Here is a 164,332-nt window from a genome sequence, read left to right as displayed (position 1 = left end):
GATGCGCGAGGTCGACCTCTAAAAGGCGATACCGGCGCCCCGTCCCCGCGCCCCGAAAGGGGCGCGGGGAACTGCGCGAGCAACCACATCCGGCCCGCAGCCGCAGAACGACGCCTAGGACCACACAGTGAGCCCCGTGGCCGCCCCGGTCGCGTCCCGCTGGATCTCCATCATCCCCTCCACCGCATCCCGCGTGATGCGCCCGTACACATGAGGGAACCGCGTCCCCGGCGCGACCCCCGGCGGCGGGGCCGGGTCCGCCGGCTCCCAGCGGACCATGACGTCGAGCTTGTGCTCGTCGATGAGCAGCGCCATCAGCGGTCCCGGCGTCTCCCGGTAGAAGGCCGAGGCCACGGCCAGCGTCGTGGCCTCGTCGGGGGAGCAGTGCACGAAGCCGTCGTCGGCCAGCGAGGCGGGGGAGTACGGGCGGTCGGGCAGCGCGAGCCAGTCGTCCAGGGGGACCACGTGATAGATCATGCCCTTCGTTGTACCGGACACCGCGCTCCCCGTCCCGCAGGGCGGCACTAGGCTGGGTCCGGTGAGAACAGCCCTCGTCATCGGCACCGGCCTGATCGGCACCTCCGCCGCCCTCGCCCTCGCGGCCCGCGGCGTCCACGTCCACCTCAGGGACCACGACCCCGCCCAGGCCCGTACCGCCGCCGCCCGCGGCGCCGGCACCGACCAGGAGCCGGACGGACCGGTCGACCTCGCCGTCGTCGCCGTGCCGCCCGCGCACGTCGCCACGACCCTGGCCGAGGCCATCCGCAGCGGGACCGCCCGCGCCTATCTCGACGTCGCCAGCGTCAAGGGCGGCCCGCGCCGCGAACTGGAGGCGCTCGGCTGCGACCTGTCCCGCTACCTGGGCACGCACCCCATGGCCGGGCGCGAGCGCTCCGGTCCCATGGCGGCCGGCGCCGACCTCTTCGAGGGCCGGCCCTGGGTGCTCACCCCCACCCACGAGACCGACACCGAGGTCCTCAACCTCGCCCTGGAACTCGTCGCCCACTGCCGGGCGGTGCCCGTGGTGATGGACGCCGACGCCCACGACCGGGCCGTCGCCCTCGTCTCGCACACCCCGCAGCTGCTCTCCAGCCTGGTCGCCGCCCGCCTGCAGGACGCGGACGAGACGGCCGTGCGGCTGTGCGGCCAGGGCGTCCGCGACGTGACCCGGATCGCCGCCTCCGACCCGCGGATGTGGATCGACATCCTCTCCGCCAACCCCGGCCCCGTGGCCGACATCCTCGCCGCCGTCGCCGCCGACCTGGACGGGACCGTACGGGCCCTGCGCGCCCTGGAGTCCGCCGACGAGGCCAAGCGCGGCGAGGGCGCGGAGGGCATCGAGGACGTGCTGCGCCGCGGCAACGCCGGCCGCTCGCGCGTCCCGGGCAAGCACGGTGCGGCCCCGGCGGTGTACGAGACGGTCACGGTGCTGATCGGCGACCAGCCGGGCGAGCTGGCCCGGATCTTCGCCGACGCGGGCCGGGCGGGCGTCAACATCGAGGACGTCCGTATCGAGCACGCCACCGGCCAGCAGGCCGGCCTGATCCAGCTGATGGTCGAGCCGGGCGCGGTCGCCGGGCTGGCCGCGACGCTGCGCGATCGCGGCTGGTCGGTGCGGCAGTAGGCGGCGGGGCAGCGGCTGCACGGGGCGGTCGGGCGAGCCAGTAACCTTGTGTGAGGCCCACAGCCCTCGAACGTTCTCCGTCCCGTGCACAAGGAAGGTGTCCAACACCGTGGAAACCGCCGCCCGGACCGCTCCGGCAGCCGTGATCGTCGGCATCGACGGCCCCTCCGGCACGGGCAAGTCCAGCACCTCAAAGGCCGTCGCCGCCAAGCTCGGCCTGCGCTACCTGGACACCGGCGCCCAGTACCGGGCGATCACCTGGTGGATGCTGAGCAACGGCATCGACGTGAACGATGCGCAGGCCGTCGCCGACGCCGCGGGCAAGCCCGAGATCGTCTCCGGCACGGACCCGTCCGCCCCCGCCATCACGGTCGACGGCGCGGACGCGTCCGGCCCGATCCGCACCCAGCAGGTCACCGCCGCGGTCAGCGCCGTCAGCGCGGTGCCCGAGGTGCGGACCAGGATGACGGAGCTGCAGCGGGCGATCGCCGCCGAGGCGCCGCACGGCATCGTCGTCGAGGGCCGGGACATCGGCACCACCGTCCTCCCGGACGCCGACGTCAAGATCTTCCTGACCGCCTCGGCCGAGGCCCGCGCCGCCCGCCGCAACGGCGAGCTGAAGGGCAAGGAGGCGGCCGACCTGGCCGCCACCCAGGCCGCCCTGGTCAAGCGCGACGCCGCCGACTCCGGCCGCAAGACGTCGCCGCTGGCCAAGGCGGACGACGCGATCGAGGTCGACACCACCGAGCTGACGCTGGACCAGGTCATCGAGTGCGTCGTCACCCTCATCGAGGAGAAGCGGTCGGCGTGACCGGGTCCGCATCCGGTGCCGCCGTCGGGCGGCGGATCGGCATCGGCCTGATGTACGGGCTGTGGAAGCCGCGTGTGCTGGGCGCCTGGCGGGTGCCCGCCGCGGGGCCCTGCATCCTGGCCGTCAACCACACCCACAACATTGACGGCCCGATGGTGATGGGCACGGCGCCCCGGCCGGTGCACTTCCTGATCAAGAAGGAAGCGTTCGTCGGCCCGCTGGACCCGTTCCTGCAGGGCATCGGCCAGCTCAAGGTGGACCGCTCGGGCACCGACCGCACCGCGGTCACCGGCGCGCTGGAGGTCCTGGAGCAGGGCGGCGTGCTGGGGATCTTCCCCGAGGGCAGCCGGGGCGAGGGCGACTTCGCCTCGCTGCGCGCGGGCCTGGCGTACTTCGCCGTACGCTCGGGCGCGCCGGTCGTGCCGGTGGCGGTGCTCGGCAGCGCCGAGCGCAAGGGCCGCGTCATACCGGGGCTGCCGCCGCTGCGCAGCCGCGTGGACGTGGTCTTCGGCGACCCCTTCGAGGCCGGCGACGGCAGCGGGCGGCGTACGCGCAAGGCGCTGGACGAGGCGACCGTGCGCATCCAGCAGCGGCTGAGCGCGCACCTGGCGGACGCCAGGCGCTGCACCGGGCGCTGAACGAGACTTAGTAGCGGGCCGTCAGGGTCCGCCGATGACGAAGAACTGAGGAACGGACTTCATGAACGACCAGATCCACACCGGCGACGAGCACGGTGAGCTTGGCGACGCCGAGTACGCGGAGTTCATGGAGCTCGCCGCCCAGGAAGGCTTCGACGCCGAGGAGGTCGAGAGCGAGCTCGCGGCCGCCGGGCACGGCCCGCTGCCGGTCCTCGCCGTCGTCGGCCGCCCCAACGTCGGCAAGTCGACGCTGGTGAACCGCATCATCGGCCGCCGCGAGGCCGTGGTCGAGGACCGCCCGGGCGTCACCCGCGACCGGGTCACCTACGAGGCCGAGTGGGCCGGCCGCCGCTTCAAGGTCGTCGACACCGGCGGCTGGGAGCAGGACGTCCTCGGCATCGACGCCTCCGTCGCCGCCCAGGCCGAGTACGCGATCGAGGCCGCCGACGCGGTCGTCTTCGTCGTGGACGCCACGGTCGGCGCCACCGACACCGACGAGGCCGTCGTCAAGCTGCTGCGCCGGGCCGGCAAGCCCGTCGTGCTGTGCGCCAACAAGGTCGACGGCCCGTCCGCCGAGGCCGACGCCGCCATGCTGTGGTCGCTCGGCCTCGGCGAGCCGATGCCGGTCTCCGCGCTGCACGGCCGCGGCACGGGCGACATGCTGGACGAGGTCCTCAAGGCGCTGCCCGAGGCCCCGGCCGCGACGTTCGGCGGCACCGTCGGCGGCCCGCGCCGCATCGCGCTGATCGGCCGCCCGAACGTGGGCAAGTCGTCGCTGCTGAACAAGGTGGCGGGCGAGGAGCGCGTCGTCGTCAACGAGCTGGCCGGCACCACCCGCGACCCGGTCGACGAGCTGATCGAACTGGGCGGCACCACCTGGAAGTTCGTGGACACCGCGGGCATCCGCAAGCGCGTCCACCTCCAGGAGGGCGCGGACTACTACGCCTCCCTGCGCACCGCCGCCGCGGTCGAGAAGGCCGAGGTCGCCGTCATCCTGATCGATGCCAGCGAGACCATCAGCGTCCAGGACCAGCGCATCATCACCATGGCCGTCGAGGCCGGCCGGGCGATGGTCATCGCCTTCAACAAGTGGGACACGCTCGACGAGGAGCGCCGCTACTACCTCGAGCGCGAGATCGAGACCGAGCTCCAGCAGATCGCCTGGGCGCCGCGGGTCAACGTCTCGGCGCGCACCGGCCGGCACATGGAGAAGCTGGTCCCGGCGATCGAGACCGCGCTGGCGGGCTGGGAGACGCGTGTGCCGACCGGCCGCCTGAACGCCTTCCTCGGCGAGCTCGTCTCCGCGCACCCGCACCCGATCCGCGGCGGCAAGCAGCCGCGCATCCTCTTCGGCACCCAGGCGGGCACCAAGCCGCCGCGCTTCGTCCTCTTCGCCTCCGGCTTCCTGGAGGCGGGCTACCGCCGCTTCGTCGAGCGCCGCCTGCGCGAGGAGTTCGGCTTCGAGGGCACGCCGATCCACCTGTCGGTTCGGGTGCGCGAGAAGCGGTCGAAGAAGAAGTAGCAGCCGTTTTCCGCGCCCCGGTCAGGGGCGCGGGACTGCCGCAGGCTAGAAATTGCGCCGCGGCGCGGGCGGCAACGCCGGCAGTGGACTGCCGCTGCGCTGCCGGCCGTAGTACGAATCCCAGGCCGGGTTGTACCCGGACGACTGCCCCTGATACGCCCCCGCGTACGGCTGGGCATAGCCGCCGGGCGATGGCGCACCGAAGCCCTTGAACTTCAGTTCCTCCTCCCCGGCGCGGTCGCCGGGCAGCGTCCGGAAGGACCGGCGGTACTCGGAGCAGAGAGCGTCGTAGATCGGGGTGACCGAGCCGGGGTGACTCTCCGGGGAGGCATCGCGGGGTGGCCGCATGCCGGGGATGTAGTTCGGATACGAGGTCCGGGACACGGGTTCGTATGAGTACACATCCCTGCCAACGACTCCGGAGCCGCGGGGATGCGGCCCGGGACGGGAATGCCCCGCCGGGGTGGTGTGCGCCGGGCGCGCACCGTCGGTCAGGTGCCCGCGAGCGGCATGCTCGCGCCGACCAGCCGTCCGCCCGCCGCGGCCCGGTCCAGGGCCTCGCGGAGCAGGTCCTCGCGGGGCTGCGCACCGATCGTCCCGGAGGGGGAGCAGAGGACCAGGACGCGGCGCTGCTTGTTGACGGCGGCGCGCCACTCGGGGGCCACCTCCATCGGCTGGTGCGCCTGCCACCACGCCACGGCGGCGCTGGTGCCGGGGCCCGGCTGGAGGATCGCGTGCAGCTGGCCCATGGCGAGCAGCACGGACCAGCCCCCGATCGGCTCCGGCACCCGGTCCATGGCCGGGACGTCCTTGAAGCCCTGCTCGCGCAGCAGGTCGAGGAAGACGTCCACGGGCCCGGTGGTGCCGGGGCGGGCGATCGGGCCCAGCGGCTCGACGACCAGCGCGGGGTGGACGTCCCCGTCGACCAGGACCAGGCCGCTGGTCACGCCCAGCTCGGCCTGCAGCGGCACCTCCGGCGCCGGCTGCCCGCCCTCGCCGGCGGTGATGGACTTCACGGCGCCCTGGAGCTGCTCCTCGGAGACCGGCACCACCTGGGAGGGGATGCAGGCCGCGTGCGCGAAGGCCAGCACCGCCGTCTCCTCGCCGACGAACAGCACCGTGCTGGTGCGCTCGCGGTCGATGTCGCCCGGGGTGCGGCAGGAGGTGCAGTCGTACACACCCGGGGCGCTGTCGCCGCCGAGCAGTCGGTCCGCCTCTTCGTCGCCGATCTCGGCGCGTACTTCGTCGCTGACATCGAGCATGCGCGGCACGGGGAGCTCCTCGAACTTGGTGCGGGCAAAACGGTGGTGCAGCTGTGGTGCATGGGGTGCGTGGTGCCGGGCTCTTCCCGGCCCACAAGAAGACAACGGACGATCCGTGGCCGGGGTCACGGCCCGGAAAAGTTCCCGTCCCCGCTACCGATTCGCCAACGCTCGGACAACGAGTTGACGATCACAGCCAACCCTGCGGCACCGGCCACGGTCTAACCTTCAGGAGGCGGGTCATCGGGTGATGACCGCGGCACACCGGCTGCATGGGGACGAATGCACATCTCATTCCTGATTCACAACGCGTACGGGATCGGCGGCACCATCCGCACCACGTACAACCTCGCGAGCACCCTCGCCGAGCAGCACGACGTGGAGATCGTCTCCGTCTTCCGCCACCGTGACGAGCCGATGCTGGCCCCCGGCGGCAAGGTCCGCCTGCGGCACCTGGTGGACCTGCGCAAGGACAGCCCGGAGTACGCGGGCGAGCTTCCCGGGTACGCCGTCCCGGCCTCCGTCTTCCCCGCCGCCGAGGGCCGCTACCAGCAGTACAGCGCGCTGACCGACGAGCGGATCGCCCGGCATCTGCGCGGCCTGGACTGCGACGTGGTCGTGGGCACCCGGCCCGGCCTCAACGTGCACATCGCCCAGCAGGCCCGGCGCGGTCCGGTCCGGGTGGGCCAGGAGCACCTGACGCTGGGCACCCACAGCGGTCCGCTGAAGCTGGCGTTGCGCACCCACTACCCGCGGCTGGACGCGGTCACCACCGTGACCGAGGCCGACGCGCGCACCTACCGCAAGCTCATGAGGCTCCCCGGGGTGCGGATCGAGGCGGTGCCCAACGGCGTTCCGGCACCGGCCCTGGAGCCCGCGGACGGCACCGGCAAGTGGGTGATCGCGGCCGGCCGGCTGGCTCCGGCGAAACGGTACGACGTGCTGATTCGTTCCTTCGCCAAGGTGGCCGCCGAGCGTCCCGACTGGCGCCTGCGGATCTACGGGGCCGGCGCGGAGCGCGCCAAGCTGCGGGCTCTGATCGACAAGCTCGGCCTCTACAACCACGTCTTCCTCATGGGCCCCGCCAACCCCCTGGACCCCGAGTGGGTCAAGGGCTCCGTCGCCGCCTGCACCTCCAGCCTGGAGTCGTTCGGCATGACCATCGTCGAGGCGATGCGCTGCGGCCTCCCCGTGGTCTCCACCGACTGCCCGCACGGCCCCGGCGAGATCATCACCGACGGGACCGACGGTCTGCTGGTGCCCGTCGGCAAGCCGGACGCCATCGCGGCCGGGCTGCTGAAGCTGATCGACGACGACGAACTGCGGCGCCGCATGGGCCGGGAGGCGCTGAAGAACGCGGCCCGGTTCGACCCCGCGCACATCGCCGAGCGCTACGAGGCCCTCTTCACCGATCTGACCGGCCGCGGCGCCCTGCGGGGCTCGCTGCACCGGACCCGGGGATCCCTCCTCAGCAGCGCGTTCAAGACCAGGGACGCGAGCCGCGCCGCCTTCCGACGGGTGCGTGCCGCATGACCCCTTCCACCGTGCCCGCCGACGCCGCCGGTCCCGGCGGCTCCACCACCCCCGAGGAGTGCACCATCGTGTCTGCCCCTCCCATGGCCTTCGGCATGGGGAACCCCACTGCCGACTGCATCGCGGACTCCGCGGGCGGACTCACCTTCGACCTCGACGCCCCGGGCCTCTCCGAAGCCTGCGCCCAGTGGTCCGCGGCGCTCGTCCTGCGCCGCCGGGGCGGCGACGACGAGTCCGGTGAGGTCCGTCTGCCGCTCACGCCCAACGGCGACGGCCGGGTGCGCGCCGTCCTGCCGAGCACCGTCGCCCTCCCGGAGGGCCGCTGGGACGTCCACGCGGCCTGCGGCGAGGACGCCCCGCGGCGGCTGGTGCCGGGCCTGGCCGACCTGCGCTCCCTGGTCGACCGCAGACCCGGGCCCAGCACCTCGCCGCTCGCGGTCCGCATCCCGTACGCGACCAAGCACGGCAACCTCTCGCTGCGCAGCTGGCTGCGCTCCCCGCACGCCGAGGCAGGGGACCTCCTCCTGGACCCCTCGGGCCTCACCGGCCACGGCACCCTGTACCGCGTCGGCGACCCGGAGGCCTGGCTGAAGGACGCCGTGGTGGAGGCGCGGCTGCGCCGTGACAGCGATGTCATGCGCACCGCACCCGTCACCGCCGACGGCCCGGACTTCACCTTCACCCTCCCCTTCGCCGGCCTGTGCGAGGAGTGGCAGGGCGGCCTGGACGTCTGGGACCTGTGGCTGCGCCCGGCCGAGGGCGCCGCGGCCCGGCTCGCCCGCATCCTCGACGACGTCGCCGACAAGAAACAGATATTCACCTACCCCGCCCAGGAAGTCGACGCCACGTACGCCCCTGCCCGGGTGAGCCCGTACTACACCGTCGACAACGACCTTTCCGTACGGATCGACGAGCGGCCCCCCACCGCCCGCTGACCTCGGCGACGGCCCGTCAGGCGCCGGCCGGGCCCGGCTCGGCCGGGGCCGCCGGTGCCTTCTCGTGGCGGACCGTCTCCGGGTGGTGCAGGTCGAAGGCCGGCGACTCGGAGCGGATACGGGGCAGGGTGAGGAAGTTGTGCCGCGGCGGTGGGCAGGAGGTCGCCCACTCCAGCGAACGGCCGTAGCCCCAGGGGTCGTCGACCTCGACCTTCCTGCCGTACTTCGCGGTCTTCCAGACGTTGTAGAAGAACGGCAGCGTCGACAGGCCCAGCAGGAACGCGCCGATCGTGGACACCGTGTTGAGCATGGTGAAGCCGTCCGCCGCCAGGTAGTCGGCGTAACGGCGCGGCATGCCCTCGGCGCCCAGCCAGTGCTGGACGAGGAACGTGAGGTGGAAGCCGGTGAACAGGGTCCAGAAGTGGATCTTCCCCAGCCGGTCGTCCAGCAGCTTGCCCGTGAACTTGGGCCACCAGAAGTAGAAGCCCGCGAACATCGCGAACACCACCGTCCCGAACACCACGTAGTGGAAGTGCGCCACGACGAAGTAGGTGTCCGTCACATGGAAGTCCAGCGGCGGCGAGGCCAGGATCACACCGGTGAGCCCGCCGAAGAGGAAGCTCACCAGGAAGCCCACCGACCACAGCATCGGCGACTCGAAGGACAGCGAGCCCTGCCACATGGTGCCGATCCAGTTGAAGAACTTCACGCCCGTCGGCACCGCGATGAGGAAGGACATGAAGGAGAAGAAGGGCAGCAGCACCGCACCCGTGGCGAACATGTGGTGCGCCCAGACCACCACGGACAGCGCGGTGATGGCCATGGTCGCGCCGATCAGCATCACGTAGCCGAAGATCGGCTTGCGGGAGAAGACCGGGATGATCTCGGTGATGATGCCGAAGAACGGCAGCGCGATGATGTAGACCTCGGGATGCCCGAAGAACCAGAACAGGTGCTGCCACAGCAGCGCCCCGCCGTTCGCCGATTCGAAGACCACCGCACCGAACCGCCGGTCCGCCTCCAGGACGAGCAGGGCCGCGGCCAGGACCGGGAAGGCCATCAGGATCAGGATCGAGGTGAACAGGACGTTCCAGGTGAAGACCGGCATCCGGAACATCGTCATGCCGGGCGCGCGCATCCCGATGATGGTGGTCAGGAAGTTCACGGCGCCCAGGATCGTCCCGAAGCCCGACAGCGCCAGGCCCAGGATCCACATGTCGCTGCCGATCCCCGGCGAGCGCGCCGCGCTGCTCAGCGGGGCGTAGGCGGTCCAGCCGAAGGCGGCGCCGCCCTCGGGCATCAGCAGGCTGCTCACCACGATCAGACCGCCGAACAGGTACATCCAGTACGAGAGCATGTTGAGCCGGGGGAACGCCACGTCCGGCGAGCCGATCTGCAGCGGCATGATCTCGTTGGCGAACCCCGCGAAGGCCGGGGTGGCGAAGAGCAGCAGCATGATCGTGCCGTGGGCGGTGAACGCCTCGTTGAACTGTTCGTTGGTGAGGAACTGCAGCCCGGGACGGGCCAGTTCGGCTCGCATCAGCATGGCGAGCAGCCCGGCGACCAGGAAGAAGGCGAACGAGGTGATCAGGTAGAGATGCCCGATCTTCTTGTGGTCGGTGGTGGTCAGCCAGTCGACGACGACGGCGCCGGGCCGGCGCTCCCGGGCCGGCGCGGTCTCCGCCTGCGCGGTGTCGGTCCCCATCCGTGCCCCCTCGCTTCGCTCTCGGCTCGTACGGCCTGTCGTGCACATGGGCTCTCCCGGGCACCAGCCATGATGCTCGTCCGCCGCCCGGCGCGCGAGGGTGCCTCCGCCGGCCGTTCGTCAATCGCGCGTGGTGCGGGGTCCCCCAAGAGGCTGGAACTTTATATTCCGTATGTGCCGGAAGTGTGCGGGACGTCGTCCCCGAATTCCTGACGGTGCATAACGGGACGGCCGCGGTGCCGAGAATTCCCGGTGCGGTGCGCGGAGTTGCCGGGGGTATTCGGAAAAGGTGTGGTGAATTTCCCCGGGGTTGATTACGGAGGCGTTGCCGGGGGTGCGGAATTGCCGTACGGAGCCTGCTGGGCCGGGGTAAACCGGTGCGAGCCCTCTGTGACAGAAGTGTGACCAGTGGCGGACCCGATCCGGACGGCAGCGTGCCCGGCCCCCGCTTCCCCCGCCGCCCGGAGGCCCCTACGGTGGCTGTCATGGCGCCTCTACCGCAGCTTCCCCCCGACCCCGACGACGCCCTCGACGACTACGTGGGACTCGACGCCGACACGGCCGCCGGGCGGGCTCGCGCCCATGGCTGGACGACGGTGCGGGCGTTGCCGCCCGGGGTGGTCATCACCATGGAGTACCTGGTGGGGCGGCTCAACTTCGAGGTGGTCGACGGCACGGTGCGGCGCTGCTGGAAGGGGTAGCCCGGTACTACGACTGCGGGCCGTCCGTGGCTGGTCGCGCAGTTCCCCGCGCCCCTTCGGGGCGCGGGAATGCCGATGGCGGCGGTCCGAGGACCGCCGCCATCCGTGCGTTCTGCCTAGCTCACCGTGCGGCCGCCCAGCGGTGTCGTGCGCTGTGCGCGGTCCGGGTGCGGCGGGCGGCGGCTGCCGGTCGGGGTGACCGGCGTGCGCTCGGAGCGGACCGTGTGCGTCCGCTGCGGCAGGTGCGGGCGTCCGCCCGCCCGGCTCCCGGCGCCCACCGGCTCCAGCACCGGCGTCTCGTCGTCCGCCGGGGAGCGCGGCGCGCCCAGCGGGACGGGCGCGACGGCCGTGGCCGGCACCGGGGCGCGGCGGTCGCGCAGCCGCCGCCACTGGGCCAGCAGCCAGGCATCGGTGCGCGCCATGGGCGCCTCGAACCAGGGCAGCACCAGCAGGATCATCAGGCCCGCGGTCCAGCCGAGGGTCACGTCGCTCATCCAGTGCGTGCCCAGGTACACCGTCGTCATGCCGACGCCCAGCGCCAGCAGCGCGGCGGCCACCGAGGCGATCCGGCGGGTGCGCGGAGTGGTGGCCAGGTAGGCGAGCACGCCCCAGGTCACCACGGCGTTCGCGGTGTGGCCCGAGGGGAATATGTCGCCGCCGGCGAACATCTCGTTGGAGCCGACGTGGGTCGCGTAGTGCGGCCCCAGCCGTCCCATCCCTATCTTCGCCGCGCCCACCGTGGCGTTGAGCAGGAGCAGCGAGACGCCCAGCACGAGCAGCGGACGCAGGGTCTTCTGCTTGTAGGCGCACCAGCCCAGCCAGGCGGCCACCGCCACGGCGGTGGGACCGCGCTGGCCCAGCACCACGAAGTAGTCGAGGAAGGCGTGGATCTCCGGCCACTGCTTGTACGGCCGGAAGAGCATGACCTGCCAGTCGAACCGCACCGGCCAGGAGTTGGTGAGCACGCCGACCACGATCGCCGCGTAGACCACGGAGGTCGCCGCGAGGATCCCCACGCGGGCGCGGGTCATCCGCGGGCGCGGGGGCTCGGTCCGGCGCTCCTGCGCGGGCAGGAGCTCGTCATTGGTACGCACTCAATCGACGTTACATTGCGTGACGGCGAGGCTTGGCCGATCGGGCCGCTTTGTGATGACGATGTGATGTGGAATGCGTCTCAATCCTGACCTCCGGCATGTTTGAATCCGCCGGATAAGGGCCGCATAAAATGCGGGCAGGAAAAAAGCCGCCGGGCGGTGTCCGGCGGCTTACAGGGCAATTCCCCGTGCGTTCCGCGGTGTTCGCCGGCTTGTGGCCGTCGCGTTCCGCGGTGTTTGCGGGCGGCCTCCGCGGCCCGTCCCGGGAAAGCCCCCGGGAACGCCCGATAATCGATCATGGCGGGCCGGAGCCGTGCAGCCAGAACGCCCCGTAGACCGCCGACGCCAGCGCCACCGTCCCCACCGTCGCCGCCGCCCGCACCGTGCGCAGCCGCGCCACGGCCGCCGCGAGGGGCAGCAGCAGCGGGAACGCCGGCAGCATCAGGCGGGGCTTGGAGCCGAAGTACCCCTTCGCGGTCAGGGCGAGCAGCAGCACCACGCCCCCGTAGACCAGCAGCGGCAGCGGCTGGCGGCGCCGCACCCCGGCCGCGTACAGCCACAGCACCAGCGCGACGCCGGTGAGCAGCGCGAGCCCGCCCGCGAACCCCGGCCCGTCCAGCAGCCCGCCCATGAACCGGCCGAACGCCAGCCCGCCGTCGAAGCCGTTGCCCCAGCCGCCCTGTACATCGAGATAGCCGGTCACGCTGCCCGTCCGCACCCCGACCCAGGCCACGTAGCCGAGCCAGCCCAGCGGGGCCAGCGCCGCCCCGAGCAGCATCCGGCGTCTGTCGGACCGGGGCTCCCGGCGCCACAGCAGCACCGCCGCGGTGATCCACACGGCCGCCACCGCCGCCGCCCCCACCGGCCGGGTCAGCCCGGCCAGCGCCGCGAGCGAACCCGCCCACACCCAGCGGCCGGTGAGCACGCAGTACACGCTCCACGCCGCCAGCGCCGTGAACAGCGACTCCGAGTACGCCATCGACTGCACGATCCCGACCGGCAGTGCCGCCCACAGCGCCGCGAGCGCGATGCCCGCCCGCCGTCCGTGGCACAGCTCGCCGATCGCGAACAGGGCCCCCGCCGCGCACAGCGACGCGACCGCGCTCACCACCAGCCCGGCCTCGCCCGCCGAGAGCGGCGACACCGCCGACAGGCCCCGCTCCAGCCACGGCAGCAGTGGGAAGAACGCCAGGTCGGAGTGGACCCGGCCGCCGCTCAGATGCAGCGTGTACCCGTAGCCGTGCTCGGCGATCCGCGCGTACCAGAGCGAGTCCCAGCGGGCCGACAGCAGGGTGAGCGGGTCCTTCCCGTCGGACAGTCCCCACAGTGCGAGCACCACGATCCCCAGGGCCCGCACCCCCGCGTACACCAGCAGCGCCGGGGCGGCCCGGCGCAGCACCCCCGGCACGGCCGCACGGCCGCGCAGCGGGCCGCCGTACACGGCGGCGGGGGTGCCGGTGCGTATGCCGGAGGGGGAAACGAGATCAGTCACCCGACCGATTGTCCCAGCCGCGCGACGTGAGACGGGCCACGTGCGCACGGGCGGGACTCGCGTACTCTGTCGACTCGCACGACACGGAGGTGTGTGAATGTCCGGGACGACCACCGCCGACCCCCGGCGGTCCTCGGGCGTTCCCCGGCAGCGCTCCCGGCGGGACCGGCTGCCGCACAGCGGGAACGGAAGCGGCGCGAGCCGCTGGACCGTGCTCGTCGTGCTCTGCGTCAGCCTGCTGCTCGTCGCCGTCGACGCCACCGTGCTGCACGTTGCGGTCCCGGCCGTCACCGAGGACCTGCGCCCCGGTGCGATCCAGCTGCTCTGGATCGTCGACGTCTACCCGCTCGTCTGCGCCTCGCTGCTGATCCTCTTCGGCACGCTCGGCGACCGGGTCGGGCGGCGCCGGGTGCTGCTGCTCGGCTACGGGCTGTTCGGCGTGGCCTCCGCCCTGGCCGCCTTCGCCGGCACCGCGGAAGTCCTGATCGCCGCGCGGGCGCTGCTCGGCGCCGGCGGCGCGATGATCATGCCTGCGACGCTCTCCATCCTCCGGCAGGTCTTCCCCGACCGCCGGGAACGGGCCCTGGCCATCGGCATCTGGAGCGCGGTCGCCGCGATAGGCGCGGCGGTCGGGCCGCTGCTCGGCGGCTTCCTGCTGGAGCACTTCTGGTGGGGCTCGGTCTTCCTCATCAACCTGCCGCTCATGGCGGTCAGCCTGCCCGTCGGGCGGTGGCTGCTGCCCGAGTCGACCGGCGACCGCAATGGGCCGTGGGACGTGCTCGGCGCACTCATGGCGGCCTGTGGGCTGTTCGGCCTGGTCTTCGGGGTGAAACGGATCGGCACCGCCGAGCCGCTGTCGCTGGGCACGCTGGTGCCCGCGGCGCTGGGGGCCGCGCTGCTCGTCCTCTTCGTCCGGCGGCAGCGCCGCCGTACCCACCCGCTGGTCGACCTCGCGATGTTCGGCCGCCCGGCGTTCGGCACGTCCGTCGGCTGCATCGTGCTGGCCATGCTCGCCCTCGTCGGCCTGGAGCTGGTGGCCGCGCAGTACCTGCAGCTCGTGCTGGGCCTCACTCCGCTGCGGACCGGGCTGCGGCTGCTGCCGTTGACGCTGGCCGCCATGGCCGCGGGACTCGTGGGTTCCCGGGTGCTGCACCGCGTCGGGCCGCGGGTGATGGTGGCGTCGGGCTTCGCCCTGACGGCCGTGGCGGTGCTGTCCCTCACCGCTCTGGGCAGCCAGGACCGGCCGGCCCTGATGGTCGTGTGCTTCGTCCTGCTCGGATTCGGCCTGGAGACCACGCTGTTCGGGGCCTACGAATCGATGCTCAGCGAGGCTCCTGCGGAGTGCGCGGGCGGGGCGGCGGCGATCGGGGAGACGTCGTACCAGCTGGGCGCGGGCATCGGCATCGCGCTGCTGGGCAGCGTGATGAATGCGGCGTACGCGCCGGGAGTTGCGGCGGTGCCGGGTGTTCCGAGTGCGGCGGGGGCCGCGGCCGGTCACTCCGTGGGGGAGGCGTACGAAGTCGCCGACCGGCTCGGCGGCCCGGCCGGTGCCGCGCTGCGGGTGGCGGCGCGGGATGCGTTTGTGCACGGTCTGCACGTGACGTTGGCGGTGAGTGCAGGACTGCTCCTCGCGGGAGGCCTGGCGGCGCTGCGGCTGCCGCGCTCGGCGGATTCGGCTCCCGCCTAGGGGCGCGGCGCCCCGTAAGCGCCCCTGACGGGGCGCCATGGTCGCGCCCACGCGGCGGAGCCGCAAATGACAACAGCCCCGCGCCCCTTACGGGGCGCAAGACGGCACTGGACGTGCCGGGTTACTCAGCCGTAACGTCGGACGCATGTCCACTCGCGCCCTTCCCCCCTTCGATCCCCGTGATCCGCTCGGGATCGACGACCTCCTCTCCGACGAGGACCGCGCCATCCGGGACGCCGTCAGGCAATGGGCGGCCGACCGCGTGCTGCCCCACGTCGCGGAGTGGTACGAGCGCGGCGAGCTCCCCGTCATCCGTGAACTCGCCCGCGAGCTGGGCGCACTCGGTGCCCTCGGGATGCAGCTCGACGGGTACGGGTGCGCGGGCGCCACCGCCGTCCAGTACGGGCTGGCCTGCCTGGAACTGGAGGCCGCCGATTCCGGCATCCGTTCCCTCGTCTCCGTGCAGGGCTCCCTCGCGATGTACGCGATCCACCGCTTCGGCTCGGAGGAGCAACGGCAGCGCTGGCTGCCGGAGATGGCGTCCGGCCAGGTCATCGGCTGCTTCGGGCTCACCGAGCCCGACCACGGGTCGGACCCGTCCGGCATGCGCACCCACGCCCGGCGCGACGGCGGCGACTGGGTGCTCACCGGCCGCAAGATGTGGATCACCAATGGCTCGGTCGCCGGGGTGGCCGTCGTCTGGGCGCAGACCGACGAGGGCATCAGGGGCTTCGTCGTCCCGGCCGACAGCCCCGGCTTCTCGGCGCCGGAGATCCGGCACAAGTGGTCGCTGCGCGCGTCCGTCACCAGCGAACTGGTCCTGGACGACGTGCGGCTGCCCGCCGACGCCCTCCTGCCGGAGGCGATCGGGCTGCGCGGTCCGCTCAGTTGTCTGAGCCACGCCCGCTACGGCATCGTCTGGGGCTCCATGGGCGCCGCGCGTACGTGCTTCGAAGCGGCGCTCGACTACGCAGGCGCGCGCGAGCAGTTCGGCAGACCGATCGCCGGATTCCAGCTGACGCAGGCCAAGCTGGCCGACATGGCGGTCGAGCTGCACAAGGGGATCCTGCTCGCGCACCACCTGGGCCGGCGGATGGACGCGGGCCGGCTGCGGCCGGAGCAGGTGAGCTTCGGGAAGCTCAACAACGTACGCGAGGCGATCGAGATCTGCCGCGCCGCGCGCACGGTCATGGGCGCCAACGGGATCTCGCTCGAGTACCCCGTGATGCGGCACGCCACGAACCTGGAGTCGGTGCTCACCTACGAGGGCACCGTCGAAATGCACCAGTTGGTGCTGGGCAAGGCGCTCACCGGCCTCGATGCGTTCCGGTGAGCACCAGCAGCAGAGTGCCTAGCTCTGGTTGAAGAACCCCCCGCGCCGCCCCACCGGCTCCCCGTTGACCACCTGGTAGTCGGCGGGGGTGAGCAGGAACACCCGGGTGGCCACACGCTCGATGGAGCCGCGCAGGCCGAACGTCAGACCGGCCGCGAAGTCCACGACGCGCTTGGCGTCGTTGGGCTCCATGGCGGTGAGGTTGACGATGACCGGGACGCCCTCGCGGAAGAGTTCGCCGATGCCACGGGCGTCCCGGAAACCGTCCGGGGTGACCGTGGCGATCCGGGTGCCCTGCTCCTGGGCGACCTCGTCGGCCACCCGCACCTTGGGGTTGGTGACCCAGGAGTCTCCGGGCTCGGGCCCCTCGGCGTACTCGTCGTCGTAGTAGCGCTCGTCATCGCTGTTGTCGTCGACGAGGCCAAGCCACGCACTCGCCTTGCGCACCGATCCCATGGACGCCTCCTCTCACACGCGGTGTGTTCCGCCCGCCCCTCTATGGTCGTCCATGATGCGGATGATGTGCCAAGTGGATGGCCGCCGGGCGAGGATTTCGTGACGCATCTGGTGCAAAGCGGTTGGCGGTGCGTCAGAAACTCCCGATGTCGGCCTTAGGCGCTGGACCTGGGCATATGCGGTGTAGTCGGGGGACGGGCGGGCCCCGGCCCGGTGTTCTGCCCCGGTGATTAGGATGCCCGGGCACATCGGCACCACACACGTCGCCACACCACGGGGGCACATTTTGTTCGGGATCATCAGGCCGTGCAGGCACCGCTTGTCCGAGGCGATGCGGACGGAGTGGACGGCCCATCTCTGCGGCCTCTGCCTGGCGTTGAAGGGGGATCACGGGCAAATGGCCCGGATCGCCACGAACTATGACGGACTGGTCATATCCGTGCTGGTGGAGGCACAGTCGCCGCGTACCGGGAAGGGGGCCGGCGCCTGGCGCCGCACGGCCGGTCCGTGTGCGCTGCGCGGCATGCGCAGCGCGTCCGTGGCGCACGGCGAGGGCGCCCGGCTGGCCGCGTCCGTCTCGCTCGTGCTGGCCTCGGCGAAGATGCGTGACCATGTCGCCGACCGCGACGGGCTGTTGGCGCGGCGTCCGGTCGCGGCCGCGGCCCGCCGGATGGCGGCCCGGTGGGACAGGGCCGGGGCGCGGACCGGATCGGAACTCGGCTTCGACACGGCTGTTCTGGTGGACGCGGTCGAACGGCAGTCGGGCATCGAGGCGCTGGCCGGTGCCGGCACGCCGCTGCTGATGGTGACCGAGCCGACCGAGACGGCGACCGCAGCCGCCTTCGGCTACACGGCCGTTCTGGCCGGGAGGCCCGCCAACAAGGCACCGCTGGAGGAGGCCGGCCGGCTCTTCGGCCGGCTCGCGCACCTGCTGGACGCCGTCGAGGACCTGGCCGAGGACGCGCGTACGGGCGCGTGGAACCCGGTGACCGCGACCGGCACGGACCTGGTGGAGGTGCGGCGGCTGTGCGACGACGCGGTACACGGCGTGCGGCTGGCGCTGCGCGAGGCCGACTTCGGGAGCAAGGCACAGGGACGGCTGGCGCACGTGCTGCTGGTCCACGAGCTGGAGCGGGCCGTGGACCGGGCGTTCGGCGGCGGCAACACCTGTGGACATGACGGGCATTCAGGGCAAAAACCTCATTCCGAGCAGCAGGCGTCCTTCGGTCCGCCGCCGGTCATGCCGCCCCCCGCCCCGCCGGAGCCGCCCCGCCGCGGGCCGCAGCGGGATCTGCTGCCGGGGTGCCTGGTGTGGACGGGGCTGTTCTGCACGTGCCAGGTGTGCTGCAGGGACCCCTACACCGACCCGTGGACGGGTCTGCCGCGAGAGGGGTGGTGCTACAAGTGCGACTGCTGCGACTCCTGTGACGGTTGCGGGGGTTGTGGTGACTGCTGCAACTGCTGTGAATGCTGCAGCAATTGTGGTGATGGGTGTGACTGCGACTGCAGTTGCTGTGATTGCTGATGCGACTTGTGACTGCTGAGCACTGAGGGGAGTGCAGCGCCGGGGTCCGACGACCCCGGCCGCAAAAGGCGAAGGCAGCGCGACGGGGAATCCTCAACCCGTACAGGACGCCGACCACACCCGGCCGAAGTCGATGTGGCTGCGCGTCACCAGCCGCTGCGTCGATGCCATGCCTCCAAGTGGAACAGCCTTCCGTTTCCTCGTCAACCGACGTAGCCTCGATGACGGGTCCGCGCTGAGGGGCGCGGGCCCGTGCGAAGGCAGCACCGCCCGTGTTCGATCCCGCATCCACGGAGTGCCTTCGCATGCCTTCTCCCGCCCTGCCCGTCCCGTCGCTCGTCGTCGTCGGCGCGGGTCCGCGCGGCACCGGTCTCGTCGAACGGATCGCCGCCAACGCCCCCGAGCTGCTCGGGGACCGCCGTCTCGACCTGCACCTCGTCGACCCGTACCCGCCCGGCGCCGGACGGATCTGGCGGCACGGCCAGTCGCCGCTGCTGTGGATGAACTCCATGGCCGAGGACGTCACGATGTTCACCGACGACACCGTCGGAACCGTGGGCCCGGTCCGCCCCGGCCCCTCGCTCGCCGAGTGGGCGGCACAGGTCCGCGAGGGCGTCGTCGAACCGCCCGACGACCCCGAAGTCGCCGCCGAAGTCCGTGCGTTGGACCCGCGCAGTTTCGCCGGGCGGCGGGTGCAGAGCGCCTACCTCCGCTGGTTCCACCGGTCCGCGGTGGCCGCGCTGCCGCCCGGCGTCACCGTCCACGAGCACCGCCGCCGGGCCGTACGGCTCTCCGGCCCGCGCGACGGCCGGCAACGCGTGTGGCTGGAGGGGCGGGCCCAGCCTCTGCTCGCCGACGCCGTCGTGCTCACCCTCGGGCACCTCCCCGCCCGGCCGGACCCGGAACAGCAGGAGCTCGCCGCCTTCGCAGCCGCCCATGGACTCGTCCACCTGCCACCGGAGTTCACCGCCGACAGCGACCTGAGCGGGTTACGGCCCCGGGAGCCCGTCCTCGTCCGCGGCATGGGGCTCGCCTTCGTGGACCTGATGGTGCTGCTCACCGAGGGCCGCGGCGGACGGTACACCGACGACGGCAGCGGCACCCTGACGTACCACCCCTCCGGCCGCGAACCCGTCCTGCACGTCGGCTCGCGCCGCGGGGTCCCGTACCGCGCGAAGACCGGATACCCGTGGCAGGGGGAGCGGCCCCCGCTGCCCCGCTTCCTCGGGCCGCCCGAGACCGCCGAGTTGCGCCGCCGGCCCGGCCCGCCGGACTTCGAGCGCGACATGCGGCCGCTCGTCGCCAAGGAACTGGGCTTCGCCCACTACCACCGGCTCTTCACCGCCCACCCGGAGCGCACGCGTGTCAACTGGCCGGACTTCGAGGAGAAGTACGCGGCCTGCGAGCCCGGCAGCGCCGAACTCGACGTCCTCGTCGCCTCCTCCGTGCCCGACCCGGCCGACCGGTTCGACCTGGACGCCCTCGACCTGCCGCTGGCCGGGCTGCGCTTCCCGGATGCGGAAGCACTGCAGGACGGCATACGGGCACATATCGCCGCGGACCTGGCGCGCCGCCATGACCCCCGCTACAGCCCCGACTTGGCCGTCTTCCTCGCACTGCTCTCCGTCCACGGGCAGCTCGCCCGGCTCGGCGACGCCGGGGAGCAGTGGCAGGGCCTGTTCAGCTACCTGGCCTCCGGCCCGCCCGGGCCCCGGCTGCAGCAGCTGCTCGCCCTCTCGCGGGCGGGGGTGGTGCGCTTCCTCGGTGCCGACGTGCACATCACCGGCGATCCGGAGCGGGGGGTGTTCCGGGCGAGGAGCGTCAGCGTGCCGGGACGGGTGGTCGAGGCGCGGGCGCTGGCCGAGGCGAGGCTGCCTGCGGCAAGCGTGGGGCGTTCGGCGGATCCGCTGCTGCGGGGGCTGGCGGGCGAAGTGGCCGTCACCAGTGCCGGGTTGCTCGTCGTCGGCCCGGACGACGGGCGGGTCGTGGGCCCGGACGGGCGGCCGCACCCGCGGCGTTTCGCACTGGGGCCGCACACCACGGCCCGGGCTCCGGCGTTCGCGCGGCCGCGCAGCGGGTCGGCCGGGTTCCGGCAGAACGATGCCGTGGCGCGGGCGGTGCTGGGGTTGCTGGCCGGGGGGCGGTTCGACGGGTGCGGGTGCGTCGTGGCTGGTCGCGCAGTTCCCCGCGCCCCTGACGGGGCCCGCGCCCCTGACGGGGCCCGCGCCCCTGACGGGGTGCGGTACCCCGCGTCTGAAATTCCCGCCCCTGCACAGGAGTCCGCATGATGCACCTCGCCGTCGCCATCGATCACCCCGGCACCACCGACCCCCGGCCCTACGTCCACGCCGCCCGTCTCGCGGAGCGCGGTCGGCTCGACTTCGTCACGCTCGGGGACGCCTTCGGGCCGCGTACCCCGCGGGAGTCCCGGATCGACGCGCTCGCCGTGCTGGCGCGTGTCGCGCCCGCGACCGAGCGGATCGGGCTCGTCCCCACCGTCACCACCACGCACACCGAGCCCTTCCACGTCTCCTCCGCCGTCTCCACCCTCGACTGGGTCAGCCGCGGCCGGGCCGGCTGGGCCGTCGACGTGTCGCCCGGCGAGACCGCCGCCCGGCTCTTCGGCCGGCGGCCCGCGGCGCCCGACGACGTGCTGTGGCGCGAGGCGGACGCCGTCGCCGACGTCGTCGCCCGGCTCTGGGACAGCTGGGAGGACGACGCCGAGATCCGCGACCGGGCCACCGGCCGCTTCATCGACCGCGACAAACTCCACTACGTCGACTTCCAGGGGCCCGGGTTCCGCGTCCGCGGCCCGTCCATCGTGCCCCGGCCCCCGCAGGGCCGGCCGGTGGTCGTCGTCGACGCCACCGCCGGACCGGCGCGCGGGACCGCGGCCCGCCGTGCGGACGTCGCCCTGGTACGGATCGGGTCGGCCGACGACCCACAGCAACTCGCCGCCGTCCGCGCCGAATTGCACGACAGCGCCCGTGCCCACGGGCGCAACCCCCGCCATCTCCGCGTCCTCGCCTCCGTGCCCGTCGCCCTGCACACGGCCGCCGACGCGGTCGCCCTCGCGGACCTGGCCGGGCGCTGGTACGAGGACGGCGCCGTCGACGGCCTCCACATCCGGCCCGAGCAGCCCGGCCGCGACCTGTCGCTGCTCGTCGACGGCACCGTGCCCGTCCTCCAGCACCGGGGCCTGCTGCGCCGCTTCCACCCGGGCGGCACGCTCCGCGAGCACCTCGGACTGCCGCGCCCCGCCAACCGCTACGCACCGGCAAGGGAGACCGCATGACCCGCACCGCCCGCCGGCAGATGCACCTCGCCGCGCACTTCCCCGGCGTCAACAGCACCACCGTCTGGCAGGATCCGCGCTCCGGGAGCCAGATCGACTTCTCGTCCTTCGAACACCTCGCGCGCACCGCCGAACGCGGCCTGTTCGACTTCTTCTTCCTCGCCGAGGGGCTGCGGCTGCGCGAGCACAAGGGCCGCATCCACGACCTGGACGTCGTCGGCCGGCCCGAGTCGATCACGGTGCTCAGCGCGCTGGCCGCCGTCACCGAACGGCTCGGCCTGGCGGCCACCGTGAACGCGACCTTCAACGAGCCCTACGAACTCGCCCGGCGCCTCTCCTCGCTCGACCACCTCAGCGGCGGCCGTGCCGCCTGGAACGTGGTGACGTCCTCCGACGCGTTCACCGGCGAGAACTTCCGCCGCGGCGGCTACCTCGACCGCGCCGACCGGTACACGCGCGCCGCGGAGTTCGTCGCCACAGCGCGGGAGCTGTGGGACTCCTGGACGCCGTGCGGGCGGGCGCGTCCCTTCGCCCATGACGGCCGGCACTTCTCCGTCGCGGGCGAGTTCGACGTCCGGCGCAGCCCGCAGGGCCACCCCGTGGTCATCCAGGCCGGCGACTCCGACGAGGGCCGCGAGTTCGCCGCCTCGGCCGCCGACGTCGTCTTCACCCGGCACGGCACCCTGGAGTCGGGCCGCGCCTTCTACGCCGACGTCAAGCGCCGGCTGGCCGCATACGGGCGCGGGCCGGACGAGTTGAAGATCATGCCGGGGGTGACCTTTGTACTCGGCGACACCGCCGCCGAGGCCCAGGAGCGGGCGGCGGAGATCCGCAGGCAACAGGTCTCGCCGCAGAACGCGATCCTCGCGCTCGAACAGGTCTGGGGCCGCGACCTGTCCGGCTACGACCCCGACGGCCCGCTGCCGGACGTCGACCCCGACCCCGGGGGCGAACTCGCCCAGGGCCGCGTGCGGATCGGCGACCCGCTCGCCATCGCCGCGCAGTGGCGCGCCCTGGCGGAGGCCAAGGGGCTGTCGATCCGGGAGACCGTCATCGAGACGTCCGGCCGGCAGTCGTTCGTCGGCACGCCGCAGGAGGTGGCGGCGCGGATGGCCGAGTTCGTGACACGGGAGGCCGCCGACGGCTTCATCCTCGTCCCGCACCTCACGCCGGGCGGGCTGGACGACTTCGTCGACAGGGTCGTGCCCCTGCTGCAGGAGCGCGGTGCGTTCCGTACGGAGTACAGCGGCACGACGCTGCGCGGGCACCTCGGTCTTCCCGTCCCCGTATGGAACAGTGGGCGGCCATGAGCACGACTGATGCCAAAGAGCAGTGGGCCGCGTGGCGCGAGCAGCGCACCAGGACGGTGTCGGCGCCGTACGGGCCGCTGGCGCTGACCGGGACGTACTGGCTCGCCGACGCCCCCGACGGCCGGATCCCGGGCGTTCCGGGGCGCTGGACCGAGGACCCCGGGACCGGTGACGCCGTCCTGCTCACCGCCCTCGCCGAGGACGGACTGACCGTGAACGGCGAGCCGTTCGAGGGCTGGATCCGGCTCGGCCCCGACGCGTCGGCCGGTGCCGTGTGGGTCGCGCACGGCGAGCGCCGGCTGCTGGTGCTGCGGCGCGAGGGCCAGTGGGCGGTCCGGGTCTTCGACCCGCAGTCGGCGGCCCGGCAGGCGTTCGCAGGCATCGACGCCTTCGACTACGACGAACGCTGGGTGCTGTCCGGGACGTTCCGGCCCTACGCGGGCGGTCGCACGGTCGTGCCGGTGGAGAACGCGGACGGGCGCGAACGCGGCCTGAGCCTGGCCGGCGAACTGGCCCTCGGCAGCGGGGAGCACACCCTGCAGGTCGGGGCGGAGGAGGACGGCTCGCTGTGGGCGGTCTTCGCCGACGGCACCAGCGGCACGTCCAGTTACCGCTTCCGCTTCCTGCGCCCGCCCGCCCCGGACCCGGACGGCACCGTGACCGTCGACTTCAACCGCGCCCACCTGCCGCCGTGCGCCTTCGCCGAACACTTCATCTGCCCGTTCCCGCCGCCGGGCAACACGCTGCCGTTCGCCGTCCCGGCGGGGGAACGGTGCGCGCACAGCGGTTAGCAGTACTTCGGCTGTGGGCCGGTTGTGGTTGCTCGCGCCCACACGGCGGAGCCGCAAATGTGAACAGCCCCGCGCCCCTTCGGGGCGCGGGCGCGTCCGAAAGATGCTCTTGCGCCTCCCGCCGCTCCGCCCGAATACTCCCGAGCACAGCGCTTGTCAGGGGCACGGCGAAATCGGAATGCGGCGTGCCCTTTCGACGGGCCCCCGACCCCCCACGGGAGGAAGAACGTGAGGATCAAGCGCCCGACCACGGTGGCCGCCGTGGCAGGCGGCATGCTCGCCGTCTCCGTCCTCACCGTCGGCAGCGCCCGCGCCGACGGTACCTCTGCCGCCGTCCACTCGGCCGTGCAGCTGTCCGCCGCCCGCGCCGCCGTGGAGTCCGCGGACGTCGCGGGCACCGCATGGGCCGTCGACCCCGCCACCAACACCCTTGTGGTGACGGCCGATTCCACCGTCTCCGCCACCGATCTGGCCAGACTCAGACGCCAGGAGGCGATACGCGTCGAACGCACCCCGGGAGCCTTCCGCACCCTCCTCGCCGGCGGCGACGCGATCTACGCGCCCTCATGGCGCTGCTCCGTCGGCTTCAACGTCCGCAAGGGCAACACCTATTACTTCCTCACCGCAGGTCACTGCACCCAGGGCAAGCCGCCCTACTACGCCACCGCGAACCACTCCACGAGCATCGGCCCGACCACCGGGACCAGCTTCCCCGGCAACGACTACGGGATCGTCCAGTACACCAACGGCTCCCTGGCCCACCCCAGCGCCGTCGATCTCTACAACGGCCGCCAGCAGCGCATCACCTCGGCGGGCAGCGCCCGCGTCGGGCAGAGCGTCCAGCGCAGCGGCTCCACGACCGGGGTGCACGGCGGCAAGGTCACCGGCCTGAACGCCACCGTCAACTACGGCAACGGCAACATCGTGCGCGGCCTGATCCAGACCGATGTGTGCGCTGAACCCGGCGACAGCGGCGGCGCGCTCTTCTCCGGCTCCACCGCCCTCGGCCTGACCTCCGGCGGCAGCGGCAACTGCCGCTCCGGCGGGACGACCTTCTTCCAGCCCGTCACCAAGGCGCTCAGCGCCTACGGGGTGAGCGTCTTCTGATTCCGCCCGCCCCTCCCCGCCGTCTGACCGCGAGCGCGCTCCGCCCTTCCCCATCGCCTGCGGCCAGCAGCACAGAGCCCCCGGCCCCGCGGGGCCGGGGGCTCGACCACGTCCGGACACGGGCATACCGTGGACGTATCACCTGACGTGTGACGGCAGGGGGCCGTGATGGTCGAAGACCTCGTGGTGGCAGTGGTGGCCGCGGGCTGCGTGGGGCTCGTGTACCTGGCGGCGGCGGCCCGAGTGGTCAAACAGTACGAGCGCGGCGTGGTGCTGCGGCTGGGGCGGCTGCACTCGGAGATCCGGCAGCCGGGATTCACCATGATCCTTCCCGCGGTGGACCGGCTGCGCAAGGTCAATATGCAGATCGTGACCATGCCGGTGCCCGCCCAGGAGGGCATCACCCGGGACAATGTGACCGTGCGCGTGGACGCGGTCGTCTATTTCAAGGTCGTGAACCCGGCGGAGGCCGTGATCGCGGTCGAGGACTACCGCTTCGCGGTCTCGCAGATGGCCCAGACCTCGCTCCGCTCGATCATCGGCAAGAGCGACCTGGACGATCTGCTCTCCAACCGGGAGAAGCTCAACCAGGGCCTGGAGCTGATGCTCGACAGCCCGGCCATCGGCTGGGGCGTCCAGATCGACCGCGTCGAGATCAAGGACGTCTCGTTGCCGGAGACCATGAAGCGCTCGATGTCCCGGCAGGCCGAGGCGGAGCGGGAGCGCCGGGCCCGGGTCATCAACGCGGACGCGGAGCTGCTGGCGTCGAAGAAGCTCGCGGAGGCGGCGGCGACGATGGCCGACCAGCCGTCCGCCCTGCAACTCCGGCTGCTGCAGACGATCGTGGCGGTGGCCGCGGAGAAGAACTCCACGCTGGTGCTGCCGTTCCCGGTGGAGCTGCTGCGCTTCCTGGAGCGGGCGGGGCATGGCGAGGCGGCTGTGCCGCAGGCCGAGCAGATTCCCGTCGAGGCGCCGCCCGCCGAAGCGGGGGGTGAGGACGAGACGGGCATCGGGCACGCCTGAGCGCTTCCAACTGCGGGCGCATCGTGGCTTGTCGCGCAGTTCCCCGCGCCCCTTCGGGGCGCCACCGGCGCGCGCATAGATTTGTGCGCTACCGGAATTCGCCCTTGTGCACTCCCTCCTCCGGTCGGGACACTCGACGGACGACTTGGCATGGACGCGACCCCTGTTCATGCGGAGCAACCCCCCACCGGAGGTGCCGAGTTGAAGAACCGTTGGCCGTTCGTGCGGGCCGCTCTCGGTGGCGCCGCCGCGGCCGCTCTCGCGGCCGCCACCCTCGCACCGCAGCCCGCAGGGGCCGAGCCCCTGCGCTTCTCCCTCCCGCAACTCGACGCCGCACGCCTGGAGTTGAGCAGGTCCGCCGCCATCCCCGGCACCGCCTGGGTGACCGACCCCAGACTGGACCGGGTCGTCGTGACCGCCGACCCCACGGTCACCGGCGGCCGGATGGCGCAGCTGAACCGGGTCGTCTCCGGGCTCGGCGAGAAGGCCGTCGTGCGCAGAACGACCACCAGGCTCACCCGGTTCATCGCGGGCGGCGACGGGATCTACGGCGCCAAATACCGCTGCTCGCTGGGGTTCAACGTCAGCAAGGGCGACACCGCCCCCAAGTGGGGCGAGGCCTACTTCCTGACCGCGGGGCACTGTGGCGCCGTCGAGCAGACCTGGTCCGACGGCAAGGGCGGCCCGCAGATCGGGGCCACCGAGTCCTACAGCTTCCCGGGGCACGACTACGCCCTCGTCAAGTACACCGCGGATGTTCCCCACCCGAGCCAGGTGAACCTCCACGGCCTCCTCGGCGCCGGCGGCGCCCAGGACATCAGGCAGGCGGCCGACGCCACGATGGGCGAGGCCGTGCAGCGCAGCGGCTCCACGACCGGGGTGCACGCCGGCAAGGTCACAGGCCTCGACGCCACGGTCAACTACCAGGAGGGCACCGTCACCGGTCTGATCGAGACCGATGTCTGCGCCGAGGGTGGCGACAGCGGCGGCGCCCTCTTCGACGGGGACAAGGCCCTGGGCCTCACGTCGGGCGGCAGCGGCAACTGCACCACGGGCGGGACGACTTACTACCAGCCGGTGAAGCCGGCCCTGGCCGCGTACGGCGTGCGGATCCCCTGAGCGCGCCCCGGCCCCATGGACGCGGCCCCCGGACACACCTCCACGGTGTCCGGGGGCCGCTGCTCGCGCGGGCCGCCGCATGGTGCGCGGGACCGGTCAGAACTCGAAGACCGTGCCCTTGGCCGCCTTCATCTCGCACGGGTTGCCGAAGACCTTCTCGAAGTTCACGCGCTGCCCCTCCCATACACCCTGGGCGGTGACGACGACCGGGTTCCACTCCTTGGTACAGAGCACACCCTCCTTGATCGTCGTGAGCTTCTCGAAGTTGCCGCCTGCGGCCCGCAGATCGGCACAGGCGGACTTGGCGGCCGGGTGCGTACCGCCGGGGCCCGGCATGCAGTTGAGGGTGACCGCGCGCTGGACGCCGGCGGTGGCCGCCTCCTCGCCCTGTCCGATGGTCAGGACCAGAGCGGACGGCGCGTACAGGCTCTGGGTGTGCGCCCCGGCAGCGGGCGCTGCGCTCGCGGCCGTCGTACCGGCTGCCACCAGGCCACCGCCCAGTGCCAGCGCGGCGCCCAGCGCGATCCCCCGAGTGATGTACCGCATTCCGAACACTCCCTTGTTCGCGGGTCAGATAACGGACGGAAGTCTTGCCCAAGTTGGGCATGAACGCATGTCGGTCGAACACTTTCGGTCGTCGGTCGGAAGCTCTCGGTAATTGGCTGGAACTGGTGGGCGGAATGTCCCGGAAGGGGGTGACGTGAAACCTCGCGCTTACATCGACGCCCGACTTGTACGTGAAAAGGGGGAATTGGTGTTACGGGAGTGTTGACCAGCGGATACGCCGTGGATTCATCGTTGAAATATCAAATGAGCCTTCGAAATTGCAATTTGCGTGCTCGATGACCATTGGATCTAATGATCCCTGTGTGCGGCCCGGGGCGCTCCGCGGACCGGCCGAAAATGGCCCGCCGTGCGCGCCCACGGGGGGCCGGGGTGGTCCGGGGAGGCGCCAGCAATGGCCGAACACTTCTCAGACCGAACGGTCGGTCTGTGGGCGGGAGTCCCCTCCGTCACAGGAGACGTCCGCGTCGCCGCCCGTGGAGGGGGCGGGCGGCGACGCGGGACGGTGCCCCTCACGGGGCCTTCCGCACCGCGGACCCCACGGTGACCGCCGTACCCGCCACCGCCCAGGCGGACAGCACGAGGAGCGGACCGGTCAGGGCGTTGCCCGCGAAGTAGGCGACGGAGCGCGCGGACCAGGTGCCCGCGCCCGGCGGCAGGTACGGGCCGATGGCGCGCCAGAACGGCGGCAGCAGCGGATACGGGTAGGCGCCGCCCGCGCTCGGGTTGCCGAGGACCACGACGATCGCGATGGCCAGCCCGATCCCGACGACCCCGGCCAGCCCCTGCAGCGCCAGCGTCGTGGCCCCGACCGCGAACACCACCAGGGCGCCCACCCCCCACAGCCCCGCGACACTGCCGGGCAGCGCCCCGAGCACCGGGCCTGCGATGACGGCGCCGAGCAGCCCGGCGACGACCGCGTAGACGGCGATCGCGCCGAGCCGGATGACGGCCCGGTGGAGGTTGGCGGGCCGCGCGCCGGCGCTCACGGCGAGAATGGCGGCGCACAGGTAGCCGCCCACGCACCAGCCCACGACCAGGTAGAACGAGCTCAGCCCGCGGGCGTCGCCGGCGCTCGCAGGGGCCACGTCGGTCACCTTCATCGACCGCTTCTCGGCGGCCTCGACGCGGGCCAGCACCGCCTCGGCGGCCTGCCCCAGCGAGGCCCCCGCGGCGCCCGCGGTGAGCAGCGTGTCGGTGGTGCCGCGCGGGTCGGCCACCAGTGCGGCGTCCAGCTCGCGCTCCCGGAGCTGCCGTTCGGCCGTGGCCCGGTCGTCCGTCGCCCGCGGATCCAGCGGGCTCCCGGGCAGGCTGCCGAGCCGGTCGACGAGGGTCCCGCGGACCTGCGGGGGAGCGACGACACCGAGGCGGATGTCGGTGGGCCCGGGGTTGTGGAAGGCGCCGATGTACGACGTGATGAAGGCGAGCTGGAGGACGAGCGCGCCGATCACCAGGAGCGCGGCGCGGCCGGTCACCGCGCTCCTGACCTCGTCGGGGAATGAGGGCATGCCCCGAGCGTGCGCGGTGCCGGGGGAGGCCGCAGGCGGTGCGGGCCGTTCGGGCTAGGGGCCCGCGCTACTTGTTGGCGTGATCGCCCAGGTAGAACAGCAGCCAGATGAACCCGGCGATGAGGTGCGTGACGAACACGTACACGCCGACGCGCAGGGCGAGCTGCTTCTCGGCCCACCGCTCACTGGTCTTCTCGGTCATCGCCGCCCCGCCTTCGCCCTGCTCCCGGCACCGGTGCCGGTCCCGGCCTCGGTCTCCAGGAGTTCCTCCAGCAGCTCGTTCTGCCCGCTGAGCATCTGCGTGAGGATGCGGCGCGCGGCGCGCATCAGCTCGGCGACGTCGCCCCCGGCGAGCTCGTAGACGACCGTCGACCCGGTGCGGGTGGAGGTGACGATCCCCGAGCGGCGCAGCACGGCCAGCTGCTGCGACAGGCTGGAGGGCTCGATCTCTATCGCGGCCAGCAGATCGCGTACGGGCTTGGGCCCGTCCTGCAGCAGCTCCAGCACACGGATGCGCACCGGATGCCCGAGCATCCGGAAGAACTCCGCCTTCGCCTGGTACAGCGGGACCGGCTTCCCCACCACTCTCCGCCCTCCTCCACAGCCGTCACTGCGCATCATGAATTGAAGAACTTTTCAATCCTAGCCGGTGCCCGAGTGACGGCTGCGAGGTGTTCAGACGGGTGGAACGAGGGTGAACCAGCGGTCGAGGACGTCCCGGTCCCCCGTCACACCGGCGAGCCGCCCGGCGGGGATGCGCTGCCAGAGGAACAGCATCAGGTCCGAGGCGGTGCCGGTGAGCTCGACGTCGCAGGGGCCGCCGTCCTCCTCGGCGAGCTCGCCGAGGAGGACGGTGTCGCCGTCGAAGCGCACGGTCCAGACGTCCGGGCCGTCGGTGCGGCGGAACCGGAAGCATTCGCCCGAGCCGGGCGGTGCCTGCCGCAGGGCCCGCCGGAACGGTGCCATCACCCGGAAGTTCTGGCCGACGGCATCGGCCGCGAGCGCGGGGGCGACCGGCAGGGCGGTCCCGGTGGCGTTCTCGGCGTCCCAGCGGTGCACGGCGGCCTCGATGGCCTGGATCCGCATCCAGAAACCGGCGGTCCGGTCCGGCGCCCAGGACCACACCGGCTCGTCCGGTGCGCTGCTCCGGAACAGCTCCTCCAGCGCGGCGGCCCCGTCCATGAACCAGTCGAGCAGGGTCTCCGGGAGCGGGGCGTGGTTCGGCGCGTTGTCCGGGTGGGGCCAGCCGTCGGTGTCCGCGGGGAGCAGGAGGAAGGAGAGGTCGGAGTGGTCCGGCTGCTCGGTGAGCCGTTCCCGGAGGAGCCGGGCCACGTACCGGTGCACGGAGGCGAGATGCACGACGAGGTCGGAGACCGACCAGCCGGGGCAGGACGGCACCGGGGGTGCGGCGGCGCCGCCGGGGGCGGCCCGGCGGGCGGCGGCCGCGAACGCGCGGACGTCGCTGTGGAATCGGGCGATGCAGTCCCTGGAGTTCGTAGAGGCCATGGGCCTACTGTGCCGTGCCGACGCCGAGCTGGGACAGGAAGGCCGCGGCGGCGGGGGAGGGGCCCAGCTTGCCCCACACCAGCATCTCCACGCGGGTCGGCGGAGTCTTCACCTTCAGGATGTGCACGCCCGGCAGTTCGGCCGCGATGGCCTCCGGCACCATGCCGACGCCCAGGCCGGCGCGTACGAGCCGGGCGAGGAACTCCACGGTGGTGACCTCGAACGGCGCGTCCGTGGTCAGGCCCGCGGCTTCGAAGGCCGACTGGCGCTGCCGCCTGGCCGCCGAGCCGGACGGGAAGTCGACGAAGGGCTCGCGGGCCAGCCTGCGCAGATCCGTCTGCTTCCGCCCGGCGAGCGGATGCTCCGGTGCCACGATGGCCACCAACTCCCCGTGGGCCAGCTCCTGGTGGCGGACGCCCTTCGGCACGGTGCCCGGGTCCAGACCGGTGAAGGCCACGTCGAGCGAGCTGTTCCGGACGCGCTCGATGAGCTCTTCGCTGACGCCGCCGACCAGGCGGATCCGCACCTCCGGGAAACGGGTCTGGTACCGGCGCAGTGCGTCGGCGAGGTCGACCGCGGCGACCGTGGAGATGGCGCCGACGGCCAGTTCCCCGGACACCGTGCCCGCGGCGGCCCGGACCTCGGCGCGGGCGCGTTCGGCGGCGTCCAGCGCCTGCCGGGCGACGGGGACGAAGGCCGCGCCCGCCGCCGTGAGCCGCACCGCACGGCTCGTACGGTCGAACAGGCGCGTCCCCAACTCCTTCTCCAGACGCGAGATCTGGTGGCTGAGCGCCGACTGCACGACGTGGCAGCGCTCGGCCGCGCGCGTGAAACCACCCGTCTCCGCGACGGCGACCACGTAGCGCATCTGTTGCAGCTCCATGCATCCATCGTAGAACGCGATGGCTCGATGAAAACAATGCATTGGATACATACATGCCTGGCCGGGACACTTGTTCCCATGACGCACGTGACGCATACACGGAAAGACGACGGTTCACCGGGCGGTGGCGAGCTGGGCCGCGGCACGCTCCTCGTGATGGCGGTCGCCTGCGGACTGTCCGCCGGGAGCAACTACTTCGCACAGCCCCTGCTCGGGGTGATAGGCCGCGAACTGCACATGGGAACGGCCGTCTCCGCACTGGTCGTCACGGCAGCCCAACTCGGCTACGCCCTCGGCCTGATCCTGCTCCTGCCCCTCGGCGACCTCCTGGAACGGCGCCGGCTCGCCGTCGCGCTGTGCGCGGCGACCGCGGCCTTCCTGCTGGTCACGGCGAACGCGCCGAACACCGCGGTCCTGCTGGCCGGCACCGCCCTCACGGGGCTGACCTCGGTCGGCGCGCAGGTCATCGTCCCCTACGCGGCGACGCTCGCCGCTCCCGAGAAGCGCGGCCGCACCGTCGGCACCGTCATGACGGGCCTGCTGCTGGGCATCCTGCTCGCCCGCACGGCCGCCGGACTGCTCAGCGACCTCGGCAGCTGGCGCACCGTGTACTGGGTGAACGCCGTGCTCATGGCGGCCATGGCGGTCCTGCTGCGCTGCGTGCTGCCCCGCCTGCGGACCAGCGCCGGTCTCGGCTACCCCGGGCTGCTCGCCTCGACCGTCGGGCTCTTCGCCCGCGAACCGGTGCTGCGGTGGCGGGCCGCGCTGGGCGCCCTGTCCTTCGCCTCGTTCAGCGTGCTCTGGACGGCCCTCGCCTTCCTGCTCTCCGGCCCCGCCTACGGCTGGTCCGAATCGGCGATCGGACTGCTCGGACTGCTGGGCGCCGCAGGCTCGTTGGCGGCGTCCGTCACCGGACGCCTGGCCGACCGGGGACTCGTCCACCATGCGACCGGCACCGGGGCCTTCCTGCTCCTGGGGTCCTGGGCCCTGCTCGCCCTGGGCGGCTCCGGCGGCCACTGGTCGCTGGCCGCGCTGCTGGCCGGCATCCTCGTGCTCGACGCGGCGGTGCAGGGTGTGCAGATCAGCAACCAGAACCTGGTGTACGCGGTGCGCCCCGAAGCGCGCAACCGCCTCAACTCGGCCTATATGACCAGCTACTTCGCGGGCGGCGCGCTCGGATCGGCCCTCACGTCGGCGACGTGGGGCACGGCGGGCTGGACCGGGGTGTGCACGCTGGGGGCCGGCCTGTCGGCCGTCCTCGCCGCGACGTGGCTGGCGGAGCGGCGCTGCCGGAACCGCCGCCCGGTGCCGGCCGCCGACCCTGCGCCGCACGCCGCGCTCACCGGGTCCGTACAGTAAGGACCATGCGTTCGACAGTGCTCGCGCCTCCCGTCGTCTAGAGCGGGAGGCCAAGGTCGCCGGTGCGCCGGCCCTTCGACGGGGCCGGCGCGCTTCTTGGTCGTACCCGCACACGGGAGACCACGACGACCGACTGCTCCACGACATCTGGAGAACGCACTGTGTCCACGCCCACATCCACGCCTGCCTTGCGCGGGCTCGCCTGTCTGGCGATAGCCGGCACCACCTGGGGGACGACCGGCGCCGCCGTCGAAATCGTCTACCGGTCGAGCGACTTCGGGCCGATGGCCGTATCGTTCTGGCGCTTCCTCGGCGGAGCGGCGCTGCTGCTCGCCGCCCGCCGCACTCCCCGGGGGCCGCGGCCGGTACGCGGGCGGGTGCTGCTGTTCACGGGCACCGGCATCGCCCTGGCCGTGTTCCAGACCGCCTACTTCGGCGCGGTCGAGGAGACGGGACTGGCCGTCGCCACGATCGTCGCCCTCGGGGCGGCTCCGGTCCTCACCGCCGCCGGGGGCCGGCTGTTCCTGGGCGAACACGTCGGCCGCGGCGGCCTGCTGGCGGTCGGCGGCGCGCTGACCGGCCTGGCGGTACTGGTCCTGGGCAACCAGCAGAGCGCCGTACACCCGCTCGGCGTCGGCCTGGCGCTGCTGTCGGCTGCCGGGTTCGCCGCGTCGAGCCTCCTGGGCCGATGGACGGGACGGCACGGCGCCGGGGAGGACCCGTACACCCTCACGCTGGGGTCGTTCGGCGTCGGGGCGGTGGTGCTGCTGCCGTTCGCCTGCGGCGAGGGGCTTGTGCCGCATACGGCCCATGCGGGGCGGGTGCTGCTGATGCTGCTGTACGTCGTCGCGGTCACCACCGCGTTGGCCTACCCGCTGTACTTCGCCGGGGCCGCGGCGGTCCGGGCGGCGACGGCGTCGGTGGTGATGCTGATCGAACCGGTCAGTGCGGCGGCGCTTGCCGTGCTGCTGCTCGGTGAGCGGCTCACCGTGGCGACGGCGGGGGGTGCGGCGGTGCTGCTCGCCGCCATCGCGGGGCTGGCGGTGGCGGAGTCGCGGACGGCGGTGGGGAGTTGATTGCCTGAGCGACGGGCCCGGCCGGCGCACGCGGCGCAGCCCGAATTCGGGATTTCCGCTGCCGGAGTGGCTGGTTCCGGGAGCTAGAGGGCGGCATATCGGGATAGAAGGGGCGAGGGTTATGCCCCTTTGAGCTTCCGGCAGCGGAAATCCTGATTCGGTGGCCATGCAGGGGGATTGATGGGGCGGGGTCATATGTCGCGTTTGGTGGCTTGTGTCGGGCTGATCGGTGTTCTCGTGACGGGAACCGGATGTACACAGCGGACAGAAGAGGGCATGTCGTCCAGCGCCCGGTCCTATCTGTCGACGGCGCTGGACATCATGGAGAAGAACTCCTTGCGCCGCCACGAGATCGACTGGCCCCGAGTGCGCCGCACGGCGTTCTCGGTGGCCGGCTCCGCGCAGAAGCCGGAAGACACCTATGGGGCGATCCGCGTCGCCATCAACGCCTTGGGCGACAAACACAGTTCGTTCTACGAGCCGCAGCGGGTGAAAGGCGAACTCGAAGCCCCGGCCAATACCTTCGACGGCCTGGGAGGCCGGTCGATGGAAGGCCGCATCGGCTACATATCCCTGCCCGGGGTGCGGTCCGAAGCGGCTTTCGCGGAGTACGCGCGGCAAGGCCGCGCGGCAATGGCGGAGGCGGACCGGGACCGGGCCTGTGGCTGGGTGGTGGACCTGCGCAAGGAGGACGGCGGAGGCATGGGCGCGCCCCTTGCCGTCGTGGGCCCGATTCTGGGGGGCGGGAACGTCGGCATGTTCATCGATCCCGACGGTGAGAAGTCCATGTGGACCGCCGAGGGCGGTGCCCCCGTCGCCCACCCCGACGCACCGGTCGCCGTGCTGACCAGCGGGGCAACCGCCAGCGCGGGCGAGGCGGTTGCGGTCGCCTTCCGGGGACGGCCGGACACGCGGTTCTTCGGGCAGCGGACCGGCGGGGTGCCCACGGGAAACCATCCCCATGACCTTTCCGACGGGGCCATGCTGATCCTCACCGAGGTCAAGGAGGCCGACCGCACCGGGCGGATTTACGACGGGCCCATTCCGCCCGACGAGGAGGTCCCGGCCGGCCGGGACGCCTTGGAGGCGGCGAAGAGCTGGCTGCTCGCTCAGCGCGCGTGCCGCTGAGCGAGCCCCCCTCAGCCCTCCACGTCGTCCGTGCAGGACAACCGGTCGATATCGGCCGGACTCGGCCGGTACCGCGTCTTCCAGTCCGGGGCCTGTTCGACCAGAGGGAGTTCCGTCTTCAGGTCCAGGTCCCATGCGCTCGTGCCCACATAGCGCTTCAGGGCGTCCCGGATCCGTCGGCAGTCCCGCAGGTTGGAGCGGCCGTTCGGGTCCTTCTTGGCCATGCCGACCCCGTAGTAGTTCGCGGAGCCGATCACCACGTCGGGGACGACCTCCAGCTCGCTGTACCTCGCGGCGAAGCCGTGGAGGATCAGCTGGTCGGTGGAGAACGCGGCGGCCCGGCCGCTGCGCAGGTCGTCCACGCACTGGGCGGCGGTGGGGGCCTCGTATGTGCCCAGGCCCTGGGCGCGGTTCTGCAGTGCCTCGGCGGAGACGGTGCCGTTCCAGGCGCAGACCGGCTTGCCGCGCAGATCGCCGAGGGACTTCACCGCGGGTCCGTCCCTGCGCACGAGGAAACCCTGCTGGGTCTCGGCATACGGGCCGGCGAACCAGATCCGTTTCATGCGCTCCTTTGTGATCGAGAATGTGGCGATCACCAGATCGACATGGTTCGCATCGCTCTGCGTGAGTGCGGCGACCCGGTCCTCCGACGGGACATTGGAAAAGGTCTTGCCGATGTGCAGATCCTTGGTCAGGGCGTCGGCGACCTTGATGTCGAAACCGGAGTACTTGTAGCCGTCGGTCTGCCAACCCGTGCCGGGCTGGTCGGACTTCACGCCGATGACGATGGAGTCCCGGGCATTGCGCCCGAGGAACTGCGCACTGCCGCCGGTGCTGTCACAGGCGGCGGTCAGGGGGAGTGCGGTGAGCACGACGAGTGCGGCGAGCTGCAGGGCGGCTCTGGTGCACGGGCCGGGTTTCCGTTGCATGACCCTCAACGCTCTCAACTCTCATTCGTCCGGGGTGACATCGTCGAGGCTCAGGTCCATGGCGCACCCCGGATTCGAGGTGATGGCCAGGTCCAGGGCCGTGTCGGTCCGTCCGGCGTCCAGCGGGACGCGGAAGGCGTCCCCGTCGTGCAGGGCGCCGACGGCCGACCGCGTGCCGTTTTTGTGCACGGTCACCGAGACCATGGTGTCGCGCCGGCAGAGCACCTGTTCGGGGAAGTGGTCCGACACGGTCAGCCGCAGCCGGCGCGTGCCGGGCCGGGGGAGCGCACGGGCCGTGACGAGACGGGCAGTTGCCCTGCTGCCGTCGCCGTACGGTGCGCCCGGGGCGATGGTCACCTGCGCCGCCGGCACGGGGGCGTCGCCCGCGCCGAGGACGCGCGCGACGACCAGCGCGGTGACGCCCGCGGCGACGACCAGGGCCACGACGAGGGCGAGGGCGCGCGGCCTGCTGCGGACGAGGCCGTCGGGAACCCACAGCCACGCCTGGAGCGGGCTCTCGCCGCTCTTCCCCTTCTCCTTGAAAGGCTTGAAGCGGCGGGGATCGAGAGTGGTCGAACCGGCCTTGACGAGGTCCCGGTAGACGGAGTCGGAGAGGACCACCGCCACATCGGGACCGGTCTCCGGGGCCAGGGCGTTGCGCAGGGGTTCGCTGTCGACCAGCCGCCTCACCTCGACCGGCGCCCGCCCGTTCCAGGCGTTCGGGGCCTGCGGATAGGGTGCGTAGTGGATGGCGATGCGCAGGCGCAGCCGCTCTTCGAGGCGGTACGGCTCGTTGCGGCTGTGGAGCTGTGCCACCAGATGCCGGACGAAGTCGTCGACGACCCTCCGCTCGGACTCCTCGGCCGGGATCGCGGATATCTGGCCGTCGCCGGTGGACTGGGTGTCCCATGTCCCGCTGTGCAGGCCGGCGTTGAGCGCGGCCGCGTCCATGGTCTTCCTGAGCGACTCCAGGACGGCGCTCTTCTGCGTGTCCGGGGTCCTTCCATAGCCGACGATGTCGATGGCAAGCCACAGACGGCGCTCGGCGTTGTCCTGCTCGGTTTTGTCTTCAAGCAAGGTCGTCTCTCCCGTGCGCTGGAACTTCACAGGACACGCTCGCACGGGGCCCGGAAGCCGGATTCCGTACGGATCCGGCTTGCCCGCAGTGACGGCAGCCACACCGACAATGCCTGATCCGTACGGCGTCCACGTGATACCGCCGGGTATCTCATGGACTCATTGCCGTTTCTGGAGGGGAGGTTCGGAGCGGTGTCCCGAGAAGTCGAACAGAGGGAAGCCGACGAGATCTCGGTCAAGGTCGCGCTCGGAGCGCTGACCGCATTCCAGGGCTACGTCCAGCAGGCGGACGCCAAGGTCAACACACTGCTCATGGTGCATACCGGCGGTGTGGTGGCGGCCGTTGCCGCGATGGGCGGCCGGTCGGCCATTCGCTGGACGCCGGTCGTCGACGGTCTGCTCCTGGCATTCGCGGTGGCATTCTGCGCCTCGGGTTTCCATATCGTGAAGGCGATAAGGCCGCGGCTGGACGCGCCCATCCCGCTGAATCCTTTCGGTATCACGGGAATCGGTCTGCCGCACCCGTACGACCGGCGGGCGCAGTGCGAACAGGCCTGGGCCATGGCCGAGTTGCTGGGGGAGATCGCGCTGGTCAAGAACCGGCACGTACAGCGGGCCGTGCCGTGGACGGCCCTGATGCTGTGCCTGGGCGTCGTCGCGGCCGTCGCCGGCGGGTGATCGGATTCATCGGATTCAAGCGAGCCGGGCGAGGCCGCGGAGCCCGTCGAGGTCGGTCACGGTCGTCCCGCAGTAGTGCGGGACGGCCAGGCCGTCCCGTTTCAGCTGCTGCATCGCCCGGCCGACCGCGTCCTCGCGCGCGCCGATCAGCCGGCCCAGCTCCACCTGGGACAGCTGGACGCCCAGCTCGTGTCCGTTCGCGCTGCGGAAGCCGTGCCGCTCGACGAGCTCGACGAGGACCCGCGCCAGCCGGATGGCCACGCTGAAGGCGGCGAAGTCCAGCTGGCGGCGGTTGGCGACGTCGAGCCGGTCGAAGGCCACGCAGATCAGGGCCCGCCAGGCGACCGGGTTCCGGTCGAGGAACCCCAGGAAGGCGTCCCGGGTGAGCGCGTGGACGCGTACGGGGCTGCAGCACGTGACCGTCGCCGAGCGTGCCGTTCCCCGGATGGCGGCCGTCTCGCCGACGACATCCCCGCTCACTCTGATGCCCAGGAGGCCTTCGGTGCCGTCCGTCAGGATCGAGCTGATCTTGGCGCAGGCCGACGATCCCGCATCCCGGACGGAGCCGAGCACCAGGACGTGATCGGTCATGTCGCCCTGCATCATGAGGAGTTCGCCGGCGTCGTGACGCCCGGGGCGTGCCAGGGCGAGCAGCTCGCGGCGGGCGTCCTCGGGGAGCCGGGCCATGAAGGTCTGCGGCTGCCAGTCATGGCCGTCGTCGCGCCTGTTCAGCGTCACGGAGGGACCGTAGCGCAGGGCCCTCCCGGACGTGTACGCGAACCAATCTTCGAGGGGTGACCGGCGGCGTGGCGCCGGGCGTGTGCGATCCGGCACGGAGGACCGCTCGAACGCACACTCGAACGAATATTCGAGAAGTGGTCTATCGTGGACCCAGGAGGGTCGAAAACAAGCCAGGGCCAGCCAAGGGGGGAGCGGCAGACAACAGCACGGCAAGCGCAGCGCAGGAGGTGCGATGGCAGCGTTCACGCACCTGCACACCGCATCGGGCTTCTCGGTGCGGTACGGCGCCACGCGCCCGGAGCAGCTGGCCGTGCGGGCGGCCGAGCGCGGTATGGACGCGGTCGCCCTCACCGACCGCGACACCCTCGCGGGCGCGGTCCGGTTCGCCGATGCCGCGGCGAAGGCGGGAGTGCGGCCCCTGTTCGGGGCGGACCTCGCCGTGCGGGGGCACGAGCCGCAGGCGGCCCGGCCGCGCACCCCCGTCCGCGGCGGTGCCTTCGTCGACGAGTCCGCGCCCCGCGCCGTCTTCCTCGCCCGCGACGGCGCGGCCGCCTGGGCCGCTCTCTGCGGGCTGGTCTCCGCCGCCCACACCGCGGGCACCGCGCGGCCCGAGCTGGCCTGGGACGACCTCGCCGGGGCCGCCGCCGGGATCCGGGCCCCGCTGACCGTGCTGCTCGGGCCGGACTCCGAGGTCGGGCGGGCGCTCGCCGCCGGGCGGCCGGACCGGGCCGCGCGGCTGCTCGCGCCCTGGCGCGAAGTGTTCGGTGACGAGGCCCTGCGACTGGAAGCCGTCTGCCACGGGCGCACCGGCACCGGGCCCGGGTCGCTGCGGCTCGCCGCGCGCACGGTCGGGTTCGCCGCCGAGCAGAAGGTACGGGCCGTGCTGAGCAACGCCGTGCGCTACGCCGACCCGGGCCAGGGCCCCGTCGCCGACGTGCTCGACGCGGCCCGCCGGCTGGTGCCCGTCGACCGCCGCCGGCCCGAGGCCCACGACAGCGGGGAGCGGTGGCTCAAGGGGGCGCGGGACATGGGCCGGATCGCCGAGCGGGTCGCGGAGGCGGCCGGGTTCCGCCGGGACGTGGCGCACCGGCTGCTGGCCATGACCGAGGAGACCGCGGCCGGGTGCCGCGTCGACCCGAAGGACGACCTGGGCCTCGGCACCGTCCACTTCCCCGAGCCGCACCTCGTCGGCGCCGGCCCCCGCACCGCGGCGCGCGTGCTGCGCTCCCGCTGCGCGGCGGGTCTGGTGCTGCGCGGCCACGACCGCGACCGCATGTACTGGGACCGGCTCGACGAGGAGCTGCGGATCATCGACGGGCACGGCTTCGCCTCGTACTTCCTCACCGTCGCGCAGGTCGTCGACGACACCCGCGCGCTGGGCATCCGCGTCACCGCCCGCGGCTCCGGCGCGGGCTCCCTCGTCAACCACCTGCTGGGCATCGCGCACGCCGACCCCGTCGAACACGGCCTGCTGATGGAGCGGTTCCTGTCGCCGCGGCGCCGCGCGCTGCCCGACATCGACATCGACGTGGAGTCCGCGCGCCGCCTGGAGGTCTACCGCGCGATCTTCGACCGCTTCGGCGAGGACCGGGTCGCGACCGTCGCCATGCCCGAGACCTACCGGGTGCGGCACGCGATCCGCGACGTGGGCGCCGCCCTCGGCATGGACCCGGCCGAGGTGGACCGGCTCGCCAAGGCCTTCCCGCACATCCGGGCCCGCGACGCCCGGGCCGCGCTGGCCGAACTGCCCGAGCTGCGCGGCATCGACGCGGCCCGCTACGGGCGGCGGATGTGGGAGCTGGTCGAGGCGCTGGACGCGCTGCCGCGCGGGGTCGCCATGCACCCGTGCGGGGTGCTGCTGTCGGACGCCTCGCTGCGGGCCCGTACGCCCGTGGTGCCGACCAGCGGCGAGGGGTTCGCGATGGCGCAGTTCGACAAGGACGACGTCGAACGGCTCGGCCTGCTCAAACTCGACGTGCTCGGCGTGCGGATGCAGTCCGCGATGGCGCATGCGGTGGCCGAGATCGGGCGTGCCACCGGCCGCCGCCCCGACCTGGACGACCCCGCGCAGGTGCCGCCGGGGGACCGGGCCACGTACGAACTGATCCGGTCCGCCGAGACGCTCGGCTGCTTCCAGATCGAGTCGCCGGGCCAGCGCGACCTGATCGGGCGGCTCCAGCCCGCGACCTTCCACGACCTCGTCGTCGACATCTCGCTCTTCCGGCCCGGCCCGGTCGCGGCCGACATGGTGCGGCCGTTCATCGAGGCCCGGCACGGCCGCGCGCCCGTGCGCTTCCCGCACCCGGACCTGGCGGACACCCTGCGCGAGACGTACGGCGTGGTCGTCTTCCACGAGCAGATCATCGAGATCCTGCGGATCATGACCGGCTGCGACCGCGGCTTCGCGGACGAGACCCGGCGCGCCCTGTCGGACCCCGAACTGACCGGCCGGGTACGGGCCTGGTTCGCCGAGTGCGCGGCCGCCCGCGGGTACACCGCGGACGTCGTGCGGCGCACCTGGGAGATCGTCGCGGCGTTCGGCTCGTACGGGTTCTGCAAGGCGCACGCGGTGGCCTTCGCGGTGCCGACCTATCAGTCGGCCTGGCTCAAGGCCCACCATCCGGCGGCCTTCTACGCCGGGCTGCTCACACACGACCCGGGGATGTACCCCAAGCGGCTGTTGCTCGCGGACGCGCGGCGGCGCGGGGTGCCGATCCTGCCGCTGGACGTGAACCGCTCGGACGCCGCCTATCGGATCGAACTGGTGTCCGGTAATGGCCGGGGCGGCAGCTTCGGCATCCGCCTCGCCCTCTCCGAGGTGCAGGGCATCACCGGGGCCGAGACCCGGCGCATCGTCGAGGGGCGCCCGTACACCTCGCTCCAGGACCTGTGGCAGCGCGGCCGCCCCCGCAGGCCCGTCGCCGAACGGCTCGCGCGCGTCGGCGCGTTGGACGCCTTCGGCACCAACCGCCGCGATCTGCTGCTGCACATCGCGGAGCTGCACCGGCGGCAGCGCGGCCCGGTGTCCCCGGCCCAGCCCACGCTGGTCGACAGCGCCCGCGCCGAACCGGTCGGCCTGCCCGACCTCGACGCGGCCGAACGGCTCGGCGCCGAGCTGAGCGTGCTCGGCATGGACACCTCGCGTCACCTGATGTCCGACCACCGGGCGTTCCTGACCGAGCTCGGCGCGATCCCGGCCCGCCGGCTGCACGAGGCGCGGCACGGCGAGACGGTGCTGGTGGCGGGTGCCAAGGCAGCCACCCAGACGCCGCCGGTGCGGTCGGGCCGGCGCGTCATCTTCACCACCCTCGACGACGGCACGGGCCTGGTCGACTGCGCCTTCTTCGACGACAGCCACGCGGCCTGCGCGCACACCGTCTTCCACTCCTGGCTGCTGCTCGTCCGCGGCGTCGTCCAGCGCCGCGGCCCCCGCAGCCTCAGCGTGGTCGGCTCTGCGGCCTGGGACCTCGGGGAGCTGACCCGGCTGCGCGCGGCGGGCGGGCTCGACGCGGTGGCCGCGGAGCTGGCGCGGCCGCTCGCGACGGAGCCGGACGCCGCGGCGGGCCGGCGCATCGAACTGCCCACCGGCTACACCCTGCACCCCTGGTCCGACCTGCAGCCCGCGGGCGAAGGCCCGGCCACCGGGCGCAAGTTGTGGCACGCGAGCCCGGGGAGCGCGGGATGAACGGCAGGACGCACGCGACGCACGGCAGGACGCATCTCTCCGCGGTCCCGGCCGTATACGAACCGGAGCCGCCGGCCCCCACCGTGTTCCACGTCCACTTCCACCCCGTCGCGGGCGGCGCCCTGGGGGAGGGCGCCTACGACGGGCTGCTCGCGCTGCTCGGCGAGCTGACACCGCTGGTGCAGGCGTTGCCGCCGGACGCCGCGCTCGCCGAAGTGCGCGGCGCCCTGCGGTATTTCGGCCACGGCCCGCAGGAACTCGCCGCACTGCTGCGGGTGCGTGCGCTCGCCCGGTACGGGGCCGACTGCACGGTGGGCATCGGCGCCAACCCGATGCTGGCGCGGATGGCCGCCCAGGACGGGCCGGCCGGGGGCATCCGGACGGTCCCGGCCGGGCCGGGGGCGGCCGCCGCCTTCCTGGCGCGCAAACCGGCCGCCGCGCTGTACGGGGTCGGGCCCGCCACCGCCCGCACGCTGTGCACCTACGGGCTGGACAGCGTCGGCAGAATCGCCGCCACGCCGCTGCCCGTGCTGCAGCGCATCCTCGGTGCGGCCGCCGGGCGGCGGATCCACGAACTGGCGCACGGCATCGACCCCACCCCCGTCGGCCCGGCCGCGCAGGCCCGTTCGATGGGCGCGGAACACCGCTTCGCCGCCGACGAGCTGGACCCGGAGTACCGGCGCCGTGCCCTGCTCACGCTCGCCGACGGGCTCGGCGCCGGGCTGCGGGAGAGCGGGCAGGTCGCGCGTGGCCTGAAACTCACCGTCCGCTACGCCGACGGTTCGTCCACCACCCGCACGCGGGCCTTCGCCGAGCCGACCGCGCACACGCCCGAACTGACCGCGACGGCCTATGTGTTGCACGACGCGCTCGGTCTGCAGCGGGCGCGGGTACGGGCCGTGGCGCTGCGCGCCGAGGGGCTGACGGACGCCGGACACGCCGCGCACCAGCTGACCTTCGACCCCGCCGACGAGCGGGCACGCCGCATCGAGGAGACGGTCGACAAGGTGCGGGAGCTCTTCGGCCCGGGCGCGGTGGGGCCCGCGGCGAGCCTCGGCACGGACCGGCCCGAGGTGGCGTGAAACGTTCGGAATCAGATGGCGTTCAAGTGTCGGGTGAGTAAAGGGAAGTTCGAAATTTTCCTTGACGCAAGCAAAGATCACCCGCAACCTACTCGCAGGTAAGTTAACCAACTTTTCACACGAGGGTGAGCCGTCTCACTCCGCTGCTCCGCCATGCCTTCCCCACCGATTCCCCCACCGCAAGGAGTCCCTGTGAAGCTGCGCCCGAAGATGCGCTGGAGATCCCTCCGTGCCCTGCTGCCCGTCGCCGCCCTGGCGGCGACCGTCGTGGCCGCACCGGAGGCCGTGGCAGCCCCGCAGAGCAGCGCCGCCGCGGCCGTCACCAGCGGCTGGAACGACTACTCCTGCAAGCCGTCCGCCGCGCACCCGCGCCCCGTCGTCCTCGTGCACGGCACCATGGAGAACGGCTCCACCAACTGGTGGTCCTTCGCCCCCTACCTCACCAGCCGCGGCTACTGCGTCTTCTCCTTCGACTACGGCCGGCTCCCCGGCGTGCCGGTCTTCTACGGGCTCGGCCCGATCGAGAAGTCGGGCGAGCAACTCGCCGCCTACGTCGACAAGGTGCTCGCCGCGACCGGCGCGTCGAAGGTCGACATGGTCGGGCACTCGCAGGGCGGCATGCTGCCGCGCTACTACACGAAGTTCCTCGGCGGCGCCGACAAGGTGAACGCGATCGTCGGCATCGCACCGAACAGCCATGGGACGACCCTGTCCGGCATCGCCAAGCTGATGGACATCGTCCCCGGCATCGGCCCCGCCGCGCGCAAGATGATCAACGCGACCGCACCCGGCCTGACGGACCAGGTCGTCGGCTCGCCGTTCATGCAGAAGCTCAACGAGGGCGGGGACACGCTGCCCGGCATCCGCTACACGGTGATCGCCACCAAGTGGGACGAGGTCGTCACGCCGTACGAGACGCAGTTCCTGTCCGGGCCGAATGTGCGGAACGTGCTGCTGCAGGATCTGTGTCCGGTGGACATCTCGGAGCACCTGGCGATCGGCACGATCGACCGGGTGGCGTTCCATGAGGCGGCCAATGCGCTGGACCCGGAGAATGCGGTGCCGAGCGATTGCTCGGCGATGGTGCGGGGTTAGCACCCGGGGGCGGTGTCCCGTAGCGCCCCGTCGGGGCTTCGCCCCGTAAGGGGCGCGGGGAACTGCGCGAGCGACCACGACGCGCCCGCAGTGGACGTCCTCGGGGCTGCGCCCCGGACCCCTGGGGTGGTGCGTCGGCTGCGGGCCGGTGGGGGCTGGTCGCGCAGTTCCCCGCGCCCCTTACGGGGCACAGCCCCGCGCCCCTGACGGGGCGCCCGGTGCGGGGCACGAAAACCACTGGCCCAAGCGGTGGGCACCGCGAGACGCTGCACCCATGATCACCACCGTGCGGCTCGTCAAAGCCCCCCGCCCCGACACCCGTTACCCCGCGACCCTCGTCCACGACGACGGCACCCGCGTCGTCGTCCGCGCCCCCTGGGCCGGCGCAGCCGCCCGTGACTTCGGGTTCGTCCGCTTCGAGGAGGGCGACGTGTTCACCGAGCACTACTGGCGCGACCGCTGGTACTCCGTCAAGGAGGTCCGCGACGCCCGCGGCACGCTCAAGGGCTGGTACTGCGACATCACCCGGCCCGCCCGTGTCGAGGACGGCACGCTCGTCGTGACCGACCTCGACCTCGACCTGTGGCGCTCCGCGGACGGCACCGCCGTCCTCCGCCTCGACGAGGACGAGTTCGCCGAGAGCGGCCTGGCCGAGCGCGACCCCGTCGCCGCGGCACGGGCCGTCGCCGCCCTCGACGAGCTGGAGGACCTCGCCCGCACCGCAGGCGGGTTCGAGGAGCTGCTCCGCCTCCCCGTGGCAGGGTGACCCCATGCACACCCCCGCGCTCGACCTCATCGCGGCCGTCGTCGACCCCGGCAGCTGGCGCTGCTGGGACGAGCCCCTCGCGCTGACCGAGGACGACCCCGGCTACCGCGCCGACCTGCTCGCCGCCCGCCGGCGCACCGGGCTCGACGAGTCCGTCGTCACCGGCGAAGGACTGCTGCACGGGCGCCGGGTGGCCGTCGTGGCCTGCGAATTCCGGTTCCTGGCCGGGTCGATCGGGGTCGCGGCCGGGGAGCGGCTGGTGCGCGCCGTGGAACGGGCCACGGCCGAACGGCTGCCGCTGCTCGCCGCCCCCGCCTCCGGCGGCACCCGCATGCAGGAGGGGACCATCGCCTTCCTGCAGATGGTGAAGGTCGCCGCCGCGATCACCGAGCACAAGGCCGCCGGACTGCCGTACCTCGTCCACCTCCGGCACCCCACGACCGGCGGCGTCCTCGCCTCGTGGGGCTCCCTCGGCCACCTCACCTCCGCCGAACCCGGCGCGCTCATCGGCTTCCTGGGCCCCCGGGTCCACCAGGCGCTGTACGGCGAGGAGTTCCCGGCGGGAGTGCAGGTCGCGGAGAACCTGCTGGCGAACGGGCTGGTCGATGCGGTGTTGCCTGCGGCACGCCTGGGCGGGGTCGCGGCGCGGGCGTTGTCGGTGCTGTGCGACAGCGGTGCGGAGGGGTCGCCGCTTCCCGACGCGGGGGAGCCCCTTGCGGGGGAGCCGCCCTCCACCGCCGAATCGATCCGGCGCTCGCGGCGGCCGGAACGGCCCGGGGTGCGGGAGTTCCTGGCGGCGGCCGCCGCCGATGTCACGCTCCTGAGCGGTACGGGCGCCGGGGAGCGCGACCCCGGGCTGCTGCTTGCCCTCGCCCGGGTCGGGGGTGCGGCCTGTGTCGTCCTCGGCCACGACCGCGGCAGCCGGGCCACGCCCGCCGCGGGTGTCCCGGAGCACGGGCAGGCCCTCGGGCCCGCCGGGCTGCGGGCCGCGCGGCGGGGCATGCGCATCGCGGCCGAACTGGGGCTGCCGCTGCTCACCGTCGTCGACACGGCCGGGGCCGCGCTGTCCCGCGAGGCCGAGGAGGGCGGCCTCGCGGGCGAGATCGCGCGGTGCCTCGCCGACATGGTGACCCTGGACGCACCGACCGTGTGCCTGCTGCTGGGCCAGGGCGCGGGCGGTGCCGCGCTCGCCCTGCTCCCGGCCGACCGGGTGATCGCGGCGCGGCATGCCTGGCTGTCGCCGCTGCCGCCGGAGGGGGCCGCGGCGATTCTCCATCGCACCACGGAGCGGGCGTTCGAAGTCGCGGACCGGCAAGGGGTGCGGTCCGCCGATCTGTTGGGGCGGGGGATCGTGGACCGGATTGTCGAGGAGGGGGATGGCTTCCTGCCGCGGTTGGGGTGGGTTGCCGGTGCGGAGTTGAGTGCCGTGCGGGCGCTTGCGCCCGAGGAGCGGCGGGTGGAGCGGAGGGCGCGGTATCGGCGCCTGTAGTCAACTGCGGGCCGGTGGGGGGCTGGTCGCGCCCACGCGGCGGAGCCGCATATCGACACAGCCCCGCGCCCCTTACGGGGCGCCCCCGCTCACCCCAGTTCCCGTACGCAATGCCATTCGTCCGCCGCCGGGCCGTACCCGAACCAGCGGTTCACCGCCAGCATCGGGCCGTTCCCGGCATCGTTGCCGGTGAACGCCTCCACACACCCCGCCTCGCGGGCCAGGTGGAGTGAGCGGTTCTTCACCAGCCGCGCCAACCCCCGCCCGCGCCAGTCCCGCAGGGCCCCCGTCATCGCCGACATGTACCGCCCCCTCCCATCGGTCCGCGCCAGCGAAAACGCCACCGGCGTCCCACCGTCCACCGCGACCACGGACAGGTCACGGTCCAGCCCCGGCCGTTCCCAGTGGGCCGCCAGCCAGTCCTCGTACGGGATCGGCTCCCTCTCCACCTCCCCCGGTTCGTCGAGCGACACCGCCGCGTCCAGCTCGTACAACGGCCGCGGATCGGCCGCGAAGTCCGCGACCGTCCGCAGCTCGATCCCGGCCGGCGGCGCCGTCTCCGGCGGCAGCACGGCGAGGTCCAGGCGCAGGAAGCGGGCCTTGCGGCGCGGCTCGTAGCCCCGGCGGCCGGCCCAGGCGACGGAGTGGCCGTCATCCAGGGCCCACGTGTACACGGACCGGGCGCCCAGCCCGGCCAGGTGCCCTTCGGCCGCCGCCAGCAGCGCCGACCCGGCGCCCCGGCCGGTCGCGTCGGGGTGGACGTACAGGTTGCAGTAGGCCTTCCCCGGCTCGGGGCTGTCGAAGAACAGGCCGGTCCGGGCGGTGCCCACGACGGCGCCGTCCAACTCGGCCACCAGCAGCCGGTAATGCGCCTCCGCGGGCGAGTGCTCCGCCTCCCACGCCAGCAGCTCCGGCGTGACCAGCATGAACGGCAGTGCGGCGCGCCGCGTTTCGGCCGCGGCCGCCGCGTCCTCGGGGTCGTCGTGGCGCAGGTCCCGGACCCGTACGGGTGTCGTCTGTGTCATGACGGAAACGTAGGCGGCCCAACTGGCCTGTTTCAAAAGGTTTTAGCTGCTCATAGATGGCCTATGCATCTATGGCGGCGTAGCGTCACGCCCGATCCGTTGACGAAAGGGGTACGGCAATGTGCGGTATCACCGGTTGGGTTTCCTACGACAGGGATCTCACCACCGAGCGCGGCACCCTTGAAGCGATGACCCGGACCATGGCCTTCCGCGGCCCGGACGCCGCAGGCATATGGCTCGACACCCACGCCGCCCTGGGACACCGCCGGCTGGCCGTCATCGACATCGAGGGCGGCAAGCAGCCCATGCTCGTCGAGCACGACGGGCGCACACTGCTCGCCACCACCTACAGCGGCGAGGTCTACAACTACCGCGAGCTGCGCGCCGAGCTGGAGTCCCACGGCCACACCTTCCGCACCAGCAGCGACACCGAGGTGGTGCTGCACGCCTACCTCGAATGGGGCGAGGACTTCACCCGGCGCCTGAACGGCATGTACGCCTTCGCCCTGTGGGACCCGCGCACCGAGGAACTGCTCCTGGTCCGCGACCGCATGGGCATCAAACCCCTCTACTACTGGCCCACTTCGGACGGCGTGCTCTTCGGGTCCGAGCCCAAGGCCATCCTCGCCCACCCCGCCGTGCGCCCCGCCGTCGACGCGGAGGGCCTCGCCGAACTCGTCGGCTGGGCCAAGACGCCCGGCCACGCCGTCTACCGGGGCATGTACGAACTGCGCCCCGGCCACACCGCCCGCGTGCGGCGCTCCGGGCTGACCGTCCGGCGCTACTGGTCCCTCGAAGCCCGCGAGCACACCGACGACACCGCCACCACCGTCCGGCACATCCGCGAACTGCTCGACGACATCGTCACCCGCCAGCTGATCGCCGACGTCCCGCTGTGCACCCTGCTCTCCGGCGGACTCGACTCCTCCGCCATCACCGCCCTCGCCGCCAAGGGCCTGGCCGACGCCGGCAGCGGGCCGGTGCGGTCCTTCTCGGTCGACTTCACCGGCTACACCGAGAACTTCAAGGCCGACACCCTGCGGCCCACCCCCGACGGGCCGTACGCCCACGCCCTCGCCGAGCATGTGCGCTCCGACCACAGCGACATCGTGCTCGACACCGCCGCCCTCATGGACCGGGCCCACCGCGACGCCGTCCTGAACGCCCGTGACATGCCGATGGGTTTCGGCGACGGGGACACCTCGCTCTACCTCCTCTTCAAGGCGATCCGCGAACAGTCCACGGTCGCCCTGTCCGGGGAGTCCGCGGACGAGGTCTTCGGCGGCTACCGCTGGTTCCACGACCCCGAGGCCGTGCACTCCGACACCTTCCCATGGGTCGCGGGCGGCGTCTTCGACCGGTTCGCCGGGGAGCAGAGCGGCGCCGGCACCTCCCTGTTCGACCCGGGCTTCCTCGCCAAGCTCGACCTCCCCGGCTACCAGGCCGCCCGCTACCGGGAGGCCCTCGACGAGATCTCGTACCTGCCCGGCGAGAGCGGACTGCAGCGCCGCATGCGCGAGGTCAGCTATCTGCACCTGACCCGCTTCGTGCAACTGCTCCTCGACCGCAAGGACCGCGCCAGCATGGCCGTCGGGCTGGAGGTGCGGGTGCCGTTCTGCGACCACCGGCTGGTCGAGTACGTCTACAACACCCCGTGGGCGCTCAAGACCTTCGACGGGCGCGAGAAGTCCCTGCTGCGCGCCGCCGTGCGCGACGTGCTCCCCGACATCGTGGCGGACCGGGTCAAGAGCCCGTACCCCAGCACCCAGGACCCGCGCTACGCGGCCGCCCTCGGTGCGGAACTGCGGCGGGTGCTCGACGACAAGGACGCCCCCGTGCGGCCGCTGCTGGACACCGCCGGTGTCGCCCAGGCGCTCTCGGGCGACGCGGGGGAGGCCTTCCGGACGGGCACGGAACTGGTGCTGGGGCTCAACACGTGGCTCGCCTCGTACGGAACCGCACTCGAGCTGTAGCGTCCTGACGCACAATAGGTGCGACCACACCCCTCAGCATGGAGTTCCACCGTGGCGTTGCACCTGACCGTCGACCCGGAAGCGGCCGAACCGCCCTACGAGCAGATCCGCGCCCGCATCGCGGAGCGCGCCCGCTCCGGCGAACTGCCCGTGGGCTACAAGCTCCCGACGGTACGCGGGTTCGCGGAGGACCTCGGACTCGCCGCGAACACGGTGGCCAAGGCGTACCGGGCGCTGGAGGCGGACGGGGTGATCGAGACGCGGGGCCGCAACGGGACGTTCATTGCGGCCCAGGGGGACGGGGCGGCCCGCGAGGCCGCGTCCGCTGCGCGGGGCTTTGCCGAGCGGGCGCGGCGGTTGGGGCTCGACCGGGCGGCCGCCCTCGCCGCTGCGGAGGATGCGGTGCGAGCCGTGTACGAGGGCTGACCGCCCACGGCGGTTCGGCCTTTCGGCTGCGGGCCGTGGGTGGTTGCTCGCGCAGTTCCCCGCGTCCCTGACGGGGCGCGGGGATACCCTTGGCCGTGATGGGACGTCATGACGGAAATCGGGCGCACCTCGTCGCCCTGGTCGCGGCCGTCGTCGCCGCGTTCGTAATGCTGCTCTGTGCCGGCGGCTGCCAGTCCGGCGGCCGCGCGCGCGGCGCCCAGGGCGTACCGAACACCGGCGGCACCCCCGCCTACCTCGGCTTCGGGTTCACGCACACCCAGTACAGCGCCGACCTCGGCAACGACGGCGCCCGCAGGACCGCCGCCGGCGTGCTCTCCGCCGATCCCATGCCGCAGAACCAGCACATCATGGGCTGGGGCGCCGACAACCCCGAGCCCAGACCGGGCTCCTACAACTTCGGCGACCTCGACCGCCGCGTCGCCCTCATGCGCAGCACCCATGCCACGCCGGTGCTCACCCTGTGCTGCGCCCCGGACTGGATGAAGGGCGGCGGGAACCGCACCAACTGGTCCCAGAAGTCCCTGGAGACGGCGCCCGACCGGGCCCACTACAAGGACTTCGCCGCCCTCGCCGGCGTGATCGCCAAACGCTACCCGGACGTCCGGCACTTCATCGTGTGGAACGAGTTCAAGGGCTTCTACGACGATTCCAGGAAGCGCTGGGACTACGAGGGGTACACCGAGCTCTACAACCTCGTCTACGCGGAGATCAAGAAACAGAACAGGAACGCCCTCGTCGGCGGTCCGTATGTCGTCATGGACACCGAGACACCCGGGAACGCCTCCAACGCATCGTCCTTGCAAGGGCCTTGGGGAGTGGTCGACCAGCGGGCCGTCGACGCCCTGGAGTACTGGGACAAGCACAAGGCGGGGGCCGACTTCGTCGTCGTCGACGGCTCCAGCTACACGCGCGACGGCAACCGGATGCTGCCCGACGAGTTCGCGGCCACCCGCAAGTTCGGCGACGTCAGCACCTGGCTGACGAAGACCACGGGGCTGCCCGTGTGGTGGGCCGAGTGGTACGTGGAGCCGCCCGACGCCCAGGACAACCGCCGCGGCTGGACGGAGCCGCACCGCGTCGCCGTCCAGGCCACGGCCATGATGGAGCTGGCCGGGGCCGGCGTGGCCACCGCCTTCTACTGGAACCCCGAGGAGGAGACCGCCGACTGCCCCGGCTGTCTGTGGAGCGCCACCCAACTCTCCGACGGCGGTGACAAGTTGCCGATGATGGACCTGCTGCAGCGCTTCGCCGCGGCCTTCCACCCCGGCACGCACCTCCGCACCCCCGACGTCGGCGGGCCCGACGCCGCGCATCTGCGCACCCTCGCCTCGGACCGGACGGTGCTGGTCGTCAACACGCTGGACCGGCCCGTCACCGCCACGGTGGACGGGCACGCCGTCGGACTGGGGGCGTACGAGGTCCGCTGGCTCACCTGAGGCACCACCCGTGCGCCGGGTGGGGCTCCGTCCCGGCGGTTGCCTTTCGCCCCCGGGCGCCGCAACACTGCGAGCGGCGTCCGGATCGCCCCGTCTCCCCGCCGTGTCCGAAAGGCTCCACCCATGTGCGAAAGCGCGACCAAGGCGCTGGTCATCGTCGATGCGGAAGGCAACTACTACGTTCTGCCCGGGGAGGTCATCTCGCTGGCCAAGGCGGCCCCCGAGGCGCAGGACGCGATAGCCGAGCGGCTGGCCTCCCACGCCAGGGTGCCGCTGGCCGAGGGCTATTGCTTCGCGGGCGTGCTGACCGTCCCGGCCGAGGACGAACTGGCCCACTACACGCCGGACGTGGCCTGGCCGAACGCCGCCGACACTCCGTGAGGGCCGCCCAACGGGCTCTGGCCGCCGAGGGGTTCGTCTGCGTCCCCGGCCTGTGGGGCCGGGAGCTGGCCGACGGGCTCGCCGCGGAGGCGAGTGCCTGCCGGCCGCATGCCCGGATACCCGCGAACGGGCCGCGCACCCCCGTCACCGCCCGGCGGCGCGGCACCCCGGCCGCCAACGGCCCGCTGCTGGCCCGCTTGCACTTGGGCCTCACGGGCACGGCGCGGGCCTTGAGCGGGCGGCTGTTGGTGCCCACCTTTGCCGCCTACGGCTATTACGAGGGCGACGACGCGGTGTATCTGCACACCGATACCGCACAGTGCGACCTCACGCTGCTCACCACGGCCTGTGGGGAGGTGGGGCCGTTGCATGTGCACCCGGAACTGGCCGGGCGGACCATGGCGGAGCTCGGATCGCTGGAGAGCGATCCGAGCTGGGACCGTGCAAGCGGAACGCCCGTCCGCTACCCGGCGACCGGGATCGTCGCTCTCGCCGGTCACCGCATTCCGCATCACCGGCCCGGCCGGCCGGCCCCCGGCTTGAACGCGGTGGCCGCGCTTTGCTACCGCGCGCTGTACTGAGTGCTCTGTCGACTGCGGGCGCGTCGTGGCTGGTCGCGCAGTTCCTCCCCCAGCTACCTCCCCCAGCTACCGCTGGGGGGACCCCCAGAGGTGCCCCCAGCGCCCCTTACGGGGCGCGGTCTACGACATCGTCACCAACCGCTGCACCAGCACCGCCACCAGTACCCCCAGCAACGGCAACGCGAACCAGAACGACCCCTGCAGCCACCGCAGTTGCCGCACCCCGGGGCGTACCCCGACCCGGATCAGTTCGCGTGCCGTCAGCAGCACCAGCAGGGCCACCGCGGCGAGGCCGCCGATCACCGACACCGGTGTCCACGTCACCCGCGGCCCCGCCGGCCCCGGTCGGGGCCGCCCCGCCTCCCCGGACGGCTTCCGCTTCAGCTCGTACAGCACCGCGTCGTCATTCGACAGCACCCGCCGCAGCTCCGGCCGCTTGTCCAGTGTGCTGCGCATCTCCCGCTGCCAGTCGGGGGAGTAGCCGGCGCTCATCTCCAGGTACGTCGACTGTCCGGTGCTGATCATGAGATACGCGTTCGGCCCGGCCTCGCGCAGCCGCGTCACCAGGCCGGGGACGTCGACCGGCGTGCGGGGCGCCAGGACCGGGTCGTAGAACACCCGCTCCATGTCGCGCGAGCCCCACGGCATGGCCGGGGTGACGTCGCTGACGGTGTTGCTGCTCATCCACAGCAGCCGCACGGTCGGCTTGTCGTGGGCGTACACGTAGTCCATGGCGGCGACTTCGCCGGGGCGGACCTGCTCGAAGGACTCGTTGCCCCAGCGGGCCACGAGGAAGCCGAAGACGAGGACGAGCCCGGCGAGCAGCGCCGCCGCCACCGGGACCGCCGGGCCGCGGCCCTTCCCCGCGTGCGTGCGCGGGAAGAGGGCCAGCGCGGCGAGGACGCATGCGCCGGGCACGGCGAACAGGAAGACGCGCAGGGCGACTTCGCCGCCGTAGGACTGCATGCCGAAGGCGAGGAACGGGACGCAGGTCAGCACCAGCAGCGACAGGTCGCCGATCCCCGCGCGGCGCCGCCGCCACCAGCCGAGGGCGGCGAAGGCCAGTACGCCGCCGGCGAGCAGGACGCGCACGTACAGCACGAGCTTGTGCGTGCTGCTGCCGCCCTGGATGCGGCCCGAGACGGACGAGGAGACGTTGCCGCCGAGCGACCCGAGGCCGCCGAACAGTTCGTCGAAGTGGCCGGACCAGTAGGGCTCGGCGAGGAAGCCGATCCAGACCGCCAGCATCACGCCGCACAGCAGCGGCAGTCCGCGCAGGGTCGAACGGCGCACCAGCACCAGCACGGTGAGCACGCCCAGCATGACGAACGGCGTCAGCTGGTGGCTGGAGACCGACGCGGCGAACAGGGCGACCAGCAGGGCCAGCAGCACCGCCTGCTGCCCGTGTCCGAGGGGGGCGACCTCCTGCTCGCCGGGCAACAGCTTCCCGCGGAGCTGTCCGGGCCAGCGGAACCACACCAGCAGCACGGCCACGAACAGCAGGTAGAACAGGTAGTTGAGCGACTGCGGCGAGAAGTAGTCCTGGCCGACCCAGCCGCACAGCACGAACAGCCACAGCGCCGTCCACTTCGCCCGCCAGTCCGCGCGCACCGCGCGCAGCAGCAGCGCCAGCGGCGCGAGGCACAGCAATTGCATCGCCGGCGGCCACCAGCGCAGCACCTCGGTGAGGTCGGTGACGCCGCAGGCACGGGCCGCGAAGGCGGCGAGCGCGAAGAAGCCCGGCCAGCTCCAGCGTGCGTCGAGATCGGGGGCGGCCACCCCGGCGCGGTCGATGTAGTCCAGGAACCCCGCGTGCTGCCAGGCCGTGGCGAACCGCGGCTGTGCTTCCAGCAGGGCGGGCACCGCGTGCAGCGAGACGACCGTCAGCACCAGGACGGCCGTCAGCAGCCGGGTGTGCGGGCGGTCCAGCCACAGCGCGGAGACGAACGAGAGGACCAGCAGTGCCGCGCCCACGAGCGTCGCCACCGGCAGCACCGAGATCAGCCCGAGTCCGCCCATGCCGTCCAGGTCGACCTTGCCCGCGGCCCACAGCGGCACCCAGTACAGCGCCAGGGCCACGACGAACAGCCCCCGTACGGCGGCTTCGGGACCGGGCCGGGGCCATCTGCGCTGCTGCTGCTCGCGCGGGGCGGGTGGTTCGGGCTGCACGGACTGTTCCGGCACCGGGGCGGGCGGAGGAGCGGGCGGAGGGGCCGACGGCGTCATCCGGCGTATGTCCGGGCGCCGTTCGGGGTGGTCGAAGTCCACCCGGACGCCCAGCGGGATGGTGTCCACGTCGAGCGCGGCACGCAGCACCCGTACGGTGCTGTCGCGCAACCGCCCGCGCTCGACGGGCGGTTCCTCCTCGGCGGCCTCCCGCCGCGGCTCGTGCCGGGCGGCCGCGCGGTCGCCGTCCACCGCGAGATCCGCCAGGTCGCCGTCCGGCGCGGCCCCGTCGGCGCGCTGCGCGGCATCCGGCGCGGGCGAGGAGCCGCGCAGCACGGCCCGCAGCCGCACCGCCGCGACCGAACAGATCACCGCAAGGCTGGAGACCTCCGCAACACCCTCGCCCGTCAGCCCCATCCGGGGCAGGAGCAGCAGCGTCAGCCCGAGCACCAGCACACAGAGCAGGCCCTGCAGGTAGGCGAGCCCGGCGGTGCGGCTCTGCGCGCGCAGCACCGCGAAGTAGACCTCCATCACCACGCGCAGCGCCGCCCCGACCGCGTACCAGCGCAGCAGCGGCGTCGCCGCGTGGGCGTACCCCGGCCCGAACACCTGCAGGATGTACGGCGCGAGGAAGAACAGCACCAGACAGACCGGAACCATGATCTTGGCCATCCGGCGCAGCGCGGCCCGGCAGTTCTCCGCCAGCCGTGCCGGGTCGTGCGAGCCCTCCACGGTCAGCGAGGCACCCATGTTGATCGCGAGCAGGTTGACGGTGCCGCCGATGGTGGAGGTGATGTAGAAGTAGGCGTTGTCCGTGGAGCTCACCTGCGCGGCGACGATCACCGGGACCAGGTAGACCACGGCCAGCGAGAACAGCGAGCCGGTGCAGTCCCCGGCGAGGAAGCGGCCCATCTCCCGGTAGGAGGCGGGCCGGGCCGTCTGCTCGGTGGCCCGCACATGCGCCGGCACCAGCCGCCGGAAGACCAGCCAGCCCAGCGGCAGCACCGACACGGCGATCGCGACGACCCACGAGACGAACACCCCGGTCACCGGGAGCACCGTCGCCAGCCCGACCAGCAGCGCCAGCTTCACCGCCGAGAAGGCGGTGTTGCCCACCGGCACCCACGGCGCGCTGCGCAGCCCCGTCAGCACCCCGTCCTGCAGGGTGAGCACCGACCAGGCCACCACGGCCAGGACGAAGCCGAGCCCGGGCAGCAGCCCGTGCAGCGACCGGTAGGACGGACCCCACAGCCCCAGCGTGAGCAGGAAGACGCCCGCCGCGGCCGCCACCACCACCGAACTGGCCGCGTACGTGCGGAGGACGAGCCGGCCCGTGGTGCGCCCCGCGACCGGGATGAAGCGGGCCAGCGCGCCCGTGAGCGTCACCGCGGTGAGCCCCGCGAGGAGCTTCATCGCGGCGATGGCCGCCGACCCCTGGCCGACGGCCGACTCCGTGTAGTAGCGCGCGGCCACGAGCCAGTAGCCCAGGCCGAGGACGGCGCTGATGCCGGTGTTGAGCATCAGCGCGAAGGCGTTGCGGAACAGCGGGCTGCCGCCTCCTCTCCCGGGCAGCCGCAGCCTGCGACCGCTCGGCTCCGCTGCCCGCTCCTCGGTCCGGGTGGACGTGTCAGACACGTGCTTCGCTTGCCTTCCTGACGGCCTGGCGGCTCCTGCGGACGATGGCGTACCCCTTCGTCAGAGCCCGGTCCCTGGCGAACAGCCGGCCCACCGCCCGGCCCTCCACCATGCGCTCGAAGTCGGCTATACCCGTCGTGCGCCGCACCGTCACCCGCTGCAGCGCGTACGGTCCCTGCCGGCGCACCGCCATGCCGTTGCCCACGGCGAGCGAGACGGAGAAGCCGGCCGCCCGCACCGCCCCGCGCACCCGCCGGGTGGAATAGCCGTACGGATAGGCGAACGACACCGGCGGGCGGCCGAGTTCGGCGGTGATCAGCTCCCGGCAGTGCTCCACCTCGAACGCCAGCCTGTCCTCGGGCAGCTGGTCGAGCTGCGGATGCGTGTGGCTGTGGCCGCCTATCTCGACGCCGGCGGCGGCCAGTTCGCGGAGCTGGTCCCAGTCGAGCATGAGGTCGAGCGCGCCGCCCGTGTCGTGCCGGCCGCGCAGCCAGCCCGTGGAGGCGAACAGCGTGGCGGCGAAGCCGTGTTCGGCGAGGGCGGGGAGGGCATGGCGGTGCACGCCCTCATAACCGTCGTCGAAGGTGATGAGTACCGGCTTGGGCGGCAGCGGACGCCCCTCGCGCCAGGCGGCGGCCAGTGCCCCGGCCGTCATCGGGGTGAAGCCGAACCCGTGCAGCAGCCACATCTGTTCGGCGAAGGCCTCCGGGGAGACCGAGAGGCCGTAGGCCGCGCGGGCGGGCGCGTGGCCCACGGCGTGGTACATCAGGATCGGCACCGGACCGCCGCTCATGCCGCCGCCTCCCCGGCTTCCGGCTCCGCCTCCGTCGGCACCGGGGACACGGGAGACGTCGGAGCCACCGGCCGTGCCACCGCGAACCGCTGCCCGCGCCGGCGCGCCCGCAGACTGCCCAGGGCGTAGCCCCCGGTGGCGGCGGCCACCCCGGCGACGATGGCCCCGGCCCGGCCCGCGCCCCCGGGCCGGCCCAGCAGGGCGTCCCGCAGCCCGCGGGCCACGCCCGCGGGCAGTACCCGCGTGGTGTAGCGGCGCTCGGAGGCAAGTCCCTGCTGCGGGCCCACACTTCGCGCCACGAGCGCCTTGGACAGGCCCTCGGCGTAGGCCCGGGTGCGGAAGTAGCCGAACCGCTCCCGGGCGGCGGGCACCCGGTGGTGGATCACCGAACGGTCGTCGATGAGCAGCACCGCATCCGGCACGGCCCTGGTCAGCCGGATGCACAGCTCCGTCTCCTCGCCGCCCAGCGGCAGCCGCTGCCCGTCGCGCCCGATGCCGTCGGCGAAGCCGCCGACCGCGGTGAGGGCCGACCTGCGGAAGGAGGCGTTGCCGCCGAGGACGTTGCGCACCTGCACCCGGCCGGGCGGCAGGCCGCGATAGGTGCAGCCCACCACCCAGTCGAACTCCTCGGGGAACCAGGCGGGCCGGCGCCGGGACGCCCAGACGGGCATCGTGCGCCCGCCCACGGCCATGACCCGGGGGTCGGCGTAGCCCTCGGCGAAGTGCAGCAGCCAGTCCCGCTCGGCCACCGCGTCGTCGTCGAGGAAGGCCACCACCTCGCCGGCGGCGGCCCCGGTGCCGGTGTTGCGCCCGGCGGACAGGCCGCGCGGGCCGGCGTTGGCCAGGATGCGCACCCCGCCCGCCCCCGCCCCCGCGCCGTCGTCGCCGAAGGCCTTGGCCAGGCGGCGCAGCAGGGCCGGGTTGTGGTCGACGACGACCAGCGTCTCCAGCGCCGGATAGGACTGGCCGCGCACCGAGGCCACCGCGGCGAGGATGTCGCCCCAGCGGTCCTCGGTGTAGACGCAGATGACGACCGAGACGGACGGACCCGCGTCCGCGGTGGTCAAGAGACGTCCCCGCGGTTGGCGGCCGGTGCGATGGCGAGCCGGGGCTGCGGCCGGGGCCGGCCGCGGCGTTCGCCGCGCTCGCGGAGGATCACCTTCAGCACCCGCAGTCCGTCGCGCACGGCCCGCAGATTGCTGGTGCCGTGGATCCTGACGAACTCATGGCTGGGAATCTCCTGGACCCGCAGGCCCGCCTTGACCACTCTGATGTTCATCAGCGTCTCGACCTCGAAACCGGCGCAGTCCAGGGCGATCTCGTCCAGGCAGCGCTTCCAGAACGCGTTGTAGCCGTAGCAAAGGTCGGTGTAGCGGGCCCCGAACTTGTGATTGACGATGGAGCACAGCACACGGTTGCCGAGCTTGCGGATGAGTGTCATGTCGTCGGTGCCGCCGCCGTTGGCGAAGCGGGATCCCTTGGCGAAGTCGGCGCCCCCGACGAGGGCGGAGACGTAGCGCAGGATCTCGCCCCCGTCCGCGGAGCCGTCGGCGTCGACCATGACGATGATCTCGCCGGTGCAGGCGGCGAAGCCGGTGATCAGCGCATCGCCCTTGCCCTTGCCCAGCTGCTGGACCACCTTGACGGCCGGGCACAGGTCGCGGGCGACCTGGACCGTGTCGTCGGTGGAGTTGCCGTCGACCAGGACCACTTCATGGATCCAGTCGGGAAGCGTCTTGAAGACGTACGGGAGGTTCTCCGCCTCGTTCATGGCGGGAATCACCACGCTCACCGGTGGCCTTATCGCGAACTGCGAGGTCACCGGGCGGTAACGGCGTCCGGATGTCTCCGGGTCGGGATCCTGGTCCTGACTCGCCGCCGGGCGCAGGAACGCACTCATGAGTCCTGTTTCCCTCTCGTCCGGTGGACCGCCCGCCCAAGAGCGGTCCGGTGGTTGTCCGGTTCGAAAAGGGGGTACTCGCCCCGTCCGCACGGCGGGGAACCGCCGTCGGTCCCGGGCGAGTTGGCATGTGTTTCCGGCCGCGCGGCACGCGACTCGGCAGTGTTGACGGCCGAGCGCGGCACCCCCTGCCGCGCCCCGCGCCGGACATCATGGCGGCGCTGTGAGCCCTCCCCGAGCCGCTTGGACATGATGGGCCGATGCGGGTAGATGTACGACGGTATTGAAGCTTGAGACTGAATGGCAAGAGCTGAGGCGGAGACTCCTCCTTTGGTGTGTTTATGCCCGATGCAACCACCCATGGTTGCATGGGCAGTTGGGCGCGGAACAGGGCACCCGAGGGGGTTCAGCCGCCCTCGCGGATGCGCCCCACGCGCTTGAGCAGCCGGTCGGCGGGGTCGAAGAGCCCGGGCCGCGCGAGCACGGTGTTGCGCAGCGCACGCACCGGCGCACGGCGGGCCCGATAGCCCAGGGCAACGGGGTGACGCCTCGTCACCCACCCCTCGGAGACGATGAGTTCGCGTGTCTTCATGGAGTCCTTGTACGCCTTGCCGCCCCTGCCCAGGTCCAGATAGGCCGTTCCCTCCGCGGCCGCCCCCTCGGCCATCCGCAGGTGCAGCACCAGCCCCGGCGAGTACTTGGCGAACCGCGGGTCGTACGCGGGGAACCAGCAGGCCAGCACCGTCGGTGTGCGCAGCCCGAAGTGCGCGGCGACCGGCCGGCCGCCCGCGTAGAGCACGGACAGCAGCCCGGAGAAGGACGCCGTGCGGGTGTGGAAGAGCTGGTCGACGAGGTGGGATATCCAGGGGCGGGCGAAGCGGTCGCTGCGTCCTGTTCTTCGGTACTGCGCCGACTTCCAGCCCGTCAGGAGGCGCAGAACGGCCGGATCGCGCTCGTCGTGCACATAGCGCACCTCGCCCACGTCCCGGCCGAGCCGGCGCTCCTTGGCCAGGGTGGTGCGGGTGAACTTCGGCGACTGCTTGCGCAGCGCCTGCAGATAGTGGGCGAACCCCTGGTCGACGTCGATGACGGGGGAGGCGAAGGAGCCGGAGGCCACGGCCTCGAACGGCTTCTGGCCCTCCACCAGGTGGTCGAACTCCCACAGCGACAGCCCGCAGGCGTGCAGCAGTTCGCGGCTGTCCCACTGGAAGCCCGGCCGGTGCACCAGCCCCTGGGCGTCCGAGACGCCCAGCCCCACGGCCCGGCCCACGCCCAGCCGCGAGCGCTGGAAGGGGAAGAACGCCACCGGTTCGCCGTCCTCCCGGACGGCCGCGATGCGGGTGCCGCGCCGGGTGCGCCCGACCGCGAGGGCGAACTCCGGTGCGAGGAAAGGATTCGCGAGCTGCGGGGAGCCGTCCTCCACCGCCTGCGACTGAAGGGCGGACCACGCTGCCCGGTCGGCCGCCGTGAGTTCGCCGGGCCGGTACACGCTGATGTCCACGTCAGGAAGCCCGACTTCTCGCCGCACGGCTCCGGTGGCGCCGCACGTGGGCCAGCAGGAACACGAGGAGGCTGACGGCCGCGACCGCGGCGACGCCGCCCCGCACGGTCCAGATGTGCAGCGCGAGCATGGTCTGTGCGACCAACAGGTCCACGGCGACGGCCCCGCCGGTGGCCACCACCGACCGGCTCAGGGGGTCGAGGCCGTGCAGCGCGGCCGCCAGGGCGCATGCCGGCGCCACGATCAGGAAGAACAGGGTGAAGGGCGCGCGCAGCGGCGAGCCGATGTCCGCGAGGGCCAGGGCCCAGCCCGCTCCCGCGATGGCCGCGGCGGCTCCCGCGACCACGGGGAGGGAATCGCCGAGCGGCTGCCTCCTCCCGGTGCGCTCGTCCATGCCGCCGGATTCTGCCGGTTCGGCGGGACCGTGGAGATCAGTGAAGCTCTGCATTGGCGACTTTGCCCCCCGAAGCGCCGGATGCCGGGCTTCAATGTCGCGCAGTCGCCGGAGGCCCGTCAAGGTGCGAAGACCACGCGAGCGGCTTCCGGACACCGAATCGTCAACTGCCGTTAAACGCCTGCCTCACAGGCGGATGGATCAAGGACCATGTTTGGCATGGACACTTCCGGCGACACCAGGTCGCTGCTACCACCGAGGTAGGAGAAAAGCCTGGTAGAGGAGGTTCCATGAATCCGTCCCGGCTCCAGGGCGCCCTCACCGCCCTGGCCCTGACCGCCGCCCTCGCCCTCGGCGGGGCCGGCACCGCCCACGCCGCCGCCCGGGAGGCAACTCCCGCCTACGTGGCGCTCGGTGACTCGTATTCGTCCGGCGTCGGAGCGGGCGAATACGACTCCACCAGCGGCGACTGCAAGCGCAGCACCAAGGCCTACCCCGCGCTCTGGGCCGCCGCGAACTCGCCCGCGAACTTCGCCTTCACCGCCTGCTCGGGAGCCCGGACGGGTGACGTCCTCAGCAGCCAGCTGGGCCCGCTGTCCGCCTCCACCGGGCTCGTCAGCATCACCATCGGCGGCAACGACGCGGGCTTCTCGAACGTCATGTCCAGCTGCGTGCTGGGATCCGACAGCTCCTGCCTGGACCGCATCACCCAGGCCCGCACATATGTCCAGAATCAACTGCCCGCCCAACTCGACAGCGTCTACTCCGCGATCAGCGCCAAGGCCCCCTCGGCCCGCGTGGTCGTCCTCGGCTATCCCCGCTTCTACAGAACCGGCGGTGACTGCATCGGACTGAGCGACACCAAGAGATCGGCCATCAACGACGCGGCCGACTTCCTCGACTCCGTCATCGCCAAGCGGGCGGCCGCCCACGGCTTCGCCTACGGCGACGTCGACTCCACCTTCGCCGGGCACGAGATCTGCACCGACGACCCCTGGCTCAACAGCCTGACCTTCCCCGTCGACGAGTCCTACCACCCCACTGCCGACGGGCAGTCCGGCGGATACCTGCCGGCCTTCTCATCGGCCGCCTGATCCGTACGCACCGCTGTACGCGGTCGCCGGGCCCGGCGAGGGCGAGGCCGAACTCGTCGGGCCCGACGACCCCGAGGGCGAACCGGACGCCGGGGCGCTGCCCGTGGGCGGCGTCGCCCGGCATGTCAGCGTGAAGGAGACGTGCCGGGACGTCGTCTGCTGCGGGCTCTTCACCTCGACGGCGACCCAGCCCTTGCCCGAGCTCCTGCCCGGCTCCGCGTGCTGCACCATCCGCGGCCGGGTGTCCGTGAATCTGACGGTCTGCCAGTCGCCGTTCCCGCTGTCCGTCACCCAGCGGTAGACCACGTCCACCGGGGCGCGGGTCACCGTGAGCGCCGCGGTGAAGGAGGGGGCGGCGGCATCCGGCGGCGGGCAGGGCCCGTTGTAGTGGTCGCGCACCGCGGTGAGGGCGACGCCCACGGAGGCACCGGCGCCCGGGGAGGCGGACTTCCCGCCCGTCTCCGGGGCACTGCCCGACGGCGTCCCCTTGTTCCCGTTGTCGTCGCCCGGCGACGGGCTGCCCGCCGCCGGCGTGCCCCCGCCGTTGCCCGAACTCCCGTGGTCCGCAAGCGCCCAGACCAGCCCGCCCGCCGCGAGCGCCGCGACGAGCACCCCGGCCACGAGCAACGCCGCCCGCCCCCGGCGCGGCTGCCCGGAAGCGGCGGCCGTGGTGGCCGGTCCAGGTTCCTGCGGAGGCTCCGGAGACGGTGCGGCCACCGTCGGGGCGTACGCGGCCGGCACCGCGCGCGGCGCTCCGCCCGCGGCCGCTTCCCGCAGCAGATGGGCCGCCTCCTCGGCGCCCATGCGCAGTTGGGGGTCCTTGCGCAGCAGGCCTTCGAGTACGGGCGCGAGCCCGCCGGCCCGGCGCGGCGGCGGCAGTTCCTGGTCCACCACGGCGCGCAGCGTGCTCAGCGCGGTGTCCTGACGGAACGGCGAATAGCCCTCCACCGCCGCGTACAGCGTCACGCCCAGCGACCACAGATCCGACTCCGGTCCCGGCGGGCCGCCGAGCGCGCGCTCGGGGGCCAGATACTCCGGCGAGCCGAGGAGCTGCCCGGCCGACGTCAGCGCGGAGGCCCCGGCGACCGTCGCGATGCCGAAGTCGCTGAGGACGACACGCCCGTCATTGGCGACGAGTACATTTCCCGGTTTTACGTCCCGGTGCAGCACGCCCACGGCGTGCGCCGCCCGGAGCGCGGCGAGCACCTCTGCGCCGATATGCGCGGTGCGCGCGGGCGTGAGCGGGCCCTCCGCTTCCAGGATCTGCGCGAGTGAGAGGCCGCGCACCAGCTCCATGACGATCCAGGGCCGGCCGTCCTCGGTGATCACATCGTGCACGCCGACGACGTTGCGGTGCGCCACGCGGGCCGCCGCGCGCCCCTCGCGCTCCAGCCGGATGTAGAGGGTGCGTACCTCCTCATCAGGCATTCCGTCCGGCGCCCGGACCTCCTTGACGGCCACCTCGCGGTCCAGGATCTCGTCCCGCGCCCGCCAGACCGTCCCCATCCCGCCCTGTCCGAGCCCGTCCAGCAGCCGGTAACGGCCCGCCAGAAACCGCCCGGCACCCGGTTCCCCGCTCATGTGCGTCCCTCCGCCGAGAGAGCAATTCGGGGTGAATGTACCGCAACGGAGCGTGATTGCCTCCTCTCCGGTTTCTGTTCGTACAGGCCAACTCGCGGGCTGTTACGTCAGGTTCACGCCAGGTGCGTCAACGCCCTTGACGGGGTGGTGAATCCGCCCCGCCGATGCGCGGGTGACGCGATGGGGCGATAGGGTTACTCTGCCTTGGCCGGGTGCCTCGTACGGGTGGGGAGTCTCAATGGACCAGATAACAATGCGCAGCAGGCCGCGTGTGCCTGCCATCAGCTACGGGAGCAGTGCGTCCAGTGCGCGCCTCGACCGTCATCTCGCGGTACTGGGCGGCCCCGCCCTGCCGCAGCGGGAGGTCGAGGGTGCGACCGTACTGATGCGCGAGATCACATCGCGTGATCATGCCCGCACCGCCAAGAGTCGGGGCCGTACCGCCCGCGTCTCCCTGCTGGCCCCGCTGCGCCGGCTGCGGCGCTCGCTCTTCGGCAGCCGCAGCAGCCACACCACCGCCTGAGCCCGGCCCCGGCCCGTACGGCACGGCCTGCCCTTTCCCCGGGGCCGGCCGGATCCTCCGGCACACCCGCCCCCGTGACCGTCGTCGCTACTGCGCCTCGACGGTGACGCTGAAGGAGAACCGGTCCCCGCGGTAGCGGATCAGGGCGACGTCGACCACCTGGCCGCTCTCGTCCCTTGTGACGCCCGTGTAGTGCAGGATCGGGCTCAGCAGCGGCACCTGGAGCAGCCGCGCCGTCTCCGGGTCCGCCAGCCGCGCCTGCACCGTGTCCGTGATCCGGCCGATGCGCACGCCCGCCACGTCCCGCAGCACCTTGGTCATCGGCCAGCGCTCCAGGTCCGCGGGGCCGATGCGGCCGGCCAGATCGGGGCGGACGAAGTTCTCCGCCCAGTTCACCGGCTCGCCGGTCGTCTCGTCGCAGCGCAGCCGCCGGTAGTGCACCGCCTCGGCCAGGCCGGGGAAGTGCTCGGCCAGCGCGCCCGGCACCGGGACCGGGCCATGGCTCAGCACCTCCGTGCGCTCACCGGACTGCTGGGCGACGATCGCGTCCACCGACCCGAGCAGCCGCACGGGCGCCCCGCTGCGGGCACTCGGCTCGATGAAGGTGCCGCGCCGCCGGTGCCGCGTGATGAGCCCCTCCGCCTCCAGCTCCTTGAGGGCCTGCCGCATGGTGAGGACGCTCACGCCGTAGTGCGCGGCGAGGGCGTCCTCGGTGGGCAGCCGCAAGGGGTCCTCGGGCCGGCGGCCGAGTATCGAGGCGCGCAGCGACTGCGACACCTGATACCACAGCGGCAGCTTGCGGTTGAGAGTGAGGGAGTCGGGGGCGAAGGTGCTCACGGCGAAGGATCCTATGGGGTCGTCCGATGGGGCGCGCCCCGTCAGGGGCGCGGGGAACTGCGCGACCAGCCCCCACGGCCCGCAGCCCCGGGACGGGGGCGCCGCCTACGCCCGGAAGTGGCGCTCCAGCCCCCGCCACACCTCGTCGTAGCCCCGCTGCAAGTGACCCGCCCGCGCGGCCTGCGCGGTCAGCGCAACCGGCCAGCGCGTCTCGAACATGAACGCCAGCCCGTCGTCCAGCTTCTGCGGCCTCAGCTCGGCCGCACTCGCCTTCTCGAACGTGTCCCGGTCCGGCCCGTGCGCCGACATCATGTTGTGCAGCGAGCCGCCCCCCGGGAGGAAGCCCTCCGCCTTCGCGTCGTAGGCCCCCTCGATCAGGCCCATGTACTCGCTCATCACGTTCCGGTGGAAGTACGGCGGCCGGAAGGTGTCCTCGCCGACCAGCCAGCGCGGCGCGAACACCACGAAGTCGACGCCGGCCAGCCCCGGGGTGTCCGACGGCGAGGTCAGCACCGTGAAGATCGACGGGTCGGGGTGGTCGTAGCTGATCGACCCGATGACGTTGAAGCGGCGCAGGTCGTAGACGTACGGGACCAGATTGCCGTGCCAGGCGACGACGTCCAGCGGCGAGTGGTCGTACGTGGCCGACCAGAGGTTGCCGCAGTACTTGGTGACCACCTCGACCGGTCCCTCGACATCCTCGTAGGCGGCGACCGGGGCGAGGAAGTCCCGTGCGTTGGCCAGCCCGTTGGCGCCGATCGGCCCCAGCTCGGGCAGGACGAAGGGCTGACCGTAGTTCTCGCAGACGTAGCCGCGGGCGGACTCGTCCAGCAGCTCGACCCGGAAGCGCACCCCGCGCGGTATCAGCGCCACGTGCCCCGGTTCGGCGCGCAGCAGCCCGAACTCGGTGCGCAGCAGCAGCCCGCCGCGCTGGGGCACGATCAGCAGCTCGCCGTCGGAGTCGCTGAACACCCGCCCGGTCATGGAGGAGTTGGCGGCGTACAGGTGCACGGCCATGCCCGAGCGCTGGGCGGCGTCGCCGTTGCCGCCCAGGGTCCACAGCCCCGCCAGGAAGTCGGTGCCCTCGGCGGGCTCGGGCAGCGGGTTCCAGCGCAGTCGGTTCGGGTCGGCCAGGCCGTCCGTGAACGGGGCGCTGTCCAGCGCCCCGTTGCCGATCCGCGTGAACGCCGGGTGCGCCGCCGAGGGGCGGATGCGGTACAGCCACGACCTGCGGTTGCTGTGCCGGGGCTCGGTGAAGGCGGTGCCGCTCAGCTGCTCCGCGTACAGCCCGAGGGGCGCGCGCTGCGGCGAGTTGCGCCCGTGCGGCAGGGCGCCGGGAACGGCCTCGCTGCTGTGCTCGTTGCCGAAGCCGGACAGGTGCTCCAGCCCCTCCGCCGCCTTGCGCGCCTGCTCGCTGCCCGTACTGGTCATGGCATGACTCCCACCCGCCGAGGATTCCTATGGATGACCGTAGGATTCGTGGCGGGTGGGAGTCAATGGATCGGATCAGACACGTCCGGCGGTCCGCTCCCTGCCCCACTGCGGCGACGGCAGCTGTATCAGGACCAGCACGAACCCGGCCACGAAGAAGTTCCGCGCGGCCGCCGCCAGGCCGTTCCACTTCGCCGACTGCCACATCGCGAACCACTCGCCGCCGATGGCGATGAACCCCGCCCCGAACAGCAGCATCAGCAGCACCAGCCCCAGCGTGCTCGCCCGCCGCGCCGCACCGTAGTCCGCCGTGCCACCGCGCCGCGCCCGCCGCAGCGCCCGGGCCCACAGCTCCGTCGCCCGGAGGAGCGCCACGGCCGTCACCGCCTCCCAGACGATCACGACGACGTACGCGATGTCCTGCAGCACATGGCTGGTGATCGCCCGCCACATCAGGGCCTTGTCCTGGAACGTCGTGTCCATCGCCAGCACGTGCCGCACGAACTGCCGGTTGGTGTCGAAGTCGGTGATGTTGCCGAAGACGACCAGCGATATGTAGAGCGCCACCGTCGCGGTCAGCGCGGCGGCCGCAACGGGCAGGCCGCCGGGGTGTTTGTCGGGCATGCGAGGACCTCCTGTGCTCCGGACCTGCGGGAATGCTGCCCGGCACATCAGTGCCGCACTCCCCCTAAGCGCTTGCTCAGGTTCGGCGGTATGGTGGTCGTTCTGTCGGCGGAAGGCCCGCGACGGGCCGGGAGGGCAGGGCGCGGCATGGATGCGCGGACGCAGTGGGACGCGGGCCGGTCCGAGGAATGGGCCGACGTCACCCCCGACGCCGCCCGGCGGCTGCTGACCGCCGCCGTACAGGCCTTCGCCGAGCGCGGCTACCACGCCACCACGACCCGGGACATCGCCGGCCGCGCCGGCATGAGCCCCGCCGCGCTCTACATCCACTACCGCACCAAGGAAGAACTCCTCTACCGCATCAGCGGCATCGGCCACCGCCTCGCCCTCGGCATCGTGAGCCGCGCCCGCGACGGCGGGGGAGACCCGGCCGGGCGGCTGTCCGCCGCCGTGCAGGACTTCGTGCGCTGGCACGCCGAGCACCACACCACCGCACGCGTCGTGCAGTACGAGCTCGGCGCGCTCGGCGAGGAGCACCACGCCGAGATCGTCGCCCTCCGCCGGGAGACCGATGCCGCGGTCCGCTCGATCGTCGAGGACGGCGTCGCGGCAGGGGAGTTCGACGTCCCGGACGTCCGCGGCACCACCCGCGCCGTGCTCTCCCTGTGCATCGACGTGGCCCGCTGGTTCCGCGAGGACGGCAAGCACACCCCCGGCGAAGTGGGCGAGCTCTACGCGGACCTCGCCCTGCGCATGGTCGGCTACGCCCACAAATAGCGGCTGACCGACTCCGCCACGCACACCGGCCTGTCGCCGCCCTCGCGCTCGACGGTCACCACGGCCGTCACCTGCACCCCACCCTCGGTCTCCGCCACCTCCGCGATGCGCGCCCGGGCCCGCAGCCGGGAGCCGGCCGGGACGGGGGCGGGGAAACGGACCTTGTTCACGCCGTAGTTGATGCCCATCCGGACGTTCTCCACCCGCAGCAGCATCGGCACGAACGACGGCAGCAGCGACAGCGTCAGATAGCCGTGCGCGATCGTCGTGCCGAACGGACCGGCGGCCGCCCGCGCCGGGTCCACGTGGATCCACTGGTGGTCCCCGGTCGCCTCCGCGAAGAGGTCGATCCGCCGCTGGTCCACCTCCAGCCAGCCGCTCGGGCCGAGTTCCTCGCCGACGGCGGCCCGCAGGGCCTCGGCCGAAGTGAAGATCCTGGGCTCGGTCATGTCCGTGTCGCCTCCCGCTCGCCGGGGCACCTTGGCCGGGAGCGTACAGTCGGCACGTGCCGCAGATCCCCCAGAAGGTCCAGGAACTCACCGTGGGCCAGCTCTCCGCCCGCAGCGGTGCGGCCGTGTCCGCACTCCACTTCTACGAGTCCAAGGGCCTCATCAGCAGCCGCAGGACCTCCGGCAACCAGCGCCGCTACGACCGTGACGCACTGCGTCGTGTCGCCTTCATACGGGCCGCCCAGCGCGTCGGCATCCCGCTCGCCACGATCCGCGAGGCGCTGGCCGGACTGCCCGACGAGCGCACCCCCAACCGCGCCGACTGGGCGCGGCTCTCGGAGAGCTGGCGCGCGGAGCTGGACCGGCGGATCGAGCAGCTCGGCCGGCTGCGCGACAGCCTCGACCAGTGCATCGGCTGCGGCTGCCTCTCGCTCGACAAGTGCGCCCTGTCCAACCCGGACGACCGCTTCGGCGGCTTCGTCACCGGCTCGCGCCTCTACGGCGAGCCGGCCTCCTGACCGGGCCTCCTGACCCGGCCCCCGACGTGCGGACGGCACTGCGCGCCGGGGAGCTTCGGCGGGACGCCCACAAGCCCCCGGCGCTTTCTCTCACACCGTCGCGTACCGCCCGGCCAGGGCGTAGCGGCGGGCCGCCGACAGGGCGGCGGTGGTGAGCACGGACTCCGGCACCACGATGCCGCAGTCGGTGCAGACGGGTCCCTGCAGCGGGTAGCGCTCCAGGTCGGAGCGCCACTCGATGCGCTCCTGCGTGCAGACCGGGCATGCGTTGCCCGGTGCGGACTCCATGGCCCGGATCACCCGGCGCAGCACCTCCGCGAGGCTCGCGGCCGGCTGCACGTCGGGGGACGCGCAGGGCACGATGTCGCAGCCGCCCCAGGTGTTGCGGTGCCAGTCGTCGACGGCGCTGGGCTGGCGGATGCCGTCGTGCTTCTCGCGCCGGCGCCGTACGGCGAACTCGACCTCGTAGGCCAGCCAGACCTCACGGGCCTCCTCGAGCTCGGCCAGCGCCGCGACGAGCCGCTCCGGGTCCGGGGAGCGGTCGTCGGGGGCCAGGCCGGCCCGGGTGCACAGATGGCGCCAGGTGGCGCGGTGCCCGTACGGGGCGAAACGCTCGAGACACTTGCGCAGCGAGGTACGTCGCAGTGCGATCGTGTTCCCCGGATTGCGCACCTCTCGGGCCAGAGCTCTGAAACCTGCCACTGCATCCCACCTCCGGCAGCGCGGACTCGGATCGACATGGAAGGGACGTAATACGTCGCCATTCGGATCCATCGGATATGCGGACCCTCGGCCGCCGCCGCGGTCACGGCCGACTCGGCTCTGCTACCCGCGATGCGCGCGGCGATGTGGGGTCCGGACGAACCTGGCGGATCCTCGCCCTCCGCTCAGCGGACGATCCGACCGGCGACGAGGACGAGACGGGCCAGTTCGGGATGGCAGATGTCGCCGTGCGCACCCGTCGGCGGACCCCCGTGGCTGACGACCGCGGAGGTGTCGACGCTCACGAAGCCGTGCGACGGCAACGCGCCGGCCAGCGCCCGGTCCAGGGCGATCCGGGCGACGGGCGTCACGGACAGGACGCCGTCGTGGCCCAGCGCCCCCCAGCGGTCGTCGTCCCGGCCGAACAGCGAGGCCGTGTCGTCCACCATCATCGAGGCGAGCGGATAGAACACCCCGAGCGCGGTGTCGTGGCGCGAGTAGCAGCACAACAGCGGCCCGCCGACCCGGCGTTCCAGCCCGTGCAGCACGCCGGCCCGGCCGTGGTCGAACGGGAGCCGGGGCGCGAACACGTAGTGCGAGAAGGCGCCTTGGAGCAGAGTGACGGACCGGACGGGGCCTGCACCCTCCGGCAGGGCGCGGAGCGCGAACGACACGAGCCGGGCACCGAAACTGTGCCCCGCGAGGTGCACGCGCAACCCCGGTGCCGAGCGCGCGAGCACCGCGAGCGCCGGGCCAAGCCCGCACTCGCCCACCGTGCCGGCCCGGCGCTTCATCTCCCAGTACGAGCCCTGGCGCAGCACTTCGAGGGCCCCGCCCCACAGCCGCTTCAGCGCACTGCCGAACATGCCGGCCGCCCGCGCCCCCGTCCGCTCCAGCGCGTCGGCGAATCGGGCGCACACCCGCTCCGCGTCCTCGGTCAGCATCACCGGCTCCGCGCCCGGCGGTTCGGCGGCGGGCGGCTCCAGGTCGGGGACGAACGCGTCGGGCACGGCACCCGCCACCGCGACCCGGCGCCGCTGCTCGGAGACCAGCGTGCGCACGAGGGAGACGAACTCCTCCAGCCGCGCGGTGTCCTCCGGCTGTTCCTCGGCCAGTTCGGCCAGCCGGTTCACCGTGGCCCGGCTGCCGGGGAAGACCTTGAGCAGGGCCTCCTTGGTGCCCGGCGGCAGCCCCGTGCCGGCGGCCGCGGCGGGCGCCCCGGCCGCCTGCTGCGGGAAGTGGGGTATGGGCTCGTCGGTGAAGTGCATCGACGGCCATATCACTCCGCAGTAGCCGAACCGGACGTCGCGGGAGGCGCGGGCGAGCAGGCCGGGAAAGGGGGCGTAGAAGCGGCGGTAGAGGGCGGTGGCCGAGGAGCGGTCGTTGTTCCAGCCGTGCGCGAAGACCACGAGATCGGTGAGATTGTGCTCCAGGACGCCCTGGACCAGTAGTTCGCGCTCGTGAGGGTCGACGTCCCCCTCCGCGTCGAAGGTCAGCTCCCAGTACGGCTGCACGCCCGTGTCCGCCATGGCGTCCCCCTGAAGAAGGTCAGATGTGCGCGCATCGTCCTGCTGTCAAGGGGGAGTGTCCAGCCGTTCTGTGACGGGTTCATGTGTTCGCTCGCCGCGATGGGTACGCGTGTGCTAAGCACCGTCACATACCGAATGGTTGGTGTGCCGGTGCAGCCGAGCCGAGGAGGCCGACAGTGAATGGCGTGCGGGACGCGGGAGTTGTGGTCACAGGAGCGGGAGGCGGCATCGGTGCCGCGCTCGCCCGGCGCTTCGCCGCCGAGGGAGCCCGCGTCGTGGTCAACGACCTCGACGCGGACAAGGCCGCGGCCGTCGCCGCGGAGACCGGCGCGACCGCCGTCCCCGGCGACGCCTCCGAGGCGGTGCCGGCCGCCCGTGCGGCGCTCGGCGGCACGATCGACATCTACTGCGCCAACGCGGGAGTGGCCCCCGCCGGCGGCCCCGAGGCACCGGAGGAGGCATGGGCCGCCGCATGGGACGTCAACGTCATGGCGCACGTCCGCGCGGCCCGCGCCCTGCTGCCCGAGTGGCTGGAGCGCGGCAACGGCCGCTTCGTCGCCACCGTCTCCGCCGCCGGGCTCCTCACCATGCTCGGCTCGGCGCCCTACAGCGTCTCGAAGCACGCCGCGTTCGCCTTCGCCGAGTGGCTGTCGGCGACGTACCGCCACCGCGGCATCGCCGTCCACGCCGTGTGCCCGCTGGGCGTGCGCACGGACATGCTGCGTGCCGCCGGAGCGGTCGGCGAGGCGCTGCTGGCCCCCACGGCCGTCGAACCGGAACAAGTGGCCGACGCGCTCTTCGAGGGGATGGCGGCCGACCGCTTCCTGATCCTCCCGCACCCCGAGGCTGCGGAATACTACGCCGGCCGGGCCGCCGACCCGGACCGCTGGCTCGCCGGCATGAGCAAACTGCAGCGCACGCTGGAGGAAGAGGGGTCCGTCTCGTGACCGCCCCTACGGACGACTGCGTACGCCCCGTCCCGCGCCGCCTGCTCGCCGCCGCCACCCGGCTGTTCGCCGAGCAGGGCTACGACCGCACCTCGGTCCAGGAGATCGTGGAGGCGGCGGGCGTCACGAAGGGCGCCCTCTACCACTACTTCGGCTCGAAGGACGACCTGCTGCACGAGGTCTACGGGCGCGTGCTGCGCCTCCAGCAGGAGCGGCTGGACGCGTTCGCACGCTCGGACGCGCCGGTGGAGCGGCGGTTGCGGGACGCGGCGGCGGACGTCGTGGTGACGACGATCGAGAACCTCGACGACACGACGATCTTCTTCCGCTCGATGCACCACCTGGGTGAGGAGAAGCTCAAACAGGTACGGGCGGAGCGGCGCCGCTACCACGAGCGCTTCCGCGCACTCGTGGAGGAGGGCCAGCAGACGGGCGTCTTCAGCACGGCGACCCCCGCGGACCTGGTGGTGGACTACCACTTCGGTTCCGTCCACCACTTGAGCGCGTGGTACCGGGCCGGGGGGCCGATGGGGGCGCGGGAGGTGGCGGATCATTTGGCGGATCTGCTGTTGCGGGCGTTGCGGCCGTAGGGGGCTCCGGCCCCGCCCGTACACCTCGGGGAGGAACGTACGGACGGGGCCGGCCGTAGCAGGGCGAGGATCGAGGATCCGCTGGAGATGGCCTTACACGTTCAGGTACATCAAGCGGTCCAGCTGTGCCCGCAGTCCAGGCAGGTGTAGGTCCTGCCATCCGATGTCATAATGCTGCAACTTCCGCAGTTCGCGCAGCTTGCGGAGTGCCGTAGAGCCGCGATCAGTTGTATTGCTCGGTGCATGCGGTTGCTCCGATCACGCGTACTCGTCTGCTGAGCCTCCGTGCTGATCCATCGGCCAAGCGACCCGGCAGTCAAGACACGTGAACCGCCATTGCGCCTCTCCGGTCACGGGGTGCGTGGCTTTGGTCAGAATCACGTTGATGTCCTTGCACTTGACGCACTGGACAGGTGGTTTCTGCGGTTGGTACGGGCGGTACGCGTCAGCGCTCATGGGCGCAGTGTGCCACTGGCGACACCTCCTCAAGTCCCGTTGTCTGCGCCTGGTTGAGCACCACCCGCCAGTCTGTCGCTACTGGCACGGGCGCCTGTTCCGTCACTGCCCGGCCTCCTTGTGCGGGACGTGGGTCAGGTGGAGATCCCACCCAATGCGGTACGTCTTCGCCTGTACACGCACGGCGGTACCGTTGAGTTGAGTCAGTGCGCGCGAGCGGTGAACCTTGTGGGAGCGGAGGACGGCACCCCTTTGAGGTACAACGCGTCTGCGGTGCATCACTGGCCACCCGGAACAACACCCGGGAAGAGGCGCGTCCTTACATCATCGAAGCGTTCTCGCGGCGCCTCGAACGCCAGGTCGCTCACACCGAAGCCGGCTGCGATGTTCCGGTGGACGACCGGGGGCAACGGCTCGATACGCTGGAAGAGCTGGTCGAACTGGGGGCCGGCGACATGCTTCCTTCACGACGGGGCGTCCTCGGCGCCGGTCTCTTCGCTGTCGCGCTGACGATCCCTGAGCGGCCGGACGTGGTAGGGCGCTTGGAGGCCGTTCAAGCAGGACACGCTCGCCGCATCGGGATGAGGGAAGTAGACGCGGTGGCGGCCATGACGGAGAAGGTGCCAGAGCTGGACGACCAGTTCGGAGGGCGGCACGCACGCCCCATGGCGGCTGCCTTCCTCGTCAACACTGTGGCCGCACACCTGCGGGCCGACGCTTCCGAGGCTGTCCGCAAAGCGCTTCTGTCTGCGACAGCAGACCTCTTGTACCTGACGGGGTTCATGGCCGTCGACGAGGGAGCCCACGGTCTGGCCCAGCGGTACTACTCGCTCGCACTCAAGTACGCCGGGGCTGCCACCTCACTTTCTGCACCACGTTGCGTGGCATGAGTCTCCAAGCCATCGATCTCGGACACACCGGCCAGGCCATGCGGTTGGCGGACTCTGCCGCTGCGGCATCAGCTGCGGCAGGGCCACGAATGCGCGCGTTCCTCGCCGGGACAACAAGCCCACTCCTACGCTGCCGACGGTGCCCGATCGCAAGCACTCGCCTACATCGAAGAAGCTGAGATTGCCATGGACAAGGCCGAGTCGAGAGCCAAAGCTTTCGGCAGCTACGCGCCGTTTTCCTTGGCCTACCACGTATCACAGGTCCGCTACGGACTCGGAGACAAAGCCGGGGCCATTGAATCTCTGAAGGAATCGGATCGGCATAGGGACTGCCCGGGCTCTGGAGCAGCGAGGTTCGCCAGTTGGGGGGCGAGCGCCCACGCAGTGAAGCCGCATATCGAAGACGGCCCCGCACCCCTACGGGGCGCGGGGCCGACCCCCTACGCGTACCGCCGCAACTCCCGCCGCGCCAGCGACCGTTGATGCACCTCGTCCGGACCGTCCGCCAGACGCAGCGTCCTGGCGGCAGCCCAGAGCTCCGCCAGCGGAAAGTCCTGGCTCACCCCGCCCGCGCCGTGCAACTGCACGGCGCGGTCGATGATCCGCACCACCTCCCGCGGTGTCGCGATCTTGATCGCCTGGATCTCCGTGTGTGCCCCCCGGTTCCCCACCGTGTCCATCAGCCACGCCGTCTTGAGCACCAGCAGCCTCAACTGCTCCACGGCCACCCGGGAGTCCGCGATCCACTCCTGCACCACGCCCTGGTGGGCCAGCGGCTTGCCGAATGCCTCGCGGGTCAGGGCCCGGCGGCACATCAGCTCGATCGCGCGTTCCGCCATGCCGATCAGGCGCATGCAGTGGTGGATGCGGCCGGGGCCCAGCCGGGCCTGGGCGATGGCGAAGCCGCCGCCCTCCTCGCCCACCAGGTGCGACACCGGTACGCGGGCCCCGTCGAAGACGACCTCCGCGTGGCCGCCGTGGTAGTGGTCCTCGTAGCCGTACACCCGCATGGCGCGGCGCACTTCGACGCCGGGGGTGTCCCGCGGCACGAGCACCATCGACTGCTGACGGCGCACGTCCTCCCCGTCCGGATCCGTCTTGCCCATGACGATGAAGACCGCGCAGTCGGGGTTCATCGCCCCGGAGATGTACCACTTGCGGCCGGTGATGACGTACTCGTCGCCGTCCCGCTCGATGCGCGTCCCGATGTTGGTCGCGTCGGACGACGCCACCTCCGGCTCGGTCATCGCGAAAGCCGACCGGATGCGGCCGTCCAGCAGCGGTTCCAGCCACCGCTTGCGCTGCTCCTCGCTGCCGAACTGGGCCAGCAGCTCCATGTTCCCGGTGTCGGGAGCGGCACAGTTGAGCGCGGTGGGGGCGAGCTGCGGGCTGCGGCCGGTGATTTCGGCGAGGGGGGCGTATTGGAGGTTCGTCAGGCCGGCTCCGTACTCCTCATCGGGCAGGAAGAGATTCCAGAGGCCCCGACGGCGTGCCTCCGCCTTGAGGTCCTCGACGACCGGCGGGGTCTCCCACGGCGAGGCGAGCGCGGCCCGCTGCTCCTCGGCCAGGGCCTCCGCCGGGTACACATGCTCGTCCATGAACTCCAGCAGCCTGCCGCGGAGTTCCTCGGTGCGTGCGTCGAACGCGAAGTCCACGGTTCCTCAGCCCTTCGTCAGTATCGTCAGGCCGTTGCCCACGAAGAGCGGCACCAGCGCCCCGATGCCCCCGAACCCGGGGCCGACCGTGCGGCCGAGGGTGTAGCGGTAGTGGATGCCCTCCAGGATCACGGCGAGCTTGAAGTAGGCGAAGGCCGTGTACCAGGGCAGCGCGGAGACGTCGCGGCCGGACAACGCCGCATAGCGCTCGACGAGTTCGGCGGTCTCCGGGTGGCCGGGCGCCTCACGCGTGGTGGCGAGCGGCGAGCCGGGGACGTTCCGCTGCTCGCTGTACATCACCAGCAGGCCGAGGTCGGTGAGCGGGTCGCCGAGGGTCGACATCTCCCAGTCCAGGACGGCCCGTACGGTGTCGTCGGCCCCGACGAGCACATTGTCGAGCCGGTAGTCGCCGTGCACGACGGCGGGCGCGGGGGAGTCGGGCAGTGCCTCGGCCAGGCCGGCGCGCAGCTCCTCGATGCCGGGCAGCTCCCGGCTCCGGGAGGACTCCAACTGCTTCTCCCAGCGCCGCAGCTGGCGCTCCAGGAACCCCTCGGGACGCCCGAAGTCCGCGAGCCCGACGGCCGCCGGATCGACGGCGTGCAGCTCCGCGAGCGTGTCGGCGAGCTGCAGCACCACCTTCCGCGTCCGCTCGGGCCCGATCGCGACGAGCTCCGCGGCAGAGCGGTACGGGGTGCCCTCCACGAACTCCATGACGTAGAAGGGCGCCCCGATGACGTCCTCGTCCTCGCACAGCAGCAGCGGTTCCGGCACGGGCACGGCGGTGCCGTGCAGGGCGCTGATCACACGGTGCTCGCGCGCCATGTCGTGGGCGGTGGCGAGCACATGGCCCAGCGGGGGCCGGCGCACCGCCCAGCGGCCGGTGCCGTCGGTGACGGCATAGGTGAGATTGGACCGCCCGCCCTGGATCAGCTCGGCCGACAGCGGCCCCCGGACGAGCCCGGGCCGCGCACGGTCCAGGCAGGCCCTTATCCGCTCGGGGTCGATCCCGGGAACTCCGGGGGTCCCGCCTCTGCTCATCGCTCGCTCCTCGTAGGGAAGATGGGACGTTCAGTGGTCGATGTCACCGCGGATCATGATGCCGACCAGTCGGTATGACGTCCAGGGCCCTTCGGGGCAACGAGTGATGAGCAACGCGCAACGGCAACGGGCAGCGGCACGTCACGCGTGACAGGCCACCGGCTTGCCGCCGTTCATCACCGCCATGTCGCCGAGGACGGTGACCAGGTCCAGGGGCGAGCCCTCGGGGAGCCCGTCCAGCTCGGCGTAGGCGCGGTGCAGGTTGGCCACCAGGCGCTCGCTCTCCTGGAGCGCCGCGAACTCCCCGAGGTCCGCCCCGCGGGCCGCTTCCAGCGGGGTGAGGCCGGCGGCGTGCGAGGTGCGGGCGAGGTCGGCGACGTAACGGAGGTAGGCCTCCAGGGTGTCGTAGACGCCGGGGTCGGTGACCCGGCCGTGGCCCGGCACGACCACCTCGGCGTCGAGGGAGCGCAGGGTGTCGAGCGCGCGCAGCGAGCCGCTGAGCGAGCCCATCATGACGAACGGGGTGCCGCCGTTGAAGACCAGGTCGCCGGTGAACACGACGCCCTGCCCGGGCAGATGGACGATCGTGTCGCCGACGGTGTGCGCGGGGCCGGGGTGCAGCAGCCGCACCTCGGTCTCCCCGACGTGCAGGGTGAGGGTGTCGGTGTAGGTGAGGGCGGGCGGGGTGATCTCGATGGTGCCGTAGTCGACATCCGGCCAGGCGAGGTGGAGCTGCAGGCCCGCGGCCAGGGTCTCGCGGCGGCAGGCCTCGTGCCCGATCACCGTGGCCCCCGGGAAGACGCAGTTGCCGTAGGTGTGGTCGCCGTGGTGGTGGGTGTTGACCACGAGGGAGGGCAGGGGAGCCCCGCTGTCGGTGACCGCGTCGCGCAGCAGCCGCGCGCGCCGCTCGGTCGCGGCGGTGTCGATCAGCAGGGTGGTCGCGCCGTCGGTCACGAACCCGGCGTTGTTCAGGCACCAGCCGCCGTCGGGCTGGATGTAGGCGCTCACCCCCGGGGCGAGGGGGACGGTGTACGGCTCGGTGGCGGTGTGCGTGGTGGTGCGGCTGTTGCTCATGGTCCTCCCTTGACTCGCCGTCAGAATACGGGGGACCGAGAGCTTCATCACTTGAACTATTAACTTGACCACCTGAAGTATTCGGCGTACCGTCGCCCAGTTGCTTGACGACCTCAAGCATCCATGTCGTGAAGTAAGTCGTGAAGTAACGAGAAGGTTCCGAAGGACTCCCGTGAAATCCAGAAACGAGACGGTCATCGTCTTCGCCCTGAGCCTCGCCGCCATGGTCGTCTCGATGATGCAGACGCTCGTCGTGCCGATCCTCGGCCTCATCCAGCGCGACCTGCACACCACGTCCGCGAACGTCAGCTGGGTCACCACGGCGACCCTGCTGTCCGCCGCCGTCTTCACCCCCCTGCTCGGCCGCTTCGGCGACCAGCACGGCAAGAAGCGGACCCTGGTCGGCGTGCTCGTCGTCATGGTCGCGGGCTCCGTCCTGGCCGCCGTGACCCACTCGCTGACCTGGCTCATCGTCGGCCGCGTCCTCCAGGGCGCCGCGACCGCGATCTTCCCGCTCGCGCTGTCCGTGCTGCGCGAGGAGGTCCGCCCGGCCCGGCTGCCCGGTGCCATGGCCATGGTCAGCGGCACCCTCGCCTTCGGCAGCGGCCTGGCGCTCGTCGCCACCGGCCTGCTCACCTCGGGCGACGACCCCGACTACCGCAGCGCCTTCTGGCTGGCCACCGGCCTCGCCGCGCTCGCCCTGATCGCCGTCGCCGCCCTCGTTCCCGCCACCCGGGAGACCACCGGCGGCCGCACCGATGTCCTCGGCGCGCTCAGCCTGGCCGCCACCCTCGTCCTGCTCCTGCTGCCCATCACCCAGGGCCACGAGTGGGGCTGGTCCTCCGGCCGCACCATCGGCTGCTTCGTGGGCGCCGCCGTGATGGCCGCCGTCTGGACGCTCGTCGAGCGCAAGGTCCGCGAACCGCTCGTGGACATGCGGATGTTCGCCCACCGCCCGGTGCTCTTCGCCAACCTCTCCGGACTGCTCGTCGGCTTCGGCTCCTTCGCGCTCTTCATCGGCGTCTCCTACCTGGTGCAGATGCCCTCGAAGATCGCGGGCTACGGCTTCGACGCGAGCGTGCTGCGCGCCTCCGTCGAGTTCCTGCTGCCGAGCACCGTCGTCTCGCTGCTCGCCGCCCCCGTCGGCGGCCAGCTCGTCCGCCACAAGGGCCCCCGGCCCGTCATGCTGCTCGCCTCGCTCATCGGCACCGCGGGCTTCGTGTGGATCGCGCTGGACCACGAGCACGCCTACGCCGTCATCGCCGCCGGCATGTTCGTCGGCGCGGCCATCAGCTTCGGCTACGCGGCCATGCCGGCCGTCATCGTCGCCAGCGTGCCGCACCACCAGACCGGCATAGCCAACGGCATCAACTCCATCTCCCGCTCGACCGGCAGCGCCATCGGCAGCGCCATGATCACCACGGTGCTGGCCTCCAAGAGCATCGAACACCTGCCGCCGGGCGCCCCCAAGCTGCCCGCCGAGAGCCAGTTCACGCTCACCTTCGTCATCGCGGGCGCGGCGTTCCTGCTGGTCTCCGTGGTGGCCGGACTGGGCCTGCGGAAGATCCACACGCTGCGGGACGCTGCGGTGGCGGCACCGGCCGGAGCGGCAGACGCTGAAACGGCAGGGGTCGTGCGGTGACGCAGGAAGGAGCCACGATGAAGGCAGTCAGCTACCGCTCCTACGGAGGCCCCGAGGTCCTGGAGTACGGCGACCTCCCGCAGCCGAAGGTCGGCCCGGACGCCGTCCTGGTCCGGGTCAAGGCCGCCGCCGTCAACCCCGTCGACTGGAAGGCCCAGGCCGGTTACCTGGACGGCATGATCCAGCCGGTCTTCCCCGTCGTCCCCGGCTGGGACATGGCGGGCGTCGTCGTCGCCACCGGGCCGGACGTCCCCGAGTTCGCCGAGGGCGACGAGGTCATGGGCTACGTCCGGGAGGACTTCCTCTCCCGCGGCACCTTCGCCGAGTATGTGGCCGCCCCCGTGCGCACCCTGGCCCGCAAGCCGGCCAACCTCACCTTCGAGGAGGCCGCGGGCATCCCGCTGGCCGGGCTGACCGCCTACCAGTCCCTGGTCAAGGCGCTGCGGGTGCGGCCGGGGGAGACCGTGCTGATCCACGCCGCGGCGGGCGGGGTCGGCTCGATGGCCGTCCAGATCGCGCGGCACCTGGGCGCCCGCGTCATCGGCACGGCCGGTGCCCGCAACCACGACTACCTGCACACGCTCGGGGCCGAGCCCGTCACCTACGGGGACGGGCTCGCCGACCGGGTCCGGGCACTGGCGCCCGGCGGCGTGGACGTGGTGCTGGACCTGGTCGGCGGCGGCGTCATCCGCACCTCCCCGGAGCTGGCGCTCCCGGGCGCCCGCCTGGTCTCCATCGCGGACCCCGCGGTGACGGAGCTGGGCGGCCGCCTCCTCTGGGTCCGCCCGGACGCGGCGGACCTGGCCGCGCTGGCGGACCTGGCGGAGGCGGGGGCCCTCCGGGTGGAGGTGGCCCAGGTCTTCCCGCTGGAGAAGACGGCGGAGGCCCAGCGGCTCTCCGCGGAAGGACATGTGCGGGGGAAGCTCGTGGTGACGGTGGGGTAGGAAGTTCGTCGGCTGCGGGTCGTGGGTGGTTGCTCGCGCAGTTCCTCCCCCAGCGGTACCCCCAGCGCCCCTACGGGGCGCGATCAACGGTCGGCGAGGAAACCCCCCGCCCGCAGCCGCGCAAACGCCTCGAACCCGTCCGGCACCCACTCCCACTCCCCGAGCCGCGCCTCCAGCTCCGCCTCGGAGAGGAACCGCCACCACGCCACCTCTTCCTCCTGCGGGCTGACCGCCAGGTCGCACCGCACCGCGTACACCGCCGACCACCAGCTGCCGCCGTCCCCCTCGTACAGGAACCGGAACAGCGGCGTGGGCGCCTCCAGCCCGCTGACGCCCAGTTCTTCCTCGGCCTCCCGCAGGGCGGCCTCGTCGTAGGACTCGCCGGTGCCGACGACGCCGCCCACGAACATGTCGTAGTGCGACGGGAAGACGAGCTTCCGGTCCGTCCGCCGGTGGACGAAGATGCGGCCCTCCCCGTCCCGCGCCAGGACGAAGACGCAACGGTGGCGCAGGCCCCGCGCATAGACGTCGGCCCGCCGGGCCTGCCCCACGACGTGGTCGTGCTCGTCGACGATGTCCAGTACTTCGTCCGCGGAGAGCGGTTGCTGATCGGTCATACGGGGATCCAACCTCAGTGCGGCTGGAGATCCCGCATGTGCCCCTCCTCCGTCATCCCGGACGGCATCGCCGGATGCCGTCCGATCAGGACGATCCCCACCACGATCGCGACCAGCCCGGCCACCTCCCAGGCGAGCGCCCCCGGCGTGGTCCGCAGCCGGTCGCCGAGGAAGCCGACGCCGCAGGCGATGCCGGCCAGCGGCTGGGCCGCGGTGAGGGCGGGCAGCGACATCCGCAGCGGGGCCGTCTCGAAGGCGCTCTGCACCAGCACCAGGCCCGTCACGCCGATCGCCAGGATCCCGTACGGCTGCCAGCTCGTGACCAGGGCCGGCCAGCCGCCGTGCCCGAAGCGCTCGCTGCTGACCCGGGTCAGGGCGTCCTGCACGCCGTAGAGCAGCCCGGCCGCCACCGCCAGAAGTGCCGCCTCCGTGCTCATCCGGACCCGTTTGGAGACCGCGGCCAGCAGCATCGCGACGCCCACCATGATCCCGATGATCAGCCAGTGCCGCAGCGGGTCGGTGACGGTGTCGCCGCCGTGCGGCTGCCCGGCGACGATGAAGGCCGTCACCCCGCACGCCAGCAGCACCAGCCCGCCCCAGCCGCTGCGGCCGAGCGACTGTTTGGTCTGCCAGCGGGACAGGGCCATGGCGAACAGCAGGTTCGTCGCGAGGAGCGGTTCGACCAGCGAGATCTCGCCCTGGCCGAGTGCCACGGCGCCTAGGGCCATGCCGGCCACCATCAGGGCGATGCCCGCCAGCCAGCGCGGCATCCGCATGAGGTCCAGCAGCAGCCGGAACGAGAGGAAGTCGCTCATCGGCGCCCGCTGTGCGGCGTTCTGCTGGAGCACGAAACCCACGCCGAGGCAGCAGGCAGCACTCACCGCGAAGGCGAAGACCGTCACGTCGACCATCACGTCGCGCACCTCAAGACCGGGCGGTCGTCGGAGACTTGACACGAAAACGATAGCCGCCCCGAGGGCGGGGCGACTGTCGAGTACCCCTCTTTCGGCCGTTCATCCCGTCAAACGGTTGACTGTGATCCAGAGTGCCCCGAGGATCGGACGCGCGCGAACACTCTTCCGAAGGATCCTTTCGACACCTCTCCGACCAGGGCGGATGTGCGGTTGTGACGACGTACGACGCGGACGTGATCGTGATCGGGGCGGGTCTGGCCGGCCTCGCCGCCACGGCGGAGCTCGCCGCGGCGGGGCGGAGGGCGATCCTGCTGGAGCAGGAGCCCGAACAGTCGTTCGGAGGGCAGGCGTTCTGGTCCTTCGGGGGTCTCTTCCTCGTGGACTCGCCCGAGCAGCGCCGCCTGCGGATCCGCGACAGCCACGCCCTGGCCTGGCAGGACTGGCTCGGCACCGCCGCCTTCGACCGCCCCGAGGACCACTGGCCGCGCCGCTGGGCCGAGGCGTACGTCGACTTCGCCGCGGGCGAGAAGCGGGCCTGGCTGCACCGGCTCGGGGTGCGCTTCTTCCCGGTCGTCGGCTGGGCCGAGCGCGGCGGCTACGACGCCACCGGCCACGGCAACTCCGTACCCCGCTTCCATATCACCTGGGGCACCGGGCCGGGCCTGCTGGAGCCCTTCGTGCGGCAGGTGCGCGACGCCGCCGCCCGCGGCCTGGCCGACCTGCGCTTCCGGCACCGCGTCACCGCCCTCTCCCGCACCGCCGGCGCCGTCGACACGGTGAGCGGCGAGATCCTCGCCCCCAGCACCGCGGCCCGGGGCGCGGCGAGCAGCCGCGAGAAGGCGGGCGAGTTCGTCCTCCGGGCCCCCGCGGTGATCGTCGCCTCCGGCGGCATCGGCGGCAACCACGACCTGGTCCGCGCCCACTGGCCGCGCCGCCTCGGCGAGCCGCCCGAGCGGATGCTCTCCGGGGTCCCCGCGCATGTGGACGGCGCGATGCTGGGCATCACGGAGGCGGCGGGCGGCTGCCTCGTCAACCGTGACCGGATGTGGCACTACACCGAGGGCATAGAGAACTGGGACCCCGTCTGGGCCCGGCACGGCATCCGCATACTGCCCGGCCCGTCCCCGCTCTGGTTCGACGCGACCGGCAGACGGCTGCCCGTGCCGCTCTTCCCCGGCTTCGACACCCTCGGCACCCTCGAACACATCATGCACACCGGCCACGACCACACCTGGTTCGTGCTCGACCGGCGGATCATCGGCAAGGAGTTCACGCTCTCCGGCTCCGACCAGAACCCCGACCTGACCGGCCGGAGCATCCGCGGCGTCCTGGGCCGCGCGCGGGCCGGGGTGCCGGGGCCGGTGCAGGCGTTCCTGGACCGCGGCGCCGACTTCGTCGTCGAGCGCGACCTGGACGCGCTCGTACGCGGCATGAACGCCCTCACCGGCAAGGAACTGATCGACGCGGACGGGCTGCGCCGCGAAATCGCCGCCCGCGACCGGGAGATGGCCAACCCCTTCACCAAGGACCTCCAGATCGCCGCCCTCCGCGGCGCCCGCGGCTACCTCGGCGACCGGGCCACCCGCATCGCCGCCCCGCACCGCATCCTCGACCCGGCCGCCGGTCCGCTGATCGCCGTGCGGCTGAGCATCCTCACCCGCAAGACCCTCGGCGGCCTGGAGACCGACCTCTCGGCACGCGTCCTCACCCCCGCCGGCGAGCCGCTGCCGGGCGTCTATGCGGCGGGGGAGGCGGCCGGGTTCGGCGGCGGCGGCATGCACGGCTACCGCTCCCTGGAGGGGACGTTCCTGGGCGGCTGCCTCTTCTCGGGCCGCGCCGCCGGGCGTGCCGCGGCGCGGGACCTCGGCTAGGGCAACGGCCGGGAGGCGCGAACCGGCAACCGGAGGTAACCACTCCTGACGACACGTCAGTTGATGGTCCGTCAGATCCAAGATCGGGTCTTGACTCGGAGCAGTGACTACCGGTTTGCTGTGCGTCACTGATAACGATTACGCGCGCAGCGCCGAGGCGACCGGAGGGACGTACGCCGATGACGCCTCCACCCCCCTTGGGCCGCTCCCGGCACAAGGACGGGCCGACGTTCGACCCCGCGCTCGACGACACCCGCCTCGCCGCGGTCCGCGACGACCTGGCCCGCGGCCGCTGGGACGCCACCCGCAAGCTGCTCGCCTGCACCGGCGAGGACTGGGACCGCCGCGGCCACCGCCTCGTCGTCCTCGCCGAGGCCGCCACCAGCGCCGCCTGGGCCCGCGACTGGCAACTGGCCGAGCCCGACAGCCCCGACGCCGCCGCCCTCCTCGCCTGCGCCGCCGTCTTCCGGGCCGTGCGCGGCCAGGACGGCCCCGACGAGGCCCGCGCCCTGTGCCTCGCCGCGGCCAGGATGGCCCCCCGCGACCCCACACCCTGGCTCTTCCTGCTGATCCTCGCCCGCCGCACCGGCACCGACGACGAGCGCGTCCGCGCCTTCGACCAGGTGCGCGCCCGGCACCGCGACCACCACCACGCGCACCACCTGATGGCCGCCTGCCTCGCCGAACACCAGCAGGGCGACCGCGACGACCCGCTCCACGAGGTCTACGACTTCGCCTCCTGGGCCGCCGAACAGGCCCCCGCCGACTCGCCGTTGGCCGTGCTGCCCGTCGTCGCCCACGCCGAGCGCTTCCGCGTCCTCGCCCGCGCCGGCGTCGAGCCCGCCGACCCCGCGCGCTCCGGCCACTGGACCACCCGCCGGGCCCGCCAGGTGATGAAGGCCGCCTTCGACTGGTGGCTCGAATGGGACGTCGACGAGGACGCGGCCGACGCCGCACCCGCCGTCACCCACCCGCGCCGCAAGGTCGACCTCAACTACCTCGCCCACGCCAAGCTCCACGAGGGCCGCCCCGCCGAGGCGGCCGCCCTGCTCACCCGGATCGGCCCGCACGCCACCCGCGCCCCCTGGTCCTACCCCGACCGGGACCCCGCACAGGCCTTCCAGGCGGCGCGGCGCGCGGTGCTCGGGGCCGCATGACCGACGCCGGCGCGCGCTGCCCGGGCGCAGCCGCGCCGCCCCACACCACGGGAAGGACCACCCCGCCATGCCGACGGGCACAGTCAGCGACATCCGCACGTTCAAGGGCCTGGAAAGACGCCTGCGCGCCGACCGGATCGGCGTGCCCGGACTGCTGCTGTCGGTGGCCGCCTCCAGCGCGCCGCTGATGGTGACGGCCGGCGTCATGCCCACCACCTACGGGACGATGGGCATCGTCGGCCAGCCGCTGCTCTTCGTCATCCTCGGCGTCGTGCTCACCCTCTTCAGCTTCGGCTACGCCGAGATGAGCCGGCACGTCCACAACGCCGGTGCGTTCTACGCCTATATCGCCCGCGGCCTCGGCGGCACCGCCGGAACGGCCGCCTCCGTCGTGGCGCTGGTCGCCTACAGCACCATGCAGTTCGGCATCTACGGCATCTTCGGCTTCGAGGTCGCCGGCCTGCTCGACAAGTACTTCGGGGTGGCCGTCGGCTGGTGGGTGCCCGCCCTCGCCGGTGTCGTGGCCATCGGGGTCTGCGGCTGGCTGAAGATCGACCTCAACGCCAGAGTCCTCGGCTTCCTGCTGATCGCCGAGTGCGCCATGGTCGCCGTCTTCGACATCGCGGGCCTCGACAGCCCCGGCAAGGACGGCATCACGCTGCACGCCTTCGACCCCGCCACGCTCTCCGGGGCCGGGCTGGGCACCGCCCTCTGCTTCACCATCGCCTCCTTCGTCGGCTTCGAACAGGCCGCCGTCTACGCCGAGGAGACCAGCTGCCCGCAGGTCACCGTCGCCCGGGTCACCTTCCTGGCCGTGGGCCTCACCGCCGTGCTTTTCGCCGCCGGCTCCTGGGCCCTGGGCGTCGCCGCCGGGCCCTCGCAGATCGTCCGACTGGCCCGGAAGGAAGGGCCGGACCTCCTCTTCACCCTCGCCCAGGACCGGCTGGGCACGGGCTTCACGGACGTCATGCACCTCTTCTACGTGACCGGCATGTTCGCCGCCATGCTCAGCTTCCACAACGTCGTCGCCCGCTACGCCTTCGCCATGGGCCGCGAGGGCCTGCTGCCCGCGGCCGTCGGCCGCACCGCGCGGAGCAGCGGCGCGCCCGCCCACGGCTCCCTGCTGCAGAGCGGCGTCTCGCTGCTGGCCGTGGCGGTCTTCGCGGTCACCGACGGCCGGCCGCACGGCGACCCGACGGCGCCCGTGCTGCACCTGTTCACCTGGATGGGCAACGTCGGCGCCCTCGGCATCATCGTGCTCATGGCGGCGGCCGGCGTGGCCGTCATCGCCTTCTTCGTCCGGCGCGGCGCGGCCCGCGCCCAGGCCCCGCGGCTGATCGCCTCCGGCGTCGCCGCGGCGGCCCTGGTGGTCATCGCGGGCTACGCCGTCACGGACTTCCACGTCCTGCTCGGCGCCGCGCCCGACTCCGCGCTGCGCTGGATCCTGCCGGGCATCATCGGCGCGGCCGTGGTGCTGGGGCTCGGCTACGGGCTGGTGCTCAAGGCGGTGCGCCCGCAGGTGCACGCGCGGATCGGGCTGGGCAACGAGGCGTTCCAGCTGGAGAAGGCGGCGAAGGCGGCCCGTGGCTCCAACAAGCCGCCGCATCACGCGCGTTGAGCATAGAGAAAGGTTTCCGCATGTCCTCCTGCTGCCACCCACGCCCCACACCCCCCACGGGCCCCGCACACCCGCACCCCCTCGACCCGCTGAGCGCCGAGGAGATCACCGAGGCCCGCCGCATACTCGAGAAAGCGGGCATGGTGCACGACACCACCCGCTTCCCCCTCGTCCTGCTCGACGAGCCCGAGCGGCACACCGCGGCCGCCCACCGCCCCGGCGACCCGGTGGTCCGCAGACTCCGGGTCACCCTCCTCGACACGGCCACCGGCACCGCGGCCGAAGCCGTCGTCGACGTCACCGCCCAAGTGCTCCTCGCCCACCGGGAACTCGACCCCGCCACCGACGGACAGCCGCAGCTCACCTTCGAGGAACAGGGCGCCGTCGACGCGATCGTCAAGACCGACCCCGGCTGGCGCACGGCGATGGCCGCCCGCGGCATAACGGACGAGGCCATGGAACTGGCCATCTGCGCACCGCTGGCGGCCGGTTGCACACCCGACGCCCGGCCGGACCGTCGCCTGGTGCGCTCGCTGACCTGGCTGCGCTGCGACGCGTCCGACAACCCGTGGGCCCACCCGGTGGGCGGGCTGGTGGCCGACGTCGACGTGACCGAGCGGCGGGTGGTCCGCCTCGTCGACACCGGAGCGGTGCCCGTACCCGCCGAATGCGGGCGCTACGCACCCGAGTTCACCGGCCCCGCCCGCACCGACCTGCGCCCGCTGGAGATCACCCAGCCCGAAGGCCCCTCCTTCCGCCTCGACGGCCCGCTCCTCACCTGGCAGAACTGGAGCTTCCGCGTCGACTTCAACGCCCGCGAGGGCCTCGTCCTGCACCGCATCGCCCACCGCGACGGCGACCGCGAACGCTCCGTGCTGCACCGTGCCTCCCTCGCCGAGATGGCCGTGGCCTACGGGGAACCGGACCCGTCCCGCAACTGGGTCGCCTTCCTCGACGCGGGCGAGTACGGGCTCGGCACCAACGCCAACGCCCTCCGCCTCGGCTGCGACTGCCTCGGCGAGATCCGCTACCTCGACGCCGTCGTCGCCGACGACCTGGGCATGCCGCAGACGCTGCCCAACGCGGTCTGCATCCACGAGGAGGACCACGGACTCCTGTGGAAGCACACGGACATCTTCGCCGACGAGGCCGTGGAGAGCCGCCGTTCACGCCGCCTGGTCGTCTCCTTCATCGCCACCGTCGGCAACTACGACTACGGCTTCTACTGGTACTTCCACCAGGACGGCACCATCGCCTTCGAGGCCAAGTCCACCGGCATCGTGCAGACCTCGGCCGTCGAGCCGGGCGCGGGCTCGCCGTTCGGCACGGAGGTGGCGCCGGGGCTGCTCGCGCCGTACCACCAGCACCTGTTCTGCGTACGGCTCGACGCGGCCGTCGACGGCCCGGCCAACACGGTCGAGGAAGTGGACGTGGTGCCGCTGCCGGACGGGCCCGGGAACCCCAACGGCAATGCGTTCACGACCCGGACGACCGTGCTCGCGGACAGCGCACAGGGCGGCCGCCTCGCGGACCCGGCCGTCGGCCGCCGCTGGCGCATCACCAACCCCGCTGTGCGGAACCGCATGGGTCAGCCGGTCGCCTACACGCTCGTCCCCCAGCCCGGCCCGCCCGTCCTCGCCCGCCCCGGCTCGCCGGTGGCCCGGCGCATGGCGTACGGCACCAAGCACGTATGGGTCACCCGGCACCGCCCCGACCGCCGCCACCCGGCGGGCGAGCACCCCAACCAGCACCCCGGGGGCGCGGGCCTGCCGGAGTGGACGGCAGGCGGGGAGTCCCTGCGGGAGACGGAGCTGACGGTGTGGCACACGTTCGGGCCGACGCATCTGCCGCGGTTGGAGGAGTGGCCGGTCATGCCCGTCGATGCGACCGGCTTCGCGCTGAAGCCGACGGGGTTCTTCGACAGGAACCCGGCGCTGGACTTGCCGTAAGCGCTCCGCGCGAGGTGCGGTGCGTCGACTGCGGGCTCGTCGTGGCCGGTCGCGCAGTTCCCCGCGCCCCTGCGGGGCGCGGCCTCAGCCCTCCAGGGCCTTCCCCACGCGGCGCGACACCGTGAACTCGTACAGATCCAGCACCCCCGGCGGCTCCGCCAAGCCCGGCCCCCCGGCCCGGACCCACGCCGCTATGTCGGCGAGCGCCTCGTCGTCGTTGACGAGTCCCAGCCACACGGGCCGCCCCCCGGCGGCCCGCCCCGCGGCCGACGGCTGGACCACGACCACATTGGCCTGGTCGCAGACGTCCAGGCACTCCGACGCCCTCACCTGCGCCGCCCCGTCCAGCGCCGCGCGGAGCCGGGGTATCTGCCCGCCGTGGTCGACCCCGGGCACCTTCGCCGGGTCGCCGCAGCAGCAGCCGCGGCACACGGTGATCCGGCAGGGGGCGGCGGAGGCCTTCTTGGAGATCATCCGGCCGATGATACGCACCGCGGAAAGCCGGAAGCCCCGGCGCGCGGCCGGGGCTTCCGAAGGGTACGGGCGGCGCGGCGCCGTTACTCCTGCGCCTCCGCCGCCACCGGCTTCGGGATCAGGAAGGACGTCCCGATCGCGGCGGCCATGATGACCACACCGGCGATCATGCTGGTGACGTACCCGCTCGCCGACGCCGGGTCGGACGGCTGGGCCGCCGTCTGCACGGCGAACAGCAGGGCGAAGCTGAGGCCCGCGCCCAGGTTGAACGCGCCGGCGTTGAGGCCGGGCAGGAAGCCGGGGTTCTCGTTCGGGGACAGCACGATGCCGAGCCCGTTGAGCACGATGTTCGCCACGCCCGCGTAGGCGATGCCCACGAGGACCGACGTCACCAGCAGCATCACGCGGGAGTGCTCCGGGATCGTGACGATCATCAGGACGACGGAGGCCACCGACCCGACGAGGCCGATCCGCAGGACGCGCCCGTAGCCGAAGGTGGCGGCGAGGCGGCCGGCGACCGGGCCCATGGCCAGCCCGGCGAGGGCGTACGGGGTGAGGGTCCACCACGCGGACTGCTCGGCGGTCATGCCGAGACCGGCCTTGGCGTCCTGGGCGAAGGCCGGGATCAGGCCGTTCATGACGGCGAACACGCCGGTCATGGTGAGCGTGGTGGTCAGCAGCGTGGCCCAGGTGGCCCGCTGCTTGAGGTGCCGGGTGGCGACCAGCGGGTGCGCGGAGCGGTCCTCGATGCGCCAGAACACGGCGAACGCGGCCGCGGCGACGACGACCAGGCCGGCGACCAGGCCCCAGTTCGCGGCGGCGAGCTTGCCGGCCTCGTTCAGGGCGACGAGCAGCGAGCCGACCGAGACGACGAGGAGCGCGACGCCGGGCCAGTCCATCCGGTGCGCGTCGGCGACCTTGGACTCGGGCGTCAGGGTGGCGGCCAGCACGGTCGCGATCAGGGCCACGACGGCCATGGCCCAGAAGACGGCCTGGAAGCCGTGCTTGTCGGCGAGGAAGCCGCCCGCGAGGGAGTCGACGCCGGCGACGCCGCCGTTGACGGCGGTGATCATGCCGAGCAGGGTCCCGTACCGCTTGGGCTCGGTGACCTCCTGCCGCAGCATGATCAGACACAGCGGGACGGTCGGGCCGGACGCACCCTGCAGGATGCGGCCCACGAACAGCATCGGCACGCTGCCCGCCAGCGCCGCGACCACGCAGCCGACGGCCATCAGGGCCAGCATCCCGGCCAGCACCTTGCGGCGCCCGACGACATCGCCGAGCCGCGGCAGGAAGAGCGAGAACAGCGCCGCCGAGGTGAAGAAGGCGGTCTGGGTGAGGCCGACCTCCGCGGAGCTCGCCCCGAGGCTGTCCTGGATGCTCTTCAGCGCGGGGCTGAGCATGCTGGCATTGAGCTGGAACGCAATGCAGGCCGTGAGAAGCGCGGTGACCAGCACGCCCACCCGGACGGTGCGGCCCGTCGTGGGGGTGCCGGCGGGCCGGTCGGTGAGAGAAACGTTCATGCCTTGACGCCCGTGTGATGTGGATCCGAACACACAGAAAAACCCCAGCTCGGCTGGGGTTTCTTTTTTCTGTGAGTGTCCGAGGGGGGACTTGAACCCCCACGCCCGATAAAGGGCACTAGCACCTCAAGCTAGCGCGTCTGCCATTCCGCCACCCGGACTCAGGTGTTTGTCTCTGCGGGGTGTTCCCCGCGGCGACAGAGAAAACAATAGCAAACATCCGGGGGTGCTCGATCACCCGGCCGGACGACGGGGCCCGGGGCCGCGCGGAGCCGTCCGTTGCGCGCACATGTCGGCAGCATTGCGGCCTTGGGCTGCGGGAACGGGCGAGGGAGGATGGCGGGTGGACCCAGGGCCGGGGTCCGTCCGCAGTCGGGCCCCGGCCGATGAACCACCGAGGAGGCAGCGTGAGCGAGTCGAAGCCGGCCCGTAGCGGAGGCGCGGGGGCGGGTAGCGCGGAGAGCGAGGTCGTCGACCTCTGCCGCGATCTGATCCGGATCGACACCAGCAATTACGGCGACCACTCCGGACCCGGGGAGCGCGCCGCCGCCGAGTACGTGGCCGAGAAGCTCGCCGAGGTCGGGCTGGAGCCGCAGATCTTCGAGTCCCACAAGGGCCGCGCCTCGACCGTGGCCCGTATCGAGGGCGAGGACCCGTCCCGGCCCGCCCTGCTCATCCACGGGCACACCGACGTCGTCCCGGCCGATGCCGGTGACTGGACCCATCACCCCTTCTCCGGCGAGATCGCCGACGGGTGCGTCTGGGGGCGCGGCGCGGTCGACATGAAGGACATGGACGCGATGACGCTCGCGGTCGTCCGCGACCGGATGCGTTCGGGCCGCAAGCCCCCGCGCGACGTCGTGCTCGCCTTCCTCGCCGACGAGGAGGCGGGCGGCACCTACGGCGCCCGCCACCTGGTCGACAAGCACCCCGGGCTCTTCGAGGGGGTGACCGAGGCCATCGGCGAGGTCGGCGGCTTCTCCTTCACGGTCAACGAGAACCTGCGGCTGTACCTGATCGAGACGGCCGAGAAGGGCATGCACTGGATGCGGCTCACCGTGGACGGCACCGCCGGCCACGGCTCGATGACCAACACGGACAACGCGATCACCGAGCTCTGCGAGGCGGTCGCCCGGCTGGGGCGGCACCAGTTCCCGGTGCGGATGACCAAGACCGTGCGGTCCTTCCTCGACGAGCTCTCCGACGCGCTCGGCACCCCGCTCGACCCGGAGGACATGGAGACCACCCTCGCCAAGCTCGGCGGCATCGCCAGGATGATCGGCACCACGCTGCGCAACAGCGCGGCCCCGACCATGCTCGGCGCGGGCTACAAGGTCAATGTGATCCCCGGGCAGGCCACGGCGCATGTCGACGGCCGGTTCCTGCCGGGGTACGAGGAGGAGTTCCTCGCCGACCTCGACCGGATCCTCGGCCCGCGCGTGCGGCGCGAGGACGTGCACGCGGACAAGGCCGTGGAGACGAGCTTCGACGGCGCCCTCGTGGACGCGATGCAGTCGGCGCTGAAGGCCGAGGACCCCATCGCGCGCGCCGTGCCCTACATGCTCTCCGGCGGCACCGACGCCAAGTCCTTCGCCGACCTCGGCATCCGCTGCTTCGGCTTCGCCCCCCTCAAGCTGCCCCCCGAGCTGGACTTCGCCGGAATGTTCCACGGAGTGGACGAGCGGGTGCCGGTCGATGGTCTGAAATTCGGGGCGCGGGTGCTCGACCGCTTCCTGGATCAGTGCTGAGTCGGGTACTGAACAAAAGCCAGTCTGCTCGATCTTGACGCTTTCGTAGCCGGAAAGAGTGAATGACCTCGTGGCGACGTAGCCCGATTGCCTCCGTGTCGTTACAGGTGTGCGGTCCGCGGCTGGGACCGCATGCCAACTAGGAGGAATCCAATGCTCAAGAAGGTCGCCGCTGCTGCGGCTGCCACCGGCGGTCTCGTGCTCGCGGGCGCGGGGGTGGCTGCTGCCAGCTCGGGCGCCGAGGGCGCTGCCGTGAACGACCCCGGAGTCGTCTCCGGGAATGTCGTCCAGGCGCCGGTGCAGGTCCCGCTCAACGTGTGTGGCAACACGATCAACGTGGTCGGCCTGCTGAACCCGGCCACCGGCAACACCTGTGTCAACAAGTGACGTTGTGCCCCCTTCCATGAGGGTTTGAAGGAGGGCGGCTCCGAAGCGCGCGCCATGTGCTTCGGAGCCGCCGGGGTTTCGATGAGCCGTCGGCTGTGCCGCTCGGTTTTCGACATGGCAAGAAGCGCAAAAAGCAGCAGAGGGGCAGAAGCAATGCGACAGGTCTCCAAGAAGGGCCTGCTCACCGTAGCGGCGGCGAGCGGGGTACTCGCCGTCACCGGCGGCTACGCACACGCGGACACCGGCGCCGAGGGCGTCGCCGCGCATTCCCCCGGTGTCGCCTCGGGCAACACCGTGCAGGTCCCGGTCCACGCTCCGGTGAACGTCTGTGGCAACACCGTGAACGTGATCGGCCTGCTCAACTCGGCCTCGGGGAACACCTGCATCAACGGCGGCGGCCACGCCCACCGGGGTCACGAGGGCCACAAGGGCCACGGCAACAACGGCCACGAGGGCCACGGCACCGGAGTCGCCCTCGCCGCTGGCAAGGCCGAGCACTCGCCCGGCATCGCCTCCGGGAACGTCGTGCAGGTGCCGGTCAGCGTCCCGGTCAACGCCTGCGGCGACAACGTCAGCGCCGTCGGCATCGGCAACTCGGCCACCGGCAACGGGTGCTTCAACGACGGCGGCGGCGACCACGAGCAGGGCGGCCCCCGCGGGCACGAGCCGGGTCACGACCACGGCCGGCCCCCGTCCGACGACTGCGACGACCACGGTCCGCACCACCCCGGGCACGGGCAGCAGCACGGCAACCCGCCCTCGGAGGGCGGCCAGCCGGCCCACCAGCAGCCCGCGCAGCACCAGCCGGGCGGCCACGTCCCCGGCGCGCCCGGCACGCACGAGGTCAAGCCCGTCACCGCGGTGAAGGGTGTGCACCGTGCGCCCGAGCAGCCGTCCACCATGGCGCAGGCCGGCACCAAGGCCGCCCAGCTCGCGCACACCGGCGCCGGCCAGGTCGGCATCGCCGGTGCGGCCAGTGCCGCGATGCTGCTCGGCGGTGCCGTCCTCTACCGCCGCTCGCGCGGCGCGCAGGGCTGAGCCCGTACATCACCGCAGCACGGAGCGGGCCCCGCAGGTCGCGGGGCCCGCTCCTGCCGTGTCCTCGCAGCCGTCCGCGCGGTCACCATGTGGCGCGCAGCTGGCGGATGATCCGCCGCCGCAACCGCACCCTGCGGCTGCCGTCGGGATACAGGCGCAGACGGTCCAACTCCCAGTGTCCGTACTCGGCATGATCGGTCAGCAGGCGTGTGGCCGCCCCTCGGGAGACCCCCCGCGGCACATACACATCACAGAATTCGTATTCCGGCATCGCATCTATTGTGCGGGAACAGCCCCGGTACGGATAGCGTCTGCAGTATGTCTGATGCTGCGCAGCCGACCGCTGCCGAGGTACGGGCCGCCGCCGAGGCGGTCAAAGCCGCTCTGGACCGCCACCTCGAGGCCGTAGAACGCCGATCGGGGGAGGACGACCCGGCCGTCTACGCCGCGTTCAACGAGCTGGCCGCGACAGCCGAGGCGTACGACGAGCTGCTCTACGACGTCTACGACGAGGTCACCCCCTTCGAGATCCCCGGCGACGACACCCTGCCCGCCTATGCGGGGCCGGAGGAACCGAGCGCGCTCAGCGTGCTGATCCGCAGGGACTATGCGGTGGCCGAGCCCCAGCGGCTGCTCGCCCAGGCCCAGCGCGTCGCCGACCTCGATCCCGATGTCGACGTCGAGGCGGACGCCGGGGCCCCCGGCACCGCGGCGGGCATCGTGGGCAGCAGTGTGCATGCGGCGGTCACGGTGCTCTTCGGGGAGTACGAACCCGATGAAATCGCCTCCCGCCACAAGGAGTTCGGCCTGGAGGAAGGCGACTCCACGCTGTGGGTGGCCGCGGCCGACGGACTCGCGGAACCGGGGGACTGGCTCTCGGAACCCTTCGAACAGCCCGAGGCGCAGCGGGTGATCTGCCGGTTCGACGTCAGCGCCGTCTTCGACGAGGAGCTCGACGACCTCGGCGACGACGCCTTCGACGACGACGGCGACGAGGGCATCGACGGCATCGACGAGGGCATCGAGGAGGACGGCGGCGACGAGGAGCCCGCGAGCGGGATCCGCGCCCGGCAGGGGAAGGGCTGAGCCCTCCCCCCTCCGGATCACCCGGCAGCGCGGTGCTGCGCCTCCAGCAAGGACCGCAGCCGGGTGGTCCGCTCCTTCGCCGGCACCTCGGCAACCGCCCGGGGCAGTGCCTGGTCGACCCCGTGCACGACCGACAGATGACGCTCACCGCGGCTGAACGCCGTGTAGACCCACGACCGGGTCAACTCCCCGGCCGCATCGCCCGGGAGCACCACCACGGCCGCGGGCCAGCGCATCCCGGCCGCCTGATGCGCGGTCACCGCCCAGCCGTGCCGCACCTCCTCCGTGACCCGCTCCGGCGCGACGACGACCGGGACGCCGCCGCAGTCCAGCCGCAGTCCCTCGGCATCCGCCGAGACCACCGTGCCCGGAACCGCCCGGCCCGGCGCCGGGACGTGCACGACCCGGTCACCGGGGTCGAAGCCGCCGAACCGGCCGGGGCCCGGATTCAGCCGCTCCTTCAGCGCCGCGTTGAGCACCCGCGTCCCCGCGGCACCGCCATGCCCCGGCGTGATCACCTGCGTCTGCCCGGCCGGCACGCCGATCGCCCGCGGCACCGAGTCCGCAACCAGCTGCACCGTACGGTGCACGGCCTCACCGGCATCCCGCACCGGGACGATCACGACCTCCTTGCCCGGGGCCTCCACCCGGTTCAGCTCACCGATGCCGATACCGGACACCAGCTCACCGATCGGCCCCGGATCCGGTGTACGCGACACCACGACCGGGCAGGCACGCGACGCCACCACATCGGCGAACACCCGCCCCGCACCCGCCGACCACAGCACCCCCGGGTCTCCGCAGAGCACCAGCCGGGTACCGTCCGCCAGCGACTCCACCAGCAGGGCGGCCGTCTCCACGTCCAGCTGGGGCGCATCGAGGACGGCGAGCAGGTCCAGCGCGAGCGCACCGTCCTCGTCCCGCCCCGGACCCTCCCGGCCCGCCATCAGGCCCGCCACGGTCACCGCGTCCGCCTCGCCCTGCTCGACGAGACGGCGCCTGCCGTCCTCCGTGTGCGCAGCGGCCCACGCCCGCAGCCCGAGTGAACGCGCAGCGGCCACCAGCGCCACGGGCTCCGCACGGGCCGCCTCACCACCGCTGTGCGCCACGAGACCGGAACCGGCCGCGGCACGCACGAGTTCGGCGGCGGAGGGGGAGGCCGCGGCCTCCGCGGCCTCCCCCCACTCCGAACCGGCCTCCGCGGGGCCGTTGTTGAGCAGCCGTGCCAGGCCGTCGGCGAGGCTCTCCTCGGCCATGGCGTACCGGTCCAGCCCCAACAGCAGCCGGACATCGGCGGTTTCCTCCGCCTCCTCGTCCGCCCCGCCCTCCTGGAACACCAGCACCGCACCCTCGGCAAGGGCGGCCTGCAGCGCAGCATCCGCGTCGGGCACGGAACGGCGGGCCAACTCGGCACGCAGCACCGAGGACTCCAGCACCGTGTGCCCGGCGAGCGCCGCACGCTCCAGAAGCCACACCACGAGGGCCCGCGCCCGGCGCTCGTCGTCCGGACCGCACTCCGCCCCCAGCAGCGCCCGGGCGAATCCGTCGGCCTGCTCCGGACGCACCCCCGGCACCGCCAGCAGCTGCCACGGGTCCTCGCGCAGTACGTCGGCCGCCTGTTCGCCGAGAACCTCCGTCGCGGGCCCGGCGAGCTGCTCCGGCGCCCCGCCCGCCGCCAGCACCTCGGCCACACCGGCGCCCGGCGGAACCGGCTGCCGCCGGACGGGCGCCGACGGAGCCGCCGGCGTCCGGACCGGCTTCGGCGCCGGCCGTGCCGCAGGCCGCGCAGCGGGCTCGTTGAAGAAGGAGGCGGCCGAGCGCTCCCCGCTCTCCACGGCCCGCACCGCGGCCGCCAGCGCCTCGGCCGCGGCGGACTTCCCGGGCCTGCCGTCGCCCGACGGGCCGTCCACGGGCGTACCGGCACCTTCCGCCGCGGCGGAATCGGCTCCCTCGGCGGGGCGATCGGTGGTCACAGCGTGCTCCAGTCCTGGTCGGGGTAGCGGTGCACGGGCGCCGACACATCGTCGAGCGCCCTGCAGATCTCGTCCGGAAGCGTAAGGGCCTCCACTGACAACGCCTCCGCGAGCTGCTGCGCCGTACGCGCCCCGACGATCGGCGCCGCCACGCCCGGCCGGTCCCGGACCCAGGCCAGGGCCACCTGCAGGGGCGTCGTCGCCAGCCCGTCCGCCGCCGTGGCCACCGCGTCGACGATGTGCCCCGCCGCCTCGTCCAGGTACGGCGCGACGAACGCGGCGAGCTGGTCCGAGGCGCCACGCGAGTCCGCCGGGGTGCCGCGCCGGTACTTGCCCGTCAGCACGCCGCGCCCCAGCGGCGACGACGGCAGGATGCCGATCCCCAGGTCCCGGGCGGCCGGCAGCACCTCGCGCTCGATTCCGCGCTGCAGCAGCGAGTACTCCATCTGCGTACTGGCCAGCCGCGTCCGCACCCCCGGCGCCGCGAGCTGCCAGGTGGCCGCCTTGGCCAGCTGCCAGCCGCAGAAGTTGGAGACCCCCGCGTAGCGGGCCCGGCCGCTGGAGACGGCGAGGTCGAGGGCCTGGAGGGTCTCCTCCAGGGGCGTGAACGGGTCGAAGGCGTGCACCTGCCACAGGTCGACGTGATCGGTGCCGAGCCGCTCCAGGGAGGCGTCGAGGGCGGCGAGCAGATGGCCGCGCGAGCCGTCGAACCGCCGGTCGGGGTCGGGCACGCTGCCCGCCTTCGTCGCGATGACGAGATCGCGGCGCGGGACGAGTTCCTCCATCAGCTGCCCGAGCAGGTACTCGGCGCCGCCGTCCGCGTAGACGTCCGCGGTGTCGACGAGCGTGCCGCCCGCCTCCAGGAACGTCTTGAGCTGTTCCGCCGCGTCGTGTTCGTCGGTGTCCCGGCCCCAGGTCAGCGTGCCGAGCCCGATCCGGGACACACGCAGGCCCGTGCGGCCGAGATGCCTTTGCTCCATGGCCGCAGAGCGTACTGGCCATGGCCCGCCCCGAGGCCGGCCGCCCGGTGACGTACCCCCGGGCGACGCGCTACAGTCCCGGCAACGACGACGTTACTGATCGGTAGGGAGTGCCCCGATGGCTCGGATGCGGCTCGGAATCAACCTCGGCTACTGGGGAGCCGGGATGGACGCGGACAACCTGGCGGTGGCCCGCGAGGCCGACCGGCTCGGCTACGCCGTCTGCTGGGCGGCCGAGGCGTACGGCTCCGACGCCCCCACCGTGCTGTCGTGGGTCGCCGCGCAGACCGAGCGGATCGACGTCGGTTCGGCGATCTTCCAGATCCCCGCCCGTACGCCCACCATGACGGCGATGACGGCCGCGACCCTGGACTCGCTGTCCGGCGGCCGTTTCCGGCTGGGCCTCGGCGTCTCCGGCCCGCAGGTGTCCGAGGGCTGGTACGGGGTGAAGTTCGACAAGCCGCTCGCCCGGACCCGTGAGTACGTCGAGATCATCCGGAAGGCGATGTCCCGCGAGCGGCTCACCCATGAGGGGGAGCACTGGACGCTGCCGCTGCCGGGCGGCCCGGGCAAGCCGATCAAGCTGACCGTGCACCCGGTGCGCGAGCAGATCCCGCTGTACATCGCGGCGATCGGGCCGAAGAACCTGGAGCAGACCGGCGAGATCGCGGACGGCGCCCTGGTGATCTTCTTCGCGCCCGAGCACGCCGAGGAGACCACGCTCGGTGCGCTGCGTGCGGGCCGTGCCAAGGCGGGCAAGGAGCTCGACGGCTTCGACCTCGTGCCGACCGTGCCGATGGCCGTGGGCGACGACCCGGCGGCGCTCGCCGACCTCTTCCGCCCGTACACCGCCCTCTACGTGGGCGGCATGGGCAGCGCCAAGCAGAACTTCTACAACAAGCTGGCGCAGCGCATGGGTTACGAGAAGGAGGCGGCCGAGATCCAGGAGAAGTACCTCTCCGGCGACAAGGCGGGCGCCGCTGCCGCCGTGCCGCGGCAGCTGATCGACTCGACCACGCTGCTCGGCCCGGTGGAGCGTATCGCCGACCGGATGCAGGCGTACGCCGGGGCGGGTGTCACCACGCTGTCCCTCGCCCCTGCGGGGTTCACGCTGGACGAGCGGATCGCGGCCCTGCGGACCGGAGTCGAGGCGCTGGAGCGGGCCGGGCTGGCGTAGCCCGAGGATGCTTCGCGGCCGTGGTGGGGGCTCGGGGGTGGCTTCCCCGCCACGGCCGACACCAGCACAACGCCCGGGCGCGCCAAGGGTTACGGGCGGGGGCCGGGTTGCCCGTCCCTTCCCCGGCCCTTCCCTGTTTCCTTCGTTCGGCCGAGTACGCGCCGCCCCCTGTTGCCGCTTCCCGCGCAGGGCATTTGACTGGGATTTCTCGAATGTCCGCGGAGACGGAGGTGGCCGTGATGCTCTCGGCCAGGAGTCTGTTCCAGGAGATCCTCGGCGACGACGAGTCCTTCCGGCTCTTCTGCTCGATCGCAGCGAGCGGCGAGGCCCAGGGCGGCTGGGAGAACGGCAGGATCGCGGCGCTCGTCCCCGAGCGGCACCGCACCCTCGCCCCCAAGATCACCCGGCACGGCGCCGACGAGGACAAGCACGGCCGTATCTTCCAGGCCCTGTTGCACAAGCGCGGGCTCGAACCTGCCGAAGTGCCGCCGGAGACCGACTACACCATGATCCTGGAACGCCGGGGCATCGGTCTCCCGCACGCCAAGCTGCGCGGTGAAGCCCGCCTGACGGAACGGGACATCATCGCCTACCTCGCGCACAGCAGGGTCACGGAGCAGCGCGCGGCCGACCAGATGGACCTGCTCGTCGAGCACTTCGGCGACCACCCCGAGGTCGGCAGGGCCATCACGATGATCTGTCACGACGAGAGCAACCATCTCGCCTACTGCCACGAGGAGTTGCTGCGCCTGGCCGCTGCCGGGCACGGCCGGCTGATCCAGCGGCTCCTGCGCCGCAGCGCCCTCGCGGAGATCGCGATCCACCGGGACGTGAGTCTTGCCGTGATGGGGCACATGGGCCGCATCCTGCAGTGGCCCCGGGCCAAGACCGCCGTCCTCGCGGCGGCCGTCCACGGGATCTACGTCTACGAACGCCTCGGCGGCTGGCGGCGGATGGTGACGCTGCGCATGCCGCGGCGGCGCAACGCCCTGGGCGGTCCGGCGCCCAGGCACCCCGAATTCGTCTGAACGGCCGGTCGGTTGGCCGGTTGGTCCGTTGGTCAGAGCCAGCCGCGTCGCTTGAACGTCCGGTACAGCCAGAACACCAGCCCTGCCATGACCGCGACCGCCGCCGGATATCCCCATGGTTGGCGGAGTTCGGGCATGTGCGTGAAGTTCATCCCGTAGACGCCGGCGATCATCGTCGGGACCGCGGCCATGGCCGCCCAGGCGGAGATCTTGCGCATGTCGTCGTTCTGCTGGACACCCATCTGCGCCAGGTGCGCGGAGAGGATGTCGGACAGCAGCCGGTCGAGGCCTTCCACCGACTCGTTGGCGCGTGCCAGGTGGTCGCTCACATCCCGGAAGAACGGCCGGGACCGCTCGTCGGCGAACGGCAGTCCGGCGCCGGAGAGGCGCGCGAGCGGGGTGGTGAGCGGGACGGTTGCGCGGCGGAATTCCACGAGTTGCCGCTTGAACGAGTAAATGCGCGCAGCGGTGTTCTTGTTGTCGGTGCCGACGGGGGAGAAGACCTCGGCCTCCAGTTCGTCCAGGTCCGCCTGGAGGGCGGCCGCCACCTCGATGTAGCGGTCCACGACCTCGTCGCTCATGGCGTACATCACGGCCGTCGGCCCGTGCCGCAGCAGTTCGGGGTCCTGTTCCAGGCGCCGGCGCGCCCGGGCCGGTGTGCCGCCCTCGCCGTGCCGGACGGCGACGACGAAGCTGTCGCCGACGAACAGCATCAGTTCACCGGCGGTGACGGTGTCCCGTTCGTCGTCGTAGGCCACGGGCTTGAGGACGAGGAACAGCGAGTCGTCGTACACCTCCAGCTTGGGCCGCTGGTGCGCCTTGAGCGCGTCCTCGACGGCCAGCGGGTGCAGCCGGAACTCGTCGGCCACCAGCGCGAACTCCTCCTCGGTGGGCTCGTGGAGCCCGATCCAGACGAAGGAATCGCCCTGGCTGCGCGCCTGTTCCAGCGCGTCCGAGAAGTCGGCGGAGCCGTCGGTGCGGCGCCCGTTCCGGTAGATGGCACAGTCCACGATCACGCGGGCATTCTCGCTCCCCTTCCGTCTCACGTACACCCGGCTTCGCCTCGCGGCCCGTCGTAGGCTGATCCCCATGCCCACGCTGATCCTGGTCCGGCACGGCCGGTCCACCGCCAACACCGGGGGTGTGCTCGCCGGATGGACCCCGGGCGTCGCCCTCGACGAGCGCGGCGCGGCGCAGGCCGCCGCCCTGCCCGGCCGGCTGGCCGCCCTGCCGCTGGCCGCCGCGGTCACCAGCCCGCTGCAGCGCTGCCGGGAGACCCTCGCCCCGCTGCTCGCCGCCCGCCCGGACCTGCCGCTGCACACCGACGAGCGCATCGGCGAATGCCACTACGGGGACTGGGCAGGCCGCAAGATCTCCGAGCTCGCCGGTGAGCCGTTGTGGGACGTCGTCCAGCGCCACCCGTCCGCCGCGGCCTTCCCCGGCGGGGAGTCCGTACGGGCCATGCAGGCGCGCGCCGTCGACGCCGTGCGCGACTGGAACGAGCGCATCGAGCGGGAACACGGGCCCGACGCGCTCTATCTGATGTGCTCGCACGGCGACATCGTCAAGGCGGTCGTCGCGGACGCGCTCGGCCTGCACCTCGACCAGTTCCAGCGGATCGCGGTCGACCCTTGCTCGGTCAGCGCCGTCCACTACACGCGGCTGCGGCCGTTCCTGCTGCGCCTCGGCGACACCGGTGACCTCGCGGGGCTCGCTCCGCACGAGGAGGTTCCCGGGGCCGGACCCGGCAGCGGGGACGCGGCCGTGGGGGGCGGCGCGGGGGCACCGTGATCGCCGTGCGCAGTAGGGTGGGGGCGTGATGAGGCCGGGCCGCCGGCACCACACCCGGATCCGTACCTACCGACCACCGAACCCCATGGAGCAGGACGTTGTCCCGTCAGGTGTTCCTCTATGACCCGCCGGACCGCTTCGTCGCCGGTACGGTCGGGCTGCCGGGCCGCCGTACTTTCTTCCTCCAGGCCAGCGCGGCGGGCCGGGTCACCACCGTCGCCCTGGAGAAGGCCCAGGTGGAGGCGCTCGCCGAGCGCATCGACGAGCTGCTGGACGAGGTGGTCCGGCGCACCGGGGGCAGCGCCCCCGTCCCCGCCGTCGCCCCCTCGGAGCTCGCGGACAGCGCGCCCCTGGAGACCCCCGTCGAGGAGGAGTTCCGGGTCGGCACGATGGCCCTCGCCTGGGACGGCGAGAGCGAGCGCATGGTCGTCGAGGCACAGGCCCTCGTCGAACTGGAGGCCGACACCGACGAGGACCTCGCCGAGGCCGAGGAGCGGCTGCTGCAGGACGAGCTGAACGGGCCGCCGATGCTGCGGGTGCGGATCACCGGCACCATGGCGCGCTCGTTCGCCAAGCGGGCCCTGGAAGTCGTCAACGCCGGCCGTCCGCCGTGCCCGCTGTGCAGCCTGCCGCTCGACCCGGAGGGACACGTATGTCCGCGCCAGAACGGATACCGCCGCGGAGCGTGACCCCGCACGAGCTGCTCGCCAAAGGCGAGCTGACGGTGCGTGGCCAGGTGCGCGACGCCTCCAACGCCGTCCTGTACTGCACGGTCGAGTACGAGGGTCACAGCGCGGCCTGCGTCTACAAGCCGGTCGCCGGCGAGCGGCCGTTGTGGGACTTCCCGGACGGGACGCTGGCCCAGCGCGAGGTGGCCGCCTACGAGCTCTCCGAGGCCATGGGCTGGGGCCTGGTCCCGCCCACCGTGCTGCGGGACGGGCCGTACGGGCCCGGCATGTGCCAGCTGTGGATAGACGCCCCTGACGGAGAGGCGGACGAGTCCGCGCTGCTCGCTCTCGTCGAGGGGGAGGAGCCGGGGCCCGGCTGGAAGGCCGTGGGCTACGCGGACGTCGGCGAGGACCGCACGGCACTGCTCGTGCACGCCGACGACGAGCGGCTGCGGCGGCTGGCCGTGCTCGACGCGGTCATCAACAACGGCGACCGCAAGGGCGGTCACCTGCTGCCCGCCGCCGACGGCCGGCTCTACGCCATCGACCACGGTGTGACCTTCAACGCGGACGACAAGCTGCGCACCCTGCTGTGGGGCTGGGCGGGGGAGCCGCTGCCGGAGGAGGCGATGGAGGCGCTGCGACGCCTTTCGGCCGATCTGGCGGAGGGGAGTCCGCTCGCGGGGCGGCTGGCGGAGCTGATCACCCCGGCCGAGATCGACGCCCTCCGGGAGCGGGTGGCGGAACTCCTGCGCACGGGGAGGCACCGCGAGCCGAGCGGGCAGTGGCCCGCGATCCCGTGGCCGCCGGTGTAGGCGCCCCGCAGGCGCCCCGCAGGCGCCCCGTCAGGGGCGCGGGGAACTGCGCGACCGGCCACGACGCGCCCGCAGTCGAGGTGCTTGCCCTGGGGGCAGTGCGTCGGCTGCGGGCCGGTGGGGGCTGGTCGCGCAGTTCCCCGCGCCCCTGACGGGCGCGTTCAACTAGCGGCAGTGTTCAACTGCCGCAAGAGCGCAGGTTCGGCCAACCACCGGATCCGGTTCGTATCCGGAAGCCGCGTCCGGTTACGCTCGGGGCATGCATGCCTGGCCCGCTTCCGAGGTGCCCGCCCTGCCTGGCAGTGGCCGCGACCTCAGGATCCACGACACCGCGACCGGCGGACGGGTGACCCTCGCCCCCGGTCCCGTCGCCCGTATCTATGTCTGCGGCATCACGCCGTACGACGCCACCCACATGGGACACGCGGCGACCTACAACGCGTTCGACCTCGTGCAGCGCGTGTGGCTCGACACCAAGCGGCAGGTTCACTACGTCCAGAACGTCACCGACGTGGACGACCCGCTGCTGGAGCGGGCCGTGCGCGACGGCGAGGACTGGACGGCCCTCGCCGAGCGCGAGACGGCCCTCTTCCGCGAGGACATGACCGCCCTGCGGATGCTGCCCCCCGAGCACTACGTGGGCGCCGTCGAGTCGATACCGAAGATCGTTCCGCTGGTGGAGCGGCTGCGCGACGCCGGTGCCGCCTACGAGCTCGACGGCGACATCTACTTCTCCGTCGCCTCCGACCCGTCCTTCGGCGGCGTCTCCGGCCTCGACGCCGAGGCCATGCGGCTGCTGTCCGCCGAGCGCGGCGGCGACCCGGAGCGCCCCGGCAAGAAGAACCCCGTCGACCCGATGCTGTGGATGGCCGCCCGCCCGGGCGAGCCCAGCTGGGACGGCGCCTCGCTCGGCCCGGGCCGCCCCGGCTGGCACATCGAGTGCGTCGCCATCGCCCTGGACCACCTGGGCATGGGCTTCGACGTGCAGGGCGGCGGCTCCGACCTGATCTTCCCGCACCACGAGATGGGCGCCTCGCACGCGCAGGCGCTCACCGGCGAGCACCCCTTCGCCAAGACCTATGTGCACGCGGGCATGGTCGCCCTGAACGGCGAGAAGATGTCGAAGTCCAAGGGCAACCTGGTCTTCGTCTCGAAGCTGCGCCGCGACGGCGTCGACCCGGCCGCCATCCGCCTCACCCTGCTGGCCCACCACTACCGGGCCGACTGGGAGTGGACGGACGCGGTCCTCGACGAGGCCGTGGAGCGCGTGAACCGCTGGCGCGCCGCCGTCTCGCGCCCCGACGGCCCGTCCGCCGACGCGCTCGTCGAGGAGATCCGCGAGGCCCTCGCCGACGACCTGGACGCCCCGGCCGCCCTGGCCGCCGTCGACCGCTGGGCCGCCACGCAGGCCGCGGAGGGCGGTACGGACACGGGTGCGCCCGGTCTGGTGTCGCGGGCCGTGGACGCGCTGCTGGGTGTGGCGCTGTAAAGAGGCTTCACGAGGGGCGCTCTCCGGTTGCGGAGGGCGCCCCTCCGCGTTGTCGGCGGCGAACCGGACGTCCACCGGTTGCCGCCCGACAGCAGCCACTTACAGTGACGACTATGACGCTGTGGCGGCTGCGGGGGCTCCGGCCCGAGGCCGCGGAGGCTCCGCCGGCCGGAGGCGGCCCCCGCAGGCTGCTGGAGCACGAGGGCGCACCCGAGGCCCTGCGCCGCGCGCTGTGGCTGGTTCTCGCCGGATGCACCGGCTTCTACGTCTTCGACTACGGCTTCCGCCAGCCCGTGATGGCGCTGTACGCCGTCTTCGGCGCCCTGCCCCTGATCCTCTTCGGCAAGCTGCCCGGACCGGCGGAGGAGCGGGCCGTGACGCTGCTGCTGGTGCTGCCCGCGGCCGCGGCCCTGGTCACGGCGGGCACCCTGCTCGCCGTGCGGGACTGGGCGGCCGCGCTGGGCCTGCTCGCCGTGGGTTTCGCCGTCTCCTTCCTGGCGGCCGGCGGCCCACGCCCGGCCGGTCCCGCCCCGGCGCTCCAGCTGTACTACGTCCTGCCCTGCTTCCCTCCCTACGCCCCGGAACAGCTCGGCGACCGGCTGGCCGGGATCACCGTGGGCATCCTGCTCACCATCGCCGCGGACCTGGTCCTGTGGCCCGACCCGCCGCCCGCTCCCTACCGCCTGCGGCTGGCGGGGGCGATGCGGGCGCTGTCCGCGTACTGCGCCGCGGCGGCCGGCCCGGTGGGCGGCACGGCGGGGGCCGAGGCGGTGGTGCCCGAACGGCAGGACGCCGAGCGGGCGTTGACGGCCACGCGGCTCTCCCTGGTGCCGCCGGAGACCCGGCCCGCCTCGGTCTCCCTGCGGGACCGGGGGCTCGTCCACACCCGGGCGGCGGCCGGATATCTCAGGGGCCGGATCGACGACGCCGTGGACGACGCCCGGGAGGCCGACCCGGCCGCGGCCCGGCTCCTGGAAACCGCGGCGGCCCGGCTGGAGGACACCGCCCGCGATCTGGACCGCGGCACCCCCGGGCCGTCCGACGGCCGGCTCCGCACGGCACTGCAGGGCTTCGACGACCGGCGGGCCCGCGCCCTGGAAGTCGACAGCGGCCCGGACCCGCTCCGGCTGCGCCAGGACGCAGCGGTGCGGGCGGTGGCGGAAGCGGCGCTGCTCGCCTGCCAGGCGGCCCGGATCGCCCTCGGCCACCGCCCGGAACCCTGTGGGAACCCGTCCCCCTCCGGCCCGTTCGCCTATGCCGCCGTCTCCGCCCCCGCCTGGTGGTACCGAAGGATCCGGCTGCACCTGAGCCCCCGCTCGGTGCTGCTGCAGAACTCCGTACGGCTCGCCGTCGCCCTCGCCGTGGCCCGGCTGATCGCGGGGGCGCTGAGTCTGCCCCACGGCTTCTGGGTGCTGCTGGCCGTGCTCGGCCTGATGCGGACCTCCGCCGCGGACACCCGGACCGCCCTCGTGCCCGCGGTCGTCGGCACGGTCGTGGGAGCCGCGTTCTCCACCGCCCTGCTGATCGCGGTGGGGGACCGCCCGTTGTTCTACGCCGCCGTCACGCCGGTGGCGTTCCTGATCGGCTTCACCGTCTGCCCGCTGCTCCGGCCCTGGTGGACGCAGGCGATGGTGACGTTCGCCATGGTGCTGCTCTTCGGCCAGATCGGGGCCGCCGACCGGGGGCTGCCCGCGGTGCGGGTCCTCGACGTCGCCGTGGGCGGCGCGATCGGCGCGGTCGCCGCACTGCTCGCCTGGCCCAGAGGGGCGCACGGCCAACTCCGGGGCGCCGTGGCGGACTTCCTCGACCGCGCCGGCGAAGGCTGCCGCACGGTGACCGACGAGCTGTGCCGGCTCGCCGGCCACGGACCCGACCCGCTGTACCCGGCCCGGCGTGCCATGCTCCTCGCCCAGTCGACCTACCTCCAGTACCGGACGGAACAGGTGCCCCAGCGGTCGGGCGAGCCGCCTTGGGGTGCCTACATGCTCACCGGCTACGACGTCGTCACCGGCGGCTCGCTGCTGCTCGGCCGACATGCGGGGGAACAGCACGCGGGGGAACAGCACACGGCGGAACGGCCCGCGCCGCCGTCGCCGACCGCCGCCGCCGAGCTGACGGCGCTGGCGGAGGCGGTGCGGCAGGTGTGCCACGGAGCTGCGGAAAACCTCCGCGGCACGGGGAGTTCCGGGCCGCGGGACGTGGCCGACCGGGCGGCCGGGAAGAGTCCGGCCGCCCGAACCCTCCTGGTCGCCGATGCCGAGGCGTGGCTCACGGGGGTGGCGCGGGATGCGGCCCGCGCCGAGAAGTCCACGAGCCCGTAGCGCCTGTCCATGGCCGCCGCCCGTGGCAGGCGCTAAGCACGCCGCATGAGGAAACCAACGCGACTGGGAAAGCTGGTCGTCGGCACCGTGCTCGGACTGGTGGCGGCGCTCGCCGGACCGGCCGGCAGCGCGCACGGGGACGGGGCGGCCACCGTCGGGGACGTCACCGGATTCACGGCCGCCGGGCCCGTCTACCGGATACGGGCGGGCGACGCCGCGGCGCGGGTCTCGTTCGTCGGCGAGGAGACGTTCCGGCTGGAGCTGGCGCCCGACGGGGCGTTCACGGACCCGGCCGGCAAGGACATCGTGCTGCCGCAGGGCAGCCCGCCCCGCACCCGCTGGCGCGAGCGGCGGGACCGGTACGAGGTGAGCACGTCCCGCGTCACCCTGCGCGTCTACAAGTCGCCCTTGCGATTCGCCCTGTACCGGTCCGACGGCAGCCGGGTGTGGGCCGAGAGCAAGGGGCTGAGCTGGGACAAGGAGCAGACCACCCAGACCCTGGAACGCGGCGCGGACGAACAGTTCTACGGTGCCGGAATGCAGAACGGCCGCGGCAACATCTCGCACCGCGGCAAGACGGTGGAAGTGGGCGTCGACTACAACTGGAACGACGGCGGCCACCCCAACTCGGTGCCGTTCTACCTGTCGTCGGCGGGATACGGCGTCTTCCGCAATACGTACGCGCCGGGCACATACCGCTTCACCGACCCGGTGACGGCCACGGAGAAGGAACACCGCTTCGACGCCTACTACTTCGCGGGCCGCACGCCGAAGGACGTCATCGGCGCGTACACGAAACTGACGGGGCGGCCTTTCCTGCCACCGCTGTACGGCCTGGAGATCGGTGATTCGGACTGCTATCTGCACAACAAGAACCGCGGTGAGCGGCACACGCTGGACGCGTTGAAAGTGGCCGACGGCTACCGGGCCGCCGACATGCCGCTCGGCTGGATGCTCGTCAACGACGGTTACGGCTGCGGTTACGAGAACCTGGGGGAGGTGAACAAGGGCCTGGGCGACCGCAAGGCGGCGATGGGCCTGTGGACGGAGGACGGCCTGTCGAAACTGGCCGGCCAGGTGAAGGAAGGCCAGCGGGTCGCGAAACTGGACGTGGCCTGGGTCGGTGACGGCTACAAGTTCGCGCTCGACGGCTGCAAGGACGCGTACAAGGGCATCGAGGACAACAGCGACGCCCGCGGCTTCACGTGGGCCCCGGAGAGCTGGTCGGGGGCGCAGCGGTGCGGAGTCCAGTGGTCGGGCGACCAGAAGGGCTCGTGGGACTACATCCGTTGGCAGATCCCGACGTATGCGGGGGCGACGATGTCGGGTCTGGCATATACGACGGGGGATGTGGACGGCATCTTCGCGGGCAGCCCGCGGACGTACGTCCGCGACCTCCAATGGAAGACGTTCCTCCCGGCCGTGATGACGATGGACGGCTGGGCGCCGAGCGACAAACAGCCTTTCCGGTACGGCGATCCGTACACATCCATCAACCGCAAGTACCTGAAACTGAAGGAATCACTGCTGCCGTACATGTACACGTACGCGGCACAGGCGACGCGTACGGGAGTCGGCCCGGTGCGGCCGCTGGCCCTGGAATATCCGCACGATGCGAAAGCGGCGTCCGACGCGGCGAAGTACGAATTCCTGGCGGGTGAGTACTTCCTGGTGGCGCCGGTGTACGAGGACAAGGAGGTGCGCGACGGCATCTACTTGCCACGGGGGACCTGGACCGACTACTGGACGGGCCGCACGTACGAGGGCCCGACCACGGTGAACGGCTACCGGGCCCCGCTGGACACGCTGCCGCTGTTCGTGAAGTCGGGCGCGAACGTGCCGATGTGGCCGGGCATCAGCTCGTACCGCGACCGCACGGCGGCGTCGCCGCTGGCGTGGGACGTGTACCCGTCGCAGGGGAGGTCGTCCTTCACGCTGTACGAGGACGACGGCGTGACGCGGGCGCACCGCGCGGGTGCGTACGCGGAACAGACACTGACGGTCCGCGGCCCGGGGGAGCGGGGCGACGGTGACACGACGCTCCATGTGGGCGCGTCGAAGGGCGAGTTCAAGGGCAAGCAGACGGCGCGCCCGTACGAGTTCACGGTGCACATGGGGGCGGGGCCGGATGCGGTGACGCTGGACGGGCGAGTCCTGCCGCGCTTGGAGTCGCGGGAGGCGTTCGCGAGTGCCGCGCAGGGCTGGTGGTACGACACGGCGGACCGGGGCGGGGTGGCCCACGTCAAGACGGCTGCGCTGCCGACGGATCGAGGGTTCACGGTGACGCTGGAGGACTGAGGGGACGGAGGGGAAGATCCTGACCGCCGGGCGCGTTGTTCGTGATCCATCGAACAACGGAGGTTGCCATGCCCCTCGTCCGGATAGACGCCCGCTCCGACAAGCCGGCGCCGGTACTGCAGGCCATCGCGGACGGCGTGCACCGCGCGCTGGTCGATGTCATCGGGATCCCCGAGGACGACCGGTTCCAGATCATCAGCACGCACGGTGACGGTGAACTGGTCTTCGACCGGCACTACATGGGCGTGGAGCGGCAGGACGTGGTCTTCGTCCAGATCACGCTCGTGCGTGGACGCACGGAGGAGAAGAAGAAGGAGCTGTACCGCCGGATCGTCGCGAACCTCGGGGCGGATGCGGGCATCCGCCCCGAGGACGTGGTGATCACACTCGTCGAGAACGAGCGCATCGACTGGTCGGTGGGGAAGGGGGTGGCGCAGCTGGTGGACGGGGTGTGAGGCGGGGCCGGTCCGCCGTTGCCCGCAGTGGTCGGGGAGTACCCATAGGGCGTACGAGGCCGCTGACCAGGTCCTGCTGGAGCGCGCGGACCGCATCGTGGCCGTCTGGAACGGCGAGCCGCCGTCAGGAAAGGGCGGTGGCACGCGAGGGGCGGACAGGCTACCGCCGTCGGATCAACACACCCGGATCAAACACGACCGGGAACGGCTGCTCGACCCGGGCAACGGCGCCCGCCAAGAGGGGCGGCTCGTCCACGTACGAGCCGTTCCGCAGCCGGCCGATCAGTACGCGTGGGGCCGGTTCCAGCTCCACCCGCCAGTAGTGTGCGATGCCCGCCGCCGCGTACAGAGACGGCTTGAGCTAGAGCCCTGCCGACATCTGCCCACCACTACCTTCCCGGCAGCTGTGATCAGGCCTGCACGGTAGGACGGACGACGATCTCACTGACATCGACACCGTCGGGCTGTTCGATGGCGTAGCCGATGGCGGAGGCGACCGCCGAGGGCGGCATGGCGATCTCGTCGCGCTGCCGGGTCATCGCGGCCGCAGCCTCGGGGCTGGCCCCCTTGCCGACGCCCTCGGTATGGGTGAAGCCGGGCGAGACGAGGGTGACGCGCAGGTCGGGTCCCGACTCCTGGCGCAGGCCCTCGGTGAGCACCTTCACCGCCGTCTTGGTGGCCGCGTAGACCGCCTGCGGGGTTTTGACGACGTAGGCCGCAGTGGAGCCGACGTTGACGAACTGGCCGGAGCGCTGCCGGCGGAAGACGGGCAGGGCTGCGCCGATGCCGTTGAGCAGGCCGGTGATGTGGGTGGAGACCATGGCGTCCCAGTCGTCCTGGCGCAGGTCGTCGAACGGCGAGACGGCCATCGTGCCCGCGTTGGAGACGAGGACGTCGAGCCGGCCGTACCGGTCGAGGGCCGTGTCCGTCAGGCGCTGGAGGTCTTCGCGGCACGTGACGTCGACGATGACGCCGACGGCGGTGCCGCCCTTCGCCGTGATGCCGTCCACGACAGCGTTCAGCCGGTCCTCGCGCCGGGCCCCGAGCACGAGTTGGGCGCCCTTTTCGGCGAGGTAGGTCGCGGTCGCCTCACCGATGCCGCTGCTGGCGCCTGTGATCGCGATGACTTTGCCCTGGATGCCCGACATGAACGGCTTCCTTTCCCGGGATGTGTGCAGGTCGGTGTTGCGACCTACAGTGAAACCGGAGGCGGCCCCGGTTGGTTCACGTTAAATGGGGGCGCCTCCGGTTAGCAAGTCCGGAGGGTTTCGATGAGGGGATGGCGAGTTGCGGGCTGACGCACGGCGGAACAGGGAGAAGATCCTCACGGCCGCTGCACATGTGTTCACGGCGGAGGGGCTGGACGCGCACCTGGAGCGCATCGCCAAGGAGGCGGGCGTGGGCAGTGCGACCCTGTACCGCAACTTCCCCACCCGGGAGGCCCTGATCGAGGCGGTCTACCGCAACGAGGTGTCCCGCCTGTGCGATGCCGCCCCCGCTCTGCTCGCACAGAAGCCGCCGGCAGAGGCCCTGCGCGCGTGGACACGTCTGTTCCTGGACTACGTCACCGCCAAATACGGCATGATCGACGCCCTGCGCGCCATCGCCGCGACGGGAAGCAATCCTTATGGTCACAGCCGGGAGATGATCCAGGCCGCCATCACCTCGCTCATGGACGCCTGCACGGCCGCCGGGGCGATCCGTACGGACATCCAGCCCACCGACATCGGCGCCGCCCTGGAAGGCATCGCCCTCACCTCGGCGGGTGCTGAACACCGACAGCAGGCAGAGCGCCTGCTCGACCTCACCCTGGACGGCCTCACGGTCCGCCCGTGAGGCCGCGTCCGGGGGCACCGCCCCCGGACCCCGAACCCTCAATGATTCACCGCGCGTTGAAGTACTTCGCCTCCGGATGGTGAATCACGATCGCATCCGTCGACTGCTCCGGATGCAACTGGAACTCCTCCGACAGCTGCACCCCGATCCGCTCCGGCCGGAGCAGATCGGCGATCTTCGCGCGGTCCTCCAGGTCGGGGCACGCCCCGTACCCCAGCGAGAAGCGGGCGCCCCGGTACTTCAGCGCGAACATGTCCTCCACGTCCGTCGGGTCCTCGCCCCCGAAGCCCAGCTCGGACCGGACCCGCGCGTGCCAGTACTCGGCCAGGGCCTCCGCCAACTGCACGGACAGGCCGTGCAGTTCCAGGTAGTCGCGGTACGAGTCCGACGCGAACAGGCGCGCCGTCTCCTCGCCGATCCTCGACCCCACCGTCACCACCTGCAGCCCGACCACGTCCGTCTCGCCCGATTCCTCCGGGCGGAAGAAGTCCGCCAGGCACAGGCGCCGGCCGCGCCGCTGGCGCGGGAAGGTGAAGCGGGTGCGCTCGGTGCCGTCCTCGTGCAGCAGGATGAGGTCGTCGCCCTTGCTCACGCACGGGAAGTAGCCGTACACCACGGCCGCTTCCAGCAGGTTCTCGGTCTGGAGCTTGTCCAGGAGGCCGCGCAGGCGGGGGCGGCCCTCGGACTCCACCAGCTCCTCATAGCTCGGCCCGCCCGCCCGCGACTGCTTCAGGCCCCACTGGCCCTTGAACAGCGCGCCCTCGTCCAGCCAGGACGCGTACTCCTTCAGCTGGATGCCCTTCACCACGCGCGTGCCCCAGAAGGGCGGTTCCGGCACGCGGTTGTCGGTGGCCACGTCCGAGCGGACCGAGCCCTCCGGCTCGTCCGCCTCCACCACCGCCGCCGTCTCCCGCTTCGGCACCCGGCGCTGCTTCAGTTCCGGGAGCGTGGCTCCCGGAACGCCCCGCTTCACCGCGATGAGCGCGTCCATCAGGTGCAGGCCCTCGAACGCGTCGCGGGCGTAGCGGACTTCGCCCTCGTAGATCTCGTGCAGGTCCTGCTCGACGTACGCGCGCGTCAGTGCGGCGCCGCCCAGGATCACCGGGTATGTCGCTGCCAGCTTGCGCTGGTTGAGCTCCTCCAGGTTCTCCTTCATGATCACCGTGGATTTCACCAGCAGCCCCGACATGCCGATGACGTCCGCCCGGTGCTCCTCCGCCGCCTCCAGGATCGCCGAGACCGGCTGCTTGATGCCCAGATTGACCACGTTGTAGCCGTTGTTGGAGAGGATGATGTCCACGAGGTTCTTGCCGATGTCGTGGACGTCGCCGCGCACGGTGGCCAGCACGATCGTGCCCTTGCCCTCCGCGTCGCTCTTCTCCATGTGCGGTTCGAGGTAGGCCACGGCCGTCTTCATGACCTCCGCGGACTGCAGGACGAACGGCAGCTGCATCTGGCCCGAGCCGAAGAGGTCGCCGACGACCTTCATGCCCGCCAGCAGCGTGTCGTTGACGATGTCCAGCGCCGGGCGGTCGGCCAGCGCCGCGTCCAGGTCGGCCTCCAGGCCGTTCTTCTCGCCGTCGATGATGCGCCGCTGCAGGCGCTCGTCCAGCGGGAGTGCGGCCAGTTCCTCCGCCTTGCCGGCCTTCATGGACTTGGTGTCCACGCCCTCGAAGAGCTCCAGGAACCGCTGCAGCGGGTCGTAGCCCTCGCGCCGCCGGTCGTAGATCAGGTCGAGGGCGACCTCGCGCTGCTCCTGCTCCAGGCGGGCGATCGGCAGGATCTTGCTCGCGTGCACGATCGCGGAGTCCAGGCCCGCCTCGACGCATTCGTTGAGGAAGACCGAGTTGAGGACCATGCGGGCGGCCGGGTTGAGGCCGAAGGAGATGTTCGACAGGCCCAGCGTCGTCTGGACGTCCGGGTGGCGGCGCTTGAGTTCGCGGATGGCCTCGATGGTGGCGATGCCGTCCTTGCGGGACTCCTCCTGGCCGGTGGCGATGGTGAAGGTGAGGCAGTCGACGATGATGTCCGACTCGTGCACACCCCAGTTGTCCGTCAGGTCCGCGATCAGCCGCTCGGCGACCGCCACCTTGTGCTCGGGCGTACGGGCCTGCCCGTTCTCGTCGATGGTCAGGGCGATCAGCGCCGCACCGTGCTCGACCGCGAGGCGGGTGATCCGCGCGAAGCGGGAGTCGGGGCCGGCACCGTCCTCGTAGTTCACGGAGTTGATCACGGCGCGGCCGCCGAGCTTCTCCAGACCCGCCTGGATGACGGCCGGTTCCGTCGAGTCCAGCACGATCGGCAGCGTGGAAGCCGTGGCGAAACGGCCCGCGATCTCGGCCATGTCGGCCACACCGTCGCGGCCGACGTAGTCCACGCACACGTCCAGCAGGTGCGCGCCCTCACGGATCTGCTCGCGGGCCATCTCCACACAGTCGTCCCAGCGGCCGTCCAGCATGGCCTCGCGGAACTTCTTCGAGCCGTTGGCGTTGGTGCGTTCACCGATCGCCAGGTACGAGGTGTCCTGGCGGAAGGGCACGGTCTGGTAGAGGGACGCGGCGCCCGGCTCGGGGCGAGGGGCGCGCTCGGCCGGGGTCAGGCCGCGGACCCGCTCGACGACCTGGCGCAGATGCTCCGGCGTCGTACCGCAGCAGCCGCCCACCAGCGACAGTCCGTACTCTCTGACGAACGTCTCGTGCGCGTCCGCCAACTCGGCCGGGGAGAGCGGGTAGTGCGCACCGTCCTTGCCCAGCACGGGCAGACCGGCGTTCGGCATCGCCGACACTCGGGTGCGGGCGTGCCGCGAGAGGTAGCGCAGGTGCTCGCTCATCTCGGCCGGGCCCGTCGCGCAGTTGAGGCCGATCATGTCGATGCCCAGCGGCTCCAGCGCGGTGAGCGCGGCGCCGATCTCCGAGCCGAGCAGCATGGTGCCCGTCGTCTCGACCGTCACCTGTACCAGCAGCGGCAGTTCGACGCCCGCCGCCGCCATCGCGCGCCGGGCGCCGATGACCGAGGCCTTGGTCTGCAGCAGGTCCTGGGTGGTCTCCACCAGGATCGCGTCCGCGCCGCCGGCCACCAGGCCCTCGACGTTCTGCTGGTAGGCGTCGCGCAGGGTGGTGAAGGGGGCGTGTCCCAGCGTCGGCAGCTTGGTGCCGGGGCCGACCGAGCCCAGCACCCAGCGGGTACGGCCGTCGGCGGCGGTGAACTCGTCCGCGACCTCGCGGGCGATCCGGGCGCCGGCCTCGGACAGTTCGAAGACGCGGTGCGCGATGTCGTACTCGCCCAGCGCCGCGTGGTTGGCGCCGAAGGTGTTGGTCTCCACGCAGTCCACGCCGACCCCGAAGTAGGCCTCGTGCACCGAACGCACGATGTCGGGACGGGTGATGTTCAGGATCTCGTTGCAGCCTTCGAGCTGCTGGAAGTCCTCCAGCGACGGATCCTGCGCCTGGAGCATCGTGCCCATCGCACCGTCGGCCACCACCACTCGGGCGGCGAGGGCCTCGCGCAACTGCTCGGCTCGGGGGACACGGACGGACAATGGCGTATGCGAGGCCATGGGGATGCTCCCGGGTGTGCGACGGCTGTCGGCTTTGCGCTCTCCTGCAGAGGGCGCACGCCGCAAGAGTAGCCGCAGGGGAGTCGGGAAGCCGAGGGCATTCCATGCTGCGGACACCCCGCTACAGGGGCGCTATGCCGGAACTTGATACTCCGGTTGGGGCCGGAGGAACCGACTCCGCGATCATGATCACGTCGCCGTCTGCTACCTCTTGGTCGGCATCGGCCGATAGTGTTCAGCAATGCCGAACGGCATGCTGGTGGAGGAGGTTTCCCCGATGGCACGGACCATCCAGTCGCTCGAACGCGCAGCGGCGATGCTGCGGCTGCTCGCGGGCGGCGAGCGGCGACTGGGCCTGTCCGACGTGGCCTCCGCGCTGGGACTGGCCAAGGGTACGGCGCACGGCATCCTGCGCACTCTCCAGCAGGAGGGCTTCGTCGAACAGGACCCCGCCTCCGGCCGCTACCAGCTGGGCGCCGAGCTGCTCCGGCTCGGGAACAGCTACCTCGACGTGCACGAGCTGCGGGCCCGCGCCCTGGTCTGGGCGGACGACCTGGCCCGCTCCAGCGGGGAGAGCGTCTACCTGGGCGTGCTCCACCAGCAGGGCGTGCTCGTCATCCACCACGTCTTCCGTCCCGACGACAGCCGTCAGGTGCTGGAGGTCGGCGCGATGCAGCCGCTGCACAGCACCGCCCTCGGCAAGGTGCTGTGCGCCTACGACCCGGTCGCGCACGCCGAGCTGGCCGAGGCCGAGCGGGAGGCCTTCACCCCGCGGACCGTGACGGCCATGCCCGACCTGGAGGGTGTGCTGGACCTCACCCGGGCGCGCGGCTGGGCGGCGGACGTGGAGGAGACCTGGGCCGGGGTGGCCTCGGTGGCCGCGCCCATCCATGACCGGCGGCGGATGCCGGTCGGTGCCGTGGGGATCACGGGGGCCGTGGAGCGGGTATGTGAAGACGGTGAACTCAGGGCGCGGCTGGTCGCCGCTGTGCGTGACTGTGCGCGGGCGGTCTCCCGCGATCTGGGCGCCGGACGTTTCTAGGCGGAGCCCGGAAGGTCTCCGGGAGGTCTCTTCCGGGGGTGTTCGAGACCCCCTCGTTACCGGTCGGTATCCGAACGTAGATTTCCGGCCAGTTGGCCGGGAGTTTCCCGTCACACCTCCCTTGACGTGCCCTTAACCGTCCAGAAAACTGCCGTTCATCGGTCGGCATTGTCGAACACCTACCGACATATTCGCTATGGTGTGCAGTGCCACGGGACCGATCACCACCCTCTCGGAGGGTGCGGACCACCGGATGGACCCGGGGTTCGCCTTCCCCTGGACGAAGGACAAAGGAGTCGCGGGTGTCCAGCTCCGACATCTTCACCGGTGAGACCATCGGTACCGCGGTATTGATTCTGCTCGGCGGCGGCGTCTGCGCCGCCGTCACCCTGAAGCGTTCCAAGGCGCAGAACGCGGGCTGGCTGGCCATCACCTTCGGGTGGGGCTTCGCCGTCCTGGCCGGCGCCTACATCGGCGCCAAGTCCGGTGCGCACCTGAACCCGGCCGTCACCATCGGCCTGGCCGTCGACGGCCAGGTCGAGTGGAGCGACGTGCCCCTCTACATCGGCTCCCAGATGCTGGGCGCGATGATCGGCGCCACCCTCGTGTGGCTCGCCTACCACGGTCAGTTCAAGGCGCACCTGACCGACGACGAGATCGTCGGCAGCCTCAACCCCCGTGAGGGCATGGTCGACCAGACCGCGGAGCCGCAGGCCGGACCGGTGCTGGGCATCTTTTCGACGGGCCCCGAGGTCCGCAATGTCGTGCAGAACCTGGTGACGGAGATCATCGCCACCACGGTGCTGGTGCTCTTCATCCTCACCACGGGTCTCACCAAGGGCCTGGCCACCAGCGGCACCGGTGGGCTGATGGTCGCCCTCGTGGTCGTCGGCATCGGCCTCTCGCTCGGCGGTCCCACCGGCTACGCGATCAACCCCGCCCGTGACCTCGGTCCCCGCATCGTGCACGCGCTGCTGCCGCTGCCGAACAAGGGCGGCTCCGACTGGAGCTACGCCTGGATCCCCGTCGTCGGCCCGATCATCGGCGGCGCCCTCGCCGCAGGCATCCACCAGCTCGCGTTCTGACGCACCCGCCGAGACCTTCAGACCCCCCAGGAGCAGACACCATGAGCACCACCGAGAGCCACGACGCCCACGCCGTCGGCCCGTTCATCGCGGCGATCGACCAGGGCACCACCTCCTCCCGCTGCATCGTCTTCGACCGCGACGGCCGCATCGTCTCCGTCGACCAGAAGGAGCACGAGCAGATCTTCCCCAAGCCGGGCTGGGTCGAGCACGACGCCAAGGAGATCTGGCGCAACGTCCAGGAGGTCGTCGCCGGCGCCGTCGAGAAGGCGGGCATCACTGCCGCCGACGTCAAGGCCATCGGCATCACCAACCAGCGCGAGACCACGCTGCTCTGGGACAAGAACACCGGTGAGCCCGTCCACAACGCCATCGTCTGGCAGGACACCCGCACCGACGGCCTGTGCAAGGAGCTCGGCCGCAACGTCGGCCAGGACCGCTTCCGCCGCGAGACCGGCCTCCCGCTGGCCTCCTACTTCTCCGGCCCCAAGGTCCGCTGGCTGCTGGACAACGTCGAGGGCCTCCGCGAGCGCGCCGAGCGCGGCGACATCCTCTTCGGCACCATGGACTCCTGGGTCATCTGGAACCTCACCGGCGGTGTGAACGGCGGCGTCCACGTCACCGACGTCACCAACGCCTCGCGCACCATGCTGATGAACCTGCGCAGCCTGGCCTGGGACGAGCGCATCCTGTCCTCCATGGAGATCCCGGCGGCCGTCCTGCCGGAGATCCGCTCCTCCGCCGAGGTCTACGGCATCGCCAAGGGCGGCGCCCTGGACGGCGTCCCCGTCGCCTCCGCGCTCGGCGACCAGCAGGCCGCCCTCTTCGGCCAGACCTGCTACGCCAAGGGCGAGGCCAAGTCCACCTACGGCACCGGCACGTTCATGCTGATGAACACCGGCGACGAGCCCGTCCAGTCCTACAACGGCCTGCTGACGACCGTCGGTTACCGCATCGGCGACGAGAAGCCGGTCTACGCCCTCGAGGGCTCCATCGCCGTCACCGGCTCCCTCGTGCAGTGGATGCGCGACCAGATGGGTCTGATCAAGAGCGCCGCCGAGATCGAGACGCTCGCCAGCTCCGTCGAGGACAACGGCGGCGCCTACTTCGTGCCGGCCTTCTCCGGCCTGTTCGCCCCCTACTGGCGCTCCGACGCGCGCGGTGTGATCGCGGGCCTGACCCGCTACGTCACCAAGGCGCACATCGCCCGCGCCGTGCTCGAGGCCACCGCCTGGCAGACCCGCGAGATCACCGACGCCATGACCAAGGACTCCGGCGTCGAGCTGACCGCGCTCAAGGTCGACGGCGGCATGACCTCCAACAACTTGCTGATGCAGACCCTCTCGGACTTCCTGGACGCACCCGTGGTGCGCCCGATGGTCGCCGAGACCACCTGCCTCGGCGCTGCCTACGCCGCCGGCCTGGCCGTCGGCTTCTGGCCGGACACCGACGCGCTGCGCGCCAACTGGCGCCGGGCCGCCGAGTGGACCCCCCGCATGGACGCGGACACGCGTGACCGCGAGTACAAGAACTGGCTCAAGGCCGTCGAGCGGACCATGGGCTGGATCGAGGACGAGGAGTAATCATGACAACCCCGCAGAGCGTTCCGACCCTGGGAACGCACCCGGCCGCCGGTGCCAACCCGAGCCGTGCCGAGACCCGGGACCGGCTGTCCAAGGCGACGTACGACCTCCTGGTGATCGGTGGCGGCATCCTGGGCACCTCGGTGGCCTGGCACGCAGCACAGGCCGGTCTGCGGGTCGCCATGGTGGACGCCGGCGACTTCGCCGGCGCCACCTCCTCCGCCTCCTCCAAGCTCGTCCACGGCGGTCTGCGCTACCTGCAGACCGGTGCCGTCAAGCTGGTCGCGGAGAACCACCACGAGCGCCGGGTGCTGGCCAAGGACGTGGCCCCGCACCTGGTCAACCCGCTCACCTTCTACCTGCCGGTCTACAAGGGCGGCCCGGTCGGCGCCGCCAAGCTGGGCGCCGGTGTCTTCGCCTACTCCGCGCTGTCCGCCTTCGGCGACGGCGTCGGCAAGGTGATCACCCCCGCCCGGGCCAAGGCCGACAACCCCGGTCTGCGCACGGACAACCTCAAGGCCGTGGCGGTCTACTACGACCACCAGATGAACGACTCCCGCGTGGCCGTCATGACCGTCCGCGCCGCCGTCGAGTCCGGCGCGGTCGTCCTCAACCACGCCGAGGTCACCGGCCTGCGCTTCACCCACGGCAAGGTCTCCGGCGCCGAGCTCAAGGACCGCACGGACGGCACCGAGTTCGGCATCGACGCCCGCGTGGTGCTCAACGCCACCGGCCCGTGGGTCGACCACCTGCGCAAGATGGAGGACAAGGCCGCGGCCCCCTCCATCCGCCTCTCCAAGGGCGCGCACATCGTGATGAAGCGCAAGTCGCCGTGGAAGGCCGCCATGGCCACCCCGATCGACAAGTACCGCATCACCTTCGCCCTGCCCTGGGAGGACCAGCTCCTGCTGGGCACCACCGACACCCAGTACGAGGGCGACCCGGCGGATGTCAGCGCCACCGAGGCCGACATCCAGCAGATCCTGGACGAGGCCGCGTTCTCCATCCAGGACGCCGACCTCGACCGCTCCCTGATGACCTACGCCTTCGCCGGCCTGCGCGTGCTGCCGGGCGGCCCGGGCGACGTCGCCCAGGCCAAGCGCGAGACGGTCGTCACCGAGGGCAAGGGCGGCATGCTGTCCGTCGCCGGCGGCAAGTGGACCACCTACCGCCACATCGGCCGCACGGTGATGAACAAGCTGGCCAAGGTGCCCGGCAGCCCGCTGACCGAGGACATGGAGCCCGTCTCCAGCCTGGTCCGCCGCACCCCGCTGCCCGGTGTCGCCAACCCCAACGCCGTCGCCCACCGCCTGCTGGTCGACCGCGAGCCCGGCAGCCGCATGGACCCGCTGACGGCCCGTCACCTGGCCACGCACTACGGCTCGCTGTCCTTCGACATCGCCCGCCTGGTCAACGAGAACCCCGAGCTCGGCGAGCGCATCCACCCCGACGGCCCGGAGATCTGGGCCCAGGTCGTCTACGCCCGCGACCACGAGTGGGCCGAGACGGTCGACGACGTGCTGCGCCGCCGGACGACGCTGACGATCCGGGGCCTGGACACGGAGGATGTCCGCGCGCGGGTCAAGGACGTGCTGCACGACAAGGGCTGATCCTGCGGATCCCCGCGCCCCGTCAGGGGCGCGGGGAACTGCGCGACAAGCCCCCACCGGCCCGCAGTCGACGCACCGCCCCCGGAGGTCCGGGGCGCAGCCCCGGGTACGTCGTCTGCGGGCGCGTCGTGGTTCCCCGCGCCCCTGACGGGGCGCCGTGCTCGTGCCCACGCGGCGGAGCCGTAAATCGACACAGCCCGCGCCCCTGACGGGGCGCACCGGCAACCGCAACGCCCCTTCTCCCGTCACCCGTAGGGAGGGGGAACGACATGAAGAGGCCCGATCTGCGCCGGCTGCGTCCGTCGCGGCGTCTGTTGAGCCGGGCAGCCGTCGTGCTGGCCGCACTGGTGCTGGTGCCCGTCGTGGTGGCGGCCGGCATGCTGCGGGCCGCGTACGCCGGGGCACCCGCGAAGGACGCCGTCACCCGGGGGCGGGACGCCCTCTGGCTCGGGCACGCCTGGGTGGACGGCCGCCATACCGCCGCCGACCTCGCGCAGTTGGAACAGCGCGTCGCCGGAACCGGCATCCGCGACCTCTACCTGCACGCCGGGCCGCTGGAGCACGACGGCACCCTGCCCGCCCGCGACTACGCGGGCGCCCGGCAGCTGATCGACGCGGTCCACCGCGACCTGCCCGGCGTGCGCGTCCAGGCCTGGCTCGGCGACGTGGTGGTGCGCGAGGGCGGCGGCGGACTGCGCCTGGACGCGCCCGCCACCCGTGACGCGGTGACCGAGAGCGCCCGGCAGGTGCTGCGGGCCGGCTTCGACGGGGTGCACCTGGACGTCGAGCCGGTGCGCACCGGCGACACCGGCTACCTCGCGCTGCTGGACTCCCTGCGCGCGGCGGTGCGTTCGGGCGGCGGGGTGCTCTCGGTGGCCGCCCAGCAGATCGACCCGCTGCCCTCGATGCACCGCGCGGCGCAGACGCTGGGCAGCCCCAAGTGGTGGTCGCAGCACTATTTCGGCCAAGTGGCCCGGCGGGTGGACCAGATCGCCGTGATGTCGTACGACACCGCACTGCCGTGGGAGAGCCTCTACGGCGGCTACGTCGCCCGGCAGACGGCCCTCGCCCTGCAGGTGACGCCCCGCACCACGGACCTGCTGATGGGCCTGCCCTTCTACCACTCCGACAACCTGGGCCACAACAGCACGGCGGAGACCGCCGACGCCGCCCTGCGCGGCGCCCGCCTCGGCCTGACCCGGCAGGACCGCGGGCGGCAGGCCTTCGGCGTGGCCCTCTACGTGGACTTCGCCGCCACCGCCGACGACTGGCGCGCCTACCGCGAAGGATGGGGTGCCCGCGAATGACCCTGCACCGTGCAATCAACTGCCCGACAAGGGCTGCGAACGGGGGCCGGGAAGGCCGTAGGCTTGGGGGACTGAGCAAGCAACTGCACGGAACGGCAGCCGGTGGCGGTGACGGAGATCCGCCCCGGTCGGAAGGAGGCGCTGGGTGATCGAGCTTGAGGGGGTACCCGAGCTGATCGACCCGGTCATGATCTGTGCCTTCGAGGGCTGGAACGACGCCGGGGACGCGGCCTCCAGTGCGGTCGCGCACCTGGACCGGGAGTGGAAGGGCGAGGTCTTCGCCGCGCTGGACGCGGAGGACTACTACGACTTCCAGGTCAACCGCCCCACGGTGTGGCTGGACGGCGGTGTCCGCAAGATCACCTGGCCGACCACCCGGCTCTCCGTGGTGCGCACCCCGGGCCCGTCCCCGCGCGATCTCGTCCTGGTCCGCGGCATCGAGCCGAGCATGCGCTGGCGCTCGTTCTGCAACGAGATCCTCGGCTTCGCCCACGAACTGGGCGTGGAACTGGTCGTGGTGCTGGGCTCGCTGCTCGGCGACACCCCGCACACCAGGCCGGTACCGGTCAGTGGTGTCACCTCCGACCCGGACCTGGCCCGGACCATGGATCTGGAGGAGTCCCGCTACGAGGGCCCGACCGGCATCGTGGGCATCCTGCAGGAGGCCTGCACGCACGCCGGCGTCCCCGCGGTCAGCCTGTGGGCGGCCGTGCCGCACTACGTCTCCCAGCCGCCCAACCCGAAGGCCACCCTGGCGCTGCTGAACCGCCTGGAGGACCTGATCGACCTGCGCATCCCGCTGGGCGAGCTGCCGGAGGACTCCCGGGCCTGGCAGCTGGGCGTGGACCAGCTGGCGGCCGAGGACAGCGAGGTCGCGGAGTACGTGCAGTCGCTGGAGGAGGCCCGGGACACCGCGGAGCTGCCGGAGGCCTCCGGCGAGGCCATCGCCCGCGAGTTCGAGCGCTATCTGCGCCGCCGCGACCCGCAGCCGGGCGGCCTGGCGGCCGAGCCGGGGCTCGACGCGCCCGGCCGGGACGGCTCGTACCTGCGGGACACGGCCGGCGGCCGCACCCGCCCGCCGAAGCCGCAGGCCAAGGACGAGAGCGATGACGGGGGCGAGGGCGGGGAGGAGCACACCGACCGCACCGAGGGCCCCGGCCGCACCGAGGGCCCCGGCCCGGAGGCCGCGGACTGACCGTGCGGCCCGTCCGGCCCGTACGTCCCGGATATCGACGCGACGTGCCGTGGTGAACGGACGTACACTTGTCGGCCCGGTGGAGGCCGGTCCGCCGTCCCGCAGGGGACAGTGCGGACCGGCCTTCCCGTCCCTTCAGGAGGTGCGCCGATGACCAGCAGCATCCCGGCGGTCGACAGCCGTCCGGCCACAGGACCGGCCCTGCAGGCGGTCCTGCTCGACATGGACGGCACCCTCGTCGACACCGAGGGGTTCTGGTGGGAGGTCGAGGTCGCGGTCTTCGCCGAGCTCGGCCACCAGCTCCTGGAGGAGTACCGCGAGGTCGTCGTCGGCGGGCCGATGTCCCGCAGCGCCTCCTTCCTGATCAAGGCCACGGGCGCCCGGATCGCCCTGGCCGAGCTGACGGCACTGCTGAACACCCGCTTCGCCGAGATGATCGGCGGCGGTGTGCCGCTGATGCCCGGCGCCCGGCGGCTGCTCGCCGAGCTGGCCGCGCACTCGGTGCCCACGGCGCTGGTCTCCGCCTCGCACCGGCAGATCATCGACCGGGTGCTGCACACCCTCGGCCCGCAGCACTTCGCGCTGACGGTCGCGGGGGACGAGCTGACCCGGACCAAGCCCCACCCGGACCCGTACCTGCTGGCCGCGACCCGGCTCGGGGTGGATCCGGCGCGCTGCGCGGTGGTGGAGGACACCCTGACCGGCGTGACGGCCGCCGAGGCCGCGGGCTGCCGGGTGGTGGCCGTGCCGTCGGTCGCGCCCATCCCGCCGGCCGCCGGGCGCACGGTGGTGGGTTCGCTGGAGGAAGTCGATCTCCCATTTCTGCGGCGCCTGATCCCGGCCCGGAATTACGGGGTGTGAGAGGGCGGAAACGCTGGGCGTCGGAGCCCGGTTTTCCGCGCCGAATGCGGCGGCCGAATTGCACCGGGTGCCCCGGCTCCGGGCGGAGTGACGTTCGTCACCGGACAAGGGGGCCCGAGGGTGGCCGGAGGGGGTGTGGAAGCGCTCCCACGGGTACGGAAGCGCACCCTTGTGTCCCGATTGGTAACCGAGTGCGTGGAAGATTCCCGTGCCCGGATATCGGTGCGTCGCCGGCTGTTATCACGGTGTGATATCGCATCAACTTCGCCGTGTTCCGGGGGCCATGACGGTCCGGACTAATCTCTTCCGGGAACTGACGCACCACAGGGAGAACCCCGCACAATGAACCGCAAGACCTTGGTGCTGCCGGCCGTGGCAGCCCTGCTGGCCCCCGCCCTCGCCGCCTGTGGCGGGAGCAGCGGATCCGGTACGGGCAAGGCCGTAGTCGTCGGCACCACGGACCGGTTCGAGGAGACCACCGACGCGCCCGCACCCCTCGACCCCGCGGCCGCGTACGACATCGGCGCCTGGAACGTTCTGCACAGCACCTTCCAGACCCTGATGCGGCTGCCCCGCTCGGGCGCCACGCCGGTCGGCGACGCCGCCGAGACGTGCAGCTTCGGCGACCGCAACAACGAGCAGTACCGGTGCACCCTGCGCGCGGGCCTGAAGTTCTCCAACGGGCACCCGCTCACCTCCGAGGACGTGAAGTTCTCCTTCGACCGCGTGGCGGCGATCAACTTCGAGAACGGCCCGGCCTCCCTGCTGAGCAACATCGACAAGGTCGAGACCCCCAACGACCGCGAGGTCGTCTTCCACCTCAAGTCGCCCGACGCCACCTTCCCGCAGAAGATCGCCACCCCGGCCGGCTCGATCGTCGACCACCAGGCGTACAAGAAGGACAGCCTCGGCGACGGCTTCAAGGTCGTCGGATCCGGCCCGTACACGCTGAGCACCGACGTCAAGGACGACCACGTCACCAAGGCCGTCCTGAGCAGGAACCCCGACTACCACGGGTCGGTGGAGCTGCAGAACGACAAGGTCGAGATGCGCTTCTACGACGACTCGGCGTCGATGGAGAAGGCGCTCGAGGCCGGCGACATCGACCTCATGAACCGCACCATGCTGCCCGAGCAGATCAGCAGGCTGCGCGACAACCCGCCCAGCGGCGTACGGCTGCTGGAGAACCCGGGCGCCGAGATCAGCTACCTCGCCTTCAACACCGACGACCCGTCGGTCAAGAACAAGGCGGTACGCCAGGCCATGGCGCAGGTCATCGACCGCCAGGCGCTCACCCGCGACGCCTACAACCGCGCCGACGACCCGCTGTACTCGCTGGTGCCCTCCGGCATCACCGGACACCAGAACTCCTTCTCCAACAAGTACCAGGACCCCAGCCCGAGCAAGGCCCGCACCCTGCTGCAGGGCGCCGGCATCAGCACGCCGGTGCCGCTCACCCTCACCTACACCACCGACCACTACGGCGAGGCCACCGCCAAGGCGTTCAAGGTGCTCCAGAAGCAGTTGAACGACAGCGGCCTGTTCGACGCGAAGGTCCAGGGCGTCAAGTGGGCGGACTTCCGCCCCGAGGCAGCCAAGGGCAAGTACGCCGTCTACGGCATGGGCTGGTTCCCCGACTTCCCGGACCCCGACAACTTCATCGCCCCGTTCATCGGCAAGGACAACTTCCTCCACTCGCCCTACCGCAACAACAAGATCAGCGGTGAACTGCTCCCGCAGTCCCGCCAGACGGCCGCGCGCGAGTCGGCCGGCCAGTACTTCCAGCAGGCCCAGGACATCATCGCCGACGAGGTGCCGGTGCTCCCGCTCTGGCAGGGCAAGCAGTACGTGGCCATCCGCAACGGTCTCACCGGATCGGAGTGGGCCCTCAACGCCGCCTCGGAGCTGCAGCCCTGGGAACTCGCCCACGGCGCCTAGCAGTTCACACCCGCGCCCGCGGGGCAGCTCCACCAGCACCACAGCTCCACAGAACGATCTCAGCAGCCCCATGGCGGCCGCCACCGCCCAGACGAGAACTGTGAGGAACGTGCAAGTGAAGAAACGTGACCAGTGGCTCGCCGCCCCGCTCGGCGCGGGGCTTGCCGCCGCCCTGCTCAGCGGGTGCGGATCGGAGGACGGCACGGCGGCCGGCACCGGGCAGCCGGTGGTCATGGGGATGTCCGACGAGGTCATGACCACCGACCCCGCCTCGGGTTACGACCCCGGATCCTGGGTGCTGTTCAACAACGTCTACCAGTCGCTGATGAGCTTCCCCAAGGGCAGCACCAGCCCGACGCCGGACGCGGCCAGGAGCTGCTCCTTCAAGGACCACTCCAGCCAGACCTACGAATGCACGCTCCAGGACGGGCTGAAGTTCTCCAACGGCCACCCCCTCACCTCGGAGGACGTCGCCTACTCCTTCCGCCGCACGCTGAAGATCAACGACAAGGACGGCCCCGCCGCGTCGATGCTCTCCACCATCGGAGACATCAAGACGCCCGACAAGTCCACCGTCGTCTTCCAGCTCAAGCGCCCCGACGCCACCTTCCCCCAGAAGATCGCCTCCGGTGCCGGCTCCATCGTCGACCACACCGAATACCCGATGGACAAGCTGCGCACCGACGGCAAGGCCGTCGGCTCCGGCGTCTACAAGCTCGACTCCTTCGACAAGTCCAAGGCCGTCTTCAAGGTCAACCCCTCCTACAAGGGCCCGGCCACCGTGCAGAACAGCGGCGTGACGCTGAAGTTCTTCCACGGCGAACAGGCCGAACTCAAGAACGCCGTCCAGAAGGGCGACGTGGACCTCGCCTACCGCGGCCTGGCCATGAAGGACATCGCCGACCTGCAGGCGGTGGACGCCGACGACAAGAACAAGCTCAATGTGATCGAGGGCACCAGCGCCGAGATCCAGCACATGGTCTTCAACACCAAGGACCCGGTGGCCGGCAAGGCCGGGGTCCGCAAGGCCATCGCCTACCTCGTCGACCGCAGCGCGCTCGTCCGCGACGTCTACAAGCGCACCGCCGAACCGCTCTACTCGGTCGTCCCCAGCGGCATCACCGGCCACAAGACCTCGTTCTTCGACCTCTACGGCGACCGCCCCCAGCCCGCCAAGGCCGCCGCGGCCCTGCAGTCCGAGGGCATCCACGGCAAGGTCAAGCTCACCCTGTGGGCCACGCCCATCCGCTACGGGCCCGGCACCGTCCCCGAGTTCCAGGAGATCGCCAAACAGCTCAACGACAGCGGCCTGTTCGAGGCCGACGTCAAGAGCGTCCCGATCGACGAGTACGAGAAGGGCGTCCACGCCGGCGCCTACGGCGTCTACGTCAAGGGCTGGATCCCCGACTACCCCGACCCGGACAACTTCACCGCGCCGTTCTTCGGCGCGGACAGCGAACTGGCCAACAACTACGAGTCCAAGGAGATAGCGGAGAAGATCCTGCCGGCCACCGCCGCCCAGGGCAGCCGCTCCGCCACCGTCGACGACTTCGCCAAGCTGCAGAACACCGTCGCCCAGGACCTGCCCGTCCTGCCGCTGTGGCAGGGCAAGCAGTACGTCGTCGCCAACTCCCGCATCTCCGGCCTGCAGTGGACACTCGACGCCTCGACCGTCTTCCGCTTCTGGGAGATCGGCAAGTCCGCCAACAAGAGCTGACCCGCCGACCGTCCCCCTCAGCGCCCCGGTGCCGCCTACTGCGCGCCGGGGCGCACCAGTCCGCTCTCGTACGCGTAGACCGCCGCCTGCACCCGGTCCCGCAGGCCCAGCTTCGTGAGCACATGGCCCACGTGCGTCTTGACCGTCGTCTCGCTGACGAACAGATCCGCGGCGATCTCCGCATTCGACAGACCCCGCGCCACCAGCTTCAGCACCTCGACCTCACGGTCGGTCAGCGTGTTCAGCGTGTCCGGCAACGGCTCCTCGCCGGACGGCAGATGACCCGCGTACTTGTCCAGCAGCCGCCGCGTGATGCTCGGCGCCAGCATCGCCTCGCCGCCCGCAACCACCCTGATCGCCTGCACCAGTTCATGCGCCGGGGCATCCTTGAGCAGGAAACCGCTGGCCCCCGCACGCAGCGCCTCCACCACATACTCGTCGAGGTCGAACGTCGTCAGCACCAGCACCTTGGCCGGGCCGTTGCGCTCCGGACCGGTGATCTGCCGGGTCGCCTCGACCCCGTCCATCCGGGGCATCCGGATGTCCATCAGCACCACGTCGGGCTGCAGCGCACGCACCTGGTCGAGCGCCTGCAGGCCGTCCCCGGCCTCCCCGACGACGGCCAGGTCCTGCTCGGCCTCCAGGATCATGCGGAAGCCGGTGCGCAGCAGCGGCTGGTCGTCGACCAACAGGACACGGATCGCCACAGGAGAACTCCTTCGCTAGACCGCGTCCATTCTGCCCTGCGCCTCCACGGCCAGCGGATACGGCGGGGGAGTGCCGCCGAATTCCGGGCACACCGCCTGGTGGTCGCACCAGCCGCACAGCTTCGTCGGCCGCGGACGCCAGTCGCCCGTCTCCGTGGCCAGCATGATCGCGTCCCACAGGGCCCGCAGCTTGCGCTCCACCGCCAGCAGCTCCGCCTCCACCGGGTCGTACGTCAGCACGTCCCCGCTGCCGAGGTAGACCAACTGCAGCCGGCGCGGCACCCGCCCGCGCAGCCGCCACACCACCAGCGCGTAGAACATCATCTGGAACAGCGCGTCCTGGCGGTACTGCGGAGCCGGGGCCTTGCCCGTCTTGTAGTCCACGATGCGCACCTCGCCCGAGGGCGCCACATCCAGCCGGTCGACGATGCCGCGCAGCAGCAGACCCGACTCCAGCGTCGTCTCCACGACGAGCTCGCGCTCCGCCGGCTCCAGCCGTGCCGGATCCTCCAGCGTGAACCAGCGCTCCACCAGCTTCTCCGCGTCGGCCAGCCACTTCCCCAGCTGCTCCGCGTCCTGCGAACCGTCCTCCCGGGCGAACAGCTCCGCCAGCTCCGGCCGCGCCGCCAGCAGCTCCTCCCACGCACCCGGCACCATCCCGCGCGCCCGCGGCACCGTGCGCTCGGCCGCCGGGGCGTCGAAGAGCCGCTCCAGCACCGCATGCACCACCGTGCCCCGGGTGGCCGCCGCGCTGGGCTTCTCCGGCAGCCGGTCGATCACCCGGAAGCGGTAGAGCAGCGGACACCGCATGAAATCCGCCGCACGCGACGGCGACAGCGACACCGGCCGCGACACCGGCCGAGACGGCCCGGACTGCGCGGGAACACGGCTGCCGGCCCCCTCCGGGGCCGGAACGGCGGAATGCTCGGTGGCGGTATCCATGACACAGAACCCTACGGCCCGTCACCGACAGCCGGGCGCATACCATCGACGGCAGGGGGCCCCGCACTGCATGATCGTGTGAAAAGACAGCGCACCGGGCGGGTGCGGGGAAACGCATCCGACGAGGGGACACCGACACCGTGGAGACAAGCGGCCAGGGCCGATCCGGCGGCGGGGGGACCGGCGGGCAGCCCGGCCCCGGGGACCGCAGGCCGCCGCGCCCACGAGGCAGCGGCGGCGGCATCCTCATGGGCCGGCCCTTCGGCGTACCCGTCTACGTGGCCCCCAGCTGGTTCCTCGTCGCCGCCCTGATCACCTGGGTCTTCGGCGGCCAGCTCGACCGCGTCCTGCCCGAACTGGGCCGCGCCCGCTACCTGGTCTCCCTCTTCTTCGCGGTCGCCTTCTACGCCTCCGTGCTCGTCCACGAACTCGCCCACACCGTGGCCGCCCTGCGCTTCAAACTCCCGGTGCGCCGCATCCAGCTGCAGTTCTTCGGCGGTGTCTCCGAGATCGAGAAGGAGAGCGAGACCCCCGGCCGCGAGTTCGTGCTGGCCTTCGTCGGCCCCCTGCTCTCCCTCGTCCTGGCCGGCCTGTTCTACCTCGGCTGGCTCGCCGTCGAGCCCGCCACCGTCCCCGGCGTCCTGCTCGCCGGGCTCATGATCTCCAACCTGCTGGTCGCCGTCTTCAACCTGCTGCCCGGTCTGCCCCTGGACGGTGGCCGGATGCTCCGCGCCGTCGTCTGGAAGATCAGCGGCCGGGCCATGACCGGAACCATCGCCGCCGCCTGGGTCGGCCGGGCCCTCGCCGTCTCCGTGCTCGTCGGCCTCCCGCTGCTCACCCACGGCGGCCTCGGCGACGCCCCCGCCGACTTCGGCGGCGTCGACTCCCTCACCGACGCGCTCCTCGCCGCCATCCTCGCCGCCATCATCTGGACCGGCGCCGGCAACAGCCTGCGCATGGCCCGCCTCCGCGAGCACCTGCCCGGCCTGCGCGCCCGCGCCCTCACCCGCCGCGCCGTCCCCGTCGAGGCCGCCACGCCCCTCTCCGAAGCCCTCCGCCGCGCCAACGAGGCGGGCGCCCGCGCCCTGGTCGTCGTCGACGGCCAGGGCACCCCGACCGCCCTCGTCCGCGAGGCCGCCATCGTCGCGGTGCCCCAGCACCGCCGCCCCTGGGTCGCGGTCGGCGGCCTCGCGCAGGACCTCACCGCCGAGATGCACGTCTCGGCCGAGCTCACGGGCGAGGACCTCCTGGAAACGCTGCGCGCCCACCCCGCGACCGAATACCTCGTGACCGAGGAGAGCGGCGAGATCTACGGCGTCCTGTCCACGGCGGACGTGGAACGCGCTTTCGTGGCCGCAATGGCCCGGCCGGGCGCCCCGTAGGGGCGCTGGGGGTACCCCCAGCGGTAGCTGGGGGAGGAACTGCGCGACCAGCCCCCACCGGCCCGCAGCCGACGCACATCCCCCTGACGGGGCGCCCCGCACCGCACGAGTGGTCAGCAGGCCGCAGGCCACCCGGTAGGCTGGGTCACATGTCCGAACCGACCGGTGCCGCCCGCCGTCGCGGGCCCTTCCAGGTCGGGGACCAGGTCCAGCTCACCGACCCCAAGGGACGCCACTACACCTTCACGCTCGAAGCCGGGAAGCAGTTCCACACCCACAAGGGTGCCTTCCCGCACGACGAGCTGATTGGTGCCCCCGAGGGCAGTGTTGTCCGTACCACGGGAAACGTCGCCTACCTCGCGCTGCGCCCCCTGCTCCCCGACTACGTCCTGTCCATGCCGCGCGGAGCCGCGGTGGTCTACCCCAAGGACGCGGGGCAGATCCTGGCCTTCGCCGACATCTTCCCCGGCGCCCGCGTCGTGGAGGCGGGTGTCGGCTCCGGCTCCCTGAGCAGCTTCCTGCTGCGCGCCATCGGCGACCAGGGCATGCTGCACTCCTACGAGCGCCGCGCCGACTTCGCCGAGATCGCCCAGCAGAACGTCGAGCGCTACTTCGGCGGCCCGCACCCCGCCTGGCAGCTCACCGTGGGCGACCTCCAGGACAACCTCTCCGACACCGATGTCGACCGGGTCATCCTGGACATGCTCGCCCCCTGGGAGTGCCTGGAGGCCGTCCGTAAGGCCCTCGTCCCCGGCGGCATCCTCTGCTGCTACGTGGCCACCACCACCCAGCTCGCGCGCACCGTCGAGTCCATCCGCGAGATCGGCTGCTTCGCCGAACCGCAGCCGTGGGAGTCGATGATCCGCAACTGGCACGTCGAGGGCCTGGCCGTCCGCCCGGACCACCGCATGATCGGCCACACCGGCTTCCTCGTCACCGCCCGCCGCCTCGCCGACGGCGTCGAGCCCCCCATGCGCCGCCGCCGTCCGGCGAAGGGCGCCTACGGCGAGGACTACGAAGGCCCCAACAAGGGCTGACCTCCCGGCCGTACACCACCGGCGCCGCCCCCGGGTCCCGCACACCGCGGAACTCGGGGGCGGCGCCGCTGCGTTGAGGGCGAGCCGCTGTTCCCCGGCGGCAAGTCGTATGACACGATGCGGAAGATCCACGTCCTCGCGCACCCTCAGGAGTCACGTGCACCCTGCCGGGCCACCGCCCCTCCCGCACGCCCGCCCCCGACCCGCGCACTGGCTCGGCACCGCCGCCGCCCTCGCCGCCGTGATCGCGGGCACCGCCCTGCTGGGCCCCGGCGACACCACCGCGCCCGTCGCCCTGCGCACTCCCGCGCCCGACGCCCGCGCCGCCCACTTCCCCCTGGACTGCGGCCGGGTGCCCGTGGAGGTCGTCAAGCAGGAAGCCGCGGACCTCGACGGGGACGGCCGTCCCGAGACGGCCGCCGTCGTGCGCTGCCGCGCCGGCGGGGGCACACCGCCCAGCGGCGTCTACGTCCTTGCCGCGCCCACCGCGAAGGGCGAACCGCCCCGCGTCGTCGCCACGCTCGTGGACCCGCGGCAGAAGATGAGCGTCACCGCCTTCACCGCGACGGACGACAGGATTTCGGCCACACTGCTCGGCTACTCCGGGGCGGGCGTGCCCCGATGCTGCCCGGATCTGCGCCGGGCGGTCGAATGGCGGTGGCGGGACGGGAAGTTCGGGCTCACCGCGCTTCCCGTCGCAGGAAGTGTCTGAACCGTCACTCCGCGTCGGGGCCGTAGACCTCGACGCCGTCGGAGACCCGGCGCACGTGGATGCAGTCGCCGGGGCACTCCTTCGCCGAGTCCCGGACGTCGTTCAGCAACGGCAGCGGAACGGGAGTCGTGGCACCCTTGTCCTGCAGCAGTTCGTCGTCCGCGCTCTTCACATACGCCAGGCCGTCGATGTCCAGCTCGAAGACCTCGGGCGCATACTGCACGCAGATGCCGTCACCGGTGCACAGGTCCTGGTCGATCCAGACTTCCAGCTCGCTGAGGCCTTCGTTCTGCACGGTCGTCTCGCCTGCCGTTTCCTGCGTACGTGAATCAAATGGAGCCAGCCCTGACGGGTGTTGACCGAGTCGACGATACAACCGCCCGCTTTCCGATGTTGATGGGTGGGTATCCCCCTCCCGTGAGGACGTGCGCAAGGGTGAAGATCGGACACACTCCTACCGGGTTTGTGATCTAGGGGTTTCAACCTGCACCGGCCCAGGTAGGGTCTGGAAGCGTCCAGCTCCCCTTGGAGGAGGTGAGGACCGTGGCAGCCCACGACGACGACATGAACCGCGGCATCCGGCCGGGACGAGGGTCTGACGACCCCGCGGGCCAGGTTGCCTACCTTGAGCAGGAGATCGCCGTCCTGCGACGCAAGCTCGCCGACTCTCCGCGTCACACGAGGATTCTCGAAGAGCGGATCGTCGAGCTCCAGACCAACCTGGCCGGCGTCTCCGCACAGAACGAGCGGCTCGCGAACACCCTGCGTGAGGCCCGCGATCAGATCGTGGCCCTCAAGGAAGAAGTCGACCGGCTCGCCCAGCCGCCCGCCGGCTTCGGCGTCTTCCTGCAGCCCAACGAGGACGGCACCGCCGACATCTTCACCGGAGGCCGCAAACTCCGGGTCAACGTCAGCCCCGGCGTAGAGCTCGAGGACCTCAGGCCCGGCCAGGAGGTCATGCTCAACGAGGCGCTGAACGTGGTCGATGCGATGGCCTTCGAGCGGCACGGCGACATCGTCACCCTCAAGGAGATCCTCGAGGACGGCGAACGGGCCCTGGTCATCGGACACACCGACGAGGAGCGGGTGGTGAGGCTCGCCGAGCCGCTGCTGGACGCCACCATCCGCCCCGGAGACGCCCTCCTGCTGGAGTCCCGCTCCGGCTATGTCTACGAGGTCATCCCGAAGAGCGAGGTCGAGGAACTCGTCCTCGAAGAGGTCCCGGACATCGACTACACGAAGATCGGCGGACTGGGAAACCAGATCGAGCTGATCCGCGACGCGGTCGAGCTCCCCTACCTCTACCCCGACCTCTTCAAGGAGCACGAACTGCGGCCGCCCAAGGGCGTCCTGCTCTACGGCCCCCCCGGCTGCGGCAAGACGCTCATCGCCAAGGCCGTCGCCAACTCCCTTGCCAAGAAGGTCGCCGAGGTCACCGGCAAGCCCGCGGGGAAGAGCTTCTTCCTCAACATCAAGGGCCCCGAACTGCTCAACAAGTACGTCGGCGAGACCGAGCGGCACATCCGGCTGATCTTCCAGCGCGCCCGGGAGAAGGCCGGCGAGGGCACCCCCGTCATCGTCTTCTTCGACGAGATGGACTCCCTCTTCCGCACCCGCGGCTCCGGCGTCAGCTCGGACGTGGAGAACACCATCGTCCCGCAGCTGCTCTCCGAGATCGACGGCGTGGAGGGCCTGGAGAACGTCATCGTCATCGGCGCCTCCAACCGCGAGGACATGATCGACCCCGCGATCCTGCGCCCCGGCCGGCTCGACGTGAAGATCAAGATCGAGCGCCCGGACGCCGAGGCCGCCAAGGACATCTTCTCCAAGTACCTGACCGAGACCCTGCCGCTGCACGCGGACGACCTGGCCGAGCACGGGGGAGACGCCCGGGCCACGGTCGACGGCATGATCCAGTCGGTCGTCGAGCAGATGTACGCGGAGTCCGAGGAGAACCGCTTCCTGGAGGTCACCTACGCCAACGGTGACAAGGAAGTCCTCTACTTCAAGGACTTCAACTCCGGCGCGATGATCCAGAACATCGTGGACCGGGCCAAGAAGATGGCCATCAAGGCCTTCCTCGACCACAACCAGAAGGGCCTCCGCGTCTCCCACCTGCTCGCCGCCTGCGTCGACGAGTTCAAGGAGAACGAGGACCTGCCCAACACCACCAACCCGGACGACTGGGCCCGCATCTCCGGCAAGAAGGGCGAGCGGATCGTCTTCATCCGCACCCTCGTCACCGGAAAGCAGGGCGCGGACACCGGACGCTCCATCGACACCGTGGCCAATACCGGCCAGTACCTCTAGCACCGCCGTCCGGCTGCGGATGTCCTTCCCCCGCCCCTCGGGGCGGCGGGCTCCCAGGACGTCCGCGGCCGGTCGTGTTTTACGGCCGCGCCAGCGCGGGCCCCGGCACGGCACGAACCGGAGCAATGACTGTAATGATCTCCCCAGCGCCGCAAAGCCGTTCTAGGCTCTCTGGTACCGCCGCGCAGCGCGTGGGGGACGCACACGGACCGGAAGCGCAGCGGTACTTGAGCGCGGACCCCATCCCGGGGCGCCGCCGGGCAAGGAGGGCCGCATGACCGTACGGCGAGTAATGGGCATCGAGACGGAGTACGGGATCTCCGTCCCCGGTCACCCGAACGCCAATGCCATGCTCACCTCGTCCCAGATCGTCAACGCCTACGCGGCAGCGATGCACCGGGCACGCCGTGCCCGCTGGGACTTCGAGGAGGAGAACCCGCTGCGGGACGCCCGTGGCTTCGACCTCGCCCGTGAGGCCGCCGACTCCAGCCAGCTCACCGACGAGGACATCGGCCTGGCCAACGTCATCCTCACCAACGGGGCACGGCTCTACGTCGACCACGCGCACCCCGAGTACAGCTCCCCGGAGATCACCAACCCCCGGGACGCCGTCCTCTGGGACAAGGCCGGCGAACGGATCATGGCCGAGGCCGCCGAGCGCGCCGCCCAGCTGCCCGGAGCCCAGCCGATCCACCTCTACAAGAACAACACCGACAACAAAGGCGCCTCCTACGGCACCCACGAGAACTACCTGATGAAGCGGGAGACCCCCTTCTCGGACATCGTGCGCCATCTGACGCCCTTCTTCGTCTGCCGCCAGGTCGTCACCGGCGCCGGCCGCGTCGGCATCGGCCAGGACGGCCACGAACACGGCTTCCAGATCAGCCAGCGCGCCGACTACTTCGAGGTCGAGGTCGGCCTGGAGACCACCCTCAAGCGGCCCATCATCAACACCCGCGACGAGCCCCACTCCGACGCCGAGAAGTACCGCCGGCTGCACGTGATCATCGGTGACGCCAACCTCTCCGAGATCTCCACCTACCTCAAGCTCGGCACCACCGCCCTCGTCCTCTCCATGATCGAGGACGGCTTCATCGCCTCCGACCTCGCCGTCGAACAGCCCGTCCGCACCCTCCACCAGGTCAGCCACGACCCCACGCTGCGCCGCCTGATCACCCTCCGCAGCGGCCGCACACTCACTGCCGTGCAACTGCAGATGGAGTACTTCGAGCTCGCGCGCAAGTATGTCGAGGACCGCTTCGGCGCGGACGCGGACGAGCAGACCAAGGACGTCCTGGGGCGCTGGGAGGACGTGCTCAACCGGCTCGAGCGCGACCCGATGAGCCTGTCCGGAGAGCTGGACTGGGTCGCCAAGCTCGAGCTCCTGGAGGGCTACCGCCGCCGCGACGGCCTGAACTGGGACGCGGCCCGGCTGCACCTGGTGGACCTGCAGTACGCGGACGTCCGTCCGGAAAAAGGCCTGTACAACCGCCTGGCCGCCCGCGGGAAGATGCGGCGGCTGCTGGACGAGACCGAGGTGGCCCGCGCCAGGACGGCCCCTCCGGAGGACACCCGGGCCTATTTCCGCGGCCGCTGCCTGGAGCAGTACGCGGACGACGTGGCCGCGGCCTCCTGGGACTCGGTGATCTTCGACCTTCCCGGCCGCGACTCCCTGCAGCGCGTCCCCACCCTGGAACCGCTGCGCGGCACCCGCAACCACGTCAAGGAACTCCTGGACCGCTGCCGCACCGCGGAGGAGCTGGTGCGGGTGCTGTCGGGCGGCTGAGCAGGGTCTTTAAGAACCGGGCGATCCGGGAATCATCCCGGTGGTTCCGGGACGTTGTAGCAAGTGCAGGTCGCGGGCGGGACCCGGCTTGTAGGGTCGATCTTGCACCGGGATCGCACGCAGAACGGAACTTTCGTCGACACACGAGCGGGGTGAGGGGCATGGCGACCAAGGACACCGGCGGCGGGCAGCAGAAGGCCACGCGTTCGACGGAGGAGGTCGAGGAGCAGGCGCAGGATGCGCAGGGCTCCGAGGACCTCAAGGAGCGGCACGAGAAGCTGTCGGACGACGTGGACTCTGTGCTGGATGAGATTGACGATGTCTTGGAGGAGAACGCGGAGGATTTCGTGCGCTCCTTCGTTCAAAAGGGAGGCCAGTAGGCTTTTTTGCCTTCGGATCGAAGGTGGAAGAGTGTGGGGTGGGTGATGGAAGCTGACGGGACGAAGCGCTGCACGCGGTGCGGCGAGGACAAGCCGCGAGAGTGCTTCGCGATCAAGCGGACCAACTTGGACGGCCTGCAGGGCCACTGCCGGGATTGCGGCTCGGACTATCACCGCGCACGTCAGATGGCGCTGGGCAGGAAGGTCCGCCCCAGAGTGGACGTGCCGGAAGGCCACAAGCTTTGCCTTCGCTGCGGGGAGACCAAACCGCATTCGGAGTGGCATCGGAACGCAACGGCCTCCGACGGCCTCTCGACGCGCTGCAAGGCGTGCCGTGCCGCCGAAGGCCGTGCCGGCCACCTCAAGCGCACCTATGGCATCACCGAAGCCCAGCGCGATGAAATGATCACGGCGCAAGCAGGCGTCTGCTGCATCTGCTTGGCAGCTTCGGCAGTCCATGTGGATCATTGCCACGAGACGGATAGGGTCCGTGGCGTGCTGTGCTTCAACTGCAACTCGGCACTCGGAAAGTTGAGAGATGACGTCGGCGTCATGCGCCGGGCCATCGCGTACCTGGAAGGAAACGTGTGGAAGCCAACCCTCGTAGCATCGGGCGTCTACCTGCTGCCTTCCTGACGCCCGGCTCCTCCTCGTTCATGGACTTCCTGGCCACCCACCAGCCCGACCTGCTCCCGCGGAACCGCCAGGTTCCGGCCCAGGGCGTGGTCGAGGCGCCGCACGGGACGACGATCGTGGCGGCCTCGTTCCCGGGCGGCGTGGTGCTGGCCGGTGACCGGCGGGCGACGATGGGCAACCTGATCGCGCAGCGGGACATCGAGAAGGTGTTCCCGGCCGACGAGTACTCGGCGGTCGGGATCGCCGGCACGGCGGGTCTCGCCGTGGAGATGGTCAAGCTGTTCCAGCTGGAGCTGGAGCACTTCGAGAAGGTGGAGGGCGTGCAGCTCTCCCTGGAGGGCAAGGCCAACCGGCTCTCCACGATGATCCGCAGCAACCTGGGCATGGCCATGCAGGGCCTGGCCGTGGTGCCGCTGTTCGCCGGGTGGGACGTGGACCGCCAGAAGGGGCGGATCTTCTCCTACGACGTGACGGGCGGGCGCTCGGAGGAGCACGGCTTCGCGGCGACGGGGTCGGGTTCGCTCTTCGCGCGCGGGTCGTTCAAGAAGCTGTTCCGCGAGGATCTGACGGAGCAGCAGACGATCACGCTGGTGGCGCAGGCGCTGTACGACGCGGCCGACGAGGACTCCGCGACGGGCGGGCCGGACCTGGCGCGCCGGATCTATCCGATCGTCACCGTGATCACGGACGAGGGTTTCCGGAGGCTCACCGAGGCCGAGTGCTCCGAGACCGTGCGGGCGATCCACGAGCGGCGGCTGGAGGAGCCGGACGGTCCGCGGGCCGCCCTGCTCTAGGGCTCGTCCCGGGGTTTCCTGCATGCTTTCGCCACTGACAGAAAGGGACGGATAGCCGGTGTCGACGCCGTTCTATGTTTCACCTCAGCAGGCCATGGCCGACCGTGCCGAGTACGCCCGCAAGGGCATTGCGCGCGGCCGCAGCGTCGTGGTGCTCCAGTACGACAACGGTGTGGTGTTCGTCGCCGAGAACCCGTCCCGTGCGCTGCACAAGGTCAGCGAGATCTACGACCGGATCGCCTTCGCCGCGGTCGGGAAGTACAACGAGTTCGAGAATCTGCGCATCGGCGGCGTCCGGTACGCGGACCTGCGGGGTTACACCTACGACCGCGACGATGTGACGGCGCGCGGCCTGGCGAACGTCTACGCCCAGACGCTGGGCACGATCTTCTCCAGTGCGGGCGAGAAGCCGTACGAGGTGGAGCTGATCGTCGCCGAGGTGGGTGCGGGTCCGGAGGACGACCAGATCTACCGGTTGCCGCACGACGGCTCGATCGTCGACGAGCACGGCTCGGTGGCGGTGGGCGGCAACGCGGACCAGATCAGCAGCTATCTGGACCAGCGTCACCGGGACGGGATGACGCTGGGCGAGGCGCTCAAGCTGGCGGTGGAGTCGCTCACGCGGGACACCAACGGCAGTGAGCGGACGCTGACCGCCGAGCAGCTGGAGGTCGCGGTCCTGGACCGGACGCGGCCGCAGCAGCGGAAGTTCAAGCGGCTGCTGGGCCGCCAGCTGTCCCGGCTGCTGGAGGAGGGGGCCGGGGCGGACGCCTCCGACATCACGAAGGACGAGGCCGAGGTGGAGGAGCCGGGTTCCGGGGACTGATTCCCGCCGTTTCCGCCACGTCTCCGCGCCGCGCGCCCCGCCGGGTCAACTCCCCGCGGGGCGCGCGGCGTTGTGTGTGGTGGAGCCGCGGGCGACCAGGTGGACGGGCAGGGCGTCGGCGGTGGGGGCGTGGCCGTCGAGCACGGCCATGAGGGCGCGCATGCCCGCTTCGCCGACGGCTTCGGCGGGCAGCCGGACGGTGGTGAGTTCGGGTTCGAGGGCGGTGGCCAGGGAGAGGTCGTCGAAGCCGGTGACGGAGACGTCCTCGGGGACCCGTAGTCCGAGGCGGCGGGCGGCCTTGCAGGCGCCGGCGGCGAGGACGTCGCCGTCGCAGACGAGTGCGGTGGGGCGGGGGCCGGGGCCGGTGAGGGCGCGTTCGGCGGCCTGCCGTCCGGCGGTGACGTCGAGTGCGGCGGTCTCGGTGCGGGCGAGGGCGGCGCCGGGGACGGTGCGGAGGGTGTCGGCCAGGGCGCGGGCGCGTTCGCGGAACGTCCAGGAGTCGACCTCGGCGGCGAGGTGGCCGAAGCGGCGGTGGCCGAGGCCGAGGAGGTGCCGGGCGATCTGGCGCATGCCGTCGGCGATGTCGAGGTTGACCGTGGCGGAGGCCTCGGGGTGCTTGGGATCGCTGTCGAGCATGACGAGGGGGAGGCCGCCCTCGCGGATGTCGTCGAGGGCGTCGGCGGCCATGGAGGAGGCGATGATGCCGTCGAGGGTGGCGCGGGCCGAGGCGAAGGGGTCGCGGGCGGGGCCGGTGCCGTCGGGGGAGGGGTAGAGCAGGACGCCGACGCCGTGTTCGGCGGCTGCGCGGGCGGCGCCGGTGTAGACGCGGGCGAAGACCTCGTTGGTGAGGGCCGGGACGACGAGGAGGGCGGTGCGGGTGCGGCCGAGGCGCAGGTTGCGGGCGGCGAGGTTGGGGCGGTAGCCGAGTTCGCGGGCGGCGTCGCGGACGGCCCCGGCGGTCCGCTCGGAGACGCGGCCGCGCCATTTTCCGCCCATGACCAGGGAGACCGTCGCCTGGGAGACCCCGGCAGCCCGTGCGACGTCCCGGCTGGTGGGCTTCTCCGTCACCTTGTCCGTCACGGGTGGGATGTCCCTTTCCTGCCGACCCGCGGTTGGACCCGGGGGTTGTGGCCATGGTACGTATAACTGCTTCAGTTATACGTAAAACCAGCCGGTAACCGGCGGGTCGGCAACAGAGTGTTCACAGACGGAAGGCGGACGATGGCGGCGGCAGCGGGCGGCGGCTACGGCGACATGCTCAGAACGCGGTACGCGGTACGGCTGCTCACCGGCACCTTGGTGGGACGGCTGCCGAACGCGACCGCGGCGCTGGCGATCGTGCTCTTCGTCCGCGCCCACGGCGGCAGTTACGCCCTGGCCGGCGGGCTCTCCGCCGCGTACGGCGTGGCCAACGCTGTCGGCCAGCCGCTGCTCGGCCGGGCCGTCGACCTCCGCGGCCAGCTGCGGGTGATGCTGCCGGCGGCGGTGCTGGCGGCGGCCGGTATGACGGTGTTCGCCGTGGTGGGCCCGGAGCCGCTGCCGGTGGCCTACGCGGCCATGATCGTGGCCGGCTTCTTCACGCCGCCGATGGAGGGCGGGCTGCGGGCCCTGTGGCCGTCGGTGCTCAAGGGCAAGGAGGAGCGCATCCACGCCGCCTACGCCCTCGACGCCGTCGCCCAGGAGTTCATCTACGTCTTCGGCCCACTGATCGTCACCGGGCTGATCGCCTGCTGGTCCGAGGCGGGCTCGCTGTTCGTGATCAACGTCCTCGGTGTGCTCGGCACGCTGGCCGTGGTCACCTCGGAGCCCTCGCGGCAGTGGCGCAGCGAGCCGCGTGACGCCCACTGGCTGGGAGCGCTGCGCTCGCCCGGGCTGCGCGTGGTGCTGTCGGCGTTCTTCTTCATCGGCACGGCGATGGGCTCGATCGCGGTCGCCGCGGTCGCCTACGGCGACGGGCACGGCGGCGGCATGGTGTCCAGCTACCTGCTTTCGGCCGTCGGTGTGGGTGCCCTGATCGGTGGCTTCGTCTACGGGGCCCGGCAGTGGCCGGGGACCCCGGAGCAGCGGCTGCGGGTGCTCGCGGCGGCGATGGCCGTGTGCTACCTGCCGCTGCTGCTGGTGCCGGGCGTGGTGCCGATGACGGTGCTCGCCGGTGTGGCCGGTGTCTTCCTGGCGCCGTCCCTGGCGTGTGCGTTCGTCGTGGTGGACCGTCATGCGCCGCAGGGCACGGTGACGGAGGCGTTCTCCTGGCTGGTGACCTCCTTCGGTGTGGGTGCGGCCATCGGTACGGCGTTCGTCGGTCCGGCGGTCGAATACGGCGGTGCCACCGCGGGGTTCGTGGTCGCCGTGGGCGGTGGTGCGGCTGCGACGGCCGTCCTGCTCGGAGCCCGGCGCTTCCTGCAGGCTCCGGCATCCGTCTCGACGGTCGTGGCGCGGTCGGAAAATGATCGGAACGGGGCTGTCGAACCCGGTTTCAGCACGGAGCATCAGGCGTAGTGTTCAGGCATGGACCGCCGCATTTTCGGGCTGGAGAACGAGTACGGCGTCACGTGCACCTTCAGGGGACAGCGCCGGCTGTCCCCTGACGAAGTGGCGCGGTACCTCTTCCGCCGTGTCGTTTCCTGGGGCCGCAGCAGCAATGTCTTCCTGCGCAACGGCGCCCGCCTCTACCTCGATGTGGGCTCGCACCCGGAATACGCAACTCCCGAGTGCGACAGCGTGACCGAGCTGGTCACCCACGACAAGGCGGGCGAGCGCATTCTCGAGGGTCTCCTCGTCGACGCCGAGCGCCGCCTGCACGAGGAGGGGATCGCGGGCGACGTCTATCTCTTCAAGAACAACACCGATTCCGCCGGGAACTCCTACGGCTGCCACGAGAACTATCTCGTCGCGCGGCACGGGGAGTTCTCGCGTCTTGCGGACATCCTCATCCCGTTCCTGGTGACGCGGCAGCTGCTGTGCGGGGCGGGGAAGGTGCTGCAGACCCCGCGGGGGGCGGTCTACTGCGTGAGCCAGCGCGCGGAGCACATCTGGGAGGGCGTCAGCTCCGCCACCACGCGCTCGCGCCCGATCATCAACACCCGGGACGAGCCGCATGCCGACGCCGAGCGGTACCGCCGTCTCCATGTGATCGTGGGCGACTCGAACATGTCCGAGACGACCATGCTGCTGAAGGTCGGCGCGACGGACCTCGTGCTGCGCATGATCGAGGCGGGCACGGTGATGCGGGATCTGACGCTGGAGAACCCGATCCGGGCGATCCGCGAGGTCAGCCACGACATCACGGGCAGACGCAAGGTGCGTCTGGCCAGTGGGCGGGAGGCCTCGGCCCTGGAGGTCCAGCAGGAGTACTACGAGAAGGCCGTGGACTTCTGCGAGCGCCGCGGCATCCGCACGGGGACGGTCGAGCGGGTGCTGGAGCTGTGGGGGCGGTCCCTGGAGGCGATCCGGGACGAGGACCTGGACCGTATCGACACCGAGATCGACTGGGTGATGAAGTACCGCCTCATCGAGCGGTACCGGGCGAAGAACAACATCACCATGTCGCATCCGCGCATCGCGCAGATAGACCTCGCGTATCACGACATCCACCGTCGGCGGGGGCTGTACTACCTGCTGGAGAAGCGCGGGCAGGCGGCGCGGGTGTGCAACGACGTCAAGATCTTCGAGGGCAAGTCGGTGCCGCCGCAGACCACCCGGGCCCGGCTGCGCGGTGACTTCATCCGCCGGGCGCAGGAGCAGCGGCGGGACTTCACCGTCGACTGGGTGCACCTGAAGCTCAACGACCAGGCGCAGCGCACCGTGTTGTGCAAGGACCCGTTCCGTTCGGTGGACGACCGGGTGGAGAAGCTGATCGCCGGAATGTGAGCGTCCGGCCATGCGGCAAAGGGCACGGATGTGCGCCGGGTCCACCGGACCCGGCGCACATCCGTGTCGGGCAGGGTTGATCGGTGCGGCACAGGCCGTAGAGTGACGGGCACTGCCCAGCGACCCCCCTAGCCCGAGTTGGACTTCATGAACCACACGAAGAACACGCGTCGCCTCGCCGCGGCTCTGGCCGTGCCCGTCCTGCTGCTCGCCGCCGCGGCGTGCGGGAACGACGGTGGAGGATCGTCGGAGTCCAAGGTCACGGTGGAGGGGAAGTTCGGCGAGCAGCCCAAGATCTCCACGCCGAAGGGCGCCAAGCCGTCGGACAAGATGGTCGTCAAGACCCTCACCGAGGGCACGGGCGAGAAGGCGGAGAAGGGCTCGTACGTCCGCCTGGACTTCGCCGGGCAGACGATGAAGGACGACAAGCCCCTCGGCGGCACCTGGTCCACCCAGGACAAGTCGGCCAAGGGCCCGCGCCGGCAGATGGTCCAGCAGCTGGGCCAGCCGAGCCAGGAGATGCCGGCGAAGGTGCTGGACGCGGTGGTCGGGCAGAAGGCCGGCAGCCGGATCGAGGTCGAGGGCACCGCGAAGGCGCTCATCGGAGACCAGCTCAACCCGCAGGCCGGGGTGAAGCCCGAGGACGGCCTGGTGTGGGTGATCGACCTGGTCGGTGCGCAGAAGGTCGACGCCAAGAGCGAGGCCAAGGGCGAGCAGGCCAAGCCGGAGGACGGCATGCCCGAGGTGAAGCCGAACTCCCAGAAGGCCGCCGACATCACCATCCCCAAGGACACCAAGCCCCCGACGGACCTGAAGCAGCAGGTGCTGATCAAGGGCAGCGGTCCGGAGATCAAGGCGGGTGACGGTCTGATCGCCCAGTACACCGGTGTGAAGTGGGAGGACGGCCAGAAGTTCGACTCCTCCTGGGACCACGCGGGTGCCACGGCCTTCCAGATCGGCACGGGCTCGGTCGTCCAGGGCTGGGACCAGGGCCTGGTGGGCAAGCACGTCGGGGACCGGGTGGAGCTGGTGATCCCGCCGAAGCTGGGCTACGAGGGCCAGGCGCAGAGCGGCCTGGACAAGAACACCCTGGTCTTCGTCGTCGACATCGTGGGCAAGGTCTGAGAACAGATCACGATCTGCCAGAATTGCACGGCTGTCCGCAAGACAACGTTCGTAGGAGCACTTTCGTGAACATCGACAAGCCCGAGGTCGACTTCCCGGGCGGCGAGCCGCCGGCCGACCTGGAGATCAAGGACATCTGGGAGGGCGACGGGGCGGTCGCCAAGGCGGGCGCCATGGTGAAGGTCCACTACGTGGGCGTTTCCTTCTCCTCGGGCGAGGAGTTCGACGCCAGCTGGAACCGCGGTACCCCGCTGGAGTTCAAGCTCGGTGCCGGCCAGGTCATCGCCGGCTGGGACAAGGGCGTCCAGGGCATGAAGGTCGGCGGCCGCCGCCAGCTGATCATCCCGCCGCACCTGGCCTACGGCGACCGCGGCGCCGGTGGCAAGATCGCGCCGGGCGAGACCCTGATCTTCGTCTGCGACCTGGTCGCCGTCTGAGACGCGTTGTGATGTGAAGGGCCCGGGGCCCGTGCCTGCGGGCGCGGGCCCTCGGCTTTTGCCGTGGCAGCGGCGAGCGGTACGGTCAGCGGTTGAGAGCACAAGTAGAGAGGGCGTCGATGGCGATTGCCAAGGCCGAGCGGCTGATGAGTCTGGCGCTGTGCCTGCTGGGCACCCGCCGGCCGCTCAGCAAGCGGGAGTTGCGGGGATCCATTGAGGCCTATCTGGAGGCCTTCGGGCCGGGCAATGGCGCTGTCGAGGGCAGCGATGACGCCTTCAACCGGATGTTCGAGCGCGACAAGGACGACCTCCGCGAACTCGGCCTGATCATCGAGACGGTGGAGAGCGCCGACGGCGAATTCGGCTACCTCGCCCGCCGGGACAGCAACCGCCTCCCCCCGGTCACCCTCGATGTCGAGGAGGCCGCCGCCCTCGGTCTCGCCGCCAAGGTCTGGCAGCAGGCCCGCCTGGCCGGTGCGGCCAGCGGTGCGCTGCAGAAGCTGCGCGCCGCCGGGATGCCGCTCGCCGAGGACTCGTACGGCCACCTCGCGCTGGAGCCGCGCATCCCCGTCCACGAGTCGGCCTTCGAGCCGCTGATGCTGGCCGCCCGCGACCGCCGGACCGTCACCTTCGACTACCGCAAGGCGAACGCCGCCCGCCCCGAGCAGCGGCACGTCGAGCCATGGACCCTGGAGTGCTGGCGCGGCCACTGGTACCTGGCCGGCTGGGACCGCGACCGGCAGGCCGAGCGTGTCTTCCGGCTCTCCCGCATCACCGGCCGGGTCCGCTCCCGGGCGCTGCCCTTCACCGCTCCCGTCCCCGACCACGTCACCGTGCGGGAGACGGTCGAGAGCTGGGCCGGTGAGACGGCCACCGGCACCGCCCTGATCAAGGTGCGGGCCGGGCACGGCTACCCGCTGCGCGCCCGGGCCACCGCCACCCGCGACCTGGGCGGCGGCTGGGACGAGCTGGAGATCCCCTACGGCCATGGGCTGGACGCCTGGCTGGTGGAGTTCGGCCCGGACGTGATCGTGCTCGAACCGGCCGAGCTGCGGGCCGATGTGATCGACCGGCTGCGTGCCGTGGCCAAGGGCTGAGAGGAACGGACCGAACTACTCATGGCCACCAACGCCATCGACCAGACCCGTCGGATGCTGTCGCTCGTCACCTACCTGCGCGAGCGCCCCGGCGCCCGCGTCGCCGACGTGGCCCGCGCCTTCGGGATCACCGAGGACGAGCTGATCGGCGACCTCGATGTGCTGCCCATGTGCGGCACCAGCTTCCGCGGCGGCGACCTGCTGGACATCGACACCGACGGCGACCGCATCTGGTGGCACAACCCCGACGCCTCGGGCACCAGCACCGGCGAGCCGCTGCGGCTCGCGGCCGACGAGGCCACCGCGCTGCTGGTGGCCGCCCGCGCCGTCGCCACCCTGCCCGGGCTGCGCGAGGGCGACCGGCAGGCGCTGGTCCGCGCCACCGCGAAGATCGAGGCGGCGGCCGGGGAGGCCGCGGGCGCCAGTTCGCGGCTGTCGGTCAGCTTCGAGTCGGAGGGCGGCGTCTTCGCCGAGGTCGACCGGGCCATCTCCGAGCGCCGCCGGCTCTGGCTGCGCTACTACTCGCCCGCGCGGGACGAGCTCACCGAGCGGGAGGTCGACCCGATCCGGCTGTTCGCCGTCGGCCGCACCTATATGGAGGCCTGGTGCCGGCTCACCGAGGCCCGGCGCACCTTCCGGCTGGACCGGGTGGCCGAGATCCGGCTGCTGGACGCCCCCGCCGACCCGCCGCCCGTCGAGCTGCGGGACCTGTCCGAGGCACTGGTCCAGCCGGCCGCCGAGGACCCCGAGGTCGTCATCGAGGTCGGCCCCGGCGGCCGCTGGGTCGCGGAGTACTACCCGCACGACAGCGCCGAGGAACTGCCCGAGGGCGGGCTCCGGATCACCCTGCGCGCCCCCGACCCGGCCTCGCTGCGCCGGCTGGCGCTGCGGCTGGGCCGCGACGGGCGGATCGTCTCCCCGCAGGAGCTGGCGGACAGTGCGCGCGACGCGGCCCGCGAGGCCCTCGCGGGCTACGGCGAGTGAGCGGCCACGGCGAGAGGAGGCCGCAGTGAACGGTGTGAAAGGGGATGTGATGGACGGGTGCACGACGGCCGCCGCGGTCTTCAAGGCCGCCTGCCCCGACTGCCGCAACAGCTTCGAGCTGGCCGCGGGGGCGCTGCGGCTGGCGATCGGCGCCAGCGACCGCACCACCTTCTACTCGTTCACCTGCCCCGACTGCGGCTCCGCGGTGCGCAAGCCCGCGGGGGAGCGGATCGTCGCGCTGCTGACCGGCGGCGGCGTACGGACGCTGCGGCTCCACATCACCGCCTGAGCCGTCCGAGCCGTCCGCCTGGTCCGAACTGCCTGACCTGCCCGTTTCCCCCGATAGGCTCGCCCCATGCTGTGGCCCATGATCGCCGTCGTCCTCGCCTTCTGCGGCATCGCCGTGCTCGGGGTGCTCTCCGTGCGCGTCTTCGTGGAGGTGAGGCGGCTGTCCCGGCAGGTGGCCGACAGCTCGCAGCGCATCACCCGCGCGGCCGAGGAGCTGGAACGGGCCGCGGTCCCGCTGGCCTCGCAGACCGCACAGGTGCTCCACCGGGACTGAACCGGCGCTCGCCCGGCGCCCTGCTGGGGCGTGGAACCGGACGGGTAGTCTGGTTCCGGCGGCCCTGGTGACGAGGCGGAGGGCCGCAACTGGGAGTATGCAGAGGGATTGCCCGGCGTTCACCGCTGCGCGTTACGATCGCTGCGGTACGTCTGGTGGACATTTGTCCGCTCAGTCGCCAGTCCCACCCCCATCCCGCTTCGGTGAGAAGGTACACGCATATGTTCGGACGGCTCGGCGCCCCCGAGATCATCCTCATCCTCGTCGTGGTCGTGCTGGTGTTCGGCTCGAAGAAGCTGCCCGACATGGCGCGCTCCCTCGGCAAGTCCGCGCGGATCCTCAAGAGCGAGGCCAAGGCCATGCGTTCCGAGGGGCAGAACAACGCCTCCGCCCCGGCCGACCCGCCCGCCGACGCCCAGAGCCCCCGTACCATCAAGGCTGCCCCCGGCGACACGACCTCCCGCCCGGTGAACGAGCCGGGCGACCGCACGACGCAGCACTGAACCGGGCAATGATCAGGACGGCGCCGTCTGCCGCCGTCTGCCGCACGAGATAGGGACGTGGGTTGGCCAACTCTGCCCGCAAGAAGGTGAAGGACCCCGAGGGCCGGATGCCCCTCGTGGAGCACCTGCGCGAGCTGCGCAATCGCCTCGCGAAGTCCGTGGTCGCCATCGTCGTGGTGGCCGTGGTCGCGGCCTTCTACTACAAGGACATCATCGAGGTCTTCAAGCATCCGATCCAGCAGGCGATCGGCTGCCAGGTCTCCTTCTCCGAGCTGTCGCAGAAGGACGCCACCAAGACCTGCGGCAACATCACCATGTCCGGCCTCGTCGGGCCCTTCACCCTCATGGTGAAGGTCTCGCTGGTCTCCGGCCTGGTGCTGTCCAGCCCGGTCTGGCTGTACCAGCTGTGGGCGTTCCTGGCGCCCGGGCTGCACAAGACCGAGAAGAAGTACGCGCTGGGCTTCGTCGCCGCCGGTGTCCCGCTCTTCGCGGCGGGCGCCTACTTCGCGTACTGGGCCCTGCCCGCGGCCGCGAAGGTCCTCATCGACTTCACGCCCTCGGGCGTCACCAACCTGCTGCCGCTCGACGAGCTCATCGATCTCGTCACGCGCCTGGTGGTCGTCTTCGGCCTCTCCTTCGAGCTGCCGCTGCTGCTGATGATGCTCAACTTCGGCGGCATCCTCTCCGGGCGCCGGATGCTCGGCTGGTGGCGTCCCATGGTCATGGGCGTCACGGTGTTCGCCGCGGTGGCCACGCCGACCGTGGACCCGTTCTCGATGTTCCTGCTGGCCGGCCCGATCATCGTGCTCTACTTCATCGCCGTCGCCATCGCACTCGTCAACGACAAGCGCAAGCAGCGGGCCAACCCGGACCGCGACCTGGACGACGACGAGGCGGCCCCGCTGGACCTCACCCCGCAGCCCATCGGCGACAGCGAACCGCTGCCCGCCCTGCCGGAGCAGTCGTCCACCGACGGCGCGCACTCCACCGGCCGCGGGTACGACGACGCGACCTGACGCACCAGGAGCTGACGAGGGGCGGCCGCCGATGCCGGCGACCGCCCCTCCGTCGTTGTCCGAACTGGTGCGGTCGCCCGACTACCAGCCGGTAGGGTCCCCGGGTGACCAGCGACATCACGCTCTTCGTCAACCCCTCCGCGGGGCGCGGCCGCGGCGCCCGCGCCGCGCGCCCCGCGGCCGCGGCGCTCCGCGACGCCGGGTTCCACGTCCGTACCGTCGTCGGCACCGACGCCCCCGATGGGCTGCGCCGCGCGCGGGAGGCGGTCGCGGGCGGGACGGGTGCGCTGATCGCCGTCGGCGGCGACGGCATGGTCTCGCTCGCCCTCCAGGCCGTGGCCGGCACCCCGACCCCGCTCGGCGTGATCGCCGTCGGCACCGGCAACGACTTCGCCCGCGACAACCGCCTGCCCGTGCGCGACCCGGCGGCCGCCGGGCGGGCCGTCGCCCGCTCGCTCAAAGGGGACGGCGGCCGGCCCGTCGACCTCGGCCTGGCCGGCGGCACCTGGTTCGGCACCGTCCTCGCCTCCGGCTTCGACTCCCGCGTCAACGACCGCGGCAACCGGCTGCGCTTCCCCACCGGGCGGCTGCGCTACAACGTCGCGATGATCGCCGAACTGGCCGCCCTGCGGCCCGTCCCGTACCGGATCCGTCTCGACGACGGCCCCGAACAGCAGCTGGAGGCGACCCTCGTCGCCGTCGGCAACGCCGGCTCCTACGGCGGCGGCATGCGCATCTGCGCCGGCGCCCGCCTCGACGACGGGCTCTTCGACATCACCGTCGTCGGCCCCTGCAGCCGCTCCACCCTGCTCGCCGTCTTCCCCCGCGTCTACCGCGGCACCCACCTCGGCCACCCCTGCGTCACCGTCCACCGGGCCGCCAGGGTGACCCTGGAGGCGGACGGGATCACCGGCTACGCCGACGGCGAGCCGCTGGGACCGCTGCCGCTCACCGCCGAGACGGTGCCTGGGGCCGTGCGCCTGCTGGGGGCCGCACAGCGCGAGCGGTAAAGATCAGGTGGCTGTCATACGTGCCCGGTAGGCTCGTAGCAAGATGACCGACGACATGTCCCCTGCTGAGCGCTACGCCCTGGCCAGGCAGCGCGCCGCCGAGCAGGCCACCGCGCTTGCGCCGTTCCGTGAGATGTACGACTTCGAGCTGGATCCCTTCCAGATCGAGGCCTGCAAGGCCCTCGAAGCCGGAAAGGGTGTGCTGGTCGCAGCCCCGACCGGCTCGGGCAAGACCATCGTGGGCGAGTTCGCCGTCCACCTGGCCCTCACCCAGGGCCGCAAGTGCTTCTACACCACGCCCATCAAGGCGCTGTCGAACCAGAAGTACAGCGACCTCGTCAAGCGCTACGGCGCCGCCAAGGTCGGCCTGCTCACCGGCGACAACAGCGTCAACGCCGACGCCCCGGTGGTCGTGATGACCACCGAGGTGCTGCGCAACATGCTCTACGCCGGCTCGACGGAGCTGATCGGCCTCGGCTACGTGGTCATGGACGAGGTGCACTACCTCTCCGACCGCTTCCGCGGCGCCGTCTGGGAGGAGGTCATCATCCACCTCCCGGAGTCGGTGACCCTGGTCTCCCTCTCGGCCACCGTCTCCAACGCCGAGGAGTTCGGCGACTGGCTCGACACCGTCCGCGGCGACACCGAGGTGATCGTCTCCGAGCACCGGCCCGTCCCGCTCTGGCAGCATGTGCTGGCCGGGCGGCGGATGTACGACCTCTTCGAGGAGAAGGAGAACCGCGGCGGGACCCCCGGCACCGGCCGCCGCGAGGTCAACCCCGACCTGGTGCGCCTGGCCCGCATGGAGAACAGCCGCCCCATGGCCGGCCGCGACCGCCGCCGCGGACGGAACCTGCGCGAGGCCGACCGCGAGCGCGACCGGCGCCAGCGCAGCAGGATCTGGACGCCCAGCAGGGTCGAGGTCATCGAACGGCTCGACGCCGAGGGCCTGTTGCCCGCCATCACCTTCATCTTCAGCCGCGCCGGCTGCGAGGCCGCCGTCCAGCAGTGCCTCTATGCGGGCCTGCGGCTCAACGACGACGCGGCGCGCGCCCGGGTCCGCTCGATCGTGGAGGAGCGCTGCGCCGCCATCCCCGATGAAGACCTGCACGTCCTGGGCTACTTCGAGTGGCTGGAGGGCCTGGAGCGGGGCATCGCCGCGCACCACGCGGGCATGCTGCCGACCTTCAAGGAGGTCGTCGAGGAGCTCTTCGTCAAGGGCCTGGTCAAGGCCGTCTTCGCCACCGAGACGCTGGCGCTGGGCATCAACATGCCCGCGCGCTCGGTGGTGTTGGAGAAGCTCGTCAAGTGGAACGGCGAGCAGCACGCCGACATCACGCCCGGCGAGTACACCCAGCTGACGGGCCGCGCCGGGCGGCGCGGCATCGACGTCGAGGGCCACGCGGTCGTGCTGTGGCAGCGCGCCATGGACCCGGCCGCCCTCGCGGGCCTGGCCGGTACGCGGACGTATCCGCTGAGATCCAGCTTCAAGCCGTCCTACAACATGGCGGTCAACCTGGTCTCCCAGTTCGGGCGGCACCGCTCCCGCGAGCTGCTGGAGACCTCCTTCGCCCAGTTCCAGGCCGACAAGTCGGTCGTCGGCATCTCCCGCCAGGTCCAGCGCAACGAGGAGGGCCTGGCCGGGTACCGCGAGGCCATCGAGTGCCACCTGGGCGACTTCGACGAGTACGCGCGGCTGCGCCGCGAGCTCAAGGACCGCGAGACGGAGCTGGCCAAGCAGGGCGCCGTGCAGCGGCGGGCCGCGGCCGCGGCCGCGCTGGAGCGGCTCCGGCCCGGGGACGTCATCCACGTGCCCACCGGCAAGTTCGCCGGCCTGGCGCTCGTGCTCGACCCCGGCACGGCCCCCGGCCGCACGGACCGGCACCGCGGCTTCGACCCCCACGAGGGGCCGCGCCCGCTGGTGCTCACCGCCGAGCGGCAGGTCAAGCGGCTGGCCCCGATCGACTTCCCGGTGCCGGTCGAGCCGCTGGAGCGGATGCGCATCCCCAAGTCCTTCAACCCGCGCAGCCCGCAGTCCCGGCGCGACCTCGCCTCCGCGCTGCGCACCAAGGCCGGGCACATCGAGCCGGACCGGCACCGCAAGTCCCGCTCGGCCGCCGTGGACGACACCGAGATCGCGCGCCTGCGCGCCGCGATCCGGGCGCACCCCTGCCACGGCTGCGACGAGCGCGAGGACCACGCGCGCTGGGCCGAGCGCCACCACCGGCTGCTGCGCGACACACGCCAACTGGAGCGGCGCATCGAGGGCCGGACGAACACGATCGCCCGCACCTTCGACCGCATCTGCGCGCTCCTGACCGATCTCGACTATCTGCATGGCGACGAGGTGACCGAGGACGGCCGTCGGCTGGCCCGCCTGTACGGCGAGCTGGACCTTCTGGCGTCCGAGTGCCTGCGCGACGGCGTGTGGGAAGGCCTCAAGCCGGCCGAACTGGCCGCCTGCGCCTCGGCGTTGGTGTACGAGGCCCGTGCGGCGGACGAGGCGGTGGCGCCGAAGCTGCCGTCGGGTGCCGCGAAGGAGGCGCTCGCCGAGATGGTCCGCATCTGGGGCCGGCTGGACGCCCTGGAGGAACAGCACAAGATCAACCAGGCCGAGGGCGTCGGCCAGCGCGAGCCGGACCTGGGCTTCGCGTGGGCCGCCTACCGGTGGGCCTCCGGCCATGGGCTGGACGAGGTGCTGCGGGAGATCGAGATGCCGGCGGGCGACTTCGTGCGGTGGTCGAAGCAGCTGATCGACGTACTGGGGCAGATCGCGGCCGCGGCCCCTGCGGGGAGCGCGGTGGCGCGCAACGCGCGGAAGGCGGTTGACGGGTTGTTGCGGGGTGTTGTGGCGTACTCGTCGGTGGGGTGATTCGGCTGCGGGCCGGCTGCGGCTGGTCGCGCCCACGCGGCGGAGCCGCATGATGTAGCAGCCCCGCCCCTGACGGGGCGCTACTTCGGCTCCCTCCTGCGGCGCCGCGTCACCAAGTACGTTGCCGCAGAGGCCAGTACGGCAGACAGGGCGGCGGTGCCCGCAATGACCGCCGCCAGCTCGCCCAGGCCGACGCCCCCGTCATCCTCCGTATCCGGATCCGGCGCCGTCTCGCTCGTCTTGTCCACCGCGTCGTCGTAACTCGTGTGCGACGCACAGAAGTCCCGGTTCCCCGGGTCCATGTCGGAGGTGACGACGAGCTCGGCGGTGTCCACCGTCTCGTCGTCCTCCTTCAACTCCACCGGATACGTGCCCGGTTCGACGTCGCAGAGGACCATGCCGGCCACCCTGGTGTAGAGCTCGCCGTCCTTGCCCGTACGGAATCGTTTCGCCCGGAGCGTGAGCTTCTTCGCGAACGCCTCCGACTCCACGGTCAGACTGCCGTGGCCCTCGCCGGTCGTCACCGTGAAGACCGTCTCCCGGCCGCGCTGGACGCCGCCGCCCTCGTGTTCCAGCGTCGAGTCGCCGGAGCCGGAGCCGGGGGAGGACAGGGCGAGCGTCGCCGCGGCCGTCGCGGCCACGGCTGTCCGGGCGAGAATCATGCAGCGAGGATACGGGGCGTCAGGCCGCCGCCGGGCCCTCCTGCTCGGCCTCGACCTGCTGGTTCCACTCGCGCTTCGACGCCTGCCAGCCGTCCTCGTCGTGACCCCGGCGCCAGTAGCCGGAGATCGACAACCGTTCGCGCGGCACCCCGCGCTCCAGGCGGAGATGGCGGCGCAGCTCCTTCACGAAGCCGGCCTCGCCATGGACGAAGGCCTGCACGTCGCCCGGCGGGAAGTCGAGCGAACGCACCGCCTCCACCAGGGACTTGCCGACCGGGGCACCGTCGCGGTGCAGCCAGGTGACCGCCACCCCGGCGGGCAGCCGCAGCTCCTGCTGCTCCCGCTCGTCGGCGACCTCGACGAAGGCATGGACCACGGCGCCCTCCGGCATCCGCTCCAGCGACGCCGCGATGGCCGGCAGTGCGCTCTCGTCGCCCACCAGCAGATGCCAGTCGGCGGCCGGGTCGGGCGCGTAGGCGCCGCCGGGGCCCAGGAAGAGGATCTCCGTGCCCGGTTCGGCGCGGACGGCCCACGGTCCGGCGAGGCCCTCGTCGCCGTGGACGACGAAGTCGATGGTCAGCTCCTGCGCCGCGCGGTCGAAGGCACGGACCGTGTACGTACGGGTCCGCGGCCACGCGTGGCGCGGCATGTCGCGGCGGATCGCCTCGATGTCGAACGGCTCCGGGTAGTCGACGCCCTCGACCGGGAAGAGGAGCTTGACGTAGTGGTCGGTGCACGAGCCGGCCTCGAAGCCGGCGAGGCCCTCACCGCCCAGGACCACCCGGGCCATGTGCGGGGACAGGCGCTCGGTGCGCACCACGCGGGCGCGGGTCACCTGCGCTTTCTTGCGGACTGGACGCTCTGCCACGGTTGTCTCCCTGGGGCGCGGTGCACAATAGGTAAGGACTACCTAACTTAACAGTTCATCCGGCGAGCGCGGTGAGCAGCCGCTGCAAAGATCCGCCCAACCCCCAGCGCGCCGCGAGCTCTTCGAGCGCCTCCGGATCACGGGGTGCGGCCGGCAGGGCGATGTCGCACGGCGGCACGGGCACGTCGGAGGCGACCCGCACCACTGTGGGCGCCACCTCCAGATACGGGCGGGCCTCCAGCAGCCGCCTGCGCTGCGCGGGCGTCAGCCGGGACGCCGGGTCCTCGGCGGCGGCCGTGATCCCGGCCAGATCGCCGTACGCCGCCAGCAGCTTCGCGGCCGTCTTCTCGCCGATGCCCGGCACGCCCGGCAGCCCGTCGCTGGGGTCGCCGCGCAGCAGCGCCAGGTCGGCGTACCCCGGCCCGTCCACCCCGTACTTCTCGCGCAGCAGCGCCTCGTCCACGGTCTGCAGTGTGCCGACGCCCTTGACCGGGTACAGCACGCGCACGCCGCGCGCGTCGTCGACGAGCTGGTAGAGATCGCGGTCGCCGGTGACGATGTCCACCGGGCCCCGCGCCCGCGCGGTCAGGGTGCCGATCACGTCGTCCGCCTCGTACCCCGCGGCGCCGATGCGGGCGATGCCCAGCGCATCGAGCACCGCCTCGATCACCGGGACCTGCGGGGAGAGCGTGTCCGGCGTCTCCTCCTCGTCCGGACCGCCCTCGATCTCCTCGGCCACCCGGTGCGCCTTGTACGAGGGGATCAGGTCCACCCGCCACTGCGGGCGCCAGTCGGCGTCCATGCAGGCCACCAGGTCGTCCGGATGATGGTCGGCGACGAGCCGGGCGATGAAGTCGAGCAGGCCGCGCACCGCGTTCACGGGCGTGCCGTCCGGGGCCTTCACCGACTCGGGCACCCCGAAGTAGGCGCGGAAGTACAGGGAGGCGGTGTCGAGGAGCATCAGGCGTCGCGTCACGGATCCGATGATGCCGTATGCCACCGACATGTGAACCGGATCACTGTTCGGTTTGACCGGAATGGGCCGGGGCAGGCGCGGGCCTTGGAGTACGCCCGGCCCGTCGGGGGAGGCCGGGCGAAGCGAGTTCGACCCGAGAGGTGTATGTGTCCAGGCTGCAGGCCGAGCACTTGTTCAAGGTGTTCGGCAGACGACCCGAAGCCGCCGTGCCGCGGCTCAAGAGCGGCGCGAGCCGCGAGGAACTGCGTGCGGAGGGCACCACGGCGGCGGTCATCGACGCCTCGTTCGAGGTCGAGGCCGGCCAGATCTTCGTGGTGATGGGTCTCTCGGGATCCGGCAAGTCCACGCTGCTCCGCATGCTCAACGGACTGGAGGATCCCACCTCCGGCCGGGTGCTCTACGACGGGCAGGACCTGACCGCCCTGTCCCCGCGCGAGCTGCGCGAGGTCCGCTCCCGCAACATCAGCATGGTCTTCCAGCACTTCGCCCTCTTCCCGCACCGCAGTGTGCTGGAGAACGCCGGCTACGGCCTGGAGGTGCGCGGCGTGCCCCGCGCGGAGCGCGAGGAGCGGGCCACCGAGGCGCTGCACCTGGCGGGGCTGAAGGGCTGGGAGAAGTCCTGGCCCGACGAGCTCTCCGGCGGCATGCAGCAGCGCGTGGGCCTGGCCCGCGCGCTGGCCACCGACGCCGACCTGCTGCTGATGGACGAGTCCTTCAGCGCCCTCGACCCGCTGATCCGCCGCGACATGCAGGACCAGCTGCTGGATCTGCAGAAGCGGCTCAAGAAGACGATCGTGTTCATCACCCACGACCTCAACGAGGCCATGCGCCTGGGCGACCGGATCGCCGTCATGCGCGACGGCCGCATCGTCCAGAACGGCACCGCCGAGGACATCCTCGTCCGGCCCGCCAACGACTACGTCGCCTCCTTCATCCAGGACGTCGACCGCTCCCGGGTCCTCACCGCGGGCTCCATCATGGAGCGGACGGCCGGCGTGCCGGACGGCGCCGCGACCGTGAGCGCCGAGGCGCCCGTCGCCGAGCTGTTCGCCCCCTTCGCGTGCAACGGCGACCCGGTCGTCGTCACCGACGAGGCCGGGCGGCCCACCGGCGTGGTCACCCGGGACCGCCTCATGGCGGCCCTGAGCGACCGGCCCGTGCAGCGCCCCGAGGAGGTGACCGCCGGTGCCTAGGATCCATCTCGGAAGCTGGGCCAAGACCGCCGTCGACTGGCTCCAGGCCCACCTCGGCGGCCTCTTCGACGCCATCAGCACCGTCCTGAGCGGCATGTACGACGGCGTGGACGCGGTGCTCGGCGCCCCGAACGCGCTGCTCATGGCCGGCATCCTCGCGGTCGTCGCCTGGTGGCTGCGCGGCCTGCTCGCCGCCGTGCTCGCCTTCGCGGGCCTCGCGCTCATCGACTCCTTCGGACTGTGGCACGAGGCCATGTCCACGCTGTCCCTCGTGCTCGTCGCGAGCGCCATCACCCTGCTGACCGCCGTGCCGCTGGGCATCTGGGCGGCCCGCAACCGGCGGGTCAGCGGCGTGCTGCGCCCCGTCCTGGACGTCATGCAGACGATGCCGGCCTTCGTCTACCTGATCCCCGGCGTCATGTTCTTCTCCATCGGCACCGTGCCGGGCCTCATCGCGACGGTCGTCTTCTCCATGCCGCCGGGCGTGCGGATGACCGAGCTCGGCATCCGGCAGGTCGACGGCGAACTCGTCGAGGCGGCCAAGGCGTTCGGCACGCCGCCGCGCGACACCCTCACCCGGGTCCAGCTGCCGCTGGCGCTGCCCACCATCATGGCGGGCGTCAACCAGGTCATCATGCTGGCGCTGTCCATGGTCGTCATCGCGGGCATGGCGGGCGCGGGCGGTCTCGGCGAGGCCGTGTACGCGGCCGTCACCCAGGTCGACATCGGCCGCGGCGTGGAGAGCGGCCTCGCCGTCGTCGTCCTCGCCATGTATCTGGACCGGATGACGGGCGCGCTCAGCCGCCGGGTCTCGGCGCTCGGCCGCCGGGCCGCCGCGGCGCAGGGTGCCGCGGGCCTGTCGCGGTACGCGAGCGTCCTGCGGTACCGGCCCGGCACGGCCGTGGCCACCGTGGGCGTCGTCGTCCTCGCGCTCGTCGCGGGCGGCATGCGGATCGCCGGCGGCGACGGCGACCGGGACACCGTGGCCGCGGGCAAGAACGTGGGCCAGGGCAAGTCCGTCAGGCTCGGCTACTTCCCGTGGGACGAGGCCATCGCGTCGACCTACCTGTGGCAGAACATCCTGGAGGACCGCGGCTACAAGCCGGACGTCAAGCAGCTCGACCCCGGGCCGCTCTACACGGCGCTGGCCCAGGGCCAGATGGACGTCCAGTTCGACTCGTGGCTGCCCACGACGCACAAGCAGTACATGGACCGCTACGGCGACAAGCTCACCGACCTCGGCTCCTGGTACGGGCCGACCTCGCTGGAGCTGACCGTGCCCTCGTACGTCAAGGACGTCAACTCCCTGGCGGACCTGAAGGGCAGGAGCTCCGAGTTCGGCGGGAGGATCGTCGGCATCGAGGCCAGCGCCGGCATGATGGGCAAGCTCAACGACAAGGTGCTCAAGGAGTACGGCCTGGACGGCGAGTACAAGGTCGTCTCGTCCTCGACGGCCACGATGCTGGCCGACCTGGACCGGGCCATCAAGAAGAAGGAACCCGTCGTGACCACGCTGTGGTCGCCGCACTGGGCCTACGGCACCTACGACCTCAAGAAGCTCAAGGACCCCAAGGGCGCCTGGGGCGAGGGCGAGCAGATCCACGCGGTGGGCAAGAAGGACTTCGCCAAGGACTTCCCGCGCGTTGCGGAGTGGGTGAAGAACTTCAAGATGTCGGAGAAGGACCTGTCGTCGCTGGAGGCGGAGATCCAGAAGGGCGGGAAGGGGCATGAGAAGGAGTCCGCGCGCCGATGGCTCGACGCGCGGCCGGGGCTGGAGGACAGGATCGCGCCGGTGCGGTAGCGCCCCGTAAGGGGCGCGGGGAACTGCGCGACCAGCCCCCACCGGCCTGCAGTCGACGCACGACCCCAGGGGGTCCGGGGCGCAGCCCCGGGGACTTCGGCTGCGGGTGCGTCGTGGTTGCTCGCGCAGTTCCCCGCGCCCCTGGCGGGGCGCGGTCCCCGGGGGCGGCGCGGCATGATCCCGTCATGACCATCCGCCGCGTCGTCTCCCTCGTCCCCTCCCTCACCGAGGCGGTAGCCGCCACCGCACCCGAACTGCTCGTCGGTGCAACCGACTGGTGCGACCACCCCGCCGACTTGGACGTCGTCCGCATCGGCGGCACCAAGAACCCCGACACGGCCCGCATCGCCCGCCTCGCGCCCGACCTCGTCATCGCCAACGAGGAGGAGAACCGCGCCCCGGACCTGGACGCCCTGCGGGCCGCGGGGCTGACCGTTCTCGTCACCGAAATCCGCACGCTGGACCAGGCGTTCAGCGAACTGGAACGCGTCCTGGTGGACGCCTGCGGGCTACCGCGCCCCGCCTGGCTGGACGCGGCCCGCACCACGTGGCATCAACTGCCGCCCGCAGGGCCCCCGGTGCGGGCCGTCGTACCGGTCTGGCGCCGCCCCTGGATGGTCCTCGGCCGCGACACCTTCGCGGGCGATCTCCTCGCCCGCCTCGGCGTGGCCAACGTCCTCGCCGGGCACCCCGAGCGCTATCCCCGCGTCCCCCTGGACGAGCTCAACGCATCAGGCGCGGAACTGGTCGTCCTGCCCGACGAGCCCTACCGCTTCACACACGACGACGGCCCCGAGGCGTTCCCGGGGCTGTCGTCGGCGTTCGTCAGCGGGCGTCATCTCACGTGGTACGGACCGTCGCTGGCGCAGGCACCAGCGGTGCTGGGGCGGGCGCTGCGAGCAGCCGTCCGCTGACCAGCCCGGCCAGCGTGCGGGCCCCGGCCACCGCCCAGGCGGTCACCAGCAGCACGTACAGGGCGGCGGCCAGCCAGGTGAAGGCGTGCAGTCCGGTGTGCCGGCCCAGCGCGGCCGCGCCCGTGACGCAGGTGCCGACGGGGAACGTGAACGCCCACCAGGTCATCGCGAAGCCCATGCCCTGCCGGAAGGCCCGCACCGTCATCGCCACGGAGATCAGCAGCCACAGCACGGCGAAGCCGATCACGGGGACGCCGTAGAGGACGGCGAACGCGGCGGTGGCGGAGGCGTACGGGCCTTCCGCGGTGGCGTCGGCGAGGTTGTTGACGGCCGTCACGGACTGGCCCAGCGGGCCCAGCACCAGGAACAGCGCCGGGGTGAGCGCGACCGGCAGCGGCCCATGGTGGACGAGCCGCGAGAAGACCAGCGGCAGGATGAGCAGAACGGTCAGCAGGCTCATGCCGAACAGGGCGTAGCAGCCCAGCGTCATCGCGTCCCGCCACTGCCCGGCCGGCAGATGCGGTACGAGCGCGGGGCCCAGCGCGGCGGACACCATCGGCGCCACCACGGGCAGCAGCCACACCGGGGAGGCCTGGCCCGGCTCGATGCGGTGCCGGGTCACCATCAGGTACGGGACGCCGGCCGCCGCGACCAGTCCGACGACCGTGCCGGCGGTCCACAGCACGGCGTCGGCGGCCACGGCCGGGCCCTGCCCGATCACCCCGGACCCCACGGAGAGGGTGGCGCCGCCCACGGCGAGGAGGGCCATGGCCAGGCAGCCGTAGAAGGGAGCGACGGTCGGGTCGTCCAGATGCCGACGGGCCTGGTCGGGGTGCCGGACCCAGTGCACGGCCCGCGCCCCGAGCAGCGTCAGCAGCATCAGCGCGGCCAGCGCCCACACGGCTTCATACGCGCCGCGTAGTCCGGGCGCGTGCAGCGGGAGGGCGGTGCCGGCCGCGGCGACGATCGCCGTGCCCATGACCGAGGCGTACCAGTTGGGGCCGAGGTGTCTCATGGGTCCACGGTCTCCCCCGGAACCGGCTCCCACCAGGACCGTTGCAGCTATGAGGGCATAAGCTGAGGTTATGAGCGTGGAGAACGGTCCGCAGGTTCCGCTGGCGCACCGGGTGCCCGACCTGGGGGCGCTGGAGCTGCTGCTCGCCGTGGCCCGGCTGGGCAGCCTGGGCCGGGCGGCCCGGGAGCTGGGCATCACCCAGCCCGCCGCGAGCGGGCGCATCCGCAGCATGGAGCGACTGCTCGGCGTGGGTCTCGTGGAGCGTTCGCCGCGTGGCTCGCGGCTGACGGACGCCGGGGTGCTCGTCACCGACTGGGCGCGGCGGATCGTGGAGGCGGCCGAGGCCTTCGACGCCGGGGCGCAGGCGCTGCGCGGGCGCCGCGACTCGCGCCTGCGGGTGGCGTCCAGCATGACGATCGCCGAGTACCTGCTGCCGGGCTGGCTGGTCGCGCTGCGCGCGGAGCGCTCCGGTACGGCGGTGTCGCTGCTGACCGGCAACTCGGCGGCGGTGGCGGAACGGCTGCTGGCGGGGGAGGCGGACCTGGGCTTCGTCGAGGGGCTCGACGTGCCGGCCGGGCTCGACGGGGTGGTCGTGGGCCGCGACCGGCTGGTGGTGGTGGCCCCGCCGGCCCACCCCTGGGCCCGGCGCCGGTCCCCGCTGGACGTGGGGGAGTTGGCGGCGACCCCACTGATCCTGCGGGAGCGGGGCTCGGGGACACGGCAGGTCCTGGATGCGGCGCTGGGCGGCGTTACGGCTGCGCCGCTGCTGGAACTGGCGTCCACCACGGCGGTGAAGGCGGCCGTGGTGGGCGGCGCGGGACCGTCGGTACTGAGCGAACTGGCGGTGCGGGAGGAGTTGGCGTCGGGCCGGCTGGCCGAAATCCACGTGGCGGGGCTGTCGTTGGAACGGTCTCTCCGCGCGGTATGGCCACAGGGCCACCGACCGACGGGTCCGGCGCGCGACTTGCTGGGGTTGACGCGCGGGCCGTCGCCTGGGGGCACCTCCCCGCGTTAGGGCCTGCCTGATGGGTCAGCACAGGCCCCGCGATGCGCGGAAGCGGCTGCCATATCTTCTGCCGTGCGGAGTGAGTGACTCCGGCAGCGGAAACCCTGAATTTCCGGCGCAGGACCGAGGGTTTTCGCTGTCGGAGGCAACTGCTCCGGCATCGGATGCCCCCTGTGCCGGCGCAACATCTTCGCGGCACGCCCGTGGCGGTGAGGATTTGCGTCGGCAGAAGCCGAATGCCCGTCATGGAACCTGCTGGTTGAGGGGCGGGTCAGGCACTTGCTCGCAGGGAATTTCACGACGGGCGTGGCCCAGTGCTCCTGTTCGAGGCGAACCTTACGGCAACTGGTAGACCACCACGGTGATTTCGTGTGCAGCAACTGCGGGCGCAATGGCCGCTTCGACGTCATGCCACTCCAGCCCGCCGAGCCCGGCAGCGATCCGGGGCATTGCGATGCTGCGCACTCCATGTTCGGCAGCGTGCGTCAACATGAGCTCGACCGACGATACAACTGCCGTCAATTCGGCGCGTGTACGCCAGTGCGCCTGCGTGCCCAGGTTGTAGATCCAGCGATCCTCTGTCTGCCAGGGGAAGACTTTGCCGAGGGTGAGCTCCCCGGAACGGCAGCGCGCTCGATACTCTTCGTACATCTGCGGCCATCGACGTTTGAACTCGACGGCGATGCCCCGGCCCATTGCTCCGGCGCAGTTGCACCCGTGGGCCAGAGCGTCCACGTCGTCTGCGGAGAACAGGTCACCCGTCCTTGACTCAATCACTGCTGGGAATCCTCTTGGCTGATCGCGCGGGTCCATGCTTCTTCGAACTCGGCCGACGTGATCCGATCGCTCTCGTCGAACTCTCCTGGCTGGAGGAGTTGGTCTGTGAGCAGAGGCCCTACTGCGGCGTCGTACTCTCTGCGCGAGCTTAGCCACTGGTCGCCGACCTGGGTTACCTGCCGTGTCGGGACGAGGTCAATGAACTCGATGTAGGTCACTCCGTCCCGGTAGTCCAGCGTCTCGATTTCGATCTTGAAATGATCCGCCATCAGAATGGGGTCCTTCCATGGTTGATGATGCGGCCGGTCAGATCCAAGGGGCCGCCGTTCGGGTGGAGTAGCACATTCGGACGGCAGTCTATGATCTCCAGCCCGGTCAGGTCGATCTCAAGGAAGTGCGAAGTTCTGGTGACCCCCCAGCGGGAAGGACGGCCGAACAGCTGCCTGACGAGTTGGTACCTAGAGAGATCGCCACCGGCCAGCTGGTCGGTGCTGAGGTCGGCTTTCTTGAGCCCTTTTATGCTGTCCGGTGCAATATCTGTGAAGTACTGCCCGTCCCCGAAACGCGCGTGCACCGGGCCGGTGGAATGGTGGAGGGATTGGGAATCAAGAATCCCTTGCAATCCTTCCTCGGTTGTGTAGTGGAAGGCGGTATTCGGGGTTTGGGGCCGTTGTGGTGCGTTAGCTGCGTCCGCTGGACAGGGGGAAAGGCCCAGAGGGTCGGCCCACGTGTGCGGGTTGTGAACGTACGATGCCGGGTTGGGTGCAGGGGTCAGCCCAAGAGGGTCCGGTGTGGCATATCGCCCGGTTTCGGGGTCGTAGTGCCGGTAGAAGTTGTAGTGGAGCTCCGTCTCCGGGTCGAAGTATTGGCCCGGGAAGCGCAGGGGGGTGTAGGCCGTGCTGTCGCGGGCCCAAGTCGTCGTGCCCCAGAGGGTGGTGCGGCTGCGCCAGGTGGTCGTGCCCGTCTCGTCGGTGAGTTCGGTCGGGGTGCCGACCAGGTCTGTGACGATGGCGAAGAAGCGGCTGTCGATCTCCTTCTGTGGGGCCTCCGCTGCCGATATGCGTTCCGTCTGGGAGACCGGGCGCAGGCCGTCGTGGTCCCATGTCAGCGTGACCGGGTTGGGCAAGTCGGTTGAGGCCGTGGTCTGTTCGCTGAGGGTGGGGCCGTCCCACGTGAAGTCCGTCTGCTCGGCCACCTTGCCTGTATCCGTCAGGCGCTGCTTGGCTATGCGGCGGCCCAGCGGGTCGTACAGGTACCGCCAGCGCGTGCCGTCCGGCGTGGTCACCGCGCGGAGGCGGTCCTCCGCGTCCCACTCGTAGCGCCAGGTGTCCGGCTTGCGTGACAGGCGGATCTTCTGGCGCAGGACCACCCGGCCCTGCGCGTCGTGTTCGTAGCGCACCGTTCCCGCGCGCTTGACCAGGGTGCCGGAGTACGCGCGCGTACCCTGGGCTTCTGCCCCGGGGTGCCGTTCAGGCCAGCTGGCCTCTTGCTGATTGCCGGCCGAGTCGTAGGCGTAACGTTCCTGCCAATTTGGCGCGTCGACCGCCGTTACGCGGCCTGTCGAGTCCAGTTGGAAGGTGCGGTCATTGACCGCCGTCAGGTAGCCGTCACGGCGGTACGTATATGCGCGACGGCGCAGGCGATCTGTGCCACCCGCCTCCACCGACTGCGACACCACCCGCCCCGCCGCGTCCCATCCGTGCCGCAGCGTGATCCCCTCGCCGAAATGGCGCGCCACCTCCCTTCCGGCCGCGTCATGTTCGATGTCGAACCGGTGGCCCGACGCGGTCAGCGACGTGTGCCGGCCCGTCGCGTCGTATGTCCACGTGCTCACCGCACCGCTCGGGGTGATGCGGCGTGTGCGGCGGCCCAGTGCGTCGTACGTGAACGCGAGCGTTCTCCCGTTCGTCGTCTCCGACTTGACGCGGCCCAGGCGGTCGCGGCGGTAGATCAGCGTGGCGTCCGGGCTCGTCGTCTCCAGCAGGCGGCCCGCCGCGTCGTATGCGTAGGTCGTCACCACGCCGTCCGCGTTCTTCGTCACCACTCGGCCGAGCGCATCGTGCTCGTAGGTGATCGTCTGGCCGAGGCCGTTCGTGCGGGCCGTCAGCCGGCCCGCCGCGTCGTGGGTGTACGTGAGGCGGCGGCCGTCGAAATCCGCCTCCTCCGCCAGGCGGCCCGCCGCGTCGTACGTGTAAGTCCAGGTCAGGCCTTGCGGGTTGGTGACCTCCGTCAGCCGGAGTTCCGGGTCGTGCGTGAACTCGTGGCGTACGCCGTCGGGGCCGGTCTGGGCCGTGAGCAGGTCGAAGTGCGTGTACTCGTACGTCGTGGTGCCACCGAGCGCGTCGACGTACTGCGTGCAGTTGCCCTCCCCGTCGTACGTCCAGGACTCCTCCGCACCGTCCGGTGCGATGCGGCGCAGCAAGTGGCCCTCGACGGACCACAGCAGGCGGGTTGTTGACCCCATCGGGTCGATGACGGCCGTCACGCGGCCGAAGGCGTCCCGGCGGTAGCTGGTCACCGAGCCCAGGGGGTCGGTCACTTCCAGGACCAGTCCTGCTGCGTTGCAGCGCACGCGCGTCGTGTTGCCCAACGCGTCCGTGATCGACGCCGGGTGGCCCAGCTCGTCGTACGTGTACCGGGTAACGGCCCCTGTGGGGTCCGTGAGCGAGGTGCGGTTGCCGGCCGCGTCGTACGTCTGGTGCCAGACCGAACCGTCGGCGTCGGTCACGGTCGTCGGCATGTGCAGGGCGTCGCCGTACGCGGCCTGCGCCTCGCGGCCGTCCGGGCGGGCGACGGCGGTCAGGCGGCCCTTGTCGTCGTACCGCAGGTCCGTGGTGCCGCCGAGCGGGTCGGTGTGGGCGAGGAGGCGGCCGTGGCGGTCGCGGCGGGTGCGGGTCACTGCGCCGGCCGGGTCGATCTCCGCCACGACCTGGGAGGCCTCGTTGATCAGGAAGCGGCTGGTGTTC

General features: G+C 71.9%; 146 protein-coding genes, 1 tRNA gene and 1 pseudogene. 93 read left to right on the top strand and 55 right to left on the bottom strand.

From position 1 onward, the window contains the following. Positions 1 to 114 precede the first annotated feature (114 nt). Positions 115 to 477, bottom strand: coding sequence for a DUF952 domain-containing protein (locus HG542_RS12315; protein ID WP_171080542.1), 363 nt, complete (start codon positions 475 to 477; stop codon positions 115 to 117). A 61-nt stretch (positions 478 to 538) separates the two neighbouring features. Between HG542_RS12315 and HG542_RS12310 the strand changes: the two genes are divergently transcribed. From HG542_RS12310 to der, 4 genes are all read left to right on the top strand, one after another. After that, the gene (locus tag HG542_RS12310; RefSeq protein WP_171080540.1) at positions 539 to 1,624 is read left to right on the top strand and encodes a prephenate dehydrogenase; all 1,086 of its coding nucleotides are present in this window, start codon (positions 539 to 541) and stop codon (positions 1,622 to 1,624) included. Positions 1,625 to 1,733: 109 nt separating this feature from the next. Further along, positions 1,734 to 2,435, top strand: a complete 702-nt coding sequence (gene cmk / locus HG542_RS12305; RefSeq protein WP_171080538.1) for a (d)CMP kinase — start codon at positions 1,734 to 1,736, stop codon at positions 2,433 to 2,435. Then, entirely contained in the window at positions 2,396 to 3,073 is a 678-nt protein-coding gene (locus HG542_RS12300; protein WP_373313218.1) for a lysophospholipid acyltransferase family protein, read from the top strand. The genes cmk and HG542_RS12300 overlap by 40 nt, the downstream gene beginning before the upstream one ends. A gap of 61 nt (positions 3,074 to 3,134) precedes the next feature. After that, positions 3,135 to 4,595: a ribosome biogenesis GTPase Der gene (gene der / locus HG542_RS12295; RefSeq protein WP_171080536.1), complete on the top strand. Its 1,461-nt coding sequence runs from the start codon at positions 3,135 to 3,137 to the stop codon at positions 4,593 to 4,595. A 45-nt stretch (positions 4,596 to 4,640) separates the two neighbouring features. Here der and HG542_RS12290 read toward each other — a convergent pair whose 3' ends face one another. Together HG542_RS12290 and HG542_RS12285 are read right to left on the bottom strand one after the other, a co-directional pair. Beyond that, positions 4,641 to 4,943, bottom strand: coding sequence for a hypothetical protein (locus tag HG542_RS12290; RefSeq protein ID WP_229922874.1), 303 nt, complete (start codon positions 4,941 to 4,943; stop codon positions 4,641 to 4,643). Between the two features lie 143 nt (positions 4,944 to 5,086). Next, on the bottom strand, positions 5,087 to 5,866 hold the full coding sequence (locus HG542_RS12285) for a DUF8842 C-terminal domain-containing protein (RefSeq protein ID WP_171080534.1): 780 nt from the start codon (positions 5,864 to 5,866) through the stop codon (positions 5,087 to 5,089). A gap of 273 nt (positions 5,867 to 6,139) precedes the next feature. Between HG542_RS12285 and HG542_RS12280 the strand changes: the two genes are divergently transcribed. Both HG542_RS12280 and HG542_RS12275 read left to right on the top strand, forming a co-directional pair. Beyond that, positions 6,140 to 7,390 carry a glycosyltransferase family 4 protein gene (locus HG542_RS12280; protein WP_171080532.1) on the top strand — a complete coding sequence of 417 codons (1,251 nt, stop codon included), beginning with the start codon at positions 6,140 to 6,142 and terminating at the stop codon, positions 7,388 to 7,390. Beyond that, positions 7,387 to 8,325 carry a hypothetical protein gene (locus HG542_RS12275; RefSeq protein WP_229922873.1) on the top strand — a complete coding sequence of 313 codons (939 nt, stop codon included), beginning with the start codon at positions 7,387 to 7,389 and terminating at the stop codon, positions 8,323 to 8,325. The genes HG542_RS12280 and HG542_RS12275 overlap by 4 nt, the downstream gene beginning before the upstream one ends. Positions 8,326 to 8,341: 16 nt before the next feature. On the opposite strand, the gene ctaD is transcribed toward HG542_RS12275, so the two are convergent. Next, complete coding sequence (ctaD, locus tag HG542_RS12270) at positions 8,342 to 10,030, bottom strand: aa3-type cytochrome oxidase subunit I (RefSeq protein WP_171080530.1); 1,689 nt, start codon at positions 10,028 to 10,030, stop codon at positions 8,342 to 8,344. Between the two features lie 485 nt (positions 10,031 to 10,515). Between ctaD and HG542_RS12265 the strand changes: the two genes are divergently transcribed. Next, positions 10,516 to 10,731 (top strand): I78 family peptidase inhibitor, encoded by a 216-nt coding sequence (locus tag HG542_RS12265; protein WP_171080528.1) that lies wholly within the window; start codon positions 10,516 to 10,518, stop codon positions 10,729 to 10,731. 116 nt (positions 10,732 to 10,847) lie between these two features. On the opposite strand, the gene HG542_RS12260 is transcribed toward HG542_RS12265, so the two are convergent. Next, entirely contained in the window at positions 10,848 to 11,825 is a 978-nt protein-coding gene (locus HG542_RS12260; RefSeq protein ID WP_171080527.1) for a phosphatase PAP2 family protein, read from the bottom strand. A gap of 295 nt (positions 11,826 to 12,120) precedes the next feature. After that, positions 12,121 to 13,317 carry a putative hexosyltransferase gene (locus HG542_RS12255; protein ID WP_373313217.1) on the bottom strand — a complete coding sequence of 399 codons (1,197 nt, stop codon included), beginning with the start codon at positions 13,315 to 13,317 and terminating at the stop codon, positions 12,121 to 12,123. 97 nt (positions 13,318 to 13,414) lie between these two features. On the opposite strand from HG542_RS12255, the gene HG542_RS12250 reads away from it, so the two are divergent. Both HG542_RS12250 and HG542_RS12245 read left to right on the top strand, forming a co-directional pair. Next, the gene (locus HG542_RS12250) at positions 13,415 to 15,004 is read left to right on the top strand and encodes an MFS transporter (RefSeq protein ID WP_171080526.1); all 1,590 of its coding nucleotides are present in this window, start codon (positions 13,415 to 13,417) and stop codon (positions 15,002 to 15,004) included. Positions 15,005 to 15,149: 145 nt separating this feature from the next. Next, complete coding sequence (locus tag HG542_RS12245; protein ID WP_171080525.1) at positions 15,150 to 16,337, top strand: acyl-CoA dehydrogenase family protein; 1,188 nt, start codon at positions 15,150 to 15,152, stop codon at positions 16,335 to 16,337. Positions 16,338 to 16,355: 18 nt separating this feature from the next. Here the strand turns inward: HG542_RS12245 and HG542_RS12240 are convergent, their stop codons facing one another. Beyond that, positions 16,356 to 16,793, bottom strand: coding sequence for a cell division protein SepF (locus HG542_RS12240; RefSeq protein ID WP_171080524.1), 438 nt, complete (start codon positions 16,791 to 16,793; stop codon positions 16,356 to 16,358). A 286-nt stretch (positions 16,794 to 17,079) separates the two neighbouring features. On the opposite strand from HG542_RS12240, the gene HG542_RS12235 reads away from it, so the two are divergent. The 8 genes from HG542_RS12235 to HG542_RS12200 all read left to right on the top strand — a co-directional run bounded on the left by HG542_RS12235 (position 17,080) and on the right by HG542_RS12200 (position 26,963). Beyond that, entirely contained in the window at positions 17,080 to 18,318 is a 1,239-nt protein-coding gene (locus HG542_RS12235) for a DUF5685 family protein (protein WP_171080573.1), read from the top strand. A gap of 305 nt (positions 18,319 to 18,623) precedes the next feature. Beyond that, the gene (locus HG542_RS12230) at positions 18,624 to 20,606 is read left to right on the top strand and encodes an FAD/NAD(P)-binding protein (RefSeq protein WP_171080523.1); all 1,983 of its coding nucleotides are present in this window, start codon (positions 18,624 to 18,626) and stop codon (positions 20,604 to 20,606) included. Continuing rightward, on the top strand, positions 20,603 to 21,613 hold the full coding sequence (locus HG542_RS12225) for an LLM class flavin-dependent oxidoreductase (RefSeq protein ID WP_171080521.1): 1,011 nt from the start codon (positions 20,603 to 20,605) through the stop codon (positions 21,611 to 21,613). The genes HG542_RS12230 and HG542_RS12225 overlap by 4 nt, the downstream gene beginning before the upstream one ends. Then, on the top strand, positions 21,610 to 22,923 hold the full coding sequence (locus tag HG542_RS12220) for an NtaA/DmoA family FMN-dependent monooxygenase (protein ID WP_171080519.1): 1,314 nt from the start codon (positions 21,610 to 21,612) through the stop codon (positions 22,921 to 22,923). The genes HG542_RS12225 and HG542_RS12220 overlap by 4 nt, the downstream gene beginning before the upstream one ends. Further along, a complete protein-coding gene (locus tag HG542_RS12215; protein WP_171080517.1) occupies positions 22,920 to 23,714 on the top strand; it encodes a DUF1684 domain-containing protein in 795 nt (264 codons plus the stop codon). Before HG542_RS12220 ends, HG542_RS12215 begins: the two co-directional genes overlap by 4 nt. Positions 23,715 to 23,987: 273 nt before the next feature. Continuing rightward, positions 23,988 to 24,821: a S1 family peptidase gene (locus HG542_RS12210; RefSeq protein ID WP_171080571.1), complete on the top strand. Its 834-nt coding sequence runs from the start codon at positions 23,988 to 23,990 to the stop codon at positions 24,819 to 24,821. A gap of 168 nt (positions 24,822 to 24,989) precedes the next feature. Further along, positions 24,990 to 25,844, top strand: a complete 855-nt coding sequence (locus HG542_RS12205) for a slipin family protein (protein WP_171080515.1) — start codon at positions 24,990 to 24,992, stop codon at positions 25,842 to 25,844. Positions 25,845 to 26,045: 201 nt separating this feature from the next. Beyond that, positions 26,046 to 26,963: a S1 family peptidase gene (locus tag HG542_RS12200; protein ID WP_229922872.1), complete on the top strand. Its 918-nt coding sequence runs from the start codon at positions 26,046 to 26,048 to the stop codon at positions 26,961 to 26,963. A gap of 96 nt (positions 26,964 to 27,059) precedes the next feature. Here HG542_RS12200 and HG542_RS12195 read toward each other — a convergent pair whose 3' ends face one another. The 6 genes from HG542_RS12195 to HG542_RS12175 form a co-directional block, all read right to left on the bottom strand. Beyond that, positions 27,060 to 27,509 (bottom strand): subtilase-type protease inhibitor, encoded by a 450-nt coding sequence (locus HG542_RS12195; protein ID WP_171080512.1) that lies wholly within the window; start codon positions 27,507 to 27,509, stop codon positions 27,060 to 27,062. Positions 27,510 to 28,039: 530 nt separating this feature from the next. Further along, positions 28,040 to 29,035: a DUF3533 domain-containing protein gene (locus HG542_RS12190; RefSeq protein WP_171080510.1), complete on the bottom strand. Its 996-nt coding sequence runs from the start codon at positions 29,033 to 29,035 to the stop codon at positions 28,040 to 28,042. Between the two features lie 67 nt (positions 29,036 to 29,102). Continuing rightward, the gene (locus HG542_RS34950; RefSeq protein WP_227724521.1) at positions 29,103 to 29,237 is read right to left on the bottom strand and encodes a DUF6126 family protein; all 135 of its coding nucleotides are present in this window, start codon (positions 29,235 to 29,237) and stop codon (positions 29,103 to 29,105) included. Beyond that, on the bottom strand, positions 29,234 to 29,620 hold the full coding sequence (locus HG542_RS12185) for an ArsR/SmtB family transcription factor (RefSeq protein WP_268256434.1): 387 nt from the start codon (positions 29,618 to 29,620) through the stop codon (positions 29,234 to 29,236). Before HG542_RS12185 ends, HG542_RS34950 begins: the two co-directional genes overlap by 4 nt. A 90-nt stretch (positions 29,621 to 29,710) precedes the next feature. Further along, positions 29,711 to 30,541 (bottom strand): maleylpyruvate isomerase family mycothiol-dependent enzyme, encoded by an 831-nt coding sequence (locus HG542_RS12180; protein WP_171080508.1) that lies wholly within the window; start codon positions 30,539 to 30,541, stop codon positions 29,711 to 29,713. A 4-nt stretch (positions 30,542 to 30,545) separates the two neighbouring features. Continuing rightward, complete coding sequence (locus HG542_RS12175) at positions 30,546 to 31,424, bottom strand: LysR family transcriptional regulator (RefSeq protein WP_171080505.1); 879 nt, start codon at positions 31,422 to 31,424, stop codon at positions 30,546 to 30,548. 78 nt (positions 31,425 to 31,502) lie between these two features. Here HG542_RS12175 and HG542_RS12170 point away from each other — a divergent pair, with 78 nt between their 5' ends. The 3 genes from HG542_RS12170 (at position 31,503) to HG542_RS12160 (ending at position 34,987) form a co-directional block, all read left to right on the top strand. Next, entirely contained in the window at positions 31,503 to 32,783 is a 1,281-nt protein-coding gene (locus tag HG542_RS12170) for an MFS transporter (RefSeq protein WP_171080503.1), read from the top strand. Positions 32,784 to 32,944: 161 nt separating this feature from the next. After that, the gene (locus tag HG542_RS12165; RefSeq protein WP_229922871.1) at positions 32,945 to 33,859 is read left to right on the top strand and encodes a DMT family transporter; all 915 of its coding nucleotides are present in this window, start codon (positions 32,945 to 32,947) and stop codon (positions 33,857 to 33,859) included. A gap of 276 nt (positions 33,860 to 34,135) precedes the next feature. Next, positions 34,136 to 34,987 carry a S41 family peptidase gene (locus HG542_RS12160; protein WP_171080500.1) on the top strand — a complete coding sequence of 284 codons (852 nt, stop codon included), beginning with the start codon at positions 34,136 to 34,138 and terminating at the stop codon, positions 34,985 to 34,987. Positions 34,988 to 34,998: 11 nt separating this feature from the next. On the opposite strand, the gene HG542_RS12155 is transcribed toward HG542_RS12160, so the two are convergent. Beyond that, on the bottom strand, positions 34,999 to 35,916 hold the full coding sequence (locus tag HG542_RS12155; RefSeq protein ID WP_171080498.1) for a transporter substrate-binding domain-containing protein: 918 nt from the start codon (positions 35,914 to 35,916) through the stop codon (positions 34,999 to 35,001). A gap of 21 nt (positions 35,917 to 35,937) precedes the next feature. After that, positions 35,938 to 36,993 (bottom strand): nucleotidyl cyclase domain-containing protein, encoded by a 1,056-nt coding sequence (locus tag HG542_RS12150; protein ID WP_171080496.1) that lies wholly within the window; start codon positions 36,991 to 36,993, stop codon positions 35,938 to 35,940. 192 nt (positions 36,994 to 37,185) lie between these two features. Between HG542_RS12150 and HG542_RS12145 the strand changes: the two genes are divergently transcribed. Then, complete coding sequence (locus HG542_RS12145; RefSeq protein WP_171080494.1) at positions 37,186 to 37,671, top strand: Pycsar system effector family protein; 486 nt, start codon at positions 37,186 to 37,188, stop codon at positions 37,669 to 37,671. A 15-nt stretch (positions 37,672 to 37,686) separates the two neighbouring features. Here HG542_RS12145 and HG542_RS12140 read toward each other — a convergent pair whose 3' ends face one another. Continuing rightward, positions 37,687 to 38,409: a Crp/Fnr family transcriptional regulator gene (locus tag HG542_RS12140; RefSeq protein WP_218039025.1), complete on the bottom strand. Its 723-nt coding sequence runs from the start codon at positions 38,407 to 38,409 to the stop codon at positions 37,687 to 37,689. Between the two features lie 235 nt (positions 38,410 to 38,644). Between HG542_RS12140 and HG542_RS12135 the strand changes: the two genes are divergently transcribed. The 5 genes from HG542_RS12135 to HG542_RS12115 all read left to right on the top strand — a co-directional run bounded on the left by HG542_RS12135 (position 38,645) and on the right by HG542_RS12115 (position 46,529). Continuing rightward, positions 38,645 to 42,097: a DNA polymerase III subunit alpha gene (locus tag HG542_RS12135; RefSeq protein ID WP_171080492.1), complete on the top strand. Its 3,453-nt coding sequence runs from the start codon at positions 38,645 to 38,647 to the stop codon at positions 42,095 to 42,097. After that, complete coding sequence (locus HG542_RS12130) at positions 42,094 to 43,179, top strand: DNA polymerase Y family protein (RefSeq protein ID WP_171080490.1); 1,086 nt, start codon at positions 42,094 to 42,096, stop codon at positions 43,177 to 43,179. Before HG542_RS12135 ends, HG542_RS12130 begins: the two co-directional genes overlap by 4 nt. Before the next feature lie 210 nt (positions 43,180 to 43,389). Further along, positions 43,390 to 44,274 carry a lipase family alpha/beta hydrolase gene (locus HG542_RS12125; RefSeq protein WP_171080565.1) on the top strand — a complete coding sequence of 295 codons (885 nt, stop codon included), beginning with the start codon at positions 43,390 to 43,392 and terminating at the stop codon, positions 44,272 to 44,274. A gap of 274 nt (positions 44,275 to 44,548) precedes the next feature. Continuing rightward, positions 44,549 to 45,040: a ribonuclease FAU-1 family protein gene (locus HG542_RS12120; protein ID WP_171080488.1), complete on the top strand. Its 492-nt coding sequence runs from the start codon at positions 44,549 to 44,551 to the stop codon at positions 45,038 to 45,040. 4 nt (positions 45,041 to 45,044) lie between these two features. Then, positions 45,045 to 46,529, top strand: a complete 1,485-nt coding sequence (locus tag HG542_RS12115; protein WP_171080486.1) for a carboxyl transferase domain-containing protein — start codon at positions 45,045 to 45,047, stop codon at positions 46,527 to 46,529. 89 nt (positions 46,530 to 46,618) lie between these two features. Here the strand turns inward: HG542_RS12115 and HG542_RS12110 are convergent, their stop codons facing one another. Continuing rightward, positions 46,619 to 47,554, bottom strand: a complete 936-nt coding sequence (locus tag HG542_RS12110; protein WP_171080484.1) for a GNAT family N-acetyltransferase — start codon at positions 47,552 to 47,554, stop codon at positions 46,619 to 46,621. Between the two features lie 119 nt (positions 47,555 to 47,673). On the opposite strand from HG542_RS12110, the gene asnB reads away from it, so the two are divergent. From asnB to HG542_RS12085, 5 genes are all read left to right on the top strand, one after another. Then, positions 47,674 to 49,527, top strand: a complete 1,854-nt coding sequence (gene asnB / locus HG542_RS12105) for an asparagine synthase (glutamine-hydrolyzing) (RefSeq protein WP_171080482.1) — start codon at positions 47,674 to 47,676, stop codon at positions 49,525 to 49,527. 51 nt (positions 49,528 to 49,578) lie between these two features. Continuing rightward, positions 49,579 to 49,953: a GntR family transcriptional regulator gene (locus HG542_RS12100; protein ID WP_171080480.1), complete on the top strand. Its 375-nt coding sequence runs from the start codon at positions 49,579 to 49,581 to the stop codon at positions 49,951 to 49,953. Between the two features lie 98 nt (positions 49,954 to 50,051). Then, positions 50,052 to 51,410, top strand: a complete 1,359-nt coding sequence (locus HG542_RS12095) for a xylan 1,4-beta-xylosidase (protein ID WP_171080478.1) — start codon at positions 50,052 to 50,054, stop codon at positions 51,408 to 51,410. 123 nt (positions 51,411 to 51,533) lie between these two features. Further along, positions 51,534 to 51,791: a hypothetical protein gene (locus HG542_RS12090; protein ID WP_171080477.1), complete on the top strand. Its 258-nt coding sequence runs from the start codon at positions 51,534 to 51,536 to the stop codon at positions 51,789 to 51,791. Continuing rightward, on the top strand, positions 51,788 to 52,372 hold the full coding sequence (locus tag HG542_RS12085; RefSeq protein WP_171080475.1) for a hypothetical protein: 585 nt from the start codon (positions 51,788 to 51,790) through the stop codon (positions 52,370 to 52,372). The genes HG542_RS12090 and HG542_RS12085 overlap by 4 nt, the downstream gene beginning before the upstream one ends. A gap of 120 nt (positions 52,373 to 52,492) precedes the next feature. On the opposite strand, the gene HG542_RS12080 is transcribed toward HG542_RS12085, so the two are convergent. From HG542_RS12080 to HG542_RS12055, 6 genes are all read right to left on the bottom strand, one after another. Next, the gene (locus HG542_RS12080) at positions 52,493 to 56,173 is read right to left on the bottom strand and encodes a lipopolysaccharide biosynthesis protein (protein ID WP_171080473.1); all 3,681 of its coding nucleotides are present in this window, start codon (positions 56,171 to 56,173) and stop codon (positions 52,493 to 52,495) included. Beyond that, a complete protein-coding gene (locus HG542_RS12075) occupies positions 56,166 to 56,966 on the bottom strand; it encodes a polysaccharide deacetylase family protein (RefSeq protein WP_171080471.1) in 801 nt (266 codons plus the stop codon). Before HG542_RS12075 ends, HG542_RS12080 begins: the two co-directional genes overlap by 8 nt. Then, positions 56,963 to 58,033: a glycosyltransferase family 2 protein gene (locus HG542_RS12070; protein ID WP_171080469.1), complete on the bottom strand. Its 1,071-nt coding sequence runs from the start codon at positions 58,031 to 58,033 to the stop codon at positions 56,963 to 56,965. The genes HG542_RS12075 and HG542_RS12070 overlap by 4 nt, the downstream gene beginning before the upstream one ends. Beyond that, positions 58,030 to 58,866 carry a glycosyltransferase family 2 protein gene (locus HG542_RS12065; protein WP_171080467.1) on the bottom strand — a complete coding sequence of 279 codons (837 nt, stop codon included), beginning with the start codon at positions 58,864 to 58,866 and terminating at the stop codon, positions 58,030 to 58,032. The genes HG542_RS12070 and HG542_RS12065 overlap by 4 nt, the downstream gene beginning before the upstream one ends. A gap of 406 nt (positions 58,867 to 59,272) precedes the next feature. After that, complete coding sequence (locus HG542_RS12060) at positions 59,273 to 60,367, bottom strand: GNAT family N-acetyltransferase (protein WP_171080465.1); 1,095 nt, start codon at positions 60,365 to 60,367, stop codon at positions 59,273 to 59,275. A gap of 1 nt (position 60,368) precedes the next feature. Then, positions 60,369 to 60,761: a hypothetical protein gene (locus HG542_RS12055; RefSeq protein ID WP_171080463.1), complete on the bottom strand. Its 393-nt coding sequence runs from the start codon at positions 60,759 to 60,761 to the stop codon at positions 60,369 to 60,371. A gap of 290 nt (positions 60,762 to 61,051) precedes the next feature. On the opposite strand from HG542_RS12055, the gene HG542_RS12050 reads away from it, so the two are divergent. Continuing rightward, complete coding sequence (locus tag HG542_RS12050; RefSeq protein ID WP_171080461.1) at positions 61,052 to 61,855, top strand: SGNH/GDSL hydrolase family protein; 804 nt, start codon at positions 61,052 to 61,054, stop codon at positions 61,853 to 61,855. On the opposite strand, the gene HG542_RS12045 is transcribed toward HG542_RS12050, so the two are convergent. Continuing rightward, positions 61,841 to 63,436, bottom strand: a complete 1,596-nt coding sequence (locus HG542_RS12045) for a serine/threonine-protein kinase (RefSeq protein WP_171080459.1) — start codon at positions 63,434 to 63,436, stop codon at positions 61,841 to 61,843. The genes HG542_RS12050 and HG542_RS12045 overlap by 15 nt on opposite strands. Positions 63,437 to 63,674: 238 nt before the next feature. Here HG542_RS12045 and HG542_RS12040 point away from each other — a divergent pair, with 238 nt between their 5' ends. Continuing rightward, a complete protein-coding gene (locus tag HG542_RS12040) occupies positions 63,675 to 63,959 on the top strand; it encodes a hypothetical protein (protein ID WP_171080457.1) in 285 nt (94 codons plus the stop codon). Positions 63,960 to 64,046: 87 nt separating this feature from the next. Here HG542_RS12040 and HG542_RS12035 read toward each other — a convergent pair whose 3' ends face one another. The 3 genes from HG542_RS12035 to HG542_RS12025 form a co-directional block, all read right to left on the bottom strand. Further along, complete coding sequence (locus HG542_RS12035; protein WP_171080455.1) at positions 64,047 to 64,796, bottom strand: GntR family transcriptional regulator; 750 nt, start codon at positions 64,794 to 64,796, stop codon at positions 64,047 to 64,049. A 105-nt stretch (positions 64,797 to 64,901) separates the two neighbouring features. Next, a complete protein-coding gene (gene hmgA, locus HG542_RS12030; RefSeq protein WP_171080452.1) occupies positions 64,902 to 66,227 on the bottom strand; it encodes a homogentisate 1,2-dioxygenase in 1,326 nt (441 codons plus the stop codon). A 75-nt stretch (positions 66,228 to 66,302) separates the two neighbouring features. After that, the gene (locus HG542_RS12025; protein ID WP_171080450.1) at positions 66,303 to 66,851 is read right to left on the bottom strand and encodes a DUF2165 domain-containing protein; all 549 of its coding nucleotides are present in this window, start codon (positions 66,849 to 66,851) and stop codon (positions 66,303 to 66,305) included. Positions 66,852 to 66,998: 147 nt separating this feature from the next. On the opposite strand from HG542_RS12025, the gene HG542_RS12020 reads away from it, so the two are divergent. Next, the gene (locus tag HG542_RS12020) at positions 66,999 to 67,628 is read left to right on the top strand and encodes a TetR/AcrR family transcriptional regulator (protein ID WP_171080448.1); all 630 of its coding nucleotides are present in this window, start codon (positions 66,999 to 67,001) and stop codon (positions 67,626 to 67,628) included. Here the strand turns inward: HG542_RS12020 and HG542_RS12015 are convergent. After that, on the bottom strand, positions 67,613 to 68,077 hold the full coding sequence (locus HG542_RS12015) for a MaoC family dehydratase (RefSeq protein WP_171080446.1): 465 nt from the start codon (positions 68,075 to 68,077) through the stop codon (positions 67,613 to 67,615). The genes HG542_RS12020 and HG542_RS12015 overlap by 16 nt on opposite strands. A gap of 56 nt (positions 68,078 to 68,133) precedes the next feature. Here HG542_RS12015 and soxR point away from each other — a divergent pair, with 56 nt between their 5' ends. Beyond that, a complete protein-coding gene (soxR, locus tag HG542_RS12010; protein ID WP_171080444.1) occupies positions 68,134 to 68,595 on the top strand; it encodes a redox-sensitive transcriptional activator SoxR in 462 nt (153 codons plus the stop codon). A gap of 90 nt (positions 68,596 to 68,685) precedes the next feature. Here the strand turns inward: soxR and HG542_RS12005 are convergent, their stop codons facing one another. Together HG542_RS12005 and HG542_RS12000 are read right to left on the bottom strand one after the other, a co-directional pair. Beyond that, complete coding sequence (locus HG542_RS12005; RefSeq protein WP_171080442.1) at positions 68,686 to 69,297, bottom strand: hypothetical protein; 612 nt, start codon at positions 69,295 to 69,297, stop codon at positions 68,686 to 68,688. A gap of 185 nt (positions 69,298 to 69,482) precedes the next feature. Beyond that, a complete protein-coding gene (locus HG542_RS12000; protein ID WP_171080440.1) occupies positions 69,483 to 70,826 on the bottom strand; it encodes an alpha/beta fold hydrolase in 1,344 nt (447 codons plus the stop codon). Between the two features lie 176 nt (positions 70,827 to 71,002). Here HG542_RS12000 and HG542_RS11995 point away from each other — a divergent pair, with 176 nt between their 5' ends. The 4 genes and pseudogenes from HG542_RS11995 to HG542_RS36355 all read left to right on the top strand — a co-directional run bounded on the left by HG542_RS11995 (position 71,003) and on the right by HG542_RS36355 (position 73,709). Then, positions 71,003 to 71,773: an SDR family NAD(P)-dependent oxidoreductase gene (locus HG542_RS11995; RefSeq protein ID WP_171080439.1), complete on the top strand. Its 771-nt coding sequence runs from the start codon at positions 71,003 to 71,005 to the stop codon at positions 71,771 to 71,773. Continuing rightward, positions 71,770 to 72,363, top strand: a complete 594-nt coding sequence (locus HG542_RS11990) for a TetR/AcrR family transcriptional regulator (RefSeq protein WP_171080437.1) — start codon at positions 71,770 to 71,772, stop codon at positions 72,361 to 72,363. The genes HG542_RS11995 and HG542_RS11990 overlap by 4 nt, the downstream gene beginning before the upstream one ends. 576 nt (positions 72,364 to 72,939) lie before the next feature. Continuing rightward, a pseudogene (locus HG542_RS36360) lies at positions 72,940 to 73,077 on the top strand (hypothetical protein); the annotation flags it as partial. Further along, entirely contained in the window at positions 73,026 to 73,709 is a 684-nt protein-coding gene (locus tag HG542_RS36355; RefSeq protein ID WP_498063283.1) for an NsdA family TPR-like regulatory protein, read from the top strand. The pseudogene HG542_RS36360 and the gene HG542_RS36355, both read left to right, overlap by 52 nt. Before the next feature lie 440 nt (positions 73,710 to 74,149). Here HG542_RS36355 and HG542_RS11980 read toward each other — a convergent pair whose 3' ends face one another. The 3 genes from HG542_RS11980 to HG542_RS11970 form a co-directional block, all read right to left on the bottom strand. Further along, positions 74,150 to 75,364, bottom strand: coding sequence for an acyl-CoA dehydrogenase family protein (locus HG542_RS11980; RefSeq protein ID WP_171080435.1), 1,215 nt, complete (start codon positions 75,362 to 75,364; stop codon positions 74,150 to 74,152). 6 nt (positions 75,365 to 75,370) lie between these two features. After that, the gene (locus HG542_RS11975) at positions 75,371 to 76,402 is read right to left on the bottom strand and encodes a phosphotransferase family protein (protein ID WP_171080434.1); all 1,032 of its coding nucleotides are present in this window, start codon (positions 76,400 to 76,402) and stop codon (positions 75,371 to 75,373) included. A gap of 141 nt (positions 76,403 to 76,543) precedes the next feature. Next, positions 76,544 to 77,476, bottom strand: coding sequence for an MBL fold metallo-hydrolase (locus tag HG542_RS11970; protein ID WP_171080432.1), 933 nt, complete (start codon positions 77,474 to 77,476; stop codon positions 76,544 to 76,546). A gap of 223 nt (positions 77,477 to 77,699) precedes the next feature. On the opposite strand from HG542_RS11970, the gene HG542_RS11965 reads away from it, so the two are divergent. Continuing rightward, positions 77,700 to 79,118, top strand: coding sequence for an MFS transporter (locus HG542_RS11965; RefSeq protein ID WP_171080563.1), 1,419 nt, complete (start codon positions 77,700 to 77,702; stop codon positions 79,116 to 79,118). Positions 79,119 to 79,135: 17 nt separating this feature from the next. Next, positions 79,136 to 80,062, top strand: coding sequence for an NADP-dependent oxidoreductase (locus HG542_RS11960; RefSeq protein WP_171080430.1), 927 nt, complete (start codon positions 79,136 to 79,138; stop codon positions 80,060 to 80,062). Positions 80,063 to 80,145: 83 nt separating this feature from the next. Here the strand turns inward: HG542_RS11960 and HG542_RS11955 are convergent, their stop codons facing one another. Both HG542_RS11955 and HG542_RS11950 read right to left on the bottom strand, forming a co-directional pair. After that, positions 80,146 to 80,679: an NUDIX hydrolase gene (locus HG542_RS11955; RefSeq protein WP_171080428.1), complete on the bottom strand. Its 534-nt coding sequence runs from the start codon at positions 80,677 to 80,679 to the stop codon at positions 80,146 to 80,148. A gap of 14 nt (positions 80,680 to 80,693) precedes the next feature. Further along, a complete protein-coding gene (locus tag HG542_RS11950; RefSeq protein WP_171080562.1) occupies positions 80,694 to 81,590 on the bottom strand; it encodes a DMT family transporter in 897 nt (298 codons plus the stop codon). A 215-nt stretch (positions 81,591 to 81,805) separates the two neighbouring features. Here HG542_RS11950 and HG542_RS11945 point away from each other — a divergent pair, with 215 nt between their 5' ends. The 4 genes from HG542_RS11945 to HG542_RS11930 all read left to right on the top strand — a co-directional run bounded on the left by HG542_RS11945 (position 81,806) and on the right by HG542_RS11930 (position 88,188). Next, positions 81,806 to 83,464: an FAD-binding dehydrogenase gene (locus HG542_RS11945; RefSeq protein ID WP_171080426.1), complete on the top strand. Its 1,659-nt coding sequence runs from the start codon at positions 81,806 to 81,808 to the stop codon at positions 83,462 to 83,464. A 179-nt stretch (positions 83,465 to 83,643) separates the two neighbouring features. Then, positions 83,644 to 84,621 (top strand): hypothetical protein, encoded by a 978-nt coding sequence (locus HG542_RS11940; protein ID WP_171080424.1) that lies wholly within the window; start codon positions 83,644 to 83,646, stop codon positions 84,619 to 84,621. Positions 84,622 to 84,688: 67 nt separating this feature from the next. Next, a complete protein-coding gene (locus tag HG542_RS11935) occupies positions 84,689 to 86,239 on the top strand; it encodes an APC family permease (RefSeq protein ID WP_171080423.1) in 1,551 nt (516 codons plus the stop codon). Between the two features lie 20 nt (positions 86,240 to 86,259). Continuing rightward, a complete protein-coding gene (locus HG542_RS11930; protein ID WP_171080421.1) occupies positions 86,260 to 88,188 on the top strand; it encodes a primary-amine oxidase in 1,929 nt (642 codons plus the stop codon). Positions 88,189 to 88,272: 84 nt separating this feature from the next. Here HG542_RS11930 and HG542_RS11925 read toward each other — a convergent pair whose 3' ends face one another. The 3 genes from HG542_RS11925 to HG542_RS11915 form a co-directional block, all read right to left on the bottom strand. Next, entirely contained in the window at positions 88,273 to 88,662 is a 390-nt protein-coding gene (locus HG542_RS11925; protein ID WP_171080419.1) for a (2Fe-2S) ferredoxin domain-containing protein, read from the bottom strand. Positions 88,663 to 88,745: 83 nt separating this feature from the next. After that, entirely contained in the window at positions 88,746 to 90,185 is a 1,440-nt protein-coding gene (gene uriT / locus HG542_RS11920) for a uridine transporter UriT (protein ID WP_171080417.1), read from the bottom strand. Positions 90,186 to 90,261: 76 nt separating this feature from the next. Beyond that, positions 90,262 to 90,346, bottom strand: a tRNA-Leu gene (locus HG542_RS11915). Positions 90,347 to 90,592: 246 nt separating this feature from the next. On the opposite strand from HG542_RS11915, the gene HG542_RS11910 reads away from it, so the two are divergent. The 3 genes from HG542_RS11910 to HG542_RS35660 all read left to right on the top strand — a co-directional run bounded on the left by HG542_RS11910 (position 90,593) and on the right by HG542_RS35660 (position 93,358). After that, a complete protein-coding gene (locus HG542_RS11910) occupies positions 90,593 to 91,933 on the top strand; it encodes a M20/M25/M40 family metallo-hydrolase (RefSeq protein WP_171080415.1) in 1,341 nt (446 codons plus the stop codon). Between the two features lie 153 nt (positions 91,934 to 92,086). Further along, the gene (locus HG542_RS11905) at positions 92,087 to 92,320 is read left to right on the top strand and encodes a chaplin (RefSeq protein WP_171080413.1); all 234 of its coding nucleotides are present in this window, start codon (positions 92,087 to 92,089) and stop codon (positions 92,318 to 92,320) included. A 153-nt stretch (positions 92,321 to 92,473) separates the two neighbouring features. Further along, on the top strand, positions 92,474 to 93,358 hold the full coding sequence (locus HG542_RS35660; protein ID WP_171080412.1) for a chaplin: 885 nt from the start codon (positions 92,474 to 92,476) through the stop codon (positions 93,356 to 93,358). Between the two features lie 82 nt (positions 93,359 to 93,440). Here HG542_RS35660 and HG542_RS11895 read toward each other — a convergent pair whose 3' ends face one another. Next, positions 93,441 to 93,629: a DUF5703 family protein gene (locus tag HG542_RS11895; protein WP_171080410.1), complete on the bottom strand. Its 189-nt coding sequence runs from the start codon at positions 93,627 to 93,629 to the stop codon at positions 93,441 to 93,443. A gap of 47 nt (positions 93,630 to 93,676) precedes the next feature. Here HG542_RS11895 and HG542_RS11890 point away from each other — a divergent pair, with 47 nt between their 5' ends. Next, positions 93,677 to 94,444: a hypothetical protein gene (locus HG542_RS11890; protein ID WP_171080408.1), complete on the top strand. Its 768-nt coding sequence runs from the start codon at positions 93,677 to 93,679 to the stop codon at positions 94,442 to 94,444. A 17-nt stretch (positions 94,445 to 94,461) separates the two neighbouring features. Here the strand turns inward: HG542_RS11890 and HG542_RS11885 are convergent, their stop codons facing one another. Next, the gene (locus HG542_RS11885; RefSeq protein ID WP_268256432.1) at positions 94,462 to 96,417 is read right to left on the bottom strand and encodes an ATP-dependent DNA helicase; all 1,956 of its coding nucleotides are present in this window, start codon (positions 96,415 to 96,417) and stop codon (positions 94,462 to 94,464) included. Then, positions 96,414 to 97,397, bottom strand: a complete 984-nt coding sequence (locus tag HG542_RS11880) for an aldo/keto reductase (RefSeq protein ID WP_171080406.1) — start codon at positions 97,395 to 97,397, stop codon at positions 96,414 to 96,416. The genes HG542_RS11885 and HG542_RS11880 overlap by 4 nt, the downstream gene beginning before the upstream one ends. A gap of 127 nt (positions 97,398 to 97,524) precedes the next feature. Here HG542_RS11880 and HG542_RS11875 point away from each other — a divergent pair, with 127 nt between their 5' ends. Next, a complete protein-coding gene (locus HG542_RS11875) occupies positions 97,525 to 98,574 on the top strand; it encodes an LLM class F420-dependent oxidoreductase (RefSeq protein ID WP_171080558.1) in 1,050 nt (349 codons plus the stop codon). Between the two features lie 239 nt (positions 98,575 to 98,813). Then, the gene (locus HG542_RS11870; protein ID WP_171080556.1) at positions 98,814 to 99,602 is read left to right on the top strand and encodes a ferritin-like domain-containing protein; all 789 of its coding nucleotides are present in this window, start codon (positions 98,814 to 98,816) and stop codon (positions 99,600 to 99,602) included. A gap of 32 nt (positions 99,603 to 99,634) precedes the next feature. On the opposite strand, the gene HG542_RS11865 is transcribed toward HG542_RS11870, so the two are convergent. Further along, positions 99,635 to 100,618 (bottom strand): magnesium and cobalt transport protein CorA, encoded by a 984-nt coding sequence (locus tag HG542_RS11865; protein WP_227724564.1) that lies wholly within the window; start codon positions 100,616 to 100,618, stop codon positions 99,635 to 99,637. 73 nt (positions 100,619 to 100,691) lie between these two features. Between HG542_RS11865 and HG542_RS11860 the strand changes: the two genes are divergently transcribed. From HG542_RS11860 to HG542_RS11830, 7 genes are all read left to right on the top strand, one after another. Further along, positions 100,692 to 101,393, top strand: a complete 702-nt coding sequence (locus HG542_RS11860; RefSeq protein ID WP_171080402.1) for a histidine phosphatase family protein — start codon at positions 100,692 to 100,694, stop codon at positions 101,391 to 101,393. Positions 101,394 to 101,491: 98 nt separating this feature from the next. Then, on the top strand, positions 101,492 to 102,082 hold the full coding sequence (locus tag HG542_RS11855; protein ID WP_171080400.1) for a DUF3090 domain-containing protein: 591 nt from the start codon (positions 101,492 to 101,494) through the stop codon (positions 102,080 to 102,082). Next, positions 102,046 to 102,876, top strand: coding sequence for an SCO1664 family protein (locus tag HG542_RS11850; protein WP_171080398.1), 831 nt, complete (start codon positions 102,046 to 102,048; stop codon positions 102,874 to 102,876). Before HG542_RS11855 ends, HG542_RS11850 begins: the two co-directional genes overlap by 37 nt. Positions 102,877 to 103,135: 259 nt before the next feature. Further along, positions 103,136 to 104,365 carry a cysteine--1-D-myo-inosityl 2-amino-2-deoxy-alpha-D-glucopyranoside ligase gene (gene mshC / locus HG542_RS11845; RefSeq protein ID WP_171080396.1) on the top strand — a complete coding sequence of 410 codons (1,230 nt, stop codon included), beginning with the start codon at positions 103,136 to 103,138 and terminating at the stop codon, positions 104,363 to 104,365. 113 nt (positions 104,366 to 104,478) lie between these two features. Next, the gene (locus HG542_RS11840; RefSeq protein WP_171080394.1) at positions 104,479 to 106,686 is read left to right on the top strand and encodes an FUSC family protein; all 2,208 of its coding nucleotides are present in this window, start codon (positions 104,479 to 104,481) and stop codon (positions 106,684 to 106,686) included. A gap of 45 nt (positions 106,687 to 106,731) precedes the next feature. Next, positions 106,732 to 108,984: a glycoside hydrolase family 31 protein gene (locus tag HG542_RS11835; protein WP_171080391.1), complete on the top strand. Its 2,253-nt coding sequence runs from the start codon at positions 106,732 to 106,734 to the stop codon at positions 108,982 to 108,984. Positions 108,985 to 109,052: 68 nt separating this feature from the next. Beyond that, positions 109,053 to 109,439, top strand: a complete 387-nt coding sequence (locus HG542_RS11830; protein ID WP_171080389.1) for a tautomerase family protein — start codon at positions 109,053 to 109,055, stop codon at positions 109,437 to 109,439. A gap of 410 nt (positions 109,440 to 109,849) precedes the next feature. Here HG542_RS11830 and HG542_RS11825 read toward each other — a convergent pair whose 3' ends face one another. Beyond that, complete coding sequence (locus HG542_RS11825) at positions 109,850 to 110,587, bottom strand: SDR family oxidoreductase (RefSeq protein WP_171080387.1); 738 nt, start codon at positions 110,585 to 110,587, stop codon at positions 109,850 to 109,852. Positions 110,588 to 110,726: 139 nt separating this feature from the next. Here HG542_RS11825 and HG542_RS11820 point away from each other — a divergent pair, with 139 nt between their 5' ends. Then, positions 110,727 to 111,275 (top strand): TetR/AcrR family transcriptional regulator, encoded by a 549-nt coding sequence (locus HG542_RS11820; RefSeq protein WP_171080385.1) that lies wholly within the window; start codon positions 110,727 to 110,729, stop codon positions 111,273 to 111,275. Positions 111,276 to 111,321: 46 nt separating this feature from the next. Here the strand turns inward: HG542_RS11820 and metH are convergent, their stop codons facing one another. Further along, positions 111,322 to 114,831 (bottom strand): methionine synthase, encoded by a 3,510-nt coding sequence (gene metH, locus HG542_RS11815; protein WP_171080383.1) that lies wholly within the window; start codon positions 114,829 to 114,831, stop codon positions 111,322 to 111,324. Between the two features lie 277 nt (positions 114,832 to 115,108). On the opposite strand from metH, the gene HG542_RS11810 reads away from it, so the two are divergent. The 9 genes from HG542_RS11810 (at position 115,109) to HG542_RS11770 (ending at position 127,169) form a co-directional block, all read left to right on the top strand. After that, entirely contained in the window at positions 115,109 to 115,873 is a 765-nt protein-coding gene (locus tag HG542_RS11810; protein WP_171080381.1) for an IclR family transcriptional regulator, read from the top strand. 302 nt (positions 115,874 to 116,175) lie between these two features. Further along, on the top strand, positions 116,176 to 116,958 hold the full coding sequence (locus HG542_RS11805; RefSeq protein ID WP_171080379.1) for an MIP/aquaporin family protein: 783 nt from the start codon (positions 116,176 to 116,178) through the stop codon (positions 116,956 to 116,958). 41 nt (positions 116,959 to 116,999) lie between these two features. Next, entirely contained in the window at positions 117,000 to 118,541 is a 1,542-nt protein-coding gene (gene glpK, locus HG542_RS11800) for a glycerol kinase GlpK (protein WP_171080377.1), read from the top strand. Positions 118,542 to 118,543: 2 nt separating this feature from the next. Beyond that, positions 118,544 to 120,151: a glycerol-3-phosphate dehydrogenase/oxidase gene (locus tag HG542_RS11795; RefSeq protein WP_171080375.1), complete on the top strand. Its 1,608-nt coding sequence runs from the start codon at positions 118,544 to 118,546 to the stop codon at positions 120,149 to 120,151. 269 nt (positions 120,152 to 120,420) lie between these two features. Next, positions 120,421 to 121,458, top strand: a complete 1,038-nt coding sequence (locus tag HG542_RS11790) for a glycoside hydrolase family 18 protein (protein ID WP_171080373.1) — start codon at positions 120,421 to 120,423, stop codon at positions 121,456 to 121,458. Positions 121,459 to 121,603: 145 nt separating this feature from the next. Continuing rightward, a complete protein-coding gene (locus HG542_RS11785; RefSeq protein ID WP_171080371.1) occupies positions 121,604 to 122,653 on the top strand; it encodes a PAC2 family protein in 1,050 nt (349 codons plus the stop codon). A 150-nt stretch (positions 122,654 to 122,803) separates the two neighbouring features. After that, positions 122,804 to 123,514, top strand: a complete 711-nt coding sequence (locus tag HG542_RS11780; protein WP_171080369.1) for an HAD family hydrolase — start codon at positions 122,804 to 122,806, stop codon at positions 123,512 to 123,514. 342 nt (positions 123,515 to 123,856) lie between these two features. After that, complete coding sequence (locus tag HG542_RS11775; protein ID WP_171080367.1) at positions 123,857 to 125,452, top strand: ABC transporter substrate-binding protein; 1,596 nt, start codon at positions 123,857 to 123,859, stop codon at positions 125,450 to 125,452. A 115-nt stretch (positions 125,453 to 125,567) separates the two neighbouring features. Further along, positions 125,568 to 127,169 (top strand): ABC transporter substrate-binding protein, encoded by a 1,602-nt coding sequence (locus HG542_RS11770; RefSeq protein WP_171080365.1) that lies wholly within the window; start codon positions 125,568 to 125,570, stop codon positions 127,167 to 127,169. Positions 127,170 to 127,204: 35 nt separating this feature from the next. Here HG542_RS11770 and HG542_RS11765 read toward each other — a convergent pair whose 3' ends face one another. After that, positions 127,205 to 127,876 carry a response regulator gene (locus HG542_RS11765; protein ID WP_099202131.1) on the bottom strand — a complete coding sequence of 224 codons (672 nt, stop codon included), beginning with the start codon at positions 127,874 to 127,876 and terminating at the stop codon, positions 127,205 to 127,207. 15 nt (positions 127,877 to 127,891) lie between these two features. Next, entirely contained in the window at positions 127,892 to 128,818 is a 927-nt protein-coding gene (locus HG542_RS11760) for a RecB family exonuclease (RefSeq protein ID WP_171080363.1), read from the bottom strand. Between the two features lie 140 nt (positions 128,819 to 128,958). Between HG542_RS11760 and HG542_RS11755 the strand changes: the two genes are divergently transcribed. The 3 genes from HG542_RS11755 (at position 128,959) to HG542_RS11745 (ending at position 131,949) form a co-directional block, all read left to right on the top strand. After that, positions 128,959 to 130,200 carry a site-2 protease family protein gene (locus HG542_RS11755; protein ID WP_227724576.1) on the top strand — a complete coding sequence of 414 codons (1,242 nt, stop codon included), beginning with the start codon at positions 128,959 to 128,961 and terminating at the stop codon, positions 130,198 to 130,200. Positions 130,201 to 130,349: 149 nt separating this feature from the next. Continuing rightward, on the top strand, positions 130,350 to 131,237 hold the full coding sequence (locus HG542_RS11750) for a tRNA (adenine-N1)-methyltransferase (protein WP_171080361.1): 888 nt from the start codon (positions 130,350 to 130,352) through the stop codon (positions 131,235 to 131,237). A gap of 157 nt (positions 131,238 to 131,394) precedes the next feature. Next, complete coding sequence (locus HG542_RS11745) at positions 131,395 to 131,949, top strand: hypothetical protein (protein ID WP_171080359.1); 555 nt, start codon at positions 131,395 to 131,397, stop codon at positions 131,947 to 131,949. A gap of 4 nt (positions 131,950 to 131,953) precedes the next feature. Here the strand turns inward: HG542_RS11745 and HG542_RS11740 are convergent, their stop codons facing one another. Beyond that, entirely contained in the window at positions 131,954 to 132,244 is a 291-nt protein-coding gene (locus tag HG542_RS11740) for a ferredoxin (RefSeq protein WP_171080357.1), read from the bottom strand. A gap of 248 nt (positions 132,245 to 132,492) precedes the next feature. Here HG542_RS11740 and arc point away from each other — a divergent pair, with 248 nt between their 5' ends. From arc to prcA, 6 genes are all read left to right on the top strand, one after another. Then, positions 132,493 to 134,259 carry a proteasome ATPase gene (arc, locus tag HG542_RS11735; protein WP_171080355.1) on the top strand — a complete coding sequence of 589 codons (1,767 nt, stop codon included), beginning with the start codon at positions 132,493 to 132,495 and terminating at the stop codon, positions 134,257 to 134,259. 274 nt (positions 134,260 to 134,533) lie between these two features. Further along, a complete protein-coding gene (dop, locus tag HG542_RS11730; protein WP_358342371.1) occupies positions 134,534 to 136,045 on the top strand; it encodes a depupylase/deamidase Dop in 1,512 nt (503 codons plus the stop codon). 161 nt (positions 136,046 to 136,206) lie between these two features. Then, positions 136,207 to 136,425: a ubiquitin-like protein Pup gene (locus HG542_RS11725; protein ID WP_058079921.1), complete on the top strand. Its 219-nt coding sequence runs from the start codon at positions 136,207 to 136,209 to the stop codon at positions 136,423 to 136,425. A 45-nt stretch (positions 136,426 to 136,470) separates the two neighbouring features. Further along, on the top strand, positions 136,471 to 137,061 hold the full coding sequence (locus tag HG542_RS11720; RefSeq protein ID WP_171080550.1) for an endonuclease VII domain-containing protein: 591 nt from the start codon (positions 136,471 to 136,473) through the stop codon (positions 137,059 to 137,061). Further along, positions 137,013 to 137,855, top strand: a complete 843-nt coding sequence (gene prcB / locus HG542_RS11715) for a proteasome subunit beta (RefSeq protein WP_171080352.1) — start codon at positions 137,013 to 137,015, stop codon at positions 137,853 to 137,855. The genes HG542_RS11720 and prcB overlap by 49 nt, the downstream gene beginning before the upstream one ends. A gap of 58 nt (positions 137,856 to 137,913) precedes the next feature. Beyond that, positions 137,914 to 138,681, top strand: coding sequence for a proteasome subunit alpha (prcA, locus tag HG542_RS11710; protein ID WP_171080350.1), 768 nt, complete (start codon positions 137,914 to 137,916; stop codon positions 138,679 to 138,681). Positions 138,682 to 138,726: 45 nt separating this feature from the next. On the opposite strand, the gene HG542_RS11705 is transcribed toward prcA, so the two are convergent. After that, positions 138,727 to 139,761, bottom strand: a complete 1,035-nt coding sequence (locus HG542_RS11705) for a LacI family DNA-binding transcriptional regulator (protein WP_229922870.1) — start codon at positions 139,759 to 139,761, stop codon at positions 138,727 to 138,729. A 141-nt stretch (positions 139,762 to 139,902) separates the two neighbouring features. Here HG542_RS11705 and HG542_RS11700 point away from each other — a divergent pair, with 141 nt between their 5' ends. The 12 genes from HG542_RS11700 (at position 139,903) to HG542_RS11645 (ending at position 152,154) form a co-directional block, all read left to right on the top strand. Next, positions 139,903 to 141,177 carry an MFS transporter gene (locus tag HG542_RS11700; protein WP_227724584.1) on the top strand — a complete coding sequence of 425 codons (1,275 nt, stop codon included), beginning with the start codon at positions 139,903 to 139,905 and terminating at the stop codon, positions 141,175 to 141,177. Between the two features lie 9 nt (positions 141,178 to 141,186). After that, a complete protein-coding gene (pafA, locus tag HG542_RS11695; protein ID WP_171080349.1) occupies positions 141,187 to 142,548 on the top strand; it encodes a Pup--protein ligase in 1,362 nt (453 codons plus the stop codon). Between the two features lie 147 nt (positions 142,549 to 142,695). Beyond that, the gene (locus tag HG542_RS11690; RefSeq protein ID WP_171080347.1) at positions 142,696 to 143,673 is read left to right on the top strand and encodes an FKBP-type peptidyl-prolyl cis-trans isomerase; all 978 of its coding nucleotides are present in this window, start codon (positions 142,696 to 142,698) and stop codon (positions 143,671 to 143,673) included. 65 nt (positions 143,674 to 143,738) lie between these two features. Beyond that, positions 143,739 to 144,110 carry an FKBP-type peptidyl-prolyl cis-trans isomerase gene (locus HG542_RS11685; RefSeq protein ID WP_171080345.1) on the top strand — a complete coding sequence of 124 codons (372 nt, stop codon included), beginning with the start codon at positions 143,739 to 143,741 and terminating at the stop codon, positions 144,108 to 144,110. 119 nt (positions 144,111 to 144,229) lie between these two features. Further along, on the top strand, positions 144,230 to 145,207 hold the full coding sequence (locus HG542_RS11680) for a helix-turn-helix transcriptional regulator (RefSeq protein ID WP_171080343.1): 978 nt from the start codon (positions 144,230 to 144,232) through the stop codon (positions 145,205 to 145,207). A 21-nt stretch (positions 145,208 to 145,228) separates the two neighbouring features. Next, positions 145,229 to 146,191, top strand: a complete 963-nt coding sequence (locus HG542_RS11675; RefSeq protein WP_171080341.1) for a helix-turn-helix transcriptional regulator — start codon at positions 145,229 to 145,231, stop codon at positions 146,189 to 146,191. Between the two features lie 49 nt (positions 146,192 to 146,240). After that, positions 146,241 to 146,480: a hypothetical protein gene (locus tag HG542_RS11670; RefSeq protein WP_171080546.1), complete on the top strand. Its 240-nt coding sequence runs from the start codon at positions 146,241 to 146,243 to the stop codon at positions 146,478 to 146,480. A gap of 66 nt (positions 146,481 to 146,546) precedes the next feature. After that, positions 146,547 to 146,753, top strand: a complete 207-nt coding sequence (locus tag HG542_RS11665) for a hypothetical protein (RefSeq protein WP_171080339.1) — start codon at positions 146,547 to 146,549, stop codon at positions 146,751 to 146,753. Positions 146,754 to 146,974: 221 nt separating this feature from the next. Beyond that, a complete protein-coding gene (gene tatA / locus HG542_RS11660) occupies positions 146,975 to 147,256 on the top strand; it encodes a Sec-independent protein translocase subunit TatA (RefSeq protein ID WP_171080338.1) in 282 nt (93 codons plus the stop codon). A 62-nt stretch (positions 147,257 to 147,318) separates the two neighbouring features. Beyond that, positions 147,319 to 148,272: a twin-arginine translocase subunit TatC gene (tatC, locus tag HG542_RS11655; RefSeq protein WP_171080336.1), complete on the top strand. Its 954-nt coding sequence runs from the start codon at positions 147,319 to 147,321 to the stop codon at positions 148,270 to 148,272. A gap of 104 nt (positions 148,273 to 148,376) precedes the next feature. Next, on the top strand, positions 148,377 to 149,282 hold the full coding sequence (locus tag HG542_RS11650; RefSeq protein WP_171080334.1) for a diacylglycerol kinase: 906 nt from the start codon (positions 148,377 to 148,379) through the stop codon (positions 149,280 to 149,282). 43 nt (positions 149,283 to 149,325) lie between these two features. Next, on the top strand, positions 149,326 to 152,154 hold the full coding sequence (locus HG542_RS11645; RefSeq protein ID WP_171080332.1) for a DEAD/DEAH box helicase: 2,829 nt from the start codon (positions 149,326 to 149,328) through the stop codon (positions 152,152 to 152,154). A gap of 80 nt (positions 152,155 to 152,234) precedes the next feature. Here HG542_RS11645 and HG542_RS11640 read toward each other — a convergent pair whose 3' ends face one another. Genes HG542_RS11640 through HG542_RS11630 form a run of 3 tightly spaced genes read right to left on the bottom strand, consistent with a single transcriptional unit; the run spans position 152,235 to position 154,645 of the window. Next, positions 152,235 to 152,816, bottom strand: coding sequence for a hypothetical protein (locus HG542_RS11640; protein ID WP_171080330.1), 582 nt, complete (start codon positions 152,814 to 152,816; stop codon positions 152,235 to 152,237). Positions 152,817 to 152,835: 19 nt separating this feature from the next. Beyond that, positions 152,836 to 153,684 (bottom strand): siderophore-interacting protein, encoded by an 849-nt coding sequence (locus tag HG542_RS11635; protein WP_171080328.1) that lies wholly within the window; start codon positions 153,682 to 153,684, stop codon positions 152,836 to 152,838. 55 nt (positions 153,685 to 153,739) lie between these two features. After that, a complete protein-coding gene (locus HG542_RS11630; RefSeq protein WP_171080544.1) occupies positions 153,740 to 154,645 on the bottom strand; it encodes a 5'-3' exonuclease in 906 nt (301 codons plus the stop codon). Positions 154,646 to 154,806: 161 nt separating this feature from the next. On the opposite strand from HG542_RS11630, the gene HG542_RS11625 reads away from it, so the two are divergent. The 3 genes from HG542_RS11625 to HG542_RS11615 all read left to right on the top strand — a co-directional run bounded on the left by HG542_RS11625 (position 154,807) and on the right by HG542_RS11615 (position 158,568). Continuing rightward, a complete protein-coding gene (locus tag HG542_RS11625; RefSeq protein ID WP_171080326.1) occupies positions 154,807 to 155,853 on the top strand; it encodes a quaternary amine ABC transporter ATP-binding protein in 1,047 nt (348 codons plus the stop codon). After that, on the top strand, positions 155,846 to 157,654 hold the full coding sequence (locus HG542_RS11620) for an ABC transporter permease/substrate binding protein (RefSeq protein ID WP_171080325.1): 1,809 nt from the start codon (positions 155,846 to 155,848) through the stop codon (positions 157,652 to 157,654). Before HG542_RS11625 ends, HG542_RS11620 begins: the two co-directional genes overlap by 8 nt. A gap of 185 nt (positions 157,655 to 157,839) precedes the next feature. Then, positions 157,840 to 158,568, top strand: coding sequence for a helical backbone metal receptor (locus HG542_RS11615; protein WP_171080323.1), 729 nt, complete (start codon positions 157,840 to 157,842; stop codon positions 158,566 to 158,568). Here the strand turns inward: HG542_RS11615 and HG542_RS11610 are convergent. Further along, the gene (locus tag HG542_RS11610) at positions 158,495 to 159,583 is read right to left on the bottom strand and encodes a TDT family transporter (RefSeq protein ID WP_171080321.1); all 1,089 of its coding nucleotides are present in this window, start codon (positions 159,581 to 159,583) and stop codon (positions 158,495 to 158,497) included. The genes HG542_RS11615 and HG542_RS11610 overlap by 74 nt on opposite strands. Before the next feature lie 70 nt (positions 159,584 to 159,653). Here HG542_RS11610 and HG542_RS11605 point away from each other — a divergent pair, with 70 nt between their 5' ends. Then, the gene (locus HG542_RS11605; protein WP_171080319.1) at positions 159,654 to 160,598 is read left to right on the top strand and encodes a LysR family transcriptional regulator; all 945 of its coding nucleotides are present in this window, start codon (positions 159,654 to 159,656) and stop codon (positions 160,596 to 160,598) included. A gap of 327 nt (positions 160,599 to 160,925) precedes the next feature. On the opposite strand, the gene HG542_RS11600 is transcribed toward HG542_RS11605, so the two are convergent. The 3 genes from HG542_RS11600 to HG542_RS11590 all read right to left on the bottom strand — a co-directional run. Then, on the bottom strand, positions 160,926 to 161,324 hold the full coding sequence (locus tag HG542_RS11600; protein WP_171080316.1) for a macro domain-containing protein: 399 nt from the start codon (positions 161,322 to 161,324) through the stop codon (positions 160,926 to 160,928). Positions 161,325 to 161,362: 38 nt separating this feature from the next. After that, complete coding sequence (locus tag HG542_RS11595; protein ID WP_171080315.1) at positions 161,363 to 161,635, bottom strand: hypothetical protein; 273 nt, start codon at positions 161,633 to 161,635, stop codon at positions 161,363 to 161,365. Then, on the bottom strand, positions 161,635 to 164,332 hold a 2,698-nt coding region (locus HG542_RS11590; RefSeq protein ID WP_176606462.1), incomplete at its 5' end, for an RHS repeat-associated core domain-containing protein. The genes HG542_RS11590 and HG542_RS11595, both read right to left, overlap by 1 nt.

The sequence above is a fragment of the Streptomyces morookaense genome (assembly GCF_013030945.1).
GTDB classification, from domain to species: domain Bacteria; phylum Actinomycetota; class Actinomycetes; order Streptomycetales; family Streptomycetaceae; genus Streptomyces; species Streptomyces morookaensis.
The sequence above is the reverse complement of the archived record's forward strand: the minus strand, read 5'-3'. Positions and strand labels throughout refer to the sequence as shown.

What these genes read in the sequence shown, in the direction of transcription:
- HG542_RS12315 (WP_171080542.1), bottom strand. Translation starts at nt 477, where the DNA reads ATGATCTATCACGTGGTCCCCCTGGACGACTGGCTCGCGCTGCCCGAC.
- der (WP_171080536.1), top strand. Translation starts at nt 3,135, where the DNA reads ATGAACGACCAGATCCACACCGGCGACGAGCACGGTGAGCTTGGCGAC.
- HG542_RS12290 (WP_229922874.1), bottom strand. Translation starts at nt 4,943, where the DNA reads ATGCGGCCACCCCGCGATGCCTCCCCGGAGAGTCACCCCGGCTCGGTC.
- HG542_RS12280 (WP_171080532.1), top strand. Translation starts at nt 6,140, where the DNA reads ATGCACATCTCATTCCTGATTCACAACGCGTACGGGATCGGCGGCACC.
- HG542_RS12275 (WP_229922873.1), top strand. Translation starts at nt 7,387, where the DNA reads ATGACCCCTTCCACCGTGCCCGCCGACGCCGCCGGTCCCGGCGGCTCC.
- ctaD (WP_171080530.1), bottom strand. Translation starts at nt 10,030, where the DNA reads ATGGGGACCGACACCGCGCAGGCGGAGACCGCGCCGGCCCGGGAGCGC.
- HG542_RS12265 (WP_171080528.1), top strand. Translation starts at nt 10,516, where the DNA reads ATGGCGCCTCTACCGCAGCTTCCCCCCGACCCCGACGACGCCCTCGAC.
- HG542_RS12250 (WP_171080526.1), top strand. Translation starts at nt 13,415, where the DNA reads ATGTCCGGGACGACCACCGCCGACCCCCGGCGGTCCTCGGGCGTTCCC.
- HG542_RS12245 (WP_171080525.1), top strand. Translation starts at nt 15,150, where the DNA reads ATGTCCACTCGCGCCCTTCCCCCCTTCGATCCCCGTGATCCGCTCGGG.
- HG542_RS12240 (WP_171080524.1), bottom strand. Translation starts at nt 16,793, where the DNA reads ATGGGATCGGTGCGCAAGGCGAGTGCGTGGCTTGGCCTCGTCGACGAC.
- HG542_RS12230 (WP_171080523.1), top strand. Translation starts at nt 18,624, where the DNA reads ATGCCTTCTCCCGCCCTGCCCGTCCCGTCGCTCGTCGTCGTCGGCGCG.
- HG542_RS12225 (WP_171080521.1), top strand. Translation starts at nt 20,603, where the DNA reads ATGATGCACCTCGCCGTCGCCATCGATCACCCCGGCACCACCGACCCC.
- HG542_RS12220 (WP_171080519.1), top strand. Translation starts at nt 21,610, where the DNA reads ATGACCCGCACCGCCCGCCGGCAGATGCACCTCGCCGCGCACTTCCCC.
- HG542_RS12215 (WP_171080517.1), top strand. Translation starts at nt 22,920, where the DNA reads ATGAGCACGACTGATGCCAAAGAGCAGTGGGCCGCGTGGCGCGAGCAG.
- HG542_RS12210 (WP_171080571.1), top strand. Translation starts at nt 23,988, where the DNA reads ATGCTCGCCGTCTCCGTCCTCACCGTCGGCAGCGCCCGCGCCGACGGT.
- HG542_RS12205 (WP_171080515.1), top strand. Translation starts at nt 24,990, where the DNA reads ATGGTCGAAGACCTCGTGGTGGCAGTGGTGGCCGCGGGCTGCGTGGGG.
- HG542_RS12195 (WP_171080512.1), bottom strand. Translation starts at nt 27,509, where the DNA reads ATGCGGTACATCACTCGGGGGATCGCGCTGGGCGCCGCGCTGGCACTG.
- HG542_RS12190 (WP_171080510.1), bottom strand. Translation starts at nt 29,035, where the DNA reads ATGCCCTCATTCCCCGACGAGGTCAGGAGCGCGGTGACCGGCCGCGCC.
- HG542_RS34950 (WP_227724521.1), bottom strand. Translation starts at nt 29,237, where the DNA reads ATGACCGAGAAGACCAGTGAGCGGTGGGCCGAGAAGCAGCTCGCCCTG.
- HG542_RS12180 (WP_171080508.1), bottom strand. Translation starts at nt 30,541, where the DNA reads ATGGCCTCTACGAACTCCAGGGACTGCATCGCCCGATTCCACAGCGAC.
- HG542_RS12175 (WP_171080505.1), bottom strand. Translation starts at nt 31,424, where the DNA reads ATGGAGCTGCAACAGATGCGCTACGTGGTCGCCGTCGCGGAGACGGGT.
- HG542_RS12170 (WP_171080503.1), top strand. Translation starts at nt 31,503, where the DNA reads ATGACGCACGTGACGCATACACGGAAAGACGACGGTTCACCGGGCGGT.
- HG542_RS12160 (WP_171080500.1), top strand. Translation starts at nt 34,136, where the DNA reads ATGTCGTCCAGCGCCCGGTCCTATCTGTCGACGGCGCTGGACATCATG.
- HG542_RS12155 (WP_171080498.1), bottom strand. Translation starts at nt 35,916, where the DNA reads ATGCAACGGAAACCCGGCCCGTGCACCAGAGCCGCCCTGCAGCTCGCC.
- HG542_RS12135 (WP_171080492.1), top strand. Translation starts at nt 38,645, where the DNA reads ATGGCAGCGTTCACGCACCTGCACACCGCATCGGGCTTCTCGGTGCGG.
- HG542_RS12130 (WP_171080490.1), top strand. Translation starts at nt 42,094, where the DNA reads ATGAACGGCAGGACGCACGCGACGCACGGCAGGACGCATCTCTCCGCG.
- HG542_RS12125 (WP_171080565.1), top strand. Translation starts at nt 43,390, where the DNA reads ATGCGCTGGAGATCCCTCCGTGCCCTGCTGCCCGTCGCCGCCCTGGCG.
- HG542_RS12120 (WP_171080488.1), top strand. Translation starts at nt 44,549, where the DNA reads ATGATCACCACCGTGCGGCTCGTCAAAGCCCCCCGCCCCGACACCCGT.
- HG542_RS12115 (WP_171080486.1), top strand. Translation starts at nt 45,045, where the DNA reads ATGCACACCCCCGCGCTCGACCTCATCGCGGCCGTCGTCGACCCCGGC.
- HG542_RS12110 (WP_171080484.1), bottom strand. Translation starts at nt 47,554, where the DNA reads ATGACACAGACGACACCCGTACGGGTCCGGGACCTGCGCCACGACGAC.
- asnB (WP_171080482.1), top strand. Translation starts at nt 47,674, where the DNA reads ATGTGCGGTATCACCGGTTGGGTTTCCTACGACAGGGATCTCACCACC.
- HG542_RS12095 (WP_171080478.1), top strand. Translation starts at nt 50,052, where the DNA reads ATGGGACGTCATGACGGAAATCGGGCGCACCTCGTCGCCCTGGTCGCG.
- HG542_RS12090 (WP_171080477.1), top strand. Translation starts at nt 51,534, where the DNA reads ATGTGCGAAAGCGCGACCAAGGCGCTGGTCATCGTCGATGCGGAAGGC.
- HG542_RS12075 (WP_171080471.1), bottom strand. Translation starts at nt 56,966, where the DNA reads ATGAGCGGCGGTCCGGTGCCGATCCTGATGTACCACGCCGTGGGCCAC.
- HG542_RS12065 (WP_171080467.1), bottom strand. Translation starts at nt 58,866, where the DNA reads ATGAGTGCGTTCCTGCGCCCGGCGGCGAGTCAGGACCAGGATCCCGAC.
- HG542_RS12055 (WP_171080463.1), bottom strand. Translation starts at nt 60,761, where the DNA reads ATGGACGAGCGCACCGGGAGGAGGCAGCCGCTCGGCGATTCCCTCCCC.
- HG542_RS12050 (WP_171080461.1), top strand. Translation starts at nt 61,052, where the DNA reads ATGAATCCGTCCCGGCTCCAGGGCGCCCTCACCGCCCTGGCCCTGACC.
- HG542_RS12045 (WP_171080459.1), bottom strand. Translation starts at nt 63,436, where the DNA reads ATGAGCGGGGAACCGGGTGCCGGGCGGTTTCTGGCGGGCCGTTACCGG.
- HG542_RS12040 (WP_171080457.1), top strand. Translation starts at nt 63,675, where the DNA reads ATGGACCAGATAACAATGCGCAGCAGGCCGCGTGTGCCTGCCATCAGC.
- hmgA (WP_171080452.1), bottom strand. Translation starts at nt 66,227, where the DNA reads ATGACCAGTACGGGCAGCGAGCAGGCGCGCAAGGCGGCGGAGGGGCTG.
- HG542_RS12025 (WP_171080450.1), bottom strand. Translation starts at nt 66,851, where the DNA reads ATGCCCGACAAACACCCCGGCGGCCTGCCCGTTGCGGCCGCCGCGCTG.
- HG542_RS12020 (WP_171080448.1), top strand. Translation starts at nt 66,999, where the DNA reads ATGGATGCGCGGACGCAGTGGGACGCGGGCCGGTCCGAGGAATGGGCC.
- HG542_RS12015 (WP_171080446.1), bottom strand. Translation starts at nt 68,077, where the DNA reads ATGACCGAGCCCAGGATCTTCACTTCGGCCGAGGCCCTGCGGGCCGCC.
- HG542_RS12000 (WP_171080440.1), bottom strand. Translation starts at nt 70,826, where the DNA reads ATGGCGGACACGGGCGTGCAGCCGTACTGGGAGCTGACCTTCGACGCG.
- HG542_RS11975 (WP_171080434.1), bottom strand. Translation starts at nt 76,402, where the DNA reads ATGAGCAGAGGCGGGACCCCCGGAGTTCCCGGGATCGACCCCGAGCGG.
- HG542_RS11970 (WP_171080432.1), bottom strand. Translation starts at nt 77,476, where the DNA reads ATGAGCAACAGCCGCACCACCACGCACACCGCCACCGAGCCGTACACC.
- HG542_RS11965 (WP_171080563.1), top strand. Translation starts at nt 77,700, where the DNA reads ATGGTCGTCTCGATGATGCAGACGCTCGTCGTGCCGATCCTCGGCCTC.
- HG542_RS11960 (WP_171080430.1), top strand. Translation starts at nt 79,136, where the DNA reads ATGAAGGCAGTCAGCTACCGCTCCTACGGAGGCCCCGAGGTCCTGGAG.
- HG542_RS11955 (WP_171080428.1), bottom strand. Translation starts at nt 80,679, where the DNA reads ATGACCGATCAGCAACCGCTCTCCGCGGACGAAGTACTGGACATCGTC.
- HG542_RS11950 (WP_171080562.1), bottom strand. Translation starts at nt 81,590, where the DNA reads ATGGTCGACGTGACGGTCTTCGCCTTCGCGGTGAGTGCTGCCTGCTGC.
- HG542_RS11940 (WP_171080424.1), top strand. Translation starts at nt 83,644, where the DNA reads ATGACGCCTCCACCCCCCTTGGGCCGCTCCCGGCACAAGGACGGGCCG.
- HG542_RS11935 (WP_171080423.1), top strand. Translation starts at nt 84,689, where the DNA reads ATGCCGACGGGCACAGTCAGCGACATCCGCACGTTCAAGGGCCTGGAA.
- HG542_RS11930 (WP_171080421.1), top strand. Translation starts at nt 86,260, where the DNA reads ATGTCCTCCTGCTGCCACCCACGCCCCACACCCCCCACGGGCCCCGCA.
- HG542_RS11925 (WP_171080419.1), bottom strand. Translation starts at nt 88,662, where the DNA reads ATGATCTCCAAGAAGGCCTCCGCCGCCCCCTGCCGGATCACCGTGTGC.
- uriT (WP_171080417.1), bottom strand. Translation starts at nt 90,185, where the DNA reads ATGAACGTTTCTCTCACCGACCGGCCCGCCGGCACCCCCACGACGGGC.
- HG542_RS11905 (WP_171080413.1), top strand. Translation starts at nt 92,087, where the DNA reads ATGCTCAAGAAGGTCGCCGCTGCTGCGGCTGCCACCGGCGGTCTCGTG.
- HG542_RS35660 (WP_171080412.1), top strand. Translation starts at nt 92,474, where the DNA reads ATGCGACAGGTCTCCAAGAAGGGCCTGCTCACCGTAGCGGCGGCGAGC.
- HG542_RS11895 (WP_171080410.1), bottom strand. Translation starts at nt 93,629, where the DNA reads ATGCCGGAATACGAATTCTGTGATGTGTATGTGCCGCGGGGGGTCTCC.
- HG542_RS11890 (WP_171080408.1), top strand. Translation starts at nt 93,677, where the DNA reads ATGTCTGATGCTGCGCAGCCGACCGCTGCCGAGGTACGGGCCGCCGCC.
- HG542_RS11880 (WP_171080406.1), bottom strand. Translation starts at nt 97,397, where the DNA reads ATGGAGCAAAGGCATCTCGGCCGCACGGGCCTGCGTGTGTCCCGGATC.
- HG542_RS11875 (WP_171080558.1), top strand. Translation starts at nt 97,525, where the DNA reads ATGCGGCTCGGAATCAACCTCGGCTACTGGGGAGCCGGGATGGACGCG.
- HG542_RS11870 (WP_171080556.1), top strand. Translation starts at nt 98,814, where the DNA reads ATGCTCTCGGCCAGGAGTCTGTTCCAGGAGATCCTCGGCGACGACGAG.
- HG542_RS11860 (WP_171080402.1), top strand. Translation starts at nt 100,692, where the DNA reads ATGCCCACGCTGATCCTGGTCCGGCACGGCCGGTCCACCGCCAACACC.
- HG542_RS11850 (WP_171080398.1), top strand. Translation starts at nt 102,046, where the DNA reads ATGTCCGCGCCAGAACGGATACCGCCGCGGAGCGTGACCCCGCACGAG.
- mshC (WP_171080396.1), top strand. Translation starts at nt 103,136, where the DNA reads ATGCATGCCTGGCCCGCTTCCGAGGTGCCCGCCCTGCCTGGCAGTGGC.
- HG542_RS11840 (WP_171080394.1), top strand. Translation starts at nt 104,479, where the DNA reads ATGACGCTGTGGCGGCTGCGGGGGCTCCGGCCCGAGGCCGCGGAGGCT.
- HG542_RS11835 (WP_171080391.1), top strand. Translation starts at nt 106,732, where the DNA reads ATGAGGAAACCAACGCGACTGGGAAAGCTGGTCGTCGGCACCGTGCTC.
- HG542_RS11830 (WP_171080389.1), top strand. Translation starts at nt 109,053, where the DNA reads ATGCCCCTCGTCCGGATAGACGCCCGCTCCGACAAGCCGGCGCCGGTA.
- HG542_RS11825 (WP_171080387.1), bottom strand. Translation starts at nt 110,587, where the DNA reads ATGTCGGGCATCCAGGGCAAAGTCATCGCGATCACAGGCGCCAGCAGC.
- metH (WP_171080383.1), bottom strand. Translation starts at nt 114,831, where the DNA reads ATGGCCTCGCATACGCCATTGTCCGTCCGTGTCCCCCGAGCCGAGCAG.
- HG542_RS11810 (WP_171080381.1), top strand. Translation starts at nt 115,109, where the DNA reads ATGGCACGGACCATCCAGTCGCTCGAACGCGCAGCGGCGATGCTGCGG.
- glpK (WP_171080377.1), top strand. Translation starts at nt 117,000, where the DNA reads ATGAGCACCACCGAGAGCCACGACGCCCACGCCGTCGGCCCGTTCATC.
- HG542_RS11795 (WP_171080375.1), top strand. Translation starts at nt 118,544, where the DNA reads ATGACAACCCCGCAGAGCGTTCCGACCCTGGGAACGCACCCGGCCGCC.
- HG542_RS11790 (WP_171080373.1), top strand. Translation starts at nt 120,421, where the DNA reads ATGAAGAGGCCCGATCTGCGCCGGCTGCGTCCGTCGCGGCGTCTGTTG.
- HG542_RS11780 (WP_171080369.1), top strand. Translation starts at nt 122,804, where the DNA reads ATGACCAGCAGCATCCCGGCGGTCGACAGCCGTCCGGCCACAGGACCG.
- HG542_RS11775 (WP_171080367.1), top strand. Translation starts at nt 123,857, where the DNA reads ATGAACCGCAAGACCTTGGTGCTGCCGGCCGTGGCAGCCCTGCTGGCC.
- HG542_RS11760 (WP_171080363.1), bottom strand. Translation starts at nt 128,818, where the DNA reads ATGGATACCGCCACCGAGCATTCCGCCGTTCCGGCCCCGGAGGGGGCC.
- HG542_RS11750 (WP_171080361.1), top strand. Translation starts at nt 130,350, where the DNA reads ATGTCCGAACCGACCGGTGCCGCCCGCCGTCGCGGGCCCTTCCAGGTC.
- dop (WP_358342371.1), top strand. Translation starts at nt 134,534, where the DNA reads ATGACCGTACGGCGAGTAATGGGCATCGAGACGGAGTACGGGATCTCC.
- HG542_RS11725 (WP_058079921.1), top strand. Translation starts at nt 136,207, where the DNA reads ATGGCGACCAAGGACACCGGCGGCGGGCAGCAGAAGGCCACGCGTTCG.
- HG542_RS11720 (WP_171080550.1), top strand. Translation starts at nt 136,471, where the DNA reads ATGGAAGCTGACGGGACGAAGCGCTGCACGCGGTGCGGCGAGGACAAG.
- HG542_RS11700 (WP_227724584.1), top strand. Translation starts at nt 139,903, where the DNA reads ATGGCGGCGGCAGCGGGCGGCGGCTACGGCGACATGCTCAGAACGCGG.
- pafA (WP_171080349.1), top strand. Translation starts at nt 141,187, where the DNA reads ATGGACCGCCGCATTTTCGGGCTGGAGAACGAGTACGGCGTCACGTGC.
- HG542_RS11690 (WP_171080347.1), top strand. Translation starts at nt 142,696, where the DNA reads ATGAACCACACGAAGAACACGCGTCGCCTCGCCGCGGCTCTGGCCGTG.
- HG542_RS11680 (WP_171080343.1), top strand. Translation starts at nt 144,230, where the DNA reads ATGGCGATTGCCAAGGCCGAGCGGCTGATGAGTCTGGCGCTGTGCCTG.
- HG542_RS11675 (WP_171080341.1), top strand. Translation starts at nt 145,229, where the DNA reads ATGGCCACCAACGCCATCGACCAGACCCGTCGGATGCTGTCGCTCGTC.
- HG542_RS11670 (WP_171080546.1), top strand. Translation starts at nt 146,241, where the DNA reads ATGGACGGGTGCACGACGGCCGCCGCGGTCTTCAAGGCCGCCTGCCCC.
- HG542_RS11665 (WP_171080339.1), top strand. Translation starts at nt 146,547, where the DNA reads ATGCTGTGGCCCATGATCGCCGTCGTCCTCGCCTTCTGCGGCATCGCC.
- tatA (WP_171080338.1), top strand. Translation starts at nt 146,975, where the DNA reads ATGTTCGGACGGCTCGGCGCCCCCGAGATCATCCTCATCCTCGTCGTG.
- HG542_RS11645 (WP_171080332.1), top strand. Translation starts at nt 149,326, where the DNA reads ATGACCGACGACATGTCCCCTGCTGAGCGCTACGCCCTGGCCAGGCAG.
- HG542_RS11640 (WP_171080330.1), bottom strand. Translation starts at nt 152,816, where the DNA reads ATGATTCTCGCCCGGACAGCCGTGGCCGCGACGGCCGCGGCGACGCTC.
- HG542_RS11630 (WP_171080544.1), bottom strand. Translation starts at nt 154,645, where the DNA reads ATGCTCCTCGACACCGCCTCCCTGTACTTCCGCGCCTACTTCGGGGTG.
- HG542_RS11615 (WP_171080323.1), top strand. Translation starts at nt 157,840, where the DNA reads ATGACCATCCGCCGCGTCGTCTCCCTCGTCCCCTCCCTCACCGAGGCG.
- HG542_RS11610 (WP_171080321.1), bottom strand. Translation starts at nt 159,583, where the DNA reads ATGAGACACCTCGGCCCCAACTGGTACGCCTCGGTCATGGGCACGGCG.
- HG542_RS11605 (WP_171080319.1), top strand. Translation starts at nt 159,654, where the DNA reads ATGAGCGTGGAGAACGGTCCGCAGGTTCCGCTGGCGCACCGGGTGCCC.
- HG542_RS11595 (WP_171080315.1), bottom strand. Translation starts at nt 161,635, where the DNA reads ATGGCGGATCATTTCAAGATCGAAATCGAGACGCTGGACTACCGGGAC.